Origin of the sequence: Hymenobacter sp. BRD67 (assembly GCF_013256425.1) — a bacterium.
Taxonomy (GTDB): domain Bacteria; phylum Bacteroidota; class Bacteroidia; order Cytophagales; family Hymenobacteraceae; genus Hymenobacter.
This window is the reverse complement of sequence record NZ_CP053904.1, coordinates 3,694,402-3,920,770: the sequence shown is the minus strand read 5'-3', so window position 1 is coordinate 3,920,770 and position 226,369 is coordinate 3,694,402. Positions and strand designations below refer to the sequence as shown.

Sequence of the window (226,369 nt, the reverse complement as noted above, 5' to 3'; positions counted from 1 at the left end):
CTGGCATCGTGCAAGTAAGTAGCCAGCAGGCAGCCGGCGGCGAGGCTGATAGTCTCGAGCTTTTCGGGCGCTTCGGCAATCACGTCGTGCCACTCGGTAGGCCGGCGGGGGTCGAGGCGCACCACCCGGTAGTTAGGCGCGTGGTCGTTGGTGTACACCAGCAGCTCATCGCCCAGGCTACCAATCACGCTTGTATCAAACTCGTAGCTTGCCTGCACCACGGTCCAGGTGCCGGCTTGGTCGGGGGCGTGCAGGTCGCGCACCAGCAGGCGGTTGCCAGCCGAGAGGCCATCAGTAAGGCTCAGGCACAGCCAGCACTCATCTTCCGTCACCTCGGCAATGCGGAAGCCGAGCGGCATATCCTTGTTTTCATATATTAGCTGATCGTCGGCCTGCCCGTACCCAGGCGGTGATAATACACCCGGTGGTACTCATTTTTGCCGGCCAGCGCCGCCTCCCCGGCTTGGGGCGCGTCGTAAGCGCTGTAATAAAAGCCCGAGCCGGCCCAGGCCACGCCCGACACCTTTACCCAGTCGAGCACCTCGGGCAGGGGTTGGCGGCTGGCCATGTCGAGCAGCCTGATTTGCTGCCAGTCGGAGCCGCCACCGCTGGTAGTATATGCCAGGTAGCGATGGTCGGGGCTGAAATGCAGGCCCATAAGCGCCGTGGTACCCTCTTCCGAAAACCGGTTCGGGTCGAGCAGCACGGTAGCCGCGTCGAGCGGAGCCCCCACGGGCACGGCGTACACCACGGCCTGGTTTTGCAGACCATCGTTCTTGCTGAAAATCAACAGCTCACCCTCCTGGCTCGGCACGCTGTAGCGCTCGTAGTTCCAGAGTTGGGTAAGGCGCTCGCGCAAACTATCCCGGAAGGGAATCTGGTTGAGGTAGGCGAACGTCACCTCGTTTTGGGCCCGAACCCAGGCCGTCGTCTCGGGCGAATCGGCATCTTCGAGCCACTGGTACGGGTCGGGCACCAGGGTACCAAAGTAAGAATCGGTATGCGGGTCGCGGCGGGTGGCAGGGTAGGTCAAGGCGGAGAAGCAGCAAAAGGTTAGCTATTAGTTGTCAGTACATTAAAGACAATAAAGACAACTCATTAGGATAAAGAAGTTAAGGGCCGGGGGGCGGCTTAGGCACCGGATGCTCCAGCGTCGGCGACTCGGTCAGGATGCGCTTATTGGAAATGATATTGGCACGCACTGCCTCCTTACGCCCAGCCTGCTGCGGCCCGACCAGGCGACAGCCCGGCAGCAACAGGCCGCCCAACAGGCTGATTCGAAGGATAGAAGTACGCATGCTGCTTAAGAAATACGGCACCCGGCCGGCTGGTTTTAATTACTGACCTTACGCAGCGCCTGTGAATCCTGACGCTGCATGATAATACTTACTGCTGTTAGGCAGTGGCAGTAACGCGAACTACCAAGTTCGCACTACTGCCCTGGCGACACTTTCGCATAGGCACTGCGTAACAGTAGTTACTTATTCCCCGGCTTCTGTGGCCGAAAGCAGGGATAAATCGAGCAGGTTTTCGCCAGCTTCAGTGGTGCGGTAGGGCCGCACAAAGCGGTGGTGCCAGCGCACCTCGGCGTGGGTGTACGAGCAACGGGTGTTGATATCCTGGGCGAAGGTATCGTCGAAGCCGCGCAGCATGACCACAATTTCGGCGTTTTGCTGGGCCAAATCGTCCAGCGTCAACTCGTAGAGCGGCGACTCGGGGGTGATGTCGTGGACCAGCGTCCAGTTGAGGGGCAAAAACATGATGGTGGCACGCTCCAGGTCCAGCAGATAGTAGCGGCGGGTAAAATCGGGCAGCATCACCGACAGCAGGAGGCGGGCGCTTATATCGATGATGGTATTGGTGCGCTCGTTGGCAATGCGCACCATAAAGCGGCGCAAGCCGGTTTTTTCGTCGGGTGGGGTGATAATGGCCGCTTCGCAAAATAGAATACGGGCCGTGGGCCGGGAAAAGCGGGCATACACCAGGCCCGTAATCACGGCAAAGGTGAGCACCCCAGCCAGGGCTTCAAACGACGATAAAAAGCCCGAGGCAATGCCTTTGGGCGAAATCACGCCGTAGCCAACGGAAGTAAACGTTTGGACTGAAAAGAAAAACGCATCCAGAAACCGCTCCCACCAGGCGCTTACCAGCGGCGCGCCCAGCAGGCCCGCCTGGTAGCCGATGCCTAGGTAACCGAGCGCAAACAAGGCATTGATAACCGTAAAATAGCCCAGCACAGCCGCGCCAAACCGCGCCCACGACAGCGAAACCCAATAGTGATACCAGTCGCCCCGAACCCAGGTTGGTCCCATTCGCCGCACATTGAACGTGCCATCGCGGTTGACAAAGCGTTGGGTACGAGCGGTAAATTTTTCGCCCAATCCAGGGTCCTGGGTAGGTAAAGGGGAAAAAGTGCGAGCCATAAATCGAGTAAGTTGAGTGATGGGAGCAATGGCCCTGTGTTACGTAGTCGGCGGCACATGACCCGGTCAGACCGCTTATTTAACCCGCTTGTTCTAGCCACACCCGGTGTTCCCACCGGGTCATGAACCTCACTGCTGCGTAACAGCAGTTAGTTATTACTCGGCCGGCGGGCCAGCCGGGGCCGCCCGCAATGCTTCGGCCACGCGCCGGGCCACTACCTCCTCTACCTGCTGACGCTGAGCGGCGGTCAGCTCCTGGCCGGGGCTGCTGGCCGGGCGGCGCAATTCGCGCAGCGTACGATTCAGGCTCAGGCGTAACATGCCGTACAGCACCAGGCTCAGGATACTGAGAATCAGTGCCAGAGGGGCAAAGAACCGGTCGAGCAGCGGCTCGGCTGCTGCTGCGGGCGCCCGGGACGACGGAGCCGGGCCCGTGGCGCTGGCTTCGGCTGCTTCGGCCGGGCCGGCGCCACTGCCAGCGTCTGCGGCGGCCTGGGGAGCCGGCGCGGGGTCGGTCGGAGGCAAGCCGGTTTGCACGTAGTCGGTTAATTTTTTTTCCAGCGTTTGCAAGCCTTCCAGGCGGGCCGGGTCGCGCTGCCGGGCCGGTGATGCTTTCAGCTTGCCGATAATCGCCTTAACCAGCGCCGTCAGCCGCGCCGGATTATCCTTTAAGCCTTTGTAAATCCTGCCTTTCGCCTCGATGGGCGCGTATAGCACTGAGTAAATGCGCAGGCTGTCGGGCCGCAGGCTGGCAGCCAGCGCCTGGAGGTTGCCCCCTTCGCAGCGGAGCGAGCGCTGAAGCTGCGGGCGGCCCGCGTCGGCATATACGTAGCGGGCCGTGGCACACCAGATTTGCACCTTGGCCTCGTCGAGCGAAGGCTGGCCCAGAGGCGTCTGGGCCGAAGCAGCCAGCGATAGTAGGAGTCCGGCAGCCAGCAGAAGCGGCCAGCAGCGGCGGGCAAGTTGGGTTTTCATCTCAAAACAGGCAATAAGCAGATTGGGGCCGGAAAGTACAACCTACCCCGCGCTTGGCCCCGCCCGGCGGGCCGCAGATTATCTTTGCGGGCTTTTCTATCTCTTAGGTATGCATATCGAAGTTCTCAAATCCAAGATTCACCGGGTGAAGGTTACGCAGGCCGAGCTGCATTATGTGGGTAGCATCACCATCGACGAAGACCTGCTCGACGCAGCCAATATGGTCGAAAATGAAAAGGTAACGGTCGTGAACGTAAACAACGGCGAGCGGCTCGAAACTTATACCATCAGAGGCGAGCGCGGCACGGGCATGATTTGCCTTAATGGCCCGGCAGCCCGCAAGGCCGCCGTAGGCGATATCGTCATTATCATCTCCTACGGCCTGGTCGATTTTCAGGAGGCCCGGGCCCACCAGCCTACGGTCATTTTCCCCGACCATCATAACCGAATTGGGTAATGAATGACAGGTTATAGCCGCACTCATTCCTCATTACCCACTACCCATTATCTATGAAGCACCTGCTCACCTTTCTAAAATACGCGCTGCTACTGAGCATTTCCGGTGCCCTGATGTGGTATGCAGTGCGCGGGCAGGATTTGTCGCGCATCGGCCACTATATTCGGACGGCTAATTATTTCTGGCTGGGTCTCACGCTCGTGCTTTCTGTGCTCGGCTATTTCAGCCGGGCTTACCGCTGGCAGATGCAGCTTTCGGCCTCGGGTACTCCGGCTCCGTTCTGGCGTATCTACCACGCTATGATGGTCGGCTACCTTGCCAATCTCGTGTTGCCCAGGGCAGGCGAGGTCATTCGCTGCTCGGTGCTGCGGCGCACTGCCGGTGTGCCGGTACAGGTAGCGCTAGGCACCGTGGTAACCGAGCGCGTAATTGATGTGCTGGTGCTGCTGGGGCTGCTGGGAGCCACATTGCTGCTCGATTTTAACACCTTCTGGGCCTTCGTTACCGACAAGCTGTTTGGCGGCCAGTACGATACCCTGGCCCGCAACCGTACACCACTCTTGTTGGCGGCGCTGGTGGCACTGGTACTGCTGGCTGTAGCTGCCTACACGCTGGTGCGCAACCTCGAGCGCCTGCGCCAGCACGCGCTTTTCAACAAGGCCATGCTGTTTATAAAAGGGCTGCTGGCGGGTGCGTTCAGCGTTATCAGGCTGGAAAATAAAGGCGTTTTTCTGCTGCATACCATTTTTACCTGGCTCGTCTATTATTTACTCGACTACCTGGCGTTTTTCTGCTTTCCCGAAACGTATGGCCTGGGCATGAAAGCTGGTTTGGCCGTGCTCACTTTTGGAGCCTTTGGCATGGCTGCGCCCGTAGCCGGGGCATTGGGCCATTTCACGTGATGGTGCAGGGCATTCTGCTGGTGTACGGCGTCAGCAAGGAAGCCGGTATTGCCTACGCGCTGGTTGTGCACGGGGCCCAAACGCTGCTGGTAGTGGTAATGGGCGGCCTCAGCTTTGTAGCCGTAGCGGCGGCCGATAAAGGCAACGTAGTAGACGAAGCCGAAGCCCTGGCTGATGAGCCGCTCACGACGGAGTAGGGCGTAAGGCATGCCGGGCCGTGAGTAGCGAAGCCTGGCCACGGCTTGCTAAAGCAGAAACTTTATTACTCTTTACGCTATTAGCTGGTACGCAGCTTACGCCCATGCCCACCGCCGATAAGATTTTGACTCGTACCGAGCTACCTACTACTTTGGCGGCCTGGCGGGCAGCGGGCGAGCGTATTGTATTCACCAACGGCTGCTTCGATTTGCTGCACCTGGGCCACGTCGACTACCTCGAAAAAGCCCGCGCCCTCGGCAGTCGCCTGGTGGTTGGGCTCAATACCGATGCTTCGGTAAGCGCGCTAAAGCCCGGCCGGCCGTTGCAGGACGAGAATTCACGTGCCCGTATTCTGGCGGCGCTGGCTTTTGTTGATGCCGTAGTGCTGTTTGGCGAATCAACCCCGCTGCAGCTCATTGAGCTGGTGCAGCCGGATATTCTGGTAAAAGGCGACGACTACGCCGTTGCCGGAATTGTGGGTCACGAACTTGTACTGGAGCGAGGTGGGCAGGTGCTTACCGTGCCGCTCGTAGCGGGCTACAGCACTTCCAATATCGTAAAAAAGATAATAAGCGGCCTCGCCGGTTAAGAACCCGGCACCGCAGCTTGCTGCCGCGCCGCTTCGCCACCACCGCCGTATTTTTGTAGCCACACTCTTCTCTCCCACCCTACCCTCACCCTCTAGCATTTTGGACATGACAACTTCGACGGCCACCGCTTCCCCCTTTCAACTCACCGAAGAGCAGTTGGCTGTACAGGCCGCCGCCCGCGACTTTGCCCAGAATGAGCTGTGGGAGGGCGTAATTGAGCGCGATGACCACCAGAAATTTCCTGCTGCGCAGATTAAGCGCATGGGAGAGCTGGGTTTTATGGGCATGATGGTAAGCCCCGAGTATGGCGGCTCGGGCCTCGATACGATTAGCTACGTGCTGGCTATTGAAGAAATTTCCAAGGTCGATGCCTCATGCTCGGTTATCATGTCGGTGAATAATTCGCTGGTTTGCTGGGGCCTGGAGCAATACGGTACCGAGGAGCAGAAGCAAAAGTACCTGACCCGCCTGGCTAGCGGTGAAATAATCGGGGCCTTCGCCCTCTCGGAGCCCGAGGCGGGCTCCGATGCTACCAGCCAGCGCACCACCGCCGAAGATAAAGGAGACTACTACCTGCTGAATGGCACCAAAAACTGGATTACCAACGGCTCAACTGCCTCGGTATATCTGGTAATTGCTCAGACGCACCCGGAGTTGAAGTCGCGGGGTATCAACGTGCTGATTGTAGAAAAAGACAGCCCGGGCTTCGTAGTCGGGCCTAAGGAAAACAAGCTTGGTATTCGCGGCTCTGATACCTGCTCGCTGATGTTTACCGATGTGAAAGTGCCCAAGGAAAACCGCATTGGGGACGATGGCTTCGGCTTTAAGTTTGCGATGCAGGTGCTGGCCGGGGGCCGCATCGGCATCGCGGCCCAGGCGCTGGGCATTGCCTCGGGCTCGCTCGAGCTGAGCCTCAAATATGCCAAAGAGCGCAAAGCCTTTGGCGTGGAAATAGCTAAGCACCAGGCCATTCAGTTTAAACTAGCCGATATGGCCACCAACGTGGATGCCGCCCGCCTGCTGTGCCTGCAAGCCGCTGCTGATAAAGACAACCACGCCGACTACGCCAAAAGCGGGGCAATGGCCAAGCTTTTCGCTTCCAAGGTAGCGATGGATGCTTCGGCCGAAGCCGTGCAGATTCACGGGGGCTATGGCTTTGTGAAAGAATACCACGTGGAGCGCTTTTACCGCGATGCCAAGATTACCCAGATTTATGAGGGCACTTCCGAGATTCAGAAAATTGTTATTTCCCGCGAGATTCTGAAATAGCCGGCGCGAGCCGGAATATTGCCTTAATTTGCACTAAGCCCAGGCCAATATGGCCTGGGTTTTTCTTTTACTGAACTTTTTTTAGAAAGTATTGTAGTAATTAGCTGTAACTTTAGGCACTTTTGTAACGATAAAGGGGCGGCCCCTTAGAATAAAAAAAACATAAATGGAAGACTATAATAAAGTAATTGAATCACTGGGAGTACGCTACATCAAAGCCAAAAACCTGGTTTTGCGCCAGGCTTTTACCGTCCGCAACGCGTACGATGTGGGCAATAACCTCATTCTGCTACATAAGGGCACTTTGGTTTTTGGCGACGAGGACCAGGTAGTAGAAGAAGGGGAATTGCTGTTTTTGCCGGGTGGCCGCGCAACGCGCGTCGGCTATGGCCAGGGGCAGCCAACCGTGTGATTTCCAATGATGATTTAATTACGAATAAGGACCGTTTTTTTACTTCTAACGATAAGCTCGACTACATCGGCGACGCGGAGGAAAGCCACAGCTTTGTTTCCTTTGAGGCCAAAGTGTTTGACTCAGTCAACTTCTTTGCCTCGCTCGATGTGCCGGCGTTTATCATCAAGGGCAACTCGAAGCTGGCCAACCTGGTCATTAAAGTTATTGAAGAGTCGCTGCAAGACCTGCCGGGCCGCGAGCGGCTGATTGGCATCTATACCGAGAACCTGGTGGTGGAGGTCGTGCGTTATATCTTACGCAACAACCTGTTTGTGGAGCAGTTAGCCACTAACAGCACGTACTTCAAAGACCCCCGCCTGATTGACTTGTTTAACTTCATCAAGGAAAACCTAAGCGGCGACTTATCCAACAAAGTGCTGGCAACGGTAGCCAATGTGAGCGAGGACTACGTGGGCCAGTACTTCAAGATGCTGACCAATATTAATCCGCAGGATTATATTGAGTATCAACGCATGGAGCGGGCAGTTTCGCTATTGCGCACCACCAAAAAAAGCATCCGCGATATTGGCAAGGAAGTAGGCTACAAGGACACCGCTTACTTCTGCCGCCGCTTTAAGATGATGTTTGGTATCCCGGCCGGCAAAATGCGCCGCCGCGAAACCGCCACAAACATCTGAGACCACTGATTAGCGAGGATTTTAGCGGATTACACGGATTTTGTGAACGCCGCTACGCTATTTTCATAACAGAAAAGCCACCTTTAGGGTGGCTTTTCTGCTTAATAAGGACCTGACAATTGCCTGCCTCTGCTGGTGGCTACGGCGAAGGCAGCCGTCTACAAAATCCGTGAAATCCGCTAAAATCCGCGCTAATCAGTGGTCAGCGGAGCGAGTAGCGGCTACTGCCTCGGCCAGGAAGCTCGGGTCGCGCTCGATGTGGTTGCCGACCACCACCATGTCGGCCCGGCAGCCAGGGCGGCATGTACTTTCCCGGCAGTATTCAGGCCACCACCCACAATAACCGGCACCTCAACGGCTTCGCGCACGGCCCTAATCATGGCCGCCGATACCGGGTGCTGCGCCCCGCTGCCACCGTCCAGGTACATGAGGCGCAGGCCCAGCTGCTCGCCGGCCAGGGCAGTTGCCGCCGCGATGCCCGGCTTATCGTGCGGCAGCGGCGCGGTTCCACTAATGTAAGAGGCCGTAGTGGGCCGGCCACTATCGACCAGCATATAGCCAGTAGGTAATATTTGCAGGCCACTCTGCCGCAGGCGGGGGGCGGCTACTACGTGCTGGCCAATCAGAAAATCAGGATTGCGACCCGAGATGAGCGATAGCAGCAGAATGCCGTCGGCGGTGGCGTCTACGTGCAGGGCATGGCTCGGAAACAGCAGAACCGGCACCTGCGGTGCTTCCGCTTTGAGCAACGCAATAAGGGCAACCTGGTGCTCAGTAAGCACCAGGCTGCCCCCTACGAGGAAAAAATCAACGGGATGCTGCCGGATTAGTAGCAGCAGGTGCTGCAGGCGCGCCGGCTCGAAGTCGTCGGGGTCGAGCAGCACTGCCAGCGCCTTGCGGCCGCGCAGCCGTAGCCCGGTCAGCTTATCAAGCAAGCGGTTCGCGGTAGGGAAGATTGTCGTCGTGGCGGGCGGCGGCAGCGGCATCCTGAGCAGCAGAGGTAGCGGGCCAGGTCGCGGGCGGAGTGCCCATAGTGGCCGATGAAGCTGCAAGGTCGGCATTTTTGCCGGTTTCCGCTTCATGCCTGGGCATAATATCCTGCACGGCCTTCGTAACCAGCGCCAGGGCTACGGCAGCGGCCTGCGCCATAATAACGCGTCCGGTTTCGCTCTGGGCAAAGGCCATAAGGGTCGGGCCGAGCAGGCTGCGCTTAGGCTGAGCAGCGGCAGCAGTTTCCCCGCTTTCGGTAAAGCTGTCGGAATGCGGCAGGCGCCGGCTATCGTCGTAGGGGCGAGCCTGGTACGAGTTGCTGGAAGCATACGAGTGCGCCGGGCCTTCCTCCTCACCGTGGTCTTCCCCAAAGTGGTAGTCAACCGTATCGGAGCCGTGCTGAGCTGCCGAATGGGCCGGAAAATCGGCCTGGTGACTCAAGCCGTTATCATCGTCTTCGCTGGCGTCGTCGGTGCTGAAGCGGCCCTGCTCATAAAAGCCGTCTCCTTCAACCCCATCAGTAGCAAACTCCTGACTAGCAGGCTGATTAAAGGCTGAAGTATGAAAATCACCGTCCAGCTCATCCAGCTCCTGGTCATTCTCATCATAGCCGTCGAAGCCCGCGTAGTCTTCATAGGCCGAGCGGTACCTGTCGTGATGCGCATGCTTTTTACGCGAACTGCCTCCAAATGCCTTGCGCAACAGCCAGACAGTGCTGAATACGCCGGCCCCCACCAAAGCCAGCTTGCCGGCCTGAATGGTATGCTCCTTAATATCTTCTACATCGCCGCGCAAAGCCCGCTCATATTCCAGCTTTTTGCGCTCCAGAAAATCCTTTTCTTCTTCAAACAACGGGTTGGTGGGCTCGGTCATGATAAGGGGTGTTTTGCAAGATAGCTAGAACGGCAGGCCGCAGCCTACGCGCGTTTATCCGATTTATAGATGGTGTTATTCAGCAGCTTATCGGCCACTCCCTGAAAGAGCTTTTTATCGACCCCGACAAAGAACAGGATGGCCAGCACCAGGTACAGCGCAGCTACGATTCCGAACCCGGCCGATGGGCTATGAAGCGCATCATTCAGCACCAGGCCCAGGTAGATGGAGCCAAATACGATGAATAGAAAACCCAGCAGCCCCAGCGCCACCCCGTGAACGGTGCCCACAAAGGCATTTTTCACTTTTTCCTGGGCTTCCAGGCGCACCAGGTCGATGCGGGTATCCAGGTAGCCGGTGAGGTTGCTGATGAGGCTATCGTTGCGCGGCGTTTTGTCGTCGGTCAGGGAGGCCATGTGGGCGGAATTGTTTAGCGGAGAAATGCGGTTAATAAGCTGGGCTGAAAGCAACAGCTTAACCAGCCAGGGCGTTCTTTACGCAAAACTTGGGGCCGGGGCTGCCTTTTACGACCGGCTTTCGTTTAATTTTTTGTGGCGTGAGTCAGAATCATTATCAGGTACTGGGCGTGCCGCCTACCGCTCCCAGTGCCGACATCAAGCGCGCCTACCGGCGCCTGGCCACCGAGCTGCACCCCGATAAGCACGGCGGCGACCGCCACTACGAAGAGCAGTTTAAGGCCGTCACCGTGGCGTATGGCGTACTTTCAGACCCCGACCGCCGGGCTCAGTACGACTACCAGCTGCAACAGGCTACCCGCCGGGCCGAGGAACAGCGGCGGACTACTGCCCAGTCTGCCGGCAGCGGCCCTTCGGTATATAAGATGCCGGGCACTCCCGCTGCGGGCCCGCCCCTGCGCACGCGCCCACCGGCCGGCAGCCGCGAGCGCCACTACCAGCAGCGGGTGCCCCGCCAGCAGGTGCGCTTCAATAAGCAGGATTTTTGGCTGGTAGCCGGGCTTGTCTGCCTTATTTTTCTGTTTGGCATCTCCGCCAAGATAGTGATGGACCGCGTGCAGGCCAACCTGTATTATGCCGACGCCCGCACCGCCTTTGCCAAAGGCCAGTGGCTGGAAGCCGAACGCCAGCTCGACCAGGCGCTGAGCTTTCGCGACGACCACGCCGAGGCGCTACGCCTGCGCGGCCAGCTCCGGCAAGATATCAACCACGACCTGCAAGCGGCCCGCGCCGACTACCAGGCCGCTCTGCTGGCCGATGCCGGGCACGCCCTTGCCACGCCCGAAGCGGCTCGCTTGCTTTACCGGCTGGGCCGTTGCGAGGCGGGCCTGCACGAGCCCGCCGCCGCCGAGCTAAGCTATTGCCGCGCCCTGACCCTGGACACGACGCTGGCCGAAGCCTACCTGGCCCGCGGCGAAAACCGCCTGCTCGACCTGCGCCAGACCCGCCCGGCCCTGGCCGACCTGCGCCACGGCCGCGGCCAGCTTACCCGCGCCGGCCGCCCCGTACCGCTCGAATATCTCCAGACGGAAGGGGCCGCCCTGGCCCACCTGGCTCGCTACGAGGAGGCCCGCGCTACCTATAAGCTAGCGCTGGAAAGCCAGCCCGAGGATGGCCGCACGCTCTTTCTGTTAGGCCGCCTGGCCCAGCAACAGGGTGACTCGGCCAGCGGCTGCGAGTTCTTTCGGCGCGGAGCTAAGGCAGGGTATTCCTATGCCGTAGCCGCCGCAGCTGCCTGCCAATAATGTTTTTATATAGCAAATACTTGATTTTTTAACAAGCAGGTTTATTACTCACCCATGCTGGTGAAAACCCCTTGACAAGGAAAAAATTCTATTTCAAAGAAGCCGCTTGCACCAAACCAGCAGCCACAGCCTTAGCAATAAGCTGCGCGTGGTGGCGGCCATTCTCAATAAACCAGCGGCTGGTGGCCAGCCCGCCGCACACCGTGCCGGCCACGTACACACCGGGACGGGCCGTTTCGTGGGTTTCGGGGTCGAAAACCGGGGGCTTGGCCGGGTCACTTTCGTCGAGCGGCAGGGCCAGCGCGTCGATGAGCAGCGAGTAGTCGGGCCGGTAGCCGGTGAGGGCGTACACGTAGTCGGCCGGGATGCTGCGTGGGCCGTTGGGCGTGGTCACCTCCACCGAGTGCGGCGTGATGGCATCGATGGTCGTGTTGAAATACGCCGTGATGCGGCCCTCCGCAATGCGGTTGATGAGGTCGGGGCGAATCCAGTATTTCACGGTATCGGCCACGGCGGCGCCCCGCACCACCAGCGTAACGCGGGCCCCGGCGCGGGTGAGCGCCAGCGCAGCTTTGGCCGAGGAGTTTTTGGCCCCGACAACTACCACCTCGCGCCCGGCGTGGGCATAAGGCTCTTTATAATAGTGATTTACGTGCGGCAACTCTTCCCCCGGAATCCCCATAAAGTTGGGCACATCGAAGAAGCCGGTGGCCACGACTACGGCGCGGGTAGCCAGCTCGCCTTTGTCGGTTTCGACGATAAAATCGCCGGCCTGCCCCCGCAAAGCAGTCACTTTTTCATATAGTCGCAAATCCAGCTTTTCAGCCGTGGCTACGCGCTGGTAGTAGTCGAGGGCATCTTCGCGGTGGGGCTTGTAGGAAGCCATCGGGAAAGGATGACCACCGATTTCGAGCAGCTCGGGCGTCGAAAAAAACTCCATTTGGGTGGGGTAGCCCACCAGTGAGTTGACGAGCGCGCCCTTGTCGACCGTAGCCACTGAGAGGCTCCGTCGCTGAATTTCGATGGCGCAGGCCAGCCCCACAGGGCCAGCCCCGATTACAACAACGTCTAGTTTGGCAGCAGGCATGAAGAATAGTTGCTTGGTAAAAAACGTGGCGCGGACGTGTACGGCATTTTGATTGGCAATCAGCTACTAGCAAGTTAGAAAAGCAAGCTTACTATGCGCTTTGATTACATAGTATTTTTACTATATTTTATAACTTTAAGCATTGCCACATACAGCCGGGCCAACAGATTTGGCCTGGCAAAGCGAACTTTGTCCTACGCGCTGGCTTGTACGACAATCGGACGGGCAGTGCGGTTTCGACGCGGCCGCTAAAGTTGGCGCGCCGGCCCAGCTTATGCGCCACTGCGACCTGTGCGGAGCTACCAGCTTCGAGCCCCTGCCCTTCTACTATCTTTTTGATGGTCAGCGCCTGCAAGGCACCCGCTGCACCAGCTGCGACCTGGCTTTTCTCGACCCGCAGCCTACGCCCGCGCAGCTCGAAAAGCTGTATGGCAAGGAGTATTTCACTGACCGCCCCAACTACGACCGCACGGAGAAGGAAAAAACCTTTATCGAAGAAGGTAAAGCCCTGGACTTAAGCAAGGTGCAGGAAGATAAGTTCACGCGCTACATGCAGCAGCACTATCCGGGCCGGCGCTTTCGATACCTGGATGTGGGCTGCGGCCCTGGCTACACACTTAAAAGCTTGCAAAGCCTGGGCTGGGAAACGCACGGCCTCGAAATCAGCGCGCACGCCGCCGACTACGCCCGCCGTGAGCTGGGCCTGCCCGTAGTAACCGGCAACATCGAAACCACCGAGGACTTCCACGAAAATCAGTTCGACCTGGCTTACCTCGGCGACGTGCTCGAGCACCTGCTGTCGCCGGCCGCCGCCATCCGCAAGTTTGGCCGCATCCTGGAGCCCGGCGGGCTGCTGGTGCTGGCCTTGCCCAGCGTGACGAACCTGCCGAGCATGCGCCTGGGCTTTGCGGCCTATAAGGCGCTGGGCCGCCAGCGCCGCATGGATATTCCGCCCTACCACCTCTACGAGTTTACGCCCAGTACCATTCGCAAGATGCTGGCTAAGAATGGGTTTTCGGTGGTTGATTTGCAAAATCCGGTGAAAGCGCCGCAGCACATTCGCCTGGGGGGCAACCTGGTAGAGCAGGCCGCCAAGCTGGGCACGCAGTACCCCACCTACTGGCTCAACAAGCTGAGCGGCCGGTTTGGGGACAGAATGTTTGTGGTGGCTCGGAATGAGAAGGCACAGTAGCGCGGACGCTGCGAGTCCGCGCATGGTATCCTTGAACAACGTTCTGACGCGCGGACTCGCAGCGTCCACACTACTTTTTGCGGAGCGCTTTTAGCGCGCCGGTAGCCCACAGCGCCACGCCCATCAGCACGGGCTGCATGAACAGCCGCCCCAGCCGCTTGCCATCGGTATCGAGGCCAAACGCCGACAGGTGGTGGGTATACTGGTGAATATTACCCGGAAAAACGGCGGCATAGAACGCCGCCAGCCCCAGGCCCATGCGCACCCGGTTTGGCCCCTGCGAGAAAATCAGGGCCAGCCCCAGGCCGATTTCGACTACGCCCGAGAGCAAGACCACCGTATCTTTGTTAAACGGCACAAAATCGGGCACCTGGGCCTGAAAATCCTGGCGCACGAAAGTGAGGTGGCCAGTACCAGCCGTCACCATAAAGCTGCCGAGCAGGCAGCGGGCCACGTCTTGGAGCGGGGTGGTTTTGGGGGCGGGCAGCTGGGCGAGTGAGCGACGAGTAGTTTCCATACCGCTGCATACGATGAGCGCGCGGCCAGGGTGCGCGCCGGCCGCTAGCTCACGGCCAGCACCCGCACCGGCTTGCCGTTGAAAATCACTTCCTCGCCGGCCCGCCGCCCGTGCAGCGCCGCGGCCAGCGGTGCCGCCGCCGATACGGCCATAAACTCCTGCCCTGCGGCCGTAGCCAGTCGCCCCGCGCTGATGCTGACGTAAAACAGTCCCAGGCTGGTACTGGCCAGCGCGCCCAGGCGCACGGTATCGCTGGGTAGGTCGGGGTTGATTTTTTGCAGGGCGGCCAGTAGCTGCTGCGCCTCGTGCAGCTGGGCAGCGTGGCGGTCTCGCTCCTGCTGGGCCATGGCGCGGCCCGTTTCGTACTTATCGCCGGCGCTGCTCTTGGTTTCGGAGTTTGAGGACTCTTGCGCGGCCGCCATGCCGGCGCGGGCCGCGGCTAGGCGGGTGTGCACGTAGGCCAGGCAGGCGGCATGGAGGGCGGGTTTAGAAGACATCAGGAGCAAATCAACTACTATTATTCGGTTAGCCACTGCGTGGCCCAATACTGGCCGGGGCCAAAGAACAGCTGTAGGACTTCCTCCACCAACTGCGAACCGTTGGCACTATTGGTAAAGAGCAGCAGGCTCTCCTGCCTGCCGGGCAAGGTCATAAAGAAGCCCTTGAAGCTGCCATTGTCACCCCACTGCCACTGCGCCAGGCCTTGGCTGGTGCTGGCCAGCCCTACCCCGCAGGCCCAGTCTATGTACGGGTCGGCGGCCGAGGCGGCTTTGCCGCAGCGTTCAGCCGCCGTGGCGGGCGTGTGCAGCAGCCGGGCCGTGGCAGGCTTCAGTCCCTGGCCGGTGCGCAGCGCCTGCAAGAAGCGATTGTAATCGGTAGCCGTCGAGTACAGACTGAACCCCGCGTAGGGCTCCGTGAAGTGGTCGATAGGCGTGGGCTTGCCAGCTTCATCGTGGCCCGCGCTAGCTGTGGCGGTAAACGACTCATGCCAAGTAAAGCTGCTGTTTTTCAACCCAAATGGCTTGAATACTTCCTCCCTGGCCAGCGTTTCCCACGACTTGCCCGTGAGGTGCTCCAACGTTTTTTGTAAAAATGTGTAGCCCTCACCCGAGTAGTTCCAGCAGCTGTCGGGGCATATGTCAGCACCAGGGCCGAGGTTTTCCAGCTGGGTTTCGTGGGGTTTTCGGCCCAGTTGGGCAGGCCCGTGGTGTGTGCCAGTGCCATGCGCGCCGTGATGCGCGCCGCGCGGGGCTGCCCGTGCACACGGGGGTAGTCGTAATATTGGAGGAGCGGCTTATCCAAGTCGAGCAGGCCCGGTCGTACAGGCGCAGGGCTACGTAAGCTAGCATTTCCTTGCCCAGCGATGCCGCCTCGAAGATGGTAGTGGCCGTGACGGGCTGGCTGGTGCCGGCCTCGCGCACGCCCAGGTTATAGGTTTCTACCGTTTTGCCCTTGGTGTACACCAGCTGCATACCGGGCACGTGGTGGCGCTGCATCAGGGCCGTGAGCTCGTCTTTCCGGGATTGAGCCAGGGCTACCTGGCTCAGCAGAGCCAGCAGCAGAGTCAGCAGATTTTTCATTTTACATGTATAAGCTTCGCGCCCTGTACAGGGATGAAACTCAAAGGTCCGCCCATGATGAGCAGTGGTGGCCTGGCGAGGCTTCAATAAATTCCTGCTGGTTTCTACTACCACTTTGAAGTGGTATAGCGAAGATTGGGGTAAAATTAAAGAATATAGAGTTGTCGGGCTATTTTTGTTTATACTCTCTTTTTCGCGCAAAAGCTTATGCCCCGTTTCTCTCGCCGACCTGCTACTCTTACCGGAGCCAGCGTTCTGCTGCTAGCCAGTGCCTGCCATAAGGATACGCCTGCTCCTGATGCCAATACGAGCCTGCTAGCTGCCCACGCCTGGCATATAGTAGCTTCGACCTCCACCGACAACATGGTCACTCCTGCTCAAACGACAAATTGGTATTCCACCTTCCCTGTTTACCGCAAGGATGACACCTATCAATTTAATACTGATGGCAGCCTGCTTTTCGATGAGGGCCAACTCAAAGAGAAAACGACTGACCCCCAGACGGCCACCGGCAAGTGGCAGTTTGATGCCGCCCAACAGGCAATTGCCATCACGCTAGGCAAAACTGTGCCGCTCGGCACTACCGGCATTACTTCAACCACCGGCTATACTATCCGCAAGCTGAGTGCTGATACGCTTCGCCTAACTACCGGCACACAGGCCCAGACTGTAGTTCAGACGCTGGCGCGGTAACTACCGCTAATGCGCCTTCAGCCAGTTATCCCCTACTCCCACTTCCACTTCCAGCGGCACGCCGTGGGGCAGCAGCAGGGCCGTAGTCATCAGCTCGCGGATTTTCGGGGTCACGTACTCCACTTCCTCACGCACGGCGTCGAACACGAGTTCGTCGTGCACCTGTAGTATCATCTTGGTACCCAGCTTCTCGCGCTCCAGGAAGTCATGGATGTTTATCATCGCCATCTTGATGATATCGGCGGCCGTGCCCTGGATGGGCGCGTTGATGGCGTTGCGTTCGGTATAGCCGCGCAGCGTGGCGTTGCGCGAGTTGATGTCGCGCAGGTAGCGGCGGCGCTTGAGCAGGGTTTCGGCGTATTCCAGCTCGCGGGCGCGGTTGATGCTGTCGTCCATAAACTGCTTTACCGACGGGAATTCCTGGAAATAGGTATCGATAATGTCAGTGGCTTCCTTGCGGCTGATGCCGATGCGCTGGGCCAGGCCAAAGGCCGAGATGCCGTAGATGATGCCAAAGTTCACGGTCTTGGCCTTGCGACGCATCTCACTATCAACTTCACTCAGGGGTACGTGGAACACCTTACTGGCGGTGCTGGCGTGTACATCCTGGCCCAGGCGGAAAGCCTCAATCATGGTTTTATCGCCCGAGAAGTCGGCCATGATGCGCAGCTCCACCTGCGAGTAGTCGGCGGCCAGCAGAATATGGCTGGCATCGCGCGGCACAAAGGCCTTGCGAATTTCACGGCCCTTCTCGGTGCGAATGGGAATATTCTGCAGATTCGGGTTGGTGGAAGAAAGACGGCCGGTGGCCGTAACGGCCTGATTGAACGTGGTATGCACCCGCCCATCTTCGCACACCAGCTGCGGCAGCGCCTCCACGTAGGTCGAGCGCAGCTTGGTAAGCTGGCGATATTCCAGGATAAGGCCGGCGATGGGGTTGTCGATAGCCAGCACGCTCAGGATTTCCTCGCCGGTAGCGTACTGGCCGGTTTTGGTTTTCTTGATTTTGCCGCCGCCGAGCTGCATCTTATCAAACAGCACCTCGCCCAGCTGCTTGGGCGAGCCGATGTTGAACACCTCGCCGGCTTCTTTAAAAATCTGCGTTTCCAGCTCCTGCACGTAGCCTTGCAGCTCGGCCGAGTACTCGTTCATGGCGTTGGAGTCGATGCGCACGCCCTCGCGCTCGATGTCGGCGAGCACCGGCACCAGCGGGTTTTCCACGTCATTTAGCAAGCCCAGCAAGCCCAGGTCTTTGAGCATCGGCTCAAAGACGTGCCGCAGCTGCAAGGTCACGTCGGCGTCTTCACAGGCGTAGTCGCGCACGCGGGCCGGCTCAATGTCGGCCATCGTTTTCTGGCTTTTGCCTTTGGGCCCTATGAGGTCGGTGATGGGCACCGGCGTGTAGTGCAGATATGTCTCGGCCAGCACGTCCATGTTGTGGCGCATATCGGGCTCGATGAGGTAATGCGCCAGCATGGTATCGAAGAATGGTCCGGCTACGCGCACGTCGTAGTTTTTGAGAATAAGCAGGTCGTACTTAATATTCTGGCCTACTTTCACAATGGTCCCACTCTCAAAAAATGGGCGAAACTCGTCTACCAGCGCCTGCGCGGCCTCGGCGTCGTCTTGCGGCACTGGCACGTAGTAGGCTTCGCCCGGCAGGTAGCTAAACGAAAGGCCTACCAGCCGCGCCGTCATGGTATTGAGCCCGGTGGTTTCGGTGTCGAAGCTCACTTCGGGCTGCTGCAACAGGAACTCCAGCAATGAGTTGCGCAGCGCAGGCGTGTCTATCAGGTGGTAGTGATGCGGCACGTCTTCCAGCGTTTTGCGCGGGCCGGTGTAGTAAGCCCCCTCATCGCCGGGCGCAAACTCGCCGTTTTCGGCGGCGATTATTACGGCTTCGCTGCCCTCACCAAAGAGCGAGCCCTGGGCGCTCGGCGCGGCCACTTTGGGCCGGCGCGCCCCGCGCCCAACCGGCGCGGCCGGGCCCCGACCGGCGGCCGGCGCGGCCGCCGCGCCACCCAGCACCCGCGCGGCCAGCTGCCGAAACTCCAGCTCGTCGAACAGCCCGCGTAGCTGGGCTTCGTCGGGCGCATCAACCGTTAGTGATTCGGGCTCAAAATCGATGGGCACGTTGACGTGGATAGTCGCCAGCTCCTTGCTCAGCAGGCCCTGCTCGGCGAAGTTGCGTACGTTTTCCTGCTGCTTGCCTTTCAGCTCATCTACGTTGGCAATTAGGTTCTCGACCGAGCCGTACTTCTGAATCAGCGTCTTGGCCGTTTTCTCTCCGATACCCGGAATACCGGGAATATTATCGCTCGCGTCGCCCTGTAAGCCCAGAATATCAATTACTTGCTCGACGCGCTCAATCTCGAAGCGCTGCAGCACGTGCGCCACGTCGAGCACCTCGGCCGCGTTGCCCATGAAAGCCGGGCGGTAGATTTTGATGTTTTCCGTTACCAGCTGGCAGTAGTCCTTGTCGGGCGTCATCATAAACACCTCGAAGCCGTGAGCCTCGGCCCGCTGGGCAATGGTGCCGATTACGTCATCAGCCTCGTACCCGTCCATCATCAGAACCGGGATATGAAAGGCCTTGATAATCTGCTTAATGTAAGGGATTGCCACCCCAATATCCTCGGGCATGGCCTGGCGCTGGGCTTTGTAGGCCGCGAACTGCTCGTGGCGAAAGGTCTTCTTCGGCCCATCAAAGCACACCCCAATATGGGTGGGCTTCTCCTTTTGCAGCACCTCCACCAACGTATTCGTAAAACCTAATATTGCGCCCGTATTCACGCCCTTCGAGTTGATGCGCGGGTTTTTGGAGAAAGCAAAGTGCGAGCGGTAGATAAGAGCAAAAGCGTCGAGCAGGAAGAGCTTTTTGGCGGGAGCAGGCGTAGATTCAGACATAGAGTACAAAGTACGGGAGACCGGGAAAAATTACGGGATTTATCCTTGAACTGACTTAAAGATTTAAGTTGCCCGGTCATTTATGTTTGTACCAATATTCTGCTACCCTTTTAGTTGTCTTCATGCTACGCGATAATCAAGGACGCGCCCAGAATGCCCGGCTCGTATTTCTGCTACTTACGCTGGCAACAGGCTGCCTTGCACTGCTCAGTATCCTTGCCTTGACCCTGCCAGATTGGTCGGGTACTGCTACTAGCACAGCATCTGCCTTTACAACAGGCATTTACTATAGCTACTCTTTACTGCTGATTGGCCAATCTGTGCTCACGGTGACCAGCTATATCGTGCTGATTATGTGGTTACGCCGGGCTTATTACAACCTTCACCAGCTACCCGATATTCATCCCGACTACTCTGATGGCTGGGCTGCTGGTGCTTGGTTTGTACCCTTTATAAATTTTGTTCGGCCTTTTACCATCATGCGCGAGGTATGGAATGGCACCCAGCGCGCGGCGCTTGGCCGCATACTTGAGCGCCCTACTATACTGAGTTGGTGGTGGACCATCTTCGTGCTGAGGATGATAGAAGGTCGTGTTACTGCCAAGTTTGGCAGTAATGGCAACAATATTACCCATGATGACCTAGCCGTCTTTTTAGCAGATGCTATTCTGGCCTGCCTGGTCGCCGGTTTTACCTGGTATGTTATCGGCCGTATCGCCACCTTTGAAGAACAATTGACCTATCGTCAGCAGGTTAATCAATTAGGCCAGCCGCTCCCGGAAGCTATTGACGTTGGCGAGCAGGCTGATTATAAGCTGGAAGAAGGCTATTGAATGCTACGAAAAGCAGAAAGCCGGTGAGCCTGTCGCTCACGGGCTTTTGCAGCAGTATAGGCCGGCCTAGAAATTCGGCGACAGCGAGTACTTATGGTAGAAATCGTCGATGATTTTCACCGCCTCGCTGGCGTCGTCTACTATCTGCACCAGATGCATGTCTTCGGCCGAGATGTTGTGCTCTTCATGGAGCATCACGTCCTCAATCCACTTAAACAAGCCGCTCCAGTAGGCCGTGCCAACCAGCACAATGGGGAAGCGGCCGATTTTCTTGGTTTGAATCAGGGTCAGGGCCTCAAACAGCTCGTCGATGGTACCGAAGCCGCCGGGCATGCCCACAAAGGCTTGAGCATACTTTACAAACATCACCTTGCGCACAAAGAAGTAGTCGAAGTTGATGCACTTATCCTGGTCGATATAAACGTTGTGGGTTTGCTCGAAAGGCAGCTCAATGTTGAGGCCTACCGACTTGCCGCCTTCGGCACGGGCACCCTTGTTGCCGGCTTCCATGATGCCGGGGCCGCCGCCCGTGATAACGCCGTAGCCGTGGCGCACCAGCTTGGAGGCAATTTCCTCGGCCATCTGGTAGTACGGGTTGTCGGGCTTGGTGCGGGCCGAGCCGAAGATACTGACGCAGGGACCGATTTTGGATAGCTTCTCGAAGCCTTCCACAAACTCGGCCATCACCTTGAAAATCTGCCAGCTATCGGCGATTTTAATCTCGTTCCAGTCTTTGTCTACGAAGGCTTTGCGGATGCGCTGCTCATCGGGGTCGGGCGTCGTTTTGGGCGTGTTGCCCGTTTGCTGGCGCAGCTCCGTAATGGAAGTCAGCTTGTTATCGTTTACGTTGGGCTGCACAATAGTCTTGCCCGAGCCGGCATTCAGGCTATCGTCGGAAGACTTGGTTTTACTGGTTTTTTTAAGTTTGGACATACCTGCCAGGGTGGGGAAAACGAAACCGCCCCAGCTCAGGGAGCGGGGCGGCCAAAAGTAAAGGGCGAAGATACGGAATTAAGCGAATGATTTTTTAATGTGCTTTGGCAGCACCACAGCAAGCAATCAGACTAAAATAGCATATATAATGCATAAAATCAGCTACTTGCCAATTTAAAATCACCCGCTCACTTGGCCCGGATAGCAATTACCGGGTCGAGGTTGGCGGCCAGCACCGCCGGAATAATACCCGCCAGAATACCAATACCCACCGAAACTAATAAGCCCAGCGAGATATTGCCCGCGCTTAGAAATAGCTCCATACTATCCTGCGGGATAAGCGTGATGAGCCAGACCAGAAAAATGCCCACCGCGCCGCCCAGCAGACACAGGAACACGGCCTCGAACAGAAACTGGAACAGAATAAAGTAGTTTTTGGCCCCAGCGACTTTTGAATCCCGATGATATTGGTGCGCTCGCGCACCGACACAAACATGATATTGGCAATGCCAAAGCCGCCTACCAGCATCGCAAACGAGCCGATAATAGCCCCGGCTATGCCAATAACGCTAAACAGCTTTCCAATGGCCGAGGCTATCATCTCGGGGCGGTTAAGGGCAAAATTGTCTTCCTGCCGGGGCTTGAGCCCGCGGATAATGCGCATAGCGCCCTGCATCTCGGCTTCGAGGTTGAGCAGGCCGGGGTCGTCGTCGCGGCCTTTCACGCCGAGTGTGGGCGAGGGGCCGCTCATGCCGGTGCTGCTCATGGCAAAAATGCTGGCGAAGCTGCCGTACGGAATCAGGCAGTTTGCGTCGTTGCTGGGAGTACCGAGCAGGTTTTTTCCTTCTTTTTTCATCACGCCAATCACCGTGAAGTAGCGGCCCTGAGTTTTGAGCTGCTGGCCAAGTGGGTCGCCCTGCGGATATAGGTTTTCGGCTATGGTTGCGCCGATGATGGCTACCGGCCGGCCGGCGTCCATCTCCTGCGGCGTAAAGTAGCGGCCTTTCTCAATCGGCACGCTCGATATCGTGCGGTATTCGTAGCTTACTCCTTCCAAAGCGCAGTCGCTCACCGAGTTGATGCCCGCCTTCAGCGTATTGCCGTTTTTGGCCACGAAAATAGCAACTCCCTTCTGGCTGCCGGCAGGCAGTAGCTTTTGCAGCTGCTGAAACTCGTGCAGCGTGGGCACGGGGCGGTTGAAGTACTTCCACCAGGGAAAGTTGGACTCGAATACCCAGGGCCACTTGTTGACATAAATAACCTTGTCGCCCAGGAAGTTCATGCTGCTGCGCACGTTGGCTTCGAGCGAATCGACGACCATGAACACGGCGATAATGGAAAAAATACCTACCGTAACCCCCAGCAGCGACAAGATGGTGCGCAACAGGTTAGACCGCAGCGCCTGCCAGGCAAAGGCAAAGCTTTCGAGCACCAGGCGAAAGGTCAGAAGCATAGGGATGAGGCGTATTCTTTAGGTAGCTGCCACCGGTCGACAGCCCAAAACCATCCGAAAAGTAGTACGCAAGATGACTTTTACCTGAATCTAATGCCCTTAGCCCGGCAAGTTTACCCTTACCCAAAAAAAATCCGTACCTTTGCCCCCCGAATTTTCGGTAACTTCCCCCTAGTACTGCCCATCATGGCGATGAAACTGCATGAGTTCAAGTTTGAACTCCCCGAAGAGCTGATTGCCAGTCACCCTGCCCGCCACCGCGACGAATCGCGCCTGATGGTGGTAAACCGCGCCACCGGCCAGATTGAACACAAGATGTTCAAAGATATTCTGGATTATTTTGTGGAGGGCGACGTCTTCGTGTTCAACGATACGAAGGTATTTCCGGCCCGCATGTACGGTCAAAAGGAGCGTACCGGCGCGCAGATTGAGGTTTTCCTGCTGCGTGAGCTGAACAAGGAAGGCCGGCTGTGGGACGTACTGGTGGACCCCGCCCGCAAAATTCGGGTGGGCAATAAGCTGTATTTCGGCGACTCCGACATTGTAGCGGAGGTAATCGACAACACGACTTCGCGCGGCCGTACCATCAAGTTTTTGTTTGACGGCACGGACGAGGAGTTTCGCAAGGCGCTCTACGAGCTGGGCGAAACGCCCGTGCCCAAAGACGTGCTGAAACGCGAAACCGAGCCCGCCGATAAAGAGCGCTACCAGACGATATACGCCGAGAACATTGGCGCCGTGGCGGCTCCCAGCGCCGGCCTGCACTTCTCACGCGAAGTGATGAAGCGCATGGAAATCAAGGGCGTAGAGAAGGCCTACATTACGCTGCACGTAGGCCTGGGCACCTATCGCAACGTGGACGTGGAAGACCTCACCAAGCATAAGATGGACTCGGAGCAGTTTTTCGTGAGCGCCGAGGCCGTGAAGGTGGTTAATAAGGCCATGGATGCAAAAAAGCAGGTGTGCGCCATTGGTACGACGACCATGCGGGCGCTCGATGCCTCGGTGTCGGCCAACAGCCGCATTAAAGTGACGCAGGGCTGGAACGACAAGTTTATTTATCCGCCCTACGACTTCAAAATCGCGAACTCGCTGCTCACCAACTTTCACCTGCCCGAAAGCACGCTGGTGATGATGGCTTCGGCCTTCGCCGGCTACAAGCTGCTGATGGAGGCCTACCAGGAGGCTATCAAAGAAAAGTACCGCTTCTTCGCCTTCGGCGACGCGATGCTGATTCTGTAGAGCTGCTGTGTGATAAGTAGCCGCCCCGGCAGCTGTTGCTTGCCGCGCTCCACTTCGGTACGCTTCCCATGACAAACCCTTCTAACCCAGTACGCTACGCCATTCTGGTGGCCGGTGGCACGGGGCAGCGCATGGGGGCCGACCGGCCCAAGCAGTTTTTGCTGCTGCGCGGCGAGCCGGTGCTGCTGCACACGCTGCGCCGCTTTGCCGAGTCGGCGCTGGGCGTGGCGCAGGTGGTGGTGGTGTTGCCATTTGACCAGCTTGCCTACTGGCAGTCAATATGCGAAAAATACGATATTACTCTGCCGCACACGTTGGTGGCGGGCGGCGCTACGCGCTGGGCATCGGTGAAAGCCGGCCTGGCTGCGCTGCCCGCTGATGCCGCCGGCGCGCTGGTGGCCGTGCACGACGGCGTGCGCCCGCTTGTATCGACGCCCGTGATTGAGGCAGCTTACCAGGCGGCCGCTACGCACGGCGCGGCCGCGGCCGCCGTGCCCCCCAAAGACTCGGTGCGGCTGCTGGGGGCGGCCGGCTCGTCGCCGCTCGACCGCCGCCGCCTGCGCCTGATGCAGACGCCGCAGACGTTTGACCTGGCGCTGCTGCGCCGCGCCTATCGCCTGCCCGAGCTGCCGACCTTCACCGATGATGCCAGCGTAGTGGACGACCTGCACCCGGTACAGCTGGTAGAAGGCGACTACCGCAATTTAAAAATCACGACTCCCGAAGACCTGCTGCTGGCTGAGGCGCTCCTGGCCGCGGCTGTCTGAACCGCGGATTCGTCGGATTACCCGGATTTTGGTGATGCCGCCTACTTTCCCAATCGTACCCAGCTATACCAGTCCCTGATAACAAAAAAGGCTGCTCAGTTGAGCAGCCTTTTTTGTTGATTCACTTCCAAGTAATCGTCATAATTAATCGTCACCAAAATCCGTATAATCCGACGAATCCGCGGTTCAGACATTACTTCAGGTAGACGGTATAGGTATGGCCGTTCACGGTTACGGAGGCGATGTTGTCGCAGGCAGCCGTGTTGGTGGGGTCATAGTTGAGCAGCATAGCTTTTTCCTTGTCGTTGGTAATCTCAACGATGCCGGCTACGAAGTGCCGTGCGCAGCCGGGGCTGAACTTCTTGATAAGCGGGCTCTGGATGGTGGCCGCGTAGGTAACATTGCGGCGGTTGGTGCCCGTGAGCTCGCCCGTAATGCTATAGACATCGTCGAGGATGCTGCGCGTGCCAAAGCCCGCCGTGCGGGTATAGGTGCGCTCCGACGACCAGGAGGTAGTGCCGCCATTATTGGCGAAGATGATGCTGGCGTTCTGCACGCTCAGGTTAAACGAGCCATTGCCCAGGTTGGTGATGACGCGGGTACCCAGGTGCTGGTTGTCGTTGACAAAGTAGTTGGTGCGGTTGATGGTAACCACCGCGCCAGCCTGACGGTAAGGGCCACTAAACACGGCCGTAATCTTACCCCGACGGTAGCGACCATCGGCGCACAGGCAGTTGGTAGGGCCAAAGTCGAGCGTGAGTGTGCGGGTGCTGGCGTCGTAGGTGCGGGTGAGGCAGCCCGAAACCAGCGTTTTAAGCTCAGCAGGGTCAGAAACGGTGGGGCTGGCCGAGTCGGCAGCATCCTGAGGAGCGGCGGCCTCGACAAGGTCGGTCGTGGTAGCATTTTCCTCGTCGCCCTGGCCCTGGTCTTGGGCCGACGTTACGTCGTCGGCTACTACATCGGCGCGGTGGCAGCTGGCGGTAAGCAACAGGCCGCTTGCCAGGGCGGCATAGGCTAAGGAGCGAAGGCTTGTAAGGCGGTAACGCATGGGTAAGTAATGTAAGGGTGAAGTAGCTAGGGCTATAAAAAGCGGTTGTATCAGCTAAGAGCGGCAAAGCCGCCCAGAGTTTAATAACCGCCTCAAAAAATAATGCCTGAACAGCAGTTTGCCGAGCCGCCTTGTAGTCAGAAGCTTATGCGGGAGCGCAACTTTCAGCTAATCTGCTCGTATTCAACCATCTTTCTCATTCACTCTTTTCCACTTACCATGCTCCGCTCCACTTTACCCCTGCTGGGGGCCTGCCTGCTCGCCCTGTCATCGTGCGGCTCAAACACCGACAGCAGCACCACTACCACAACTACTGCGGCCAGCACCGATTCGGCTTCCACTGCCAAGTCAACGAGTGCCGATACCTCTAAAATGGCGATGTCATCGTCGGCGGGTGCTACGGCTACCACCGCCAAAGCTGACCCCAACGGCCCTACCGCTCCGCATGCCACCGACGCCGAGTTCATGATGTCGGCCGCCCACTCTGACCAGAACGAGATTCAGCAGAGCAAAATGGCGCTGGCCAAAGGCGTGACGGGCGCTGCCAAAGAAATGGCCAATAGGATGATAGCCGACCACACCAAGAGCACGGCCGAACTCAAGCAGATTGCGGCTAAAAAAGGCGTGAAGCTGCCTACTGATATGGATGCTGAGCATAAAGCCATGGCACCAGCTATGGAGAAGCTCTCGGGCAAGGCTTTTGAGCAGAAGTACCTGAGCCAGATGGTGACCGACCACCAGAAAACCGCCAATACAATGGCCGCCCACCAGAAAATGACAAAGGATGCTGACTTGCAGGGCTTTATCACGAAGACGCTGCCCGTGGTAGAAAGCCACCTGCAAATGGCTACCCAGGACAGTCATATGAAGATGTAAGCCCGACCGCCTGGTCAGCTTGCCTGAAATAATACCCTGTTTATCAGCGAATACTGCTTTTATGAAATTTTTTCAGCTTAATCTGGTAGCCGCTACGCTTTTGCTGGCAACTGCCAGCTGCAATTCCTCAAACGACTCGGTGAAGGAGGCGCAGAAGGTCAACGAAGCAAAAGCCGACAGCACCGCTCAGCCCACTGGGCAGGGCGCCGCTGTAAAAGATGATAAAAAAGATGACTCGGAGTTTATGACCAAAGCTGCCAGCGGGGGTCTGCTCGAAGTGCAGATGGGTACTGAGGTAGCCAAGCGAGCCCGTACGGCCGGCGCCAGGCACGCTGCCGAGCAGATGGTGAAGGACCATACCAAAGGCAATGCCGAGTTGAAGGCGCTCGCGGCCAAGAAGAACATTACCCTGCCCACCGTGCTGGGCGACGAGCAGCAGAAAGTGTACAACGATGTGCTGGCCAACAAGGATGTTTCGCTGGACAAGGAGTACGTGAAGCAGATGGTGAAGGACCACAAGGACGACATCAAGGAGTTTACGGATGGCTCGACCAAAGCCGGCGACCCCGAGGTTCGGGCTTATGCGGCCAAGACTATTCCCATGCTGCAGATGCACCTGGCCATATTTGAGAAGCTTCAGGCTGAAATGGATGCCAAGAAGTAAGCTTCGCTACCTAATAAATTATCTGCATCAACACAAAAAGCCGCTCCGGGAAATCCGGAGCGGCTTTTTGTGTTGGGCAGGCTTTCTATTTGGCCGCCACTGCGGCCCCGGCTTCGTTGAGCCGGATGCCCATATGCGAGGCGTGGTAGCGGCACTCGCCATCCTGAATAAGCAGCAGCTGCGGCGACTGGTGCTGCACGCCAAACTCGTCGGCAATCTGGCCCGAGAGGGCCGGAAGCGCAGCAGGTCGAGGTAGTAAAGCGGTGTGTCGGCAGGCAGCGAGGCGTCGGGCCACTGGCGCTCAACCTTGGCCTTGGCCGCCGCGCTGATAGAGCAGGTGGTGCTGTGCTTAAAGATGAGCACCGGATGCTCATGCGATTCCTGCACAATGTCGCGCAGTTGCTCAGATTGGGTAAGTGGAAGCCAGGGAGTAGACATAACGGGAAAAGTGGTTTTAATATATTGTATTTTATATATTAAGCTAGCAAGCAGGCGCCGGTCAGCTCCTTTTAACCCCGGAGCTAGGGCTTGGGTTCGCTTTTGGAGCGGCGGCGCAGGCCGGGGAACTTTGGCTCGGTAACGTGCGGCGCACCATCGCGGCCAAACCGCGGCTCGTTGGCCACGCGGGTAAGGGGGCGCTTTCGCCCCGGCGCAGCGGCCGGTGCGGCGCATCGAGGTGACTGTCTTTGTAAGGTGCTTCAACCGTGTGAGCGGCCCGCCGGGCCTGGCGCTCGGCCGCCCGCTGGCGGGCTGGGCTCACGGGCTCTATCTGCGCCGAGGCGGCCGTAGCCAGCCAGAGCAGGCCCAGCGGGAGATAACGAAGCATAAGCACAACTAAAAGGGTGGGAAAAGAAGCGGACGAAATTACTGGCCCGGAGCCGGCTGCGTAGGGTCGGGCTTGGGCACGGGCACTTTTTTGGCCTTGGTTTTGGCAGGCTTGGGAGCGGGCGCCGGGGCAGGGGCAACGCTGGGCTGGGTTGGAGCCGCAGCGGGCGGCCCGGGGTCGGGGCCTGGGTCGAGGGCCGGGTCAACGGAGCCTTTCTGCTTGCCGGGCGAGGTATCGCCCCCCTTATCGCCCTTAGTATGGCCGTGCTTACGAATACGGCGGTTTTCGCGGCTGGCTTCGCGGGGCGTTAGCGGGCGGGTATCGTAGTGGTGCAGCTTGCGTCTGTTTTGCAGAATGCGCTCCAGCCAGCTCTTTTTAATGAGCAGGTGTTTATCGTACTTTACTTTGGTGCCGGTGGGCAGCTCGCTGTACGACATCGTTTTCTTCTTCTCCTCTGTGGGTGCGGCACCGGCGGGCGCTGCCGGCTCACCGGGCTCGGCGCTGCCGGCACTACCACCCGCGCCGGCCGCATCGTCGGTAGTCGTTTCGGCGGGCTTGAGTGAAGTGCCTTTGTGGCGGGCTTTCTCCGCGGCCTTCACCTTCGCTTTGAGCTCGGGGTTCATCTTGGGCGTGGGCAGCCGGTGCGGATGAAAAATATGGTCGTACACCGCGCAGCTGCTCAGCAGCCCCAGCACAAAGGGCAGCAGAAAGGCGACGCGAACAGGCAGCTTCTTTAAAAACTTCACAGCAAGAATATTGAGCCGGACTATACGCAAGATACAAGGCTGCCGGCCGGGCTAGTAGTCGCGCAGCGCCTTAAGCTGCTCGCGCAGGCGCTGCTGGGGCAAAAACCCGGCCTCCAGCGGCGGGGCAAATGGCACGGCCGTATCGAGCGAGGCCACGCGCCGCACCGGCGCGTCGAGGCTGCTGAAGCAGTGCTCGGCAATCCAGGCCGCCAGCTCGCCGCCCAGGCCGCCCGTGAGCGTGTCTTCGTGCAAAATGAGCACACGGCCGGTTTTGCGCACGGTGTGGCCCACGGCCTCGGTATCCCAGGGCAACAGGGTACGCAGGTCGAGGATATCGGCCTTGATACCCAGCTCTTTGCAGGCCGCCAACGCCCAGTGCACACCCAGGCCGTAGGTGATAATACTAAGCTCGTCGCCCTCCTGGGCCAGCGCAGCCTGCCCAATGGGCGTGGTATAGTACGCCTCCGGCACTGGCCCGCTCAGCGAGCGATACAACAGCTTGTGCTCGAAGTACATGACGGGGTTGGGGTCTGCAAAGGCGGCGCAAAGCAGCCCTTTGGCATCGTGCGGATTGCTCGGGTACACCACCTTCAGCCCCGGCACGTGGGTAAACCAGGCCTCGTTGCTTTGCGAGTGAAACGGGCCGGCGGCCGTGCCGGCACCGGTGGGCATGCGCACCACCACATCGGCGTGCTGGCCCCAGCGGTAGTAGCTTTTGGCTAAGTTGTTGACAATCTGGTTAAAGCCACAGGTAACAAAGTCAGCAAACTGCATCTCGACCATCGCCTTCTTGCCCCGGATACTCAAGCCCAGCCCCGCCCCACGATGGCCGACTCGCAAAGCGGCGTATTGCGTACCCGGCCCTTGCCAAACTCGGCCACGAAGCCTTCGGTAATCTTAAATACCCCGCCGTACTCGGCAATATCCTGGCCCATGAGCACCAGCTCGGGGTAGCGCTGCATACTTTGGCGCAGGCCCTGCTGAATGGCATCGATAAAGCGGATTTCCTTCGGTGCTGGCTGTTCGGAGCTGGCGACAGCTTCCTGCTCAGCACTTTCCACCGGCGCATACATATCGGCCAGCTCGCGGGCATCATCGGCTACCGGGGCGGGGGCGGCCTCGGTTTCCTGCCAGCCTTTTTCTATCTCTTGCTTAATGGTTTCGCGGACTTGCACGCGGGCCGTTTCGCTGAGAATACCTTCGGCCAGCAGCCACTTCTCGTAGTTCTCAACGGGGTCTTTGGCGGCCCATTCCTGCATCAGCTCGGCGGGTACATATTTGGTACCGCTGGCTTCCTCGTGGCCGCGCATCCGAAACGTGAGGGCTTCCACCAGCACCGGGCGCGGATTTTGGCGCAGGTCGGCCGCCAATGTATATATTTTATCATATACTTCGAGCACGTTGTTGCCATCTACCTGCACGGCTTCCATGCCGTAGGCGGGCCTTTGTCAACAAACGACTTAAACCGGAACTGCTCATTGCTGGGCGTACTGAGCCCGTAGCCGTTGTTTTCAATCAAAAAAATAACCGGCAGCTGCCATACCGCCGCCACGTTGAGGGCCTCGTGAAAGTCGCCCTCGCTGGCCCCGCCATCGCCCGAGTAGGTGAGCGTCACGCGCGGCTTTTTATCGAGCAAATCGGCCAGCGCAATGCCGTCGGCCACGGCCAGCTGGGGCCCCAGGTGCGAAATCATGCCCACAATGTGGTGCTCGTTGGTACCAAAGTGAAACGAGCGGTCGCGGCCCTTGGTGTAGCCCGTGGCTTTGCCCTGCCACTGGGCAAAGAGCCGCCCCAGCGGCACGCCGCGCCCGGTAAACACGCCAAGGTTGCGGTGCAGGGGCAATATATACTCGTCGCTATGCATTGCCAGCGTGCTGCCCACCGAGATGGCTTCCTGCCCGATGCCCGAAAACCACTTGGTTATCTTGCCCTGGCGCAGCAGAATGAGCATCTTTTCCTCAATCAGGCGCGGCTTCAGCAGCTCGCGGTAGAGGCGCAGCAGCACATCATTGGGGTAGTCTTTGCGGTCATACCGCAGGACAGCGTTAGCTAAGGTCATAGGGCAGCGGGAGGCAGGTTGGGAGCGGCAAAGGTAGCGGCCAGCCTTGCCCACATCTTGCAAAAAGCCGGCCCACCTTTCTAAGTAGAAAAGCGGGCCGGCCCAGGCTATGCACCGAGGTGCTGGCAACTATTTTTTGCCGTGCTCTTCGGCGTGGCTCTTGCGCGCGTGGCCAGCATGCTCGGTGGCGTGCTCGGTGTGCGCAGCGGCTGTATGCGCGTGGTGCGCTGCTTTTTCGTGGTTGCCGGCCTCATGGCTCTTGGCAGCCTCCGTGTGGTGTTTGGCGGCCTCCGTGTGGTGCTGGGCGGCATGCTTGTGGCTTTCTGCTGCTTTCTTCGACATGGTCGTAAGGGTTAGGTGGGAAATACAAGCAGTCTACGAATCGGAAAATCAAATGGTTACATTATATAAAAGTGTTCAGCTAATGAAGATTCGGGGCCAATGCGGGCGGCTCAATGTGCTCGGGCCAATTTGAGCCAAACATTACTCGCCGCCTTTTTAGCACGACGAAGAAAACCCGGGAGTAAGTAAGCGGGCTGCTTAGCTTTGCCATTTGAGCTACTTATTTATTCTTATGAAGAATTACTACGCTGTACTTGGGCTGTTGGCAGTGCTACCCGCAGCAGCGCAGACCAGCTCTGCGCCGCTGGTTGTGCCGGCCGATACGCTGCGCCCGCCGGTGCTGGGCGAGCTGCCCGATTCGCTGGCCCGTCTTGGCACGTTTCGCTTGCAGGGGCAGGAGCAGCCGGTGCGGCCCTTTCTCACGATTCAGGACCAGCTGCGCACGGTGGCAGGCGTGCAGGTGACGCCTTATGACGGCACGCCCGGTAGCGGCAACGTAGTACGCATCAGAGGGGCCAGTGTAACCCTGGGCCAGGCCCAGCCGCTGTATATCATTGATGGGCTGCCGGCGCTTAATGATGAGCTGACACCCGACCAACTACTGGGGCCATCTACTGCACAAACTCCTAGTATGCGAGGCGATTACCTTTCAGTAGCTGAGCTGCATAGCGAGGTAGGTGGTAACCCCTTGCTGCTTTTGCCGCCGGAGAGCATAGAACGCGTGGACGTTCTGGCTGGGCCGGCCGCCGTGGCGCGCTTTGGGCCGCTGGGAGCCAACGGCGTGGTAAGCATTCGCACTCGACGGGGCCGCACAGGGCGGCCACTGCGCGTAAGCTACTCGGCCTACGCCGGCATTCAGCAGGTCCGGCAACGCTATAGCTTGTTAGATGCCAGCGAATTCGCGGCGGTTGCCAATGAAGCCGCTCGTCGCTCGGCCGGGCCGGGCGCCACCCTGCCCTACCCCTCCACTGACCTTGGCACGGGTACCGACTGGCAGGCGGAAACCTACCAAACGTCAGGCTTGCAGCAGCATCAGGTAAGCCTGGAAGGTAGCTCCGCTAAAAGCACGTTTCTGCTTGGTGCCGATTATCGCCAGCAAAGCGGCGTGCTGCGGACCGCCGACCTCACCAGATATGGCTTGCGGCTGGCAGTAGGCCACCAGGCTACCAGCCGGCTGGCCTTGCACGGCTGGCTAACAGCGGGTCAGACCGACCAACACCAGCCGTTTGCAACGGGCAGCGGGAGCGCCACCCGCGAGGCACTACTGGCCCGGCCCACCCTCGCTGTGCGCACCAGCCAGGGAGGCTACAGCGGCTATACAGGAAGTTCGGCAGGGCTAATTTTTGCCAATCCGGTAGCGGTGCTAGCTTATACGTACCGTACTCCGCGCACCCGCCGCCTACTCGCGCAGGTAGCGGCCGATTATCAGCTAGGCGCTCACCTGACGATGCAGGCCACGGCCAACTTTCAGCGTACCCTGCTCGATGCGGATGCGTATGCGCCACTCGTAAATGGCGCCCTGGTAGCCCCCGAAAGCAGCTTGCTGTATGCCAACCAAACGTATCAGTCCAGCCAATGGGCCAGCTCGCTCGCCCTGCGCTACCAGCGGCAGATTGGCCAACGGCAGCAGTTAGGGGCAGAATTAAATTATCAGTACCAGGGGCAGAATATGACCACTGGCTATGAAGTTAGCTACCAGGGCTTACTGAACCGGGCTACGACCCCTTCCTACGCTTATGGCTACGTCACGGCCAGTCAATCGGCCAAAAGTCAGCTCTACCGGCCCTGGGCTCACCTTCGCTACGCCTTAGACAGCCTCCTGGAGGTAGAGGCTGGCCTAAGCTATGCGCATTTCAAAGATGCCACGGAAACCGTGTTTTACCCCAATGCACAGGTAAGCTGGCACCCCCAGCTTTCAAGCCGGCAGCTGGCACCCACGCTGTGGCTGGGAGCGGCCCGCACGAGCACCTTCGGGTTCGGGTTTGGCACTTTTGGGCCACAACGCATTACTACATCCTCACCGGGTAGCCTGATTACCACCGGTCATGTGCAATCGCCTCTTTACACCGACCAGGTCGAAGCCGGCCTGCGGCTGGGGCGCCCTACCAGCCATTTTAGCGGCCAGCTTGTGGTATATCAGCGCCGCACCTCCAATGCACTGATAGCTACCCAACAGCCGCTACCCAGCTCGGCGGGGGCATTTATACCCAGTTTAATGAAGGCGACATTCGCAACCAAGGTCTGGAGCTGACGCTTACTACCACCTGGCAAACCGGATGTGTGCAAGGGACAACTCACCTGGCTGCCAGTGCCAACCGTAATCGACTGCAAGGCGATGCGTACGCCGTCAGGGCTACGCCGGTAGCCGACAACCAGCCCGTTGGCACTTTCTACGGCTACCAGCAGCAGGGGCTTAACTCCGATGGCTCGCTACGCTTTGCCCAGCAAACTTACCTTGACCCTTATAGCGGCACTCGAAATACGTATTACTCCCAGGCTATACTGGGCAGTGGCATACCGGCGCAGCTGCTCAGCCTGAGTCAGCAGCTTTCGCTAGGCCGCCTGAGCCTCGATGCGCAACTAGATGGGATGTTTGGCTACCAGGTTCTTAACTACCAGCGAGCCTATCTGGATACGCCCACTGGCAACACCAATAACGCGACTACGGTGCGCGACCGCTGGACGCCCACGCATCAGGATACAACTATTCCAGCTGCCGGCGCCGCGTCTACCAGTCCATTCAACCCGGCTCTTCAGGCATCAAACCGCCTGCTCGAAAACGGCAATAACGTACGCCTCTCGTCGCTCACCCTCACGTACCGCCTGCGCCAGACGGCCAGCCAGGAAATCAGCCTCTGGGTAGGCGCCCAAAATCTGTTTGTGCTTACTGCCTACCGTGGCTACGACCCCAACGTGAGTAGCGGCGGTAGCGCACCCTATGCCGCCGGCCAGGACTACGGGGCCGTGCCCATTCCGCGCACCTGGCTGCTGGGCGTGCGGGCAAGTATATAAAACACTATACTACTCCAGCGGCGGCCCGGCCCGCTGCCCGGCCCGAAAAAATACAGCCACCCAGAAAAGTACCCTCCAGCGCCCGGTAGCCGTGCAGGCCGCCCCCGCCAAAGCCGGCCACCTCACCCGCCGCAAACAGGCCGGCAATGGGCTGGCCCGCCGCGTCGAGCACCCGGCCGTGCAGGTCGGTGAGCAGGCCGCCGAGGGTTTTGCGCGTGATGATATGCAGGCGCACGGCGATAAGCGGGCCGTTGGCCGGGTCGAGCAGCCGGTGGGGCCTGGCCGTGCGAATGAGGCGGTCGCCGAGGTACTTGCGGGCCCCGCGCACGGCCGTCAACTGCTGGTCTTTGCCGTAGGAGTTGGTGAGCTGGCGGTCGCGGCTTTCGATTTCAGCCCGAATGGTAGCCAGGTCGAGCAATGGCTCGGGTGTAAGGGCATTCATGCCCGCCACGAGGTCGGGCAGGTTATTTTTAACCACAAAATCGGCTCCTTTTTCCAGAAAGGCGCGCAAGGGCGGGGTACCGCCGCCCCGCACCCGGCCCAGCGTTTGCCAAATGCTTTTACCCGTTAAATCGGGGTTTTGCTCGGAGCCGGAAAGGGCAAATTCCTTCTCGATAATCTTCTGGGTGAGGATAAACCACGAGTAGTCGTGGCCCGTGGTGCGCAAATGCGCCAGCGTGCCCAGCGTATCGAAGCCGGGGTAGAGCGGCCCCGGCAGCCGCCGCCCCAGGGCATCGAACCACAACGACGATGGCCCCGGCAAGATGCGAATGCCGTGCAGGGGCCAGATGGGGTCCCAATTCTGAATCCCTTCGGTATAGTGCCACATCCGGTCGGAGTTAATCAGCTGCCCGCCCGCCTTTTCAGTAATGCCCAGCATGCGGCCATCAACGTGGGCGGGCACGCCCGATATCAGGCTTTTGGGCGGCGTACCCAGCCGGGCGGGCCAGTTGCGCCGCACCAGCTCGGGGTTGCCGCCCAGGCCACCGGCCGTTACGATAACGGCCCCGGCGCTTAGCTCAAACTCACCCACAGCCACACGGCTACTGGAGGCCCCGCGCAATACATCTGATTTTTCTAATATTTCACCGCGCACGCCGGTTACAGTTCCGTTAGTGAGCACCAGCTCATTTACGCGGTGGCGAAACCCGAATGTGAGCAAGCCCCTGGCCTCGGCAGCGCGGGCCTGCGCTATAAACGGCGCCACCACGCCCGGCCCGGTGCCCCACGTCACGTGAAAGCGCGGCACCGAGTTGCCGGGCCCGCTGGCGCCGTAGCCGCCCCGCTCGGCCCAGCCCACTACCGGAAAGAAGCTGATGCCGCGCGTGCGCAGCCAGCTGCGCTTTTCAGTAGCGGCCCACTGCACGTAGGCCTCGGCCCAGCGGCGCGGCCAGGCGTCCTCGGGCCGGTCGAAGCCCGCCGTGGCCAGCCAGTCGGCCCAGGCCAGCTCGTAGCTATCGCGAATGCCCAGCCGCCGCTGCTCGGGCGAATCAACCAGGAATAAGCCCCCAAACGACCAGAATGCCTGTCCGCCCAGGCTTTGTGCCGGCTCCTGGTCGAGCACCAGCACCTTTTTGCCGGCGGCGGTGGCTTCGGCCGCGGCCACCAGGCCTGCCAGCCCGGCCCCGATAATCAGGATGTCGGCGTGTATTTGCATGGGGCGTTTTTGTTATTGTTTTTCGTTGGCCGGAAGCAAATAACGGAGGCAGCCGGCCCGCATGAGACATTCTGACCAGCTTTAACGTTAGACGGTTATGACGTTCTTTGCTTCCAGCTACCGAATAACGAGTAACGGAAAACGCGCTTTATGATTCATTTTCAGGAATTTACTCTGCCCAATGGCCTCCGCTGCCTGGTGCACGAAGATTTTACCACGCCGCTGGCCGTGCTCAATATTTTGTACGATGTGGGCTCGCGCGATGAAAGCCCCGACCAAACGGGTTTCGCCCATTTATTTGAGCATCTGATGTTTAGCGGGTCGGTAAACGTGCCCAGCTATGACGAGCCCTTGCAGAAGGTGGGCGGCGAAAACAACGCCTTTACCTCGCAGGACATTACCAACTATTACCTCTCGCTGCCCGCGGCCAATATCGAAACCGGCTTCTGGCTGGAAAGTGACCGGATGCTCGACCTGGCTTTCTCCGAAAACGGGCTTGATGTGCAGCGTAAGGTAGTGGTCGAAGAATTCAAGCAAAGCTATTTAAACCAGCCCTACGGCGACGTGTGGCTGAAGCTCAAGCCGCTGGCTTACACCACTCACCCGTATCAGTGGAATACCATTGGCAAGGAAATCAGCCACATCGAAGAGGCTCAGATGGCCGATGTGCGCGCCTTCTTTCGGCGCCACTATGCCCCGCAAAACGCCATTCTAGTGGTGGCCGGGGCTGTGGCCTTTGCCGAGGTGAAGCGCCTGGCTGAGAAGTGGTTTGGCCCCATTGCGGGCGGCCCGCGCTACGAGCGCCGGCTGCCCCAGGAGCCGGCCCAGACCGAAGCCCGCCGCGCTACCACCAGCGCGCCCGTGCCCCTGAGCGCCCTCTACAAAGCCTGGCACATGCCCGCCCGCCTCGACCCGCGCTACCACGCCGTCGATTTGCTGAGCGACGTGCTCGGCCGGGGCAAGTCGAGCCGCCTGCACCAGCGCTTAGTGAAAGAATTACAGCTCTTCAACAATATATCTGCTTCGGTAACCGGCGCCCTGGACCCCGGCCTGTTTGTAGTGAGCGGCAAGCTCAACACGGATGTAGCGCTCGAAGAAGCCGACCGCGCCGTGGAAGCCGTAGTAGCCGAGCTACTGCGCGAAGAAGTACCCACCGACGAGCTGCAAAAGGTTAAAAACCAAGCCGAAGCAGGCTTGGTTTTTGGGGAGATTGAGTTATTGAACCGTGCCCTGGCCCTGGCCATCGGCAAGCTGCTCGGCAACGCTAACCTCGTAAACGAGGAGCCCGCCCAGTTGCAGGCCGTAACCCCGGCCGATGTACGCCAAGCCGCCGAGCTGGTACTGCGCCCCGAAAATTGCAGTACGCTTTACTACCAGGCTGCCGAGTAGCGGCTAACCAGCACAGAGATGTGCTGTAACCACGTAGCTCAGGCGGGCGCTCTTAGGTCAGGTATACCTGACCCCCTTATTTAGGGGTGGCCAGGGTAGTATTGGTACGTCCGGCCGGCTTGGGTGCCGGGCCGTCATAGCCAGGGGTTTTCTTACCGTTGTCGGTTACGTTTACGGGCTCGCCGGGAGCGGCGTATTCATTATTGCCCTTGCCATTGTTATTGGCACCGCGCAGCGGGTCGGCGGCGCGGGCAGCGGGCGTGTTATTGGGCACCATTCGCGAAGCCGGCTTGTGGGTGGCTTTGGCGTGGGGCTTGGTTTGGGCTACGGCCGGGAGGGCCAGCAGGGCCAGCCCCAGCAGCGGGAGGCAAAAAGTGTGGTGTGCGGGCATATGATGTGCGTAAGTAGCGGGTTAAAAAAATCCAACCCTTCCCGCAGGAATAAGCTGAAGTGGCTTTTACGCAAAGCGGCCACGAAAGGCTACCTTTCGTGGCCGCTGCCAGGCAGAAAAAGAAGTGAGAAAAGCAGAGGCTAGCGCCCGGTAGGCAGCGTGGTGTTGGCCGGTGCGCGGTATATCGGGTGCCCATCATAATCGGTGCTCACGCCATGGGTAACCTGGTTGATGGGCATGCCGGGCGCCACCGAAAGGTTCATGGTAGGGCGGTGCTGGCCGTTACCGATATCCTGTGCCTGCGACGTCGCCTGGGGCAGCGGCTCGTTGCTCCAGCCGCTCGCGTCGGCGCTGGCCGTGGCAATGGGGTCGGCCAAGACTGGGGCCGGGGCAGCCAGCGCCGCAGCTTTGGCCGCCGCCTCGGCAGCGCGCTGCTCACGGGCGGTGAGCACGCGGGAGCGGGCAGCCGGGTGCGCATACAGGCTGGCCGTGGGCTTGGGAGCCGGCGAAGCGGTGGGCTGCGTTTGGGCCGAAGCAGCTTCGGTAGCAAGAAAAGCAAAACCCAGCAGCGGCAGGAGGAAACGGCGTAGCATTGAGAGTGAGGAAAAGGGTGAGAAGAGGGTTGAAAGCTGAAAAGACTTTTGCAAAGGCGGTGCCAGCTTTTAAGAATACCTGAAGTAGAAGCCGGGAAATTATTTTCGATTTTTGCCCTACTAGTTGATAATCAGTATAATAGTCTTTCTAAAATCGCTACGCACCACGGTATTTTATAAGGGCTTGCTGCTCGCCGTACCTTTGCGGGTACCATGCAGGAATCTATTTTGGGCCTGGCCGCTGAAGTAGCCGCCGCCGACGTAAGCACCACCGCTGCCCTCGACCAGTTTCGTCTTCTCTACCTGGGCCGCAAAGGCCGCCTGGCCGACTTATTCGACCAGCTTAAAACCGTGCCCGCCGACGAGCGCCGCGCCATTGGCCAGCAGCTCAACGGCCTCAAGCAGCAGGCCCAGGCCCGCTTCGATGCCGCGCAGGAAGCGCTGGAAGCGGCCGCCGCCAACCAGCCTGCCGATGCCGGCTTCGACTACACCCTGCCCGCCGTGCCGCACGCGCTGGGCACCCGCCACCCCTTAAGTTTGGTACGCGAGCAAATGCTGCGCATCTTCAGTCGCATTGGCTTTGCGGTGGCCGAAGGGCCCGAGATTGAGGACGACTGGCACAACTTCACGGCCCTTAACTTCCCCGAAAACCACCCGGCGCGCGATATGCAGGACACGTTTTTCGTGCCAGCGGCCGAAGGCGAAACGCAGCCGCGCCTGCTGCGCACGCACACCAGCACGGTGCAGGTGCGGGTGATGGAAAACGAGCCGCTGCCCATTCGGCGCGTGATGCCCGGCCGGGTATATCGCAACGAGGCTATATCGGCCCGCGCCCACATGCTCTTTCACCAGGTAGAAGGCCTTTACATTGATGAGAACGTGAGCTTTGCCGACCTCAAGCAGACGATTTACTACTTTGTGCGGGAACTGTTTGGCGAGGATATCAACATCCGGTTCCGGCCCAGCTACTTTCCCTTCACCGAGCCCAGCGCCGAGATTGACATTACCTGCCTCATCTGCAAGGGCGCGGGCTGCAACATCTGCAAAGGAACGGGCTGGGTTGAAATCGGCGGCAGCGGCATGGTAGACCCCAACGTGCTGGAAAACTGCGGCATCAACTCGGAGAAATACTCGGGCTACGCCTGGGGAATGGGCATCGAGCGTATTACCATGCTCAAGTACCAGGTGAAGGATTTGCGCCTGTTTACCGAAAACGACGTGCGGTTTTTGCGCCAGTTTGAGGCGCTGTAAGCGACCGAACCAGCCAGTGCTCACTTTTTTTGTCTTGCCATGAGTATCATCCTGCCTTTTGACGCCGACCAGGAGTTGGAGCCCAGTACGCACATGGGCATGGCTGAGCGCCTGCAACGCATGACGGAAGCCGAGTTTTTCGCCTTTTGCCAAGCCAACTCGCAACTGAAGTTTGAGCGCCTCGCCGACGGCACTATTAGTTATATGGCCCTTACCGGAGGCGACACGGGTCGCCGCAACACAAAGCTTATCTCCCGGCTTGACCGCTGGGCTGAAGACACTGGCCTGGGCTTGGTGTTCGATTCCTCCACTGGATTCCGGCTGCCGAGCGGGGCCGTGCGCTCGCCCGATGCGGCCTGGGTAAGCACCGCCGCCTGGCAGACACTCTCTGAGAGCCAGCGCAGTAAGTTTCCGCCGCTGTGCCCCGAGTTTGTGGTAGAGCTATTATCCGCATCCGACTCGGTAGAGGAGATGGCGCTGAAAATGCAGGAATACATCGCCAACGGCTGCCGCCTGGCCTGGCTGCTCGACCCCAAAGCCGAAACTGCCCGCGTGTACCGCGCCGACAACTCGGTGAGCATTGCCAAGAGCTTCGAAGAAACCCTAAGCGGCGAAGACGTGTTGCCCGGCTTCAGCTTCGCTCTGAGTTTATTACGCTAAAGATTAGTCCCATTAAAGAACGTCATGCTGAGCTTGCTGAAGCATCTCGTCCGCATCGTTGAAGTTAGTAATTCTATCGGCGCGAGCGAGATGCTTCGGCAAGCTCAGCATGACGTTCAATTTGTATCAAAATGAAAGTTAGAACCCTTAAACAGAACAAAGTCAACGTTATCACGCTGGGCTGCTCCAAAAACCTCGTCGATAGTGAGGTGCTCATGGGTCAGCTCAAGGCCAACGACTTTCTGGTAACGCACGAGGCGAAGAAGTCGGATGCCAACATCGTCATTATCAATACCTGTGGTTTTATCGACAACGCCAAGCAGGAAAGCATCGATACCATTCTGCGCTACGCGGATGAGAAAGAGGCTGGAAAATTAGAAAAACTCTATGTAACGGGCTGCCTCTCGCAGCGCTACAAAGACGAGCTGGAGGTCGAGATTCCGCAGGTCGATGCCTATTTCGGCACCCTGGAGCTGCCCCAGATGCTGAAAGTGCTGGAGGCCGACTACAAAAAGGAGCTGGTGGGCGAACGCCTGCTGACTACGCCCAAGCACTACGCCTACTTTAAGATTGCCGAAGGCTGCAACCGGCCGTGCTCGTTTTGCGCTATCCCGCTGATGCGCGGCAAGCACGTCGACCGCCCGATGGAAGACCTCGTGACCGAGGCCCGGCGGCTAGTGAGCATGGGCACGAAGGAGCTGATTCTCATTGCCCAGGACCTGACCTACTACGGCCTGCAAGCCTACGGCGAGCGCAAGCTGCCCGAGCTGCTGGAGCGCCTGAGCGACGTGCCCGGCCTCGACTGGATACGGCTGCAATACGCCTACCCGTCGCAGTTTCCGCTGGCGGCGCTGGATGTGATGCGCGAGCGCGACAACATCTGCCGCTACCTGGACATGCCCTTGCAGCATATTTCGGACAACATGCTGAAAACTATGCGCCGGGGCATTACGAGCCGCCGCACCAGGGAGCTGGTGCGCGAGATTCGCGACCGCGTGCCGGGCATTGCGCTGCGCACCACGCTCATCGCCGGCCATCCCGGCGAAACGGAGGCCGATTTTGAGGAGCTGTGCGAATTCGTGCAGGAGTCGAAGTTTGAGCGCCTGGGCATCTTTACCTACTCGCACGAGGAGAACACCCACTCGCACACGCTGATAGACGACGTACCCGCCGAGGTAAAGGAGGCGCGCGCCGACCGCATCATGGAAATTCAGCAGCAGATTTCGCTGGACTACAACGAGTCGCGCGTGGGCCAGACGTACAAGGTACTCTTTGACCGGCTCGAAGGCGGCTACTACGTGGGCCGCACCGAGTTCGACTCGCCCGAGGTCGACAACGAGGTGCTGGTGCTGGCTACCAACGACCTGCACATTCCGCAAGGCAGCTTTGCCCATGTGCACATCACGGGCGCGTCGGATTTCGACTTGTACGGGGAAGTAGTACGCTAGCTTCCGGTACCTGCTGACGCATTATTTTAAAGTACGTCCTGCTGCGACAAGCTCAGCAGGACGTACTTTTTTAGCACTTATATCAACCCTTTCCTACTCCGCCGCCCGCGTCGGGTGCTGCGCCGGAATAGGCAGCGGCTTAAATGACTGCTTCTGCAAATCGCCCAGAATAACCTCCACCGCTTTGGCAAGCTGCGGGTCGGCTCCGTTCTGCGTGTCGGCGGGCAGCACGTCTACTTCGATATCGGGCGGCACACCCTGGTTTTCGATTTCCCACTTGCCATCGGGACTGTAGATGCCGAAGCTCGGCGAGGTGACCGTACCGCCATCCAGCAGCACCGGGTAGCCCGAAATGCCGACCAGGCCGCCCCAGGTGCGCTTGCCCACGATGGTGCCCAGCCCGCGCCGCCGGAAAAACGCCAGGAGCGCGTCGCCTCCCGACCCGGCAAACTCATTCACCAGCATTACCTTAGGCCCGTATATAGACGCGCCGGGTGAGGTGAATGCCTTGCCCTCACGCGGGGCCCAGTAGCTGAGCAGCGGGCGGTTGAGCAGGTCGAGGATATAGTCGGCCACGAAGCCGCCCCCGTTGAAGCGCTCGTCTACAATAACGGCCTCTTTATCTAACTGGCTGAAATAATAGCGGTTGAAGAACTCATAGCCCTCGGCGCTGGTGTTGGGCAGATACACGTAGGCCACCCGGCCGTGGGTCAGCTCATCAACTTTGCGGCGGTTGCCCTCTACCCAGTCGATGCGGCGCAGGGTGGCTTCGCTGGCCACGGGCACCACCGTTACCTCGCGGGCCCCTTGCATGGTAGGCTTGCTATTGACGGTAAGCGTGAGCTGCTTACCCACGGTATTCTCGAAGAAGCTGTACACGTTGTCGGTGCCGCGCAGGGGGCGGTTGTTCACGGCCAGCAGGTATTCGCCGGCCTGCACATTTACGCCGGGGCCGGTGAGCGGGGCGCGCAGACTGGGATTGAAATTCTCGCCGTTGAACACCCGCTTAAAGCGGTAGTGGTCATCTACTACCTCATAGTCAGCGCCCAGCAAGCCTACCGGGTTGGCTTGCAGCGCGGGCATGTCGCCGCCGCTCACGTAGTTATGGCCCACCACCATTTCGCCCATCATCTCGGCAAAGAGGTAGTTGAGGTCGGCGCGGTGCGCTACGTAGGGCAGAAAAACGGCGTATTTCTTCCTGGTCGCGGCCCAGTCGAGGCCGTGCATGTTGGCATCGTAGAAGTAGTCGCGCTCCAGGCGCCATACCTCGTTGAACATCTGCTCCCACTCGTGGCGCGGGTCGATGTAGGCGTCGAGGGCTGTCATGGCCAGCTTGCCATCGCCGGCCGCCGGCTTACCGGCCGCCTCCACAATACCGTAGCTATCGTGCGGAGCCGAGTAGAGAATTTTCTTGCCATCGGCGCTCAGCGAGTAGTTGTTGACTTCCGCCATAAACACCTCATCCTTGCGGGCTTGCATATCGAAACGGTGTAAACGCTGGGTAGGCAGGGGGGCCGCTGCGTCGGGCCCGGCCGAGGTACCGACTGGCGGCTGCTCCAGGTAGAAGAGCTTATCGCCATCGGCGGCCTGCACGGCGCTCAGGTCGCCCACGGCCGTGCCGGGCACTACCAGGATGCGCTGCCCCAGCCCGGCCGTGTCGATAACCACTTTTACGGCGGCCGGCTTCTGCGCCTTTGTCTCCTTCACGGCCACTTTCAGGTCTTGCACGGCCACTTTGGGCGTACGATTGCCGACGGGCTTGCCCACTGCAACCGAGTCGGGCTTGCTGGCCGCGTCCTTTTCCTCATCACTCTGGGGCGCAAAGGGCGAGGCATCCTGCTTGTTGAGCACGGCCACGTAGAGCGTACGCTTGCTCACGCGGTCGTAGGAGGTCATATCGAGCCAGGTAGTGCGCAGGCCTACATCGGTGCTGGCCGTGAAAAACAGGTACTTGCCATCGCGGCTGAAAGCCGGCGTGGTTGCGTCGCTGCGGCCATCGCTGATGGCAAAGCGCCGCCCGCTGGGCAGATGATACACATACACCGTACGCAAGTGATTGGGCATCAGCTGCGAATAAGCCAACCACTGCGCATCGGGCGACCACGCCGGGGCCAGCGCGTCGTCGTTGGTGAGGGGGCCGTAGGTATCGCTGGCCACGCGCACGGGCTTCCTGCTGGCCAGGTCGAGGTACCAGAGGGTCAGCTTTTTATCGGTATAGGCAATTTTTTTGCTGTCGGGCGACCAGCGCGGGTGGAAGTAAAAGGAGGGCGGCCCCAGCGAATAGCTCTGGGCGGACTTGGTGCCCCGCTGGTCCTGCACCATCAGCTGGTATTCGCCGCTGGCATCGGAGACGTAGGCAATGCGCGTGCCGTCGGGCGACCACGCCGGGTAGCGCTCGTGCGCGCCGTCGGAATGGGTCAGGTTGCGGCTCTCGCCCTTTTTAGCGGGCACCGTGAAAATATCGCCCCGCGCCTCCACCACAGCCCGCATACCGGTAGGCGAAATGGCGGTACTGCGTACCATCGTGGCCACATTGCGGTACTGCGGCCGCAGGGCCAGCACTTCGGGCGAGATACTGATTTTCAAGTCGCTAACCCGCCCATCAGTCGTATTAAGCAGATGCAGCCGCCCGGCCTGCTCGTACACCAGCTCGCTGCCGAAGCCGCTGAGCGCCTTCACGTCGTAATCGGTATGGTGGGTCAGCTGCTCCACTTTTTTCGTGGCCAGGTCGTAGGCAAACACGTTGTTGGTGCGCTGGCGGTCGCTGAGAAAATACACCTTCCCGCCCAGCCACAGCGGGCTGGTATCGGTCGCATTTTCGTGGGGTATCTCTTCGGTAGCCAGCGTTTGTAAATCGGTGAGCCAGATAGGGCCGGTCTGGCCGCCGCGGTAGTGCTTCCAGGTAGTTGTAGGATTGGTGATATGCGTGTGCGCCAGGCGCTTGCCGTCGGGCGAATAGCTACCTTTTTCGCCCATTAGCAGGGGCAGGCGCGTGGGCAAGCCCCTGCCATCGGCACCGTAAACAGCTGGAGCGACCGCGCATACGCTTCCTGCGAGCTGCTGAACAGGATGCTTTTGCCGTCGGGCGACCAGTCGCGCACCATATCAGCCGAGGGGTGCCAGGTGAGGCGGCGCGGCTGCCCGCCGCTCACGGCCACCACGTACACGTCGGGATTGCGGTCGTAGTCGCCGGTGTAGGCCAGCCACTGGCCATCGGGCGAGAAGTGCGGGTTGGTTTCGACGCCCTGCCCCACCGTCAGGCGCTGCGGATTGGAGCCATCGCGGTTGGCCAGCCAGATATCGCCGGCGTAGCTGAAGGCCAGCTTGTCGCGGCTCAGCGCCGGCTCGCGCAGCAAGAGGGTTTCGGCAGTGGGCGCCTGCGCACGGATAGCAGTACTGCCAAGTAGCAACGCCAGCAGAAAGTAAGGTTTGGGCATAGAACAAGAAATAAAAGAGCGGGAGTAGCCAGCGACCACCCGAATACGCAGGAGCCTGCTCCTGAGCGGCGGTAATTTACTATGTTCGCCCCGCTACTCAACCTTAGCCGGCGGCCTGCTTTTCCAACTTTTCGGGCCGCGCCGGGTTTTGGGCTGAATTTCGCGCTCACTTTTCCCTGCGCTCATGGCCGCTGCCGACTGTACTACCCTCCCCTACGCTGCCACCGGCGCATTTTCGGGCCTGCTGACCGACTACCTGGCCCACACGCCGGCCCTGGCGCCCTTTTACCACCGCTTTCCCGAACTCGCTGCTTTTCAGGCCCAAATCGAGGAAAAGCAGGCCGCATACTCGCCCGAAGCCCGCCAGCGCCTGGTGGCTGACCTGCGTACCCAGTACGCCGAGCTGGGTGGTGAGGTGCTCCCCGCCGTAGCCGCCAACCTGGCGCTGCTGGCCCACAACACTACATTCACCATCACTACCGGGCATCAGCTCAACCTGTTTACCGGCCCGCTCTATTTTATCTATAAGATAATTTCGGCTATCAAGCTGAGCCAAGAGCTGAAGTCTGCTTACCCGCTCTACGACTTCGTGCCGGTGTACTGGCTGGCTACGGAAGACCACGACTTTGCCGAAATAAATCATTTTCAGCTGTTTGGCAAAACCTACAGCTGGGCGGGACCGGCCGGCGCGGCCAGCCTGGGCGGGCCGGTGGGCCGCCTGCCCCTCACGGGCTTCGAGGAAGAATTACTGAGCCAGCTGCCGCCCGAGGTACCGGCTGCCTTCCGCGAAGCATATGAAAATGCTAATACATTGAGCGCGGCCACGCGCCGCCTGGCTACGAGCCTGTTTGCCGACTACGGCCTGGTTTGTATTGATGCCGACCGGCCGGCGCTCAAGCAGGCCCTGCGCCCAGTGCTGCGGCAGGAGATTCAGCAGCAGGTTTCCAACCAGGCTGTGCAGGCCACCAACGCCCGCCTCACTACGGCCGGCTACAAGCCGCAGGTGTATTCGCGGCCGCTCAATTTGTTCTTTCTTACCGATGAAGGCAAGCGCGAGCGCCTGGAGCCCGACGCCGCGCCCGGTGCCGACTGCACCCAGGTAACGGTGCGGGGCACCGCCCGCTGCCACTCGCAGGCCGAACTGCTGGCCCTGGCCGAAAGCGAGCCCGAGCGCTTCAGCCCCAACGTGGTGCTGCGGCCGGTGTACCAGGAACTGCTCCTGCCCAACCTAGCCTACATCGGCGGCGGGGCCGAAGTGGCGTACTGGTTTCAGCTCAAAGACGTGTTTGCGGCCTTTGGGGTGCCCTACCCGATTGTGCTGCCCCGCAACTCGGCCATGTACCTGAGCCGCGCCAATGCCGGCAAGCTGGCCAAGCTGGGCCTCACCGCCCCGACATCTTCAAGCCGCTGGCCGAGCTGAAAAAGCAGGTGGGCGCGCAGCTGGGCCAGGAGGAAATAAGCCTGGCCGCCCAGCAGCAGGCGCTGGCCGCCGCTTTTCAGCAGGTGCAGGAGCTGGCCCAGCGCCTCGACCCCACGCTGGTAAAAACAGTGGCCGCCGAAGCCCAGAAAGCCGCCGGCAGCCTGGCTGGCCTCGAAAAGCGCCTCAGCAAAGCCGCCGAAACTAAGCACGAAACGGCTTATGCGCAGCTTACCGCGCTCAAAGACAAGCTTTTCCCCGACGGTGGTTTGCAAGAGCGCACCGACAACGTACTAAGCATTCTGATTAATAACCCCGGCTTTATCGCGCAGCTAATTACCTGTTTTGAGCCGCTGAAGCTGGAGTTTGCGGTGGTGCAGGAAGGGTAGGGCTCGTGTGACTATACCAGCAGCGGCGCTCAAGGTGCAAGGGCAAGCCTTTTACTACTTTCGGCTGACTCTAAACGAGGCCAGCATAGACTTATGCCAACTAAAGCCGCCCTGCGCCGCGCCGCGCTAGCCCGCCGCCAGGCCCTGACGCCGGCCGAAGTAAGCCAGCGTAGCGAAGCGCTACGCAAGCAGCTCTTCCAAAATTTCCCGGTAGCTGAGTGGCGCTGGCTACACCTGTTTCTGCCGCTGCTCAGCAAAAACGAGCCGGATACCTGGCCCATTATTCGTCAGATTTGGGACCAGAAGCTGACTCCGCGCTTAGCTGCGCCCGTAGTGCAGGCCGATACTATTTCACTGAAAAACTACGAGTTAACACCTGAAACACGGCTGCTATCCAACCGCTGGGGTATTCCGGAGCCGCTGGCCAACCCGACTACCGAAGTGGCACCCGCGCAGCTCGACGCGGTGCTGGTACCGCTGCTGGCCTGCGACCAGCAGGGCCAGCGCGTAGGCTACGGCGGAGGGTTTTACGACCGTTTCTTGGCGCAGTGCCGACTGGGCACACTATTCATCGGGTTGAATATTCTGAATGAGGCACCCGTGCCCGCGCTGGCCGACGTGCTACCTACCGACGTGCCGCTGCACGCCTGCCTGACGCCGGGCAGGGTGTGGAATTTTCGGTAAGGCAGCATCAGGAGGATAGCTGCTGCTTTTGGCAGTCTTACCCTTATTTCCTTTCAGGATGGCTGCCATCGACCAACCCACCCCTAACCAACGGTCAACGCAGGCTAAAGCTGGCAAAAAGCGGCGCGTCCGCACGCATCGCTTCCACCTCGACATGACGCCGATGGTGGACCTGGCCTTTTTGCTGCTCACGTTTTTCATGCTCACCACCGCCTTCGCCAAGCCGCGGGTGATGCAGCTCACGATGCCAGTGCCCGACCCGCTCCACCCCCTCGATGTGCCGCTTTCCAAGGCCATGACCGTGGTGCTGGGCCAAAACCACCGCGTGTATTACTACTTCGGCCTGCATGCGCCAGGCGACCCCAGCGTAGCTTTGCCAACGCTATATACCACCGACTTTGGCCCTAAGGGTATCCGGCAGGCGCTGCTGACCCGGCAGCACAAGGGTGATTTTATGGTGCTCATTAAACCCAGCCCGCAAGCTAAGTACCAGGACATGGTCGATATCCTGGATGAGATGAACATTACCGGCCAGTCGAAATACGCCATTACTGAGCTGGGCGCAGCCGACCGCCAACTGCTGCCGGCTAGCGAGCGGCAGTAGGCCTGAGCGGCCGTACCGACTCAATACGGGCCTGACCCCAGGGGCAATGCTGACCTGCACCCGCAGCGCGGGGCCGGTTTTGACGAGGCGCAGGGGCTGTCGCCGGGCACGTAGTAGCGCTCCAGGTTGTAGCGCAAGCCCAGCGTGTGGGCGTAAACGTCAGTAACCCAGCCGCGCAGCACGGCCTGGTGGGCGGCGGGGCGCAGGGAAGCATCGTGCACGCTGGCCACGGTGGCGAGGCTATCGGCCCCAATAGTCAGCAACACATATACGGCCTGCCGGGCCTGCGGGGCGGCAGCTCCCTGCCAGGCCGTGAGCGGCACTTCGGCAGCATTGTAGCGCAGGCGCACGTAGCTTTCGTATGGTAGGCCGTGCAAATCGACAGGCTTGGTAGTGAGGGCGATATGCTGGCCGTAGGCCGAGGTGGCGTAGCCGGCAGCAGCCACGCCCAGCACGTAGAGCACCTGCGCAGCCACCAGCAGCTGCAACAGCAAGCGGTGAGAGGGAGTGTGGCGGAGTGGCATCAGGGCTGGGTTTCGGGGTTTGAACTGACGGTAGCTGCGGCGGTCGGCGCGGTTACTGCCGCTACGGTTTCGGCCAGGCGGCTGGCATTGCGACGGCGCAGGTACCAGCTCAGGCTCAGCAGCAGCACGCCGCCAATCAGGAAAAACAGCGACTTATCGAGGAAGGCCCAGGTTAGCTTGAAATAGGCTACCATCGTGGCGATGATAAAGAGCACGGTGCCCAGCGTCAGCTGCTCGGCATCGGCCGAGCGGTGGGCGCGGGCCAGCATGGAGCCGGCATGCGCATACAGCACCACCAGGGTGGCAATAGCCAGCGGCAACCTGCCCGGCAGGTAAAAGCCGGGCAGCAGCAGCAGCCAATCGGGCAAGGTGGCCAACCGGCCCCGCACCCGCTTGCCGGCCACTGATAGGGCCAGCACGGCCGCCAGGGCTCCCAGGTAAGCCAGCACGGGCGGGCGCAGCAGCCCGGCGTACTGGTCGGTTTCGCCAAACAGGGCCAGGCCCAGCGCAAACAAATAGGCGGCTACCAGCGGAGGCCCTTTCAGGGCCCGGCTGGCGGCCGGGTCGGGATGCCAGTCGCCGGCCGCGTACACGAGCATGGCCGGAATAAAAAACCAGGTAATCTTGGCGTGCGACAGCGCTACCCAGAGTGCCACTTGCCACAGCAGCCCCGCCGCCAGCACCGACGCCACCAGCGTATCGGGCCGGTGCCACCAGCGGTAGCCGCTGCCCAGCACTACCAGCCCCATCGTGGCGTAGCTGAATACTCCCAACGCCTGCGTGCAATAGGTCTGCACCGCCGCGCCGATGAGGATGGGCAGCAGCGTCAAGCTCTGGCTATCGTACAAAAAGCTCAGCAGCACACCCACTACCACCCAGGCCAGCAGGCCACTGACATCGTAGCCCACCAGCTGATATAGCTGGCTCGTAAGGATGATGCTCGCCCCAAACGTGACCAGCCCCAGCCCAAGCAGGCCGTGGCCCACCCGCCGGTTGCCCCGCCGCAGAAAGTACTCGCCGCCTGCATAGGCGGCCAGCAGGGTGCCCAGCAGCAGCCCCAGCCGCAGCGCTTCGGGTAGCGACTGCCAGTTGGCCGCCACCACGCTCAGCGCGCTCAGGCCCACCAGAATACTGCCCAATAGCGGCAGCAACCCCACCGCCTGCACCGCTTCTGATGGGTAGCGGGCCAGCAGCAGCTGGCGCTGGGCCTCCGTAATGAGGCCCTCGCTAACCCAGGCGGGACTTTCCGTTTCTAAAAATTTTCGGGACACTGGGCGTAGGCGTTAGCTTGGCGGGCTGATGGGCAGGGAAGCCGCATAAAATTGAATCGTGACTGGCAAGCTACTGCTTAGCTTGGCTTTCGGGCCCGCGTCATCTCGCGCTTGCCGGGCGGGCCGGGCAGCTTTTCGGTGAGCCAGCCCGCGGCCCGCAGGTTGCGTCTGAACTGGCCCTGGGCGCAGTAGCTTACCAGCACCGCGCCGGGCGCAGCCGAAACATATATTTTTCTGAATATTTCTTCTCCCCACAGCTCGGGCTGCTTTTCGGGGCGAAGGCATCGAAATAAATCAGGTTGTAGTAGCCGGCTGGTAAGGCGGCGGCCTGCACTTCTGCCCGCATTTTAGTCAGCACCAAGCCAGCAGCCAGCATTACCGGCGCGCCCCAGGGCGCGGCGTGCAGCTGGCTGAATGCCTGGCTAAGCACTGGCTCAGCCGCCCACTGCGGGGCCAGCGCTGCCACCAGGGCCGGGGGCAGCGGCACGGTCTCGTAGCCATCGTAGGCAATGGCCGCGCCCGACTGCACCGTACTTTCCAGAGTCAGTAGGGCGTTGAGGCCGGTGCCGAGGCCTACCTCCAGAATGCGCAAGGGGGAGCCGGCTGGGTGGTAGCCTGCGGCGAGCAGGGGCCGCAAGCCGGCTTCGATAAAAACATGGCGCGACTCCTGGGCCGCGCCGTGGCGCGAGTGGTAGTGCTCGTCGAGGGCGGGCACGTAGAGCGTGGGCGAGCCGTCGGCCGTCGTGCGCACCTCTATTTTTGACGCTTCGCCCAATTGCTCCCTGCTCATCGCTAACTGCTCACTGCTGAAATATGGCCCGCGTAAAAATAGCCCTGCCCGATACCTTTTCCTTCGCTGCCACGCTGCCGGTACGCATTACCGACCTTAACTACGGTGGCCACCTCGGCAACGACGCGCTGCTCGGTATCCTGCACGAGGCGCGGGTGCAGTTTCTGGCCCACCTCGGCGCGGCCGAGTTTGACCCCGCTACCAAGCTGGGCTTTATTATGGTTGATGTAGCAATTGAGTACAAAGCCGAGGCGTTTTACGGCGATACGCTGACCATCGACATGGCCGCCAACGACCCCGGCAAATATGGCTTCGACATCGTGTACCAAGTCAGAAACCAGGCGGGCAAGGAAATAACCCGCGCCAAAACTTGGGATGCTATGCTTCGACTACAACACGCATAAACTGCGGTGCCTACCCGAAGGGCTGGCAACGAATCTTGGGTATTAGCCATATATTCGATAGCAATTACTATCTTATTGCAAATAATCAGGATGGCTTTTTCTTTATTGAAACCAGTAGTACTCACTAGCTATTTAGCTCTGTGCATTGCCCTAGCCGCTACTGCCCAAACACCTAATTCTTCCGAGAAAGCTGTATATACCTGCGTCGAAAAAATGCCCCAGCTACCGGGTGGGGGTGGCATGCAAGCTATTGCACTGGCTATCCAAAAAAGCATTACCTATCCCCTCGGGCTACACAGGCCAGCCCCGCAAAGCGGTCCAGTACTTTTCCCTTCGCCAGCATTACCTGTTTCAGGTTCGGAGGGTATCGTCTCAGCCTTGCTTGCGCAAAGCACCCCGAAAGTTTATGTGAGAAGATAGATGGCGAAAAATAAGTATTGGCTAAGTGGGGTCGTTTTTGCCGAAATTTTATTCGGGGCCGGTTACGTACTAGCTATTCCAATTGCCACGTTGTCAGTTAATATGCATTCTTCCTTACTATCAATTGCCCGGCTAGCCCTCCTTAGTAGCCTAAGCCTGGGGGCTGCACTGCCAGGTGCGGCTCAACAAGCAAATGCTACGCAAATAGAGGGGCACCCACCGGCCGGCTGGCCACACCTGCTTAGCAGCGGCAAGCAAGTGACCCTGACGGAGGCAATTCAGCAACGCATGGTCCGGCCATGGGACGTTATCCGTGCCCAGCATATCGACGGCTGGGTATTTGTCCGGTTCACGGTCACGCCCGACGGCATAGTTAAGAATGCCCGTATTGCCGAAAGCCTGCAATATGACTGTGATGTGGCCGCGCTGCTGGCCGTACGGCAATTGCCACAATTTGAGCTACTTCTGGAAGCGGGCAAACCGATTGCTAGTGACATGACCGTTCCAATCAGGTTCAACTGGCGGGCTAAGCAACGGCCAACAAAATAGCCAAGTCGCCGGGCAGAGCGGGAACCCAACGCTTTGGCTGTTTGTATCTTTGCCCTATGTTATTGGAACTCGAACTTGCCCCTGCCAAACGCGACATCCGCAAAACCTCGCCCGACGATCTCAAGGCGTTTATGGTGGCGCACGGCGAAAAGCCGTTTCGCGCCAAGCAGGTGACGGAGTGGCTGTGGAAAAACACGGCCGGCTCGTTTGAGGAGATGAACAATATCTCGCTGGCTACCCGCGAGTTGCTGGCCGCCCACTTCGTGATAAACGGCGTGGCCGTGCAAAACCAGCAGCTCAGCAACGACGGCACTATCAAGTCGGCGTTTCGGCTGCACGACGGCAACATTGTGGAGGGCGTGCTCATTCCACACGATACGCGCATGACGGCCTGCATTTCGAGCCAGGTGGGCTGCTCGCTCACCTGTAAGTTTTGCGCCACCGGCTACATGGACCGCAAGCGTAACCTCGACGCGGCCGAGATTTACGACCAGGTGGTGCGCATCCGGGAGCAGTGCGAGGCCCAGTATGGCACGCCGCTCACCAACATCGTGTACATGGGCATGGGCGAGCCGCTGCTCAACTACGCCAACGTGGTGGAAAGCGTGCGCCGTATCACCGCGCCCGACGGCCTCAACATGGCCCCGCGCCGCATCACCATCAGCACGGCCGGCATTGCCAAGATGATAAAGAAGCTGGCCGACGACGACGTAAAAGCCAACCTGGCGCTCTCGTTGCACGCGCCCAACGACACGAAGCGCAACGAGATTATGCCCATCAACGAGGCCAATTCCCTGGCCGCTTTGAAGGAAGCCCTGCAGTACTACCACCAGAAAACCGGCCGCAAAGTCACCTACGAATACATTGTGTTCGAGAACTTTAACGATGGCCTGGAAGATGCCGCTGAGCTGTACACCATCAGCAAGTGGCTGCCCTGCAAGATTAACCTCATCGAGTACAACCCCATCGAGAACGCCAGCTACCAGAACGCGGAGGCCGATAAAATTACGGCCTTCCACAAGTACCTGGCCGACCGGGGCGTGCAAACCAACATTCGCCGCTCGCGGGGCAAGGATATTGACGCAGCCTGCGGGCAGCTGGCCGTGAAGGAGAAGAAGGAAGTAGTGGCCTAGCAGCGAGGTTGCCCGTCACTGCCCAGCTCAATGACTAGGTGGATTGGGCATGCCTTCGAGTAAAACCAGGTAGCGCGCGCAATCGGGTAGCTGCCCCATCAGGCTCATAATTTTTTGGTCGAGCCGCCCGCTACGCAGCTCAGTGTCGATGCGGGCCGGCCCGTAGTAGCGCACCATGGCGTCGGTGTGTGCTTTAAATTCATTGTGGAGCACCTGCATGAACCGCTGGCGCCGCTGCCGTAGCGAAAGCTGGGCCAGGGGCGCGCGGGCGTTAGCGGCGGTAAGTCGGGAGCACATAGCTACTGCCAGCGGCAGCAACACGCGGCGCTCGGCCGGGGCCAGGGCCGGGGCGTGTGCGCTGGCATACTGGCGGGCGCCGGTGGTTTGCGAAAGCGAGGCCGCCAGTAGCCGGCCGGCCGGGCAGCTTTCGTAGTTGGCAATCAGCACTTGCCGGCTAAGGCGTGTTTCCGCAACGTCATTTTGGTCCTCCGAGAGGCGCTGGCTTTCGGCTACCAGCAGGCGCACGGCGGCCGTGTCGGCCTGAAGCACAGTGCTATACTCGCGCAGAACCAGCGCCTGCGCCGCCTCGGGGCTGAGCGCGGCCAAAGCCGTTTGGTGGCCGCGGGCCGTGACCTGCTGACAAAAAGCGCGGCTCAGGCGCCGCACGGTGGCGGCATGGCCGAGCAACGTGTCGGCAGGGGTAGTTTGGGCTTTTGCCTGGCCCGCCAGCACCAGAAAAAACAAGCAACTCAGCCAGCAGTAATTATTTCTCATCAAAAAAGGTAACTGTAGTTAGAAATAAATATTAGGGCCGGTGAGGGGGCTTGCCTTCGGCGCTGCCGGAGCCGGGTAGTCGCGGGTGAGCTGTAGCAGATAGGCCGGACATATTTCGAGCATAAGCAAGGTTACTTTTTCTCCAACCTGCTGGCTGAGCGTGCTGTCGTTCGCCAAGGCTTCGCCATACTGCGCCAGCAGCGCTTCCTGGTTGCGCTGGGCGGCGTAGCGTATTGCTTCGCCGCTCAGCGCCGTACGTGCTTCCAAACTAAGCTGCGCGAAAGGCTGCCGCACGGCAGCAGTGTCGAGACAGCGGCACGCCAGGCGGGCCACTGGCAGCAACGTAGGTCGCTCGTCGTCGCTGATAGCTATGTGGGCCTGCTGCTGGCTCAAGTGAGCTATCAGGGTGCTAGCCAGTGGGCATTGCTGAGCCATCCTCAATACAGCGTCGTCGGTCAGGGTGTGCTTTAGCGCACGGCCCCGCGTCGGCCCCATCGGCTCTAGTAGCGCGGTCAAAGCCGTGGCATTGTCAGCCACCGCCCCCAGCAGCAGGCGCGCCATCAGCACCTGGCCCTGGGCAGGCGTAAGCGCCGTAAAGGTGGTATGCTGGCTCTCGGCAAGCAGCCGGGTGCAGAGGCTGGCGCTGAGCTGCTGCGTGAGGCGGGCCTGGCCGCGCACGGTGTCGGCAGGCCAGGCCGCAGGGGCTGGCCGGGCCACGCCAAATCGGTTCAGCACTACTACCGTGAGTAGAAAAAGGAAAAAGTGCTTCATCGCCCTAAGGTAGGGCAGGCGGTCAGCTCAGCGCTGCTACGTGCAGCAGGCGTGGAGCGGCCGGGGTCTTTTTTGGTAGTCAACTCAGCCAGAAGATGCTTCCTTGAACTCGTCGCGCACGGTATAGACCCGGAGCTGCACCCGCTGGCCGCAGGCATTGGCAGGCTCCGGGTTGCATCCGGCTTTGGAGGCAGTGACTGCTCTAACTCTCTTGAGAATGCCCGCCGCCTGCAGGCAGTAGCCGAGCTAAGTCAGCTGCCTCCAGCCAGGCCGGACAGATAGCTGGCTGATAACTTCTGAATGACTCATTACCTCGGCCGGCGGCAGCGCAGTAGTGGAAACTGCCGGCTTTTTTTAGCCCCAACGGCCGCCTACCCGGCCCAGCTGCCCGTGCTCGGCGGCCGGCCGGTAGCCTTGTCATTGGCCGACTCGCCGGGGCTATTTCTTTCAGCTCGACGCGCACGGCGTGGGCCTTGGGCTGCACTTTCTGGCCGTAGGCATCGGCAAACTCCTGGGTGAACTCGGCCCCGTAGAAGATGATGAGCGACGAGTAGTTGACCCACACCAGCAGCACGATGGCCGAGCCCGCCGCCCCAAAGGCCGAACCCGGATTGGCAGTCGATATATACAAGGCAATCAGATATTTACCCAATATGAACAGCGCAGCCGTGATGAAAGCACCTATGCCCACATCGCGCCAGCGGATAATGGCATCGGGCAAAAACCGGTAGATAAGGCCAAACAGCAGCGTCGTCACGGCCAGCGACAAAATGAAGTCGATAAGCTTGATGGCAATCAGCCCTACTTCGGGAATGTAGTGCTGGAGCCAGCCCGTGAAAGTGGTAAGCACGGCACTGACCACGAAAGAGATAAGCAGCAGCAAGGCTACGCTCAAAATGAGCCCGAACGAGAGTAGGCGCTGCTGCAAATATTGCAAAACCCCTATACCTTCGGTTTTTACTTTCAGGTTCCAGATATCGTTAATGCTTTCCTGGAGCGTGACAAAGAAAGTAGTAGCGGCAAAAACGAGCGTACCCACCCCGATAGCCGTGGCCAGGCCACTTTTTTGCTCAAGCGTAAACTTGGCAATACTGTCTTGCAGAAACTTGGCCGACTCGGCCCCGACCAGCCCTTTGAGCTGCCCGTAAATCTGCCCCGTAAGGGCATCGCCGCCATAAATCGCGCTGGTTATCGTGATGACGATGAGCAGCAGCGGCGGCAACGAAAAAATAGTGTAGTACGAGAGCGCCGCCGCGTGCCGGAACGAGTTGTTGTTGCCAAACTCGCCAGCGGCCGACTTGGCCACGGTAAATATATCGGAAAGCGTATAGCGGGCCATAGCAGGTGGCTTGAGATGCGGGAGGAATACGGCGCAGGCAAGCGTTTTGCTTAAAAATGCGCAAAAAAATAATCCGTTAGCTTTCGGGCACCCGCTGGGTGGGCCGGCTAGCCGGCCTGTAGTGTCCAACTCAGGGTTTTGGTGGGTGCTTGGCGCAACGCCGCCGCCAGCTCGGCATCGTCGCGAAACTGCAGCTGCTGCAGCTGCTGAGCTTCTACGCTTACTTCCAGCTGCTTGCAGGCAAATGGCCAAGGGCGCACCACTACCGCGGTGCCCGGCCCAGCGGGCTGGCACACATAGTGCGCCGCCCGCCCAGCGGCCAGCGGGGCGCGGTATATTTCCAGCTCGCGCCCCATCTCGGGCAGCTCCTGGCGGCAGAGAATAAGCGACAGGCGGTCGCACCAGTGCAGCAGGTCGTAGGCTTGGCGAGCCTGGGTTTTAGTGAGGTGCAGCTCTTTGAGCCAGCGGCCCTGGCTGGCGCGCAGCTCATCCAAAAACGCCGTAGTATCGGGGTGGCTACCCGCAGGGGCTCGTATAAGGTGCTCAGGTGCAGGCTGGTAAGCAAGCTGCGCCAGCGCCCCTGAAAGCGCGCCGCGTGCAGCACCCCGGTTGCCTGCTTCCGCGAAAATGCCACCTGCGTAAAGTTGGCTGGGGCCCCGGCGGGCGTGAGGCCGTGGTGCCCGCCGCGCCCGTGCCAGGCCTCCTGCTCATCATCGTGCTGCATAATGGCCGCCAGCATGCCCACCCAGCGGTCGGCCGGCAAAAATGCGGGCCACGCCCAGGCCAGCTGCGCCGCCAGCAGCGCGTGCGCCTGCTGGTAGATAACCTGCCAGCCGGTGGGAAGAGGGTTCACTATCATCCGAAAAACTTATCGTGGTTTTGGGAGCTTATTTTGGAGCCGCTTTACGAAAAATGCCGAATTTGGAATGAGGATTTCTAAGCTGGTGACTCCTTTTTCCGAGTAGCTTATTTTCTCTATGTACGCCCAGCTTCAAGATATCGTCGACCATCCGCTGCCCTCGCTGGCGGTAGTCGGCAACCTGATTATTATTGAGAGCCTGCTCTCCGTAGATAATGCCGCCGTGCTGGCTACCCTCGTGGGCGACCTGCCCGCGAGCAGCGCAAGCAGGCGCTGCGCTACGGCATTTTTGGGGCTTATCTGTTTCGCGGGCTGTGCCTGGTGTTTGCCTCGTACCTGGTAGGCTTCTGGTTTTTGAAGCCGCTGGGCGGGCTTTATCTACTTTACCTGACCTTTAATTACTTCCACACGGCCAAGCCAGCCGACGACGAGGCGCCCGACAAGCAAAAAAGCTGGCTCTACCGCAGCACGCTGGGCTTGTTGGGGCCTTTCTGGGCCACCGTAGCCGTGATAGAGCTGATGGATGTGGCGTTTTCTATCGACAACGTGTTTGCGGTGGTGGCGTTTAGCAACAACCTCCTTCTCGTGCTCGTGGGCGTGTTTATCGGCATCCTGGCCATGCGGCTGGTGGCCCAGGCTTTTGTGGGGCTGATGGGCAAGTATCCGTTTCTTGAAACGGCGGCTTTCGTGGTTATCGGCATTCTGGGGCTTAAGCTGGTGCTGTCGCTGCTCCGGCACTTCGCGCCCGGCCACCCCGTCAGCGACTTCCTCGACAGTGACGCCGCCGATGTGGGCCTGACCGCTATCACCATTGCTACATTTGGCGGACCGCTGCTTACTTCGCGCCTGCTGGGCTGGCCGCGCCGACTGGGCAGCCGGTAACAATTGGTAGTAGCAGCTGGCTATTTTTACGGTACCACAATCTTCCGTACTACTTCCTTACCCAGCGCCGGGAGTGCCGTTTCGTCATCAGTGGCCAGGGGCGCCGATAGTAGGGCAACTCCAAAAAAGCGTCAGGCTCAATTTACGCGGAGCGCGGCTATAGGGTGGGTAGGTAACTGCACGCAGGCTCTTGGTTGATTACTGCTTAATCAGCGCACGAAAAAGACTGGCATATGGTGGCGTTCCGGCAACCGTAGCCGCACTACTCCCGTCTTCTGCGGCGAAACCTGCTGGCTGCTTGCGTAGCTTTCTAACCGTTGCTTACCGCCTTCCGCTCGCTTGAGCACCGCAATTTTCGTCTGTACTACGCCGGGCAGTCGGTGTCGCTCATCGGCACCTGGATGCAGCGGCTGGCCGTGGGCTGGCTTGTATATTCGGCCACGCATTCGAGCGTGCTGCTGGGCGTGGTTATGTTCGCGGGCCAGATTCCGACGCTATTGCTGGCGCCCTACGGCGGCACAGTGGCCGACCGCTACAGCCGCTACCGCATCCTGGTCTTTACGCAAGTGGCCTCTTTTATCCAGGCCAGCCTGCTGGCGGGGCTGGTGCTGGGCGGCTATTATAACACCTGGGCCGTGGCCAGCCTGAGCTTATTGCTGGGCACCATCAATGCCTTCGACATTCCGGCCCGGCAATCGCTGCTGGTCGAGCTGGTTGATAACCCCGCTTACCTGCCCAACGCCATTGCCTTGAACTCGACTATGGTGAACGTGGCCCGGCTGCTGGGGCCCGCCATTGCCGGCCTGCTGCTCACCTACCTGGGGGCAGGGACTTGCTTTGCACTCAATGCGCTCAGCTTTGGGGCCGTGATAGCCTCGCTGCTGCTCATGCGCCTGGTACCGCGCCCGCCGCGGGCACATCGCCCAGGCACCTGGGAAGGGTTGCGCGAGGGCTGGGCCTACCTGCGCCAGGCCCCCGGACTGCGCCGGCAAATTCTACTGATGGCGGGAATAGCCTGTTGCGTCATGCCCTATGGCACGCTGCTGCCGGTGTTTGCCCGTGAGGTATTTCACGGGGCAGCGGGCACGTTTGGCTGGCTCAACAGCATGTCGGGCCTAGGCGCGCTCGCGGGGGCACTGTACCTAGCCTCGCGCCCGGCCGGCAGCCACCAGAGCCGTCATGTCAGCTACGCGGCGCTGGCGTTTTGCCTCGGGCTGCTGGGCTTTGCGCTGAGCGCCCGGCTTCCTGTAGCCCTGGTATTTAGCGTGCTGAGCGGAACCGGCATGATGCTCTTTATCGCGGGCACCAACACTTTTGTGCAAACCCACGTGGACGACCGGATGCGGGGCCGGGTGCTGAGCTACTACGTGATGGCGTTTCAGGGCGTGCAGCCGCTGGGGAGCCTGCTGGTGGGCTGGCTGGCGCGGCAGCTGGGGGCTCCGCATACCGTGTTGCTGCAAGCCACGGCCGGGCTGCTGGTAGTGCTGATGTTTTGGCAAAGCAAAAAGGCGCTGGCGCCAGCCCCAGCTGCCTAACCCCAGGCCGCGCCCCGCGTACGCTGACCCATGCCTGTTCCTGGTCAAACCAGCCTTACTCCCGACTACCAGACGCGCCTGCGCGTGCGCCTGCCCGACGGCCGCCAGCTGGGCCTGACGCGCTATGGCGACCCCGGCCACCGCCCGGTAGTATTTCAGCACGGGTTTGGCACTTCCGGCCTGGCGCTGCCGCCTGCCCCGGCGCTGCTGGCCCGGTTAAAGCTGCAGCTAATTGCCCCCGACCGACCCGGCGTGGGCCAGAGTGACGTGTACCGGCGCCTTTCGTTTCCGTCGTTTGCGGCCGATACCGTGGCCCTGCTCGATGCGCTGGGCATTGGGCAGCCGGTAGAGGTGATGGGGTGGTCGGTGGGCGGCGTACACGCGCTGGCGCTGGCCGCTCGCTACCCACAGCGGGTAGCGGCCGTGCAGCTGCTCAGCAGCTGCCTGCCCCTGGGCGAGCGCGCCAGCTACCGGCACCTATCGCGCACCTGGAAGCTGCTGCGCTGGGGCCAGAAGAGCTTTCCGTGGCTCAACCGCACTACGTTTTTGTGGCTGAGCCGGCAGTGGGCGCGCCACCCCAACCGCACTATCGACTGGTTTATCCGGCTTATGCAGCCCGCCGAGCGAGTCGTAACGGCCGAATTCCGGGCCTTGCTGCGCGATGCGGCCGTGCAGGGCTTTACCCACGGCGGCCGGGGCGTGTACGACGATGCCCAGGCCTGGTGCCGTCCGCCCGGCTTTCGCATTGAAGACGTGCGCGCCCCCTGTACCCTCTGGCACGGCACCGCCGATGGGGTGTGGGGAGCCAGCCATCTTCCTTACCTGGCTAGCCGCCTCACGGCCGCGCACCTGCGCCTGCTGCCCAATCAGGGCCACATGCTCTATCTGGAAAACTGGGAGGAGATTTTGACGCAGCTTACTTAGTTATGGTTATGAGCCAGCTTATCGGGGTTGCGGCCCAGGCGGTAGCTTAGGCCCAGCCGCGTAGCCCAGCTGCTACCCAGAAAGAAATTATAGAGGGCGTTAGAGTCGCTGTTGCTGTGGTATAGCTGTCCGTCGATGCTAGCGGTGAAGCGCTGGCAGCGCCAGCCCAGCATCAGGTCGGGGAGCAGAGTAGGCGAGGCATAGGCTTCGCCAGCAGTGCTAGGGTCGGGACTACCATTACCAGTCAATGACAGCCCTAATACCTCATTATGCTCATAGCTAAAGCCTAGCATTATCTGCCGGTCGTGCCGCAGCGGAACAAAATACCGTACGCCCAGGCGGGCAGTGAACAGCAAAGCGCGGAAATCGAATACCGTATATATGCGTTTGCCAGTGGCATCGAATCCAAGGGTATAAGTGCCCTGGTTATGAAACGAGCTCAGGCTAAACTCCCCGTAGAAAGCCGTAATGCGGCTGGGCTGCAGCAGCTCGGCGTAGAGACCACCGAAAGGATGAACCTGGCAATCGTGGCAGCCCTCAGTCAGTACGAACGACGGACTAGCCATGTGATTATAACGTACCCCCGCCAGCACCCCGGCCTGGAACGCGCCCTTACGGCGAGGCACCGCCTGGGACAGCCAGCTTTGGGCCGGCTGCTTGCCGGGAGCGCAGCTAATAGCATAAGCCTGAGCTACTTCGGCCAGGCCCGCAGCCGTGTAGGGGATTCTCTCCGCCAGGCTGACGGCCGCCGGGCAATCGGCGAAGTATAGCATCAACTGATTGCGGTAGTTGTTGCCGTCGATTATCCTGTTTATATCCGGCCCATCGCTAAGGTAGTGGCGCTCGCTCAGGCTGAGGTCGGGCCGGCCGGGGCGCCGCAGCACAAATTGCGTGGCTCCGGGCCGCACCACCCGCAGCAGCTCAACCGGACCGCTCAGCAGCACTTCGGCCAGCACCGAATCGGGCTGCATATTCACGTAGTTCCCCCGCTTGAGGTCCTGGAGCCGAACCTCGGCGGCGCGGTCCAGGCGTAATACCTCGTGGCGAAAATACCGGCCGCCTTTAAAGCTGACGGCGCGCAGCTGGCGCGCCGGAAACAGCTCACTCGGGCTCTCCGGCGTGCGCCGGTAACGGACAAACGTAGGCGGCTCCAGCCAGAAGCCGTTTTCAAGCTCGCCCCGCAGCGTATCGCCATTGGTGCGCACCAGCCAGCCCGGCTCGTAGGCCTGGGCCTGGGCATAGTCTGCATAAAACAACAGCGTAAGCAGCAGGCAAAGTAGTCGTTTCAGCATCGGCAATAGCAATAGAATAAAGCGCAACAAAAGTAGTCACAGGTATCTGCTTTCTGCGGTCTTTCTGCATCCTAATGCTACTTCGCCTTCCGGCATGGGTTCTTTATGGTTCCGGGTGCCTACGCCGGGCTGGCCGAGCGAGCGCAACCCGCTTTCGGGGCGCATAGCTGCCATGTATCTATCCGGTGGCCGTTGCCACATACACCTAATCGCCATCCAGGCCATTGGCACGGTGCCTGGCCCGAATGGCGACTTATTCTGGTCAATGGCAAGCCCCGAGCTACGCTGTCACTGGCTCACGCAGGTGGGCCAGCATATCCTGGGTCATTTTTTCCAGGGTAAATTCGGGCTGCCAGCCCCAGTCCTGCCGGGCAGCCGAGTCGTCGATGCTGGCCGGCCACGAGTCGGCAATGGCCTGGCGGCCGTCGGGCTTATAGCTAACCTTAAAATCAGGGACTTCCTGCTGGATGGCCGCCGTAATTTCCTGGGGCGAGAAGCTCATCGCGCCCAGGTTGTAGCTAGTGCGCACCTTGATGTGGTCGGCCGGCGCATGCATAAGGTCAAGCGTGGCCTTGAGGGCATCCGGCATGTACATCATGGGCAGGTAAGAGTCTTCTTTCAAAAAGCACTCGAAATCCTCGCCGGCCACGGCCTTGTGGTAGATGTCCACGGCATAGTCGGTGGTGCCGCCGCCGGGCAGGCTCTTGTAGCCGATGAGGCCGGGGTAGCGCAGGCTGCGCACGTCGAGGCCGTGGTGGCGGTGGTACCACTCGCACCACTGCTCGCCGGCCAGCTTGCTGATGCCATACACCGTGTTGGGGTTCATGATGGTAAGCTGCGGCGTGTGCTCGCGGGGCGTGTCGGGGCCGAATACGGCGATGGAGCTGGGCCAGTACACCTGCGGCACCTGGTACTGCACGGCCAGGTTCAGCACGTTCAGCAGGCCATCCATGTTTAGCTTCCAGGCAAACATCGGGTCTTTCTCGGCCGTGGCCGAGAGCAGGGCCGCCAGGTGATATATCTGCACCGGTCTATATTGTTGCACCAGTGCCTCCAACCGGGCTTTGTCCAGTACATCGAGCAGCTCAAACGGGCCACCGGCCAGCGCCTGGGGGTTGCGGGGCGGGCGCACATCGGCGGCCACAACTGCCTCGGGTGCATAGCGCTGGCGCAGGGCGGCCGTCAGCTCCAGGCCGAGCTGGCCGCAGGCCCCGATAACGAGGACGTTGCCAGGTGTTCGCGAAGGGGCGGTGTCGCCGGGGGAAGTAGTCATGAAATACAAAGCTGGGTGAGGGGTGGGAAGGGCAGGCTGCAAAGATACGGTCAGGGTCAGGGGCAAGGTTGGGCCGGCAGTGCAACTAGTAGCAGCTACCCAGGTATCTTTAAGGTCTATGACTATACCTTTACTCCTTAAATACTCAGTATTTTGACCTTACCCGGCAGTATCCAGCCTGTGCGCGCTCAGCTTCCTTCGCCTCCTTACCGCAACCTTATTATGAAAGGCGGCGGCATCCGGGGCATCGCCTACGGCGGGGCCTTGCAGGAACTGGCCGCGCAGGGTATTCTGAGCCATATCACGCGGGTGGGCGGCACTTCGGCGGGGGCCATTCAGGCGGCGCTGCTGGCGGTGGGCTACTCGCCCGAGGCCATTATCGACATCATCAACCGCACGCCCGTGCAACGGCTCAACGACGGGCGCTTCATCTTCGTGGGGGCGGCAGCCGCTTGCTGCGCCAGTACGGCTGGTACCGGGGCGACCAGCTCACGAAGTACCTTTGCGAGCTGGTGGGCCGCCAGACGCAGCGCCCCAACCTCACCCTGGCCGAGCTGCATCAGCTGGCCCAGGCGCAGCCCGGCCACTACCGTGACCTCTACACCACCGGCACAAACCTCACGCGGCAGTGCACCCAGGTTTTCAGCTACGAAACCAATCCCACCATGCGCGTGGCCGATGCCGTGCGCATCAGCATGAGCATTCCGCTATATTTCCGGGCGGTCCTGCTCGATGCCGACGACCACGTTATCCAGGGCAAGCCCAAAGCCGGCCAGCCCGTGCAGGTGCTCGTAGATGGCGGCCTGCTGGCCAATTATCCATTGCACCTTTTCGACCAGCCGCGCTACCTGCCCGCCGGCCTGCCACCCGGCACCGCCGCCAACCCCGAAACCCTGGGCCTTCGCCTCGACCGCGACGAGCAGATAGCCCTCGATACCCTGCCCACTGGCCGCCCGGCGCTGGCGCCCTACGACATCCACGATTTCTCCTCCTACATTGGCGCGCTCTATACCGTAGCCCTCGAAAACCTCAACCCCGCCCTGCCACCCGATTGGCCCCGCACCATCAGTATCAGCACCAGGGGCTTCGGGCCCAAGGTGCGGCGCATCTCGGCTGATGAGAAGGAGCAGCTTATTGAAAGCGGCAAGCTGGGGGTGCAGGTGTTTCTCAGCCACCAGTCGACACAGCGATAATTCTGCACTGTGGATGCAAGGTTTTGAGCAGAGCAGCAGCTACTGTTCGCACATATCTACCTTTGTATACAGACACCTTGCTTGCTTATGCCACCTCTCAACCGCTATCTTCTCTTAGCCATGGACTCGACCCAATGGACTGGCTTGCGGATTGTGCTGGCGTTTTTATTACTGTTTCTGGGTGTTGGCTATCACCTCTACGCACACGCGCAGCAGCTAAATCAAGATGTGGTCAGCTTCACTACCCGCTTCTGGGGGTTTGATATTGGTTGGCTGTTATTTATATTAGGTATGCTCACTGCCGGGCTTTGGATGATAATCCTACTTATAGTGAAGCCAGGTACGATTCTTCTTGGGCTTCTCGCTGGTGCGGCCATGTTTTGCCTGTGGTTACTTGTTTTCACTTACGTCCGGCTTTATTGGTCTTATTGGCGCTACGATAGAGACAGGATTTTAATGTTCAATAAAACAGACGACTTATTACTACACGGCTTTGCTACAGATAGCACAGCTCATAAAATCTCGGATGTTACGCTCTTAACACACTATGCCCCTAAAAACAGTAAGCTCAGTTGGAACTATACTATTCTCACATTTTTAGATGGTAGTAAGGCATTAGTTACTTACCTACTTTGCGACAGTGACGACCTGCGCCAATTACTACCTGTTGCCAAGTTTGAAATTGTCAGATTGGCCTTCCCATGGCTACCCATTGAGCCACTATCACAAGCCGCATAGCCCAGACAGTAGCCCAGGCTATACTAAACTTTTTATTTCCGCTTACCTCCCCACCCCATGTACGGCACCCTTCAATCCGACCTTCAGCAAACGCTTCAAGAAATAAAAGACGCGGGCCTCTACAAGAAAGAGCGCGTCATCACCTCGCCCCAGGGCGCGGAAATCGATACTCAGGAGGCCGGCGACGTGCTCAACTTCTGCGCCAACAACTACCTGGGTCTCAGCTCACACCCCGAGGTGATAAAGGCCGCCAAGGCTACCATCGACTCGCACGGCTACGGCATGAGCTCGGTGCGCTTTATCTGCGGCACCCAGGATATTCACAAGGAGCTGGAAGCCAAGCTGGCCGAGTTTCTGGGCACCGAGGATACTATCCTGTACGCAGCGGCCTTCGACGCCAACGGCGGGGTATTCGAGCCGCTGTTTAATGAGCAGGACGCCATTATTTCGGATGCCCTCAACCACGCCAGCATCATCGACGGCGTGCGCCTGTGCAAGGCCCAGCGCTACCGCTACCAGCACAACGACATGGCCGACCTGGAGCAGCAGCTGCAAGACGCCGTGACCAAGGGCACGCGCCACCGCATCATCGTGACGGATGGCTCCTTTTCGATGGATGGTACTATCGCTCAGCTGGATAGGATATGCGACCTGGCCGATAAATATAGTGCGTTGGTAATGATTGACGAGTGTCACTCGATGGGCTTTCTGGGCAAAACCGGCCGCGGCACCCACGAGTACCGCAACGTGATGGGCCGCGTCGACATCATCACCGGCACGCTTGGTAAGGCGCTGGGCGGCGCCATGGGCGGCTTCACCTCGGGCCGCAAGGAGATTATCGAGCTGCTGCGCCAGCGCTCACGTCCGTACCTGTTCAGCAATACCCTGGCGCCGGCCATCGTGGGGGCCAGCCTGCGCGTGCTGGAGCTGCTTACCGAAAGCACGCAGCTGCGCGACCAGCTCGAAGAAAATACGCAGTATTTCCGCCAGCAGATGACGGCCGCCGGCTTCGATATCACCCCCGGCGAGCATCCTATTGTGCCCGTTATGCTCTACGATGCCAAGCTGGCCCAGGAATTTGCGGCCAAAATGCTCGATGAAGGCATCTACGTAGTGGGCTTTTACTACCCCGTGGTGCCGCAGGGCAAGGCTCGCATCCGGGTGCAGCTCAGTGCGGCCCACACCCGGCCCCAGCTAGATAAGGCTATCGCGGCCTTTACCAAGGTGGGCCATGAGCTGGGCGTGTTAAAATAGACGCGCTTAAGCATTTATTTTATTCAATAATATATATATATTTTGAATAAAATCAGACAAGTAGACAGCATGCGGCAGAAGTCAGGGTAACCCTAACCGTTACTTGGCTCGTAGACATTTTTCTGGCCGGCTTCCCAAGATTCTGTTATTTGTTGTCGGCACCCCAGCTTATGACCCGCGTTTTTCTAGTTGATGACCACACCATCGTACGCGACGGGCTCCGGGCGCTGCTCGCCAACGAGCCTGATATTGAGGTAGTAGGCGAGGCTAATAATGGTCAGGAGCTGCTCGACCGCCTGCCCGCTACCCCGGCCGATGTGATACTGCTTGACGCTAATATGCCGGTGCTCGACGGCTTGGCCACCACTCAGCACCTGCACACCGACTACCCACAGGTTCGGGTGCTTATTCTGAGTATGCTGGGCCACGAGCGCTATATCGGCCAGCTTTTCGATGCCGGCGCATCGGGCTACGTCCTCAAAAGCGCCGAAAAAGGCGAGATTCTGCTCGCCATCCAGGCGGTGATTGCCGGGCGGCAGTTTTTGTGCAGCGACTTGGGGATAAATATGTTACGCAAAGTGCTGGCCAAAGAAGAAGAGCCCGACGCAGCCCCTAGGGTCGGCCGCCTCTCGCGCCGCGAAAACGAGGTACTCCAACTTTTGTCTGAAGGACTTACTACCAACGAGATAGCCGAAAAGCTATTTACTAGCAAGCGCACTATCGAAACCCATCGGCAGAATATCCTGGAGAAAACCCAGACCAAGAACACCGCCGCCCTCATCAAGCTGGCCGTAACGCAGGGCCTGCTCAGCTAGTGCCACCTACGGCACAGGGCATGAAAAAGCCCGGTTCCAGGTAAGGAACCGGGCTTTTTCATGCTCTGTGCCGTAGGCGCAAGTACGCGGCCAGGGCTACCTGGCTCTTAGTTTGTTGTCTTGGATTTGCCGGCAGTAGCCTTCGCCTCGCCAGCCGGACGGCTGGGGCCCCGGCGACTGGTAAGCCCGCCTTTACGGCCCGCGGCCCGCGCTTCTTCGGCCGTCCATTTGTGGCCCTGGCCACTGGCGTGCGAGGCCTTGCCACCTTCGCTGGCAATGCGACGCTGCTCGGCGGGGTCCATGCTGGCGAAGCCCCGGCGGCTGGTGCGGCTGCCGTCGCCGATACGGGCGGCCGGGCGGGTTTTAAAACCCATGGGGGATGAGGAAACCAGAGACGACGTATTCACAGCAGGCTTCATAGTAGAAAGTAAGAAAGTGAAAAGAGATGGGTAACCAGTTGCTCCGTTTCAACGATTAAAGCACGGTATAGGATGGCAGTTTTTCTCATAAAATGCCTGTTTATAAGATAATTACCAACTTATACGGAGCACCTATGCGTATTTGCGCAGCCATTTCCCACCCAGCTGCGAGAATATGCGGGAAACACGTAGCTGAACTATAGCCGCTTCCTAATCGCCCTCCGCTGGGCACAGCTGAAAACAGGTATTATTACGTAGCCGAAAAACCCGTTTTCTATGCCATAATTCACTGACTTACACGCGTATATTTGCGACACTCTTTCGCTCTCTACCCCTCTGCTATGAATAACGCTTTCTTTTTGTTGATTTTACCCTCTCGTTCGCTTACCATTCATTTTGGTAGCCACCGGCAATGCGTGGGGCTGAGCCTACGGGGCAGCTGCACCAGCACTACCGATGCCACGCACTTACTCAGCACAGTGCAGCAGCTGCTGGAGCGCCACCCCACCCAAGCCTGGATAGACACGCAGCAGCTGCACTCGCTAAGCCTGCTGGGCAGGCAGGCCCTGCTGCGGGCCGATGCCTGCTGCCGGCGCGCGGGCACCGAAGTATACTGGTGCGGCATGCCTTCCCCTCTGGTAAAAAGCCTGCAAGCCAGTGGCCTGGCTCACAAGCTAAAGCTACGGCCAGCCGCAGCCTTCAAAGGACCCAGCTTTTTATTACCCGAGCGAAAAGCGACTGGCTTGTCGATAGCCTAAGCCGGCTGGGGAGCGGCCAGCAGCCACTCTTGCAGGCGGGCCTTGAGCTCGGCAGCAGTCAGGCCCCGGTATATTTCGCCGTGGCGCACAAGGCTCATCTGGCCGGTTTCTTCGCTCACGACGAGCACCACGGCGTCGGTGGCTTCGGTAAGCCCCAGGGCGGCGCGGTGGCGCAGTCCCAGCGCGGCGGGCACCTCGGGGTTCTGGCTCACGGGCAATATGCAGCGGGCCGCTACCAGCCGGCCTTGCGCTACTATCACGGCCCCATCGTGCAGGGGGAGGTTTTATTGAATATAGCCAGTAGCAAGCGCTTGCTGGCCTCCGCATCGAGGCGGTCGCCCGATTCGGCATAGGCGCTGAGGTCGGAAGTGAGCGTGAAGCAGATGAGGGCGCCGGTTTCCTTACCGGCCAGGCTTTTGGCGGCCTCTACAAAGGCGGCCACGCCGGGTGCCCCGGTGGGCTGGCCGCTGGGCCGTCGCCACCAGCCCAGCGGGCCGCCGCCTTCCAGCGCCACTTTCCCCACATTAAGCAGAAACCGCCGGATTTCCTGCTGAAATAAAATAATGCTGGCCAGCACGCCCACGCTCATAAACTGCCCCAGAATAGCCGTCAGCAAACCCAGGCCCAACGCGCTCACCACCAGGTACACCAGGTACAGACTCAGCAGCCCGAGCGCGACATTGAGCGCCACCGAGCCGCGCAGCAGCTTGTAGAGCTGGTACAGCATCCAGGTCACGAGCAGCACGTCGGCCACGTCGGCCAGCCCTACGTGTAAAAAATAAAGGGGAAAAGGAAGGGACAAGTATCGCAGCTAAGAGATGAAAGGAGCAGAGAGGCGGGAGGAGTTTCCGCAAAAGTATCGCGCCTGCTAAAGAAAGCGCATGTTCATTTTACTGCTTCTCTTGCTGCTTTTTGTTTTCGCTGCCTTACGCTCCCAGTACCAGCGCAATGGTTTGCCGCGCCTCGGGCACGTCGTGCACGCGCAGCAGCCGGGCCCCGCCCTGCAGGGCCAGCACGTGCAGGGCGGTAGTGCCATTGAGAGCCGCTTCGGGCCGAGGCCCAGCGGCTTATACACCATGGCCTTGCGCGAGAGGCCCACCAGTAGGCCGTAGCCCAGGTGGTGCAGCTCGGGCAGGCGGCGCAGCAGCTCGTGGTTGTGGGCCGGCGTTTTGGCAAAGCCGAAGCCGGGGTCGAGCAGGACATCGGGCAGGGGCTGGCCATTGGCCGCTTGGCGCAGGGCCGCGAGCTGGTCGCGGAAAAAGCGCAGCAGCGTCAGCACCAGGTCGTCTTCGTAGTGCGCCAGGCTGCGCATGGTTTGGGGCGTGCCCTTCAGGTGCATAAGGCAGTAGGGCACCCGCAGGCGCGCCACGGTGGGCAGCATCCCGGCATCGAGGGTGCCGCCGCCAATGTCATTTATCAGGTCGGCGCCGGTGGCTACGGCCTCGGCGGCCACTGCGGCCCGGAAGGTATCGACGCTGATAAAAGCCTGCGGAAACTCGCGCCGCAGGGCCGCTACCGCGGGCAGCAGGCGGCTTTTTTCTTCGTCGGGGCTGATGTCGTCGGCGCCCGGCCGCGAGCTGTAGCCGCCCACATCGAGAGCGGCGGCGCCGGCCGCCAGCATTGCCTCAGCGCGGTGTAGTAGTGCCGCCTCCGAGCCAGCCCCCAGCCGGGAGCCGGGGTAGAATGAGTCGGGCGTTACGTTGAGAATACCCATCACCTGGGGCTGGCGCAGGTCGAGCAGGCGGCCGTGAGGACTCTTCAGCGTAGCAGTGAACTGCTGGGGCAGTGCGTTTTGCAGCAACATAGGCGCGGGGTGGGTAGGCAGGGCAGCGAGAGCGAGGGGTTAAATATCCGGCTTTACGGGCGAACTTGCGGAGGTTTCCACTTTGCACAGGCAGTAGCTTGTGCCTAACTGCCTTCGCCCCAGCCGAAGCTTATGCCTTTAACTACCTCCGCGCACTACGACCTGATTCTGAGCCGCTGCCGCGAGCTGTTTCTGGCCAAGACCCACGACTATGGCACGGCGTGGCGCATCCTGCGCCTGCCGTCGGTCACGGACCAGATTTTTATCAAGGCCAACCGCATCCGCACGATTCAGGAAGCAGGTACGCAAAAGATTGCCGACGGCATCGACGAGGAGTTTGTTGCCATCATCAACTACTGTCTCATTGCACTGATGCAGCTGCGCCTGCCCGCCGAGGCGCCCCTGGACTTACCCCCTGCGCAGGTTGCCGCTGCGTACGACCACGAAAATACCCTGAACCGCGAGCTGCTGCTGGCCAAAAACCACGACTATGGTGAGGCCTGGCGGCAAATGCGCGTGAGCAGTATTACCGACCTCATTCTGATGAAACTGCACCGCATCAAGCAGCTCGAAAATATTGGCGGAGCGGCCTTGGTAAGCGAAAGTGTGGAAGGCGGCTACCGCGACATGCTCAACTACGCTGTGTTTGCCCTCATTTTGCGCGGCGAAGCAGCCCGCACCGACGCTCCCGCGTAAGGGGCCCGGGGCCTCATGACCTTTGTTTTAACGCTATGAAGATTTCGCTGCCAACGCCGATGCGCCAAGTTACCCGCCTGTGCTGGGGGCTGCTGGGCATTTTGTTTATTTTCTCGGGCCTTATCAAGCTCAACGACCCGGTGGGCACGGCCTACAAGCTCGAAGAATACTTCGAGGTATTCTCCGGCGATGTGCCCGCGCTTAGCTGGCTTTTCCACTACCTGCACGATGCCAGCCGCTTCCTGAGCATAGCCCTCAGCTCGCTCGAAGTGATACTGGGCACGGCGCTGCTGCTGCGCTGGTACCTGCGCCAAACGCTGTATGCGCTGCTGGCCCTGCTCGTGTTTTTCGCGTTTCTGACGTTTTATTCGGCCGCTTTTAATAAGGTAACCGACTGCGGCTGCTTCGGCGATTTTATCAAGCTCAAGCCCTGGACGTCGTTTTTCAAAGACCTACTGCTGCTGGTATTGTGGGCAGTGGTATTCTTCAACCAGAAGCACTTGCGCCATTCGTTTCTGCGCGGCATGCCCGCCCTCATGGCCATGACCTTTGCCAGCGCCCTGGCTATCGGCATTGGCGTGCGGGCGCTCGGGCACCTGCCGTATTTCGACTTTCTGCCTTATAAAGTTGGCAACAACATTCCGCAGCTCATGAAGCCTGCGGAGGCGCCGCGCTACCGCTACACCTTTGAGCGCGGCGGCAAAACGCTCGAAACCGAGCAGTTTCCGACCGACTCGACCTGGAAGTACAAGAGCATGACGGTGCTCAATCCGCAAACCTCAACGCCCGCCATTACCGACTTTGTCATCTCCGACCCCGACGGCAACGATGTAACCAAGCAGGTGCTGACCGGCAACAAGCTCATTCTCATTGTACAAAACACCAACAAGACTGACCGCGAGCGCTTTGAGCAGTTCAACAAGCTGTTTGCCGCAGCCGCTCAATCGCGCAAGCACATCGACGTACTCACCATCACGAGCACGGCGGCCGGCAAGTTCGATTCCTTCCGGCACGATGTAAACCTGGCCACACCCTTCTACTTTGCCGATGCCACGGTGCTTAAGTCCGTCATCCGTGCCAACCCGGGCCTGCTGGTACTGCACAACGGCACCATCGTAGCTAAATACCATTACCACGATATTCCGGCGCTCTACCAGGTCGAGAAAGCGCTTCAGTAAGCTGTAGCACGGACTCTGCGAGTCCGCGCGTTGTGTTATCGGCACTCCCGCTCCCGCTCTACCCTCCTCACGCGCGGACTCGCAGAGTCCGCGCTACGTTACCAACCATGCTCTCCTTTCTTCTGCGCCGCCTGGGTCAGGGCCTGCTCGTGCTGGTGGGCGTGGCCACTACGGTTTTTTTTCTGTTTAATGTGCTGCCCGGCGACCCGGCCGCCCTACTAGCCGGCCAGCGCTCGGATGTAGCCACCAAAGCCGCCATTTCGGCCGACCTCGGCCTCGACCAGCCGCTACCGGCGCGTCTGCTCGGCTACCTCAACGATGCTTCGCCGCTGGGCGTGCACCGGCGCGACTCGGCCGGGGTGGCACGCTACGGCGGCGTGGCGCTGCTGCCGCTGGGCCGGCAGCGCGCCCTCGTGCTGAAGTGGCCTTACCTGCGGCGCTCGTTTCAGAGCAACCAGGACGTGCTTTCGCTCTTGCTCGACCGCTTTCCGGGCACGCTGTGGCTGGCCGTGGCGGCGATGGTGCTGGCAGCCGTGGGCGGCATCGGGCTGGGCGTGGCGGCCGCGCTGCGGCCGCAGTCGTGGCTCGACCGCACCCTGGTTACTACTTCGGTACTGGGTATTTCGGTACCCTCGTTTGTGGCGGCTATTCTTATCGCGGTCAGCTTCGGCTTTTACTGGAGCCACTGGACCGGCCTGAGCCTGACCGGCCAGCTCTACGAAACTGACCCGTTTACGGCCGAGCGCCACCTGGTGCTGCGCAACCTGCTGCTGCCGGCCATTGCCCTGGGCGTGCGGCCGCTGGCTATCATTATGCAGCTCACGCGCTCCAGCATGCTCGATGTATTAAGCCAGGACTATATTCGCACGGCCCGCGCCAAGGGTCTGAGCCCCGGCCGCACGGTGTGGCGCCACGCCCTGCGCAACGCCCTTAACCCCGTGGTAACGGCCGTGTCGGGCTGGCTGGCCTCGCTCATGGCGGGGGCCTTTTTCATCGAATATATCTTCAACTGGAAAGGCTTGGGCACTACCACCTTACGTGCCGTCGAAAACCTCGATTTTCCGGTGGTGATGGGCGCTACCTTGTTCGTGGCCGCCATCTTCGTGCTGGTCAATATCGCCGTCGATATGCTCTATGCGCTGCTCGACCCGCGCGTTAGAATCAATTAAACAAGCATGCACCACCTTTACCTCATCGGCTTGCCGGGCTCGGGCAAAACTACGCTGGGCCGCCAGCTGGCCGCCCGCTACGGCCGGGGCTTTCTGGACCTCGACGCCGCAATTGTGGCAGACGCCGGCCAGTCGATACCGGCCATCTTTGAGGCCGAAGGCGAGGCTGGCTTTCGCGAGCGCGAAGCAGCGGCCCTGCGGGCCGTGGCGGCCCGGCCCGAGGCCCTGGTAGTGGCTACGGGCGGCGGCACGCCCTGCTTTCACGACAATGTAGCGGTGCTGCGCAGCAGCGGCTTTTTGCTCTGGCTCGATGTACCGCTGGCCGAGCTGGTGCGCCGCCTGGCCGGCAGCAGCAACCGCCGCCCACTGCTGGCGGCGGCGCTTCAGCCCGCCCAAACGCCGAGCGATGCGCTTTTTGCGCACCTGCAGCGAACCCTGGCGGCCCGCGAGCGGTTTTACGACCAGGCGCATCTGCGCCTGGCCGGCGTGGCCACTGCGGCCACTATTGCGGCGGCGCTGGCCCAGGCCGGCTTCGTACCCGGCCCAACTCAAACGCCCGACAGGGCGTAAATTTGCTGCTTGTTATCTGATATTAGTCGCTTTCGTATGGAGATGAACACTGTTACCGACCGGCCCGCTACGCCGGCTGCTGCGCCGGTTCGGCCCAAGCATAAAGGCTCGGCTCAACTGTTTAAAAACCCGGTGCTGGAGCGGCTGTCGCACACCCACATCGCGCTGCCGGTCAGTATTTTCGTTCTGACGGCGCTTATCAGCCTGTACTACGGCTTCACCCACGGCTTTCTGTCGGGCGTGTCGGCGCTGGGACTGTTTCTGGGCGGCTGGTTTCTATTCAGCTTCGTTGAGTACCTGGTGCACCGCTACGTGTACCACATCCCGGCCACCACGCCGGGGCGGGCCAAGTTTCAGTATACCATGCACGGTGTGCACCACGAGTACCCCAAAGATGAAACCCGCCTGGCCATGCCGCCCATTATTACGGTGTTCGTAGCCTCGCTGCTGTTCTTTATTTTCCGGGTTGTCTTCGGCACCTGGGCCTTTGGCATTCTGGCCGGCTTCACATTTGGCTATGCGCTGTATCTGTTTGTGCACTACGCCATTCACGTATACGCACCCCCGAAGAACTTCCTCAAGGTGTGGTGGACGCACCATGCCCAGCACCACTACCGCCAGGATGAGATTGCCTTCGGCGTAAGCAGCACGCTCTGGGACCACATCATCGGAACCATGCCGACCAAAAGGTCGGAACAGGCCTAAATATTACCGATTCTCTATATTAAAAGCCTCTTCAGCAAAAAAGCGCGGCTCCCAAGGGAGCCGCGCTTTTTTGCTGAAGAGGGCCGGGCAGTTAGCTCGGGGTATTGTTGCCGCCGCCCATTTTGCTAACCAGCCACCAGATGATGGCGACCACGATAAAGACGCCGATGGCGCCAATCCACATGCCACCTTTAAAGATATCGCCGGCAATCTGGCAGCCCGTGAGCGTAGAGGCCAGCATGGCAAAAACAAACAGCAGAGAAAGACGTGAAGTAGTCATGGAAACAAGCACAAGGTGAAAGATATAGCGCGCCTGGCGACCTGCCCGGCTTATGGCTGGCTTTACTAGATTGGGCTAAAAAAGGTTGGCCGAGGTGGGCGCGGGTGCGTAAAACCGGTGAGGCAACTTGCACTTTTGTCGCACTTTTGCACCGATATGAACTACTCCACTCTTTCCACCGCCTTCGCGCGGCACTTTGGCGCGGCACCGGCCCTGGTGCTGCGCGCGCCCGGCCGCATCAACCTCATCGGGGAGCACACCGACTACAACGATGGGCTGGTTCTGCCGGCGGCCATTGATAAGGAAATCCGCTTCGCGCTGCGCCTTACCGGCACCGACCGGATTCGGCTGCGGGCGCTCGACTTCGATGCCAGCTACGAGGTAGCAGTGGCCGACGTTGCGCCGCTACCCGGCGGGCACTGGGCCAACTACCAGCTGGGCGTAGTGGCGGGGCTGCTGAAGCGGGGCGTGTCGGTGCCCGGCTTCGACTGTGCCTTTGGCGGCGATATCCCGAGCGGGGCCGGCCTGTCGTCGTCGGCCGCAGCCGAGTGCGGCATCGCCTGGGGCCTGAACCAGCTGCTGCACCTGGGCCTGGATACCATGACGCTGGCCCACCTCTCGCAAACCGCCGAGCATGAGTACGCCAAGGTAATGTGCGGACTCATGGACCAGTTTGCCAGCTTGTTTGGCCGCGCCGGGCACGTAGTGGAGCTCGACTGCCGCTCGCTCGAATATGCTTATTTTCCGCTCGATACCACCCATGCGCGGCTGGTGCTCTGTAATTCGGGCGTAAAGCACGCGCTCGGCGACTCGGAGTACAACACCCGCCGCCAGGAGTGCGCCAGGGGCGTGGCGATATTGCAAAAGCACAATCCGGCCATCAAGTCGCTGCGCGACGCGACCCTACCCGACATTGAAGCTGCCAAAGCCGAGCTGGGCGAAGTAGTTGAAAAGCGCTGCCGCTACGTGGTGGAGGAAAACCAGCGCGTACAAACCCTCACCGCCCGCCTGGTGGAAGGCAAGCCGCTGTCGGAGGTAGGCGAGCTGCTTTACGCCAGCCACGCCGGCCTGCGCGACCTCTACCAGGTGAGCTGCGCCGAGCTCGATGTGCTCGAAGAGCTGGCCCGCCACGCGCCCGGCTGCTACGGAGCCCGTATGATGGGCGGTGGCTTCGGCGGCTGCACCCTCAACCTGGTGGCTGCCACTGAGGTCGATAAGTTTATCGCTTTCATGACCAACGGCTACCAGGAGAAAGCAGGCCGGAAGCTGGATACGTACGTGACAAACCTCGCCGATGGCGTGGGCGAGCTTTTTAATGGTTAATTGTCCGGGGCCTAAAGAAAATATCCTTCGGAACAAGAGCTTTCGTTTTGCGGTGCGAGTCGTGGGTGTGCATCAGCACCTGACGACGGCAAAGCGAGAATATGTGCTTGCTAAGCAGCTGCTACGGTGTGGCACCAGCGTAGGAGCCATGATACGCGAAGCTGAACATGCCGAATCTAAAGCTGACTTTATTCACAAGCTGGCCATTGCCCAGAAGGAAATAAACGAAGCGCTTTACTGGCTTGAGCTACTTGAAGCTACTGATTACCTCACGCCACCACAAGCGCAAAGCCTGCGCGCCGACGCCACCGAGTTGCTAAAGCTGCTCATCAGCTCCCTCAAAACTGCCAAGACGGTCAGCAGACATTAACCATTAATCGCTAAAAAATTAACCATTACCCCTATGGACCTCGCCTCGCAGCCCCACCGCCGCCACAACCCGCTGCTCGATGAGTGGGTACTTGTATCGCCGCACCGCGCCAAGCGCCCCTGGCAGGGCCAGCAGGAAAAGAACGAGGTGGAAGTGCGCCCCGCCTACGACCCCACCTGCTACCTCTGCCCCGGTAATACCCGCACCAGCGGCGCCGTAAACCCGCCATACGAGCACCAGTTTGTGTTCGATAACGATTTCGCGGCGCTGCTGCCCGCGGGAGAGCCCGGCTCGTTTGCCGAAGGTGGCCTGCTGCGGGCCGAGGCCGAAACCGGGCACTGCCGCGTGCTGTGCTTTTCGCCCCGCCACGACCTGACCCTGCCCGAGATGCCGGTGGCGGAAATTCGCCGCGTAGTGGATGTATGGACCGACGAGTTTCGCACGCTGGGGGCCGACCCGGCTATTAATTACGTGCAGATATTTGAAAACAAAGGCTTTGTAATGGGCTGCTCGAACCCGCACCCGCACGGCCAGATTTGGAGCGAGCGCACTGTGCCCGACCTGCCCGCCAGGGAAAGCCAGACCCAGAAAGCGTATTTCGAGAAAAACGGCCGGACGCTGCTCAGCGACTACCTCGCCATTGAGGAGAAAACCAAAACCCGCTTCGTGGTCGAAAATGACACCTGGGTAGTGCTGGTGCCTTTTTGGGCGGTGTGGCCCTTCGAAACGCTGGTGCTGCCGCGCCGCGCCGTGCAGGACCTTACCCAGCTTACCGACCCGGAGCGCGACGGGCTGGCCGACATTCTGAGCCAGCTTACCATTCGCTACGACAACCTGTTTGAAATCAGCTTCCCGTACTCGGCTGGCTTTCACCAGCGGCCCACCGATGGCAAAGACTACCCCGAGTGGCACCTGCACATGCACTTTTTGCCGCCGCTGCTGCGCTCGGCCACGGTAAAGAAGTTTATGGTGGGCTACGAGCTGCTGGCCAATGCCCAGCGCGACATCACGGCCGAGCAGGCCGCCGAGCGGCTGCGGGCGCTACCTGGCGTGCACTATAAGGCGAAGGCCTGATTTTGATGGCCAACGACGTAAGGGGGCTTCAGCTGCCCGCTTACCCTTCCATAAACTTGTGCGTGTGCGGGGCCGTGGGCACGGTTTCCTGGAGCAGCGTGGCTGGGCCCTGGTAGGCCGCGGCGGGCAGCATGGTAAGCAGCAGGTGCAGGCCGGTATCGGCCAGCTGGGTGAGCACACCGGGCAGGAAGCCGCACCAGTAGATGGTGCTGCCGGCTAGCCGTGCCTGCTGGCTGACGTTGAGAATGGCCCGCTGGGCCTGCCAGCTCAGATAAGCCAGGCGCTGGCAATCGACCCAGATAAAGGGCTGGCCGTAGCTCATGACCTCCGCAATAGCCTGCTCAAGCTGGGTGGCCGCGGCCGGCGTATCGCAACGGCCGCGCAGGCTCAGGCCCACCGTGGCCCGGTATGTACTGATATGAATAGTAAACGTAGCGCTTGTTTTCATAGTAGAAGAGAGTAGAGTAAGTTGATATTCTATAACCATTGGCCATAAAGCACCTTCTACAAAGCTACACCGTTTTAATGCAATAAAACAAGCGAAAAACCCTGATTTACGAGGGCTAACTTCCCGTATATCACTTACGTACTTCGCGCAGCTGCTTTAGGCGGCGGGTACCGGCAGCTGCAGAAAGAAGCCCGTGCCCTGGCCCGGCCGCGATTTGATAGTAATCGAGCCGCCCAGCAGCCCCACCCGCGTACGAATGCCGGCCAGCCCGATGCCCGCCAGCGAAGCCGGGCTGCTGGCCTCAAACCCCACCCCATCGTCTTCCACCACAATATATACCTGCTCATTTTCCTGGCTTACCTCCACAAATACCTCCTGGGCCTGGGCGTGCTTCATGGCATTATTTAGCAGTTCCTGCACAATGCGGTAGATGGCGGTAGCCAACATGCTGGGCAGCGTCTGCGCCAGGCCCTTGAGGTTGAGGTCGACGGCCAGGCTGCCGGGAATGCGGCCCACTAGCTCCTGCAGGGCAGCAGCGAGGCCAAAGTCTTCCAGGATGGTAGGCGTAAGCTCAAACGAGATGTTGCGCGTGGCCTGAATAGCCTCATTGAGCAGCTGCCGGCCGGCGCGCACAGCCTCGGAGGGCGGCAGCGTATCGAGGTGCAGGCGCGTCGCGTAAAGCAGCTGACCTACGCCGTTGTGCAGCGCTTCGGCAATGCGGCGGCGCTCCTGCTCCTGCGTGGTGAGGATGGCCGAGAGCACTTCCTGCTGCTGGCGCAGCTTAAGCTGGGTAGCCTCTTCCTTCAGGCGCTCCGACTCGGTAACATCGAGGGCGAAGATGACTACTTCCTGCTTTTCCTCATCAAAAAAGCCGAAGCACTGCAGCACGGCCGACCGGCCCTGATACTCGATAGTCAGCACGTAGCTGTCGCTCTGGCCGGTACGCAGCCGCTCGAAGTGCGCCGCCGTAGTCGGAAACAAGTCGGCCTCTTTCTGGCCTACCAGCTCGTTGTTGGCCAGGCCCAGGCGGCGCAGCGCGTAGCCAGTTTGCTCGCGGTAGCACCCATCCAGGCCCAGGCGGCTGAGCACTACGGGCAAGTGGTGCAGAATATTGCCCAGCAGGCGGTTCTTATAGCTGAGCTCTTCCTGCGCCACGCGCCGGCTCGTGACGTCGCGCACCAGCCCGGTAAGATGCCGGGGCTGGCCAGTGCGCTCGTCGTAGCTGAAGCGACCCATGGCCGCCACGTAGCTTACCGTGCCATCGGCCCGCACCAGGCGGTGCTCTAGGTCGAATACCGCGTGCGTAAGCATGGCTTGGTCGAGGGCCTGCTGCACCACTGCCTGGTCGGCGGGATAAATGGCATCCTGTAAGCAGGCAAAGGGCAGGGTGTGGGCGGTAGGCGCGGTGTTGAGCCCAAATATTTGCTGAGCCCGGGCATCCTGCTGCAGCTGCCCGGTCGCCAGCTCCCAGCTCCAGACGCCGGTGTTGGCAGCGGCCAGGGCCATCTGGAGGCGGGCCTCGCTTTCGCGCAGCTGCTGCTCGCTGTGCTGGCGGGCCGTTATATCGCGCCACACCACCGACAGCAGCGCCTGGCCCTGCACAAGTACCGGCGTAAAGGAGAGCTCGTCCCACACCGGTTCGCCAGCGGCGTTGTAGCGCATCCATTCGAGGCGGCACCAGCCGTTGCTGCGGGCATGGCTCATGCAGTCGGTAAGCAGCTGAAGCGAGCGGCGGCCGTCGGGCTGCCGCTCGGGCCAGAACTCGGGCAGGCGCCGGCCCTTTAGCTGCTCGGTACTGGCCACGCCTAGCATGCGCAGGGCAATGCTATTCGCATCGGCAAAGGAATAGCCTTCGAGCAGGAGCGCGGCATCGCGGCTTTGCTCGAAGGCCGCCCGAAAGCGGGCTTCGCTGGCGGCCAGCGCAGCAGCCACCCGGCGGCGCTCGGTTATGTCGAGCACTACCAGACGGCAGCCGGTGGCGGGCCGGCCCGGCCCGGCGCCCTCCGGCGCCAGCACACCTTCGAGCTGGGCAAAAAACGTGGTTCGGTCATCGCGCTGCATCGTCAGCTCGCACGACTGCCGCTGGTCGGGCCCTGCCCACAAGCGGGCTATAAAGTCGGCAAACGCCGGGCGCTCGGCGGGCACTACAAACAGGGCCAGCCGGCGGTTGAGCAGTTGCTGGCGCACCTGGCCCAACAGCTGGCTCAGGTGCAGGTTTAGCTGCTGCAAGGTGCCGTTGGCAGTCAGCGTACAATAGCCCACCGGTGCAAAGTCGTAGAGGTCGAGGTATTTCAGACGGTTGCTTTCGGCCTCGGTCTGCGCCAGCAGCAGCTCCTCGTACTGCATTTCGAGCTCTATCTGGTGCACTTGCAGCTCCTGCACCAGGCGCTGCACCTCAGGATTTATGTTGGCCGGCAGGCTTTCTGCTACCAGCCGGCGCCGCTCGGCGCGCATACGCAGGCTTTGCAGCGCGGCGCTGGGGTCGGGGGCAAGGTAGGGTTGGTAGCATCGGGCGGGCTCATAGCGCTGGAGAAAGAAAGCTTCGGGCCATAAAGCTCGGGCCAGTGGCAGGTTGGCACAACCTCGACCGCAAAAGTAATTCAGTCTTATATAAGGTATAAGGTATAAGGTATAAGGTATAAGGTATAAGGTATATTTAATATAAGACAGTCTTTCGGCTCCCTTGCCAGGGTGAGTGGACGGTAGCTAGCCAGGCCGTCAATGCTTCGACAAGCAGACTTCAGCTGAGAATTACGGCCAGGAAGAAAAAAAGTCTTAGCCTCGTTCCTGTCTGCGCGCCGCTAGGGCAGGCGTTCCAGCGACCGCACACCCAGCAGCAGCTGGCCCGTGGGCTGGCCCTCGTGCAGCAGCCGGCAGCCGTAGAGCACCACCTGGCACCGGCCCAGGCCCGTAAAGCTGGCCTCCAGGGTCAGGCCGCTGAATTCGGAGATGGGCCCGGCCGGGTCGAGCAGCAGCAGCAGCTGCTCGTGCAGCTCGGGCAGCTGCCAGGCCCCGTCCAGCTGCGCCAGCGGCTGCCCGACTATACGGGCCAGCGGCTCGCCAAAGGTATCGGCAAAGGGCTGGTTGGCGCTCAGTACCACCAGGTTGGCATTGAGGGCTAGCTGGGGCTCGCGCACGGCGGCCATCACGCTGGCACTAAGGTGAGCCGTTTCCTGCGAGCGCAGTTCCAGGTCTTTGAGGGTAGTAATGTCGGTGAAGGTAATAACGGCCCCGTCGATGTAGTTGTCGAGTGAGCAGTAGGGCAGAATACGCATCGTAAACCACTGGCCCTTAGTTGTCTGAATATTTATTTCGAGGCTGGTGAGACGGTCGAGCACGCGCTGCACGTCGCGCAGCAGGTGCTCGTAGCGCAGGCTGGAGGTAAAATGCGCCATGGGCCGGCCGACATCCGTGGGCAGCAGGCTCACGATGCGGGCCACAGGGGGCGTAAACCGCTTTATCCGTAAATCATTATCGAGGAAGATAATCGCGATTTCGGTGGCATCGAGCAGGTTTTTCATGTCGTTGGCGGCCTGGCTCAGCTCCTCGGTTTTGGCCAGGTACTGCATATTGAGGGTCATCAGCTCCTCGTTAAGGCTTTGCAGCTCCTCCTTGTTGGTCATGGCCTCCTCGTTGGTGCTTTGCAGCTCCTCATTGGCGCTCTGCAGCTCCTCGTTGGTGCTTTTGAGCTCTTCGAGGCTGCTCTCCATTTCCTCCACGGTAGTTTGGAGGCGGTGCTTGGTGTATTGCAGCTCTTTGTCGAGGGCAGACACCACGGCATCGCGGTGCTGGCTGTCTTGCTGCGGGTTGCGCTTGGCCAGCCGCACCCGGCGCGGGGTAGGCTGGTCTTCAAACACCACCAGCAGCAGGCCGGTGAGTATTTCGGCGCCGCCGAGGTGGCTTACGCTCAGGCGCAGCAGCTGCTGGCCGGCCTCGGTACGCACGGGCACATTGTCCACTACCACGTCCTGGCGGCTTTGCAGGGCACGGTGCACGGCCCCGCTTATCTCAAAGCTCAGCTCCTCGCGCGCCATCTCAAAGATGTTCATCCCGCTCAGGCCGGGGGCGGGCTCGAGGTATTTGCCGGTGCGCCCGTTTACGTACAGTATTTCGCCCTTGGGCTCGATAATCACGGCGGGCGGGGCGTAGGTTTGCAGCAGGGTTTTCTGGACCAGCGCGGCAAAGGTGTTGTTCTGGCGGTAGTTAGGAGTAGAAGACGACATGTGGGTCGTAGTGGGAGGTACGGCAGTATGCTGCGCCTGGGAAAAAGGAAACCTAAGAAGGTGCGGCAGGGCAACGGGCTGGCTGCTGCGGCGCGAAATCTTCCACTTCACATCAAGCGGCTGAAACAGGTCGTGAAAGCCGGTAATGTTTTCGCTGGTCCCTAGAAAAAGCAGGCCGCCAGGGTGCAGCGAATAGTGAAAAACGGGCAGCAGGTTGCGCTGCAGCTCGGCATTGAGGTAGATGAGCAAGTTGCGGCACACCAGCAGGTCGAGCTTCATAAAAGGCGCGTCCTTGTTGAGGTTGTGCAGGGCAAACACCACTACGTCGCGCACTTCCTTCCGAATCTGGTAATGGCCATCTACGTGCTGGAAAAACCGCTCCAGGCGCTCGGGGCTCACGTCGCCCTCAATGTTGGGGCTGTACTGGCCGGCGCGGGCGAAGGCCACGCCATCGGGCGAGATGTCGGTGGCAAATATCTGCACCCGCAGGTGGCGGCTGGGTTGCAGCTCATCGAGGCACTCGAAGAGCGTCATGGCCAGCGAGTAAGCCTCTTCGCCGGTCGAGCAGCCGGGCGCCCACACCCGAATGGTGCTATCGGGCTCTTTGGCGGCCAGAATGGGCCGCAGGTGCTCCTTGAGGCTGGCAAACGCCTCGGCATCGCGAAAAAACTTGGTAACGCCAATCAGCAGCTCGTGAAACAGCTGCTCGACCTCCCGGGGGTTTTCCTGCAGAAAGCGCACGTAGTGCGTAAACTCCCGGATTTGGTGCGAGTTCATGCGCCGCTCGATGCGCCGAAACACGGTGTTGCGCTTATAAAAGCTGAAGTCGTGCCCCGTTTGGTTGCGGATGAGCAAAAAGATTTTCTGAAGCGCGTGGCTCGGCTGCGCATCCGTTGCCGCATCGGAGGCGCGCAGCGCCCGCACTTCGAGCGGGCGCTCGAGGTAGTCGAGCAGCTGGGTGGGCATGAGCTCGGGAGCCAGCACAAAATCGATAAACTCGGTGGCCATGGCGGCCAGCGGCATCGCGTCGAAGGCCGCCGTTTCGGGGGCCTGCACCATCACCATGCCGAAGCTTTCCATGATGAGCTTCAGCCCGATGGTGCCATCGCTGCCCAGCCCCGAGAAAATAATGCATACCGCCCGCTCGCCCATGTCTTTGGCCAGCGTTTGCAGAAAGAAGTCGATGGGTAGGCGGCGGCCCGCCGGCTGCGTGGGCTTGAGCAGGTAGAGACAGCCGTGCAGCAGGCTCAAGTCGTAGTTGGCCGGAATGAGGTAAACGTGGTTGGGGCGCACGCGCTGGCCATCCTGCGCCTCGGCCACGGGCAGGGGGGTAAAGCGCTGAATAACCTGCACGAGGGACATGCCCTGCTCCAGGTCGGGGTCGGGCAGGCGGTGCAGCACCACCACAAAGACCAGCCCGGTCTGGGCCGGCAGGTGCGCAAAGAACCGCTCGTAGGCTTCGAGCGCGCCCGCCGAGCCGCACAGCGCCACTACGGCAAACTTATCGGTGGGACTGCCCAGGCTGTCGCGCAGCCGGGCCACACTTTTAGGGGCGGGCGTAGTGACCCCGGCCGCTGGCAACGGCACCCCAGGAGTTTCCAAGTCAGGAGCATCTTCCTGCTCAGCATCAGACATCATAGCGGGTAAGTGCTTGGTATAACGCAGCTAGCGAAGGTAGGTGAGTAACGACACCGCAAACCGGGCGTAGCGCCAAAAAATCCAACAATAGCCAACCAAGATAAGGCAAGATAAGGCCGGGGCTGCGTTATCCAATTTGGAGCTGCTACCGTACAAACTCTATTTTGGGCCTGCCGGAAGGACCGGCGTTTCGCGCTGTTTTCTGCTTTTTACTTTATTACTGTGGCTAGCCCCCTCTATCTCATCGTTATTGGAACCTCGGCCGGCGGCATGCCCGCGCTTACGCAGCTGGTAGCCCAGCTGCCTGCTACCCTGCCCGCTGCCGTGCTCGTGGTGCAGCACCTGGCACCCGACTCCACTGCCGAGGTGCTGGTAAACCGGCTGTCGAAGCACACTGCCTTGCATTGCCACCTGGCGGTCAATGGCGCGGCGCTCGAAGCTGGCCACCTTTACCTGGCCCCGCCCGACCGCCACCTGCTGGTTAAAAACGACCACTTGCTGGTAACCAAAGGCCCGCGCGAAAACAGCTACCGCCCCGCCGCCGACGCCCTGTTTCGCTCGGCGGCCGTCGAGTTCGACTCGCATACTATCGGCGTGGTGCTCACCGGCATGCTGCACGACGGCACGGCGGGCCTCGACTTTATTAAGCGCTGCGGGGGCACGGCCGTGGTGCAAGACCCGGCCGATGCTGAGTTTTCGAGCATGCCCGAGAGTGCCCTGCGCAATGTGGCAGTAGACTATGTGGTGCCCCTCGACGCGATGGGCGCGCTGCTGACTAACTTAGTCAGCTCCTCTGGCAGCCCCTCTTCCGCCACCATGGCTACTGTCATTCCTCCCGATTTAAAACTAGAAGCGGCTATTGCCGAGCGCGTTGTGGGAACTACTGAACAAGTAACGCAGCTGGGGCACCAGGTGCCCCTTACCTGCCCCGATTGCGGCGGGTCGCTTTGGGAATTGCGGCAGGGCAGTGTGCTGCGCTACCGCTGCCACACGGGCCACGCGTTTACGGCCGATGCCCTGGCTGAAAGCTCACAGCACGCCCTGGAAGAGACAATGTGGGTAGCCCTGCGCATGATGGAAGAGCGCAAAAACCTGCTCGCCAGCATAGCTGGCCACGGCGATAGCTACCTGAGCATACAGCAGGCCGAGCGCGTAGAGGAAATGAAGCGCCACATCAACCGCCTGCGTGAGTTTATGCTCAACGGCACCGAGCGCGTAGAGCCGCCCGTATCGGGCACCGACGAAACGGGACAGGGCTAAGGATAAGAAAAACAGCTGCTTTTGCGTTGGGCTTCGTCAGGTTTTCCTGGCGAAGCCCTTCTCTTTTTCACCACCTTCTCTTCTTCACCCTATGGCTTTCTTTTCGCGCCGGCGGCCTGGTGCCGCGCCTGCCCCTGCCCCCAGCCAAGCTCGCGAGTGGCTCAACTCGCTACTGTTTGCCGTGGTGGCAGCTACGCTGCTGCGCTGGTCGGCCGTCGAGGCCTACGTCATCCCATCCGAGAGCATGGAGCACTCGCTGCTTGTGGGCGACTACCTGTTTGTGAGCAAATTGCATTATGGCCCCCAGACGCCCCAAACGCCCCTGCAAGTGCCGCTCACGCACCAGACGCTGCCGCTGCTGGGCCTGAAAAGCTACTCCGACCTGATTCAGCTGCCCACCTACCGTTTCCCAGGCTTTAGCTCGGTGCAGCGCAACGACGTAGTCGTGTTTCATGTGCCGCACGAGCAGCAGCGCCCGGCCGACCTGCGCACCTTTCTTATCAAGCGCTGCGTGGCCATTGCCGGCGACACCCTAGCCATTCGCCAGGGCCAGGTGTTTGTCAATGGTCGCCCCGAACCCATTGCCGGCCAGCCTCAAACCACCTATTTCCTGGCCGTGCCCCAGCCCAACGACGAAGTGCGCCAGGCCCTCCACGACGAGGGCGTAGTAGACTACACTCAGCCCGACGGCATTCCGGCGATGGGCACCAACCCCGAAACCGGCCAGCTGGGCTACTTCATCAGCTGCCCGGCCAGCGTGGCCGCGTACTTTAAAAAGCAGCCCTACGTGCAGTCGCTGACCGTAGTAACACCTACGGCCGAACTTTTCCCCGATGTGGCCGATTTCGACGTGTCGGGCGCCAGGAGCGCGGTGCCGCGCAAGTGGCAGCTCGACGACTATGGCCCGCTGCCGGTGCCGAAAAAAGGCCAGACTATTGCCCTGACGCCCGCCAACGCCGCTATTTACTATAAAATAGTGAGCCAGTACGAGCACAACCAGGGTATTAGCTGGAAGGATGGCATGATTCAGCAAAATGGCCGGCCGCTCACCCGCTATACCATCAAGCAGAACTATTACTGGATGATGGGCGACAACCGCCACAACTCCGAAGATTCGCGCTTCTGGGGCTTTGTGCCCGAAGACCATGTGGTGGGCAAAGCCGTGTTTGTGTGGCTCTCACTCGACCCCCACGCTGACTTCTGGCACCGCGTGCGCTGGAGCCGGCTGCTACGCCCCGTGAGCTAGCACTACCCCAACATGCTGGACAAAAGAAAAGGCCGTTTTCGGGAAGAAAACGGCCTTTTTAGTAGCGGGGACTGGACTCGAACCAGTGACCTTTGGGTTATGAGCCCAACGAGCTACCAACTGCTCCACCCCGCATTGTTTGGGAGTGCAAAGGTAGCTAAAAAATGTGTGCCCGCAAGCAGCCGCTGGGTAAAAGACCCGGATTTAGGCTGGACTACCTGACAATCAGGTTTAAATTTTTTAGCAGGTTGCTTACTAAATCATTGTTCGTGCCGTCAGAAACCAGCGTCCGCGCGGGCCGGCCACGTACTTTTTCGCCCGGTACCGGGATATGGCACCGCTTAGCCGCAACGGGGCGGGCGGGTATCTTTGCCCGCCCCGTTGCTTTTATGGACCTTACTCACCTCGACGATTTTCTGGCTATCAGCTACCGGGCCGACCTCGATGTGCTGGTGGCGCGCTGGCTGCGTCCCATCGAGTTGGCCGAGATGACGCGCGGCTACGAGGCCCTGCTCGACGCGGCGGCCTCGGGCCGCCACCGCCGCTGGCTGCTCGACGTGCGCCGCCGCCTCAACACCCACCAGATTGGCGCGCAGTGGATGGTGAGCACGCTGCTGCCGCAGTTGGAGCTGCGCCTGGGCGGCCATACCCGCCTGGCGTACCTGCTGGCCCCGCTGTACCTGCGCGATACGGCAGCCGACGCGGCGTTTCCGCCTCCCACTTACTTCACCGGTAAGCCCTTCGTGGCCGACCGCTTCGTGGATGAGCAGCTGGCCATCGACTGGCTGCTGGCGCCCAACCTGCGGGCGTGAGGCGGCCGACCTACCCGGCCGTTTCTCATTTCTGCTTTCTCCTTACTTACGCAGTATATGTCGCCCAAACGCCCCGCCGCCCTGGCTTTCATCTTCGTTACCATTCTCATCGATGTAATCGGGCTGGGCGTCATCATTCCGGTGCTGCCCACGCTCATTGAGCAGCTCACGGGCGAAGGCGTGAGCCGCGCCTCCCAGTACGCTGGCTGTCATTTGCCTACGCAGCGGCGCAGTTTGCCTTTGCGCCGGTGATTGGCGGACTGTCTGACCGCTTTGGGCGGCGGCCGGTGCTACTGGCTTCGCTGCTGGGCCTGGGCTGCGACTATATATTTCTGGCGCTGGCCCCGAGCATCGGCTGGCTGTTTGTGGGGCGCACCATTGCCGGCATCACCGGGGCCAGCTTTACGACGGCCACCGCCTACATTGCCGACGTGAGCACCCCGAAAAGCGTGCCCAGAACTTTGGGCTGGTGGGCGCGGCGTTTGGGTTGGGCTTTATTATCGGGCCGGTGCTAGGCGGGCTGTTTGCGCATTTCGGGCCTCGGGTGCCCTTTGTAGTGGCAGCCGTGCTGAGCTTGTGCAACTTCCTCTACGGCTTGTTTCTGGTGCCCGAGTCGCTGCCCCTGGAGCGCCGCCGGCCTTTTGAGTGGGCGCGGGCCAACGCGGTAGCTTCGCTGATACGCCTGGGCAAATATCCCAAAATAATAGGCCTGGTGGTAGCGCTGGTGCTACTGTATCTGGCCGGCTCGGCCACGCAGTCGGTCTGGACTTTTTACACCATCCTCAAGTTTCATTGGAATGAGCGGCTCATCGGCTACTCGCTCGGCGCGGTCGGTCTGGGAGCCCTTATTGTGCAGGGCGGCCTGGTACGGGTGCTGATGCCCCGGCTGGGCCCGGCGCGGGCAATTGTCATCGGTCTTACCTTCTATATAATAGGATTTTTACTATATTCGTTCGCCTCCCAGGGCTGGATGATGTTTGCTATCACGTGCATCTACTGCCTGGGCGGACTGGCAGGGCCGGCTTTGCAGGGCAGCATTTCGGGGCAGGTGCCGCCCAATGAGCAGGGCGAGCTGCAAGGCGCGCTCACCTCGCTCGTTAGCGCCACCGGCGTAGTGGGGCCGCTGTTTATGACCAGCTTGTTTGCCTGGTTTACGCGGCCCCGGGCGCCGCTCTATTTTCCGGGGATGCCGTTTCTGGTAGGAGCGGGGCTGTCGGTGGTGGCGCTGCTGGTGGCAGCCGGGCCCCTGCGGCGGCTGCCGCCGGCCATCGCCGCCCCGGCTACTCCCGAGGGCAGCGGTCATTGAAATTATTTTTTCTATAAAAAAGCCCTTACAGCTGCCTGTGAGGGCTTTTTTATGCGCAGCTGCTAAAAATAGCCCGGAAAAACAGTTGCCTTTTACGAATAATTCGTAGTATTACGAAAAATTCGTAATAAAGCTTATGGAACGCCTTACCCAACCCGAAGAAGACGCAATGCGGGCGCTCTGGCACACCGGCCCGGCCTTTGTAAAAGAAGTGCTGGAGCAGCTGCCCGCACCACGCCCCCCCTACACCACCCTGGCTTCTACGCTACGCAACCTGGAGCGCAAGCTATATGTAAGCGCCGAAAAGCTCGGGAATTCTTTTCGCTACTCAGCGCTGGTAAGTGCTGATGACTACCAGCGCCGCTCGCTGGGCGCGCTGGTACGCGAGCACTTCCGCGACTCATACAAGGAGCTGGTTTCCTTTTTTGCTAAGGAAGAGAAAGTCAGCGCCGCCGATTTGCACGAGATTATCCGCCTCATCGAACAGCAAAAGCCCGAGTAGTGATGGCTAATCTGATGCTTTACCTGCTGAAAGCCAACGTGGTGCTGGCGCTGTTTGCGGTAGCCTATTACGGGCTGCTGCGCCGGCTCACCTTTTTTGGGCTGAACCGCGCCTATCTGCTGCTGGCGCTCCTGTTTGCAGCTGCTTACCCGGCTTTGCCGATGCCCGCGCTGCTGCCGGCCGAAGCCGCGCAGCCGCTGGCCTGGCCCATTAGCCCTGACGCTACAGTGGTGGCAAGCAGCCTGCCAGGAAGCGCTGGCATTGGCTGGCTTAACATAGTATTTTATGCATATTTAGCTGGGGCAGGCCTGCTTTTGCTGCGGCTGCTGGGGCAGCTGCTGAGCCTGGCGCTGGTAGCCACACGCAGCCGGCCAGGTAGGGTAGTGGGCCAGCCCGTACGGATACTGGCTGGCGCGGCGGGCCCGTTTTCTTTCGGCAGCACCATTTACCTGAGCGAGGCAGCGCTGGCCGATGCGGCCGGCTTGCCCGCAGCTCTGCACCACGAGCAAGCCCATGTGCGCCAGTGGCATACAGCCGACGTACTGCTGACGCAGCTTTTTACTGCCCTGGCCTGGCCCAACCCGGCCGCCTGGCTGATGCGCCGCGCTGTGCTCGACAACCTCGAATACCTGGCCGACCGTGCCGCCCTGCAAACCGGCCTCGACCGGCGCGCCTACCAGTACTGCCTGCTGCGCCAGCAGGCGGGCGGCGTACCGGCCCCGGCGCTTGCTTTTCACTTTTCCTTTCTCACCCTCAAAAACCGCATTACCATGCTGAATCAACCTGCTTCTACTACCCGCCAGCTGGGCCGCTACCTGCTGGCCGCGCCCCTCATAATGGCGCTGGCGCTCGGCTACACCGGGGCGCGGGCCCAGGTAGCGCCTACCCCGGTGCCGGCCCAGAAGCCGATGACTAAAAATGTGACGTATTACCTTGATGGTAAGCTAACAACTCAAGCAGAATTTAATAAAATAAATCCTGACGACATTCAAAGCATGGATGTAATAAAGGATGCAGCACAGCGTAAAGCGTTGGGTTTAAGCAATTCTTCTTCGGATGGCATAGTATCAGTCATAACGAAGGCCAATGTCAACTCACCCGACGTGGCAGCTTTCAACAAGCGCGTGCCACTGACGCCCGCTACGGTTGCCCAAAACGCCGGCGTTGCGGCAGTAACCGCTTACGTCATCAAAAACTATCCCAATGCCAGGTTGGAAACCGTTTCAATTGTTAATGGGCAAGCCGACCGTTACAAAGCTATTTTCATAGAGAACAGCCAACGAATGCAGCTGCTATTTGATGGCAAAGGCCAACCTGTGAAGCAGTAGCGCCAGCAGCGCAAACCGACTTAAACGCTTGCCGGGCTGCTACCTTCGTAGCAGCCCTTTTTTATATGGATTACTCGTCGCCCACCGAATTGCTGCACCTCGCTTATCGGGAGGACTTAAAAATTCTTATTGGTCGCTGGGGCTACCAGCCCGAACCAGCCGCGCTCCCCGCCGAGTACGAGCGCCTGACGGCGGCAGCGCTGGCGCAAAGCTCCAGGTACTGGCTACAGGATATCCGGCGGCGGTCGCTCAACGACCCGCTGATTACGCAGTGGCTTCTAACGGAGTATTTCCCTGATATGGCGCGCCGCCTGGGTGGCCGCCTCTGCGTGGCCTACCTGGTGAGCCCGGACCTACACGCACTTATTGTGGCCCAGCCGGGCTTCGCACCGGTCGAATCGTACGTGGGCCGGCCTTTTGCAGTAGCTTTTTTTGGTGAGGAAGGAGCTGCCACCGACTGGTTGCAGTCGCAGTAGGGCAGAAGGGTCTTCTTGCTCACCTGGTTTGGGCCGGCGAACCAAGTAGCATGCCCGGCTCGTTACCCGGCCAGGCGTAACTTGGCTGAACTCGCCCAAGAACGATGCTATTTTCTATGACAATGGTAGCGGACCGGCCGGCTGCGGCAGCCGGGGTTTCCCCAAACGACTTTCCGGCTCTCGCCCAGGTGCGGGCCGAGTTGGAAGCCTATAAGCGCAAGTTTTACCTGAGCCTGCTGGTGCGCGGCAGCCTGGTAGCAGCGGCTTTGCTGCTGAGCCTGTTTGTGGTGTTCAACACTCTGGAGTACTTTCTGTACCTGCCTACGGTGGTGCGGGCGGGGCTGCTGTTCAGCTTTCTGGCGCTGGCCGTGTACGCAGTGGGACGCTGGCTGTGGCAGCCGCTGGCCGCACTGGCCAACCTGCGCCGCCTGCTCGACGACGAGCAGGCTGCCCGACAGGTGGGAAAGATGTTTCCGCAGGTGCAGGACCGCCTGCTGAACGCGCTCCAGCTGCAAGGCCAGGCGCGGAGCAACGAACTGCTGCTCGCCAGCCTCGAACAGCGCGCCGCGCAGCTGCAGGGCGTGTCGTTTGCGCAGGGCATTGATATTCAGCAGCAAAGCCGACCGCTGTGGAAGTATGTGCTGCCGCCGCTGGCCGTGCTGCTGCTGGCCCTGGCCTTTTTCCCAAGCTTTATTACGCAGCCAGCCAGCCGTATCTGGCACTACAAGCGCCAGTACTCGCGGCCCGCGCCGTTCGATTTTGTCTTGAAAAACAAGGAGTTGAAGGTTTTTAAAGGCGAAAGCTTCACCCTCAACGTCGCCGTGGCGGGCCGGGCGCTGCCCGCCACGCTCACCCTGTTGGCTGCTGATGGCAGCGAGCGGCCTCTAGCTAACGTGCCCGGCCACGCCGATGAGTTTCGCTACACCTTCGAGCAGCCGAGCCAGGACGTAACGTTTCAGCTCAGCGGCGCCGGGTTTGTGTCGGATGAGTACCACCTGGTGGTGCTGGAACGGCCTGACTTACGCGATTTTACGGTGCATGTAACGTATCCCGCCTACACCGGCCGCGCCGCCGAAACCATTCGCAACGGCGGCAACCTGACCGTGCCCGAGGGCAGCGAGCTGCGCTGGGAGTTCAGCACGGCTGCCACCGAGGCGCTGACCCTGCGCTTCGACAATCCGACCGAGCTGCTGCCGGCTGCCCGGCAGGCCGACAGCTTTGTGGCCGAGCGCCGGGCCCGGCGCTCGCAGCCCTACCTGGTGCAGCTGCGCAACGCGGCCAGTGCCAATGCCAACCCCATCAGCTACCAGCTGACGGTGGTGCCAGACGCGCCGCCCAGCCTCACAGTGGAGGCCTTTTCGGATACAACTTCGCTGCGCTACCTGGCCCTGGGCGGCACGTCCACCGACGACTACGGCCTGACCGCGTTGCGCCTGCACTACAGCGTGTACCGGGGTAAGAGCCAAGTGCCGCAGGCTACCAGCCAGAAGCCTTTGGCGCTACCCAGCGCGGCGGGCGGCACGTACTCGTACACCTGGAACCTGGCCCCGCTGGCCATGCAGCCCGGTGACCGGCTCGAATACTTTGTAGAAGCCACTGATAACGATGGCATTAACGGGCCGAAAAGCACGCGCTCGCGGCCCCTGGAGTTTCGCCTGCCCAGCCGGCGCGAGCAGGACAAGCAGCTGGCTTCGCAGGCCAACTCGGTGGCCAGCCAGCTGAGCTCGGCGGCCAAGCAAAGCAAGCAGCTGGAGCGCGAGCTGGCCCAAAGCCAGGACAAGCTCAAAACCAAGCGGGATATGAGCTTTCAGGACCGCAAGCAGCTCGAAGATATGCTCGACCAGAAGCAGCAGCTCGACCAGCAGGTGCAGCAGATGCAAAAGCAGTTTGAGCAGCTGCAAAAGCAGCAGGACCAGCTCGACCCCAAAAGCGAGGAGCTGGCTAAGAAGGCGGAGGAGCGGAAAAAGCTCATGAACGACCTGCTCGACCCCGAAACCAAAAAGCTTTACGACAAGCTGCAGAAGCTGCTCGACCAGCAGAAGCAGCCCGATGCCGAGATGCAAAAGCTGTTGCAGCAGCTTGAAAATAAGGAAAATACTTTGCAAAAAGAGCTGGACCGTGCCCTCGAGATGTTTAAGCAGATGCAGTTTGAGCAAAAAGCCGAGCAAACGGCCGACCGCCTCGAACAGCTGGCCAAAGAACAGGAAAAGCTGGCCGAGCAGACCGCTCAGAATGACAAGAACAACCCCGAAAACAAGCTCGATAGCCAACAACAGAAAACGAAGAACGAAAAGCTTAAGCAGGAGCAGGCCCAAAAGCGCCAGGAATTTGAGGAGCTTAAGAAAGACCTCGCCGACCTCAAGCAGCAGGACAAGGAGATGGGCGACCAGAATGAGCTGGACGAGCAGAAGCCCGAGCAGCAGCAAACCGACCAGGACATGCAGGACGGCGAGCAGCAGCTGGGTAAAAACCAGAATCAGAAAGCCAGCCAGAGCCAGAAGTCGGCCGCCCAGCGCATGCAAAAAATGGCCAAGAAGATGAAGGACCAGATGAGCGACGACGAGCAGCAGAAAAAGCAGCAGAACATCGACGACCTGCGCGATATTCTGGATAACCTCGTTACGCTCAGCTTCGACCAGGAAAAATTGATGAAGGATTTCCGGGCCGTAGACCAGACCGACCCGCGCTTTGTGCAGCTCGGCCAAACGCAGCATAAGCTGCGCGACGACGCCCAGATTATTCAGGATTCCCTATATGCCCTGGCCAAGCGGGAAACCCGCATTCAGAGCTTCGTGACCCGTGAGGTGGGCGAGATGAACGGCCGCATGGACGAGGCGTTTACCCATATCAAGCAGCGCGACGTGGCCCGCGCCACTGCCACCCAGCAGCAGGCCATGACCAGCATCAACAACCTGGCGCTCATGCTCTCCGATGCCCTGAAGCAGATGCAGCAGGACATGCAGCAGATGCAGGGCAAAGGCCAGCCCCAGAGCGGCAACGGCAAAGGCAAGAAGAAAGGCAAAGGCGGCTCGCCCGGCCCCGGCAGCCTCGGCAAAATGCAGCAGCAGCTCAACGAGCAGATACAGCAGCTGCAGCAGAGCGGCAAAACCGGCCGCGCCCTCTCGCAGGAGCTGGCCCGGCTGGCCGGCCAGCAGCAATTGCTGCGGCAGGCGATGCAGCAGCTCGGCAATATGCCGGGGGCGACAAGCCCGGCGGCAAAGAAGGAGGCAAGGATGGTAAGAACGGCCCCAACGGCCCCGACAAAAACGGCCAGGGCGGCGCCGGCAACGCTGCCGAGATGAAAAAGATGATGGAGCAGACCGAAACCGACCTCGTCAATAAGCGCCTTACCGAAGAAACCATTCAGCGCCAGCGCCAGATACTGACGCGCCTGCTCGAAGCCGAAAAGTCGGCCCGCGAGCGCGACCAGGATACCAAGCGCGAGGCCCAGGCGGCCCAAAATCATCCACCGGTTTTTCCGCCGGCCTTTGAAAAATATAAAGCGGCCGCCCCCAGCCAGCAAACAGAATTATTACGTCGACAGCAACCCACGCTAACGCCTTATTATCAGCAGAAAGTAAGCGAGTATTTCCAAAAGAGCAAGTAACTTTTTTGCAACCCACCCGCCCTCGTTACGTAGAGGCCGGTTACTGTCTTCAAACTTCGGATTGGGTTGTGCCAAGTGGCCGAAAACCACCATGCTATAGCCTCGCCTGTTTTTTGGCTATCGTTTTCTACTTTTGCCCTTCTTTTTTGCCGCGTCGCTCTCTTTATACTTTCGAAACCCCTTATGAAGCAGGTTAAAATTCAGATTCCATCGCTCGTGGAAAATATCCGCGTCGTGGAGAGCTTCATTGATAACTCTAAAGACACGTTCCAGATTGAGGACGATATCTATGGCAATATCATGGTGGCCGTTACGGAAGCTGTGAATAACGCTATCCGACACGGCAATAAGTTTGATAAAGACAAGAACGTGTACCTGTCGCTGTATGTGAACCCCGACCAGCTCAAGTTTGAGATTGAAGACGAAGGCGCCGGGTTTGACTACAACAACCTCGACGACCCGACGGCTCCCGATAATCTTGAAAACCCGGGTGGTCGCGGCATCTTCCTCATCCGCCACCTGGCCGATGAAGTGGAGTTCAGCAAAGAAGGCCGCCGCCTTGAGCTGACTTTCGCCCTGCACCCCGGCACCAACGGTACTTCTGAGCAAGCCGCGGCATGAGCCTAGCCCCCGTCGCCGGCGTGCGCTACTTTGAGGCCCCGGCATTGAGTTTGTCGTCGAAGATGTGCCCGAGTTTGGCCTGCGCGATGCCGAGGACCTCGTGGCCTGGATTGAACGCATCGCGGCAGTACATGAGTATCGTATTGCCCAGCTCACGTTCATCTTCTGCTCTGATGAGTACCTGCACAAGCTGAACATGGAATACCTTAACCACGACACGCTCACCGACATTATCACCTTCGATAATGCCGACGACGCGGAAGTGCTGGAGGGCGATATCTTCATCAGCGTGGAGCGCGTGGCCGACAATGCCAAGGACCTGAATATCAGCTTCCGCGACGAGCTGCACCGCGTCATGATTCACGGCGTGCTGCACCTGCTGGGCTACCACGACAAAGACCTGCTAAGCCAGACTGCCATGCGCCGCAAGGAGGATTACTGCCTCTCGCTGCGCACCTTTTAGGGCCGAACTGGTTGTGCTGGCATGAGTGTCGCGCTTTCCCGCCTGCCCGGCGATTTCCTCGACTATTACCTGGGCCAGGGCTACTACCGCATGGGGCAAAACCTGTTTACCTGCGAGTTTTTACCTCTTGAAACCGGCCTGTATACCACGCACTGGCTGCGCCTGGTGGTGGCCAGGGCCGAATACGGCCCCAAGCAGCGCCGCCTGTTTCGGCTCAATGAGCGGTTTGGGGTGAGCGTCCGGCCCTTTCGGCTCACGCCCGAATACGAGGCGCTTTACGCCCGCTATCACCAGTCGATTGACTTTGAAGCCAATCCTTCGCTGGCCGACCTGCTACTCGACGGTGGTGCGCACAACGTATTCGATACGAACATTATAGAAGTGCGGGACGGTGAGCAGCTGATTGCCGCCGGCGTTTTTGACAGCGGCACCGATAGCATCGCGGGCATTGTTAATTTTTATGACCCGGCCTACCATAGGCACAGCTTGGGCAAATACCTGATGCTGCTCAAGCTGGAGCACGCCCGCCGCCACCAGCTGGCCTATTATTACCCCGGCTACCTGGTGCACGGCTACCCGAAGTTCGACTATAAGCTATTTGCCTGCCTGGCCGCTACGGAGGTTTTTACGGCCCGCACGCACCAGTGGCGGCCCTTCAGCTGGGAGGAAGTGAACCGGCAGGCCGCTGCGTTGCTGGCAGAGCGCCAGGAGCGCGACCAGGACAGGAAAGATAAATAGTAAATATATAATAATATTTCTACGTAAATCAGAGTGTCACTTTCTTTGGCATTGAATGCGTCGCTCACGCGAAAAAGTGCCGCTCCGTTTTACAGCAACTGGCAGCTAGCCATTTTATAACGAACTTTGTAGCCTGTTTTTGTTGTCCTGAAGAGCAATTGTTCCGTCAGGCAATTTTTAACGCTAGCTCCTATGTTCTCCGATACTGAATACGACCTCATCGTGGTGGGCGCGGGCCACGCGGGCTGCGAAGCCGCCGCCGCCGCCGCCAACCTCGGCTCGCAGGTGCTGCTGGTGACGATGAACATGAACACCATCGCCCAGATGTCGTGCAACCCTGCCATGGGCGGCGTGGCCAAGGGCCAGATAGTGCGCGAGATAGACGCCCTGGGCGGCCAGTCGGGTATCATTACCGACCGCACCATGATTCAGTTTCGGATGCTGAACCGCTCGAAAGGCCCCGCCATGTGGAGCCCGCGCGCCCAAAGCGACCGCATGCGCTTTGCCGAGGAGTGGCGCCTGACGCTGGAACAGATTCCGAACGTCGATTTCTGGCAGGAAGCCGTGACCGGACTGCTCATTGAGAACGACGCCTGCGTGGGCATTCGCACCGCGCTGGGCATCGAGTTTCGGAGCAAAACCGTGGTGCTGACCAACGGCACTTTTCTTAATGGCCTGATTCATATCGGAGAAAAGAACTTCGGGGGTGGCCGGGCCGCTGAGAAAAACAGCCGGGGTATCACCGAGCAGCTTATGGAGCTGGGCTTTGAGGCCGGGCGCATGAAAACCGGCACGCCGCCCCGCGTCGATGGCCGTTCGCTCGACTACTCGAAGATGGAAGTACAGGACGGCGACGCCAACCCGAGCCGTTTTTCGTACCTCGACACGCCGCCGCTCACGGGCCAGCGTCCGTGCTACATCACGTACACCAACGAGCGGGTGCATGAAATCCTGCGCGAAGGGTTTGAGAAGTCGCCTATGTTTCAGGGGCGCATCAAGGGCCTGGGCCGCGCTACTGCCCTAGCGTGGAAGACAAAATCAACCGCTTTGCCGACAAGGACCGTCACCAGATTTTTGTGGAGCCCGAAGGCTGGAGCACCGTCGAATGCTACGTGAACGGCTTCAGCAGCTCGCTGCCCGAAGATGTGCAGTACCGCGCCCTGCGCGAAATTGCGGGCTTTGAAAAGGCGAAGATGTTCCGGCCGGGCTACGCAATTGAGTATGACTTCTTTCCGCCTACGCAGCTCACCAGCACCCTCGAAACCAAGCCCGTGCGCAACCTCTGGCTGGCCGGCCAAATCAATGGCACCACCGGCTACGAGGAGGCGGCCTGCCAGGGCCTGATGGCGGGCATCAACGCCCACCAGCGCGCCCACGACAAGCCGGCCTTTACGCTGCGGCGCGACGAGGCCTACATTGGGGTGCTCATCGACGACCTTATCAACAAAGGCACCGATGAGCCTTACCGCATGTTTACTAGCCGCGCCGAGCACCGCATCCTTTTGCGCCAGGATAATGCCGACCTGCGCCTGACGCCGCTGGGCCACGCCCTGGGCCTGGCCAGCGACGAGCGCCTGGCGCGCGTGCGCCAGAAGGAAGCTGACACCCTCGCCGTGCTGGACGTGCTGCAAGGCTTCGGCGTTGAGCCGGCGGCCATCAACGGGTTTTTAGCCGAGCACCACTCGGCTGAGATTCACGAAAAGACCCGGGCTCTCAATATAGTGCGCCGGCCTGCTATTGAGTTGCCGGCTTTGGCAGCCGCTTTGCCCGCGCTGGCCGAAAAGCTGGCGGCCTTCAGCATCGAAGCGCAGGAGCAGGCCATCATCCAGACCAAGTATGAGACGTATTTGCAGAAGGAGCAGCAGCAGGCCCAGCGCATGCGCGAGCTGGAAAACTTTGTGATTCAGGGCCGGCTCAACTACGGGGCGATGCCCGCGCTCAGCCACGAGGCCCGCGAGAAACTACTTAAGATTCAGCCCGAAACGCTGGGGCAGGCTTCGCGCATCAGCGGCGTGAGCCCGGCCGATGTGTCGGTGTTGATGGTCTATCTGGGCCGGTAGGCTTCGCAATAGTCCAAATTCTGCGAACTTTGCCGCGCTTCTTTTTTCGTTATTGTGCCGTTAGAATCTCTCAATACCAGCGAGTTATTAGGTAAGTGCCCGGTATGCTCCAGCCCCGATTTGCAGGCCCGGCTTCAGGTCCAGGACAAATCGGTGAGCCAGGAAACGTTTACCATTCAGCAATGCGGCGGCTGCGGCCTGCAGTTTACCAACCCCCGCCCCACGGCCGCGCACATTGGGCGCTACTATGAGTCAGATGCCTACGTTTCGCACAACAGCAAAGCGCAGGGCATAGTAAACCATGTATATAAGGCAGCTCGCTTTTTCACGGTTCGCCGTAAGGTGGCGCTTATCACGAAGCTCAATGGCGGGCAGGTAGGCCGGTTGCTCGACTACGGCTGCGGTACGGGGCATTTTCTGGCCCGGTCCAAAAGCGCCGGCTGGCAGGTAACGGGTATCGAGCCCAACCCGCGGGCGCGGCAGGATGCTGCTTCCCGCGTGGGCCAGCCTGTTCTGGATGCTTCAGCGCTCGCTGCCTTACCCGCCGCCAGCTTCGATGTGATAACGCTGTGGCACGTGCTGGAGCACGTGCATCTGCTCAACGAAACCCTTCGCCAGCTGTTGGCGGCCCTGAAGCCGGGGGCCGGCTGCTGGTGGCCGTGCCCAATCCCGAAAGCCTGGATGCACAGCACTATCGCCAGGACTGGGCTGCTTACGATGTGCCGCGCCACCTCTACCATTTCGTGCCGGCTACTATGCAGGCGCTGCTGAGCCGACACGGGCTGCGCATCAGCCAGACCGTGCCGCTTTCCCTGGATGCGTATTATGTAAGTATGCTAAGCGAGCGAAACCTGCCGGCCGAGCGGGGCGGGGGGCCGCTGGCCGTGCTCAAAGCGGGGTATCGGTCTAACCAGTACGCGGCCCAGCACGGCGGGCAATATTCAAGCTTGCTCTACGTAGCCGAGCGGACTCTGCCCGCCGCCAGCTAGCCGGCTCACCGGAAGCGGCCTATTTTTACCGAGTTTTTCCGCCGCTATATTGCCGATGAGTTTTCGAGCTGCTTTTTATTGGTTGTTGATTAGTAAATCAAAAGCATGGGCCGGCCGGCGGAGCCGGGGGCCGAAGCGCTACTGGCGCTGACCCTGCTGCTGGGCCTGGGCAGCTGCGCGGCCATCAGCTCGCCGCAGGGCGGCCCGCGCGACAAAACGCCGCCGCGGCTCATTGCCACCTCGCCCGACAGCGCGGCCCGCAACGTGAAGCAACAGTTTATCCGCCTCACATTTTCGGAGCCGATTCAGGTAAAAGACCTGACTAAGAACCTGCTTATTACGCCCCAACTGCGGCCCGACAACTCGTACTCGGTGCGTACCGACCGAGACGCCGTATCGCTGCTGTTCAAAAAACCGCTGGAAGCCAATACCACGTATTCGTTTAACTTCCGCAAGGCCATCTCGGATGCGACAGAAAGCCAGCCCGCCAAATACCAGGCCCTGAGCTTCAGCACCGGCGCCACTCTCGACTCGGGCGCGGTGCGCGGCAGTGTATCGGACCTGCTTACGGGCCGCCCGGCCAACGACGTAGTAGTGGGCCTTTACCGCACCAGCGATACCATAACCGTGCGCCGCGGCCAGCCCTACTACCTTACCCGCACCGACGATAAAGGGCAGTTCCAGCTCCGTTTTATTCGCGTAGCGCCCTACCGGATATATGCCTGGACGGATAAAAACAATAATAACCGCTTCGACGACGGCGAGAAAATCGCTTACCTGCCCGCGCCGCTCCTGGTAAACGATACCACCGCGCCCGCGTGCTGAAGCTGGTGCGGCCCGACCGCCTGCCGGCCCGGCGCACGGGTATCGAATCGGCTCCCACGCAGGTGCGCGTACAGTTCAACGAGGGCCTGCGCACGGCTACCCTGGCACCGCTGGTCCCGGCAGATGCGGCGGCAGACGCCGCCGTGCAGGCCGCTACCCAGCTGGCCGATTTCGGGCATACCCTGGTTATATATAAAACTCCTGCTATTAGCGATGGGCGCTACCTGCTGGCTACTGCCGACAGCGTGGGCAACGAGCACCGCGATACCCTGAATATTCGCTTCCCGGTGCCGACGGCGACCGGCAAAAAGCAGGCCGTGGCTGGCACTACGCTGGCCGGCAACCCGCGCACGGTGTACCGGCAGGGCCAGCTGAGATTCCGCTTTCCGGTGCCGGTGCAGCTGGTGGCCGGTAAAGCCCCCGGCACGCTCACCGAAGACTCGGTCAAAAGCCACCCTTTGCGCATGCCCGCCGAGGCCGCGCTCAGCCCGAACCGAACCGAGCTGGTAGTAAATATTGATACCAAAGCGCTGAAATACATAGAAATCCGCCTGGATTCTACCGCTATTCTAGCCATCAATGGGCAGTCGCTGGGCTTGAAGCGGGCTGTGCGCCTGCCGGTAGTAGACCAGGACCCCAGCGGGGTAATTACCGGTCCCATCCAAACCAGCGTGAAGTCGTTTGACTTGCAGCTGCTCGATGAGAAGTTTTTGCTGGTGGCGCAGCTGCACACCCCGCGCGGCGCGTACCGCTTCGACCACCTGGCTCCCGGCAAGTACCGCCTGCGCGTGCTCATCGACCAGGATGGGGACGGCCACTGGCGGGGCGGCGACCCCAAGCTGCTGCTGCCGGCCGAGCCGGTGTTTCTCTACCCCAAAGTGCTGGAAGTACGCGCCGGCTGGGAAGCCGAAGAAAAGCTGAGCTTTTAAGCAGTCACTCGCTTTTGGCTGCTGAGCTGCCAACCGGCGCTGGCTGTGCCTAAACGGGCTCAACCCGTGGGTTGAGCCCGTTTTTAGTTGGTATTGGTGGATAACTAAGCTGCCTTTGCAGTTACTGAGGCCGGCTTTTACCGTTTATACACGAGTTATCCACCGGGTTATCCACGCGGCGGGGTAGCCGGGCGCTTTTCTGTGGAAAAGTATGGGGAAAGCTCCCCGGCACTGGTGGATAAAATGAGCACAAGTTTTTTTGGTAATCCGGCCCGGCTGGCAGCTAAGCCGCGCTGTGGATAAGCGTTGATAACTCGGCCGGCTCACAAACACTATTCACACTGGCCCTACCCTGTGGATTGTGAATTCGTGGATAACCCGTGTGAATAGTGAATAACTAGGGTAAATATCTCATAAACAGTGAAATGATATACACACAGCCTGTGGATACCCGCTGTATAAGTCAGGAGTTACCCACCAGTTATCCACGCTGTGGACAACTCACCGGGCTTATCCACTTATCCACTGCCCTGATGGATGAAAACAAAAAGGATTTTTTAAAAAGAAATTAATTCATCTTTTAAACTTGTGGAAAACTTCGGCCGGCCAAAACTTTCGTTCGGGAAGCCACGCCAACCCGGCCCGGCCGGCAGCCGTTGAAAAAAGCTGAACCCGCAAAACGAACGCATGCCATTCGACTACGACCTGGATTTTACGCGCACCGACTTCCGGGCGCACCCAGAGCTGTACCGGGTGGGCAAGGGGGAGCAGGGCGTGCTGCTGGTGCAGCCCTACAAGGGCGAAATCCTGCCGCACTGGCGCTTTAAAGATGCCGCCGCGGCCCGGGAGTCATCGGCGGCCATTTGGGCGCTCTTCGAGGCTTATTTGAAGAATGACGACTTTGTGGGGGCTGACATGGCCCGCAAATTTTTGCAGATGGGCTTTACCCGCGCCCGGCGCTATGCCAATCATGCCGGCGGTAAAAAGTACGCGGGCCCCGTGCCGGCCGATAAAAAAGGCCAGAGTGGGGCCCACGGCCGCTCCGAGCTACCCCGCACTGCTGTGCCCGATGCGGATAAAGTAGAAGCCGCCGCTATTTTTAAGCAGAAGTGGGACGAGGCTAAAGCCCGGCCCGAGTATCAGCGCCAGAAAGCCACCTTCGAGGCCCGGTACGGGAAGTAGTGACTGCCCAACGGGCTACCTTTGCACCAACTTCAACATTCTATCCGCATGAGCACCCCTAGCACCACTCCCAGCAGCATCGAGGAAAACGAAATTATCCTGGGCACCGGCATGGGCCCCTTGCGCTTCGGCACTACCATGGACGAAGTACGGACCCTGGTGGGCGAGCCTGAGGAAATCGATGAGTCGGAAGACGAAGACGAATTTGAGCACCAGGCCTGGAACTACTACGAAGACGACCACCTGCTTTCCCTTTACTTCGACCGCGAGGACGACTTCCGCCTGAGCTGCATCGAGACGGATAACCCCAACCTTTGCTTGTTTGGCGAGGCTATTCACGGCCGGCCGCTCGACCAGATTAAGGCTCTCATGCAGCGCAACGGCCAGGCATCGCCCGAAATCGAAACCATGGAAGGCGGTGAGGTTCGGCTCTCCTACGAAAAATCGATGATTGATATGTACTTCGAAGAGGGCCAGCTGCAGTTTGTCAACTTTGGCGTCTTCATCAACGACGATTTGGAGGTGCAATGGCCGAAGTAGGCTTTCCGCCCGAAAGCCTGAAAGTTCCCCGCATTATCCAGTATCAGCCCGGTCAAGCTGATAGTTATCCACAAAAAAGCCCTTTTTAAGTGTTGATAAGTGGATAACTCGGTGAACGTGGGATTATTCCCAGGTTACCAAAAGTGGTAATAGCCAATCTGACTAGCAAAAAAAGCCAACCCTAACCGGGTTGGCTTTTTACTTGAGTAGCATGGACCAGGGCCGCAGCAGGCGTACTACTTACCCGCTGATAGCGCGAAAAAGCAGGAACAAACCTCCTGCCAACACCATCGTCACGGGTAGAGTAAGTACCCAGGCCAGGGCAATACTGCGTATCATCTGGGGATTGATGTTTTTAACGCCGCGACTGGCCACCATCGAGCCGGCGATAGAGGAGGTCAGCACGTGGGTAGTCGAAGTAGGCAGGCCAAACTGCGTGCTTACCCCAATCATCGCGGCGGCCACCAGCTCGGAGCTGGCTCCCTGCGCATAAGTCAAATGCTCTTTGCCAATGCGCTCGCCAATAGTTTTAACGATGCGCTGCCAGCCAATCATGGTGCCGCAAGCCAACGAAAGCGATACCATGAGCAGCACCTGCCAGGGCGCGTAGTCGGTAAAGGTTTTCATGCTCTTTATGGCATCTTCGTACGTGTTGCGGTCGGCAGTACTGAGGCTGATATGCTCGGAGCCGAGGAGTTTTTTGCCACGGTTGGCCAGCAGCAAGATGTCGCGCCGAATCTCGAAGCGCGAGTTGGTGGGCAGGTCTTCCACCTTATTCTTGCCGGCAAATACTCGGTCGAGGTCGGCCGTTTGGGCACGTACTTCCGTGAGAAGATTCTGGTCAGTGGTGGTTAGCTCACTGGCATTCATGCGGTTGATAACATATTCGACTTTGCCAAGCGAGTCGCGCAGGTCGAGCGGGTTCTTCGAGTTGTCGAGTGCAAAATGAATAGGCACGATGCCAATGAGAATCAGCATGATAAGTCCTACGCCCTTCTGCCCGTCGTTGGAGCCGTGAAAAAAGCTTACCAGCGTGCAGGTAGTAATGAGCGTGAGGCGAATGAAAAGCGGCGGCGGCTTGCGCTTGTGGGGCTCCTTAAAAAGGGCTTTGCTGGGCGAGAAGCGCTTGAGCAAAAACATCATCAGAATGGTGAAGCTAAAGCCCAGAATGGGGCTGAGCAGCAGTGCGAGGCCGCTCTCGCCGGCCTTGCTCCAGTTGACGGCCGCGCCCTTGCCGCCCGGTAATAGCGAAAACGCTATACCTACCCCGAGAATGGAGCCGATGAGCGCGTGCGAGCTCGACGACGGAATACCGTAGTACCAGGTGCCCACATTCCAGATAATAGCCGCCACGATGAGCGCGCCAACCATCGCAATGCCGTGGTACACATTTTGGTCGACCAGGCTTTCGACGGGCAGCAGGTACACGATGCCCATCGCGACGCCGATACCGCCGGCAAAAACCCCGATGAAGTTCCAGAAAGCCGACCATACTACCGCCACCCAGGGCCGCAGTGTATTGGTATAGATGACGGTGGCCACGGCATTCGCCGTGTCGTGAAAGCCATTCACAAATTCAAATGCGCAAGCTGCTAGCAAACAAATGGCTAGCAGCAGCAATACATGGGGTTCAAGTCCGAACATACAGGGAGGCCGGGGTGGGGTGCCGGCCCGCAAAATTAGCCCCCGGTGAAGCTACTGGTATGTTACCGAATTATGACCAGGGATTTACATATATTTAATGGGCTTGTACCGAATTTAGTGAGTGTCCCCGGTTCAGCCCCTTACAAATCCGGGCAATCCGATTAAATCCGTGCTAATCCGTGGTCTACCTTTGCTGCTTATGAGTAAGCCCACTTCGCCCGCAGAAAGCACCCAGCTAAAAGATATTGTGGCCCACGCCAAAGAATACGGCTTCGTATTCCAGTCTTCGGAAATCTATGACGGCCTGGCTGCCGTGTACGACTACGGCCCCAATGGCGTGGAGCTGAAAAACAACCTCAAGCGCCTGTGGTGGGAAGCCATGACCCAGCTCCACGGCAACGTGGTGGGCCTCGACGCCGCCATCTTCATGGCTCCGCAAACCTGGGAGGCCAGCGGCCACGTAGCGGGCTTCAACGACCCGCTCATCGACAACCTCGACAGCAAGAAGCGCTACCGCGCCGATGTACTGCTCGAAGAGAAGGCCGCTGAGTACGAAAACGCTGGCGACCCCGCGCGCGGCGCCGCCCTCACCGCCGAGATGGGCCGCCTGCTGACCGCCAATGACCTGGCCGGCGTGCGCCAGCTCATCATCGATGAGAAGATTCTGTGCCCCGTTTCCGGCACCGGCAAGTGGACGGAGGTGCGCCAGTTCAACCTGATGTTCTCGACCCAGGGCTCGGCCGTCGACTCGGAGGCACCGCCCGTGTACCTGCGCCCCGAAACGGCCCAGGGGATTTTTGTCAACTTCCTGAACGTGCAGAAGTCGGCCCGGATGAAAATTCCGTTCGGCATTGCGCAAATCGGCAAGGCCTTCCGCAACGAGATTGTGGCCCGGCAGTTCATTTTCCGCATGCGCGAGTTCGAGCAGATGGAAATGCAGTTCTTCGTGCGCCCCGGCACGGAAGGGGAGTGGTACGACACCTGGAAGGCCGCCCGCCGGCGCTTTCACGAGGCCATCGGCCTGCCGGCCGAGAAGCTGCGCTTCCACGACCACGACAAGCTGGCCCACTACGCCAAGGCCGCCGTGGACATTGAGTACGAGTTTCCCTTCGGCTTCAAGGAGATCGAGGGTATTCACTCGCGCTCCGACTTCGACCTGACCCAACACCAGAACCTGAGTCGCAAAAAGCAGCAGTATTTCGACAATGACCTTGACCCCGCCACCGGCAAGCCCTACGGCAACTACGTGCCCTACGTGGTCGAAACCTCGGTGGGAGCCGACCGCCTGTTTCTGGCCACGCTCTGCCAGGCGTTTCAGGAAGAAACCATCACGGAAGGCGAGGGCGACGCCCAAACTACCAAGCAGCGCACCGTACTGAAGCTGCACCCGGCCGTGGCGCCCATCAAGGCGGCCATCTTCCCGCTGGTGCGCAAGGACGGCATGCCCGAAAAAGCCCAGCAGATTTTCGACGACCTGCGCTTCGACTTCCGCCTGGTAATTGAGGACAAGGATGCCATTGGCAAGCGCTACACGCGTCAGGACCTAATCGGGACGCCGTTTTGTATTGTAGTCGATGGCCAGACCCTGGAAGACGATACCGTGACGGTGCGCCACCGCGACACCCGCGCGCAAACCCGGATGCCCATCAGCGCGCTGCGGAGCTACATTGGGGACGCCGTGAGTTTCAAGACGGTGTTTGCCAAGCTGTAGGGTGCACCTTCTGCCCCTGAGCTACGTTACGCTTCATTCTTAGCTGTTTCTCATTATGCTGCGCTACATTCACGACCGTATTACCGTTCACCCCGACTTGTGCGGGGGTAAGCCGACCATTCGAGGCAAGCGCCTTACAGTGCAGACTGTGTTGGAGTTTCTGGCGGCTGGTGATAAGCCGGAGGAGATACTAGAGGACTATGATTTTCTGGAACTGGCAGATATTGAGGCATGTCAGCATTTTGCTTTGAAAACTGCTCTTGAAGCTTTACACCATCGCGTCTATTTGCCAGCTGCGGCTTGAATTCTTCTTGCGGGTGCAGTAACGGGCTCGGCAAAGAAGGCGTACAGGTTGTAAATAACAGATAAATGCCTGAATTTCTGATTGATGCTAATCTGCCCAAGCGGTTGCGCTTCTGGCATAACGAATCCTGTATCTTTCTGCCTGATGATGAATGGCACGACAGCTTAGTGTGGAACTATGCTCATGCACATAACTTAACCATCGTAACCAAGGACGGCGATTTTGAGAAACTGGCTTTAGGCAGTGGGCCGCCGGTTGTAATCATTTTGTGTGTGGGTCGGGCCTCACGCCAAGAAATGTGGAGCATTTTGCAACACTGGTGGGCCGCCGCCCGCGATGCTAGCAGGCAGCCTGACTGCCGCTTGGTACGCATCTTTCCCGACTGCATTGAAGTAGTTGAATCTGCTTCGCTAATCTTCTAAGCTTATGTGGGGACATATCGCCCTCTTTATCATCAAGTACCGGCAGTGGCTGCTGGGCCTGATTGCTGTGTTTACCGTCACGATGGCCTGGTTTGCCAAAGACGTGGAGATGACCTACGACTTTGCCCAGGTGGTGAGCCCGAAGGACCCCGACATGGTGTACTTCCAGCAGTTCAAAAAGACCTTCGGCGAGGATGGCAACATTCTCGTGCTCGGAATGCAGGATAGCTCGGTGTACCAGCTGGCCAAGTTCAACCAGCTGCACCAGCTCACCGATACGCTGGCCAAAGTGGAAGGCGTGAGCGGCGTGCTCGGCATCACGCGCCTTATCCAGATTGAAAAGGATACGGTCAATTCGAAATTCGTGACCACGCCCATCTTCAAGGCGGCCCCGCGCTCGCAGCACGAGCTAGACTCGTTGATGCGGGTGGTCAACAGCATCGAGTTTTATAAAGGGCAGATTATTGCCCCGCGCACCGGCGCCACGCTGCTGGCCGTCACGCTCGACCCCAAGTACCTGAACTCCAACCGCCGGCAGGCAGTGATGAACCACATCCTGGGCCACGCCGAGCGGTTTGAGAAGGCAACGGGCATCAAAATGCACTACGCCGGCCTGCCCTACGTGCGCTCCACGATGACCAGCAAGGTAGCCGGCGAGATGAAGTTCTTCGCCATGCTGGTAGTTATCGTGATGGGTATCACGCTGTTTCTGTTCTTCAGAACGTGGTCGGCCGTGGTTTTTCCGCTGCTGGTAGTTGTCATCGTGATGATTTGCTGCGTGGGAAGTATAGTGCTTTTAGGATATAAGATAAACCTGCTCACGGGTCTCATCCCGAGTATTCTGGTGGTGATTGGGGTGCCCAACTGCACGTACCTGCTCTCGCGCTACCACTACGACTACCGCAAATCGGGCAACCAGATACTGGCCATGACGCGGGTTATCCGCAAAATCGGGCTTATCACGCTCATGAATAATACGACCACGGCCATCGGCTTCGTAGTATTCACTTTTACCGATATTGCCATTCTCTACCAGTTTGGCATGGTGGCGACAATTAACATCTTCATCGCCTTCATTATCAGCTTTATTATGATTCCGGCGGTGTTTACCTACCTGCCGCCTCCCACCGAAAAGCAGCTCGAACACCTCGACTCGAAGCCCCTGCTGGGCATTGTCCACTTCCTCGACCACATTGTGCTGCACAAGCGCGGCACCATTTACCTGGCGGCGCTGGGTTTGCTCGTTATTGCGGGCGTAGGTATTCGCAAGATTGAGGCCGTGTCGTTTATGGTGGATGACCTGCCCAAATCCAGTTCGGTCAATACCGACCTGGACTTCTTTCAGGCCCACTTCAGCGGCGTAATGCCGCTCGAGTTTGTGGTAGATACCGGTAAGCCCAAGGGCCTGCTCAAGCTGCCCAACTTGCAGAAAATCGACCAGTTCGAGCGCTTTCTGCGCACCCAGCCCGAGCTTTCGCCGCCCATTAGCATGGTCACGTTTATCAAGGCCGCGACCCAGGCGTTCTACAACGGCCAGCCCGAGTTTTATCGCCTGCCTAATAACGACGATAAAAACTTTATTCTGAGCTACCTGGCTAATTCCCAGGGTAGTACGACCAAAGCCAGCCCCGACTCGACCAAAACCACGGCCGCCCAGGGCACGGCCGGCAGCTCGATGAACAAGCTGCTCAACAGCTTCGTCGATAAGAACTCGCAAAAAGCCCGTATCAGCCTCAAAATAGCCGACATTGGCTCGCACAAGCTCGATACGCTGATTATGCGCCGCATTGAGCCGGCCATGAAGCGCATCTTCGCCAATTCGGGCATGAAAGTGACGCGCACCGGCACCACGGTCATCTTTACCAAAGGCAATGAGTACGTTATCGGCACGCTGCGCGAAAGCCTGATGTGGGCCTTCGGGCTGGTAGCGGTGGTGGTACTGCTGCTGTTCCGCTCGTTTCGTACCATCTTTTATGCCCTCACGCCCAACCTGTTTACCCTGGCCCTCACGGCCGGCATTATGGGGTATTTCGGCATTGCGCTCAAGCCCAGCACGGCCCTCATTTTTGTGATTGCGCTGGGTATTGATGGCGACAACTCCATTCACCTGCTGGCCAAGTTCCGGCAGGAGATGGCCATGGCCGGCCGCACGGTTACCGATGCCATTACCAACACACTGAGCGAGGCGGGCACCAGCATGATATACACCAGTATTGTGCTTTTTATCGGCTTTAGCATCTTCGCCTTCAGCGAGTTTGGCGGTACCAAGGCGCTGGGCGTGCTCATGGGAGCGTCGCTGCTGATAACTAATTTCTCCAACCTCGTGCTGCTTCCCGCGCTGCTCGTGACCTTTGAGCACGGCAAGGACGAGAAAATCCCGGACAACGCCCCCATTCGCCACTACGACGATAACTACCACGAGGAAGACGACGACATGGACCAGAATCTGCAACGCCTGAGCGTGGAGCGGGCCAAGGTTAAAACGACTTAGAACTACCTAAATTAAAGCGAAAAGAACGTCATGCTGAGCTTGCCGAAGCATCTCTACCACACCGTTAAGGATGTTTGGTAGAGATGCTTCGACAAGCTCAGCATGACGGACGTTTAGAGAAGTAAAAATGACTTACCCCGAATACAAGCAGCCGCTCGACTACGCCAAGCTCGCCACCGACGTGCGGGCCTATTGGGAAGCCAACGGCATTTTTGAGAAGAGCGTGAGCAGCCGCGAGGGCCAGCCCACCTTCGTGTTTTACGAGGGCCCGCCCTCGGCCAACGGCCAGCCCGGCATTCACCACGTGATGGCGCGGGCGGTGAAGGATATCTTCTGCCGCTACCAGACGCAGCTCGGCAAGCAGGTTCCCCGCAAGGGCGGCTGGGACACCCACGGCCTGCCCATCGAGCTGCAGGTGGAGAAGGAGCTGGGCATCACGAAGGAGGATATCGGCCACAAAATCAGCGTCGAAGAGTATAACCAGCGCTGTCGCGAAACCGTGATGCGCTTCAAGGCCCAGTGGGATGAGCTGACTCAGCAAATGGGTTATTGGGTGGACCTCGACGACCCCTATATTACCTTCGAGCCCGAGTACATCGAGAGCTGCTGGGCCTTGCTCAGGAAGCTCTACGACAAGGGCTTGCTCTACAAAGGCTATACCATTCAGCCCTACTCGCCGGCCGCCGGCACCGGCCTTAGCTCACACGAGCTGAACCAGCCCGGCACGTACAAGGACGTGAAGGACACGACCGTGGTGGCGCAGTTTAAGGTGGTTGAAGATGAGAACTCAAAGAAGCTATTTGACCAGCTTGATGTAACTCGCACGCTGGATTCCAGCGACATTTATTTCCTTGCTTGGACTACTACGCCTTGGACTTTACCGGCCAATACAGGGCTAGCCGTAGGAAAAAATATCCGCTACTTACTGGTTAGAACCGCGAACCCTTATACCAAACAGGACTGCTGCGTAATCCTAGCCAAAGACTTATTTAGTAAGTATTTCGCAACGGATAAATCTCCCAGTGAGTTTGAAATCGTAAATACGCCCAATTATCTAAACCAACATGGGATAGGTGGTACTAGCATCAATTACAGTGGTGCAAGTGAGTTCACGCCGCTGGTTGATAATAAGGGTAAAATTCTCTGGTGGCAGATTTATGGTGAATTTACCGGCGCCGACTTAGTTGGCATCCATTACGAGCGCTTATTCAATATCGAAGCCGGTTTCCCTCATTTTGAAGGCGAGGAAAGCGCCTTCCGCGTAATTCCCGGCGACTTTGTGACGACGGAGGACGGCACGGGCATCGTGCACATTTCGCCCACATTTGGCGCGGACGACTTCCGGGTAGCGCAGCTCAACGGCATCCCCGCGCTGATGGTGGCCGACGACCAGGGCAAGCTTGGGCCCATAGTGGACCGCACGGGCCGCTATGTGGCCCAGATGGGCGAGTTTGGCGGCCGCTGGGTGAAGAATTACGACGGCCACGACCAGAGCGGCGCCGACTATAAAACGCTGGATGAGAGCATCGCCATTCGGATGCGGACCAACGGCACGGCCTTTAAAACCGAGAAGTACGAGCACACCTACCCGCACTGCTGGCGCACCGACAAGCCGGTGCTGTACTACCCGCTCGACTCGTGGTTTATCAAGACCACGGCGGTGAAAGACCGGCTCATCGAGCTGAATAAAACCATCAACTGGAAGCCCGAAAGCACCGGCACCGGCCGCTTCGGCAACTGGCTCGAAAACCTGGTAGACTGGAACCTCAGCCGCTCGCGCTACTGGGGCACGCCGCTGCCCATCTGGCGCACCCAGGACCGCACCGAGGAAATCTGCATCGGCTCGATTGCCGAGCTAAAGGCGGAGATTGACAAGGCCGTAGCGGCCGAAGTCATGACCCATAACCCTTACGCCAACGGCGAAAAGGTGGATTTGCACCGCCCTTACGTGGACGATATTTTCCTGGTGTCGCCTAGCGGCCAGCCCATGTACCGTGAGCCCGACCTCATCGACGTGTGGTTTGACTCGGGTGCCGTGCCGTATGCGCAGTGGCACTATCCGATTGAAAACAAAGCCATTTTCGAGAAGAATTTCCCCGCCGACTTCATCGCCGAAGGCGTGGACCAGACGCGCGGCTGGTTCTTCACCCTGCACGCGCTGGCCGTGATGCTGGAAGACTCGGTGGCCTTCAAAAACGTGATTGCCAACGGCCTGGTGCTCGACAAGAGCGGCAACAAGATGAGCAAGCGCCTCGGCAATGCCGTGGACCCGTTTGCCACCATCGCGCAGTACGGCCCCGACGCTACCCGCTGGTATATGATTGCCAACGCGCCACCGTGGGACAACCTCAAGTTTGACCCGGCCGGCATCACGGAGGTGCAGCGCCGCTTCTTCGGCACGCTCTTCAATACGTACTCCTTCTTCGCCCTTTATGCCAACCTCGACAGCTTCCGCCTGGGCAGCGCGCCGAGCGTGCCCGTAGCCGAGCGGACGGAACTGGACCGCTGGATACTAAGCAAATTGCAGAGTCTGCTGGCCGAAGTGCGCGGCCACTACGACAGCTACGACCCCACGAAAGCCGCCCGCGCCATCCAGGATTTCGTGACCGACCAGCTCTCCAACTGGTACGTGCGCCTGTCGCGCCGCCGCTTCTGGAAAGGCGAGCTAACCACCGATAAGCAAGCCGCTTACGAAACACTGCACGAGTGCCTGAGCACCGTGGCGCAGCTCATGGCGCCCATCGCGCCCTTCTTTGCCGACTGGCTCTACGGCAACCTGACCAAAGACCAGCCTACCGCCGAATCGGTGCACCTGACCTACCTGGCCCAGGCTGATACCTCGCTCATCGACAAGGCCTTGGAAGAGCGTATGGAGCTGGCCCAGCGCATTAGCTCGCTTACGCACTCGCTGCGTAAAAAGTCGGTGCTGAAGGTGCGTCAGCCTTTGCAGCGCATCCTGGTGCCGGTGCTCAACGACACGACCAAGGAGCAGGTTGGCAAGGTGGAAGACCTGATTTGCGCCGAGGTGAACGTGAAGCACATCGAGTTTCTGGATGACACCAGCGGCGTGCTGGTAAAGTCGGTGAAGCCCAATTTCAAGCGCCTTGGCCAGGTATATGGCCCGCGCCTGAAAGCTGTGGGCGCCCGTATCCAAACTCTGAGCAGCGACGAGCTGAGCCAGCTCGAAAAGCAGGGCGAGCTAGCCGTAGAAGTAGAAGGCGAACCCCTGACGCTGCACCTCGACGAGGTTGAAATTCGCACCCAGGACCTGCCCGGCTGGCTCGTGGCTACCGATGGCCCGCTTACCGTGGCCCTCGATGTGACCCTTACCGATGAATTGCGTCAGGAAGGCCTGGCCCGCGAGCTGGTCAACCGCCTCCAGAACCTGCGCAAAGACTCGGGCCTGGAAGTGCAGGACCGCATCAATGTTACATTGGCCGCCACGGCACCCGCCGAGATGCAAGCGGCGGTAGCCTCGTTTGGCGACTACATCCGCGAGGAAGTGCAGGCCCAGCGCCTGGAATTCGTACCGGAAGTCGCTGGCGGCGCGGTGCTGGAGTTTGATGATTTCTCGGTGCCCGCCAAAGTAACCGTAGTAACTACCTGAATGTGAGAGGCCCGGCTGCATCGAAAGATACGGCCGGGTTTTCTTTCGTACAAAGCCAATTTTTCGCCGCTTTTAAAGGTTTTGAAACCTTCTAATTCGGTATAAAACAGTACAAAGCAATCTGAGTTTCACCTGTGCCGACCGACTTATCCGTGGATTCCTCTTATCAGCCCTCGCACTACCCGGCGCGACGGGGCAGCGTTTTGCCTTTTTTCCTGCTGGCGTTGCTGGTTATTGGCCTCGACCAGTTTTCTAAATATCTGGTGCATAAGCATATGCAACCGGGCTTGGCGGGTGAGATTTCACTTATCGGCCACTGGTTTAAGCTACACTATACGCTTAACCCCGGTATGGCTTTCGGTGTGGAACTGCTACCACCGCCTTATGGCAAGCTGGTGCTCACGGCTTTTCGCCTGCTGGCGGCCGGTGGCATCAGCTATTATATCGTGTATTTGTGGCGGCATCGGGCGGCGGCGGGGTTTATTGCCTGCATGGCGCTCATTCTGGGCGGGGCCGTGGGCAATGTAGTCGACTCGGTTTTCTACGGCGTCATTTACCACAATGCGCCTTTTGGCTCGCCCACGCCCTGGTTTTTTGGGCAGGTTATCGATATGATTTATGTCGATATCTACGAAGGCTTTCTGCCCGCGGCCTGGCCGCTGGTAGGAGGGAAGTACGTGTCGCTCTGGCCTATATTCAATTTGGCTGATTCTTCCATTTTTATCGGCGTGGCGTTGATTTTGCTGCTGCAAGGTCGTTTTTTTAAGCAAACGCAGGCGCAGAACGCCGTAGTCGCCCCGGCCGATAATTCGGGTATAATATAATATATTTTATATAGTAAAAGTACAATAAATGCCGCTCCTCTTCGTTCAGGACCTCACCATCGACTTTCACTCGCAGCGCGGCAGTACCCGCGCCGTGGCAGGCGTGTCGTTTGAGGTGAATAGGGGAGAGGTGGTAGCGATTGTGGGCGAGTCGGGCTCGGGCAAGTCGGTAACCTCGCTGGCGCTGCTGGGCCTGCTGCAAAAGCCGGCCGCGCATATCGAAAAGGGCAGCGCCCGGTTTGAATCGGAAAAACTGGGCGAAGTTGACCTGCTGCAGCTCAGCGAAGCGCAGCTGCAGCAGGTGCGGGGCAACGACATCAGCATGATTTTTCAGGAGCCCATGACTTCCCTGAATCCCGTGCTGACCTGCGGCTACCAGGTGGTGGAGGCCCTGCTTTTGCATACTTCACTGAGCAGGAAGGAGGCCGAAGCCCGCACCATTGAACTGTTTACCGAGGCGCAGCTGCCGCGTCCGGCTCAGATTTTTAAAGCCTACCCGCACGAAATAAGTGGGGGCCAGAAGCAGCGCGTGATGATTGCCATGGCCATGGCCTGCCGCCCGGCGCTGCTCATTGCCGATGAGCCAACCACGGCGCTCGACGTGACGGTGCAGGCGCGCATCCTGCAGCTCATCCGCGACCTGCGCCGCGAGCACGGCACGGCGGTGCTCTTTATCACCCACGACCTGGGCGTGGTAGCTGAGATTGCCGACCGCATTCTGGTGATGTACCGTGGCCGGGTAGTGGAGCAGGGAACAGTGCTCGACATCTTTACCAAGCCCCAGCATCCGTACACGCGGGGCCTGCTGGCCTGTCGGCCCCGCCTCTCGATTGGCAAGACTCGGCTGCCAGTAGTGGCTGATTTTATGTCGCTTGACTCGGTGGGTAACTTGGTAGCCAAGGCGGGTGGGGTGGAAGCAGAGGCCCTGCAAACTGATTTCTCCCATTTACAAACCAATTCTGACACTGCCAAAGCGTTCCCCGTGGAACAAAAACTATGTTCCACGGTCGCCGCACCGCTTCTGCAAGTCGAAAACCTGCGCGTGTATTTTCCCGTGCGCAAAGGTTTTTTTTCGCGCACTACCGAGTTTGTCCGGGCCGTTGACGACGTCAGCTTTACCATCTATCCGGGCGAAACGGTGGGCCTCGTGGGCGAGTCGGGCTGCGGCAAAACCACGCTCGGCCGGGCCTTACTACGTCTTACGGAACCAACCTCGGGCCGCATTCTGTTTGAAGGCACTGACCTGGCGCGCCTGCCGGCTGGCGAACTGCGCCGCCGTCGGCGCGAGTTTCAGCTCGTGTTTCAGGACCCGTACGCGGCCCTGAACCCCATGCTCACGGTGGGCGAAGCCATTCTGGAGCCGCTGCGCGTGCATGGGGTAGGCGGCAGCCGAGCCGCGCAAAAGGCGCGGGTGCGGGAGCTGCTGCGCACGGTGGGCCTCAGCGACGATGCCGAGCAGCGCTACCCGCACGAGTTCAGCGGCGGGCAGCGGCAGCGCATCTGCATTGCGCGGGCGCTGGCGCTGCGGCCCAAGCTCATTGTGTGCGATGAGTCGGTGTCGGCCCTCGATGTGTCGGTACAGGCGCAGGTGCTCAACCTGCTCAACGACCTCAAGCGCGAGCTGAGCATTACCTATCTCTTCATTACCCACGACTTGTCGGTGGCCCGGTTTATGAGCGACCGGCTGCTGGTGATGAGCCAGGGCAAAATTGTGGAGAGCGGCCCCGCTGCCGAGGTGTACGACCGGCCGCAGCACGCATACACGCAGCAGCTGCTGGCCGCAATTCCGAGCGACGACCCGGCGCTCATCGCGGCGCGGGTCGGGTAGTGGCGGGGCTTATTTCTGTCTGGCCGTTTGCGCTGCACAGTCTGGTTTAAGCTCGTCTTCCAGACCCTGCGAACATCCTTTATCTATCGCCGTTCATACGGTGAGCGGAGATTAAGTCCCGCTTTTACATTTACCCACGCGTCGCCTTCGTCAATCTTACCCCAAGCTGTCCGGCGGCCGTCTTTTTTACCCCATGAAAAACCCCAAGACCCCGCTGCCCCCGCGCCGCTCGCGCGAAGGCCGCTCCCGCCGCTCCGGCCAGCATCAGCCAGGAAATTGTGTACCGGCAGTTTGCCGATAACCCCGGCAAGGTGCTGGCTTACCGCCAGCTTTCGCGCCGCCTCGGCATTACTACCAAAGACCAGCGCGAAGAGCTGTTTGCTCATCTCAAAACCCTGCGCAAAACCGGCCGCCTGGAGCTGCTTCAGAACGACGAATACCGCCTGGCCAACCCAACTGACCTGCAAGTAGCCGCCAGCGCTGCTAAGGGCCGGAAACCGGCTAAAAAAGTACCAGTTGCCGCCGTAGTGCCCGACGATGAGTTTGGGCAGGACCCTATTATTCACCGCCGCCGCTCGGCCGGCTTCGACCATCCCGGCGATGGCCCCGACCGGCGCCCGGTGCGCGATAGCAATACTGTTATTGGCACGGTCTCGCTGGCTACCCCGCGCTTTGCCTTTGTGGTGCGCGAGGATGGGCAGGGCGACGACATTCGGGTATTTACCGACCAGCTGCGCTACGCCTTGGATGGCGACCTGGTACGGGTGCGCCTGCGGGGCATGCGCGACGGCCGCCTCACCGGCGATGTAGTAGAAGTGCTCAAGCGCCAGCGCTCCGAAGTGGTAGGCCGCCTGCAAGTGCAGGGCTCCATTGGCTTCGTGAAGCCCGATAGCCGCAAGGCGTATTTCGACGTGATGGTGCCGCCCCAGGAGCTGCACGACTCGCGCAACGGCGATAAGGTGCTGGTGCGCATCACCGAGTTTCCGGAGCACGAGGGGCAGGGCCGTAACCCGGTCGGCACTATCATTCGCAACTTCGGCGCGGCCGGCCAGAACGAGGCTGAGATAAACGCCATCATGGCCGAGTTTGGCCTGCCCTTCGAGTTCCCAGCGGCGGTAGAAGAGGAAGCTGATGCTATTCCGACCGAAGTGACGCAGGAAGAAATTGCCCGGCGGCGCGACTTCCGCGCTATTACCACCTTTACCATTGACCCGGCCGACGCCAAGGACTTTGACGATGCCCTAAGCCTGCGCACGCTCGAAAACGGGCACTACGAAGTGGGCGTCCATATTGCCGATGTGACGCATTACGTACGGTTGGGTACGGAGCTGGAGCGCGAAGGCAAGAGCCGCGCTACCTCGGTGTACCTAGTAGACCGCGTGATTCCGATGCTGCCTGAAAACCTTTCGAATGGCCTTTGCTCGCTGCGGCCCAACGAGGACAAGCTGACCTTCTCGGCCGTGTTTGAGATTGACGAGAAGGGCAAGCTGCACGAGTCGTGGTTTGGCAAAACCGTCATTCACTCCGACCGCCGCTTCAGCTACGAGGAAGCCCAGGAGCGCATCGAAACCGGCGAGGGCGATTATGCTGAAGAAATCAACCTGCTCAACCGGCTGGCTAAAAAGCTTTCGGCCGAGCGCTTCCGCAAGGGCGCCATCAGCTTCGAAACCCAGGAAGTGAAGTTCAAGCTGGGTCCCGATGGCAAGCCCTCGGCGTGTACGTGAAGGAGCGCAAGGACGCGCACAAGCTTATCGAGGAGTTTATGCTGCTCGCCAACAAGCGCGTGGCCGAGTTCGTGTTTGGTCTCAAGAAAACCAAGCCGCGCTTCACCATGGTGTACCGCACCCACGACGCGCCCGACCCCGACCGCCTCGAAAACTTCTCGCTCTTCGCCCAGAAGTTTGGCTACAAGCTCAACCTGGCCAACCCCAAAAAAATCAGTACCGAGCTCAATAAGCTCAGCGAAGACGTGGTAGGTAAGCCCGAACAAAACGTAATTCAGGGCCTGGCCATTCGCTCCATGTCGAAGGCCATTTACACTACCGAGCCGCTGGGGCACTTCGGGTTGGCCTTTGCACACTACTCGCACTTCACCTCGCCCATCCGCCGCTACCCCGACATGATGGCCCACCGCCTGCTCGAGCACTACCTGGAAGGCGGCAAGAACGTGGCCGTCGAACCCGTGGAAGAAGAGTGCAAGCACTCCTCAGCCCGTGAGAAGCTAGCCGCCAATGCCGAGCGCGCCAGCATCAAGTACAAGCAGGTCGAGTACATCGGCACGCACATCGGCGAGCAGTTCAAGGGCGTGGTATCGGGCCTTACCGAGCGCGGCATCTACGTCGAGATTGAAGCCAATAAGTGCGAGGGCATGATTCGTATCTCCGATATTCCGGGCGATACCTGGGAGCTAGATAAAGAGAACTACCGCATCGTGGGCCGCGGCTCCAAGCGGATTATTCAGTTCGGCGACGAGCTGCAAGTTATCGTGACTTCGGCCAACCTGCTCGACCGCACCATCGATATGGAGCTGGTCGATAACCGGCCCGAAAGCGTGAAGCAGCGCGAGCGCGCCGAGCGCGAAGCCGGCCGCGGTGGCCGGGGCGCCCGCAACCGCGACGGCAACAGCAAAGGCGGTGGTTACAAAGGCGGCAAGGGCAGCGGCCGTGAGGGTAGCAGGCCCCGCCGATAGTTTTATATGTCATAGCGAGCGCGGCAATCGCGCCTGAACGAAGTCCATGTGAGCCGTTCAGGCGCGATTACTGCGCTCGCTATGACAAATATGTATAAACGACCTTTGCCCCGTGCAACCCGACCTCTCCTCTCTCCTGACTACAGCCCTGCGTCAGCTCGATTACGGCCAGCAGCCTGCCACGCTCTACGACCCCATTCGCTACATCATGAGCCTTGGCGGCAAGCGGCTGCGGCCCCTGCTCACGCTGCTCGGCGGTCAGCTTTTCACCGACGACCTGGCGCCGCTCGTGAAGCCGGCACTGGCAACCGAAGTCTTTCACAACTTCACGCTGCTTCACGACGACCTCATGGACCAGGCGCCGCTGCGGCGCGGTCAGCCGACTGTACACGAGAAGTGGAACCCCAACGTGGCTATTCTCTCGGGCGATGTGATGCTGGTGCGCGCCTACGAGCTGCTGTTTGAAAACGTACCGCTGCCGCTGCTGCCCCAGGTGCTGCGCCGCTTTTCCCAAACTGCCGCCGAGGTGTGCGAGGGCCAGCAGTGGGACATGAACTTTGAGACCGATACCAGCATTACCATTGCGCAGTATCTCGACATGATTCGGCTTAAAACGGCCGTGCTGCTGGGCTTCGCGCTGGAGCTGGGAGCTGTGCTGGCCGGTGCCGCGGCCGAAGATGCCGAGCACCTGCGGCAGTTCGGCACCGACATCGGCCTGGCTTTTCAGCTGCGCGACGACCTGCTCGATGTGTATGGCGACGCCGCGACCTTCGGCAAGCGCGTGGGCGGCGACATTATCTCTGATAAGAAAACCTTTCTGCTGCTGACGGCCCAGGCCCAGGCCAACGGGGCTCAGCAAGCCACGCTGGCGCGCTACCTCGGGCAGCCCCTGGCCGATACCGATGCCAAGGTGCGCACCGTGCGCGGCATCTACGACGAGCTCGGAATCCGCCCTCAGACCGAAGCCCTCATCAACGACTACTTCCAGGCTGCTTTGCAGCATTTGGAGCGCGTAGCGGCCCCCGCCGCGCGTAAGCAGCCCCTTCATCATCTCGCGCTCCAGCTCATGGACCGCGAAAGCTAAGAACCCGTGCTCAACCCCATTCTGATTCTTATCGGCCTCACGGTCGCCATCTCGGCCTACGCCTGGTCCAACGCCGACCTTATGCGGGCCTGGATTATGCAGCCCTACCTGATGGCCCGCTCCAGCGGGCAGTGGTATCGCCTGCTCACCTCCGGCTTCCTGCACGCCGACTGGCCGCATCTGTTTTTCAATATGTTTGCCTTCTACTCCTTCAGCCCCGTGGTGCTGGCTGCGCTGGCGCAGCGGTATGGCACGGGCGCGGGCTGGGCTTGTTTCTGCTCTTGTACCTGGGCGGCATTGTTGTGTCGGATGTGCCCACCTACTTTCAGCACCGCGACGACCGCGACTATCGCAGCCTCGGGGCGTCGGGCGGGGTAGCGTCGGTGCTGTTTGCCAGCATCCTGCTTTTTCCGGTGAATACCCACGGCGGCGGCATCATCATTTTCCCGATTCTGGTGCCCATTCAGCCCTTCCTGTTCGGCTTGCTCTACCTCGCTTATTCCTACTACATGGGTCGGCGGCGGGCCGATAACGTCAACCACGACGCGCACTTTTACGGGGCGCTCTTCGGGGTGCTTGTTATCATTGCACTGGTACCCGGCGTGCTCCCCGGTTTTTTTCAGCAAGTGACCGCTTATAGATTTTAAATAATTGATAATCAAGGAGTAATCTGGAAAAGATATCCATATGGGAGTCAGCCGCGTAGAAATCCCACATTCTTTCACCAAACGCCTTTCTTTCACATGAAATCCCTTCGTTCTTTTTCCGAGCGCCTGCCTTTGCTGGCCACTCTCTTGCTGCCACTGCTACTGCTTACCACCAGTTGCAACCGCTTCAATGCTAACGGCGGCCTCGCTCCCTGGGGCATCCTGTTACTTATTCTTGATATATTAGCTATTTTTAATGTGTTTGGTAAGTCCTGGGACATAGGTAAGAAAATAATCTGGGCTGCCATCATCTTCTTCTTCCCGTTCGGCGGGCTGCTCATCTACTACATCTTCGGTCGCAATAGCTAGGCTGCGACCCTATTCCATCAAAAAAGAGTCCCCTGCTTGTTAGCGGGGACTCTTTTTGTGTCTGGCGCATGGGCGACCGGCTGTGCTTCAGCCGCTATTTTCCGCCCAGCAGGTGGTTCTTTTCCAGCCGGGCTACATACTTCACCAGCTCGCCGGTATTGGTAATCTGCTTGGCCTGCCAGTGGCCATCGGGCTGCTTCAGCAGCTTTACCTCTACTACCATCGTGGTGTCGTAGCGCGGCTGCGTAAACTCCAGGCCAACCAATGCCTCGTCGCCTTTATCAGTCGAATACTTCACGCCCTTAAACTTGCTGTCGGGGCTGAACAAGTGACTCGCCAGGCCAAGAAAGGAGATACTGACCAGCCGCTTTGGTGCCGCTGCCTGCGCCGCTTCCAGCGAGCCGGTCGCTACGTAGCGCTGCACTTCCTTATGCGCTGCCTGAGCCAGCTGTGGCTTAAGCAGCCCCAGGCCGCCGCGCAGGGCCAGGCCGCCGCCCGGTACCAAGGCAGTCAGCAAGTTGCTTTGGCTGGTCACGTCGTCTACCAAATGACCCGTCAGCGCATCCACATCCACGTAGCGCTCGAAGGCAGCCAGGTCATGCGTTTGTGTCGCGTTCGCCGCCTGTATCAGCGCATATTCGGGGCCTTTGCGCAGGGCGTTGAAGTAGTAATAGCCACCCGCCACCAGGGCCAGCAGCGCTACGAACAGTAGCAGTCGCTTCATATAAACAAGAGTAGCCACTGGCTAAAGCCGGCACGTTGCCAGGCCAGCCAGGTGTGCTAGCTACTGCAAATTTACTTCGGCAGCTGCCGCCTTTGCCTGGCCTGCGTACAAAGTCCTTATGCAGTTTCCACCTTACCCAGGCACTCTTGCTGGTGCCGCTTTTCTCGAAGTACACGGCCATCGCGGGTGCCGGGGCTTACTGCCCGAAAACACGCTGCCGGCCTTTTTGCATGCCCTGGAGCTGGGAGTAGATGTGCTGGAGCTCGATGTGGTTATCTCGCACGACAACCAGGTAGTAGTCTCGCACGAGCCCTGGCTGTCGGCCAGCCTGGGTAGCGGCCCCGCCGGCGAAGCCATCGACCCGCGGCACCCGCAGCAATTCAATCTCTATAAGCTGCCTTATGCCACCATCCGGGAGTGCCGCGTGGGCGAGAAGCCGCACCCCGACTTTCCTTTTCAACAGCCGGTGCCTGCTTACCGGCCGCTGCTACGAGAGGTGTTTGAGGCAGTCGAGCTGGCCTGCCACCGCCTTCAGCGCCCTCCGGTTGGCTATTCTATTGAGGTAAAAAGTAGTCTGGCCGGAGACGATATTTTCCATCCGCGCCCGGCCACTTTCGTCGATTTAGTAGTGGCTGAGCTGGTCACGGCGCAGCTGCTCTCACGTACTACGCTGCTCAGTTTTGACCCGCGCGTGCTGCAGTACGCCCGGCAGGCGGCGCCCTTGCTTCGCCAGTGTCTGCTTGTCGAAAGGCCTGCTCCGTCTTTACCCGTTTGCCTCCAGCAGCTGGGCTTTATACCCGATACCCTTGGTCCCGATTTTACGCTCCTGTCTAAAGCAATGGTACATGAGCTGCGGCGCGCTTATGCGGGCCTGCGTCTGGTGCCCTGGACGGTAAACGACGTGTCTGACTTACGGCGTGTCGCTTCCTGGGGAGTAGATGGCATCACGACCGACTACCCCAACCGCTTGTTGCAGCTGTTGGGTAGGGTGTAGGTAATGCGTATGCTCGCGTTACAGTTGTGTGTAACGTAGGCTCATTCGTTACATGGTATTGACCTTCGGGTTTTGTAATACACACTTGCGTTACAGTGTTCGCGATTTCACGTTGCGCGCTTCGTACGAATTAGTGTAAGACAAATTTGGTTTACAAGATTACGAATTACATCTTTGCACTGTAACTCATCTAAGCTATACATTTCATGCCGCACCAGGGCGAAATACTGCAGGAAGCCATTAAAAACAGCGGTATTTCCATCACGCGTATCGTGGAAGAGCTTGGTATTACACGTCCGACAATCTATCGTAAGTTTAAGGATGATACACTTGACGCCAATTTTGTAAAGAATATTGGTCAAATTATCGGTCACGATTTTTCTCACGACTTTACGATTGCTGAACAATCTTCTTTGCCCTTTGTAACACCTGTTGTCCGATCCAGTGTTACAAATCATGTTACACAACGTGTAACGCCTGCGCAAACCCCCGATTCTGACCCTTCTAAGCAGCTTTTAGCTTTGCAAACGAAGTATATCGCCTTACTAGAGGCCTACAATGAGCTTTTGTTAAAAGTGTATGGTCCTAAGTAACAAAAATGTTTCACGTGGAACATTTTTGCCCGAACATGAATCACACTGTCGAAAACAGCACCCCTAAGCAATTATCAAGGGCCGGAAAAGGCCGGTAGCTGCTAGCTCAAGGCCAATGCCAGTTAAGCCAGCTGTAAAGCTGAAACGGCGAGGTGGCGCAGTACTTACTTCCTTCCCCCGAAAGAAAAGAAGCTTAAGCCAGCGGGGTGGCGCATCATCTCTGGCCGGCACCCCTACATATTTTTAAGCCATCAGCAGGCAGGTGTACGTAGCCAAGCTGTGGGCCAGCTAGCCCGCTCTTGGGAGGAGCAAGTGGCGCGAACGACGAGCCGAAAGCCAGCCAGGTCGGCTATCTACTGCGCGCACCAAGTCCACTACAGGAAAACAACCTCGGTTACGGTCTGGGCGCCAACTTCAGCGTTAAGCATTTCCAGTACCCGCGTTTTAGCCATGACGAGTTCGTGCTTGAGCGGAGCCGAGGTGAGGCGCACGAATAGCTTGCCTTTGCTCACATACACCTCCTTCGTTTTGAGGGCAACGGCCTTGCCCATCACGCGCTCCCAGCTGGCTACTACCGTTACCTCGTTGAGCTTGCCACCCAGGCGGTAGGCCCGCACTAAAGCCTCCAGGCCCTCCTTCAGCGGGATAATATCGGCCCGGCGTGCAGTGGGAGAGAGGCTGGGCTTTTTCACGAGCGGATAGTAAAATGAAGCGCAAAAATGCCCGATGACCAGGCGGTAATGTTACCTCAAAAGTACGCTCGCCAGTCTTCCGAAAGAGCTTTCCAATGCTACAAAGGCGCGACCTTGCCAGCCTGCACCCGGAAGCGCCGGACATCGTTGCTTACCCCTTCCAAAGCTTGGTCAGTGCGTTCCAGGTTGGTATCAGTCAGGAAGACCTGCCCGAAGGTCTGGTCAGCTACCAGCTGCAGCAGGCGGCCAATGCGCTTGTCGTCGAGCCGGTCAAAAATGTCGTCCAGCAGGAGAAGCGGCTTGGCCGGAGCTAAGCCGTTGGCCGGCTGGCGGGCAGCCAGCAGCTCAAACTGCGCCAGCTTCAGGGCGATGGCAAACGACTTTTGCTGGCCTTGCGAAGCATATGTTTTGACGGGCAGCTCATCCATCAAAAACACGAAGTCGTCGCGGTGCGGGCCTACCGTGCTGCGCTGCAGTGCCAGGTCACGCCGCTCGTTGGCTAAAAGCAGGTGGCGGAAATTCTGGCCTGGCAGCTGACTCTTATAGACCAGCGTAACGGCTTCGCGACTCTCCGCCAGTTGCTGGTAATGGTTTTGGAACACCGGAATAAACAGCGACAGGAACTCGGCCCGACGTTCCGACAGGCTTTCCCCCAACGGCGCCAGCTGGTCATCGAGGGCTTGCAGGTAGAGCGCATCAAACCCGTGGCTGCCGCTGCCCTGCTTGAGCGTGGCATTACGCTGCCGCAGCAAGCCATTATACTGAATAAGAAGCTCCAGAAAGTCGTGGTCGAGCTGCGACTGAAGACTATCGAAGTAGCGCCGGCGCTCCTCACTCCCCTGGCGAATCAGGTCAGTATCGTAGGGCGAAATGAGTACCGCCGGGTAGCGGCCAATGTGGTCGGCCAGCCGGTCATAAGGCTGCTTATCATGAGTAATGATTTTCTTCTGGCCCGCTCGCAGACTCACCTGAATTGTCTCAGTCTTTTCAACCAGGGCCGATGAAAACCGGCCTTTGACCACGAAGAAATCGGCTCCATGCTTAATCGCCTGGGCATCGGCTGCGGTGAAGGCACTCTTGGCCAGCGCCAGGTAATGGATGGCGTCGAGCAGGTTAGTTTTGCCACTGCCGTTGTCGCCGATAAAGCAGTTGATGCCGGGGCCGAATGCCAGGCTGGCTTCGTCGTAGTTTTTGAAAAACAGCAGGTGGAGCCAGTCAAGCGTCATTAGGTGCAGAGGAGTGAGAGTACGGTTGGTATTACGTAATTTCGCCCTCCCAACGCGAAATTATATACCCCGAATTATGGCGGAGTCGAAAGTAAAGGATGCCCCGAAGGCCGGCGCGAACGGTAGCAGCAACCAGACGCCGAAGGTAGCGGATGCTGCCACGGGCGTCGAGACCGTGCAGCAGCCGGCCGTAGAAGAATTACCTGACGCCCACAAAGGTGGCAACCCCGGCAATGAACCGGTAGCCACTTCACCTGACCAGTTAGAATTTTCTAAAGAGGTATATATAAATTGGTATGAGCAAATGCAGCTCATGCGTAAGTTTGAAGAGAAGGCCGGGCAGCTTTACGGTCAGCAAAAAATAAAGGGCTTCTGCCACCTCTACATTGGCCAGGAGGCGTGCGTAGCCGGCGCCGTGTCGGCCCTGGAAAAAGGCGATAAGTATATCACTGCCTACCGCGACCACGCCCACCCGCTGGCGCTGGGCACCTCGCCCAATGCCATCATGGCCGAGCTGTTTGCCAAGGCCACAGGCTGCTCGAAAGGCAAAGGCGGCTCGATGCACATGTTTGACAAGGAAGTTGGGTTCATGGGTGGCCACGGCATCGTGGGCGGCCAGATTCCGATGGGAGCCGGCATTGCCTTTGCCGAGAAGTATAACAAGACGGGTAAGCTTTGCATCTGCTACATGGGCGACGGCGCCGTGCGCCAGGGCGCGTTGCACGAAGCTTTCAACATGGCCATGCTCTGGAAGCTGCCCGTGATTTTCGTGGTGGAGAACAACGGCTATGCCATGGGCACTTCGGTGCAGCGTACCTCCAACGTGACCGACCTGCACATCATTGCCGAAGGCTACCAGATGCCCAACGAGCCGGTTAATGCCATGAACGTAGAAGACGTGCACAACGCCGTAGCCCGCGCCGCCGCCCGGGCCCGCAGTGGCGAAGGCCCCACTTTCCTCGAGTTTAAGACCTACCGCTACAAGGGCCACTCTATGAGCGACCCCGCCAAGTACCGTACCAAGGAAGAAGTGGAAGAATATCGCCACCGCGATACCATTGAGGCCGTGCGCCACACCATTCTGACCCACCAGTTTGCTACCGAAGAGGAGCTGGCTGCCATCGACGAGCGCATCAAGGCTCAGGTGCAGGAATCGGTAGAGTTTGCCGAAAACTCGCCGTACCCGGATGCTGCCGAGCTTTACCACGACGTGTACGTGCAGGCCGACTATCCGTATATTCACGATTAAGTTTCACTTTTCACCCCGGCCCCTTGCCTTTGTGGCCGGGTGGCCCCGCGGCGCGGCTTGGTTCAAGAGCTCTGCCGCCGAGCTACCTCTTCTAATGTCTAAGATTCCTTACACCGGCAAAACGCCGGGTGCCCGCCAGCCCACTCGCCCCGTGTCGTCCGACCCGCTGGCTCCGGCCGAAGAAAGCTACGTGACCCAAAATCCGTTGCTCGAAGACCCCGATGCGCTTGCCGCTCGCCTGGCCGAGTCGGAAGATTTCGTACGCCGCAACCGCAACTTGCTGCTGGGGATTCTGGTAGTAGTGGTGGCCGCCATAGCCGGCGCATTTGGCTACAACTACTGGCGCACCGAGCAAAACACGCAGGCCCAGAATGCCATGTTCAAGGCGGTGGATTATTGGGAAGCCGATTCGCTGGGCAAAGCCACCAAGGGCGACGGCAAGCATCCGGGCCTCGATAAGGTAGCCACGGAGTACAGCGGCACCAAAGCCGGCAACCTGGCCAACTTCTACGCGGGCGTGGCCGCCCTGAAGCAGGGTAAGTTTCAGGATGCCTACAATTACCTCGACAAGTTTAGCTCAGATGATTACCTGGTGCAGTCGCGGGCATATGCGCTCATGGGCGACGCCAAGCTGGAGCTGAATCAGCCTAAGGACGCGGCCGAGCTGTATGCCAAAGCGGCCGACCACAACCCGAATGAGCAGTTTTCGCCCGGCTACGTGCTGAAGCAAGGCATTGCCCTCGAAACGGCCAAAGACAACGCCGGGGCAGCCAAAGCCTACGACCGTATCATTAACGACTACGCGACATCGCCCGAAGCAGCCGAAGCCCGCCAGCGCAAAGCAGCGGTCGGCCAATAGGCTATTAAGCCAGGCTTAGCTACGCACAACGGCGCTTTCCTGCAACGGGGAGCGCCGTTGTTGTTTACTAAAGCCGAATCGGCTACTAACACACACGCAACGCACCAAATCAACTCTGCCCAGGCTGGGGCAGTCCGCATTACCTGCATACTCTGCGCTTTATGGCAACTTCTCTCCAAAACCTCAGCACTTACGACAGTTCTGGGTTCATCAACATCAGCGAAAAGCGCTTTGGCCTGGTTGTGGCCGAGTGGAACCGGGAGCTGACCGATACGCTCAGCACTGGTGCCTACGAAACCCTGCTCAAGCACGGGGCTAAGCCCGAGAATATATTCCGTAATGTCGTTCCCGGCAGCTTCGAGCTCACGCTGGGGGCGCAGCTGCTGGCCCAGCACGAGGAGATGGATGCCGTTATCTGCCTCGGCGTCGTGATTAAGGGCGATACCAAGCACGACGACTATATCTGCCACGCAGTGGCGCAGGGCCTTACTACAGTGGGGCTAAAATATAACAAACCCGTAATATTTGGCCTCGTAACCACCAATACGCTTGAGCAGGCCTGGGACCGCGCGGGCGGACGGCACGGCAACAAGGGCGTAGAAGCCGCCGTGGCCGCTATTCAGATGCTGGGCTTCTAGGCCGAAAAGCCCCTTGGCGAAGCAAAGCCGCTGAAACTAATTACCTTTGCACCACCAGCCGAAAAGAAGCCGGCAACCGCGACAAGCAAACGCTTGGATTGATGCTAAACTTTTTGGGGCTGCGAGGCGTTGGCCTGCCAGGCCAGCTTAATTGGTGTAACTATCTACTATTCTTTTACCTGCTTTTCGATGACCGAGGAAAACCTCCGCTACTCGCGGGAAGACCTGGCTGAGTTTGACCAGATTATTCAGGAAAAGCTCACCGCAGCCCGCAAAGAGCTTTCTTTTATTAAAGAAACCTTGACTCGTAATAATGAGTCGGGCACCGATACGACGGCCGCCTCCCTGAAAGTGCTGGAAGATGGTGCCGAAACGGCCGAAAAAGAAAGCCTCAATCAGCTGGCCTCGCGCCAGATGAAATTTATTCAGCAGCTCGAGAATGCGCAGCTGCGTATTAAAAATGGAACCTACGGCGTGTGCATCGGCACCGGCAAGCTCATTCCGAAAGAGCGCCTGCGGGCCGTGCCGCACACCCAGCACTCGATAGAGGCGAAGCTGGCCCGGCGCGACTAAGCACGGCAGTCGATTACTACCCGGACCCGTACCCAGCGCCTCGGCGGCGGGTGTACGGGTCCGGGCTTTTTTTACCAACTGCCGGCGGTTCGCCGCCCGGGCAGCCAGTAGTACTCACCAGCGCCGGCGGCGCGGGACTATAAGCCAGCAACCAGATAACCTATAAATTCACATGGGCAAGCAACATTTTTCGGAGGATAAGCCAGGCCGGCGCGGCGCGGCTGGTGGCACAGGGCGGCCCGGTAGCGACTCGCGAGGGGCCAATTCGCCCCGTAGCAGCGGTGGCTACAAAGGCAGCCGCCCCGATGGGCGCGGCGAAGGCTATTCGCCTTCCCGGCCCACGTTTGGGCAGGGCGGTGGTAACAGGGCCGGCGGTCGTCCCGGTGGCAGTGGCGGCTTCAGCAAGCCGGGCTTTGGCGATAAGCGCAACTTTGGCAGCGGCGACCGCCCGAGCGCGGTGGCTTTGGTGAGAAGCGCAGCTTCGGTGGAAGTGACCGTCCCGAGCGCGGCGGCTTTGGCGAAAAGCGGAGTTTTGGCGGAGGCGACCGGCCAGCCCGCGGTGGGTACGGTGAAAAGCGCAGCTTTGGCGGCGACCGCCCCAGCTATGGTGACAAGCGCAGCTTTGGTAGCAGCGACCGCGAGGCGCGACCAGCTCGCAGCTTCGATAAAAGTGGCGAAGGCAATGAGCGCCGGGGTAGCGAGGAGCGCAGCGAGCGGCCGGCCTACCCACCCAAGCCCATCTGGCAAGGCCAGCCCGTGCGCTACGAGGGCCTGCCCACGGTGCCGCGTGGCACCAAAGGCGAGCGTAACCGCAAGTTTATAAAAACCAACCCTGACGGCACCCCGCTGGAGGGTGGGGCACCGGCCGATGCGCGCCCGGCCTACACGGGCCGCGACGAGCGTCGCTCCTTCGAGGAGGGTGGCGCAGGCAACCGCCCCCGGCCCGAAGGCGGCAGCTTTGAGCGCCGCGACGAGCGGCCGGCCCGCCGAGAGTTTGGTAGCCGGCCCGGTGGCGAGGAGCGCCGCGGGAGCTTTGGCGACCGGCGGCCGGCCGGCAGTGAGGGCGGCGAGCGCCGCTCCTTTGGCAACCGGGAAGGCCGTCCTTCGGAGGGCGGGCGCGAGGAGCGCCGCAGCAGCTACGGCAACGACCGGGGCCCTGGCCGCGAGCGTACCGAAGGCGCCTTTGGCAAGCCGCGCAGCTACGGCGAGCGCCCCAGCAACACCAGCAGCGGCACCTTCCGCGAGCGCCGCGAGGCCCTGCGAGCTGCCGAGAGCGGCCCGCGCTCCAGCACTGGCTACGGCCGGGCTGATAAGCCGAAGTTTGGCGAAAAGCCGGGCGAAGCGCCCGACTACAAAAACCTCAAGCACTACGAGCAGGACAAGACGCGCGGCAACAAGCGCCGCCTCAACGAGGAAGACTTCGGTAATGAAGAGCTTAGACTTAATCGCTATATAGCAAACGCGGGCATTTGCTCGCGCCGCGAGGCCGATGCGCTGATTGCCGCCGGTGAAATCCGTGTCAATGGGGAGGTTATTACCGAAATGGGCTACAAAGTGCAGCCCACCGACACGGTCCAGTACGGCAAAACCAACCTCAACCGCGAGAAGCTTGTGTATGTGCTGCTGAACAAGCCCAAGGACTTCATCACGACCACCGACGACCCCGAGGGCCGCAAGACGGTGATGTCGCTGGTAGCTACGGCTTCGAAGGAGCGTATCTTTCCGGTGGGGCGCCTCGACCGCAATACCACGGGCCTACTGCTTTTCACCAACGATGGCGAAGTGGCCCAAAAGCTTTCGCATCCGTCGCACAAGAACAAGAAAATCTACCAGGCTGAGCTGGATAAGCCCCTCACGGCCGAGCATCTGGCTGAAATAACGGCCGGCGTGGAGCTGGAAGATGGCAAAGCCGAAGTAGACGACGTAGCCGTGGTGGCCGGCAATCCGCATTTTGTGGGCATTGAGCTGCACATCGGCCGCAACCGCATTGTGCGCCGCATCTTTGAGCATCTCGGCTACGATGTGGTAGCGCTGGACCGGGTGCAGTACGCCGGCCTCACCAAGAAAGACCTGCCCCGCGGCAAATGGCGCTTTTTGAGTGAGCAGGAGGTTATTCGCCTGAAATACTTTATGTAACGAAGTACTGGCTGGTAAGCCGGCCGGAAGTTCAGAATTGCTGAGCATCCGGCCGGCTTACCAGCCAGCCGTTTTACGGGCACACTATGACCAGCCTTGCGCTCGACCTTGGTAATACAGCCTTGAAGTACGGCGTATTTGGGCCTGAGGGCCTGCGCGAAAGCGGCGCGCTGGCCGCCCCGCACCAGCTGCGGGCGTTGTGGCAGCTGCACCAGCCAGCGCACGCCATTCTGGCGTCGGTGGCCGATGAAGCTACTACGCAGCCTTGGCTGGCCGAGCTGGCAGCGGCCGACGGGCTGGGGCGCACGCTGCCCTTTCGGCCGGGCTTTACGCCGGTGCCGCTGCGCAATGCTTACGCTACGCCCGAGACGCTGGGAGCCGACCGGCTGGCGGCGGCGGTAGGGGCGGCCAGCCTGCGGCCGGGCCAGGATACGCTGCTCCTTGACGCGGGCACGGCGCTCAAGCTGGACCTGGTAACTGCCGACGGCACGTACCAGGGCGGCAGCATCGGGCCGGGCCTACGCATGCGCTTGCAGGCCCTGCACACCTTTACGGGCCGGCTGCCCTTGCTCGAATTGCCCGGCCCGACGGAGGCAGTGCAACTAATCGGCAACTCCACGGCCTCTTGCTTGCTGAGTGGCGTGCTGCGCGGTACCGCCGCCGAGGTGCGTGGGCTGGTAGCTGACTACCGTCGGCGGTACCCCCGGTTGGGAATACTACTGACGGGCGGCGACGCGCCGTACCTTTCGGCAGCGCTCTCCGCGTCGGCTGGCTGTATCTTTGCCGTGCCAGAACTGGTGCTGCTGGGCCTGGATAAGATTTTACGCTATAATGTTGACAACTAAAAAACTATCCGGGGCCCTGCTGACGGCCGCTGCCACCCTGTTTGCCGGTTCGGCACTGGGGCAAGGGCTGGGCAATTCGCCGTACTCGCGCTTTGGCCTGGGCGATAACACGGGCAACTACGGCGGCGTGCGGCAGCTGGGTATGGGCGGCACGGGCCTGGCTGCGCCCAATACAGTCAACGTCAATGACTTGAACCCCGCCCTGCTTACCTACACTACCCGCACCACCTGGGAAGCGGCTTTTAACGGACAAGTGCAAACCGTGCGCAACGCTACCTCGACTAACCGGGTTGGCTCGGGCACCGTTGGTTATCTGGCGCTGGCAGTGCCCCTAAACAAGCGCTGGGCCGCCTCTGCCGGCCTCAAGCCCTACAGCTCGGTTGACTACGAGGCGACCCAGCTGGTGCCCGTGAATGGCGACCCTACTTCGCGCGGCTATGCAAAATACACAGGCAGCGGCGGGCTGTCGCAAGCCTACCTTGCCAGCGGCCTGCACGTACTGCGCGACCTTAACCTGGGCGGCAGTGCGGCCTATTTGTTTGGCACTGTCAACCAGGGCCAGGGACTGGCTATTATTGCGCCGAATATCACCACCCAGCAGCTGGTAGTAGCCAATGAGGAGCTGCGCTATTCCGACTTTCTGTTTCGGGCATCGGCGCACTACCGCCATCAGCTAAACAAAGACCTGACCGTAAACTTGGCGGCGGAACAAACCTTTCAGACCAACCTGAAAACGCATCGTCTGCGCACCACCGAGCAGCAGGATGCCAATGGCGCGGTAATCAACAATACCGTGCAGCTCTCCGACGATACCGGCAACTCAACCTTACCCGCACTCTCGCAGGTAGGCCTGACCGTGGACAACGGCCGTAACTGGACGGCTAGTGTCGATGGCTCGTATCAGCAGTGGTCGAGGTACCAGCCGTATAGTCTCCTCTCTAGCCAAAAGCTGAGCAATACTTGGCGGGTTGGCGCCGGCGGCGAATTTACCCCCGACCCTGGCTCGGTAGAGCACTACTTTCAGCGCGTAACCTACCGCGTCGGGCTGAGCGTGGCGCAGATGCCTTATGCACCGCTGGGCACCCGTCTCTACGACCGGGCCGTGCACTGGGGCTTCTCGTTCCCGCTGCCCACAGCTACCCCCTGGAATCGACCACGATGAGCGTGGCCTTTATTTATGGCATACGCGGCAACACCCGCTATCTCTACGGGAGCGGAGGCGAAAGCAATGTGCAGGAAAACTACCTGCGGGTGCAGGTAGGTGCCACCCTCAGCAACCGCTGGTTTATCAAGCGGCGGCTGCAATAGCGGTGGGCGTGGGGTGTTTAAAGCCAAGGCCGGCCCTGGGAGCCAGCCTGCTGCTGGCCAGCGCGGTGCTGGCCGGCTGCCAGCAAAAGGATGCCGGGGTAAAGCACATTGCCTACACCGGCCCACTGCTGGAAACCAATAACGTTGTCACGCTGCTCAGCGACTCGGCCCGGCTGCATATCCGGCTTACGGCTCCGCTGGAGCAAAGATTTGAAAATAGCGATATTCTTTATCCCAAAGGCGTTTCGGTTACGTTCTACGACAAGCCGGGTAAACTGGTAATTAATACGCTGAATGCCAGGTGGGGGAAGTTTGACAATGCCAAGCAGCTCTATATCATGCGCGGCGCCGTGCAGGTAGCCAACGTGCCGCAGCAGCAAACTCTTCATACCGAAGAGCTGTTTTATAATCGGGCGCAGCAAAAAATATATACCGACAGCGCTATGTTTGTCCGGGTGCAGACGCCCACTGAGGTGCTTACCGGCTACGGCCTCACGGCCAACCAGGATTTTTCGCGCTACGGCATTCACCGGCCCGTTGGTACGTTTACCCTCGACCAGGCCCAGACGTTGGGCAAGTAAGCCAGGTAGCTTTAAAGGCGCAAAACGAGTTATAGCGCCGGCCGCCGGAGCGTTGCTTTGCGCGCTGCCAGACGATTAAATCAGCTATGAAATTCGATAAGTCTCTGCTACGCACCATCCTTTTTGCCCTGGGCGTGGTGTCGTTCGTAATCGGGGTGTACCAAACGGTGCTGCAAAGCGACCTGGGCCGTAATTACTGGATATTTATGGTGTCGCTGGCGTGCTGGCTGCCCCTCAACTACTGGCGGCAGCAGGATGCCCGCAAGGCCAAAGAAGCCGAAGTAGCCCGGCAGGTGGCCGAGCTAAACAAGCCCGCCAAAAAAAATAAGAAGCGCCGCTAAGGCCGGGCAGGCTGGTTTGGGCGGTGTTGGCGGGCCAGCTACTTGATAGTTCGGGCGATTCGTGGTTATTTTGCGCCTCTTTTTGGCTCCGTGCCACCGCATTAGAATTTAGTAATGGCTTTAATTAACACGATTCGGGAAAAGTCGGGGGTGGCCGTGGGCGCCGTCGCCGTCGGGATGCTGCTCTTTATAGTGGGCGGCGACCTGGTAGGAGGGAAGAACCGCCTCTTCGGCCGCGATGGGAACGTAGTGGGCGAGGTAAACGGCAGCAAGATTGAGCTGCCCGAGTTTACGGCCGCCCTGGAGCAAGCCAAGCAAAACTTTGCCAACCAGCAGGGCCGCCAGCCCGACGAGCAGGCGCTCGGCTTCCTGCGCGACCAGACCTGGAACCAGCTGCTGTATCGGCGCGCTTTCCAGCCCCAAATTGAGAAGCTGGGCCTGGGTGTAGGCGACGATGAGATGGTAGACATGGTGCAGGGCGACAACCCGAACCCGGCCATCAAGCAAGCGTTTACCGACCCCAAAACCGGGCAGTTTGACAAAGCCCGGCTGGTAGATTACCTGCGCAACCTCGACAAGCTGCCCCCCGAAGCCCAGGCGGCTTACCACAACTTCGAAGCCAGCCTGCGCGAGTTCGACCGGCCCGTGAACAAGTACAACGCCCTGCTCAAAAACTCGGTGTACGTGACCACGGCCGAGGCCCGGCTGTTTGACCAGAGCCAGAACGCGAAGACGAATTTCCGCTACCTGTTTGTGCCTTACACCAGCGTGTCGGACTCGGCCTTCAAGCCCACCGATGCACAGCTGCAAGACTACCTCGACCGCCACAAGGGCCGCTATAAGGTAGAAGATGGCCGCAGCATCGAGTACATCGTGGTGCCCGAAACAGCTACCAAGGAAGACAGTGCCGCCCTGCGCCAGAGCGTAGCCGGCCTGGCTCAGCAGTTCCGTACCGCGCCCAACGACTCGCTGTTTGTGCGCTCCAACTCCGACCAGCCCTACAACCACGCCTATCTCTCGCCAGCCGACCTGCCCGAGAAGCTGCGCCAGCAGCTGCCCCTTAAAGTAGGTGAGGTGTACGGCCCTTATGTTGAGAATAACTCACTGGCTATCTATAAGGTGACGGGTGCCAAGGCCGGGGCCAAGCCCGCCGCCCGCGCCAGCCATATCCTCATCAAGCCCGCCGGCACCACGCCCGAGGCCAAAGCGGCTGCCAAAGCCAAAGCGCAGGATGTTCTCAATAAAATAAAAGCCGGTGCCGACTTTGCTACGATGGCCCGGCAGTTTGGCACCGATGGTACCAAGGACCAGGGCGGCGACCTGGGCTGGTTTGACGAGGGCCGCATGGTGCCGGCTTTCAGCAAGGCGGTATTTGCGGCCAGCGGCCCCGGCCTGCTGCCCAACCTGGTGGAAACCAGCTTTGGTTACCACATTGTGAAGGTGACAGCTCCGAAAACCAACCAGACTTACCAGGTAGCTGCCGTGGTGAAAAACGTGCAGCCCAGCGATGCTACCCGCGAAGCCGCCTACAACAAGGCCGAGCAGCTGCAAGCTGGCGCCAGCAGCCTGGAGGCCTTCCGGGCTCTGCCCACCAAAGACAAGACCCTGCAAAAGCAGGAAGCCAAGTTTATACCCCGTGACGCGCCATCGGTGAATAACCTGCCGGGCTCGCGCGAGATTGTGCGCTGGGCATTCGGCTTCAACCCCGATGGCGGCTCCGAAACGAAAGTGGGTGATGTGCGCAAGTTTGACATCGGCGACCAGCACATCATCGCGGCCGTTACGGATGCGCGCAGCAAAGGCACCGCTACTATCGAAAGCATTCGCCCCGAGCTAACCGCCGCTGTGCGTAATGAGTTGAAGGCCAAGCAAATCATCAGCAAGCTGCAAGGCAAAGCCGGTTCGCTCGAAGACCTGGCAAAGGCCGCCGGCAACGGGGCCGTAGTGCAAAATGCCGAAGGGGTATCGCTCAACCAGGGCACCATTCCGAATGTGGGCTTCGAGCCCGAGGCCGTGGGCCGCGCCTTCTCGCTGAAGCCGGGCCAGAAATCAGCGCCCATTCAAGGCGAGCAGGGCGTGCTGGTAGTAGAGTCTACCGGCGTGTACCCCGCCACGCCCAGCGACCTGAAGACGGTGCGCCTGCAGCTGGCGCAGCAGCGTCAGCAGCGCCAGGATGGCCTCATCTACGAAGCCATCAAGGGCCAGGCCAAGGTGAAGGACAATCGTTCGAAGTTCTTCTAAGCCGCCGCGCCCGCCGAAGTGCCAAGGGGCTGTACCTTCGGGTGCAGCCCCTTCTTGTTAGGGCAGTGGCTGTGGTGGGCGGCGCGGGTGCGACTCGTGGCCGGGCCATTGAACAAACCAACTGGGCCAGGGCGTTGCCAGGTTATGAAAATCGTGTTTCGTATGCGCTATTCTTTATTGCTGCTGGCAGCTGGGGGGCTGGCCCTGCCGCTGCACGCTCAGCCTACGCAAAGCGGCCCGCCCCGGCAGGGCGCCTGGGCCCCGATTGACGCGCCCACCCTGGCCCGCGACTACGCCCGACGCGGCGAATATGAGAAGGCCGCCTTTCTGTTTGAAAAACTCAAAAGCGACGACCAGACAACGCCCGCAGTGCTGCCCGACTACGTAGCCACTCTGCAAGCGCTAAAACGCTATAAAGACGCCGAAAAGCTGCTAAAGCGTGCCAGCAAGCAGCACCCCGATGAGGGCAGCTACGCCGTGACGCTGGGCGCGGTCTATGCCGCTGCCGGCGACCAGCCCGCAGCCGATAAGCAGTACCAGCGCGTTGTGGGCCAGCTTACGCCGGCGCAGGTAGAGCCGGTAGCCGCCGAGTTTCAGAAGCGTAGCCTGCCGGCCTGGGCCGAGCGCACTTACCTGCGCGGCCGCGAGCTGGCCAAAAACAACACCGAGTACGCCCCGCAGCTCATCCAGCTTTATACCCAGAGCCAGGAGCAGGACAAGCTGCTGGCCGAAACCCTGCACCTGGTGGAGCGCGACCCGCAGCAGCTGCCCTTTGTGCGGAATATGCTGCAAAACGCGCTGCATGAGGAAAAGGACTTCGATACGCTCGAAAAAATATTGGTAAGCAAGGTGCAGGCCCAGCCCGATGTGAGCGCCTACAGCGAGCTGCTGCTGTGGCTGCAGGTGCAGCGCCACGACTTTGCGGGGGCCCTGGTGCAGGTGCGCGCCCTCGACCGCCGCACCAATGCCCAGGGCAGCCGGGTACTGAGCCTGGCTGGCATTGCGCAGCGCAACCGCGACTATGCCACCGCCATTGCGGCCTGCGAGTATGTGGTGCGCGAGTACCGCACCGGCCCCAACTATAGCATTGCCCGGCAACTGCTGCTCCAAACCCGCGAAGCCCAGGTGCGCGATACCTATCCCGTGGACCAGGCGCAGGTGCGCGCCCTGGCCGCCGACTACTCGGCCCTGCTAACCGAGCTGGGCCACACGCCCGATGCGGCCCCGGTGATGCGCCAGCTGGCCAACCTCTACGCCTTTCAACTCGACGATAAGCCGAAGGCAATGAGCTTATTACAGGAAATAATCGAGATGCCCCGTGCCTCGGTCGATGAGGTAGATGAGGCTAAAACCACGCTCGGCGACTTGTACCTGCTGAAAGGGGAGCCCTGGGAGGCTACTTTGCTCTATTCGCAAGTCGAAAAGGCCCACCCCGAAGCGCCATTGGGCTACGAAGCCAAGCTGCGCAATGCCCGGCTGAGCTATTTTGCCGGCGATTTTAAGCTGGCCCAAAGCCACCTCGATATTCTGAAGGAAGCCACCACCCGCGAAATCGCCAACGACGCGATGCAACTCTCACTGCTCATCCAGGAAAGCACGGCCGTAGATACCCTGGGCCTGGCTCTAAAAGACTACGCCGCGGTCGAAGAGCTGGTATTTCAGAATAAGATTCCGCAGGCAGAGGCGGGCCTCGATGCGCTGCTGCGTAAGTACCCCGGCCACGCGCTCACCGACGATGCCCTGTTTTTGAAAGCCAGGCTCCAGCGCCGCACCGGCGACTACGCCGCCGCAGTCACTACCCTCGGCCAGATTACAGCCAACCCGAAATACGACGTACTGAGCGACGACGCCCTGTTTCTGACCGCCGAAATCCTGGACGAAAACCTCAACGATAAGCCCAAGGCCCAGGCGCTCTACCAGCAGCTGCTAACCAAGTACCCCGGCAGTATCTACGTGGCCGAAGCCCGCAAACGCTTCCGGCGGCTGCGCGGCGACGCCGTGCAATAGGAATTGTTTACGACAGTAAAAATAGAAATTAATATATAATAAAAAATGGATGTATCTGAAAGAGCGAGTTTATAACGTTTGCTGAACGTTCGTTTAAGAAACGTGACAAGCGCAACTAATAAGACCGACTTTAATAAGCTATACCTTGCTAGACGCTATATAACATGTTACTTAACATGTTATCTGCTCAAGCTTTATAATTTAGCGTGTCTAGCGTCCAAAAATCACTTTAGGAGCTTACTTGCTAGCTTATGAAGTCTTCCTGCGCAAAAGCTTCCTTTATCATCAAGCACTTACTCGTGGCGCTTGGCGTAGTAGTCGGAGCCTGTGGAACTGATACACCGCCTGCTAATCACACTTCTCTAGCTGCTGCTGCCCCTACTAAGTCAACGCTCGCGAATGCCTCTTTTGCGGCTATTTTAGTGCAGACAGGCTTAGTAGCTCCCCAGCACCGAGCCTGGGTACGCTTTTGTGATACGACGCGCTTAGAAGCCTATCACTTGCCTCAGACACCCATCGCCGTCCGAAGCTGGTTAGCAGACTACTACACGCGGCTCGCCGACGGCGAAACCTTGCGACCAGACTCCCTACGCTTCGGCACCCGTCATCCAGCGCCGCCAGGCATGGTAGTTAGCCGTCCGCTACTTCGGCTAACGAGCGCCGCCGCGATGCAGCGTAGTCGACAGCAAACGCAGCACTTCCTCGCGCAACTGAAGCAGGCCGGACTGTTGAGCACCGCCGAATACCAGTACTTGCTGCCCTTAGCAGCAGGAGGGGAATTTTATGACCGCACCGCCTTACTACTCCGAGCGGATGAATGGTGGCGGCAACACCAACGCGAGCCGCACCCAGTGGTGGACACGGTACTACAACAAATCGGCCTGCTGAGCCCGGCGGCTGCCCAGCAACTGCGCCACCGTTGGACTGACCGGTGGGTAGTTGACCCCCTCGACGCCTTGTCGGCGGTGGCTGGGGCCCGCATCTTTTCGCGACGGGACTACCCTGCTGCGTTGGGTCCCTACCTAGCGCAACTGCACCACGACGTAGCGGCTTTGCTCCCAAGGTTCGCTTTCACGCATTTTCAGTACGAAGTGGTGCCAGCTAGCCAGTCAGCTAGTAGCGACCCCTCCCAGCCGCCAGCGGTACTCGTCCGGTTCCAGGTAGGGAAGCAGGCTTACACCCAGCGTAGTGACTTGCAAATGGACACTGGGCAACCGGGGGCACCTTGGGCTCGCCTAGCTACCCGCTACGAGCTCCCCGCTGAACAGTTTTACCAACTATTTAACCGGGTGTTGACCGACCAGCGCTCGCCTTACCGGCTAGCTTACCTGCCCTCTGCCGAAGCGGAGGGTACCCAGAACGTACGTGGGCGCTTTGGCTTAGTACGGCTCACGACGGCGCAATTTCAGGCGTTGGATACGCTGCCTGCAACTCCTCTCGGGCATCGGCCGCCCAGGACTTTCGGCTCTTACCAACCGATTCCATCACGGCGGCTATCCACACCTTTACCGCCTTGGGCTTTTTTCAACACTTATCGTCCCAACAGCGAGAAGTAGCCGCCCAGCGTGCTCAACAAACGCATTATCTCTTCCGAGAAGACATTTTGAAGTACTACCCAGGCAGCGTAGGCACCTACGAGGGCTGGCCACGCTACCCTACCTGGTCCTACACGCGGCTTGTGCACTTGCTAGCGCGGCTCTCGCAGGGGCACTTCGTGCCTCATCACGTAACCGACAACTGTCAACAGACAGATGGGGAGTTGCGATTTAAGGTGGGTCAGCGCTGGTACCAAACGCTCTTGCACCAAGCAAACGATTCGCCAGACCCGCGCCTCTTCCAACTCGTGCAGCGCGCCCTACACGAAGCAGGCAGTAGTGGCAAAATTTACCAAGTCCGGGGCGATTTAGGGCAGTCGCCCAGCGGCTTGGCCGCAGGCTATGTCTTTCTGCTGCCAGCAGCTGCCCAGCGGATTCGGTCCCAAGCCCTACTTACACTTAACGACCCGACCTTATCTGTGGCCCAGCAAATTGCCCAAGAAGAGGCTAACGGCACCCTCTAGCAGTACATGCTAGCAAAAAACTATGGTTCATAGCTCTCCCACCAGCAAAATTTTTGCAAGATATTGAGCCGGTTATTTTCCTTTTTGTTTCTTAGAATAGTTGATTAACATGAACTGTGTTGAACAGCCGAGCTTTAAGCGAGAGAGCTACTAAAATCAGCTTGGTAAGGCACGCCTGATTTGATGATGGCGAAAGCTTGCTTCAAAAGCTTGTTGCACACGGCAATCAGCGCTAATTTCTTGTTCTTGCCCTTGGCCACGAGTCGGTCAAAGAGGGCCGCGCAGGCTGCGTTCGTTTTTTTGGCTGAGAAGCTGCACATAAACAGTTTACCTCGAATCAAGCCGCCGCCCATTTTCGTGATGCGCATCCTGCCGCGAATGCTGGTGCCAGAAGTGTGCTCGCGGGGCGACAAACCGGCCATCGCAATGAGCTGTCGATAGTTATCCAGGCGGGTAAAGCCTCCGGCAAAGAGCAGCAGCATGCCCGCTGTCTTGCGCCCAATGCCGGGAATGGAGCAGAGTAACGCCATTTCGGCGGCAAAGCGTTGTTCTAGCAGGGCCAGCAGTTCGGCCTCGACCGCCGCTACTTGTTGGGTTAGGGCCTTGAACGTCTGTTGCAAGCGTTTCAGCGCCAGCTTGCTAATGATTGGTTGTTGCTGAAGGGCTTCCAATGCGTTGCCCACCATGACTTTTTGTTTCAGTAGCTGCTCGTTCACTTGTTCGAGTTGCCGACACTCAACTAGTACTGTTTCGTCCGGCTGCCAAACTTTGAGCGGCTGCTGCTGGCCATAGCGCAGCAGCCACTGCGCATCTTTGCGGTCACTTTTGCCTTTACTCAAGTGCATCTGAATGAAGCGCTTGATGACGAGCGGATTCAGGACCGCTACCTGGCCACCCTGCTCATGCAAGTAATAGGCTAAGGCCAAATTGTAGGTACCCGTGGCTTCCATCACAAACTGGCAATGAGCGCCGCAAGCCTTCACTAGCTGCTGAAAGCCGGCTTTGCTATTGCTGACTTCCAGGTGCTGGGCCTGGTCGTTAACCTGGTAACAGACGGCCAGCGTGGCCTTGCTCACGTCGATGCCGACAACCGGCAGGTGGTTCATATCCATAACGAGGTGGGGTGAAGAAGAAGAAAACGCGTAAAAAGGACTTCCAGGGAATCTTTTGCTATCCTGATACAGGCTCTCGGGCCTCATGGAACTGTTCAAAGTAGCCCTAGAAAAGGACGGGGATTGTCATGTTAAACGGGCTCTAGTGCCCCATAACAGTGGAATCTTATTCCGTCCCTTTCCTTCTTGTTCAACCAAGTTACAGGCCGTGCCTGAACATAGGATAGAAGCTGTTTAGGAAGTAGGCTGGAAACAAAAAAGACTCCCACGGCGGAGAGAAATTTGGGGTGCGACCCAACCAAGTTTCTTACGCCTGCCCGTGGAAGTCCTCTCCAAAGATATCATCGTGACCTGGCTACTGCCCTATTTACCCTTTCCCAGCCAGGGCCGGCGGCGGCGCGTGGCTCCGGCCGAGGTGGTGGGCGCCATTCTCTACAAACTCAAAACCGGCTGTCAGTGGCGCTGGCTACCGGTGGCCGCCCTATTCAGCGGCGAGCCCCTGAGTTGGCAGGGGGTGTACTATCATTTCCACACCTGGAGCAAACAAGGGGCCTGGAAAAAGCTGTGGCTGACGCTCTTGCGCCTACACCGCCGCTTGCTCGACCTCTCCAGCGTGCAACTCGACGGCAGCCACACACCGGCCAAGAACGGCGGGGTGGCCGTGGGCTACCAGGGCCGCAAAGCGGCGCGCACCACCAACGCCCTGTTCCTGGCCGACAACCAGGGCCAGCCGCTGGCCCTGGCCACGCCCCAGGCCGGGCAGCACCACGATACGTTTGAGCTGGAAGCCGTCTTTGGCGAGCTTTGCCAAACGTTGGAGCAGGCGGACCTGTGCCTGCAAGGCTTGTTTCTGAACGCCGACAAAGCCTTTGATGTCAACAGCTTACGCCAGGCCTGTGCCCACCGCGATATTGAGGTCAACATCCCGCGCAACCGGCGTTCGGCCGACTGGCAAATCGACGATGATACCCTGTTTGACCCCGAACTCTACCGCCGCCGACAGGTTATTGAGCAACTCAACGCCTGGCTCGACGGCTTCAAAACGCTACTCGTGCGCTTTGAAACCTGCCTGCATACCTGGCTGGCGTTTCACTGGCTGGCCTTTACCGTGCTACTGCTGCGCAGAATTGGTCGCTCGCCTACTTCCTAAACAGCTTCATAAAAAGTCTTATAACCACCACCTCGGAATAAGTGCGGGTTTTGGCCTCACCGGCCGCTGTGCCCGGCGTGGTACTTTTCCGGTTTGGGGTCTTGTTTTTAGCGGTGTTGGGCAGTCTACGAAACTTGTCCCTCCGGCCGGTTTCGTAAACTTTGAATCGTAGACGAGTTTCTTAAACTCGCCGGGCCCTGCACCGGCCTGCTGGCACTTGGTGCGGGGCTGCTGTTCGCAGTTTAAGAAAGGGAGCATTTAATGAAGCTCATTCCGCTTCACTCTTATGCGGGAAGTAGATAATGCCAAGTACCTCCTTCAGATTTTCCTCTACAAATAGAATGCAATCGCCCTCCAGGCACTCGACGTCGAGAAGACGGATGTTGGCCAGTGAGCTAGCAGCCATTGCTTCTACCGCCTCCCTTAATCCCTCGTAAAATTCCCCTGTGACGTATTGAGTTAATCCCAGACGGGTCTCATAGACATCGTATAAACGGTAACGGGGCATTACAAAATCCACAGTAGCCGAAGGGGCCAGTTCTTGAAGGAGCGCGAGTAGTTCAGGATTAGAAGAATCCCCCTTGTCCATTAAACCGTACAGTACATATTGTGAAATAGGCAGCATGAGAGCAGGAAAGGCGGTAAAACGATAAGATAAGCACCCTATTAAGGGAAAGTCCGAAGGATAAACGAGCATTCACGAAAACGGTGATTTAAATGAGCCAGAGCCACTTTTACATACTGCAAACGACCGTGGCTGTTGCAGAACTCCAGGTGGGTAGGCACTCAGTTAGAGAACTGACTTGAAGAGAGTTAGAATCGGTCAACCAAGCGCTAAAAAGCGAGCTATAGGGCCCTTGTTGCGCCGGGTATAGGGCCAGTGCCACGCTGGCGGGCTGCTTTGGCTGATGCTTGAGCAGCTTCTTCAAGTTGTAGGCAATCGCACTGAGCAGCATAGTTTTATGAGCTGCTGCCTGGCCCTTGGTGCCGACCCGTCGTAGCCCGTAGTGGTGGAGTAAGCTGCCAAAAACTGGTTCGACGGTGCGTTGCCGGAGCCGGCGCATCTGCTGGCCGGCCCGACTGTGTTGCCGGTGCCACGCGCGCCGATAGGCCGCATCAAAAGCCGAGCGCACGAACTTCTGCTGGGGCGCGGCCGGGGTGCAGCTCATCTTCAACGGGCAGTGCTGGCAGTCCTGATAAGCCGCCCGGTAATTCTTGACCCAGTTGCCGTCTTTGCTGGTGGCATAATTGCGAAAAGGCAGCAACTTGCCCGCTGGACAGCGAAACGCATCTAGCTCCGTTTCATACGTAAAGCCTTCGGGGGCTGGCTTGTAGTGCCCAAACACGGGAATCCAGGGCGTAATCCCGCGCTGCTCCAGAAAAACATAGTTGAAGCCGTTGGAGTAGCCCGTATCAGCTACCAAGTCGTGCATGGGCAACTCGTTGGTCGCTAGCCGGGTTTGCAGCCGAGCGACCAGCTCTGGCAAGTGCGCACTGTCGCGACGGTCGGCAAAGTCGGCTTGGATGTGGCTGATGAGGCCGCTGGCTGTGTCCACGGCCACGCTGCACAGATAGTTGAGGGCGCGGGCTTTGCCGGGCTTGACGGAAATGCGCGCTTCGGGGTCGGTGGGACTATAGTGGGTCTTATTGCTCAGCAGCTGGGCTTTGGGGTGCTGGGCGCCCAGTCCACCCGGCCCGGCTTGCCGTTTGGCCCGCCGGGCCGCCTCGCGGCGCAGCTGGTGGGCAGGTGTGGACTGCTCGACGGGGACTGGTAGCACCGGCGGCTTGCCGGCAACTGTTAAGGAAGGGCCCACGGCCGCGGACTTCTCGCGCAGCGTATCGAGCGAAGCCGCCGCTTTGACGGGGGCCGAATCTACCACCTGCGTATCGCCCGCCACTAGCCCGGCGCGCACGCACTGGGCAAATACCTGGTCGAACAGGTGCTCAAAGACGGCAGTCGGATACAGCTGGCGGGTGCGGCTAATGGTCGAGTGCCAAGGCAAATCCTCGTCGACTTCGTAGCCCAGAAAGTAGAGGATATCGAGCCGCAGGGCGCACTGCTCGATTAAGCGGCGGTCGCTGACGATATTTTCCAGCCGCCCCACTAGTACCAACTTGAAAAACACGACGGGGTCGAGCGAAGGCTGCCCGGTATGACTGTAAACGGGGCGGGTCTGCTCACGCAGGAACTCCCAGTCCAAGAGGTCGCGCAAACGACGATAGAAATTGTGCTTGGGCACGCGCTCGGAGAGGCGGAAGCACAGGCTGAGTTTATCGTGGAAGTCTTTCTGGCCTTGCATCCGTTTTATACGAGCGCCCTACTTCTCCGATACTTCTGCAACAGCCACGACCGTTTCCAATACGTGAAATAAAATAATGCTTCTCAAACACTGCCTTACTCCTGAACGCAGGAATCAGTCAGGAATAGGGAGTGAAGCAGCCGTCGGACTTATAGCTTAGCTGAAAAAGGTAAACATGAGGGCCAGCGCTACGATGAACACCAGATAGCCCATCGGACAAAATATACTGGCGGTAGCGCTGATAAAACTCGCGGAGGCGATGCATAGGAACGGGGAAGGGGCCTGTCGAAGGTACGTCGGCTAAATTTTGCGTACTTTTGAGGCTATTCCTGTTCGATAAATTAATGGCTGTTATACCGCTCAAGCGCTGGATTTTTGCGCCCTCGCCCGACCCCGCCGTGGTGGCCGGGCTGGGGCAGGCGCTGAGCCTCAGCCCGGTACTGGCCCGCCTGCTGGTGCAGCGTGGCATTGAAACCCCGGCTGCGGCCCGCGATTTTTTTGAACCCGACCTGGCTAAGCTGGCCTCGCCCTGGCTGATGTGTGACATGGACCGCGCCGTGGCCCGCCTGCGCCAGGCCATTGACGGGGGCGAGAAGCTGCTGGTACTGGGCGACTACGATGTCGATGGTATTACGTCGGTAGCCTTGATAATCAGCTACCTGCGGCCACTGGTAGATGCCCCTGATACCCCCGAAGAAGAAAGCCGCCTGCAACCCTACATCCCCGACCGCCACCGCGAAGGCTACGGCATCTCGATGCAGGCCGTGGACTACGCGCAGCAGCAGGGCGTAGGGCTGATAATTGCGCTCGACTGCGGCGTTAAGGCCGTGGAGCAGGTAGCGTATGCCAATACGCTGGGTATCGACTTCGTAATCTGTGACCACCACTTGCCCGGCGATGAGCTGCCGCCCGCCGTGGCCGTGCTCGACCCCAAGCGCCTGGATTGCAATTATCCGTACCCCGACTTGTCGGGCTGCGGCGTAGGCTTTAAGCTGTTGCAGGCTTTTACCGAAAAGCTGAATCTGCCGCTCGCCCCCTCTATGCCCAGCTCGACCTCGTAACGGTGAGCATTGCCGCCGATGTAGTGCCCGTAACCGGCGAAAACCGGATTCTGGCCGCTCACGGCCTGCGCCGCTTCAATGTAACGCAAGCCGCGGCGTTTGCCGTGCCACAAGCATCGGCCCTGGCTTCGGCCGATACCCTCGACGGCCCCGCCCCGCTGCTGAGCTTACTGTCTGCTACCGCCAGCGAAGGGTTACGCCCTGGCCTGGCGGCGTTGCACGAGCTGGCCACTCCACGACAGGGGCCGCTGAGCCTTAGCTCATTGGTGTTTGGGTTTGCGCCGCGCATCAACGCTGCCGGGCGCATGGGCGATGCCCATCGCGCCGTAAATATGCTGCTGGCCTCTACCCAGCAGGAGGCCCGCTACACGGCCGAGGTGGTAGACCACATGAACCAGGAGCGCCGCCTCTCCGATGCGCGAACAACCCAGGAGGCCCTGGCGCTGATTGCCGAAGACCCCGCCGGGCCTACGGCACCCGCCACGGTGCTTTACCAGCCGCACTGGCCGCAGGGCGTGCTGGGCATTGTAGCCTCGCGCTGCCTCGACCAATACTACCGGCCCACCGTTATCCTTACCGAGCGCGACGGCCTGGCTACCGGCTCGGCCCGTTCCGTATCGGGGTTTGATGTGCACGAGGTGCTGGAGGCCTGTGCGCCGCTGCTCCGGCAGTTTGGCGGGCACAAGGCGGCGGCCGGCCTGGCGCTGCCCATCGAAAACGTGCCGGCTTTCCGCGAGCAGTTTATGCGCGAGGTGGCGGCCCGGCTGCCCGTGGGCCAGCTGCCGGTACGTCCTGTTGAAGTTGATGCAGAGGTAGATTTTACCCAGCTCACCGAGGAGTTTTTGGGGCAGCTGGGTCGCCTGGAGCCCTACGGGCCCGGCAACCCCGCGCCCATATTTGCCAGCTACGGCGTACGGGCCGTGCCTGGCTCAGTACGGCCGGTAGGGCAGGCCGGCCATCTTAAAATCAGGCTGATGCAGCCGGGCAAGTCGCCGGGTATGGTGCTCGAAGCTATTGGATTTGGGCTGGGCCACTACCTGACCCGCCTGCTCGAAACCCCCGATACCGAGATTGGCGTGTGCTACACCCTGGAAATGAATGAGTTCAGAGGGCAGCGCACCTTACAGCTGCGCCTGATTGACCTGCGTTGGGGAGAGTAAATTAATGGTTAATTTGTTAATGGCTAATGATTGATATCGTATAAAATATATATTACTTATCGAATAATTACCCATTAAAAAATGCGCTATGTCTCGCTCGACCTTGAAACCAGTGGCTCCGACCCGCTTCGCCACCAGGTATTAGAGCTTGCTGCTGTAGTGGAAGACACCCGCCGCTCGGCCACAACGCCGCTGGCCGAGCTGCCGGCCTTTCGCCGGGCACTGCGCTACCGCGAGCTGACCGGCACGCCCGGCGCCCTGGCTCTGAATGCCCGCCTGCTGCAAGATCTGGCTGATAAGGGCAACGCCGGGGCGGCTGACATCTGCCAGCCCGAGGACGTGCTGCCGCAGCTGCGGGAGTTTCTGCTGGCTAATGGCTTCAAAACCAATAAGCAGGACTGCGTGAGCGTCACGCTGGCCGGCAAAAATGTGGGCACCTTCGACCTGCTTTTCCTGCGGCAGCTGCCAGGCTGGGGCACCCTGGTAAAAGCTGACCCGGCCGTGCTCGACCCGGCCGCCTTTTACCTCAATTGGCACAAAGACTCGCGCCTGCCGAGTATGCTTATCTGCCAGGCCCGCGCCGGCGACGCCGAGCCCCACGTAGCCCACGAGGCCCTGGCCGACGCGCTGGAGGTAGTGCGCCTGTTGCGACCCTTCTACGAGCGGCCAGCCTATAAAATGGATAAGGAGGGTGCTAGGTAATTGGGCGTCACGACGCCCAATTACCTAGCACCCTCCTTATCCATTACTTATTTACTCATTGCTACCAGCTGCCGCTGGCGCCGCCGCCGCCGCTGCTGCCGCCCCCGAAGCCGCCAAAGCCACCCCCGCCTCCTCCACCGCCGAAGCCGCCCCCGCCACCAAACACCCCCGGCCACCGGAGAAGTCGCCGAAGATGATAGGCGCAATGAAGCCGCCGCCCCGGCCACCCCGGCCGCCACCACCCCGCGAGCGCAGAATGAAAAACAGCACGAGTACGCCAATAATTATCCAGAAGCCCGGCCCGGAGCCCGAGTTGTCGCGGCTGCCGCCCTGGCGCTGCGCATCGGCCGGGTCGGCCTTGTATTCGCCTTTTGCCAGGGCAATAAGCTGGTCGGTAGCCCGGTCGAGGCCCGCATAGTAGTTTTTTTGCTGGAATGCCGGCACCAGCGTATTGCTGATGATACGCTTGGCCAGCGCATCCGGGATGGCCCCCTCCATGCCGTAGCCGGTTTGGATGCGCGCATCGTGCTCTTTGACGGCGACGAGCACCAGCACGCCGTTGTCTTTGCCCTTGCGCCCAATGCCCCAGCTTTCGTACAGCTTCTGGGCATAGTCGGCAATGTCGTTGCCATCGAGCGTGGGCACGGTAACGACGGCAATCTGCGACGACGTGCTGTCGTTGTAGGCTACCAGCTTTTGCTCCAGCGCCGTTACTTCCTGGGGCTGCAGTAGCCCGGCCAGGTCATTTACCAGGTGCGGCGGGTCGGGGCGGGCGGGCACGTTCTGAGCATGGGCGCTCAGACTTAGTGCCAGCCAGAACAAGAGAAGCCAAAGGCCGGCTACCAGGCGCGAGGCAAGGTGCCGTGGCTGCATTATAAGCAGAGAGTTCATTGGCCTGAGGTGGATGGAATATCGCTTCCGTAAGATATATCGTCGTCGAGCTCATTGACATCGGTAGCCGCATCGTATGGAAATAGCTGCCGCAGCTGCTCGCCCACCAGCCGGATGCCCCGCTCGAGTCCGGTTACGTATTGCTCCTGCCGAAAATGGCCCACCACGGTTTCCTTCACGTCTTCCCAGAAGTCGTCGGGTACCGACGAGTTGATGCCCGCATCGCCCACCACGGCAAACTGCCGCGTTTGCCAGGCCAGGTAAAACAGAACCCCATTGCGGAGCTTGGTGTGGTGCATCTTCAGCTCGGCAAATACCTGCGCGGCCCGGTCGAGGGGTTCCGGCGTCGGGCATTTGTCTTCCAGATGGAGCCGTATTTCGCCCGAGGTGCGCAGCTCAGCGGCCTTAATGGCGGCCACGAGTGCTTTTTCCTGCTCGGGAGTAAGGGGATGAGTCATGGCAGAGAAATAAGGTAAAAGTTAGGAGTTATGAGTCAAAAAAGTAAAAGTTAAGAAGCTGGCGGGAGGGGAGTTGGCAAAGAAATTCTTGGTTGCCTTCTCTTCCCGCAGCTGCTTAACTTTTAACTCACAACGGTTAACTCTACTTGCTGCCGGCTGGCGTGTTGCCGCCGCTCATGTCGCCAAAATCAACTTTGGGCGCCTCCTTGGCGGCAGGGTCGGCCTCAAAATAGCCCTTGGCCGGGAAGCCGAACATACCCGCAAACAAGTTGTTGGGAAACGAGCGGGTGAACGTGTTGTAGTCGTTTACGCTCTCGTTGAACTTGTTGCGCTCTACGTTTATGCGGTTTTCGGTGCCTTCAATCTGGGCTTGCAGCTCCTGAAAGTTGGCATTGGCTTTCAGCTCGGGATAATTTTCGGATACTGCCAGCAAGCGGCCCAGGCCGGAAGAAAGCTGGCTTTGGGCCGCCTGAAACTTCTGGATATTTTCGGGCGTCAGCTGGTCGGCCGACAGCTGCACGCTCGTCGCCTTGGCCCGCGCCTCCATAACCCCTTCGAGGGTCGATTTTTCAAAATTAGCGGCACCCTTTACCGTATTTACGAGGTTAGGAATGAGGTCGGAGCGTCGTTGGTAGGCGCTCTGCACATTGGCCCACTGGGCTTTAACGGCCTGGTCGCGCTGAACCATGCCGTTGTAGCCGCACGATGACTGCGAGAGCAGCGTGACCATGGCGGCGAAGTAGAGAAGAAGGCGTTTCATGAGAGAAAGAAAGAAGTGAGGGAAAAAGAACAAGTATCTTAGCCGGCTGTGGCTGCCAACCTGCTGCCAGCGCCGAACTCCGGCCGCCGCTGGTAGTTTAGTAGCTAGCGGCCGGCCAAAGTACGCAAGCTCACCTTTACCGTTGTGCTAGCGGCGGTTTCATGCCCATCTTTCAGCCGGCTTACGCGGGCTTTGGCCCGGTACGCGCTAGCTGTTTCTCGTCTTTTTCTCCGTTTTCCCTCTAGTGAAAGCCATTATTCCTGTTGCTGGCATTGGCTCGCGCCTGCGCCCCCACACCCACACCCAGCCCAAGAGCCTGGTACCGGTGGCTGGCAATACCATTCTGGGCCACATCATTGACCGCCTGCGTGGGGCGGGCCTCACCGAGTTCGTATTCATCATTGGCTATCTGGGCGAGAAAATTGAGCAGTACGTGCGCCGCAACTACCCCGAGCTCAACTCCACCTTTGTGGTGCAGGAGCCGCGCGAAGGCCTGGGCCATGCCCTGTGGGTAGCCCGCGAAACCTTCCGCCACGACCCTGATGGCGTGCTCATCATGCTCGGCGATACCATTGTCGATATTGATTTGCCGGCGCTGCTTCGCCAGCCCGGCTCGGTGCTGGCCGTGAAAGAGGTGAAAACGCCCAGCCTGTTTGGCCTCGTTGAAACCAACGCCGCCGGCGAGGTCAGCCGCGTGGTGGAAAAGCCCCGCATTCCGAAGTCGAACTACGCGCTGGTGGGCCTCTACAAAATTGCCAACGCCGAAAAGCTGGCCGAAGCCCTGGAGTGGCTGCTCAGCACCGGCCGCCGCACCCATGAGGAGTACCAGCTTACCGATGCGCTGATGCACCTCATTGAGGAAGGGGAGCCCATGCGCACGGCCGCCGTCGATAACTGGTTTGACTGCGGCCGCAAGGAAACGCTGCTCGAAGCCAACGCCCGCCTGCTCGACCAGCCCGAGTTTCGGCAGGTGCGCGAGTATCCCGAGTTTCCCGACACGGTCATTATTCCGCCGGTGAGCATTGGAGTAGGCTGCCGCATTGAGCACGCCATTATCGGCCCTAATGTGGCTATCGGCGACCGCACCATTATCCGCCACACCATCGTCAGCGACAGCATCATCGGCTCGTACTCCGAGCTTAGCTCGGCCGTGATGAGCGACTGCATTGTGGGCTCCGACGCCTCTTTTCGGGGCCTCAACCACAGCCTTAACCTGGGCGACAACACCGAAATCGATTATAGTCAGGCGCGAGGGTAGTAGTGAAGGCCGTAAGGTGGTTAGCTAACCACCACGTTGTCAATCAGCCGCACACCATCCAGGTGAGCAGCCACGCACAGCACCACGCTGCGGCCGGTTTCGTACGTGGTCACCGGCTGCAAGGTCTGGGCATCGGCCACTTCAAAGTACTCGGGCTTGAATTTGGGCTCGTGGGCCAGTGCGGCCAGCGCCTGGGCCTGCACCTGGTCAGTTGCCAGGCCCAGGCGTACCTGCCCGGCCGCCTGCTCCAGCACTTGGTGCAGCAGCGGGGCCACGGCTCGCGCTGCGGGCGAGAGGCGGCTATTGCGCGACGACATGGCCAGGCCATCAGCTTCGCGCACCGTAGGGTATACCACCAGCTCCAGGTCGAACGATAAATCGGCAATCAGCTGGCGCACAATGGCTACCTGCTGAAAGTCCTTTTGCCCAAAATAAGCCGCGTGTGGCCGGGCCAGGTGAAACAGCTTGCTGACCACCGTGGCTACGCCATTGAAATGGCCGGGACGGTGAGCGCCTTCCATCACCCGCTCCAAGGCGCCAAAGTCGAAGCGAAGGATAGAGGGTTGTGGATATATCTCCGCTACTGCGGGCATAAACAGCGCTGTGCAGCCCGCCGGGGCCAGCAGGGCCGCATCCTGCTCGGGCAGGCGTGGGTAGAGCCGCAGGTCGTCGGGGTTGTTAAACTGCGTAGGGTTGACAAAAATGCTGGCGATAACCTCATCGCATTCAGCCGCTGCCGCTTGCACCAGCTGGAGGTGGCCATCGTGCAGGGCGCCCATGGTGGGCACCAGGCCCAGGCGGCGGCCCGCCCGGCGGTTGGCCTCCGCGTAGGCCCGCAGCTCGGCGGCGGTAGTAAAAATATGCATCAAGCTAAGAGATAGTACGATACAGCTGAACGAATTTTATTGAAAATTCGGGAAAAAATGCGTAATTTTGTGGAGCCAATCTATGGCCTGTTACCAAATCCTTTAGTCAATCCGTTATGTCGAAGTTGCGCATTCTGTACGCGGCCACCGAAATAGACCCCTTTCTCCAGACTACGAAGGTAGCGGAGCTGCTACGCCGCCTACCGGCCGGAATGCAGGAGTCAGGAGCTGAAATCCGGATTTTTGTACCGCGTTTTGGCATCATCAACGAGCGCAAGAATCGGCTGCACGAAGTGGTTCGCCTCTCGGGCATCAACATTGCAGTAGGCGACGACGAAAAGCCGTTGGTGATTAAGGTGGCATCCATTCCGACTGCGAAGCTACAGGTTTATTTTATCGACAACGAAGATTACTTCCACCGCAAGTCGGCGCTGGTTGATAAAAACGACAAGTTTTACCTCGATAATGACGAGCGGGCCATCTTCTTCTGCAAGGGCGTGCTCGAAACGGTAAAGAAGCTCGGCTGGTCGCCCGACATCGTGCATTGCAACGACTGGATGACCTCGCTCATCCCGCTCTACCTGAAAACGACTTACAAGAAGGACCCGGTTTTTAAGGATGCCAAATCGGTATTTACAGTGTACAACAACGAGTTTCTGGACAAATTTGAAGGCAACCTGGTCGAAAAGGCCAAGATGCTCGACATCGACGACCAGATGCTCACCTCCCTTAAGTCGGCCGATTTTTCGGGCTTCGTAAAGCTCGGGATGGAGTACGCTGATACGGTGGTGCGCTCCGACGAAGATTTTTCGGATAACCTCAATGGCCTGTTTAAGGAATACGCCCTCAACAATCGCCTGAGCCAGGTAGCGGCCGACGAAAATCTGCTATCCTCGTATCAAGCCCTCTACGATGAATTGGCTGCCAATTAAGCAGTAAGCCAGCCAACTGCCTATTGCGCGGCTCCGTTGTAACTTTGTTATCCCTACCGGCCGCTGGCCTCGCTTTGGGCGGAGCTAGCGGCCGGTAGCGTTTTATTAAACCAGAGGAGGCCATAAGCTGGCCAGCCTGGGTTTAAAATTGCTGGGCACCCGCGAGTTGGCTGGTACCGGCGAAAAGACTTTATCTTAAACATACATTTTTTGTTCTCCTGCACATGTGCGGTATTGTAGCATACCTGGGCTATCGTGAGGCCTGCCCTATTATCCTCAAAGGACTACACCGCCTCGAATACCGGGGGTATGACTCGGCCGGCGTGGCGCTGCTCAACGGTGACCTGAGCGTGTATAAAAAGAAGGGTAAGGTAGCGGACCTCGAAGCCTTCCTGACTGATAAGGATACGCACGCTACGGTGGGCATGGGCCACACCCGCTGGGCTACCCACGGCGAGCCCAACGACGTAAATGCCCACCCGCACTACTCTACCTCCGAGCGGATTGCCATTATCCATAATGGCATTATTGAGAACTATGCGGCGCTAAAAAAGCACCTGGAGCAACAGGGCCACGTATTTCACTCCGATACCGATACGGAGGTGTTCGTCAATCTCATCGAAGATATTCAGACCAACAATACCTGCTCGCTGGAAGAAGCTGTCCGGCTGGCGCTCCACGAAGTAGTTGGCGCCTACGCCATTGTCGTGTTGAGCAAGGATGCCCCGACCAGCTTATCGCCGCCCGTAAAGGCTCACCGCTGGTTATCGGCATCGGCGAAGGCGAATTCTTTGTGGCTTCCGATGCTACGCCAATCATTGAATATACCAATGAAGTAGTATACGTAAATGACTATGAGTTGGCGGTGATTCGCGATGGCCAGCTGGCCATTCGCTCGCGCGAAGACGTAGTGCAGACGCCCTACATCCAGCGCCTGGAGCTGGAGCTGGATAGCATTGAGAAAGGTGGCTATGAGCACTTTATGCTCAAGGAGATTTTTGAGCAGCCCCGTTCTATCCTCGATTCGATGCGTGGCCGCCTGGAGCTAGGGGCAGCCATCTCAACATGGCCGGCTTCCGGGCCTACGAGCAGAAGTTTGTGAATGCCCAGCGCATCATCATCGTGGCCTGCGGCACGAGCTGGCACGCCGGCCTGGTAGCCGAATACCTGATTGAAGACCTGGCCCGTATTCCGGTAGAAGTAGAGTACGCTTCGGAATTCCGCTACCGCAACCCGGTTATCTCGGAGCGCGACATCGTAATTGCCATCTCGCAGAGCGGCGAAACGGCCGATACGCTGGCTGCCCTGGAGCTGGCCAAAAGCAAAGGCGCCACTATATTCGGTATTTGCAATGTAGTGGGCAGCAGCATTGCGCGCGCAACGGATGCCGGCGCTTACACGCACGCCGGCCCCGAGATTGGGGTAGCCTCAACCAAGGCCTTTACGGCCCAGGTAACGGTGCTGACGCTGCTGGCCATGTGCATGGGCCAGCGCCGGGGCACGCTCTCCGATACCAAGCTCCGCGAGCTGGTAACCGAGCTGCACAACATTCCTGCTAAGGTGGAAAAGGCCCTTAAGCTCGACGCCGAGATTCAGCTGATTGCCGAAACCTTCAAAGATGTCCCGAACTTCCTGTACCTGGGCCGGGGCTACAATTTTCCGGTGGCGCTGGAAGGGGCGCTTAAGCTAAAGGAAATCAGCTACATTCATGCCGAAGGTTACCCCGCCGCCGAGATGAAGCACGGCCCATTGCCCTCATCGATGAGAGCATGCCGGTGGTGGTTATCGCTACCAAGGATAGCTCGTACGAGAAGGTGGTAAGCAACATTCAGGAGGTAAAAGCGCGTAAGGGTCGCATCATTGCGGTAGTGACGGAGGGCGACACGACTATTCCGGCCATGGCCGAGTTTGTTATTGAAGTGCCCGCGACTTCGGAAGTGCTGATGCCGCTCGTGTCCGTTATTCCGCTGCAGCTGCTGAGCTACCACATTGCCGTGCTGCGCGGCTGCAACGTAGACCAGCCCCGCAACCTCGCCAAGTCGGTGACGGTGGAGTAGGCTTGTTAATGTGAAAATGCGGGGAATGTGGAAGATGTGAAAATATTTTGGCATAATTAGCCAGGCATTTTCGCTTCCACATTCCCTTTTTGCGTTTCAGCCGGGCATTTTCACCTCTTCCGCATTTCCCATATTTTCACATTTCCCAAAATGTCTCACCAGATTATCCTTACCGACCAGGCGCCCGCGCCCATTGGCCCTTACAGCCAGGCTATTAAAGCCGGCAGCACTGTATATGTATCGGGCCAGATACCACTAAGCGCCGCCGGCCAGCTTGTGGGCGAAGGCGACGTAGCCGCCCAAACCCACCAGGTGCTGCAAAACCTCACGGCCGTGCTAAAAGCCGCCGGGCTGGCGCTCACCGATGTAGTAAAGTGCTCCATCTTCGTAAAAGACCTGGGTAACTTCGCCACTATCAATCAGATATACGGCACGTATTTCGACGAAGCCACCGCCCCGGCCCGCGAAACCGTGGAAGTGAGCCGCCTGCCGCGCGATGTGGAGGTGGAAATCTCCTGCATTGCGGTAGGGTAGGCTGGGCGGTAAGCTTTAGCTTGCCTTTGCAGCCGACTATTCGACCAGCGGCAAGCTAAAGCTTACCGTACAAGCTACCTTTGCGGCATTATGAGTAACCGACCTGTCCGGGTGCGCTTTGCCCCTTCGCCCACCGGGCCGCTGCACATTGGCGGCGTCCGCACGGCGCTCTACAACTACCTGCTGGCCCGCAAGCTGGGCGGCACCATGATACTGCGCATTGAGGATACCGACCAGAACCGGTTTGTGCCCGGCGCCGAAGACTACATCCGCGAGAGCCTCGAATGGGTAGGCATTGAGCTGGATGAAAGCCCCTGGAAGGGCGGCCCGCACGCGCCCTACCGCCAGAGCGAGCGCAAGCCCATGTACCGCGAGTACGCCGACCAGCTTATCCGTGACGGCTACGCCTACTATGCCTTCGACACACCCGAGGAGCTGGACGTGATGCGCGAGCGCCTGCAGGCTGCCAAGGTGCCCAACCCGCAGTACAACAGCATCACGCGCGCCCAGATGCGCAACTCGCTCACCCTGCCCGAAGACGAGGTAAAGCAGCTGCTGGAGAGCGGCGCGCCCTATGTCATTCGCCTCAAGGTGCCGCGTAAGGAGGAAGTGCGCTTTCAGGACATGATTCGGGGCTGGGTGGTGGTGCACTCGTCGGCCATCGACGACAAGGTGCTGATGAAGTCGGATGGTATGCCCACCTATCACCTGGCGAATATTGTGGATGACCACCTGATGGACATCTCCCACGTTATCAGGGGCGAAGAGTGGCTGCCCTCGGCTCCGCTGCATGTGCTGCTGTACCGCTACCTGGGCTGGGAGAAGACCATGCCGCAGTTTGCCCACCTGCCGCTGCTGCTCAAGCCCGACGGCACCGGCAAGCTCAGCAAGCGCGACGGCGACCGCCTCGGCTTCCCGGTGTTTGCCCTGGAGTGGCGCGGTACCGACGCCGAAACCGGCGAGCCGACCCTCAGCAAAGGCTACCGTGAGGAAGGCTACCTGCCCGAGGCGCTGGTCAACTTCCTGGCCTTTTTGGGTTGGAACCCGGGCACGGCCCAGGAGATTTTCTCGATGCAGGAGCTGATTGAGGCGTTCTCGATTGAGCGCGTGAGCAAGTCGCCCGCCAAGTTTGACCAGGCGAAGGTGAAGTGGTTCAACGAGCACTACCTGCGGGCCAAGTCCGATGCCGAGCTGGCGCCTTATCTGCTGCAGGCATTAGCCGCGCACGATATTGCCTGCGACCAGGCCAAAGCCGAGCAGATTGTGGGCGTGATGAAAGAGCGCGTCAGCTTCCCGCAGGATTTCTGGCAGGAAGCCAAGTATTTTTTTGATGCTCCTATGGAGTATGACCCCGCGGTGGTAGCCAAAAAGTGGAACCCGCAGGTGAGTGCTGCCCTCCTTGCCTATGCCGATGCGCTGCCCGCCAACTCGGAGCCTAGTGCCAATGCAGAGGTGCTGAAGGCATTATTTAACCAGACGATGGAAGCCCAGGCGCTGAAGCCCGGCCAGGTATTGCAAGCCCTGCGCGTAGCCGTGACCGGAGCCGCCGCCGGCCCCGACCTGTTCGAAACACTGGCCATTCTGGGCAGCGGCGAGGTAGCCGGCCGCTTGCGTATGGCTGTGGAGCGCCTGGGATAAGCCCTGGGGTTGGCTTCGGCCAAAAACCTTTGTTGGAGGCCGCGCCGTATGCACATACGGCGCGGCCTTCTGTCGTATAAGGCGGTGCTTGCTTTCATCGGTAATTCGCTAACCGCTCTCCGCATTCTATCATGGCTAAAAAACCCACTAAACCCAAGCAAAAAGCTCCCGAACCCGAAAAAAAGGCGCGCGTGCATAAAGAGCTGGAAGGCTTCGAAATTGGGGTAAATCCATTGGGCGAGATAACTTCCAACTACTCCATTGAGCAGATAAATCAATTTCTGGGCCGCCACGTGCGCGACAAAAAAATAGTGCACCGCGAAGGCCAGTTTGGCGAAGACGCGCAGGCCAAAACTGCCGCCGAAGCCGCGCGCCTGGCGCAGGAAGACGATGAGGTATTCCCCGTGGCAGATGGCCAGCAGGACGAGCCCGAAGAAACCGACGAGGACTTTATGAAGCGCACCAGCCGCGAAGCCAAGCGCAAAAAGACAGTCGGCAACGAAGCTGATGAAGCCGCCGAAACCCGCCTTGAGCTGCCCGAATAGACGGCGAAGAAAGGTAGAATGCTGCTGCACTGGCGCTAAAAGGCAAGTCGGTCTGCCCCGGCTTCCGTAGCTTTCGTGCGGGTACGGGTCGGCCATGCTGGTAGGTTTTTAGGGGTGCGGGTCGCCTAAATGAGGGGCGCGCTATATTTGCGCTTCACCCTAGCTTGCTCGTGCCCGTGCGCTCCCACGACGTTGACTACCGTATTCTTGGCTCCGATATTCAAGTGCTCGAAGTAGAGCTGGACCCGCAGGAAACCGTTATCGCTGAAGCCGGTGCCATGGTGTACATGGAGGAAGCTATTGCCTTTGAGACCAAGATGGGCGACGGCTCAACGCCCGACCAGGGCCTGCTGGGTAAGCTGTTTTCGGCGGGTACCCGGCTCATCACGGGCGAAAGCTTGTTTATGACCCATTTTACGAACCGTGGCAGCTATGGCAAGTGCCGGGTTGCTTTTTCGGCCCCTTATCCGGGCACTATTATTCCCGTCGACCTGAGTACCCTACCCAATGGCCTCATTGTGGAGCGGAGCGGCTTTCTGGCCGCTGCCTGGGGCACTCAAATCAGCGTCCATTTCAACCAGCGGCTGGGCGCGGGCTTTTTTGGCGGCGAAGGCTTTATCCTGCAAAAGCTCACGGGCGATGGCAAAGCCTTCGTGCATGCCGGCGGCACCATCATCGAGAAGCAGCTCCAAAACGAGCTGCTGCGCGTTGACACGGGCTGCATCGTCGCCTTTGAGCCCGGTATCGAGTTCAGCGTGGCCCGTGCCGGGGGCTTGAGGTCGATGATATTTGGGGGCGAAGGGCTGCTGCTGGCGACGCTACGCGGCACGGGCCGCGTCTGGATTCAGTCAATGCCCGTCAAAAAGCTCATTCAGGCCCTGGCTCCCTGGGGTGCCAACTCTAAAAAAGAAAGCGGCACCGTACTGGGCGGCCTCTTCGGCAGTCTGCTCGACGAGTAACGGGCGCTACTTGGTACTGACCAGGTAGGCGGCCACTACCAGGCCAGCTACTAAAGCGATACTCAATAGACAGATAATCAGCAGGATGCGTCTGTCGGGGGGCCGCGCGGCATCCAGCTGCTTAGCCCCGTTAAAAGAGGAGCGCCGGTAGCGTCGCTCGGTTGATTTGAAGGAAGGGGAGGCCATTGAGGCGCAGTAAGCAGGTGAGAAAAATTCTAATCAAATGACGGTTAAGTTTAAATTACGGAATAGGTGTAAGACTGGATGCTAGTTGCCGGCTGCTAAATTAGTAAGTGCCAGCTGCTTGCCCCATTTAATTGAGCTAAACCCTGCTTTTGAGCAGTGCGGGGCATTTGTAGTAGTTTCAGATAGTATTATTTATAGCGGTAGCGCCGTTTTACCTGCGTATGCACATTGCCTTTGCTGCTGATTATGTGCTGCCGCTGCCGCCGGGCCATCGGTTTCCGATGCTAAAGTATGAGCTTTTACCTGAGCAGCTGCTACATGAGGGCACGGCCACTGCTTCCGATTTTTTTGTGCCCGTGCCGCCAGCCCTGGCCGATGTGCTGCTGACGCACGAGGCTGACTATGTGCAGCGCCTGCTGCACGGCCAGCTGACGCGCCCCGAAGAGCGAGCCAGCGGCTTTCCGTGGTCGCCGGCGCTGGTCCGCCGCGAGCTGATACTGCTTGGGGGTACTATTGGCTGTGCGCAGCGGGTGCTGGCGGCGGGCGAGGGCGTGGCGCTCAACATCGCCGGTGGTACCCACCATGCGTTTGCCGGCCGGCCCGAGGGGTTTTGCCTGCTCAACGACCAGGCCGTGGCGGCCAACTGGCTGCTGGCCCATGAGCCGACGCGGGTGCGCCAGATACTCATTATCGACCTTGATGTGCACCAGGGCAACGGCACGGCCGCTATTTTTCGGCACGAGCCGCGCGTATTTACGTTTTCGATGCACGGCGCCCGCAACTTCCCGGGCCGTAAGGAAGTGTCGGACCTCGACCTGCCGCTGGCCGATGGCACCGGCGATGCGGCATACCTTGCCCTGCTCGCCGATGTACTGCCGCGCTTGCTTGACGAGCAGGTGCGCCCAGACTTTGTATTTTACCTCAGCGGCGTTGATGTGCTGGCTACCGACAAACTGGGCTACCTCGCCCTCACGCGGGAAGGCTGCCGCCGCCGCGATGAGCTGGTGCTGGCGGCCTGCCACCAGCGCGGGCTGCCCGTAGTGGTATGCATGGGCGGCGGCTACTCCCAAAAAATAGCCGATATTGTGGAAGCCCACGCTAATACCTATCGTGTGGCCGCCAGCCTGTGGGATTAAATGATTTTATAATATATATTAAAAAATATATATTATATACTAAAGAAGCCCCGTCCTACTCAGGGCGGGGCTTCTTTAGTATGAGCCGCAAGCTATTTGCTAGCTACGGTTCTGGTTCGACGTATTGGTAGTGTTCGTATTGGTATTGCTGTCCGAGCTGAAGGTGTTGTGAAACCAGCTCTTGATGTCGTCGATGGCGTGGCCGGTTTTCTGCTGGAGCTGGCCAAACCACTCATCCTGCTTGCCTTCCTGGTAGGTCAGGTCGTCGTCGGTGAGGTTGCCCCACTTCTGCTTGGCAGCACCTTTAATCTGGTTCCAGTCGCCACGAGCGCGCAGCTCAGTCTGGTCGTTGAGGTTATTATTGTTGAGGTCCATGGGTGAAATATGGAAAAGGATGGGATGTGTGTCTTGTACGCACCGCCCGCTCAGCAGGTTTTATAGCTCAATGGCTCAGGCTCGCCAGCAGGGCCGCAAAAAGCACTACGTACACTCCCGTAGCAGTGCCGTAGCCGGCCCAGGTGCGCCCGCGCTTACGGCGGTTGGCCTGCTGCTGGTAGCCATGGGCATAGTCGGCATCGGCGAGCAGGGGCGGCGCAGCCAGGTTGCGGGCGCGCACCGGCACGCTACTGATGCCGATAGTGGGCGCCAGCCCCAGCAGCGGCCCCAGGTACAGCGTGGTGCCAAATGCCGCCCAGTACGGGCCGCTCTGGTGATAGTAGCGTTGGGCATCGAGCCGGCCCAACTGCTGCCGCTGCGCCCTGCTAAGGCCCACCAACGGTTCGGTGCCCGGCCGCACCGAAGGGCTGTGCGCAGCCAGCACTTCGTGGGTACCATTGGCATAGCGCACCAAAAAAACCGTTGCCACGGGCAGGTGCAGGGTATCGGGCCGGGCGCTGGCCGGGCTTACAGAGTCGGGCCGCGGCAGGTAGCTTACCTCATCGGGCGTAATGGTGAGCACCCGGCACCGGATTTCCTGGCCGCTGGTGAGCAGGAGTACATCGGTGGGAAGGGCGGGCTGCTGGGCCCGCGAGAAGCGAGCCACCAGCAGCAGGCTGGCAAGGCAGCTCAGAAACAGAAGGCGATAGCGCACACTCATTGATAAAAGTTGTAAAATGGTGGTCAGTTATTAATTGCGCCGGCTGTTGAAGCCAAACAGCAGGCTGATACGCGCCCCACCGTGCCCAGGCACTACGGCTAGGTTGACCGGAAAATTGATGCCATTGGAGCGAAACGACGTGCCCAGCGCCAGCACGATATCGGCCCCAATCGGAGTCAGGTTGGGCCCCAGCCCAAACTCAAAGCCTTTGGGCCCGCGCAGGCCCAGTATCCCGCTCACGCTCGGAATGAACAAGCCCTGCTCCAGGCCACCTACCAGCGGCACGAACTCGACCAGTCCGCTCGTGCCATTGGGTAGGCGAAATAGCCGCGACTCGAACTGCCAGCCAAACTGAGTCAGGAAGGGGTTGAGGCTGCCTACCTGGTCGCGGGCGTGGCTCAGCACCCCGTCGGTGAGCACCGTGAAGCCCAGGCGTGGGCCGCTCAGGTGCACGGGCTCGGCCGTCTGCTCGTCGCCGGGCACGGCAGTCGGGTAGGAGAGGCCCGGGTTGGGCGGCAGATAGGCGGGCGCCGGCAGGCTACCCAGCTCCTGCGTGCCATTGGCGTAGCGGATGCGAAAAACCTCCGTCTTGCGCACGCTGATGAGCGGCCCGTCCGGATTGTCGGTGCGGCGGTACTTTACCAGGTCGGGGGTTATTTCAACCACCTTCACCTGTATTTCGGTGCCGTCGGTACGGGTAAGCAGGTCCTGAGCCCCTGCAGGGTGGGCAAACAGGGCGGCGAGCACCAGCAGTAGTGCCAGGCGTAGCAATTGGTTCATGGCGAAAGGGCTAGCGGTAAAAGAATAAGCCGAAGCTAGCGGCTTCACCCCGGCCCATGCCAGCCGACTTTTCGCTTTGTCAGACTTTAGCCGGAATGGTATTTGTTGGGTAATTATCTGTATGATAGACCATTAACCTAAGATAAATTAGATTTTGATAAAAGAATATTGCCCTTCTCGGCGCCGATAGGCGCCGGAGTGTATTTTGCAGGGCTGCTGCCCGTGTGGCCCGCTCTTTTTTCATGGACGACCTTCGCCTTACCCTCCAGACCCTGGCCCCCGACGACCGCCGCGACCTGGTGCAATTCATTCAGTGGCAGCGCCGCCGGGCTACCGGCCGGCAAGACTTACGCCTTCTTAGCCTGCTGCTGCACGCCCAGGAATACAAGCCGGACTACCTGATACGCAAGCTCTACCCCGATGAGCCCAACCCCGTGGCTTACTATGCCTTGCGCAAGCGGCTCTTTAAGCACCTTACCGAGTTTTTGTTGCTGCGCCAGCGCCAGCACGATGCCACGGCCGCCACTGCGGTGCGGGGGCAGCTGACGCTGGCCCAGTACCTGTTTGGGGCCGGCGTGCCGCGCCTGGCCTGGAGCGTGCTCCGCAAAGCCGAAAAGCTGGCCCTCGACAACGAGCAGTACGAGTCGCTGAACGCGGTGTACAATGTGCAGATTCAGTACGCAGGTCTGCCCCACGCCGAGCCGCTCGATGCCATTATCGAGCGCCGCCACCGCAACAAGAAGGCGGCCGACGAAGAAGAGCGGGCGGGTATTGCCGATGCGCTGCTACGCCAGCGCCTACGCCAGGCGCGGCTGCACGGCCGGGGCGCGGTGCCCGTCGATGAGCTGGTGCGCAATGTGCTGAAAGAGTACAGCTTGCAGGAAGCATTTGCCCGGTCGCCGTCCTTGCTGTGCCGGCTCCTGAGTATTGCCCGCCACGCCATGCTGGTGCGCGGCGACTTTGCCGCGTTTGCGCCCTTTATCGAGCGCTGCTACCGCCTGATGGAGCGCCGCCACGGCTTTGCGCCGGCCCACCGCGAGTACCAGCTGCGCCTGCTCTATATGCTGGCGCATGCGCTTTACCGTGCCCGGCGCTTTGCCGACTCGGTGGTGTACCTGGAGCAGGGCCAGGCCATTCTGACTAACGCGCCGGGCCGGCAGTTCAGCGACCTGGCCCCGCGCTTTACCTTTCTGCTGGCCGCCAACTACGCTTTTATGCACCGGAATACGGAGAGTATTCAGCTTCTTGAATATGTATTACGGGCTAAGCCGGCCCTTCTACCTGCGCACCAGCTTACGGCGCGCTTGCAGCTTACTTTCCATTATTTTGCGGAGGGCAACTTTCACAAAGCCGGCCAAACGCTCATCAGCCTCGACCGTACTGACCATTGGCTGGAGCAGAATATGGGGCTGGAGTGGCTGCTCAACCACAATATCGGCGAGCTGCTCATCCAATTGGAGTTAGGCAACCTGGACGTAGCTCTGGTGCGGCTGCGGGCCATTATGCGGCGCCTGCACGAGCAGTTCCCGGCTGCTGAGGCTACTGCCGATACTCCTGCGGTGCCCCTGGGCGGCCCGTACCACGCGGTAGTATGCTACCTGGAGCTGGTGCACGAAATTATGGATGACCCGGCCGTAGTGAGCACCCCAGACTTTGCCGGGCGCGTGGCCACCATGCCCGCGTTTCTTTCCGAAGAGCGCGAAGACCTGCAGGTACTTAGCTTTTTTGCCTGGTTGCGGGCGCGGGTGCTGGGACGACCGTACTACGAGGTGCTGCTGCAGCTGGCTGCGCAATAGCGCTACCTAGCAGTGGAGTAGGGCATCTTTACCTGTTAATCTCCGTGGTTAGAGTGGTTTCGGAGTGAGTGTTCGGGTTTCCAGGGTAGCTTGCGGTATGAAACTTATTCGGATGATTTGCGCCAGCGCGTAGCGGCGGCTTACGCAACGGGACAGGTTACGATTGGCCAGGTGGCCAGCCGCTTTGCCGTTTCCGTTTCGTTCGTGGAGAAGCTACTCAAGCGCCAGCGTACCAGCGGCTCCGTGGCCGCCCTGCCCCACCGCGGTGGCCCCACGCCCCGTTTGCAGGCGGCTGACCGTGACCGCCTCGCGGCCTGCGTGGCGGCCCAGCCTGACGCCACGCTGGCCGAACTGCGCCAGCAACTGGTGGCTGCCGGCAGCCCCGCCGTGGGGCTGCCGGTGCGCTGGCAGACGTTGCAACGGCTCGATTGGCGGCGCAAAAAAAAGCGTCTGCACGCCGCCGAGCGACACTGAGGGGTGAGGACGCAGCGCCGGGAGTTTGTGGAAGCTATTCAACACGAAGACGTTACGCGCCTGAAGTTCGTGGAGGAGACGCGTGTCAATCTGACCTATACCCGCCGCAATGGCCGCGCCCCGGGCAGACAGCGGGTGGACGCGGCCGTGCCCTTGCACAACGGCCCCAACGTGACGGTGATAGCAGCCCGCTCGGCCCCAGGCGTGGAGGCGGTCATGGAACTGGACGGGGCCGTGAACAAGGCCAGCTTTGCCGTCTCCGTGGAGCAGGTGCTCGGGCCGGGCTTGCAGTCGGGCGACGTAGTCGTGCTGGCTAGCTTGCCCGTGCACAAAGCTGCCGGCCGGGCGAAGCTAGTCGAAGCGCGCGGCGCCCGGCTGCTGTACCCGCCCCCGTACTCGCCGGATTTCACGCCCATCGGGTTGGCCTTCAGCAAGCTCAAAACCACTTGCGCACCGCCGCCCGCGAGGCCCTGCCGAGCGACTTGCAAGCGGAGCTGACCTGGATTACGGCCGAGGATGCCCAGAAATGGTTTGACCATTATGGCTATCACGTACCCTGATTACGAATCTGCTCTAGGATGCCTGATAATCTAAGTACCTGAAAGCCCCAACCGGAGTCGCTTAAAACTCGGCGTTTTTTGGGAAGCGCGGGAATGGTATCACATCGCGGATGTTGGTCATGCCCGTCACGAACAGCACTAGGCGCTCGAAGCCCAGGCCGAAGCCTGCGTGCGGCGCGGTGCCGAAGCGGCGCGTGTCGAGGTACCACCACAGCTCGTCTTCCGGCACGTGCATCTCGGCCATGCGGGTTTGCAGCTTTTGCAAATTCTCTTCGCGCTGCGAGCCGCCGATAATTTCGCCGATGCCCGGAAACAGCACGTCCATGGCCCGCACGGTGCGGCCGTCATCGTCGAGCTTCATGTAGAAGGCCTTGATTTCCTTCGGATAATTCGTCAGGATAACCGGCTTGCGGAAGTGCTTTTCCACCAGGTAGCGCTCGTGCTCGCTTTGCAGGTCGGTGCCCCAATCGACGGGAAACTCAAATTTCTTCTTAGCCGCTTTCAGAATTTCCACGGCCTCGGTATAGGTGAGGCGCTGGAAAGCATTGTCGGTCACGAACCGGAGGCGTTCCAGCAGCTCCTTGTCGTAGGTATCGTTGAGAAACTGGAGGTCGGCAGCACAGTACACCAGAGCATATTTCACCAGGCTTTGGAGAAAATCCTCCGCTAGGTCCATGTTGTCAGCGAGGTCATAAAACGCCATTTCGGGCTCTATCATCCAGAACTCGGCCAGGTGGCGGGGCGTGTTCGAGTTTTCGGCCCGGAAGGTGGGGCCGAAGGTGTACACCTGGCCTAGCGCCAGGGCCGCCAGCTCGCCTTCAAGCTGCCCGCTTACGGTGAGGTTGGTTTGCTTGCCAAAGAAATCCTGCGAGAAATCGACCGAGCCGTCTTCGGTGCGCGGCGGGTGCTCGGGGGCAGGGTGGTTACCCGAAACATCTGGCCCGCGCCCTCGGCATCGGAACCCGTGATGATGGGCGTGTGCACGTAGTAGAACCCGTGCTCGTTGAAATACTGATGAATAGCAAACGCCAGCGCGTGCCGGATGCGCAGCACCGCCCCAAACGTGTTGGTGCGGGGGCGCAGGTGCGCAATTTCGCGCAGGTGCTCCAGCGAAGTGGCTTTCTTTTGCAGCGGGTAGGCTTCGGGGTCGGCAGTGCCAAGCACGCTTATTTCAGTAGCCTGCACCTCTACCGACTGGCCTTTGCCCTGGCTGGCCACCAGCTGGCCGCGCACGGCGATGCACGAGCCGGTAGTGATATCCTTCAGGCTTTCCTCGGGAAACTTCTCGGCATCGGCCACTACTTGCAGCGTGGCGAGGCAGGAGCCGTCGTTGAGGGCAATAAACTGCACATATTTGTTGCCCCGGCGCGAGCGAACCCATGCCTTGACGAGAACTTCGCGGTTGAGGTCGGTACTTTGCAGCAGGTCTTGGATGCGGGTGCGGCGGAGCTGGTCGGCAGGCATAAGCGGGTTGCAAAAGGCAGTTGAGCTCGCAAAGGTAAAGCCTTCGCCCAGGCAGCACCGCTAACCCCAACGGGAAATTGCCAGTAGTAGCGCATGACCATTACATGAGCTACGCCGTACTATGTTGTTTCGCCCGTTGCCACTACCAGGTTACTTTTCTCGCAACATTCTATGCAACGCCTTGATTTAAAGCAGCTTCTTTCTCAGCGCCTCTCGCCTCAGCAGATTCAGTTTATCAAGCTGCTGCAAATTCCTACTGCCGAGCTGGAAACCCGCATTAAAGAGGAAATGGAGGTAAATCCTGCTCTTGAAGAAGGTGATAGTGAGGACGCTGACGAGCGCGACGAGAACCCCGATGACGAAGCGCCCGAGGCCGACGACCCCAACGACTCGCTCGATAGCGACGACGCCACGCTGGAGGAGGATTTTAGCGCCGGCGAGCCGGCCGATGACAGCCCCGGTCTCGACGACTATGCCGACGAGCGCCCCGAGCCGGCCGCCGAAGCCGAGGCCCTGGGTATCGACAATGACAACCACGAAATCGACATCAGCGACTACGTCAACGACGATGAGATAGCGGGCTACAAGATGCAGGGCGATGGCCCCGGCGACGAAGAGGAGCGCGATATGCCGCTGGCCGATACCAGCGGCTCGTTGCAGGATTCGCTGCTCGACCAGCTGCACTTTGCGCAGCTTGATGAGCTGCAACAGGCTATCGGGGAGCAGCTTATCGGCTCCATTGATGGGGATGGCTACATTCGGCGCGACCTGGCGGCCATTGCCAACGACTTGGCTTTCAGCCAGAATATCGAGGTGAGTGAGGCCCAGATTGAGGCCGTGCTGCACGTGGTACAGCAGTTTGACCCGCCGGGCATCGCGGCCCGCGACCTGCCCGAGTGCCTGCTGCTGCAGCTCGAGCGCCGGCCCCAGGACGAGGCCACCCAGAATGCCGAACGCATTCTGACCGAAACCTTCGAGGAGTTTACCAAGAAGCACTACCCGCGTATTCAGCAAAAGCTGGATTTGGAAGATGACGAACTGAAGGAAGCCGTGGCCGTTATCCTGAAGTTGAACCCCAAGCCGGGCGGCAGCGGGCCGGTGAGCGGCAGCAAGGGCAGCGCTGGCGGGGCACAGTACCTTATGCCCGACTTTATCCTCACCAACGACAACGGCGAACTGAACCTGACCCTGAACGCCCGCAATGCCCCGAGCTGCGCGTGAGCCGCGACTACCGCGAGATGCTGCAGACCTACGACAAAGCCGCCAAGAAAGACCAGAAGATGAAGGAGGCCGTGAGCTTTGTGAAGCAGAAGCTGGACTCGGCCAAGTGGTTTATCGACGCCATCCGGCAGCGGCAGAACACGCTGCTGCGCACCATGTCGTCTATTGTGGAGCGCCAGCGCGAGTTTTTTATTACCGGCGACGACTCCAAGCTGCGGCCCATGATTCTTAAGGATATCGCTCAGGCCATTGGCATGGACATCTCGACGGTGAGCCGGGTGGCCAACTCCAAGAGCATTCAGACCGAGCACGGCATTTACCCGCTCAAGTTCTTTTTCTCGGAAGGTATCGCCACCGACTCGGGTGAGGATGCCAGCAGCCGCGAGGTGAAAAGCATACTGCGCGACCTCATTGGCAACGAGAAGAAAGACCACCCGCTCAGCGACGACAAGCTGGAGAAGATGCTGAACGCCAGGGGCTATAACATTGCCCGCCGCACCGTGGCCAAGTACCGCGAGCAGCTGAACATTCCGGTGGCCCGGCTGCGCAAGGAGTTGTAGCGCTGCCTTAGGCAGGCAGTCCGGCACCGGGCGGGTGTGGCCGGGTGCAGGGGAGAAATGGGCCATAGCAGCCGGCTGGGGAAGCCTGGAAAGGCACGCGGCTAGAGCGATTTCGGGTCTGTTGAACAGTGTTTTTGATATAGCTTTCGCTAGACAAGCCTGTTGCATTGATTTGCGTGAGCGCGTCGCGGCCGCCTACGCGCCCGGTCAGGTCACGATGGGCCAGGTAGCCAGCCGCTTTGCCGTTTCCGTTTCGTTCGTAGATAAGCTACTAAAACGCCAGCGCACGAGCGGCCCGGTGGCGGCGCTGCCCTACCGGGGCGGGCCCGCACCCCGCCTACAAGAAGCGCAAGCGCACCGTCAGCGCCTGGCGGCGAGCGTGGCCGCCCAGCCCGACGCCAGGCTGGCCGAGTTACGCCAGCTGCTGGTGGCTGCCGGTGCGCTGGCAGACGTTGCAACGGCTCGATTGGCGGCGCAAAAAAAGCGTCTGCACGCCGCCGAGCGACACCGAGGGGGTGAGGACGCAGCGCCGGGAGTTTGTGGAAGCTATTCAACACGAAGACGTTACGCGCCTGAAGTTCGTGGAGGAGACGCGTGTCAACTTGACCTATACCCGCCGCTACGGCCGCGCGCCGGGCGGCAGCGGGTGGACGCGGCCGTGCCCTTGCACAACGGCCCCAACGTGACGGTGATAGCAGCCCGCTCGGCCCCAGGCGTGGAGGCGGTCATGGAACTGGACGGGGCCGTGAACAAGGCCAGCTTTGCCGTCTCCCTGGAGCAGGTGCTCGGGCCGGGCTTGCAGTCGGGCGACGTAGTCGTGCTGACTAACTTGCCCGTGCACAAAGCTGCCGGCCGGGCGAAGCTAGTCGGCCGAGGATGCCCAGAACTGGTTTGACCATTGCGGCTATCAGGTATCCTGACTACGAAGTTGCTCTAGTATCCACATTTCAAAAACGAATGGGATATCCGGGAGGCTTGGTATGTTTGTTGGGTAGTTTAAAAGTAAGTAAAGGGTCGAAACAGCGCTTATTCGCTTCCCAACGTGCACAACTCATTTGACTACCTCGTCGATGTGATAGAGATTATATACTTCGTCAATAAAGCCGAAGCTCTTCTTAGAAACATTCTGCTCGGTAGTCAACAGCAGCACTAGTTGGCGGCCCTCAAGTTGTTGGCGCAGATTAAGCTCATGTACAACATGGCTTTCGGCTGGGATATTTTCGGGCCAGTACGTATACTCGTTGTAATACCAAAACCGCGAGTGGTTATCCAGTAGCTTGGATAAATAAGGATAAAAACCAATGAAGCTCTGGGTAAAGCTGTCGCCTATTAGCAGCGCATTGAGACGTTGCTGATGTGCAGTAGGTGCGGCAAACGTGACAACCGGATATGCCATAGGATAAGGGCGGGGTAAGCGCAGCAGGTTTAACCCCCTCGCAATGTCATTGTCTGTAAAGCGTAGGCTATCGGTGGTAACCAAACCGGGGCGTACAGTTGTGAAGTCAGGCAAATCGACGTGCGTTAGCGCTTCAATAGCTCGAAAAAGCGTGTCAGCTACCAGTGTAACCCCGTAGCCACTCCAGTGTGTGCCCCCACGTGGAAACAGTGGATAAGCCGCAGTTGGCTTCCATTTTTTAAAAAGTGCTGCCGCATCAAGAGTATGCACGCCCGCCTTCGGTAATGCGTGCGAAAATTCTTCATAGTTGGTAGGTCCCGGCCATATAGCCTGCACGCTTGGCGGCAGGTCTTCAGGCTGATAGCTAGGCTTGCCGGGTGCAAGCACATAGAGAAGCTGCACACCGTGGCGCGCCAAGCTATCCTGCACGTCACGCACACGCTCAGCATGCTGTCTGAGAGCATCGATTCCGAGATAGTCGCGACCCAGGTATGATTCCGTAGGGCCACCTTGGTAGAGCACTTCGTGCTGTCCCAACAGCACGTCGCTGGCATGCACTTGGTTAAATAGTGAGTAAGCTAGCTGGTTGCGCAGCCGAATAGCTAGCTCCCTAAAGCCTAGCCGGTCGCTGAGGTAGGTTTCGAACTGTGGCTGGTAGGTGTCGGAAAGCAGATTTTCGAAGCTGAAGCTCGGGCACGCGCTTGGCTCCGAATAGCCTTCCAGAGGGGGTACAGGTAGCAGGTGCCATTTAGCTTGTAGCGCTGGCAACACGAATAAGAGGGATAAAAGACCCAGCAATACTTTTTTTAGACCAGGAAAAACAACCGCAACCGCTTCCATAGCAACTAAAACCGAAAGTAGATAAAGGGATTAAACGAACTACCCAAAATGGAGCCCGCGCTTAGCAAAAGCAGCAGCCCCGTTGCGAGGCTGAGGCCAATAGCCTGGCGGGGCGAAAGTGTATGCACGAAATACAAGCCTAAATTGCGCTTTTCCAGAGCAGGTAGCGCATTCATGAAGGCAAAAAAGGCCCCCAGGGCCAGCAGAAGCCAGAACTGGCTGCCGAACTGCTGCCAGTGCATGGCGGGCACAGTAGGCGGCGGGGCGGCCACGCCTTCCCAGCTTACCACCTGCCGGGGGTGAAACTGTCCCAGCATCCGCCCAATGTAGGCCACCGCCTGCGTTAGGGTCTCGGCCCGAAACAGCACCCAGCCCACAACGGTAATAAGAAAAGTGGGCACGATACTCAGCGCCCCAGCGCGCCGGTACAGGCGCAGCAAAAACAGGCGGTCCAGTATAAGCCAGAAGCCGTGGTAGGCACCCCAGACAATAAACGTCCAGGCGGCTCCGTGCCAGAAGCCCGACAAGATGAACACCGTCCAGAGGTTGATATAGAGGCGGCTGGTATTAACCCGATTGCCGCCCAGCGGAATATAAAGGTAGTCGCGCATCCAGCGTCCCAGCGTAATGTGCCAGCGCTGCCAGAATTCGGTGATGGAGCGCGAAACGTAGGGCGAGTTGAAGTTTTCGGGAAACTGGAAGCCCATGAGGCGGCCCAGGCCCACGGCCATATCAGAATAGCCCGAGAAGTCGAAATAAATCTGAAAGGTGTAGGCCAGCGCTCCCAGCCAGGCCTGCGCTACCGGCAGAGTAGTGGGGTCGAGGGCAAAAATGCGGTCGGCCTGCTCGCCCAGCACGTTGGCAATCAACACTTTTTTTGATAGGCCGATAATAAACCGGAACATACCGGCCAGCTTCTCGTCCACGGTATCAAAGGCCCGGCGGTCGGTGAGCTGCCCGGCTATCTCGTGAAAGCGCACGATGGGGCCGGCTATCATCTTAGGGAAAAGCATGATATAAAGCATGAAATCCCAGAATGAGCGCAACGGCTTATTCACGCCCCGGTACACGTCAATGGTATAGGTCAGCTTTTCAAAAGTGAAAAACGAGATGCCAATGGGTAATACGACCTTTTCCCAGGTCAGGGGCGGACCCCCGAAGTAGCTGCGCACCGCGCTGGCATTGTCGAGAAAAAAGTTGGCATACTTAAAATAAAACAGCATGCTGACATTGAGTAGAATGCTGATTATCAAAAATATTCGTTGCTTCCAACGCTCGGCCGAAGCAGCCATGCCCCGAATGAGAAAGAAGTTGACAACTACCGAAGCCAGAAATAAGGCCAGAAAGCTCAAGCCCCCCCAGGCGTAGAACAGGAGGCTGGCCAGCAGCGCCACCGTATTCTTGAAGCGGACTGGAACCAGCCAGTAAAATCCTAGAAACGCGGGTAAAAAGTAGAAGAGAAAGAGCGTACTACTGAAGACCATACCTAAAAAAGAAGCTGCCCCGGCCGGGGGCAGCTTCAAAACTACGAAGAGAAAATCAGTTGCTTACCGGTGCCCATGGTCACCGCCCCGGTCGCCACCGTGGTCGCCGCCGGAGCCTCGTTGGCCACCCTGCCCGGGGTTGCCGCCCCGAAGCCGCCCCGATTACCGGGCTGCATCTGGGGCTGGCCCCCGCCAAAGCCGCCGCGCTGTACCTGGGGCTGACCTCCGCCAAAACCGCCGCGCTGTACTTGAGGCTGGCCGCCCCCAAAGCCACCGCGGTCGCCGCGCTGCACCTGCGGCTGGCCGCCCCCAAAGCCGCCTCGGTTATCGCGGCCGCCCTCTATGTGGGGCTGCCCGACGCGGTAGTCGCGGCCCCGGTCAAACTCGCGACCCCGGTTGCGGTCGTAGCCATAGACGCGGCCCGCGCCGTAGTCGTGGCCGTAGTACTGGCCCCCGCCACCGTAGCCGCCGCGCCGAAACACGGTCACATATTGCGGGTAGCGACTGCGGTAGGTATTGATATAGAGCCAGGGCTGCGGGCCGGCGTAGCTCACCGGTACCGGGTGGAAATAATAGGGGTCGTAGCCATCGAGGTAGGGCGTCTGAATCCATTGCCCATCCTGAAAGACGATATATACCCCGTTGTAGATATCGTAGTATCCGTCAATCTCCGGGATGTAGTAATACTGCGTGCCCTGCGGCACGGGCGGCCCCCAGGCTGGTAAGCCAATGTTTACGCCCACACTTACTTGCGCCTGGGCGGCGAGAGGAGCAGCGAAAGCCAGGCCAGTGCCCAGCGCGAAAGCAAGAAAGCGGAGGTGGAGTTTCATGGCAGGAAGAAAAAGTGGGTTGGGTTGCCTACTACCCACTAGGCAAGTAGAGTGCCGAAATTTGAGTTTGCCGTTATACGGAACATGTTTGCGTACTGACTGGCCAAATGTACCGACTAACTCTCGTCAAAGCGCATAAAAAGGCCCCGCCGGGTAGCTTGTCCTTACCCAAATCTCGTAGAGAAAGCGCCGGCCGGTAGGCCGGCGCTTTTTTAGTGCCCTACGCGTTGGCGTGGGATGCGCATTTCTCAGCAATTTTGTGATGCCCAGCAATGGGCCAGCACGCATTTTGGGACCGTACAGCTCGGTGATGTGCGCCGCCAGCGGCGCGTCTGTACGCTAGTAGCTGGCTGGGCCCGCCAGCCTGGGGCCAGTATCCCGCAGTTGGGGCCGGGTCGGCCTACGCTAGCAAGGCCGCCTACCAGTTGCTGGGCGGGGCAGCCGTCACACCCGACATCCTGCAAGAGCCACACCGCCAATTAGTTCAGCAGCAGTTGCAGCAGGCCGGCACCTATTTGCTGGTCGAGGACACGACCCAGTTGCGCTGGGCCCCCGCCACGGCCCGCCGGGCGGGCCTGGGACCAGTGGGGGCGGGGCCAGCGGGGAGCAGGGCGTACTGCTGCACTCGTTGGTGGCCGCCAGTTGGCCAGCCAGCGACCTACCGGCGGGGGCGGTGCGCCCACCGCTGCCCTTGCTGGGGCTGCTCGACCAGCAGTTTTACGTGCGCCAGGCCCGGCCAGCGGCCGAGAAGGCGCACCCCCACGGCGGCAGCCGGCCCCGGCAGGGGCGGGTGCGCGAGTCCGCGCTGTGGGCGCGCAGCCTGCGCGCGGTTGGCTCACCGCCGGCGGCTGGGCGCTGGGTCGTGGTGGCGGACCGCGGCGCGGATATTTACGAGCATCTGCGCCAATGCCGACAGCAGGGGCTGGGCTTTGTAGTCCGGGCCGCCCAAGACCGGGGCTTGGTCGCCCCATCTGAGGCGCCACCGCCGACGCTCTTTGCCGTGGCCCGGGCGCAGCCTAGTGCCGGGCAACTGGAACTGGCCTTGCGTGCTCGTCCGGGCCAAGCGGCCCGGCAGGTGCGCCTGCAGGTGAGTTACAGTGCCGTGTTGGCGCTACGCGCTCCCCAACGGCCGGGCGCTAGTACGGGCAAAGGGGAACCGGTGGCTGCCAGCGTAGTACAGGTGTGGGAGCCGGGCGGTAAGCTGGAGTGGCTCCTACTGTGTGACGACGTGATAAGCAGCTTCCCCCAAGCACAGGAACGGGCTCGACAGTACGCCAGCCGCTGGCTCATCGAGGACTTTCATAAAGCCCTGAAAACGGGCCTGGGTGCCGAGCGCTTGCAACTGCACACCGCCCCACGCCTGTTTGCGGCGGTGGCCTTGCTGAGCGTGGTGGCGCTGGCGCTAGTGGACCTGCGCGAGCATAGCCGCCAGCAACCCGATGCACCAGCTGAGTCGTCAGGTCTATCAGCCAGCTATTTACGGGTCTTGCGCAGCCAGCGCACGCGGCCCATTCGAACCGTGCGGGAGGTATTCTACGCCCTGGCTGGACTGGGTGGGCACCTGGGCCGAACCGGCGATGGACCGCCAGGCTGGCAGACGCTCTGGCTCGGGCTGGTGAGCCTGCGCTACTTAGCCGAAGGCGTACGGCTGGCCGCCCTGTTGCCCCCGGAAGAGCACTAAAAAAGCGCCGGCCTATCGGCTGGCGCTTTCTCTACGAGATTTGGGTAAAGACAAGCCGGGTAGCGAGGCTTTTCAAACGTGCAGGCATAGTGCTTAGCGACGACCTCTGTCGTGGTCGCGGCGGTCATCGTGGCGCATGTCTGCCGAGCGGTAATAACGGGCATGGTGGTCGCGATACTGCACCCATGGCTGCCGGCCGCGATAATCTACTACCACCGGGTGAAAGTTGGCCGTGTTGTAGCCCGGTACTACGGCCATCGGTACCCAGCGGCCGTTGCGCTGCACGATGTAGTTGCGGGCGGCCAGGTCATAGTAGCCGTCAATCTCCGGCACGTAGTAGTACTGCGACCCGGCTGGCACGGCGGGGCCCCAGGCGGGGTGGCCAATCTGCACATTAACGCCAACCTGGGCGTGAGCAGCCGGAGCAGCCAATGCGGCGAAAGCGCCGAACACAAAAGCAAAAATCTGCGGGCGGTAGTTCATGGTTGAAACGGAAAAAGGTTGAACAGAATACTTGTGTAACAACAAAATGGATGCCTGAACGCACACAGATTCGATAAGTCTGGCTATTTTACAGACCAATAATTCCATTCTGCCGACCAGCCAAACCAGCCGTCCGCTACCAAAAAAAGCGCCCATTGGGCGCTTTTTAAGAATGAAGCTGTTTAGGAAGTAGGCGAGCGACCAATTCTGCGCAGCAGTAGCACGGTAAAGGCCAGCCAGTGAAACGCCAGCCAGGTATGCAGGCAGGTTTCAAAGCGCACGAGTAGCGTTTTGAAGCCGTCGAGCCAGGCGTTGAGTTGCTCAATAACCTGTCGGCGGCGGTAGAGTTCGGGGTCAAACAGGGTATCATCGTCGATTTGCCAGTCGGCCGAACGCCGGTTGCGCGGGATGTTGACCTCAATATCGCGGTGGGCACAGGCCTGGCGTAAGCTGTTGACATCAAAGGCTTTGTCGGCGTTCAGAAACAAGCCTTGCAGGCACAGGTCCGCCTGCTCCAACGTTTGGCAAAGCTCGCCAAAGACGGCTTCCAGCTCAAACGTATCGTGGTGCTGCCCGGCCTGGGGCGTGGCCAGGGCCAGCGGCTGGCCCTGGTTGTCGGCCAGGAACAGGGCGTTGGTGGTGCGCGCCGCTTTGCGGCCCTGGTAGCCCACGGCCACCCCGCCGTTCTTGGCCGGTGTGTGGCTGCCGTCGAGTTGCACGCTGGAGAGGTCGAGCAAGCGGCGGTGTAGGCGCAAGAGCGTCAGCCACAGCTTTTTCCAGGCCCCTTGTTTGCTCCAGGTGTGGAAATGATAGTACACCCCCTGCCAACTCAGGGGCTCGCCGCTGAATAGGGCGGCCACCGGTAGCCAGCGCCACTGACAGCCGGTTTTGAGTTTGTAGAGAATGGCGCCCACCACCTCGGCCGGAGCCACGCGCCGCCGCCGGCCCTGGCTGGGAAAGGGTAAATAGGGCAGTAGCCAGGTCACGATGATATCTTTGGAGAGGACTTCCACGGGCAGGCGTAAGAAACTTGGTTGGGTCGCACCCCAAATTTCTCTCCGCCGTGGGAGTCTTTTTTGTTTCCAGCCTACTTCCTAAACAGCTTCAATATAAACACAGTAAGCTAACGCTTGACTAGTCGCGGTCGCGGTCGCGGCCCCGGTCGTGGTCTTTGTCGTGGCCATGGTCGTCATCGTGGCCGCGGCCATCACCGTCGCGGTAGCCGTCGCGATGCATTTTCTTAGCCTGGCCAGGGGGCAGGCCGTGGGGGTTGCCTCCCCGGCTGTACGTCCAGGGCGAGTCGCCGCGATAGTCGATGTACTGCGGGTGGAAATTGCGCGAGTCGTAGCCTTCAAGGCGCTCATGGCGCTCCCATTTGCCATTGCGCTGCACGAGGTAGCGGCGGCCGGGTACATCGTAGTACGCATTGGCTTCGGGAATGTAGTAGTACTGGGCGTTGGCCGGAGCACCTACCACCACCGGCGGGGCGGTGTTGATGTTAACGTTAATCTGCGCCTGTGCCGGGGCGGCGGCAAAAGACAGGGCGCTCAGCAGGCCGAGGGTAGCCGTTTTTTGAAGCAAGTTCATGAGAAAGAAAATTGAGGTGATAGCGCTGGCCTGGCAAGGATGCTGCCAGGAAAAGAACATGTGGCTTATACGTAGCCGCCCTGCTTTTGACCTTGCGCAAGTGGTAGCGGCCCATCGTTGGCCAGGTGCCGGGCTGAACAAGGCCGTCTTATATAGTGGCCAGCTCCCGGCCAGATGCCGATAAGCTGCTCAACGTCTGAATGACAGCCAGGCTATTGCGTTGTAGCTGCGCCCGGTGCTTGTCATTGGAAAGGTTAGATACCTCCTCCGGTATAATCTTCGGTTTGCCCTGAAAAGCCGGCGCCAGCAACAGGCCAGTGAGCCAGCAGCATAGTGGGCGAAGGCAAAAAGGAAAGCGCATAAGCGAGGGAAAAGCAGAAAGCAAGCGTTCCGGAAATAGCTGGCGGCAGCGGCCTGGTAAAGAAAGAGAAAAAGCGCCGCACCAAACACCGCCTAAGCTTGTTAGCAGCAATCGGCCTGCCATTCGGGGTCGGGAAGAAAACTTTCGGGTTTCTGCTACCCCTGGCTGGCCGTTCGCGTACCTTTGCTTGTTCCTCCGATTTGCCCGCATGGCTAAAAAAACGGCTGCCGCTCCTGTGGCCCCTGCTCCGAAAAAACCTAAGGCAGCTCCTAAAAAAGCCGCTAAACCGGCCGCCGACGCGGCTCACGTTCTGACCTCTGCTACCGAAGATAAGCTAGTAGAAGTAGCTGAAAAGCAGGCCGCCGACCTGCGGCACAACCTGCCCGTTGGTCGCCAGCCCGTGCCCGCCGGCCTGGCCGTAGCCGAGGCGCATCAGACACCCGCTGCCTTGCCGCCTACTGCCAGCGCCCCCTTGTGGGTGCCGAGGCCGAAGCGCCATTCATTGAGGTGTATGGTGCCCGCGAGCACAACCTCAAAAACGTGTCGGTGCGTATTCCGCGGGGTAAACTGGTGGTTTTCACGGGTATATCGGGCTCGGGCAAATCGAGCTTGGCCTTCGATACTATTTATGCCGAAGGCCAGCGGCGCTACATGGAGACGTTTTCAGCCTACGCCCGCTCCTTCATGGGCGGGCTGGAGCGGCCGAATGTCGATAAAATCGAAGGCTTGTCGCCGGTAATCTCTATTGAGCAGAAAACCACCTCGCGCAACCCGCGCTCCACCGTGGGCACCATTACTGAGATATACGACTTCCTGCGTCTGCTGTATGCCCGCACTGCCGAAGCCTACAGCTATGCCACCGGCAAGAAGATGATTCGGCAGAGCGACGACCAGATTATCAATTACATTCTGCGGCATTTTGAAAACCGCAAGCTGGTGGTGCTGGCCCCGGTAGTGAAAGGTCGAAAAGGTCACTATCGCGAAGATTTTCAGAAGATTGCCAAGCTGGGCTTTACCAAGGTGCGCGTCGATGGCGAGCTGCTCGACATCACGCCCAAGATGCAGGTTGATAGGTATAAGATTCACGATATTGAAATCGTGATTGACCGGCTGGTAGTGAAAGAAGAAGACCGGTTTCGCCTCTCCGGCTCGGTGCAGAACGCGCTCACCCACGGCAAAGGCACCATGCTGGTGCTCGACCCCGATGCGAAGGGCGAGAAGGGCAAGCCGCAGTTTTTCTCGCGCTTTTTGATGGACCCCGAAACCGGCATCGCCTACGACGACCCGGCTCCTAACACGTTCAGCTTCAACTCGCCCTACGGCGCGTGCCCGCACTGCGCCGGCCTGGGCGAGGTGCAGCAGATAACCGAGGAAACCGTTATTCCGGACCCCAAGCTGAGCATTAGCCGGGGAGCCATTGCGCCACTGGGGGAATATCGTGACATTTGGATATTTCAGCAACTCCAGCTCATTCTCAAAAAACACAAGGCCAGCCTCAACACGCCCATTGAGAAGCTCGATGCCGAGCTGCTGAAACGCCTGCTGCACGGCATCAGCCAAGACGATGCCGATGATGCCAAGGCCGTTTACACGGAGCCGTTTGAAGGCATTATTCCCTTCCTGCGCCGGCAGATGGACTCGGAGTCGGACAACATCCGGGAGTGGATTCAGCAGTACACCCAGGCCCAGACCTGCCCGGTATGTGAAGGCTACCGCCTCAAAAGGGAAAGCCTGCACTTCAAGCTGGCCGACCGGCACATCGGCGAGCTTTCGGTGCTGGATATCAACGAGCTGGCTGCCTGGTTTGTGGGTCTGGAAGACCGCCTCAGCGACCGCCAGAATCTCATTGCCCGCGAGCTTCTTAAGGAAATCCGTAAGCGCATCGGCTTCTTGCTCGAAGTGGGGTTGGACTACCTCAGCCTGCACCGCTCGGTACGTACACTCAGCGGGGGTGAAAGCCAGCGCATTCGCCTCGCCACCCAGATTGGCACCCAGCTCGTGGGCGTGCTCTACATCATGGACGAGCCCAGCATCGGGCTGCACCAGCGCGATAATGAGCGCTTAATCAAGGCCTTACAGCACCTGCGCGACATCGGCAACTCGGTGATTGTGGTGGAACACGACAAGGACATGATACTGCACGCCGACCACGTGCTCGACATCGGCCCCGGCGCGGGCATCCACGGCGGCCACATTGTGGCCGAAGGCACGCCCGAAGCCATCTTCAACTCCGGCTCGCTCACTTCCGACTACCTGAGCGGCAAGCGCAACATTGAGCTGCGCAGGAAGAAGCGCGAGGGCGAAGGCAATTTCCTGGTGCTGAAAGGTGCCAAGGGGCATAACCTCAAGAATGTAACGGCTAAGTTTCCGCTCGGCAAGCTCATTGCCGTCACGGGCGTGTCGGGCTCGGGCAAGTCGTCGCTCATTCACGACACGCTGTATCCGATTCTAAACCAGTACTTTTTCAATGCTCACCGCGAGCCCCTGGCCTACGGCAGCCTCGAAGGGCTGGAGCTGATTGACAAGGTGATTGAGGTCGACCAGTCGCCCATCGGCCGCACGCCGCGCTCGAACCCCGCTACTTACACCGGCGTGTTTACCGAAATCCGGCAGCTGTTTGCCGAGATGGCGGAGGCCAAAATCCGGGGTTACGGGCCGGGTCGCTTTTCCTTCAACGTGCGCGGGGGCGCTGCGAAACCTGCGAAGGCGCGGGCATCCGCACTATCGAGATGAATTTCCTGCCCGATGTGCACGTGCCCTGCGAAACCTGCAAGGGCCGCCGCTACAACCGCGAAACGCTGGAAGTGCGCTTCAAAGGCAAGAGCATTACCGACGTGCTCGACATGACGGTGGAGAAGGCCGTGGAGTTTTTCGAGTTTCAGCCGCGTATCCTGCGTAAAATCAAGACGTTGGCCGATGTTGGGCTGGGGTACCTTACGCTGGGCCAACAGGCCACCACGCTCTCGGGCGGCGAGGCCCAGCGCGTGAAGCTGGCCACCGAGCTCAGCAAAAAGGATACCGGCAAGACCTTCTATATCCTCGACGAGCCCACTACCGGCCTGCACTTTGAGGACATTCGCCACCTCGCCGACGTGCTGCACAAGCTCGCCGACAAGGGCAACACCGTGCTCATCATCGAGCATAATCTGGACCTCATCAAGGTAGCCGACCACGTCATTGACATCGGCCCCGAGGGGGGCGCGGGCGGCGGCGCCATTGTGGCCCAGGGCACCCCCGAGCAGGTAGCCAAGAGTGGCAAAGGCCACACCAGCCGCTTCCTGGCCGAGGAGCTGAAGACGAGCAAGTACGCCAGCGCTTAGGAGTTGGCTAAGCCTTAAGCATAAAAGCCCAATACTATTAAAAAAGAGCGGCCTGCTCCGACAAGCGGAGCGGGCCGCTCTTTGGGGTTGCCCACTACGCCTTTAGTCCAGCGCCACGCGCTGGCCAGTCAGCGCTATGCTGGCTTTCAGTACTTTGCCAGCAGCCACCTCAGCGGCCAGCGGCTGGCCGCCGCCCACAAAAACCTGCACCTGCCCGGCCAGCTCGACGCGCTGAGCCTGGGCATTGAGCCGCGAAAGTTGCCGCGGCGTCAGCGTAAACTGCACCGTCTGGGTTTGGCCGGGAGCCAGACTTACGCGCCGGAAACCTTGCAAGGCGTGCAGCGCCGTGCGGCCCTGTCCTGCCGGGTGCCGCACGTACAGCTGCACCACCTCGTCGCCGGCGCGCGGGCCTGTGTTCTGCACCTCTACGCTTAGCACGATGGGCTGCCCGGTCCGGGGCTTGGATAATATAATTAATTTACTATATTTAAACGAGGTGTAGCTCAGTCCGTAGCCGAAAGGGTAGAGCGGCACGCCCTTGAAATAGCGGTAGGTGCGGCCTTCCATGCTGTAGTTGTTGAAGGCCGGTAGCTGGGTTTCCGACTTATAAAACGTCACTGGCAGGCGGCCGGCGGGGTTATAATCGCCAAACAGTACGTCGGCCAGCGCGGTACCGGCGGCCTGCCCACCGTACCAGCAATTGACGATGGCCGGCAGATTGGCCGACTCCCAAGGCGTGGCAAGGGCGCTGCCCGTCATCATGACGAATACGACCGGCTTGCCCGTGGTATGCAGCACTTTAAGAAGGTCGGTTTGAACCCTGGGCAACGCAATGCTGGTGCGGTCGCCGCCGCTGAAGCCGGGCACATCCACCTTCATTTCCTCGCCTTCGAGCCGGGGCGAGATACCGCCCACGAACACGATGGCATCGGCATCTTTTACCAGGGCCAGGATGTTGGCCGCGTTCATCGGCACCACGTGCGCGCCCGTGAACCTGAGAATGCTGCGGCTCACGTTCTGCACGTACTCCAGCTTGATAGCCAAGGCCTTGCCAGCCGTCACGGAGAGCACGTACTGGTTGGTCGACACCCCGTGGCCATTCCAGGCATCCATTACCAGCTTACCATCGATAAACAAGCGGTAGCCGTCGTCGCCGGTTATTTGCAGGGCCAGCTCCTCGGTTTTTTCGGGGGTGAAGGTGGTGAGGTAGCGCGCCGAGATATTCTCGGCCGGCAGGCCCTTCACAATCTCCAGTTTGGCGTTGGCCAGGTAGCGGTCGAGGCCGGCTTCCTGCTGGGTGACTACGGGCGGGCCTTCCAGGTTGGGGTTTTTGAAGTATTCGGCCTGAAAGCCCGGCTGCCCGTTATAAGATAGGCTTTGGTTAATATTCAGCGGCTCATACACGGTGCTGCTGGCGTAGTCAACGCCTTGTATGTATGTCACTTCCGTATTCTTGCCTAGCTTGTTTATGATGCCTTCGAGCGGGGTTACGAGGTGGGTGGGGAACCCATTATAGTTACCGAGCTGCACGCTTTCGTTGTTGGCGTTGGGGCCAAGCACGGCTATTTTCTTGAGGTCTTTGCGCAGCGGCAGCGTGTGGTTGTCATTCTTGAGCAGCACCACCGACTCGCGGGCCATCTTCAGGGCGTGGGCTTGGTGCGGCGCGCTCTCGACCACACTCATCGGAATCTGAGCGTACCTGACGCGCTCTACCGGGTCGAACATACCCAGCTGAAACCTAATTTTGTAGAGCCGCTTCACCGATACATTCAGCTGCTCCTCGGTAATAAGCTTCTTCTGCACCGATTCGAGTAGCGAGTTATAAGTGAATAACTTTCCTGTAGCACACTCAATATCAGTGCCGTGCAATACGGCGTTGGCGGCGGCAGTCGCCGCGTCGGGGTCGGTTTTGTGGTGCTGCCAGAAGTCGTTGAGCCCGTCGCAGTCGGAGGTGACGTAGCCTTTAAACTGCCATTTTTTATATAAAATGTTGGTCATCAGAATGTCGCTGCCGCAGCACGGCTGCCCGGCGTAGGCATTGTAGGCGCACATCACGCCGGCCACCCTGGCATCCACAATCAGGTCGCGAAAAGCCGGCAGGTACGTGTCCCAGAGGTCATAGTCGCTGATTTGGGCATCAAATACGTGGCGCAGCTGCTCGGGGCCGCTGTGCACGGCAAAGTGCTTGGCACAGGCCGTGACTTTCAGGTACTTCGGGTCGTCGCCCTGAAAGCCTTTCACCAGCGCCGAGCCCAGCTGGCCGGTCAGGTAGGGGTCTTCGCCGTAGGTTTCCTGGCCCCGGCCCCAGCGCGGGTCACGGAAGATGTTGATGTTGGGCGTCCAGAAGGTAAGGCCCTGGTAGATACCGCGCTCACCGCGCCGCACGTACTCCTGGTGCACGGCCCGCGCCTCATCCGAAGTGATAGTTGCCATGGTCAGCATCGCGTCCTTGTCGAAGGTAGCCGCCATGCCGATGGCCTGGGGAAACACCGTCGTTTTCATACTCGTGCGGGCCACGCCGTGCAGCGCTTCGTTCCACCAGTTGTAGGCCGGAATGCCCAGGCGGTCGATAGCCGGCGAATTATTCAGCATCTGCGATACCTTTTCGGGCAGCGTGAGGCGGCCCACCAGGTCATCAACCCGCTGGTCGATAGGCAGGTCGGGGTTTTGAAACGGAAATTCGGCGGATCGGGCAGGTAGTAGCACCATCGAAGGGACTGCCGGCAGCAGCGTACCACTGCCCGTGAGCAAGAGCAGGCCGAGAAGGGCGTGGGGTAGTTTCATGCGGGTGAAAAAAGCAAAAACAAACACCCGCATAAGCTCGGAGCCAGCCGGGATACGACTAAAAGTAAGGCGAAACTCCTGTTTGCAACTAATTGTATGTTAATTAAATGCCCTAATCCAATGCGAAAACGATTGTGATAGCTGATAACATTGGAATTGTAGTAAATGCCCGGCTGGTCGTACGTAGCAAGTGAGATAAGGCCCAAAAAAGCGCGGCCCGCCGGCCAGGCGGGCCGCGCAGTAGCGGCTGAAAGCCCCGGTGCTTTGCCCGTGGGTTGGGGCAAAAGCGCTCGGCGAGTATAGTGCGGGCGCGACGGCGGTGAAGTGCCGGCCCGTGAGGTGGGGTGCCGGTTTTGTTGCGCCGGGTTAAGCAGGCAGGAGTGATACGTGACTTCTCTGCCGGGCAAGGCGCGGAAATCACGAATCATTCATCTTTAATCATTAACTATTAACCAGTTACTCGTACACAAACCGAACCTCTTGCCGTATTTCCGGGTTCAGGCTCAGGGCCACCGGGCAGGTGTGCGCCGTCCGCTCCATCAGGGTACGGTCGGCGGGGCTGAGGGCAGCGGGCAGGTGCAGCTCAACAGTGAGCTGCGCAATGCGGCGCGGCGGCTCAGGGCTCATAATTTTTTCCATCTTAAACGAACTACCTACCAGGTTTAGCTGATGGCGCTCGGCTACGATAGCCATGGTTGTCAGAATGCAAGTGCCCAGGGCAGTACCTACGAGGTCGGTCGGCGAAAACGCTTCGCCGCGCCCGTGGTTATCAACCGGGGCATCGGTTTGGATAACGGTGCCCGAAGCAGTATGCGTAGCTTCGGTGCGCAGGTGGCCCTCGTAGCGGGCGGTAGCGGTGGTGTGGGACGTGCTCATACTACAAAGCTACCCCGGCAGCGTTAGCAAAGCGCATGGTGGCGAATGCTGCCCCACAAGGTATTTTTGATTCCTCTATGAACAAGAAGACGCACGTCATTGCCGCTGCTTGCCTGGCGCTCGGTACCGCCTGGGCTCGCCAGGCTCACGCCCAGGCGCCGGCCACCACTACGCCTCCACCCGCGGGCCTGCTATGGAGGCTGCTCCACAAACCATGCCCTCCGATGAGCAATCATATAAAAAAGAAACTATATACGGAATAAATTTTAATACCCAGGGTGGCCTTATTGGCGGCGTGAGTGTGCGCGTGGCCCGGGTGCTCGACGAGCGCTGGCTGCGCTTCTGGAGCCTGGAAGGCGTATCGCTGAAAAACCCTAAGGAAGAAAATTATACCAATGGCGAAACCGGTGGCAGCTTTAAGCGCTTCAAGGCCAACTACGCCTTTGTGCTGCGGCCTTCGGTGGGCATCCAGCGCATTCTGTTTCGTAAGGCTGCCGATGCCGGCGTGCAGGTAAACGGGCTGCTGAGCGCCGGCCCCTCGCTGGGGCTGCTCATGCCGTATGTGATTAGCTACGACTACGATGCGAAGCGCAACGGCAGCTATGGCGTAAATGATGTGCTTACCGATGAGCCCTACGACCCGGCTAAGCACGAAGCCGACAACGGCCGCTGGATATACGACCGGGCCCCGCTCTTCAGCGGCATTGGCCAAACCAAGATTGTGCCGGGGGCACACCTGCGGGGCGCTCTGAGCTTTGAGTATGGGCGCTACCGCGATGCGGTGGCCGGAGCCGAGGTGGGGTTTCTGATAGAAGGCTTTACCCAGCGCATGACTATTCTGACGCCGCCGCTGGTAGACCCCAGCACGCTCAACAGCCAGTTTTTTCCCTCCGTTTACCTGACGCTGTACCTGGGCCACCGGAACTGAAGCTAGTGAGCGCTGGCCTGGTCTGGCCGGCTTCTTCCTGAATTCTCAGTTAACTTTACTGTATGGATACCCTGCTGCTCTCTCTGCCCATTATTCAGGCCGAACCGCTTGCGCCCGTGGCGCCGGCCCGCCCGCGCAAGCCCGACTGGCTGCGGGTAAAGCTGCCCATTGGCCCGACTACGCCGCCGTGCGCAAGCTGGTAGATGAGCATAAGCTGCATACGATATGTGAGTCGGGCAACTGCCCCAACATGGGCGAGTGCTGGGGCGCGGGCACGGCCACGTTTATGATTCTGGGTAATGTGTGCACGCGCTCGTGCTCGTTTTGCGCCGTAGCCACCGGCCGCCCCACTGAGCTCGACCTCGATGAGCCCCGCCGCGTAGCCCAAGCTATTGCCCTCATGAAAGTGAAGCACGCCGTGCTGACCTCCGTAAACCGCGACGAGCTGAAAGACCGCGGGGCCAGCGTGTGGCGCGATACCGTCGTCTTCACCAAGCAGCTGAGCCCCGAAACCACCATCGAAACGCTTATTCCCGATGTGAAAGCCAACTGGGATGCCCTCGACGTCATGATTTCGGGTGGCCAGGAAGTGATTTCGCACAACATGGAAACCGTAGGCAGCCTCTACCGCCTGGTACGCCCCCAGGCCAAGTACGACCGCTCGCTGGAGCAAATCCGGCGTACCAAACTGGCCGGGCACCGCACCAAGTCGGGTATTATGCTGGGCCTGGGCGAAAAAGCCGATGAGGTACACCAGGCTATGGACGACCTCGTGGCCAACGGCCTCGACATTCTTACCCTCGGCCAGTACCTTCAGCCCACCAAGCGCCACCTCGAAGTAGCCGAGTTTATCCACCCCGAAGTATTTGCGCAATACAAGGAAGAGGGCCTGCGGCGCGGCCTGAAGTACGTGGAAAGCGGCCCGCTGGTACGCTCGTCGTACCACGCCGAGCGCCACGTCAACGTGCCGGTTTAACGGGCCGTAGTCCTGCAAAAGCAAAGAAAGCCCCGTCATTCGACGGGGCTTTCTTTGCTTTTGCTAGGTTGACTGCTTAGCGAACGGCCGCCGGGCGGCGCACATCGGTGGGCGGATAGTTGCCCAGCACGCTGTTGACGATGCGATAGGTTTCCTCTTCCGAGATGCTGTTCTGGTTGAGCTGCGCCTGGCCGGTGCCGCGCCAGGCAAGCTCCTTGCGGCGGGCATCCACGATGTCGATGATAACCGTGCCGGCCTTGTAGTTATACGCGCCCCCGCCGTAGGGGTAACCGCCAAAGCCGCCGTAGCCATAGCCATAGTAGGGGTAGCCGTAGCCACCACCATACGGATAGCCCGATACCTGCTGCTTGTTTTCCACGCGCACGCTATAGGCCACGTACACATCGGGGTTGCTGGTAGTTTCGGTCAGGCCCTTGGCGGTGAGGTCTTTGCTCACGGCATCGCGGATACGCTGGTCGGTAAACGACTCGTACCCTTTGGCCGGGCCGCCTTCCGTGTCATTCGCCTGCTTGGGGTACCAGGCCCAGGTATGGTAGTTGCGGAAATTAACGGCGTGGTCGAAGTCGCTGGTCACGCCAACGTTGGCAGTTGTAGCGCAGGAGCCCAGCCCGAGGGCCAGCGCCAGGCCCGTTGCCGCGAGTGCAGTCGGCCGGGCCAGAAAACGAGTGATGCGGTTCATAATGTTATAAACTAAGGAATAAGACCCATTGCGGGAGGTAGCTGATTAACGTCGGCCATTGCGCCAATGTTCCAAATTTGGTAGGCAAGCCGACTAGTTTGCTTAGCTAATCGCCCAACACCCAAAACGCCAGTCCAAACACTTTTCGCGTGCTTAGACTGGCGTTTTTAGAAAATGTAAAACCGGGGTCTACCCGTTTTACCCGCGATTAATACGATGGGCCTTTGTCGGTGGCTACCAGCTGCTCGGCTTCGTCGGCGTATTCTTCCATGGGCGTGCAGCTGCAAATGAGGTTGCGGTCGCCGTAGGCCGAGTCGATGCGGCTCACGCTGGGCCAGAACTTGGCCAGGCGCACGTAGGGCAGCGGGTACACGGCCTGCTCGCGGGTGTAGGGGCGCGTCCAGGCCTCGGTGAGCACCACGGCGGCCGTGTGGGGCGCGTGCTTGAGCACGTTTTCCTTCTGGTCGGCGCGGCCGGCTTCGACCTCGGCAATTTCCTTGCGAATCGAAATCATGGCCTCGCAAAAGCGGTCCAGCTCCTGCTTGCTCTCGCTTTCGGTGGGCTCCACCATGAGCGTGCCCGCTACCGGGAAGCTTACCGTGGGCGCGTGGAAGCCGTAGTCCATCAGGCGCTTAGCAATGTCTTCGACCTCAATGCCCGCCTTCTTGAAGTGGCGGCAGTCCAGAATCATCTCGTGGGCACAGCGACCCTGGTGGCCGGTGTACAGCACGGGGTAGTGCTCCTCCAGGCGGGCCTTGATGTAGTTAGCATTCAGAATAGCCAGCTCGGTAGCCCGCGTAATGCCATCGCCGCCCATCATCGAGATGTAAGCATATGAAATTGGCAATATACTGGCCGAGCCGTAGGGCGCGGCCGATACGGCCCCGTGGTTACGGCCCTCAACCGGCACCACCGCGTGGCCGGGCAGGTAGGGAATGAGGTCGGCTACCACGCCGATGGGGCCCACGCCGGGGCCGCCGCCGCCGTGCGGAATGCAGAACGTCTTGTGCAGATTAAGGTGGCACACATCGGCCCGATGGCGGCGGGCGAGGTGAGGCCTACCTGGGCATTCATGTTGGCGCCGTCCATATACACGCGGCCGCCGTGCTGGTGAATGAGCGCGCAGATTTCGATAATCGTTTCCTCATACACGCCGTGCGTGCTCGGGTACGTCACCATGAGGCACGAGAGGCGGTCGGCGTACTGCTCGGCTTTGGCGCGCAGGTCGGCCACGTCGATGTTGCCGTCTTCAGTGCTTTTCACCACTATTACCTGCATACCGGCCATGACGGCCGAAGCGGGGTTGGTGCCGTGGGCCGAAGCCGGAATGAGCGCCACCGTGCGGTGCGTGTCGCCCCGGCCTTCGTGGTAGCCCCGGATGGCCAGCAGGCCCGCATATTCGCCCTGGGCACCCGAGTTGGGCTGAAGGCTAACGGCCGCGAAGCCGGTGACCTCACACAGCCAGGCTTGCAGGTCTTTGATAATCTGCTGGTAGCCCAGGGTCTGGTCGGCCGGCGCAAAGGGATGCAGCTGGCCGATTTCGGGCCAGGTTACGGGTATCATCTCGGCCGTGGCGTTGAGCTTCATGGTGCACGAGCCCAGCGGAATCATGCTGTGCGCGAGGCTCAGGTCCTTGTTTTCAAGGTGCTTCATGTAGCGCAGCATCTCATGCTCGGCGTGGTGCGAGTTGAAGACGGGATGCGTCAGGTACTCGCTGGTGCGCTGGAGGCGCTCGGGCCAGCTCAGCGTCAGCTCGGCTTCGAGGGTGGGGGCGGCAGTGGTGTACACTTCCTTGCCCAGTACCTTGGCAAATACGTCCACGATGTCGCACACGTCGTCAAACTCCACGTTCTGGTGCAGGCTGATGCCGACCAGCGTGTCCTCGTAGTAACGGAAGTTGAGGCCGGCGGCCTCGGCCTCCGTCTTCAGGGCCTGCTGCAGCTCGTGGCTTTCGAGGCGCAGGCTCAGCGTGTCGAAGTAGTTGGCATTCAGCTGCTCTACGCCCAGGGCTTTCAGCTCGGCTTCGAGAATCTGGGTAAAGAGGTGGGTGTTTACGGCAAACTGCCGGATGCCTTTCGGCCCGTGGTACACGGCAAACATGCCGGCCAGCACGCTCAGCAGCACCTGCGCGGTGCAGATGTTGCTCGTTGCTTTTTCACGCCGGATGTGCTGCTCGCGGGTTTGCAGGGCCATGCGGTAGGCTTTGTTGCCGGCCGCGTCCACGCTCTGGCCGATAATACGGCCCGGAATGACGCGCTTAAACTGGTCTTTGCACGAGAAAAAGCCCGCGTGCGGCCCGCCAAAGCCCATCGGCACGCCAAAGCGCTGCGACGAGCCCACGCACACATCGGCGCCCAGCTCGCCGGGCGACGTAAGGAGCGTGAGGGCCAGCAAATCGGCGGCCATCACCACAAACAGGTCGTGCTGGTGCGCCGTGTCGATAAATTCCTGGTAGTCGAAAATCGTCCCGTTGGCTCCCGGATACTGCACAATGGCGCCAAACAGTGCCTCGTCGCTCAGGTCGGCGGTGCGGTGGTCGCCCACTACCAGCTCAATGCCCAGCGGGGTGGCGCGGGTGCGCAGCACATCGATGGTCTGGGGCAGCACCTGCTCCGACACGAAAAACTTGCTGGCATTCTTCTTTTTGGTTTGCGAGTGCAGCATGTGCAGCGCCTCGGCGGCGGCCGTGGCCTCGTCGAGCAGGCTGGCGTTGGCAATGGGCAGGCCGGTGAGGTCGATTATCAGGGTCTGATAATTGATGAGCGCTTCGAGGCGGCCCTGGGCAATCTCCGCCTGGTAGGGGGTATAGGCGGTGTACCAGCCTGGGTTTTCCAGAATATTGCGCTGAATAACCGGCGGTAGCGTGGTGTCGTGGTAGCCCAGGCCGATGTAGCTCTTGAAAACCTTGTTTTGCCCGGCAATCTGCTTGAAGCGCTTCAGAAACTGGCGCTCGGTCAGGGCCGGAGGCAGGGCCAGCGCCTGCGACAGGCGAATGGCGGGCGGCACCGTTTCGGCGATGAGCTGGGCCATCGACTCGGCCCCAATGGCTTGCAGCATGGCTTGCTGGTCGGCGTGGCTGGGGGCGTTGTGGCGGGTTTCAAACACGTCGGCGGGCTTGAATCTAAACGACATAAACGTGGGCTGGGGAGGGGAGAAGAAAGCAACTTTTTCCTTAACAAAGGTAAGCCCGGTTTGGTCGGGGAGGGAGCGTACTTTTGAGCCAAACCTACCTATTCTGTCATTGCTGCGCTCGCAAATGACAACCCATCTTATGCCTTTTCCCACCCTCCTTGGCCTGCTGCGCGAAGGCCGTACGCCGCCCGACCGCCGCGTGGCGCTCACCCCCAAAAAATGCGTGGAGCTGCAAGACACCTACCCCGGCCTGCGGGTGCGGGTGCAACCCAGCCCGCACCGCGCCTTCGCCGACCAGGAGTACCGCGACCTGGGCATCGAGGTCAGCGAGGATATGGCGGGCTGCGATGTATTGCTCGGTGTAAAAGAGGTGCCCGTATCGGAGCTGATTGCCAATAAAGCCTATCTTTTCTTTTCGCATACCATCAAAAAGCAGCCCCGCAACCGCGAATTGCTGCAAGCTGTTCTTAACAAAAACATTACCCTGATTGATTATGAGCTGCTGACTAACGCAGCCGGCGAGCGCGTAGTGGCTTTCGGGCACTGGGCGGGCATTGTGGGGCGTATAACGGCCTGCTTACCTACGGCCGCAAGCACGGGCTCTACCAGCTTAAGCCAGCCTGGCAGTGCGTCGATATGGAGGATATGGAGGAGGAATTTTTTAAGGTGAAACACCTGCCGCCCATCAAGATAGCCGTAACCGGCACTGGCCGTGTGGGGCAGGGCGCGGTGGAGGTGCTAGGCCGCATGGGAATCCGGCGCGTGAGCGTGTATGACTACCTATACCTCGATTTTAGCGAGCCGGTGTATACCCAGCTGTGCAGCTCCGACTACAACCGCCGCCGCGACGGCCGGGTATGGGACACGGCCAATTTTCACCACGAGCCCGCCGCCTACGAATCGGCGTTTGCGAAGTTCATCCCGGTTACCGACCTGCTCATTGCCTGCGCGTACTGGCACCCGGCCGCGCCGCGCTTATTTGCTGAGGCCGATACCCGGCAGCCTGACTTTAAGCTGAATACTATTGCTGACGTGACCTGTGATGTGAATGGCTCCATTCCGCTTACCAAGCGCAGCAGCACTATCGAAGAGCCGGCTTTCGACTATAACCCCGCTACCGGGGAGCTGGAAGCCCCGTATTCGCGCGCCGATAATATTACCCTCATGGCCGTCGATAACCTGCCCTGCGAGCTGCCGCGCAATGCCAGCCGCGATTTCAGCCGCCAGCTGCTCGTCCAGGCGCTGCCGCCACTTATGAGCGGCGACCCGGCCGGCGTGCTGGCCCGCGCCACTATTGCCGAGGCGGGGCAGCTGTGCCCGCGCTTCGCTTACCTACGCGACTATGTAGCATAAAACCGTTGTTATTGCTTGGCGGCCGACCCGATTACCTTGGGGTTTCTAACCGAGTCGATAACCGCAGTATCGGCCGAGTTGGTGGCTGTTGGAGTGTTAGCCAGCGTAGATACCTGCCCGGTTGGGCTGATTTTACGCAGCGTGCCACTGCCGGTATCCGTCACATATACGGCCCCCGTCCCATCGGTAGCCACGCCGGCCGGAAACTTAAAGCCTTCGGCCAGCAGCGTTACCTCGCCGGTCGGGCTCACCCGCCGGATGCAGTTGCTGTAGGTGTCAGCTACCAGTACCCCGCCATCGGCTTCTACCGCCAAGCCGCGCGGGTGGTTAAAGTCATCGGCCAGCAGATTAACCTGGCCGGTAAGGCTGATTTCCCGAATAGTATTATTATCAGTATCCGCTACATATACGGTGCCGTGAGCGCTCACGGCAATGCCAGCAGGCTTGTTGAGGCCACTGGCCAGCGTGCTGATTATCCCACGCGATGTTATTTTTTGCACCGAGCCGGTATTAGGCGCTGCCCCGGTGTCGGCCACGTATACATTGCCTTCGGCATCGACGGCCACGGCGGCCGGATACACTAGGCTATGGCTCTGTACCAGCGTTGTTACCTTCCCGGTGGCACTTACCTGCTTAATGCTGTGGCTGCCGGCATCGGCCACGTACACAAGACCGGTGGTGCCCACGGCCACGCCGGTCGGGTAAGAAAGATTGGTATTGACTACGAGCGATACTTCCCCGGTCGGGCTTACCTTTTGCACGGCGCCGTTGTCGGTATCGACTACGTACACATTGCCCGCCGCATCGACAGCTACCCCGTCGGGGTAGCTGAACGATGGCGGTGCCGCTGGCCGGCTGGCGGTCAGGCCCGCTGCCAGTAGGGCACTCATGAGTAAGGACGTCTTCATAGTCAGGAAAGGATGAGCAAGTAACCACTCCAAAGATACTGAACGTTCCATTCAATTTGCTATTATTTACCACTTTAGTACAATAAGGTGAAACCTTCTGCGTTTCATGCCGCTTTTTTATGAACCTGACCTCCCGCTCCACCGCTCCCGAGCTGATGGATGACCTGACCCTGGCTACCGAAGAGCTACGGCAAAACCTCGACGAGCTGGAAACTATCAATACCTGGCTGGGTGGCTACCAGCCGGTGCTGGGGGCGCTGGCGCGGCTACGGCCTCGCTTCCCCGCCGGCCGCCCCCTGCGCCTGGCCGACCTGGGCAGCGGCGGGGGCGATACCCTGCGCCACATAGCCCGCTGGGCCCGCCGCCGGCAGGTGCCCGTCGAGCTTACTGGCATCGACGCCAACGACTTTATGCTCGACTACGCTGCGCAAAAGAGCGCTGCCTACCCCGAGATATCGTATAGTAATTTCGATATATTATCGCCCCAATTCACCGCGCAGGACTATGATATTCTCACGGCCAGCCTGTTCTGCCACCATTTCACCGATGCCGAGCTGGTAGGGCTGCTGCGCAGCTGGCAGCAGCAGGCCGGGCTGGCCGTTGTTATCAACGATTTGCACCGCCACCCGCTGGCCTATTATAGCATTAAGCTGCTAACCAGGCTATTGGGCGGCTCGCGCCTGGTGCAGTACGACGCGCCCCTCTCCGTAGCCCGCGCCTTCTCGCGCCAGGATTGGCAGCGGCTGCTGGCTCTGGCTGGTGTTGAGCGGTATGAGCTACGCTGGTGCTGGGCCTTTCGCTGGCAGGTGGTGATTTTTGCCGAAAATAGTTAGGCCAATGCAGAGCTTGGGGAGTAGTTTTGCTCAGGCAGCCAAGATGATAGAGGTAGTTGGCCCTGGGTAAAATCGCTTGACATAATAGATACTATTAAAATAGTAGTGAATAGACGCTACTCTTACTAAATCCTTGCTTATAACACAGCGTATATTATTCATGATTCTAATAGGTAAGCTTGCCGGTCTTTTCTGCTTACAAAAATTGGTAGGAAACCTTGTGTTAAGCAACACATATTCCGCTCATCTACGCTCAATTAATCACTGCCTTAGCATCCTCGTTGTATTGATTAGCATACTGCTTTGCACGCACAAACTCCACCCACACGGGCGTTAGCTGAGCTGATTAACAGCCAAGAGCCGGCCTGGCAATTTGTGAGCCAGTGGATTCGCGAGGCTAAGAATAAGGTGCAGGTCTTACCAAAGACACCTGCTCGGGCCGATAGTACCTTGCTGGCTGCCCAAGTCACCACCAGGTCTCCCATGGGAGCTATTATTTATGAAACAGGAGGGTTGCTCATTGATGGAGGTTGGCTACGGGTGTTAGGTTCTGGTAGCCCAATGCTTAACCGCACCATTATGGGATGGAATCAAGGCAAGCCTACTGGTATGCTATTGATTGCGGACGACGTGTTAGGAGGTTTTTACGCCCTTAATGGAGGCGCATTTGGCCAAGAATCTCTGGGCAAGGTTTTTTATTTTGCTCCCGATAAGTTGCAGTGGCAAGCCACGAATAAAACCTACTCGGAATTTCTAAGCTTTTGCTTTTCGGGGAATTTGCAGGCGTTTTACCGCAATCTTCGCTGGAAGGGGTGGGAGCAAGAAGTCAGCGCTCTAACTGGTGCTCAGGGATTGGCTTGTTACCCGTTCCTGTTCACAGAAGAAGGGGAAAACGTGGCTAAGGACAAGCGGGGCATTGTGCCTATTAAGGAGTTGTGGACCTTTGGACAGTATATGCAGCGTCAAGCGGAAGGGTCCCGATAATTTCAACTTTTTTTACGTTCCATGAACGATGACTGCTCACCCCTTAATGTTAATGGTAAATATATAATAAGAAATTTATTTTAATATATATCCCTACTCGTAGCTGATTTGTAGCAGCATGGCCTCCATCGTCAGCCCCGGCCCGAAGGCGCAGCTGAGCACGGGCGCCCCGTTATCGGCGGGCGTAGCGGCGGCCAACAGCTCGCGCAGCACAAAGAGCACCGTGGCCGACGACATGTTGCCGTAGTCGCGCAGCACCTGGTAGGCGTAGCGGTTGTCGTGCTTGCTCAGGTGCAGCGCCTGTTCGATGGCTTCCAGAATCTTACGTCCGCCGGGGTGCAGGGCGAAGTGGCGAATATCCTCACGCCGCACCGGCAGGTCCTGCAATAAATCGGCCGTGAGCTGCCCGATACCGCGCTGAATCAGCGCCGGTACGTAGCCGGAGAGCGTCATCTCAAAGCCGAAGTCGCCGATGTGCCAGGCCATATCCTTGGTGCCTTCGGGCGCAAGGCCGCAGTGAAAGGCCCGGAAAGCCAGGCAGGGCGCGGGGCCGGGCAGCGGTTGGCCCAGCACCAGGCAGGCCGCCGCTCCGTCGGCAAAGAGCGCGTTGCTAACCAGGTGGTCTTCTTCGTGGCTTTTCTGGAAATGCAGGGTGCATAGCTCCACGCTCACTACCAGCACGCGGGCGGCCGGGTCGGCCCGGCAGATGCTATCGGCGAGGCGCAGCGCATTGACGGCCGCGTAGCAGCCCATGAAGTTGACGCAGGTGCGGCGCACGGAAGCCGGCAGGCCCAGCGCCGCCACCAGCTCGATATCCAGGCCAGGCGCGTACATGCCGGTGCAGCTGACCGTAATGAGGTGCGTCAGGCTGGCGGCCTTCACGCCAGGCGCCTGGCGCAAAGAAGCTTCAGCGGCGGCCAGGGCCAGCGGCAGCGCCTCGCGCCGGTAGGCAGCCATGCGCTGGCTCACGCTCGGAAAAGGCTCCAGGCCTGGCGTATTCGGAAAAAAGTCGTAGTCGCCGTTGGCCCGGCCGTAGTCGGCCAGTACCGAGTGGCGATGCTCGATGCCCGACACCCGGTACAGCGCCCGCAGCTTGCGGGTGCCGCTCGCATCCAATGCCAGGGCCTCGGCCATAAAATCGGCTATGGTTGGCTGGGCGAGGCGGTGGGCGGGTGTAGCGGTGCCAATGGCACCCAGGTAGCTGGGCATTAGGGGGAGGTTAGAAACGCAAGTTTACGCACTGGTAGCACGGCCCCAATTGGGCTGAGGGAATTTCACTGTTGATATGCTTGGCCGCCTACGTACGATTACCAGGCGTATTTGGAGCGCTCCGCTTTACGGGCGGGTCCAGGTCGGGTTTAGGAGAAGGGCTTACCGTGGGTCTGCCGCATTAGCGTGCGTACGGCCGCGGGCCAGTGCCGCAGGCCCCCTACTACCAGCTCGCTCAGCACCGGGCCACCAAACAGATGCTGCACCGCCCGCCCCACGCGTAGCCGGGTGCCAAATTGCTGCTGCCACGCGCGGGCATAAGTAGCTTCCAGCGCCGGGCGCGGCAGCTGGCCGCGCAGAAAGCGGTCGGCCAGCGGGACGGCCAGCGCGGCGCCGTGCAGCGCCATGGCCATGCCATTGCCGCAGAGCGGCGTAATGAGCCCGGCCGCGTCGCCTACCATCAGCAGGTGTTGCTCCACAGGCCGCTTGGGCGCGAAAGAAATCTCGTTGATAACCTCGGGCTGCGAATATAGGTTTTTTGCATTATGCAAGATGTCGGCCAGGCGGGGGTTGCGGGCCAGCACCTCGCTTTCAAGCGCCGCAATGGTGCCGCCGGCGACCTTTAAGTTGGCGCGGGTGGTGAGGTAGCAAAAGCAGAGCTTATCCTCCTCAATGGCCGAAATACCAGCGTAGCCGTCGCGAAAGTTGTGGAGCTCAATTATATCGCGGGCAAAGCCGGGCAGCTGCAAGTGATATTTTACGCCGAGGTAAGGCGAGCGCTGCCCAAAAAACGGCCGGCCCAGCTGCCGGTCGAGGGCACTGCGCTTGCCGTAGGTGCCCAGCACGAGCCGCGCCCGCAGCTGGCGCCCATCGGCCAGGGTTACGGTGTGGTGGTCAGCTGCCGCGTCAAATGCCACATCGGCCACGGTGGCAAACAGAAACTCCACGCCCTGGGCCAGGGCCTGCTGGTATAAAAAATGGTCGAGCTCATAGCGGCTTACCCCAAAGCCGCCCAGGTCGAGCGGGCTGGCCAACAGCCGCCCGGCCGGCGACGAAAGCCCAAACCGGCAAATCCCGGCGGGGTTCAGGCCGGCCGGGTCGGCCCCGAGACGGCGCAGGTAGGGCAGCACCTCATTGCTCACATACTCGCCGCACACCCGATGAAAGGGATACGGCCGCCGCTCTACCACTACCACGCGGTGGCCGCGCCGGGCCAGGTCAAGCGCCGCCGCCAGCCCGGCCAGGCCGCCGCCCACGAGCAGCACCGTAAGGTGCGCGGCAGAATAATCGGTTGAAATCACAGATTTACCCGGAAAAAAATCCGGTTTAGGATAAGTAGACGTATAGTAGAACAAAGACGGGCGTACTTTTGCGAAACCAAAATACAGGTTCGCCGTTAACTTTTATCCTACCCTGCTACTGTGTTCAGGTTGATAGTATTATGAAAAAACCCTTACTTTTAATTTTTCTGTGGGTTGCCAGCCTGGGCATTATTATGGGCGGCCTTACGCCTGCCCGGGCTATTGGTATTACTGGCGCGCATCAGGCTATTATTCGTCCGGCCCTCGACGACCATACTCTGGTTGTCTATCCGAACCCCAGCACGGGCATTGTGCACCTCACCATCAGTGGCCTCGAAGGCCGCAAGGTAGAGGTAAGCGTGCTCAATGTTATCGGCACCGTTATGTACCACGAAACGCTCACCGAGCTCAACGAGCGCTATACCAAAACTCTGGACCTGAGTCGGTTTGCTAATGGGCTTTATTACGTAAAGCTCGAAGCCGATAACTCGAGCCAGCTCTGCAAGCTGGTTATCCGGTAGCGTGAGTAAGGAATAGCGCAGGTTTAGAACAGAAAAAGCAGCCTGACAGGCTGCTTTTTCTGTTTCGGAGCCCGGCTGCGGGCCCTAGGCTGCCACGTGCGCGGGGCTTACCATGTTACGAACCCGGCGGGCGGTATCCATGGCCAACAGAGCAGTAGCTACTACGAGCGCAAAAAATAAGAAAAACATAGCGGTAAAAGTCAGGTGAAATGAAAAGTCCGGGCCAGCAGCCAGGGCTACGAGTCTTTTAACCGACGCAACCCGAGGAGGGTTACACTAAAATTCGGGCATTTAGCCACGGGCACCCGGTGGCAGGTGCAAATGCCCGCTCTGAATGAGGCGATAGAGCGTCGAGCGGCCCACCCGCAGGCGGTTGGAGGCCGCTACTACGTCGCCTTGCATCGCGTTGAGGCAGCTTTGCATAATAGCCAGCGTCTGCTCGCGCAGGGAAGGAAATACCAGGGCAGTCTGGTCGGTTGCGCCCGGCAGCCCGGCCAGCGAGCCCAAGGGTACCCGCAGCGGGATGTCGCTGGGTTCGAGCATCTCGCCATCGGCCAGCACGGTGGCCAGCTCTACCATCGCTTTCAGCTCGCGCACATTGCCCGGAAAGTCATAGCTCAGCAGGTGCTCGCGGGCCGCTGGGCTGAGCGAGCGCAGCGGCAGCTTATTCAATAGGCTGAATGACTGCACAAACGACTCGGCCAGCAGCAGAATATCCTGGCCCCGGCTTCGGAGCGGCGGCAGCTCGATGGGCATCCCCAGCAAGCGATAATACAGGTCTTCGCGAAAGCGCCCGGCCTGCACCTCGGCGGCGAGGTCGCGGTGGGTGGCTACCACCAAGCGGGCATCGAACGGAATGGCCTGGCTGCCGCCAACCCGCGTCACGGCGCGCTCCTGAAGCACCCGCAGCAGCTTGGCTTGCAGCCCCAGCTCCAGGTCGGCAATCTCGTCCAGAAAAAGCGTGCCGCCATTCGCTTCCTCGAAGCGGCCGATGCGCCGGGTAGCTGCCCCGGTAAAGGAGCCCTTCTCATGGCCAAACAGCTCGCTTTCGAGCAGCTCGCGCGGAATAGCCGTCATGTTGATGGCCACGAAAGGCTGCCCGGCCCGCGCCGATTGCGCATGAATGGCTTGCGCCACCAGCTCTTTGCCCGTGCCGGTCTCACCCGTTACCGATACGGTAATGGTCGTGCGGGCTGCCTTGGCAATGAGCTCGCGCACCTGCCGGATGCTGGCGTGCTGCCCCAGCAGTTGGCCATCCGGTCTTAGCTCGGCCGTGGCTGGAGGTGGGAGAGCCGGCTGGTGCCGGGCCTGGGTCATCGCCTGCCACAGCTGCTCGGGGCTGCCTGGCTCTTTAGCCAGGTAGTTTGTAATACCCTGGCTTTGCAGCTCGGCTTTCTCTTCCACAGTAGGCTGGCTGGCCACAATGTAGCAGTGAGCCGTTGGCAGCCGCTCGCGGAGCTTGCGCACCAGCCGCAGGGGTATCCCTTCCGGCCCGTCGCCATCCAGGATAAGCGCCCCCGGTGTTGCCGCGGTGGGCAGCCGGTAGGCCAGCGCCTGTGCCACCGTTGTGAAGCGCCGAACCACATGGTCCGGATTCAGGCTCAAGCGGTGGCACAAGCGCATTATATAATTGCTGTCGGGCGCAATGAGCCAAATATGAAAAGAGCCAGATGCCTTCATATGCAGGTTGAATTTGATGCGAAAGCAGTAACTGGCAATTCAAGCGACAATAAAATATTGGTAAAATTATAAATCATGCCTGCTGCGGATTTCGAGTATTTTCTGTAAAATTCCGGGAGAAAGTTTACAATCAAGCTATTTACGAGCAAAAAATGTCAAATGGATTGCTTTTTTATTAAAACAGGAATCTTTTTAGGATAAATCAATAACATAGGAATTAACAAATGTTATTGATAATAAAGTAATTATGGAAATGGCTCCCAACTTGTAGTAATGAGAGCATGCTCAACTTTTACAAATTGGTGTCATGCTTACTCTCGAAATAGTGAAATTTACCCGCATGGTGCGGGGTATTTCAAAAGCTGTAGTATTATCAGCCCTTTTGCTGGCATTTCCATTTGTGATGCAGCAGGCCCACGCGGCCGCCTACTACTCGACAGGTGCTCCCAAAACCTCCACGCCGCTGGTTTGCGTGGTGGGGTGCAGCGGAGTCAATACCAACGTGACCACCCCCGCCACCAGCGTTGCACTATCGGCGGAGGTGAATATTCCGGTGGCCGGGTCGGCCAAGCTCAGATACCAGCTCAACGGGGTAGGGCAGCCGGGCTACCGCGCTGGCATTCTCCTTTCGACTACCAGCGCGCTGCTCGGGGGCAATGCCCTGGGTACGGTTACCATCCGCACTTACCTAAGCTCGGGGCCCACGCCCACAGTGCCGCAAGACCAGCAGGTGGTAACCGGGACGGCCGCTCAGGCACAGCTACTGGCGGGCAAAGGCAGCCCCTCGCAGCTAGAGCTGATTGCGACGGCTCCCTTCGACCAAGTAGAGGTCGAGTTCGGCTCGGCAATCAGCCTGGGCAGCAAGGTTGATGTGTACTATGCCTACGGCATCGGCCCGAACACGGCCGCGCAGGTCACCGGCCTTACGTCAAATTCCAATAGTGCGGCCACTACCAGCCCGTATAGCGTAACTGGCTGCACCGATAAGGTGAGCAACGCCGGCCAGGCCGCCGACAGCGACCCCACTAATTACGCTACTTTCAGCAGCCTGCTTTCGGTAAACTGCCCGGCTCAGCTCACGGTAGGGCTCAACGGCACGGCACCCGGCGGCTACCAGGCCGGCTTCGTCATCGGGCAGGATAACACGGTGCTCGATGCTAGTGTGCTAAGCCACCTTACCCTGAAAACCTATAAGAACGGGGTGTTGCAGGAAACTGCCTCGGGGGCTTCGCTGCTGAGCCTGGGGCTGCTGCCCGATAGCAAGTCGCTGGTAAGCTTCCAGGCAACGATGCCTTTCGATGCCGTATCTATTGAGCGTAGCGATGCCGTATCGGCCCTCGACAACCTCCAGCTATACTACGGAGTGGGAGTGGCCTCCACTACACCCCAGCAAACGCTTTCCAGCTTTGCTACCCCTACTGGTCACTACGCTGCCTCGTCCAGCGGCATTTGCGTAGCCTGCTCGGTTACCTCACCCGCCAATGCCGCCGGCGACCCCAACTCGGCCGCCACCATCAACGTGGGGGTTGGCGTAGCCAACTGGGTAGGCTTGCAGCTCGACCTCAATGGCAAAGGCAACGCCGGCAACCGGGCCGGCATGGTCATTGGCAGCAACACGCCCCTCGATATTGCCGCGCTCAGCCGCATGACCCTGGTAACCTACGACGACAACGGCAACGTGCTCGAAACGGCTTCCGGCTCGTCGCTGCTCAGCCTGGGCGTACTGCCTGATGGCCGCCAGACCGTGAGCTTTAATACAACCAAAGACTTTTCGAAAGTGGGTATTCAGATGAGTGGTCTGGCCACTGCTGCCAGCAGTACCAGCGTTTACTATGCATTTTCTGACAGCTCGAATGGCTCGTTGAAGATAGTGCCCCCCACCGGCCCGCTGCCCGTAACGCTGCTGAGCCTGGCCGTGCGCCGCATAGCCGGCACGGGCGCGGCCGAAATCAGCTGGACCACCGCCACCGAGCTCAATAATGCGGGCTTCGTGGTGGAGCGCACTGCCGACCCGGCCGCCAGCTTTGTGGCCATGGGGCAAGTAGCCGGCGCTGGTACCAGTGGGAGCCAGCACAGCTATAAGCTGGGCGACGAAACTGCTGCCCAGGCTACTGGCACCTTGTACTACCGTCTGCGTCAGCTCGATATAAATGGCCACGCCACGCTCTCACCGGTGGTAGTGTTGGCTCCCAGTAATGCCCCGGTTAGTTTCTCGCTCTACCCCAACCCGGCCACTACTACCGCGCAGGTAACGCTGGGCAGCAGCTCGGCACTTGTGGCCGGCACTTCGGTGAATGTCTATTCAAGCCTGGGGCAGCTGCTAAGCAGCCAGGTACTAAGCCCCGAAGCAGCCGCCAATCTGGTGCATATCTCCACTGCTTCGCTGGCACCTGGCTTGTACCAGGTGGTGCTGCGCAGCCCAGCGGGCCTGGCATTGACGACACAGCGGCTGGTAGTAGCCGGGCAGTAGCCGATGAGCACAAGCGTCACCCTTTCTGTAAAAAGTTGAGCCACAAAGCCCCCCGCTGTAAAGCTGCGGGGCTTTGTGTTTATACTGAAGCCCACGCCATGCTAGGCTCCCAGCTCCAGCCAGGCCGGGCAATGGTCGGAGTGGCTGGCATCGGGCCACAGGCCGGCACCCCGCAGCCGAGGCAGCAGCGCCTGGTCGAGCAGCAGGTGGTCGAGCCGCCAGCCTACGTTACGGGCCCGCGAGCCGGCCCGGTAGCTCCACCACGAGTAGTGCCCGGGCAGTTCGGGGTGCAGCTCTCTAAACGAGTCGGCAAAGCCATCGGCCAGCATATCCCGGAACCACTGGCGCTCCTCGGGCGTGTAGCCGGGGCTGTGCTGATTGGCTTTTGGGTTGTGCAGGTCAATCGCCGCCGGGCAGCAGTTGAAGTCGCCGCCAATCACGAGCGGTGGCACGGCGGCGTCTTGCCGCAGCGCGGCTACATAGGTCCGGAACCAGTGCAGCCAGGCAAGCTTAAACGTTTGCCGCACCGGCCCGCTCGTGCCCGAAGGCATATACGTGTTCAGCACCGATACGCCTTCAAAATCGAGCCGTAGCACCCGGCCTTCGCAGTCGTAGAGCGCTTCGCCGCAGCCAACTACCACTGCCTTGGGCTCCAGGCGGCTAAACGTTGCTACGCCGCTGTAGCCAGGCTTCTGAGCCGGATGCAGGTAGGCGCGGTAACCCAGCGCCGCCAGGCCGCTCACATCGAGCGGAGCAGTACCGGCTTTTATCTCCTGCACGCACAGCACATCGGGCTGGGTAGCAGCCACCCAGTCGAGTAGCCCCTTCCCCAGGGCCGAGCGCAGCCCGTTGAGATTATACGAAACGATTTTCATAAGAAGTAATCACGCGGGGCGGCCTAAATACATTAAAATTAATATATTTAGGCCGCCCCGTACCTTATTCATCGAGCGAGTCGAAGTATTCCAGGATATGCCATTTCAGCATGCGTTCCTGTTCTTTGAGGTTGGCAAACGGTACCGGCGTAAGCAGCTTATAATGAGGCCAGCCTTCCTCGTCGGTGCGCTCCAGCTCGTAATGCCCGCTGAGGCTGAAGAGCTTACAGGTGGCAATGTGCATCAGGTCCTGCTTTTGCTCCTTGGTAAACTCGGCCACACCCTGCCCCAGCTCCTGCACCCCAATAAGCAGCAGCAGCGCATTGAGGTCGGGCCGCCGGCCAAAGCGCTCCTGCATCGCGGTCAGCAGCTCGTCCCAGCGCTGGTTGAACTCGGCCTCGCTCTCGCCGGCACCGGCCGGCAGGTTAGTGCTCATGGGCGGATGAGTTGCGGTTTTAGCGGCCGTGGGGCCGGCCAGGGCGGCTTCAGCCCGCAGCACTTCCCAGTACTCCACAGCCCGCCGGAAGTGCGGAATCACGATGCTGCCCCCGATGAGGTTGGCAATCGAAAATACCTCAAATACCTCTTCGTCGCTCAGGCCTTCTTCGTGGCACTTGCCGAGGTGGTATTTCACGCAGTCGTCGCAGCGCAGCACCAGCGAGCAGGCCAGGCCCAGCATCTCCTTGGTTTTTACGTCGATGGCCCCAGCGGCATAGGTATTGGTGTCGAGGTTGAAAAAGCGCTTGATAACCTTGTTATCGTAGGCCAGCACGCGCTCGTTCATGCGCTGGCGGTAGTCGTTGAAGTCGGTAGTAAGAGACACAGTAGCGAAAGAAAATGTAAAAATGATGAAGTAAAAAGAGGTTTTTGCCCATCAAAGGCGAACTTACGGCTTCCTAACCGCTTTGCCTTCGAAATGATACTTTCCCCGCTGCTGGCCGACCTGGCGGCTTTGTTTTTTCCGCGCCCGTGCCTCGCCTGCCACGAGCTGCTGGTAGCCGGCGAGACGCACCTCTGTACCAGCTGCCGCGCCGAGCTGCCGTACACCGACTATCACCTGCTGCCGCCCGACCAGAATCCGCTGGCCCGCCGGTTCTGGGGCAAGCTGCCCGTGCAGCATACCCTTAGCTACCTGGTTTTTCTGAAGAACGGCCGCGTGCAGGAGCTGCTGCACCAGCTCAAGTACCGGGGCCAGCAGCAGGTAGGCAGTGCGCTGGGCCAGCTATACGGCGCCGAGCTGGCCGCCGCAGGCCTGGGCCCGGAGTTCGACCTGGTGGTGCCCGTGCCGCTGCACCGGCGCAAGCTGGCCCGCCGGGGCTACAACCAGGCCGAAGCCTTTGCTACTGGCCTGGCTGCCGCGCTACCTTGCCCCTGTGCCGCCCACGTGCTGCTCCGCACCGAGCACACGGCTTCACAAACCCGTAAAGGCCGCGCCGCCCGCTGGCAGAACGTGGCCACGGTGTTCGAAGTAGCTGAGCCTGAACGGATTGTCGGCTGCCATATTCTGCTGGTTGATGACGTACTCACGACGGGCGCCACCCTCGAAGCCTGCGCAACGGTGCTGCTTACCGCCGGTGCCCAGGCGGTAAGCATTGCCACCATTGCCTGCGCCGAATGACCACTCATTAGCCCGGATTTTAGCGGATTACGCGGATTTTGTGGTCGGTGCGGCTGCGCTGGTTTATTGTTCCTTGTTATCCCTGCAAACTATTCACAACTATTCGATAAGCTGGCAGCCTTTTGCCGGCGGTTGCCAGGCAAGGATGAAAAACAAAAAAGGCTGCCCGAAGGCAGCCTTTTCCGGCGTTCACAAAATCCGTGAAATCCGAGCTAATCCGTGGTCTTACTTGTTCGTGCCGGCATTAATCATCGCGCAGCGGAAGCCGATAGTAGACGTAGCCGAATCTTCGGCCAGGAAGCGGCGGGTGCCCGGCGACAGCCAGTAGGCTACATCGCGCCACGAGCCGCCTTTGTACACGCGAACGTGGTCGTTGATGAGGCTCTGGTAGCCTTTCGTGTCGTAGCCCTTGGCATCGTCACCTACGCCGTTGCGGCGGAACGGGTTCAGGTCTTCTACGTCCTGGAACGAGAGCGGGCGGTAAACGTCCTGCACCCACTCATTCACATTGCCCGCCATGTTGTACAGGCCGTAGTCGTTGGGCGGGTAGGCGTATACGTACTCTGTAATCATGGCGCCGTCGTTCAGGCTGCCCGCAATGCCGGCGTAGTCGCCCCGGCCCCGCTTAAAGTTGGCCAGGAACTGGCCCTGGTTTTTGCCGTAAGGGTTACGGGTTGCGCGGCCATCCCAGGGATAAATCCGCTTTTCTTCCTGGTTTTCGTTGCCTACTTCCTGGGTGCCAATCAGCGCCTGAGCAGCATATTCCCACTCCGCTTCGGTCGGGAGGCGATAGTTAGGTACCGAATTGCCATTTTCGATGGATGCCCCACCTTTGCCATCGGCCAGCGCCCCGGCGCCAGCGCCGGTTTTGCCACCTTCTGCGGCAGTGCCAGTGTCACCTTTTTTATCTTTCTTCTTGAACAGGCCGCCTTTGCTGCCGCCACCACCGCCCTTGGCCAGGTTTTCGTTTACCTTGGCCGTGCGCCAGGCGCAATAGCTATCGGCCTGCAGCCAGTTGACGCCCACTACCGGGAAGTAGCGGAAGCCGGGATAGCGCAGGTAGTACGTCACGTATGGGTCGTTGAACGACAGGTCGCGGGCCCATACAGTGGTATCGGGCAGGGCCGCCTTGTATTTCTCTTCCGAGGAATCTTTGCGCAGGAAGTGCAAATATTCAAGCCAATGAATATTTGCTACCTCGGCTTCGTCCATATAGAACGAGGCAATGGTAACCGTGCGCTCAAGGTTGTCGTGGTTGTTGGTTACATCTTCTTCCTGCGAGCCCAGCACCGTGCGACCGCCTTCGATGTACACCAGGCCGGGGCCGGTCGGGATTTTCTTGAAGTTTGCCACCTTCATGCCTTCGTCGGTATTGTACTCAATACCAGTCGTGGACGACGCCTTGCCGGGGTTGGTAGCCGTTGGCGCGCCCTTGTGGCCGCAGCTGGCCAGGGCCAGCGTGCCGGCTGCCAGCAGGCTCAAATAGTTAGTAAATCTCATAACAAAGGAATTTGCCGAAGGCGCTAATAGATTATGACAAGCAATTTGGTTGCAATATTACGAAGAATCAGAAGCTAGGACAAGGGGCGGGGGATAATTACGGCGTTTGAGGCGACGAAATGCGCTTTCTACTCTGTCAAACGCACGTAGCGTTAAAGTTATTTCGTGTGCCCCACCCAAATCGCTGGCTAATTGGCTCACTCCCACGTCGTAGCTGTAGCCAATCCGCAGGTCGCCAAAGGCGATGCCCGCCACTACTGCCACTACGTGCTGGGTGCCCAGGTCGGGGCTGCTGAGGTTGCGATACAGCGCGCCCAGCGTAACGGGGTCGGCCAGAAAATAGGCCCCTGCTTCGGAGCGCTGCGAGCCGCCCTGGCGGGTGTAGCCCAGGGTCGGCGTGAAGCTGATTTCGTGTACTTCGCCCTTGCCCGCGCCGGCCGCCTTTTGCAGAAAAAGCTTGTAGCCGCCGCTGACTGCTAGCCGTAGCGGCAGGCCAGCCTGCGTGCGAAAGCCAAGGTCGGGCCGGTTGAGGTGCTGGCCCGACACGCTCAGCCAGGCCTGCTCAGCATAAAGCACGCCGCCCACGCCCACCGTCACATAGTTGACGGGGGGAAAGCCGGCCAGGCTCTCGGCGCTGGCACCGGTGTACGTGCCATCGGCGCTGTACTGGTCGCCAAAGGTGAGGTTATCGTAGCCCACGCGCTGGCGGCCGTAGCCCAGCTGCGCGCCGCCGCTCAGGGCCAGCGTGCGGGTGAGGCGCGTGTGGTAGGCATATTGCGCCGTAGCGCCAAAGCGGGTGTAGCCCACGGTGCCGGCGCGGTCTTGGCTGATGAGTATTCCCAGCGCGTGGTGCAGGCCGGGCCGGGGCAGGCGCCAGTCGGCGGCCAGCTGCACGGTTTGGAAAGAGCCGGCCAGCTGCGGAAACTGGTCGCGGTAGCTCAGCGTGGCGCTGTAGTCGTCCACGAGGCCGGCCCAGGCGGGGTTATCGGCCTGGCGGTTGGCATAGGCCTGCGAAAAGTATACGTCCTGGGCCTGAGCGGCACCGGCGGCCAGCATCGCCACGCCCAGCAGGCTCAGCCGCGGGCCGGTAGTCACTGAAAAAAAAGCTGTCATGCGGAGCCTGCGAAGCATCTTCCCGAGGTAAACGAAGCGTTGGACAAAAAATTCTAACGGTGCGGACCTGCTAAAGTGCTTCGTAAACACAGCATGACAGACGGTTCTTTATTTTTTAGTAATCGTAAATTCTACCCGGCGGTTGAAGCGGCGGGTTTCTTCTTGGTCATTGCTGGCAATGGGCTCGGTGCCGCCAAAGCCCTGCGTAGTAAGGCGCTTGGCGTCAATCCCTTTGCTAACCAGATATTTCTTCACCTCGTTCACCCGGTCTTCGCTCAATTTCAGGTTTAGCGCGGGGTCGCCTTGGTTGTCGGTGTGGCCGCCAATCAGAATCTCCACCGTGGGGTAGTCGCGCAGGATGCGCACCAAGCGCAGCAGCTCGGGAAAGGAGCTGGGCTGCAGGTAATACTTGCTCTGGGGAAGAAGATATTGTTGAGCTTTACTTTCTGACCTACTTTGAAAGGCACCAGAAACAGGTCCTGCTGCTTTTCCGAGTATTTATCGGAGGTCGTAGCGTCGAGGCTGGCGTTTTCGGCGATGTAGTCGGCGGCTTCGGCGCGGTAGCCGTACTGCACGCCGGCCGGCAGCACAATGGTGTAGGAGCCATCGACCGGCGACGATTCGGCCACGCCGATTTCCTCGCCGGTAATCAGGTTTTCGTAGTGAATGAGCGCCCGGATGGGTTTTTTGGTCACGGCATCCAGCACCTTGCCCTGCACCAGCGTCACCACTTCGGGCTTGAAGGCCGGCGCCAGCGCAATGCGAAAAATATCTTTCGAGCCGTCGGTACCATTGCGCGACGACACCAGGTAGGCATTATCGCCGGCCGCCGACACGGTGTAGTAAGCATCAAAATCGGGCGAATTCACCACCGGCCCCATATTGCGCGGTACGCTCCAGTGCGTCCAGGTGCTGTCGAGGCGCTTGGAGTAGAATATATCACTTTTGCCATATCCTCCGTGTCCGTCGGAAGCGAAATACAGCGTCTTATTATCCGAAGCCAGGAAGGGCGCAAAGTCAGCCCCCGGCGTGTTGATGGTCGGCCCCAGGCTGATAGGCTTGGTCCACTGCACCGGCTTTTTGGGGTCGTACTGCTCACCCACGGGCGTGGGCTTGGGAAAACTCACGAAAATATCCTGCCCGCCCTGGCCCTCGGGGCGCTCCACAGCCATAAGCAGCGCCTTGCCCGAGGTTGCCAGGAAGCCGTCGAGGTGCTCCTTGTCGTCGTTGCGGTAGTTGTCAATCTGTACTTTCTGCGGCACGCTCCAGCCACCGGGCGAGTGCCGGCTCGTGCTGAAGCCTTTGGGCTCCATAAACCCATCGACGTACACGCCAATCAGCAGCGCCACCTGGCCGTTGGCCGATACCGAAGCCAGGCCGTTGGGGTCTTCGGGGCCGTTGGGCGGCGAGCCCAGGTTGCGGGCCGGGCTCCAGGTCTGGTTTTTGCCGCTCGTCAGCTTCGAGTACCAGATATCCTGGGGGTCGCGCGAGCCGCCCACGTTGCCGGGGTGGCCCTGGCGGGCAAAAAACATGGTGCGCCCATCGGGCGAAATCACCGGGTGAGTATCTACGTAGCGGCTGTTGATGTTGGGGCCCAGATTCTTAAGAGTCGAGTCCATCTGCACCGTCTCGACGTCGGAGCTGGCCGGGTTCTTAAAATCCTGCTTCACAATCTGCACGTCCACGTTGGCCACCCCAATAGCATCAATCTGATTTACGCCCGTTACTTTGGCCGTATTCATAGTTATGCGGGCCCCGATGGTGCGGTATTTCTCGGGCTTAAACTTGACCTGAAGCGTACGAAAGGCCTCGGGCAGCGGCCCGGGGTTGGTATTGGTATATACCTGGTGGTGTTCCCCCTTGGTATCAATGAGCTCGATTTTGGTGACGGAGCCAGGGTTGAAATTTTCAATAACTGTTACCTGCTGGGCCTGCACCGAGCGGGCAAAGCGCACCTCAATAAACTCGTTGGCGCCGTCCTTGGCCGGAATCCAGGCCTCGTTGTTGATTTGGCCAAGGGGCTGGGCATTGGGTTCGCCCAGTACCTTCTCGGGCGAAAACGGCTCCTTGCCCTTCGCTTTTTGGGAAGAAACTGCTTCTACCTTGCTGGCCCAGAGCACCGTTTGGGCTTGGGCAGTGGGGGCGGCCAGCAGGCCAGCGGCCACGGCCGGTATAAAAAGTAGCGCCGGATTCAGGTTCATACGTCAAGGCAATGGGCTAGTCGAGGAAAAGCACCGGAAAATACTAAAATAATGCAGCCTGAGGCTGGGCATAGAGTTACTACTACGAACCTAACACTAAATTGGCAAAGCATGTGCCCGGCTGCATCTTTGTGCCATGCCTCAGCCCCCCGATTTTTTGCCAGCCTACGACTATCTTATCGTGGGGGCGGCGCGGCGGGCCTGAGCCTGGCGTACTACCTGGCCCAGGAGCCACGCCTGGCGCACAAGCGGGTGCTGCTCATCGAGCCCGAGACCAAGGATGAGAACGACCGCACCTGGTCGTTCTGGGCCAGTGAGCCCACGCTTTTCGACGGGCTGGCCGTGGGCGAATGGTCCAAGATTGCGTTTCGCAGCCCGGGTTTTGAGCGCGTTTTTGCGCTCGGCAAGTATCGCTACCGCACCATTCGTGGCTTGGATTTTTACCAATTTGTACACCGGGCCCTGGCCGCCCGCCCGGCGCAGTTTACGGTGGTACGCGGCCGGGTGGCCACAGTCGAAAATCTGCCGGCCGGCGCGCGGGTTACTACCGAAGAAGGTGTTATATTCAATGCAGTCTATGTGTTTGATAGCCGTCCGCCACGCATGCAGCGGCAAACTGGTAAGTACCGGTATCTGCTACAGCATTTCGTAGGCTGGGAAATCGAAACCGACCGCACTGTTTTCGACCCGGAAGTAGTTGAATTCATGGATTTTCGGGGCGAGCAGCACCACGAGGCGCGGTTTATGTACGTGCTGCCCTTCAGCCCGCGCCGGGCGCTGGTCGAGTACACGCTCTTTTCCGCTCAGCCCCTTGCTAAGGAAGAATACGAGCAGTATATTCTTGATTACGTGGTAAATACATTGCGATTAAAGCCCGGCGACTACCAGATTGTAGCGCAAGAGCAGGGGGCCATTCCCATGACCGACCACCCGCTGCCGGCCCGTGCCGGGGCGCATGTTATCAACCTGGGCACGCGCGCCGGGCGGGCCAAGCCCAGTACCGGCTACGCGTTTCGGCGTATTCAGGCGCAGTCGGCGCGGCTGGTGGCGGCGCTGGCAGCTACCGGCCACCCGCCGCCCGACCCAACCGGCGACCGCTGGCAGTTCCGGCTGTTCGATACGCTGCTGCTCGATATTATGCAGCGCCGGGGCGAAACGACCCGCGACTTATTCCGGCAGCTCTTCGAGCGCAACCCGGTGGAAAGAATATTCCGTTTTCTGGATGAGAAAACTTCCTGGGCCGATAACCTGCGCATTATGAACTCAGTAGCGCCGGGGCCGTTTATGCGTTCCATTGCGCAGGTGCTGCGCGGCCGGCCGGGGCAGCGCTAGCGCACTATCAGGCGCGTGTCACTGGCTGCTCCAGAAATTCGCGCTCCAGCCGCACGCTTTCGGCGCTGATGGGCAGCAGCTGCGGCCGGGGGCGCGACAGATTCAGCAAAAAACCGGGGATGGCGGGCAGGCTGTCGAGGTCGTGGGTACTGCACAAGATGGTGCGGCCCTCAGTAGTTACCCATTCATTCAATAAAGAGAATATGCGCCGGCGGTGATATACGTCGAGCTGCTGGGTAGGCTCGTCGAGCAGATACAGCGGCGCGTCTTGAAGGCTAAGCTGCGCCAGCCACACCAGCTGCTGCTCGCCGCCCGAGAGCTGCCGAAAATCCTGCCCGGCCAACTGCGTAGCGCCTACGGCTGCCAGCGCCGCGTCGGCGCGGGCATAATCGGCGGCGGCGTAGGTGCTGAACAGGCCGTGGTGGCGGTAGCGGCCCATCACCACCAGCTCGCGCACCGAAAGGCTAAAGTCGAGGGCCCCGCGCTGCGGCAGGTAGCCCAGGCGCCGGGCTAGGGCGGAGCCGCGCAGGGTACGCAGCTCTTCGGGCCCGCCCAGGCGTACCGAGCCCTGGTAGGGCAGCTGCCCCGTCAGTACCCGAAAGAGTGTGGTTTTGCCCGCGCCATTGTGGCCCAGTACAGCCACAAAGCTGGGAGCAGCAGGTAGAAGTAATGAAAAATCGCGGAGCAGCACCCGATTGGGGTACCCCGCGATTAGATTCTCAATGAGCAGTGAGCAGTGAGCAGTGGGCAATTGCGGCTGATTTACAATTGGTAACTCTTCACTTATAACTAACTTAATACTCGTCCTCGTTGAACATGAAGTCCTCCTTGGTCGGATAGTCGGGCCATACTTCCTCAATGTTCTCATAAGGCTGGCCATCGTCTTCCAGGCCTTGTAGATTTTCAACTACTTCCATCGGGGCACCCGAGCGGATAGAGAAGTCGATGAGTTCGTCTTTGGTGGCGGGCCAGGGCGCATCTTCCAGGTAGGAGGCGAGTTCGAGGGTCCAGTACATAGTAAAAGGAAAGGCGTGAAAAAAGGTTGCTAAATATAGGCTGCACCGGCGCAACGTAAATGCCCGGCTAAAGGTTAGCCGGCTATTGGCAGCTGAAAAAGGGCAATCAACTCGGTTTTAGTTTGAATCTTCCGCTCAAAGGTGCGAATTTTTCCTTGTAGTAACTGCCGAAACTGGTCATTGGCGGCCGAAGAGTTGAGCTTGCCCAGGTTGTCTTGCAGCACGGCCAGCTCCTGGCGGTCGCTTTCGATAAACTTGCGCAGGGCCACCGTGGCGGCCTGGGCGCGCTCGGCGGGTGGTAGGGGCGGGCTGCCTTCGGCCTGGCGCTTGCGCAGGTAATAATCGAGGGCGCTCATCTCAAATACCTTGTCGCAGGCCAGCATAAAGCGCTGCCACAGCTGGTCCGACTCGGGCCGCGCACTGCGCCGCTCTGTTTCCACTCGGCTTGCAGGTTTTTGGCTTGGGTTACGCCCTGGTTGGGCGGCAGGGCAATGAGCGCCTCGGCGCGGCGGGCCAGCTCGCGCTTGCGCAGCAGGCTTTCTTCGGGCGAGCCAGGCGCAGCGCCGGGGCGCGCCTCGGCCGGGCGCTGGGTTTCGATATGCTTTTTGAGGCGCTCAAAAAAGTGGTTGTTGGCAGCCCGGAACTTGGTCCACAGCTCGGCCGCCTGCTTCTTGGGCAGCGTGCCGTTGATTTCGCGCCAAGCATTTTGGAGCAGCTTAAGCTGGCGCGAAGTGGCTTCAAACTGGTCAGAGTTCTTCAGGTCTTCGGCCTGGTTTACGAGGTCGCGGTAGCGCTCCACCGTGCGCCGGGCCATGTTCTTTCGGTCGGTCTGGAAGGCTTTGCGGCGGTCGAAAAAGTCCTGCACGGCGCCGTGGAAGCGGTTTTCCAGCTCTTCCGTCAGCGTTTTGTCAACGGGCCCGGTCTTGAGCCAGGCCTGTCGCAGCTCTTTCACGGTTTCGCTGGCCGAAATCCACTCCACCGTATCGCGCAATGCTTCGGCCTGCGCGATAAGGCTGATTTTGGTAGCCAGGTTTTTTTCGCGGTTGCGCGCCACCGATACGTTGAGCTGCTCTTCCGCCTCTTTGAGGCGGCGGTGCAGCGTTTCGTAGTCGCCCAGGCCGTCGTGCTGCTTGGTCTGCTCCTGCAGGTGCAGCAGCTTCATCAGAAAAGACCCCTGGTTGTCGGCCGCTTGCAGCCGCTGAAGCAGCTCATCGATTTTAGCCCGAAAAGCCTCGTAGCGCTGGCCAAAGTAGCGCAGCGCATCGTCGTCGGTGTCTTTAACCTGGCCAATGCGGCGAGCGGGCTGGCCCAGCGTCGGGCGCAGCCACACGCCCCGTCTTCCACGTAGCCATAGCGGCGGGCCTCCGTGAGCGGGTGGTCGGTGAGTTCCATTGGGAAATGGGAAAGATAGAGTGAGGCAAAAACGTCGGAAAGCTCGGCAGTCGGCCCCGAACGTGGGCAAGGAATGAAGTACAAGTTTACGCGGAAAATTGGTTTGCCGCCCACTACCTGCTACGTGGTACTCGGAATTTAATAACAGGTTTCTGATTTAAGTGGCCGACATTTGTTGCTTGTGCAGTAACTACCACCCAAGCGGCACTTGGTTTACTAATCAAAAAACCCGTCGCTATTTTTCAAGACTCAAGCACTACTTCCTATGTCCGACCAGCCCACCATTATTTTCAGCATGGCCGGGGTAAGCAAGATTTACCCGCCGCAAAAGCAAGTTCTCAAAAATATCTACCTCTCTTTTTTCTACGGTGCTAAAATCGGGGTGCTCGGCCTCAATGGCTCGGGTAAGTCAAGCCTGCTCAAAATTATTGCCGGCGTCGACAAGCAGTTTCAGGGCGAGGTGGTGTTTTCGCCGGGCTATTCGGTGGGCTACCTCGAGCAGGAGCCCCAGCTCGACCCTGCCAAAACCGTGCGCGAGGTAGTAGAAGAGGGCGTGGCCGAAACGGTAGCCATGCTCAAGGAGTACGACGAAATCAACGAAGCCTTCGGGGCCGAAGACGCCGACTTCGACAAGCTGCTCGACCGCCAGGGCAAGGTGCAGGAGCGGCTCGACCAGCTCGACGCCTGGAACCTCGACTCCAAGCTGGAGCGCGCTATGGATGCCCTGCGCACGCCGCCCCAGGAGGCCATTATCGGCACACTGTCGGGTGGCGAGAAGCGCCGGGTGGCCCTGTGCCGCCTGCTGCTGCAAGAGCCTGATGTGCTGCTACTCGACGAGCCTACCAATCACCTCGATGCCGAAAGCGTGCTTTGGCTGGAGCAGCACTTGCAGCAGTACAAGGGCACGGTTATCGCCGTTACGCACGACCGCTACTTTCTCGACAACGTGGCCGGCTGGATTCTGGAGCTCGACCGTGGCAGCGGCATTCCGTGGAAGGGCAACTACAGCTCGTGGCTGGAGCAGAAAACTGACCGCCTGGCCAAAGAGGAAAACTCGGAAAGCAAGCGCGCCAAAACTCTTCAGCGCGAGTTGGACTGGGTGCGCATGTCGCCCAAAGCCCGCCAGAGCAAGGGCAAAGCCCGCCTCGCCAACTACGACAAGCTGGTGAATGAGGAAGCCAAAGACAAAGAACAGAAGCTTGAGCTGTTTATCCCCGATGGCCCGCGCCTGGGTGCGCAAGTGATTGAGGCCGAGGGCCTGCGCAAGGCGTTTGGCGATAAGCTGCTGTTTGACAACCTGAGCTTTGCGCTGCCGCAGGGCGGTATCGTGGGCATCATTGGGCCCAACGGTGCGGGCAAAACCACGCTCTTCCGGCTGATAACCGACCAGATGAAGCCTGATGCGGGCAGCTTCGTAGTGGGCCCGACTGTGCAGACGGCCTATATCGACCAGCAGCATGATTCGCTGGACCCCGCCAAGTCGGTGTTCGACACCATCACGGGCGGCACCGAAACCATGCTGCTCGCCGGCCGGCCCGTTAACTCGCGGGCCTACGTGAGCAAGTTCAACTTCGGGGGTGGCGACCAGGAAAAGAAGGTGGGTGCGCTCTCGGGCGGTGAAAAAAACCGAGTGCACCTAGCCATGACTCTCAAGCAGGGCGCCAACCTATTGCTGCTCGACGAGCCGACCAACGACCTGGACGTGAACGCCATCCGGGCCCTGGAAGATGCTTTGGAAAACTTTGCGGGCTGCGCCGTTATCATCAGCCACGACCGCTGGTTTCTGGACCGGCTGGCCACCCATATCCTGGCTTTTGAAGGCGACTCGGAAGTAGTATGGTTTGAGGGCAACTTCTCGGACTATGAGGAAGCCAAGCGCAAGCGCCTCGGCGACGTGGAGCCCAAGCGCGTGCGCTACAGAAAGCTGGCTTAAAGGCCGAACGAGCCGCCTGCGCTTGCGCAGCTTCCGGGACTTCTAAAGAAGAACAGCAGCAATAGGCAGATGCTATATAGCATCTGCCTATTGCTGCTGTTCTTTTTTTACTACGCTGATGCTGCCATCGCGCTCCAGGTATACGGCCTCGGTCTGGTCGAGGTGAGCCAGGTTGGCATTGGTGTGCAGGCCATCAAGCAGGTCTTTTTGGCTGAGGTAGGCCTGACTTAAATGCTCGGGAATGGGGCGGCCCTGCTCGGCCAGGAGCAGCGCTTCGCCCTTTACCAGCTTGCCCATCCATTCGCTGTGAAACGACGCCCAGGCCAGCAGCCGGTGCAGGGCTACCAGCACAAAGCTGGCCAGCAGCGTGCCCCAAAAGGCGAGGCAGCCACCACCGCCCGGCTCAGCACGGCGCCCAGCATAATCTTGACCACCATATCAAAGGCCGTGCTACCGCCAAACGTACGCTTGCCCGACAGGCGCAGCAGAGCCAGGGCCACAAAAAACACGATAACCGAACGCGTAGTCATTTGCACTGCCGTAATGGTGTGCGAGTCGACCGTAAAGCCTATCAAAAAATCCAGTATATTTTTCATGACTATTTAGTCAGCGGCTCAAGCATCGCCTGCGCCAGCAAGGCGTGAGCCCGGTCAGGGCCTACGCGTCGCAACACCCGGATTTTACCCCCCTTTACTTCGTTATAAGAGTGGAAGAAGTGCTCCACCTCGTGCAGCATATCGGGCGAGAGGTCGGTGATGGTGTGCAGCGTTTTGTGCTCGCGCGAGTTGGCCGCTACGGCCAGCAGGCGGTCGTTGCGCTGCACGGTGCCATCAGGTTCGCGCTGCTCAATTTCGAGGGCCCCCAGCAGGCGGGCTTCTACCACGCAGCCCGAAAACGCGGGCGCATCGAGTAAGAGCAGCACATCGAGCGGGTCGCCATCTTCGGCTTTGGTTGAGGGCACAAACCCAAAGTCGTAGGGAAAGCTGTGGCCCTCGGGTAGCACCCCTTTGAGCATCAGCACTTCTAAATCGGGGTTGAAGGCTATTTTATTGCGGCTGCCTTTAGGCGTTTCGATTACGACGTGAATGCGCGTAGGCGAATGAGCTACGCGGGCCGGCAACAGGTGCAGAGGAAGAGCCATAGCAGAAAAGAGAAGTATTTTCAGCTTTCTACGGGCCAGGGGTGGGGCAATGTTATGCCAATGTTACGTATGGTGGAGCTTAGTCAGAAAATAGCAAAAGCCATATGGCTAATGTTGGTCTTGTTGAGCCAAGCTATAGCCGGCTTTCCGCTACACGCACTAGCAGGCACGCTGCTCGGGTGCTTTCTCGTTGCCTGCCAGGGCATTGCCACATTATGCACAGGGTGTTTACTAAGCCACCCAGCCCTCGCGCACGGCCCGGGCGGCCAGCCCCACGAGCGTGCGGGTGCCGGCTTTCTGCAGCAGCATGCGGCGGTGGCTTTCCACAGTGCGGACGCTGATGTAAAGGCGGCCGGCAATCTCCTCGTTGCAAAGGTCGTCTACTACCAGCCGAAGCACCTGCAGCTCGCGGGCGCTGAAGCTGCTGGCCAGGTCGGGCCTGCTACTGGTGCGCACGGGCGGCTCGGTGTCGGGCGCAGGCACCAGCCAGGGCGCGAGCGTAGCCGCCAGCGCAGCGGGAGGGGCCTGGCGAGAGAGCTGCAGTCGCGTGCCGGGCCAGCCGCCGAGGCAGTTGGGCGTCGTCGTCCGGCGCGGGTTGGTCAGTACCACCAGCCGCTGGCCGGGCCGCACCTGATGCAGCCGGGTCAGCAGGTTGGGAAGCGACAGGCCGGGCAGGGCATCGTCGAGCACAACTACCCGAAAAATACGGTTAGTAACCAAGTCGGCAAGCTGGGTAGCATCGGCGGTAAGCGTAAGCAGGGCCTGGGGCCAGCGCTGGCGAAATAAGGCCAGTAATCCCTGCCGAAAGATAGTTGGGGCCGCTGCCACCAGCGCAGTAGGGCTAACGCTGCTCATGGCCCCAAAAAAATACCGCGATAAAATGCCTGCTGCGGCCAAAGCCCGGCAGCGGGCAGGCGTTTAAAGGTGAGGGTAGCGGGTGTTTCATAGCAGTAAAAAGACAGTGTGAGGCAAATAGGAGCAGGGCAGCGACCGCCGGCAAAACCAGGCAAGCGGTTTACCCAGCGGGTGGGCAGCATGAAGACCGAAAGCGGCCGGGCTATCGGGGAAGGCAGGCTGGTAGCGGCGCTACAAGGGCGCGTCCTCCTGCCTGCGGTGCGCGGGCTCAGCATAAAGCGAAGCCAGCGGTAGCAAAGCGCCTGCTTGTCTCTTTCAACTCCTTGACCACTATACTTAAAAGTGATACCAAGGTACATGTTTTTTTTGCTAATGCAAGTATTCAGGCATGTTAGTTAGTAACTCCAGCCACGAACCGATAGCAGGTAGCTTGCCGGGGTCAGCATCGAGCAGCAGGGCCTGTGCCGCGGGCTGCCCGGCAAAGGCAATTTCTTCTACAGTAGCTACGAGCAGCAGGGGCGGCGTTTCGGGGCGATGCAGCCGTAGCGCCACCCCGGAATGCAGGGCAGGCGCTGCCAGCCACGCCGGCTCGGGCGCGGCTGGCAGCACCAAAAGTCCGAGCCCCGGCACCCGCCAGCGGTGGGCTATACCAAATGCGTCCGGCACTGCGGAGGGAGCCACGCGGCGGGTGGCTTAAGAACCCGTTTTCATGATGAAGCCCTTGCGCTTGCCGTGCTGCTTGATGCGCGTGCCCGGCAGCAGCTGCATTTCCACCGTTACGGGAGCGCAGGAAGTATAGGTGTGTTCTTCGGGCCGTAGCCGGCCGCACTCACCGAAAGAGTCGGAAACTGCGTGACCTGAGCCGGCAGCGTAAAAAAGCCCTCTTCGTTGGTAATAAGAATTATGGAGGTGCCTTTAACAAAAACGCTGACGCCCGCCAGTGGCTTATCGTTGGCCATAACCCGGCCGCTAAACGTATTGCACGGCTGCACTGGTGCCGCAGCTGCGCTGCGCGGAGCCGGCCGCACCTGGGCTGCGGCATATTTAATGGGCGCTAATAATAGGCTTAAGCTAATGAATAACAGGGGTTTTTTCATATAGTAAAGTTCGGCTCGCTCTGGGTAGGGCAGAGGGTGTGCCAGACGAGAGGTGGGTAATAGATGAAGGGTAATACGCAAACAGGTACGAATAGCTTATGTCTTTTTCATAAAGTGTGCCGCAAACTCCGCCCGGCCAATACGGCTGTGGCAGCCGGCCGGGCATGAGTTTGACGCCGGCTGGCCTATTTTCGTAAATGCGCGTCTTTATTTACCTGCTGAGCTGGCTGCTGGGGCTGGCTTTTGCCATCAGTGCCGGGCGCGGAATGGCCCAGTCGGCCCCCTTGCCCTGCCTGCTGCTGCCGCTGCCCGCGGCCGAGCGAATGCAGGCCGCCAGCCTCGTGGTAGAAGCGGAAGTACTGGATGCTCAGGGCGAATGGGACGCTGCCCACCAGCATATTCTTACGCGCCAGCGGCTGCGCGTATTTCGCGTGCTAAAGGGTGCCCTGCCCGATACCCTGGCCCTGCCGCTGCTGGTAGAGGGCGGGCAGGTGGGCCTGGCCCGGCAGGAGCTAACCAATACCCTGCATCCTTTGCCGGTAGGACAGCAGGGAATTTTTTTTCTGGTGCGGGCACCCTGGCAAGGTGTGGCGCCGGGCTACGCGGCATTTGCTTCCAGCCAGGGTGTCATTACCTATGACTTAACCGCCGGCACGGCCGCCGAGCCGGCCCGCACCTACGCCAGCTGGGCCTCGGCGCGGCAGCAAACCCAGCAGCTAAGCGGGCAGGCCCCGAAGGAGCTACAAGCCAACCGCCGTCTGCTGGCGGCGCTGCCGCGAGTAGTCCCGCCGGTTGCCCAGCGGGTGCAGGCTGCTGTTATCACGTCGTTTAGCCCCGCTCAAACTACAGCCGGCACCGGGGCGGTGCTCACCCTGGAGGGCAGCGGCTTTGGCAGCAGCCAGGGCAGCGGGGGCGTCGATTTTCGCAATGCCGACGATGGCGGCGCTACCACAACCCGAGCCCTCGCCCGCGACTACCTGAGCTGGAGCGACACCCGCATTCGGGTGCGGGTGCCCTCGCTGGCCAGCAACAGCCATCCTGCCGGCTCGGGCCCGGTGAGCATCACCACCGCCGACGGCACAACCGCTCAAACCACAACCGCGCTGACAATAATATATGCTTTAAGCAATATTGATGACGTTACCGGAACTTTTGTCGACCGGCCCAACCACGTAGCAACTAATGCTACGGGCGGGATTACGTTTCACTTCGGCCCCAATTTTCGAAGTAATGCGGCGGCCGTGGCGGCCTGGCAGCGGGCGCTGGCACAGTGGCGCTGCACCAGCGGCATCAATTGGGAGCTCGGGGCCGACGCCACCACCAATACAATTGCCACGGATACCACCAACGTTGTGGCTTTCGACGATGGCTCGCTGCCCGCGCGGGTATTGGGACGCACTACTTCGTATTACCAAGGCTGTTATAATCCACAGGGCGAGGTGGTATTTTACGTTTCCGAAATCGACCAGCAGTTTTCCAATAGTCTGCCGTTTGCGTTCGGGCCGGCCAAGCCGGGAGCCGGGCAGTACGACTTCGAGTCGGTGGCCACGCACGAGCTGGGCCACGCGCAGCAGCTGACGCACCTCATCCGGCCGGGGGCTATCATGCACTATGCAGTGGCACCAGGAGCTATTTTGCGCGTGCTCGACCCAACCTCTGATGTAGCCGGCGGGCGACTGGTGTTGCGCACGCGCAGCTTTCATAACCGGGGCTGCGGCGGACCGGCTATGTTACCGGCTCCGCTCACGGCCCTGGCGGCCGGGGGCAGCCCGACCGCGCCCAGCCTGGTTTTTACTACCCGTGCCGAATGCTTTGTAGCGGGCTTTGTGCTGGAGCGTAGCGTCGGCATCGATACTACTGCTGCGGGCGGCTGGCAGCCGGTAGCTACCACGGCCGCCCAGGCCAGCGGCCAGTATACCCTGGCCGACCCCCGGCCCCTGGCGGGCCTGCATTACTACCGGCTGGGGCTGCGCCGCCCCGATGGAACTACCGATTATGCGGCCCCGCTGCCCATTAACACGGCGGCCTCGGCCGATGTGCAGGTTTTTCCTAACCCGATTACGGGCAATGAGCTGCAGCTGGCTTATCCGGCCCCGGCGGCAGGTAGCCTGGTGCTGCGCTTTTACGACGAGCTGGGGCGCTACCTCCGCGGCCAGCGTGTAGCCGTGCAGGCGGGTCTCAACGTGCTTACCCTTGAGGTGACCGACCTGCGGCCGGGTTTCTACATTCTGCAGCTCTCCACCGACCAGGGCAGCCGTAGTGTGCACCTGGTGAAGCTATAAGGTGGCTGGGGCCGGCAGTACCTGCGGCCGGCCGCTTGCCTTTCTTTTACGCTTTTTCCTCCTTTTTCAACTCATAAGCAGCCAGGTCTTCGGCGCTGAGGTTACCGTTGAGCCAGTCCGATTCGAGGGTAGCACCGAGCTTTTTATAAAAGTTAATGGCTGGCTCGTTCCAGTCGAGTACCTGCCACTTCATGCGTTGGGCTCCGGTGCGCTTTGCTTCGGCCACCACGGCCTCGAAGAGCCGGCGGCCGTAGCCGCCGCGCCGGGCAGCCTCGGTCACAACCAAATCTTCCAGGTAAAGCATCCGGCCTTTCCAGGTAGAGTAAGCAGTGTAAAAAAGCGCCAGCCCGAGGAGGTCATCGCCGCTTTCGAGCACAAAAAAGCCGAAAATCGGCTCCGGCCCAAAGCCATCGCGCTGCATCATAGCCAGGGTGTTGGTTACAGCTTCGGGGGCGCGCTCATACACTGCCAGCTCCTGAATGAGAGCCAGCACGCGGGGCAGGTCGGTTTCCTGGCCGCGGCGCAGTACGGGAGAAGTAGTCATACTAAAAGGCCAGCTATGCAAAAACCTGTGCCAATAAGCCAGTAAAGCAGCTCATCAGCACAGGCCAGTACTACCAGCTAAAAACTTGTCGGAGGCTATAAAGTCAGCGAACAGCCGCGCTTTACATCTGCGGCTGCATCTTTTTGATATCTTCCACGGCATTGGGTGCGGTTAGCTCGCGGTTGATGCTGTTGGCAGCGGGGGCGGGTGCTTTTTTGCCACCCGTGGTATCTACGGCCGCCGGAACCGGCGGCAGCGGAGCCGTCGCTATGTCGTCTTCGGTCGAAGTGGGGTTGCCGTCGGGCGAGCTGCAAGCGGCCAGGGTCAGCGTGAGGGCCGCTGAGGCCAGTAGCGCGGGCAGGAAGCGTTTCATCATCATAGGGAAAGCCGTATTTAAGGCCGCAAGTTACGGGTGAATGCGGAATAGGTGCTAGAAGTGAGGGGCAGTGCATACAGTACGGCGGCCCGGCGCAAAGGGCCGACGGGCGAAGCATAAAATATTCAGAAAATTATATATTATACAAAATCCAGCCGAGCAGGCCGGCCCGGGCTGTCCAGGCCAGAGTGCGCAGCCAGTTGGTACGCGTGAGGCCGTCGAGGGCTACGTAGTCGTAGCCGCCGGCCGCCAGCCGGTTGTGAAAGGGCACCGAAACCCCAAACGTAGCGGCCCACACCACCAGCACCAGGGCCAGCTGCCCGAGGGCCAGCCCGGCGCCCCAGGCCGGGTAAGCCACCCACGCCAGCCAGGTGGCCAAAGCCAGCTCCAGCACCATGGGCGCGGCCACTACCCAACCCATGCCCCGCGTGTGGGCGGCGTGGTAGCGGGCAAACTCTGCTCGCCCCACCAGCATCAGCGCCGGGTACACCACCAGCTGCACCACCCAGATAACGCCCGTGAGGTAAAGCGTCAGCGCCACGTTGAGGAAGAGCAAGTGATAGTGCGACATATAGGAAAAAATTAATGTTCGGAGCGTGCAACGGCAGGGCACAAAGTTTCGCCCATTAGGCAATACTTCAGCCTGCGGCTTACTATTGCATTGCAAAGCTGACACTCAACTGGTCATCTGTTTTTTACATGAAAAAATACGCGTACTTATCGCTGCTCGCGGCCTTGGGCACCGCCTGTCACTCGTCATCGACCTCCACGGCCAGCAATGGCCGGCCCGATATTATCAAGGCGGCGCTCGATACGACGGTGGCGCCCGGCGATGACTTTTTCAGCTACGCCAATGGCAGCTGGCTGAAGGCCCACCCCATTCCGGCGTCGGAAAGCAACTCGGGCATTGGTATTGAGGTGCAGAAGGAAGTGTACGCCCGCCTGCGCCAGACCAGCGAAGAGGCGGCAAAAGCGAATGCGGCGGCTGGCTCTAACCAGCAGAAAATCGGCGATTTCTGGGCCGTGGGCCTCGACTCGCTGAAGGCCAATCAGCTGGGATACACGCCTATCAAGCCGGAGCTGGACCGCATCGCGGCCATCAAAACGGCGGCTGATGTACCGGCGGTGGTGGCCCATGAGATTCAGCTGGGCGTGCGGGCCCTCATTGGCCCGCGCGTGGGGCAGGACGAGAAGAACAGCGACAAGATGGCGCTGTACCTGCACCAGAGCGGCCTGGGCCTGCCCAACCGCGATTACTACTTCAACACCGATAACCGCACCAAGGGCATTCGCCGCGCCTACGTGCGCCACATGAGCAACATCTTCAAGCTGCTGGGCCAGGACTCAACCTCCGCTAACGCCAGCGCGGCTAGGGTGATGGCTCTGGAAACCACTCTGGCCAAGTCGTCGCGCAAGCTCGCGGACTTGCGCGACCCGTACAAGAATTACAACAAGATGACCCTGGCCCAGCTCGATAAGCTGACGCCCGGTATCGACTGGAAGTCGTGGTTTGGCCAGCTGGGTACCACCAGCGTCGATACCGTGATTGTAGGCCAGCCGGAGTTTTATCAGACCGTGGCCCAGCTGCTGAAAACCAGGCCGGTAGACGATTGGAAGGCCTACCTTACCTGGCAAGTGGCCCGCGAGTACGCCCCGACCCTCAGCCAGCCCTTTGTAGAGGAGAATTTTAAGTTTTACGGCACGCAGCTGCACGGTGCCAAAGCCATGCGCCCCGCTGGAAGCGCGTGCTCGACATGGAGGAAGATGCCCTGGGCGATGCCCTGGGCCAGCTGTTCGTGAAGGAGTACTTCAAGCCCGAGGCCAAGGCCCGCTACGATACCCTGGTTAAAAACGTAATGTCGTCGTTTTCCGAGCACATCCGGAACGTAGACTGGATGAGCGCGCCCACTAAGGTAGTGGCCCAGAATAAGCTCCACGCCATTATGCCCAAGGTGGGCTACCCGAATAAGTGGAAGGATTACTCGAACCTACAGATTGACCGCAGCTCGCTGGCTGCCAATGTAATGCGCGCCAATCAGTGGCAGTACAACTACCAGCTGCATAAGCTGGGCAAGCCCGTGGACCGCACCGAGTGGGGCATGACGCCCCAGACCTACAACGCCTACTACAACCCCAGCAACAACGAGATTGTGCTGCCCGCTGCGGCTTTTGCAATCCCAACCCTGCTCGACGCCGATGCCGACGATGCGCTGGTGTATGGCTACGCCGGGGCCAGCACCATCGGCCACGAACTGACCCACGGCTTCGACGACCAGGGTAGCCAGTACGACGCCCACGGCAACCTGCACGAGTGGTGGAGCAAGGCCGACCGCCAGCGCTTCAACAAGCGGGTGGCGGGCATTGTGCGGCAGTTCAACAGCTATACCCTGCTCGACTCGATGCACATCAATGGCAAGGCCACGGCCGGCGAAAACATTGCCGACCTGGGCGGTATCGTCATTGGTCTCGATGCGTTTAAGAAAACCAAGCAGTACCAGGAAGGCAAGAAAATCGGCGGCCTTACGCCCATTCAGCGCTACTTTCTGGGCTATGCGCTGGGCTGGCAGATGCAGGTGCGCGACGAAAGCCTGGCCTCACAGCTGCTGACCGACGTGCACTCGCCGGCCCAGTACCGCGTAAACGGTCCGATGGCCGATGTACCCGCTTTCTATGACGCCTTTGGGGTGAAGCCCGGCCAGAAAATGTACCGGCCCGATTCGGCTCGCGTGAAGATTTGGTGATTTAAAGATTGGTAATCTGCCAGGTACGGCGATTTGTGGAGGAGTTGCGTATTTGCGGGCGAAATACTGTTTTTGCCCGTCCTTATGGCTCCTGCCGCTACTCTGACCACCGCCGATAAGCTCCGGGAACTGCTCGCCGAGCGCGACTTCCTGGGGCTTAAAACCCTGCTCCCCCACCTGGCCGCCCCTGACCTGGCTCACCTGATAACCAACCGGCCCGAGGCTGAGCTGCTGATTTTATTTCGGCTGCTGCCGCTGCCGCAGGCCACGCGGGTGTTTGAGTACCTCACCCCCTCGGCCCAAAACCGGCTGCTGAGCCACCTGGCGCCCGAGCAGCTCACCGACATTCTCAACCACATGGCCCCGACGACCGCACGGGGCTGTTTGAGCGCCTGCCGCCCGAGTTTGTGCGCACCCAGGTGGAGCGCCTCGGCCCCGAGCAGCGCCGCGTGGCGCTGGAGCTGATGGGCTTCCCGCACGACAGCGTGGGCCGGCTGATGACGCCCGACTACATTGCCCTGCGCGAAGACTGGAGCACCGAACAGGTATTTGACTACATCCGGCAGCACGGGGCCAGCGCCGAAACGGTGACGATGCTCTACGTGGTTGACGAGAAAGGTATTTTGCTGGACGATATTCACATTCGGGAATTTCTGGTGGCTCCGCGCACCGGGCACGTCCGCGATTTCATGGACCGGCGCTTCGTGTGCCTGCGGGCTCAGCAAAACCAGGACGATGCGCTGGCCGACTTCCGCCGGCACCAGCGCGTAGCCCTGCCCGTAACCGATGCCAACGGCGTGCTGCTGGGCATCGTGACCCTTGATGATATTGTGGCGCTACGCGAGCGCGAAGACACCAAGGAAATCCAGAAGCTCGGCGGCTCCGAAGCTCTCGACGAGCCGTATCTGCAGATTCCGCTGCTCAAAATGGTGCAGAAGCGCGCCGGCTGGCTGGTGGTGCTGTTTTTAGGGGAGATGTTTACGGCCACGGCCATGGGCTTTTTTGAGGGCGAAATCGAAAAAGCCGTCGTTCTGGCCTTGTTCGTGCCGCTGGTTATCAGCAGCGGCGGCAATGCCGGCTCGCAGGCTACCTCGCTCATCATCCGGGCCATGAGCCTGGGCGAAGTAAGCGTGAGTCGCTGGTGGCAGGTGATGCGCCGTGAGCTGCTGGCGGGCCTGGCGCTGGGCGTCATTCTGGGTATCGTGGGCACCATCCGCATTGCGGTGTGGCAGGGCCTGCACCTGCGCGACTACGGTCCGCACTGGGTGCCGCTGGCCCTGGCGGTAGGCTTTGCGCTGGTGGGTATCGTGCTCTGGGGTTCGCTGGCTGGCTCTATGCTGCCGCTTATTCTGAAAAAGGTGGGCTTTGACCCGGCCACCTCGTCGGCTCCGTTCGTGGCTACGCTGGTCGATGTCACGGGGCTGGTTATCTACTTCACCGTTGCCTATGCATTTCTGCACGGCACCTTGCTATAGGCTAAGAATAGCAATAAAATAGGTAACAGGTTAATAGCCGGCGAATTTCCTGGGCAGGCGTACTTTTGCCGGGCATATTGCCTATGCTTTTTATTTTTCTGGTTGATGACAGTTTACTTTTCGCGGGCACTACAGGTAGCTGTTCTCGTATTATTGGCCGGTGCTGCCTTCGGCCAAGGTGCCGTAACTCCGCCCTCGTCGGCCACGCCAGGGAAAGCACCAGCCGCCGCCTCGGCCCAACAGCCGATTCACGTAGAGACTGACACCCACGGCTGGAGCCTGCACTTTCAGCAAACGGTTATCCGACAGTGGCACGCCAATTTTACCGCGCCCTATTCCGATAGCCTGAGCTTGCAGCCGAGAGAAAGCGCGAAGACGTCCCTCACGACTACCCTTTACCTGGGCCGGCAGCTTTGGAAGAATGCCGCCGTGTTTCTTAATCCTGAGGTATCGGGCGGTAGCGGCCTGAGTAGCGCTTCAGGCCTGGGCGGAGCACTGAACGGGGAAACCTTTCGGGTGGGTACGCCCGAGCCGGTCGTCTATCTGGCACGCCTCTACTTACAGCAGCGCTTCGCGCTGGGCTCTGAAGTGGTGAACGATGAAGATGACAACAACCAGATTGCCGGTTCGCGCCCCGTTCGATACTTCAGCATCACGGCAGGTAAAATCTGTCTGGCCGATTATTTCGACCAAAATAGCTACTCGCACGACCCGCGTACGCAGTTTCTGAACTGGACCCTGATGAGTGCCGGGGCCTGGGATTACCCGGCTAACACGCGTGGCTACACCGTGGGCGGCGTTATTGAGTATATCACGCCTCACTTTGCGCTGCGGGCTGCCAGCTCGCTGCTGCCCACCTACGCCAACGGCCCCATCCTCGACTACAACTACCCTAAGGCGCACGGTGAAACGGTGGAGCTGACCAAAACCTACCACCTGCACGGCCACCAGGGTACAGTGCGGGTGCTGGGCTTTTATAATGTGGCCGCTATGGGCAACTACCAAGAGGCGCTAAATTCTCCTTATATAAAAGGACGCCCCAATATTGAAAGCGTACGAGGCGTAAGCCACAGTAAAACCGGCTTTGCCATCAACTTCGAGCAGGAGCTGGGCGGCGAACTGGGCGCTTTTGGGCGGTTGAGCTACAACGATGGTAAAAACGAAACCTGGGCTTTCACCGAGGTAGACCAGAGTGCCAGCCTGGGCCTGACCAGCACTGGTGCCCGCTGGCACCGCGCCACCGACCGCCTGGGGCTGGCGGCCGTCGTGAATGGGTTGTCGACTGGCCACCGCGAGTACCTGGCTGCCGGCGGCTACGGCTTCATGCTCGGCGACGGCAAGCTGAACTACGCCCCGGAGTTCGTGACGGAATTATACTATAGTATAGACTTCCCTAAATATCATGCCGCCATTACCCCCGACTATCAGCTGGCAATCAATCCGGGCTACAACAGCGACCGTAAGGGGCCTATCCATGTAGTGGCCCTGCGCCTACACGTCGAGTTTTAGCGTCTACCGGTATTTTGCGTCAGTACCACTTGGCGCTTGCTATGGAATCCATTACGCAGTTTTCGCAGCTCGACCTTAGTTAAGACGTACACCTACGCCGATTATCTGACGTGGAAATTTGATGAGTTTGCCGAGCTTATCAAGGGCAAGATTATGCGGCCGATGGTGGGGCCGAACCGATTACATCAGGCATATTCTGGGAATGTATTCAGTACAATTCACCAGTATTTACGCCGTAAGCCTTGCCAAGTGTACCATGCTCCTTTCGATGTGCGGCTGGTAAGCTGGGGCCAACGGTGACCAGCAAATACGCACCGTAGTGCAGCCCAACATGTGCGTAATATGCGACCCAGCCAAACTTGATGACCGAGGCCGCTTGGGTGCTCCGATTGGATTATTGAAATCATATCGCCTAGTGACAACAGCCGCGATACGAAAGCCAAGTTCGACCTCTACGAAGAAAACGGTGTGCAGGAGTATTGGATGGTGTATCCCGGCCTGAAGATGATAACGGCTTATATACTTGAAAAGGAGAAGTATAAGCTGGCCGACGAATACATCGAGCCCGGCTTTATCCTGGTAGCTACGCTGCCCGGCCTGGCCCTGGAGTAGGCTGATATTGTTACGGAAGACTAAACCGGCCTTCAGCATACCTTTGCAACCCCCTGACCGGCAAGGTGTCCTTGCCGGTCTTTTATTACTACCCAATGAACAAAATTTTGCTTTCGCTGGTCGTGCTGGCCGCCCTGCCGCTGCGCCTGTGGGCCTGGGGCGTGGAAGGCCACCGGGCCATCGGTAACATTGCCGAGCACCACCTTTCTGAAAAAGCCCGCCGCCAGGTAGCCGACCTGCTGGGTACGCAGACGCTCACGCTCGTGAGCACCCAGCCCGACGAGATGCGCTACCTGCCCGAGTATAAGGAAACCAGCCCCTGGCACTACGTGAATACCCCGCTAGGGCTGGCCCACGACCAGTTTATTACGACGGTGAAGGCGCAGACGGAGGCCAATGCCTACAATATTCTGCTACTGAAAATCAAGGAGATGAAAGACCCGGCCAAAACCCGCGAGCAGCGTGCCGAAGCCCTCATCTTCGTGGTGCACATCGTGGGCGATGTGCACCAGCCCATGCACGTGAGCCGCGCCGAAGACAAAGGCGGCAATGATATCAAAATGACGTACCGGGGCAAGGATACTAACCTACACAGCCTCTGGGACAGCGGCCTGCTCGACTACCAGGGCCTGACCTACACCGAGATGGGCCAGCAGTACAGCGTCGTGCCCGAAGCCCTGCGCAAAAACTGGCAGGCTGCCGCCGACCCCGCCGAGTGGCTGTTCGAGTCGTATACCCTGGCCACTCAGCTCTACGCCGAGGCCGCCCAGAATCCCAATCCCGACTTCCGCTACTACCCGGCCCACGCCGACATCATGAAGCAGCGCATTCAGCAAGCCGGCATCCGGCTGGCGGCCGTGCTCAACGAGGCATTTAAGTAAAGCGGAAAGCCACCGAGCGAGAAATGGCGATGGTAATTATTGAATAAGTAATATATAATGAAAATGCCGATGATTTTCATAAAATCATCGGCATTTTCATTTTTAATTCATTCGAGCTGAGCAGCCAGCTGGTTGGCGCATTTTCGCGCTAAAAAGCCAAAGTTACGCCAGGCTTACCGGCAGCGGCAAACTGGCGGGGCAGGGTAAAATTTTTTTAACCCGCGGCTCGGCGGCAAAAGCGGCCTAAAACCCTAGCGCACCGCAGAAAATAGGCCAGGTTGGAAAGCGCAAAAAAGTTTTCTCGGAAAACGTAACGTTGCGCCGAAAAAAGAACTGGTAATTTTGCACCGTGAACGCACTCAAACACCAGTGGATGAAGCATGAAACGGCCAAACAAGCCGTTTTGCGGAAAGGTCGGTCGGCTGTCGCCTC

207 protein-coding genes, 1 tRNA gene, 20 pseudogenes and 1 riboswitch (2 of these 229 running past the window's edge) are annotated in these 226,369 nt (G+C 59.7%); of the genes and pseudogenes, 132 read left to right on the top strand and 96 right to left on the bottom strand.

The genetic code is table 11. The features are described 5' to 3' along the window. The 4 genes and pseudogenes from GKZ67_RS23875 to GKZ67_RS18300 form a co-directional block, all read right to left on the bottom strand. Positions 1–976, bottom strand: a pseudogene (locus tag GKZ67_RS23875) (S9 family peptidase) (its annotated part extends 133 nt beyond the left edge of the window); the annotation flags it as partial. A 136-nt stretch (positions 977–1,112) separates the two neighbouring features. Next, complete coding sequence (locus GKZ67_RS18310) at positions 1,113–1,298, bottom strand: hypothetical protein (protein ID WP_173245263.1); 186 nt, start codon at positions 1,296–1,298, stop codon at positions 1,113–1,115. 183 nt (positions 1,299–1,481) lie between these two features. Next, a complete protein-coding gene (locus tag GKZ67_RS18305) occupies positions 1,482–2,423 on the bottom strand; it encodes an ion channel (RefSeq protein ID WP_173245260.1) in 942 nt (313 codons plus the stop codon). A gap of 156 nt (positions 2,424–2,579) precedes the next feature. Then, positions 2,580–3,398, bottom strand: coding sequence for a hypothetical protein (locus tag GKZ67_RS18300; protein ID WP_173245257.1), 819 nt, complete (start codon positions 3,396–3,398; stop codon positions 2,580–2,582). Positions 3,399–3,507: 109 nt separating this feature from the next. Between GKZ67_RS18300 and panD the strand changes: the two genes are divergently transcribed. The 6 genes and pseudogenes from panD (at position 3,508) to GKZ67_RS18270 (ending at position 7,906) form a co-directional block, all read left to right on the top strand. Next, positions 3,508–3,855: an aspartate 1-decarboxylase gene (panD, locus tag GKZ67_RS18295; protein WP_173245254.1), complete on the top strand. Its 348-nt coding sequence runs from the start codon at positions 3,508–3,510 to the stop codon at positions 3,853–3,855. A gap of 53 nt (positions 3,856–3,908) precedes the next feature. Then, a complete protein-coding gene (locus GKZ67_RS18290) occupies positions 3,909–4,757 on the top strand; it encodes a lysylphosphatidylglycerol synthase transmembrane domain-containing protein (RefSeq protein WP_173245251.1) in 849 nt (282 codons plus the stop codon). After that, complete coding sequence (locus GKZ67_RS18285; RefSeq protein ID WP_173245248.1) at positions 4,757–4,954, top strand: hypothetical protein; 198 nt, start codon at positions 4,757–4,759, stop codon at positions 4,952–4,954. Before GKZ67_RS18290 ends, GKZ67_RS18285 begins: the two co-directional genes overlap by 1 nt. Positions 4,955–5,058: 104 nt before the next feature. Further along, positions 5,059–5,544, top strand: a complete 486-nt coding sequence (gene rfaE2 / locus GKZ67_RS18280; protein WP_173245245.1) for a D-glycero-beta-D-manno-heptose 1-phosphate adenylyltransferase — start codon at positions 5,059–5,061, stop codon at positions 5,542–5,544. 106 nt (positions 5,545–5,650) lie between these two features. Next, positions 5,651–6,814, top strand: coding sequence for an acyl-CoA dehydrogenase family protein (locus tag GKZ67_RS18275; protein ID WP_173245242.1), 1,164 nt, complete (start codon positions 5,651–5,653; stop codon positions 6,812–6,814). A 166-nt stretch (positions 6,815–6,980) separates the two neighbouring features. After that, positions 6,981–7,906, top strand: a pseudogene (locus tag GKZ67_RS18270) (helix-turn-helix domain-containing protein). Between the two features lie 221 nt (positions 7,907–8,127). Here the strand turns inward: GKZ67_RS18270 and GKZ67_RS18265 are convergent. From GKZ67_RS18265 to GKZ67_RS18255, 3 genes are read right to left on the bottom strand one after another with little or no spacing between them, the layout of a single operon-like run. Next, the gene (locus GKZ67_RS18265; protein ID WP_317172186.1) at positions 8,128–8,841 is read right to left on the bottom strand and encodes a geranylgeranylglyceryl/heptaprenylglyceryl phosphate synthase; all 714 of its coding nucleotides are present in this window, start codon (positions 8,839–8,841) and stop codon (positions 8,128–8,130) included. Then, positions 8,834–9,769, bottom strand: a complete 936-nt coding sequence (locus tag GKZ67_RS18260) for a hypothetical protein (RefSeq protein ID WP_173245237.1) — start codon at positions 9,767–9,769, stop codon at positions 8,834–8,836. The genes GKZ67_RS18265 and GKZ67_RS18260 overlap by 8 nt, the downstream gene beginning before the upstream one ends. Before the next feature lie 44 nt (positions 9,770–9,813). Continuing rightward, positions 9,814–10,185, bottom strand: coding sequence for a phage holin family protein (locus GKZ67_RS18255; protein ID WP_173245234.1), 372 nt, complete (start codon positions 10,183–10,185; stop codon positions 9,814–9,816). 140 nt (positions 10,186–10,325) lie between these two features. Here GKZ67_RS18255 and GKZ67_RS18250 point away from each other — a divergent pair, with 140 nt between their 5' ends. Continuing rightward, the gene (locus GKZ67_RS18250; protein WP_173245231.1) at positions 10,326–11,489 is read left to right on the top strand and encodes a J domain-containing protein; all 1,164 of its coding nucleotides are present in this window, start codon (positions 10,326–10,328) and stop codon (positions 11,487–11,489) included. A gap of 88 nt (positions 11,490–11,577) precedes the next feature. On the opposite strand, the gene GKZ67_RS18245 is transcribed toward GKZ67_RS18250, so the two are convergent. Beyond that, a complete protein-coding gene (locus GKZ67_RS18245; protein ID WP_173245228.1) occupies positions 11,578–12,576 on the bottom strand; it encodes a YpdA family putative bacillithiol disulfide reductase in 999 nt (332 codons plus the stop codon). Positions 12,577–12,850: 274 nt separating this feature from the next. Between GKZ67_RS18245 and GKZ67_RS18240 the strand changes: the two genes are divergently transcribed. After that, complete coding sequence (locus tag GKZ67_RS18240; RefSeq protein WP_173245225.1) at positions 12,851–13,768, top strand: class I SAM-dependent methyltransferase; 918 nt, start codon at positions 12,851–12,853, stop codon at positions 13,766–13,768. A 70-nt stretch (positions 13,769–13,838) separates the two neighbouring features. On the opposite strand, the gene GKZ67_RS18235 is transcribed toward GKZ67_RS18240, so the two are convergent. The 4 genes from GKZ67_RS18235 to GKZ67_RS18220 are packed head-to-tail and all read right to left on the bottom strand — an operon-like array spanning position 13,839 to position 15,865. Then, positions 13,839–14,285, bottom strand: a complete 447-nt coding sequence (locus tag GKZ67_RS18235; RefSeq protein ID WP_173245222.1) for a DoxX family membrane protein — start codon at positions 14,283–14,285, stop codon at positions 13,839–13,841. A 44-nt stretch (positions 14,286–14,329) separates the two neighbouring features. After that, the gene (locus tag GKZ67_RS18230; protein ID WP_173245219.1) at positions 14,330–14,782 is read right to left on the bottom strand and encodes a 3-oxoacyl-ACP synthase; all 453 of its coding nucleotides are present in this window, start codon (positions 14,780–14,782) and stop codon (positions 14,330–14,332) included. 20 nt (positions 14,783–14,802) lie between these two features. Further along, entirely contained in the window at positions 14,803–15,423 is a 621-nt protein-coding gene (locus tag GKZ67_RS18225) for a serine hydrolase domain-containing protein (protein WP_254245280.1), read from the bottom strand. Between the two features lies 1 nt (position 15,424). Then, entirely contained in the window at positions 15,425–15,865 is a 441-nt protein-coding gene (locus tag GKZ67_RS18220; RefSeq protein WP_173245213.1) for a serine hydrolase, read from the bottom strand. Positions 15,866–16,072: 207 nt separating this feature from the next. Between GKZ67_RS18220 and GKZ67_RS18215 the strand changes: the two genes are divergently transcribed. After that, entirely contained in the window at positions 16,073–16,558 is a 486-nt protein-coding gene (locus GKZ67_RS18215) for a DUF5004 domain-containing protein (RefSeq protein WP_173245211.1), read from the top strand. Positions 16,559–16,564: 6 nt separating this feature from the next. On the opposite strand, the gene polA is transcribed toward GKZ67_RS18215, so the two are convergent. Beyond that, a complete protein-coding gene (gene polA / locus GKZ67_RS18210; RefSeq protein ID WP_173245208.1) occupies positions 16,565–19,465 on the bottom strand; it encodes a DNA polymerase I in 2,901 nt (966 codons plus the stop codon). A gap of 122 nt (positions 19,466–19,587) precedes the next feature. Between polA and GKZ67_RS18205 the strand changes: the two genes are divergently transcribed. Beyond that, positions 19,588–20,298 carry a DUF4328 domain-containing protein gene (locus GKZ67_RS18205; protein ID WP_173245205.1) on the top strand — a complete coding sequence of 237 codons (711 nt, stop codon included), beginning with the start codon at positions 19,588–19,590 and terminating at the stop codon, positions 20,296–20,298. Between the two features lie 66 nt (positions 20,299–20,364). On the opposite strand, the gene GKZ67_RS18200 is transcribed toward GKZ67_RS18205, so the two are convergent. From GKZ67_RS18200 to GKZ67_RS18195, 3 genes are all read right to left on the bottom strand, one after another. After that, complete coding sequence (locus tag GKZ67_RS18200) at positions 20,365–21,231, bottom strand: TIGR00730 family Rossman fold protein (RefSeq protein ID WP_173245202.1); 867 nt, start codon at positions 21,229–21,231, stop codon at positions 20,365–20,367. Positions 21,232–21,419: 188 nt separating this feature from the next. Next, positions 21,420–21,629 carry a hypothetical protein gene (locus tag GKZ67_RS24800; protein ID WP_317172185.1) on the bottom strand — a complete coding sequence of 70 codons (210 nt, stop codon included), beginning with the start codon at positions 21,627–21,629 and terminating at the stop codon, positions 21,420–21,422. Beyond that, on the bottom strand, positions 21,539–22,684 hold the full coding sequence (locus tag GKZ67_RS18195; protein ID WP_317172184.1) for an ABC transporter permease: 1,146 nt from the start codon (positions 22,682–22,684) through the stop codon (positions 21,539–21,541). The genes GKZ67_RS24800 and GKZ67_RS18195 overlap by 91 nt, the downstream gene beginning before the upstream one ends. A 192-nt stretch (positions 22,685–22,876) precedes the next feature. Here GKZ67_RS18195 and queA point away from each other — a divergent pair, with 192 nt between their 5' ends. Then, positions 22,877–23,926, top strand: a complete 1,050-nt coding sequence (queA, locus tag GKZ67_RS18190) for a tRNA preQ1(34) S-adenosylmethionine ribosyltransferase-isomerase QueA (RefSeq protein WP_151089509.1) — start codon at positions 22,877–22,879, stop codon at positions 23,924–23,926. Positions 23,927–23,994: 68 nt separating this feature from the next. Beyond that, on the top strand, positions 23,995–24,693 hold the full coding sequence (locus tag GKZ67_RS18185; protein ID WP_173245199.1) for a 2-C-methyl-D-erythritol 4-phosphate cytidylyltransferase: 699 nt from the start codon (positions 23,995–23,997) through the stop codon (positions 24,691–24,693). Positions 24,694–24,886: 193 nt separating this feature from the next. Here the strand turns inward: GKZ67_RS18185 and GKZ67_RS18180 are convergent, their stop codons facing one another. Then, a complete protein-coding gene (locus GKZ67_RS18180; RefSeq protein ID WP_173245196.1) occupies positions 24,887–25,741 on the bottom strand; it encodes a hypothetical protein in 855 nt (284 codons plus the stop codon). Between the two features lie 219 nt (positions 25,742–25,960). On the opposite strand from GKZ67_RS18180, the gene GKZ67_RS18175 reads away from it, so the two are divergent. Then, positions 25,961–26,617, top strand: coding sequence for a DUF4142 domain-containing protein (locus GKZ67_RS18175; RefSeq protein WP_173245193.1), 657 nt, complete (start codon positions 25,961–25,963; stop codon positions 26,615–26,617). Between the two features lie 61 nt (positions 26,618–26,678). Beyond that, positions 26,679–27,281, top strand: coding sequence for a DUF4142 domain-containing protein (locus GKZ67_RS18170; RefSeq protein ID WP_173245190.1), 603 nt, complete (start codon positions 26,679–26,681; stop codon positions 27,279–27,281). A gap of 85 nt (positions 27,282–27,366) precedes the next feature. Here GKZ67_RS18170 and ytxJ read toward each other — a convergent pair. The 5 genes and pseudogenes from ytxJ to GKZ67_RS18145 all read right to left on the bottom strand — a co-directional run bounded on the left by ytxJ (position 27,367) and on the right by GKZ67_RS18145 (position 31,254). Continuing rightward, positions 27,367–27,719 (bottom strand): annotated as a pseudogene (gene ytxJ, locus GKZ67_RS18165) (bacillithiol system redox-active protein YtxJ). Positions 27,720–27,780: 61 nt separating this feature from the next. Continuing rightward, positions 27,781–28,107, bottom strand: coding sequence for a hypothetical protein (locus GKZ67_RS18160; RefSeq protein ID WP_173245187.1), 327 nt, complete (start codon positions 28,105–28,107; stop codon positions 27,781–27,783). 38 nt (positions 28,108–28,145) lie between these two features. Continuing rightward, positions 28,146–28,853 carry a hypothetical protein gene (locus tag GKZ67_RS18155; protein ID WP_173245184.1) on the bottom strand — a complete coding sequence of 236 codons (708 nt, stop codon included), beginning with the start codon at positions 28,851–28,853 and terminating at the stop codon, positions 28,146–28,148. 51 nt (positions 28,854–28,904) lie between these two features. Continuing rightward, positions 28,905–30,912: pseudogene (locus GKZ67_RS18150) on the bottom strand (thiamine pyrophosphate-dependent enzyme). Between the two features lie 129 nt (positions 30,913–31,041). After that, positions 31,042–31,254, bottom strand: coding sequence for a hypothetical protein (locus GKZ67_RS18145; RefSeq protein WP_173245181.1), 213 nt, complete (start codon positions 31,252–31,254; stop codon positions 31,042–31,044). A gap of 232 nt (positions 31,255–31,486) precedes the next feature. On the opposite strand from GKZ67_RS18145, the gene GKZ67_RS18140 reads away from it, so the two are divergent. Both GKZ67_RS18140 and GKZ67_RS18135 read left to right on the top strand, forming a co-directional pair. Further along, entirely contained in the window at positions 31,487–33,505 is a 2,019-nt protein-coding gene (locus tag GKZ67_RS18140) for a TonB-dependent receptor plug domain-containing protein (protein ID WP_173245178.1), read from the top strand. 29 nt (positions 33,506–33,534) lie between these two features. Beyond that, positions 33,535–34,266 carry a hypothetical protein gene (locus GKZ67_RS18135; protein WP_173245175.1) on the top strand — a complete coding sequence of 244 codons (732 nt, stop codon included), beginning with the start codon at positions 33,535–33,537 and terminating at the stop codon, positions 34,264–34,266. Positions 34,267–34,270: 4 nt separating this feature from the next. On the opposite strand, the gene GKZ67_RS18130 is transcribed toward GKZ67_RS18135, so the two are convergent. After that, positions 34,271–35,923 (bottom strand): FAD-binding dehydrogenase, encoded by a 1,653-nt coding sequence (locus GKZ67_RS18130; protein WP_173245172.1) that lies wholly within the window; start codon positions 35,921–35,923, stop codon positions 34,271–34,273. Between the two features lie 150 nt (positions 35,924–36,073). On the opposite strand from GKZ67_RS18130, the gene GKZ67_RS18125 reads away from it, so the two are divergent. Next, entirely contained in the window at positions 36,074–37,312 is a 1,239-nt protein-coding gene (locus GKZ67_RS18125; RefSeq protein WP_173245169.1) for a M16 family metallopeptidase, read from the top strand. Between the two features lie 76 nt (positions 37,313–37,388). Here GKZ67_RS18125 and GKZ67_RS18120 read toward each other — a convergent pair whose 3' ends face one another. Then, on the bottom strand, positions 37,389–37,703 hold the full coding sequence (locus GKZ67_RS18120) for a hypothetical protein (protein WP_173245166.1): 315 nt from the start codon (positions 37,701–37,703) through the stop codon (positions 37,389–37,391). A gap of 140 nt (positions 37,704–37,843) precedes the next feature. Further along, on the bottom strand, positions 37,844–38,296 hold the full coding sequence (locus GKZ67_RS18115) for a hypothetical protein (RefSeq protein ID WP_173245163.1): 453 nt from the start codon (positions 38,294–38,296) through the stop codon (positions 37,844–37,846). Positions 38,297–38,509: 213 nt separating this feature from the next. Here GKZ67_RS18115 and pheS point away from each other — a divergent pair, with 213 nt between their 5' ends. From pheS to rimO, 3 genes are all read left to right on the top strand, one after another. Next, positions 38,510–39,547, top strand: coding sequence for a phenylalanine--tRNA ligase subunit alpha (gene pheS, locus GKZ67_RS18110; protein ID WP_173245160.1), 1,038 nt, complete (start codon positions 38,510–38,512; stop codon positions 39,545–39,547). A 39-nt stretch (positions 39,548–39,586) separates the two neighbouring features. Further along, positions 39,587–40,207, top strand: coding sequence for a Uma2 family endonuclease (locus tag GKZ67_RS18105; protein WP_217278621.1), 621 nt, complete (start codon positions 39,587–39,589; stop codon positions 40,205–40,207). A gap of 131 nt (positions 40,208–40,338) precedes the next feature. Then, a complete protein-coding gene (gene rimO, locus GKZ67_RS18100; RefSeq protein ID WP_173245157.1) occupies positions 40,339–41,655 on the top strand; it encodes a 30S ribosomal protein S12 methylthiotransferase RimO in 1,317 nt (438 codons plus the stop codon). 93 nt (positions 41,656–41,748) lie between these two features. On the opposite strand, the gene GKZ67_RS18095 is transcribed toward rimO, so the two are convergent. Both GKZ67_RS18095 and GKZ67_RS18090 read right to left on the bottom strand, forming a co-directional pair. Then, positions 41,749–44,631 (bottom strand): S41 family peptidase, encoded by a 2,883-nt coding sequence (locus tag GKZ67_RS18095; RefSeq protein ID WP_173245154.1) that lies wholly within the window; start codon positions 44,629–44,631, stop codon positions 41,749–41,751. Beyond that, a complete protein-coding gene (locus tag GKZ67_RS18090) occupies positions 44,631–45,092 on the bottom strand; it encodes a DPP IV N-terminal domain-containing protein (protein ID WP_173245151.1) in 462 nt (153 codons plus the stop codon). The genes GKZ67_RS18095 and GKZ67_RS18090 overlap by 1 nt, the downstream gene beginning before the upstream one ends. Positions 45,093–45,276: 184 nt before the next feature. Between GKZ67_RS18090 and bshC the strand changes: the two are divergent. The 3 genes and pseudogenes from bshC to GKZ67_RS18075 all read left to right on the top strand — a co-directional run bounded on the left by bshC (position 45,277) and on the right by GKZ67_RS18075 (position 48,186). Beyond that, positions 45,277–46,898, top strand: a pseudogene (gene bshC / locus GKZ67_RS18085) (bacillithiol biosynthesis cysteine-adding enzyme BshC). Positions 46,899–46,991: 93 nt separating this feature from the next. After that, entirely contained in the window at positions 46,992–47,582 is a 591-nt protein-coding gene (locus tag GKZ67_RS18080; protein ID WP_173245148.1) for a 5-formyltetrahydrofolate cyclo-ligase, read from the top strand. Between the two features lie 58 nt (positions 47,583–47,640). Beyond that, positions 47,641–48,186, top strand: coding sequence for an ExbD/TolR family protein (locus tag GKZ67_RS18075; protein WP_173245145.1), 546 nt, complete (start codon positions 47,641–47,643; stop codon positions 48,184–48,186). A 20-nt stretch (positions 48,187–48,206) separates the two neighbouring features. Here GKZ67_RS18075 and GKZ67_RS18070 read toward each other — a convergent pair whose 3' ends face one another. The 4 genes from GKZ67_RS18070 to GKZ67_RS18060 all read right to left on the bottom strand — a co-directional run bounded on the left by GKZ67_RS18070 (position 48,207) and on the right by GKZ67_RS18060 (position 50,771). After that, complete coding sequence (locus GKZ67_RS18070) at positions 48,207–48,710, bottom strand: GDYXXLXY domain-containing protein (protein ID WP_173245142.1); 504 nt, start codon at positions 48,708–48,710, stop codon at positions 48,207–48,209. Next, positions 48,710–49,981: a DUF2157 domain-containing protein gene (locus tag GKZ67_RS18065; protein WP_173245139.1), complete on the bottom strand. Its 1,272-nt coding sequence runs from the start codon at positions 49,979–49,981 to the stop codon at positions 48,710–48,712. The genes GKZ67_RS18070 and GKZ67_RS18065 overlap by 1 nt, the downstream gene beginning before the upstream one ends. 77 nt (positions 49,982–50,058) lie before the next feature. Then, positions 50,059–50,211 carry an MnmC family methyltransferase gene (locus GKZ67_RS23865; RefSeq protein WP_254245278.1) on the bottom strand — a complete coding sequence of 51 codons (153 nt, stop codon included), beginning with the start codon at positions 50,209–50,211 and terminating at the stop codon, positions 50,059–50,061. Next, positions 50,175–50,771, bottom strand: coding sequence for an SAM-dependent methyltransferase (locus GKZ67_RS18060; protein ID WP_254244923.1), 597 nt, complete (start codon positions 50,769–50,771; stop codon positions 50,175–50,177). Before GKZ67_RS18060 ends, GKZ67_RS23865 begins: the two co-directional genes overlap by 37 nt. Before the next feature lie 23 nt (positions 50,772–50,794). On the opposite strand from GKZ67_RS18060, the gene GKZ67_RS18055 reads away from it, so the two are divergent. From GKZ67_RS18055 to rlmN, 3 genes are all read left to right on the top strand, one after another. Beyond that, positions 50,795–51,175 (top strand): acyl-CoA thioesterase, encoded by a 381-nt coding sequence (locus GKZ67_RS18055; protein WP_254244922.1) that lies wholly within the window; start codon positions 50,795–50,797, stop codon positions 51,173–51,175. Between the two features lie 311 nt (positions 51,176–51,486). Beyond that, positions 51,487–51,584, bottom strand: a riboswitch (TPP riboswitch). Between the two features lie 269 nt (positions 51,585–51,853). Continuing rightward, complete coding sequence (locus GKZ67_RS18050; protein WP_173245135.1) at positions 51,854–52,144, top strand: energy transducer TonB; 291 nt, start codon at positions 51,854–51,856, stop codon at positions 52,142–52,144. A gap of 131 nt (positions 52,145–52,275) precedes the next feature. Further along, positions 52,276–53,277 carry a 23S rRNA (adenine(2503)-C(2))-methyltransferase RlmN gene (rlmN, locus tag GKZ67_RS18045; protein WP_410505089.1) on the top strand — a complete coding sequence of 334 codons (1,002 nt, stop codon included), beginning with the start codon at positions 52,276–52,278 and terminating at the stop codon, positions 53,275–53,277. A gap of 27 nt (positions 53,278–53,304) precedes the next feature. Here rlmN and GKZ67_RS18040 read toward each other — a convergent pair whose 3' ends face one another. From GKZ67_RS18040 to GKZ67_RS18020, 4 genes and pseudogenes are all read right to left on the bottom strand, one after another. Further along, positions 53,305–54,051, bottom strand: coding sequence for a hypothetical protein (locus GKZ67_RS18040; RefSeq protein ID WP_173245130.1), 747 nt, complete (start codon positions 54,049–54,051; stop codon positions 53,305–53,307). Between the two features lie 18 nt (positions 54,052–54,069). Then, on the bottom strand, positions 54,070–54,822 hold the full coding sequence (locus GKZ67_RS18035; RefSeq protein ID WP_173245128.1) for a hypothetical protein: 753 nt from the start codon (positions 54,820–54,822) through the stop codon (positions 54,070–54,072). A 202-nt stretch (positions 54,823–55,024) separates the two neighbouring features. After that, complete coding sequence (locus GKZ67_RS18030; protein ID WP_173245125.1) at positions 55,025–56,161, bottom strand: YihY/virulence factor BrkB family protein; 1,137 nt, start codon at positions 56,159–56,161, stop codon at positions 55,025–55,027. 107 nt (positions 56,162–56,268) lie between these two features. After that, positions 56,269–57,020: pseudogene (locus GKZ67_RS18020) on the bottom strand (DUF3891 family protein). A 118-nt stretch (positions 57,021–57,138) separates the two neighbouring features. Between GKZ67_RS18020 and GKZ67_RS22710 the strand changes: the two are divergent. The 4 genes from GKZ67_RS22710 (at position 57,139) to GKZ67_RS18005 (ending at position 60,361) form a co-directional block, all read left to right on the top strand. Continuing rightward, on the top strand, positions 57,139–57,363 hold the full coding sequence (locus tag GKZ67_RS22710; protein WP_217278620.1) for a hypothetical protein: 225 nt from the start codon (positions 57,139–57,141) through the stop codon (positions 57,361–57,363). After that, complete coding sequence (locus tag GKZ67_RS18015; RefSeq protein WP_217278756.1) at positions 57,294–57,902, top strand: TerC family protein; 609 nt, start codon at positions 57,294–57,296, stop codon at positions 57,900–57,902. The genes GKZ67_RS22710 and GKZ67_RS18015 overlap by 70 nt, the downstream gene beginning before the upstream one ends. Positions 57,903–58,219: 317 nt before the next feature. Next, positions 58,220–59,437 carry an MFS transporter gene (locus GKZ67_RS18010; RefSeq protein WP_173245116.1) on the top strand — a complete coding sequence of 406 codons (1,218 nt, stop codon included), beginning with the start codon at positions 58,220–58,222 and terminating at the stop codon, positions 59,435–59,437. A 30-nt stretch (positions 59,438–59,467) separates the two neighbouring features. Further along, a complete protein-coding gene (locus tag GKZ67_RS18005) occupies positions 59,468–60,361 on the top strand; it encodes an alpha/beta fold hydrolase (RefSeq protein ID WP_173245113.1) in 894 nt (297 codons plus the stop codon). On the opposite strand, the gene GKZ67_RS18000 is transcribed toward GKZ67_RS18005, so the two are convergent. Beyond that, complete coding sequence (locus GKZ67_RS18000; RefSeq protein WP_173245110.1) at positions 60,358–61,653, bottom strand: hypothetical protein; 1,296 nt, start codon at positions 61,651–61,653, stop codon at positions 60,358–60,360. The two genes, GKZ67_RS18005 and GKZ67_RS18000, sit on opposite strands and share 4 nt — an antisense overlap. Before the next feature lie 280 nt (positions 61,654–61,933). Further along, positions 61,934–62,926 carry an NAD-dependent epimerase/dehydratase family protein gene (locus tag GKZ67_RS17995; RefSeq protein ID WP_173245107.1) on the bottom strand — a complete coding sequence of 331 codons (993 nt, stop codon included), beginning with the start codon at positions 62,924–62,926 and terminating at the stop codon, positions 61,934–61,936. A gap of 222 nt (positions 62,927–63,148) precedes the next feature. Here GKZ67_RS17995 and GKZ67_RS25340 point away from each other — a divergent pair. From GKZ67_RS25340 to GKZ67_RS17970, 5 genes and pseudogenes are all read left to right on the top strand, one after another. Continuing rightward, positions 63,149–63,274: pseudogene (locus tag GKZ67_RS25340) on the top strand (patatin-like phospholipase family protein); the annotation flags it as partial. Positions 63,275–63,378: 104 nt separating this feature from the next. Then, positions 63,379–64,119 (top strand): patatin-like phospholipase family protein, encoded by a 741-nt coding sequence (locus GKZ67_RS17985; RefSeq protein ID WP_173245104.1) that lies wholly within the window; start codon positions 63,379–63,381, stop codon positions 64,117–64,119. A gap of 87 nt (positions 64,120–64,206) precedes the next feature. Continuing rightward, positions 64,207–64,857 carry a hypothetical protein gene (locus GKZ67_RS17980; protein ID WP_173245101.1) on the top strand — a complete coding sequence of 217 codons (651 nt, stop codon included), beginning with the start codon at positions 64,207–64,209 and terminating at the stop codon, positions 64,855–64,857. A gap of 57 nt (positions 64,858–64,914) precedes the next feature. Beyond that, positions 64,915–66,111, top strand: coding sequence for a glycine C-acetyltransferase (gene kbl, locus GKZ67_RS17975; protein WP_173245098.1), 1,197 nt, complete (start codon positions 64,915–64,917; stop codon positions 66,109–66,111). Between the two features lie 170 nt (positions 66,112–66,281). Further along, positions 66,282–66,926 (top strand): response regulator transcription factor, encoded by a 645-nt coding sequence (locus GKZ67_RS17970; protein ID WP_173245096.1) that lies wholly within the window; start codon positions 66,282–66,284, stop codon positions 66,924–66,926. 107 nt (positions 66,927–67,033) lie between these two features. On the opposite strand, the gene GKZ67_RS17965 is transcribed toward GKZ67_RS17970, so the two are convergent. Beyond that, complete coding sequence (locus GKZ67_RS17965) at positions 67,034–67,345, bottom strand: KGG domain-containing protein (protein ID WP_217278619.1); 312 nt, start codon at positions 67,343–67,345, stop codon at positions 67,034–67,036. 341 nt (positions 67,346–67,686) lie between these two features. Here GKZ67_RS17965 and GKZ67_RS17960 point away from each other — a divergent pair, with 341 nt between their 5' ends. Next, on the top strand, positions 67,687–68,103 hold the full coding sequence (locus GKZ67_RS17960) for an STAS domain-containing protein (protein WP_173245093.1): 417 nt from the start codon (positions 67,687–67,689) through the stop codon (positions 68,101–68,103). Here GKZ67_RS17960 and GKZ67_RS17955 read toward each other — a convergent pair. Both GKZ67_RS17955 and folP read right to left on the bottom strand, forming a co-directional pair. After that, positions 68,100–68,830, bottom strand: a pseudogene (locus GKZ67_RS17955) (diadenylate cyclase). The gene GKZ67_RS17960 and the pseudogene GKZ67_RS17955 overlap by 4 nt on opposite strands. Positions 68,831–68,971: 141 nt before the next feature. After that, positions 68,972–69,907 carry a dihydropteroate synthase gene (folP, locus tag GKZ67_RS17950; protein WP_317172183.1) on the bottom strand — a complete coding sequence of 312 codons (936 nt, stop codon included), beginning with the start codon at positions 69,905–69,907 and terminating at the stop codon, positions 68,972–68,974. Between the two features lie 132 nt (positions 69,908–70,039). Here folP and GKZ67_RS17945 point away from each other — a divergent pair, with 132 nt between their 5' ends. The 5 genes from GKZ67_RS17945 to GKZ67_RS17925 all read left to right on the top strand — a co-directional run bounded on the left by GKZ67_RS17945 (position 70,040) and on the right by GKZ67_RS17925 (position 74,225). Continuing rightward, positions 70,040–70,603 carry a DUF1599 domain-containing protein gene (locus GKZ67_RS17945; protein ID WP_173245090.1) on the top strand — a complete coding sequence of 188 codons (564 nt, stop codon included), beginning with the start codon at positions 70,040–70,042 and terminating at the stop codon, positions 70,601–70,603. A 59-nt stretch (positions 70,604–70,662) separates the two neighbouring features. After that, positions 70,663–71,781, top strand: a complete 1,119-nt coding sequence (locus tag GKZ67_RS17940) for a BT_3928 family protein (RefSeq protein ID WP_173245087.1) — start codon at positions 70,663–70,665, stop codon at positions 71,779–71,781. A 107-nt stretch (positions 71,782–71,888) separates the two neighbouring features. Further along, entirely contained in the window at positions 71,889–72,950 is a 1,062-nt protein-coding gene (locus GKZ67_RS17935; RefSeq protein ID WP_173245084.1) for an ABC transporter permease, read from the top strand. 6 nt (positions 72,951–72,956) lie between these two features. Next, the gene (locus tag GKZ67_RS17930) at positions 72,957–73,520 is read left to right on the top strand and encodes a shikimate kinase (RefSeq protein ID WP_173245081.1); all 564 of its coding nucleotides are present in this window, start codon (positions 72,957–72,959) and stop codon (positions 73,518–73,520) included. 42 nt (positions 73,521–73,562) lie between these two features. Then, positions 73,563–74,225, top strand: coding sequence for a sterol desaturase family protein (locus tag GKZ67_RS17925; protein ID WP_173245078.1), 663 nt, complete (start codon positions 73,563–73,565; stop codon positions 74,223–74,225). A gap of 91 nt (positions 74,226–74,316) precedes the next feature. Here GKZ67_RS17925 and GKZ67_RS17920 read toward each other — a convergent pair whose 3' ends face one another. Beyond that, positions 74,317–74,505 carry a hypothetical protein gene (locus GKZ67_RS17920; protein WP_151086700.1) on the bottom strand — a complete coding sequence of 63 codons (189 nt, stop codon included), beginning with the start codon at positions 74,503–74,505 and terminating at the stop codon, positions 74,317–74,319. A 156-nt stretch (positions 74,506–74,661) separates the two neighbouring features. Here GKZ67_RS17920 and galK point away from each other — a divergent pair, with 156 nt between their 5' ends. Genes galK through GKZ67_RS17905 form a run of 3 tightly spaced genes read left to right on the top strand, consistent with a single transcriptional unit; the run spans position 74,662 to position 77,272 of the window. Beyond that, complete coding sequence (gene galK, locus GKZ67_RS17915) at positions 74,662–75,828, top strand: galactokinase (protein ID WP_173245075.1); 1,167 nt, start codon at positions 74,662–74,664, stop codon at positions 75,826–75,828. After that, a complete protein-coding gene (locus tag GKZ67_RS17910; RefSeq protein WP_254244921.1) occupies positions 75,800–76,198 on the top strand; it encodes a four helix bundle protein in 399 nt (132 codons plus the stop codon). The genes galK and GKZ67_RS17910 overlap by 29 nt, the downstream gene beginning before the upstream one ends. 33 nt (positions 76,199–76,231) lie before the next feature. Beyond that, positions 76,232–77,272, top strand: coding sequence for a UDP-glucose--hexose-1-phosphate uridylyltransferase (locus GKZ67_RS17905; RefSeq protein ID WP_173245072.1), 1,041 nt, complete (start codon positions 76,232–76,234; stop codon positions 77,270–77,272). A gap of 40 nt (positions 77,273–77,312) precedes the next feature. Here the strand turns inward: GKZ67_RS17905 and GKZ67_RS17900 are convergent, their stop codons facing one another. The 3 genes from GKZ67_RS17900 to GKZ67_RS17890 all read right to left on the bottom strand — a co-directional run bounded on the left by GKZ67_RS17900 (position 77,313) and on the right by GKZ67_RS17890 (position 83,581). After that, positions 77,313–77,720 carry an STAS domain-containing protein gene (locus GKZ67_RS17900; RefSeq protein ID WP_173245069.1) on the bottom strand — a complete coding sequence of 136 codons (408 nt, stop codon included), beginning with the start codon at positions 77,718–77,720 and terminating at the stop codon, positions 77,313–77,315. Positions 77,721–77,876: 156 nt separating this feature from the next. After that, positions 77,877–80,174, bottom strand: a complete 2,298-nt coding sequence (locus tag GKZ67_RS17895; RefSeq protein ID WP_173245066.1) for a PAS domain S-box protein — start codon at positions 80,172–80,174, stop codon at positions 77,877–77,879. Between the two features lie 347 nt (positions 80,175–80,521). Continuing rightward, positions 80,522–83,581 (bottom strand): CheR family methyltransferase, encoded by a 3,060-nt coding sequence (locus tag GKZ67_RS17890; RefSeq protein ID WP_173245063.1) that lies wholly within the window; start codon positions 83,579–83,581, stop codon positions 80,522–80,524. A gap of 222 nt (positions 83,582–83,803) precedes the next feature. Here GKZ67_RS17890 and GKZ67_RS17885 point away from each other — a divergent pair, with 222 nt between their 5' ends. Further along, the gene (locus GKZ67_RS17885; protein WP_173245060.1) at positions 83,804–84,841 is read left to right on the top strand and encodes a chemotaxis protein CheB; all 1,038 of its coding nucleotides are present in this window, start codon (positions 83,804–83,806) and stop codon (positions 84,839–84,841) included. Between the two features lie 91 nt (positions 84,842–84,932). Beyond that, positions 84,933–86,087, top strand: a complete 1,155-nt coding sequence (gene lepB, locus GKZ67_RS17880) for a signal peptidase I (RefSeq protein ID WP_173245058.1) — start codon at positions 84,933–84,935, stop codon at positions 86,085–86,087. A gap of 62 nt (positions 86,088–86,149) precedes the next feature. Here lepB and GKZ67_RS17875 read toward each other — a convergent pair. Then, positions 86,150–86,222 (bottom strand) — tRNA-Met (locus GKZ67_RS17875). 254 nt (positions 86,223–86,476) lie between these two features. Here GKZ67_RS17875 and GKZ67_RS17870 point away from each other — a divergent pair. From GKZ67_RS17870 to GKZ67_RS17790, 19 genes and pseudogenes are all read left to right on the top strand, one after another. Next, positions 86,477–86,899 carry a hypothetical protein gene (locus GKZ67_RS17870; protein WP_173245055.1) on the top strand — a complete coding sequence of 141 codons (423 nt, stop codon included), beginning with the start codon at positions 86,477–86,479 and terminating at the stop codon, positions 86,897–86,899. A gap of 57 nt (positions 86,900–86,956) precedes the next feature. Next, positions 86,957–87,151 carry a hypothetical protein gene (locus GKZ67_RS24795; RefSeq protein WP_317172182.1) on the top strand — a complete coding sequence of 65 codons (195 nt, stop codon included), beginning with the start codon at positions 86,957–86,959 and terminating at the stop codon, positions 87,149–87,151. Further along, positions 87,148–88,205 (top strand): annotated as a pseudogene (locus GKZ67_RS17865) (TCR/Tet family MFS transporter). Before GKZ67_RS24795 ends, GKZ67_RS17865 begins: the two are co-directional and overlap by 4 nt. Before the next feature lie 136 nt (positions 88,206–88,341). After that, on the top strand, positions 88,342–88,707 hold the full coding sequence (locus GKZ67_RS17860) for a BlaI/MecI/CopY family transcriptional regulator (RefSeq protein WP_173245052.1): 366 nt from the start codon (positions 88,342–88,344) through the stop codon (positions 88,705–88,707). 2 nt (positions 88,708–88,709) lie between these two features. Continuing rightward, positions 88,710–90,035, top strand: a complete 1,326-nt coding sequence (locus tag GKZ67_RS17855) for a M56 family metallopeptidase (protein WP_173245049.1) — start codon at positions 88,710–88,712, stop codon at positions 90,033–90,035. A 65-nt stretch (positions 90,036–90,100) separates the two neighbouring features. Then, positions 90,101–90,511, top strand: a complete 411-nt coding sequence (locus GKZ67_RS17850; RefSeq protein WP_173245046.1) for a hypothetical protein — start codon at positions 90,101–90,103, stop codon at positions 90,509–90,511. Positions 90,512–90,627: 116 nt separating this feature from the next. Continuing rightward, on the top strand, positions 90,628–93,813 hold the full coding sequence (locus tag GKZ67_RS17845; RefSeq protein ID WP_173245043.1) for a DUF4175 family protein: 3,186 nt from the start codon (positions 90,628–90,630) through the stop codon (positions 93,811–93,813). Beyond that, positions 93,810–94,118, top strand: a complete 309-nt coding sequence (locus tag GKZ67_RS17840) for a hypothetical protein (RefSeq protein ID WP_173245040.1) — start codon at positions 93,810–93,812, stop codon at positions 94,116–94,118. Before GKZ67_RS17845 ends, GKZ67_RS17840 begins: the two co-directional genes overlap by 4 nt. 183 nt (positions 94,119–94,301) lie before the next feature. Continuing rightward, positions 94,302–94,739, top strand: a complete 438-nt coding sequence (locus tag GKZ67_RS17835; protein ID WP_173245037.1) for an ATP-binding protein — start codon at positions 94,302–94,304, stop codon at positions 94,737–94,739. A 64-nt stretch (positions 94,740–94,803) separates the two neighbouring features. Beyond that, positions 94,804–95,202 carry an rRNA maturation RNase YbeY gene (gene ybeY / locus GKZ67_RS17830; RefSeq protein WP_254244920.1) on the top strand — a complete coding sequence of 133 codons (399 nt, stop codon included), beginning with the start codon at positions 94,804–94,806 and terminating at the stop codon, positions 95,200–95,202. A gap of 21 nt (positions 95,203–95,223) precedes the next feature. Then, complete coding sequence (locus GKZ67_RS17825; RefSeq protein ID WP_254244919.1) at positions 95,224–95,940, top strand: GNAT family N-acetyltransferase; 717 nt, start codon at positions 95,224–95,226, stop codon at positions 95,938–95,940. 192 nt (positions 95,941–96,132) lie between these two features. Continuing rightward, positions 96,133–97,262: pseudogene (locus GKZ67_RS25335) on the top strand (FAD-dependent oxidoreductase); the annotation flags it as partial. Positions 97,263–97,283: 21 nt separating this feature from the next. Continuing rightward, positions 97,284–98,000 carry a hypothetical protein gene (locus GKZ67_RS25330; RefSeq protein WP_410505088.1) on the top strand — a complete coding sequence of 239 codons (717 nt, stop codon included), beginning with the start codon at positions 97,284–97,286 and terminating at the stop codon, positions 97,998–98,000. A gap of 54 nt (positions 98,001–98,054) precedes the next feature. Continuing rightward, the gene (locus GKZ67_RS17815; RefSeq protein WP_173245034.1) at positions 98,055–98,771 is read left to right on the top strand and encodes a class I SAM-dependent methyltransferase; all 717 of its coding nucleotides are present in this window, start codon (positions 98,055–98,057) and stop codon (positions 98,769–98,771) included. After that, a complete protein-coding gene (locus tag GKZ67_RS17810; protein WP_173245032.1) occupies positions 98,744–98,989 on the top strand; it encodes a hypothetical protein in 246 nt (81 codons plus the stop codon). Before GKZ67_RS17815 ends, GKZ67_RS17810 begins: the two co-directional genes overlap by 28 nt. Positions 98,990–99,094: 105 nt before the next feature. Beyond that, the gene (locus GKZ67_RS17805; RefSeq protein ID WP_173245028.1) at positions 99,095–99,814 is read left to right on the top strand and encodes an Ig-like domain-containing domain; all 720 of its coding nucleotides are present in this window, start codon (positions 99,095–99,097) and stop codon (positions 99,812–99,814) included. Further along, positions 99,808–100,743, top strand: a complete 936-nt coding sequence (locus tag GKZ67_RS17800) for a hypothetical protein (RefSeq protein WP_173245026.1) — start codon at positions 99,808–99,810, stop codon at positions 100,741–100,743. Before GKZ67_RS17805 ends, GKZ67_RS17800 begins: the two co-directional genes overlap by 7 nt. A gap of 687 nt (positions 100,744–101,430) precedes the next feature. Then, positions 101,431–101,925, top strand: coding sequence for a DUF4385 domain-containing protein (locus tag GKZ67_RS17795; protein WP_173245023.1), 495 nt, complete (start codon positions 101,431–101,433; stop codon positions 101,923–101,925). Between the two features lie 48 nt (positions 101,926–101,973). Then, on the top strand, positions 101,974–102,465 hold the full coding sequence (locus GKZ67_RS17790) for a hypothetical protein (RefSeq protein ID WP_254244918.1): 492 nt from the start codon (positions 101,974–101,976) through the stop codon (positions 102,463–102,465). Between the two features lie 240 nt (positions 102,466–102,705). On the opposite strand, the gene GKZ67_RS17785 is transcribed toward GKZ67_RS17790, so the two are convergent. Further along, complete coding sequence (locus GKZ67_RS17785; protein WP_173245021.1) at positions 102,706–104,109, bottom strand: inorganic phosphate transporter; 1,404 nt, start codon at positions 104,107–104,109, stop codon at positions 102,706–102,708. A gap of 199 nt (positions 104,110–104,308) precedes the next feature. Here GKZ67_RS17785 and GKZ67_RS17780 point away from each other — a divergent pair, with 199 nt between their 5' ends. The 13 genes and pseudogenes from GKZ67_RS17780 to GKZ67_RS17730 all read left to right on the top strand — a co-directional run bounded on the left by GKZ67_RS17780 (position 104,309) and on the right by GKZ67_RS17730 (position 120,085). Then, positions 104,309–105,820 (top strand): glycine--tRNA ligase, encoded by a 1,512-nt coding sequence (locus GKZ67_RS17780; protein ID WP_173245018.1) that lies wholly within the window; start codon positions 104,309–104,311, stop codon positions 105,818–105,820. A gap of 55 nt (positions 105,821–105,875) precedes the next feature. Then, positions 105,876–106,124, top strand: coding sequence for a DUF433 domain-containing protein (locus GKZ67_RS17775; RefSeq protein WP_151086677.1), 249 nt, complete (start codon positions 105,876–105,878; stop codon positions 106,122–106,124). Between the two features lie 65 nt (positions 106,125–106,189). Continuing rightward, a complete protein-coding gene (locus tag GKZ67_RS17770) occupies positions 106,190–106,546 on the top strand; it encodes a DUF5615 family PIN-like protein (protein ID WP_173245015.1) in 357 nt (118 codons plus the stop codon). A gap of 4 nt (positions 106,547–106,550) precedes the next feature. Beyond that, positions 106,551–109,037: an efflux RND transporter permease subunit gene (locus GKZ67_RS17765; protein ID WP_173245012.1), complete on the top strand. Its 2,487-nt coding sequence runs from the start codon at positions 106,551–106,553 to the stop codon at positions 109,035–109,037. A gap of 127 nt (positions 109,038–109,164) precedes the next feature. Beyond that, on the top strand, positions 109,165–112,644 hold the full coding sequence (gene ileS / locus GKZ67_RS17760) for an isoleucine--tRNA ligase (protein WP_173245009.1): 3,480 nt from the start codon (positions 109,165–109,167) through the stop codon (positions 112,642–112,644). Positions 112,645–112,796: 152 nt separating this feature from the next. Continuing rightward, a complete protein-coding gene (locus tag GKZ67_RS17755; RefSeq protein WP_254244917.1) occupies positions 112,797–113,468 on the top strand; it encodes a lipoprotein signal peptidase in 672 nt (223 codons plus the stop codon). A gap of 28 nt (positions 113,469–113,496) precedes the next feature. Further along, complete coding sequence (locus GKZ67_RS17750) at positions 113,497–115,296, top strand: ABC transporter ATP-binding protein (RefSeq protein ID WP_173245006.1); 1,800 nt, start codon at positions 113,497–113,499, stop codon at positions 115,294–115,296. A gap of 278 nt (positions 115,297–115,574) precedes the next feature. Next, a pseudogene (locus GKZ67_RS23860) lies at positions 115,575–117,391 on the top strand (ribonuclease R family protein); the annotation flags it as partial. A gap of 24 nt (positions 117,392–117,415) precedes the next feature. Then, entirely contained in the window at positions 117,416–117,985 is a 570-nt protein-coding gene (locus GKZ67_RS25325; RefSeq protein ID WP_410505087.1) for a S1 RNA-binding domain-containing protein, read from the top strand. Between the two features lie 112 nt (positions 117,986–118,097). Then, the gene (locus GKZ67_RS17740) at positions 118,098–119,069 is read left to right on the top strand and encodes a polyprenyl synthetase family protein (RefSeq protein WP_254244914.1); all 972 of its coding nucleotides are present in this window, start codon (positions 118,098–118,100) and stop codon (positions 119,067–119,069) included. A gap of 6 nt (positions 119,070–119,075) precedes the next feature. Further along, the gene (locus GKZ67_RS23850) at positions 119,076–119,447 is read left to right on the top strand and encodes a rhomboid family intramembrane serine protease (protein WP_254244913.1); all 372 of its coding nucleotides are present in this window, start codon (positions 119,076–119,078) and stop codon (positions 119,445–119,447) included. Beyond that, the gene (locus GKZ67_RS17735) at positions 119,339–119,716 is read left to right on the top strand and encodes a rhomboid family intramembrane serine protease (protein WP_254244912.1); all 378 of its coding nucleotides are present in this window, start codon (positions 119,339–119,341) and stop codon (positions 119,714–119,716) included. Before GKZ67_RS23850 ends, GKZ67_RS17735 begins: the two co-directional genes overlap by 109 nt. A gap of 96 nt (positions 119,717–119,812) precedes the next feature. Then, complete coding sequence (locus tag GKZ67_RS17730; RefSeq protein ID WP_173245003.1) at positions 119,813–120,085, top strand: PLD nuclease N-terminal domain-containing protein; 273 nt, start codon at positions 119,813–119,815, stop codon at positions 120,083–120,085. 94 nt (positions 120,086–120,179) lie between these two features. Here the strand turns inward: GKZ67_RS17730 and GKZ67_RS17725 are convergent, their stop codons facing one another. After that, positions 120,180–120,809 carry a hypothetical protein gene (locus tag GKZ67_RS17725; protein WP_173245000.1) on the bottom strand — a complete coding sequence of 210 codons (630 nt, stop codon included), beginning with the start codon at positions 120,807–120,809 and terminating at the stop codon, positions 120,180–120,182. 118 nt (positions 120,810–120,927) lie between these two features. Between GKZ67_RS17725 and GKZ67_RS17720 the strand changes: the two genes are divergently transcribed. Next, complete coding sequence (locus tag GKZ67_RS17720; RefSeq protein WP_173244997.1) at positions 120,928–121,803, top strand: glycerophosphodiester phosphodiesterase family protein; 876 nt, start codon at positions 120,928–120,930, stop codon at positions 121,801–121,803. A gap of 206 nt (positions 121,804–122,009) precedes the next feature. Then, positions 122,010–122,396: a helix-turn-helix domain-containing protein gene (locus GKZ67_RS17715; protein ID WP_173244994.1), complete on the top strand. Its 387-nt coding sequence runs from the start codon at positions 122,010–122,012 to the stop codon at positions 122,394–122,396. 374 nt (positions 122,397–122,770) lie between these two features. On the opposite strand, the gene GKZ67_RS17710 is transcribed toward GKZ67_RS17715, so the two are convergent. Continuing rightward, the gene (locus GKZ67_RS17710; RefSeq protein ID WP_151086667.1) at positions 122,771–123,088 is read right to left on the bottom strand and encodes a DUF721 domain-containing protein; all 318 of its coding nucleotides are present in this window, start codon (positions 123,086–123,088) and stop codon (positions 122,771–122,773) included. Positions 123,089–123,186: 98 nt separating this feature from the next. After that, positions 123,187–124,314: a DNA replication/repair protein RecF gene (gene recF, locus GKZ67_RS17705; protein ID WP_173244991.1), complete on the bottom strand. Its 1,128-nt coding sequence runs from the start codon at positions 124,312–124,314 to the stop codon at positions 123,187–123,189. A gap of 76 nt (positions 124,315–124,390) precedes the next feature. Here recF and pdhA point away from each other — a divergent pair, with 76 nt between their 5' ends. The 13 genes from pdhA (at position 124,391) to GKZ67_RS17640 (ending at position 139,151) form a co-directional block, all read left to right on the top strand. Next, on the top strand, positions 124,391–125,563 hold the full coding sequence (gene pdhA / locus GKZ67_RS17700) for a pyruvate dehydrogenase (acetyl-transferring) E1 component subunit alpha (protein WP_173244988.1): 1,173 nt from the start codon (positions 124,391–124,393) through the stop codon (positions 125,561–125,563). Positions 125,564–125,657: 94 nt separating this feature from the next. Next, entirely contained in the window at positions 125,658–126,422 is a 765-nt protein-coding gene (locus GKZ67_RS17695) for a tetratricopeptide repeat protein (RefSeq protein ID WP_173244985.1), read from the top strand. Between the two features lie 161 nt (positions 126,423–126,583). Further along, positions 126,584–127,060, top strand: a complete 477-nt coding sequence (ribH, locus tag GKZ67_RS17690) for a 6,7-dimethyl-8-ribityllumazine synthase (protein ID WP_173244982.1) — start codon at positions 126,584–126,586, stop codon at positions 127,058–127,060. Between the two features lie 189 nt (positions 127,061–127,249). Next, positions 127,250–127,633 carry a TraR/DksA family transcriptional regulator gene (locus GKZ67_RS17685; protein WP_151086662.1) on the top strand — a complete coding sequence of 128 codons (384 nt, stop codon included), beginning with the start codon at positions 127,250–127,252 and terminating at the stop codon, positions 127,631–127,633. A 756-nt stretch (positions 127,634–128,389) separates the two neighbouring features. Next, entirely contained in the window at positions 128,390–129,769 is a 1,380-nt protein-coding gene (locus GKZ67_RS17680; protein ID WP_254244911.1) for a pseudouridine synthase, read from the top strand. Positions 129,770–129,855: 86 nt separating this feature from the next. Then, the gene (locus tag GKZ67_RS17675) at positions 129,856–130,614 is read left to right on the top strand and encodes a type III pantothenate kinase (RefSeq protein ID WP_173244979.1); all 759 of its coding nucleotides are present in this window, start codon (positions 129,856–129,858) and stop codon (positions 130,612–130,614) included. Further along, the gene (locus GKZ67_RS17670) at positions 130,601–131,776 is read left to right on the top strand and encodes a hypothetical protein (RefSeq protein ID WP_173244976.1); all 1,176 of its coding nucleotides are present in this window, start codon (positions 130,601–130,603) and stop codon (positions 131,774–131,776) included. The genes GKZ67_RS17675 and GKZ67_RS17670 overlap by 14 nt, the downstream gene beginning before the upstream one ends. Then, entirely contained in the window at positions 131,773–131,922 is a 150-nt protein-coding gene (locus GKZ67_RS17665; RefSeq protein ID WP_173244973.1) for a hypothetical protein, read from the top strand. Before GKZ67_RS17670 ends, GKZ67_RS17665 begins: the two co-directional genes overlap by 4 nt. Positions 131,923–131,930: 8 nt before the next feature. Then, positions 131,931–132,503: an LPS export ABC transporter periplasmic protein LptC gene (lptC, locus tag GKZ67_RS17660; RefSeq protein WP_173244971.1), complete on the top strand. Its 573-nt coding sequence runs from the start codon at positions 131,931–131,933 to the stop codon at positions 132,501–132,503. 86 nt (positions 132,504–132,589) lie between these two features. Beyond that, positions 132,590–132,844, top strand: a complete 255-nt coding sequence (locus GKZ67_RS17655; RefSeq protein ID WP_173244968.1) for a hypothetical protein — start codon at positions 132,590–132,592, stop codon at positions 132,842–132,844. Positions 132,845–132,958: 114 nt separating this feature from the next. Continuing rightward, entirely contained in the window at positions 132,959–135,085 is a 2,127-nt protein-coding gene (locus GKZ67_RS17650) for a SurA N-terminal domain-containing protein (RefSeq protein ID WP_173244965.1), read from the top strand. Between the two features lie 144 nt (positions 135,086–135,229). Next, complete coding sequence (locus tag GKZ67_RS17645) at positions 135,230–137,092, top strand: tetratricopeptide repeat protein (protein WP_254244910.1); 1,863 nt, start codon at positions 135,230–135,232, stop codon at positions 137,090–137,092. A gap of 1,603 nt (positions 137,093–138,695) precedes the next feature. Continuing rightward, entirely contained in the window at positions 138,696–139,151 is a 456-nt protein-coding gene (locus GKZ67_RS17640) for a hypothetical protein (protein ID WP_173244962.1), read from the top strand. A 134-nt stretch (positions 139,152–139,285) separates the two neighbouring features. Here GKZ67_RS17640 and GKZ67_RS17635 read toward each other — a convergent pair whose 3' ends face one another. Further along, entirely contained in the window at positions 139,286–140,257 is a 972-nt protein-coding gene (locus GKZ67_RS17635) for an IS110 family transposase (protein ID WP_173243171.1), read from the bottom strand. A gap of 325 nt (positions 140,258–140,582) precedes the next feature. On the opposite strand from GKZ67_RS17635, the gene GKZ67_RS17630 reads away from it, so the two are divergent. Beyond that, entirely contained in the window at positions 140,583–141,413 is an 831-nt protein-coding gene (locus GKZ67_RS17630; protein ID WP_410505028.1) for an IS5 family transposase, read from the top strand. 268 nt (positions 141,414–141,681) lie between these two features. Here the strand turns inward: GKZ67_RS17630 and GKZ67_RS17625 are convergent, their stop codons facing one another. Together GKZ67_RS17625 and GKZ67_RS17620 are read right to left on the bottom strand one after the other, a co-directional pair. Continuing rightward, positions 141,682–142,038 (bottom strand): hypothetical protein, encoded by a 357-nt coding sequence (locus tag GKZ67_RS17625; RefSeq protein WP_173244958.1) that lies wholly within the window; start codon positions 142,036–142,038, stop codon positions 141,682–141,684. A 109-nt stretch (positions 142,039–142,147) separates the two neighbouring features. Continuing rightward, positions 142,148–143,713, bottom strand: a complete 1,566-nt coding sequence (locus GKZ67_RS17620) for an IS1182 family transposase (RefSeq protein WP_173244955.1) — start codon at positions 143,711–143,713, stop codon at positions 142,148–142,150. A 344-nt stretch (positions 143,714–144,057) separates the two neighbouring features. Here GKZ67_RS17620 and GKZ67_RS23845 point away from each other — a divergent pair, with 344 nt between their 5' ends. The 3 genes from GKZ67_RS23845 to GKZ67_RS17610 all read left to right on the top strand — a co-directional run bounded on the left by GKZ67_RS23845 (position 144,058) and on the right by GKZ67_RS17610 (position 146,636). Next, positions 144,058–144,774 (top strand): single-stranded-DNA-specific exonuclease RecJ, encoded by a 717-nt coding sequence (locus GKZ67_RS23845; protein WP_254244909.1) that lies wholly within the window; start codon positions 144,058–144,060, stop codon positions 144,772–144,774. A gap of 2 nt (positions 144,775–144,776) precedes the next feature. Beyond that, entirely contained in the window at positions 144,777–145,934 is a 1,158-nt protein-coding gene (locus tag GKZ67_RS23840; protein ID WP_254244908.1) for a single-stranded-DNA-specific exonuclease RecJ, read from the top strand. Between the two features lie 81 nt (positions 145,935–146,015). Continuing rightward, complete coding sequence (locus tag GKZ67_RS17610) at positions 146,016–146,636, top strand: hypothetical protein (RefSeq protein WP_173244952.1); 621 nt, start codon at positions 146,016–146,018, stop codon at positions 146,634–146,636. A 51-nt stretch (positions 146,637–146,687) separates the two neighbouring features. Here the strand turns inward: GKZ67_RS17610 and GKZ67_RS17605 are convergent, their stop codons facing one another. The 3 genes from GKZ67_RS17605 to GKZ67_RS17595 all read right to left on the bottom strand — a co-directional run bounded on the left by GKZ67_RS17605 (position 146,688) and on the right by GKZ67_RS17595 (position 148,745). Further along, positions 146,688–147,527 carry a TPM domain-containing protein gene (locus tag GKZ67_RS17605; protein ID WP_317172179.1) on the bottom strand — a complete coding sequence of 280 codons (840 nt, stop codon included), beginning with the start codon at positions 147,525–147,527 and terminating at the stop codon, positions 146,688–146,690. After that, positions 147,524–147,985: a TPM domain-containing protein gene (locus GKZ67_RS17600; protein ID WP_173244949.1), complete on the bottom strand. Its 462-nt coding sequence runs from the start codon at positions 147,983–147,985 to the stop codon at positions 147,524–147,526. Before GKZ67_RS17600 ends, GKZ67_RS17605 begins: the two co-directional genes overlap by 4 nt. Positions 147,986–148,127: 142 nt before the next feature. Next, positions 148,128–148,745, bottom strand: a complete 618-nt coding sequence (locus GKZ67_RS17595; protein ID WP_151086651.1) for a LemA family protein — start codon at positions 148,743–148,745, stop codon at positions 148,128–148,130. Between the two features lie 244 nt (positions 148,746–148,989). Here GKZ67_RS17595 and GKZ67_RS17590 point away from each other — a divergent pair, with 244 nt between their 5' ends. Further along, on the top strand, positions 148,990–150,003 hold the full coding sequence (locus tag GKZ67_RS17590) for a sugar phosphate nucleotidyltransferase (RefSeq protein ID WP_173244946.1): 1,014 nt from the start codon (positions 148,990–148,992) through the stop codon (positions 150,001–150,003). Positions 150,004–150,023: 20 nt separating this feature from the next. Here GKZ67_RS17590 and panC read toward each other — a convergent pair whose 3' ends face one another. After that, the gene (panC, locus tag GKZ67_RS17585; RefSeq protein WP_173244943.1) at positions 150,024–150,869 is read right to left on the bottom strand and encodes a pantoate--beta-alanine ligase; all 846 of its coding nucleotides are present in this window, start codon (positions 150,867–150,869) and stop codon (positions 150,024–150,026) included. Between the two features lie 116 nt (positions 150,870–150,985). On the opposite strand from panC, the gene GKZ67_RS17580 reads away from it, so the two are divergent. The 6 genes and pseudogenes from GKZ67_RS17580 to GKZ67_RS17555 all read left to right on the top strand — a co-directional run bounded on the left by GKZ67_RS17580 (position 150,986) and on the right by GKZ67_RS17555 (position 157,534). Beyond that, positions 150,986–151,801: a glycogen/starch synthase gene (locus tag GKZ67_RS17580; protein WP_173244940.1), complete on the top strand. Its 816-nt coding sequence runs from the start codon at positions 150,986–150,988 to the stop codon at positions 151,799–151,801. Between the two features lie 224 nt (positions 151,802–152,025). Next, positions 152,026–153,858, top strand: a pseudogene (gene glmS, locus GKZ67_RS17575) (glutamine--fructose-6-phosphate transaminase (isomerizing)). 150 nt (positions 153,859–154,008) lie between these two features. Next, positions 154,009–154,392 carry a RidA family protein gene (locus tag GKZ67_RS17570; RefSeq protein ID WP_173244938.1) on the top strand — a complete coding sequence of 128 codons (384 nt, stop codon included), beginning with the start codon at positions 154,009–154,011 and terminating at the stop codon, positions 154,390–154,392. A 90-nt stretch (positions 154,393–154,482) separates the two neighbouring features. Continuing rightward, positions 154,483–156,030 (top strand): glutamate--tRNA ligase, encoded by a 1,548-nt coding sequence (gltX, locus tag GKZ67_RS17565; RefSeq protein ID WP_173244934.1) that lies wholly within the window; start codon positions 154,483–154,485, stop codon positions 156,028–156,030. Positions 156,031–156,161: 131 nt separating this feature from the next. Beyond that, a complete protein-coding gene (locus tag GKZ67_RS17560; protein ID WP_173244932.1) occupies positions 156,162–156,575 on the top strand; it encodes a hypothetical protein in 414 nt (137 codons plus the stop codon). A 176-nt stretch (positions 156,576–156,751) separates the two neighbouring features. Beyond that, positions 156,752–157,534, top strand: a complete 783-nt coding sequence (locus GKZ67_RS17555; protein WP_173246945.1) for a TIGR00266 family protein — start codon at positions 156,752–156,754, stop codon at positions 157,532–157,534. Between the two features lie 6 nt (positions 157,535–157,540). Here the strand turns inward: GKZ67_RS17555 and GKZ67_RS17550 are convergent, their stop codons facing one another. After that, positions 157,541–157,720: a hypothetical protein gene (locus tag GKZ67_RS17550; protein ID WP_173244929.1), complete on the bottom strand. Its 180-nt coding sequence runs from the start codon at positions 157,718–157,720 to the stop codon at positions 157,541–157,543. A 221-nt stretch (positions 157,721–157,941) separates the two neighbouring features. Between GKZ67_RS17550 and GKZ67_RS17545 the strand changes: the two genes are divergently transcribed. Further along, on the top strand, positions 157,942–158,856 hold the full coding sequence (locus GKZ67_RS17545; RefSeq protein WP_173244926.1) for a histone deacetylase: 915 nt from the start codon (positions 157,942–157,944) through the stop codon (positions 158,854–158,856). Positions 158,857–158,955: 99 nt separating this feature from the next. On the opposite strand, the gene GKZ67_RS17540 is transcribed toward GKZ67_RS17545, so the two are convergent. From GKZ67_RS17540 to GKZ67_RS17530, 3 genes are all read right to left on the bottom strand, one after another. Then, complete coding sequence (locus GKZ67_RS17540) at positions 158,956–159,231, bottom strand: CsbD family protein (RefSeq protein ID WP_173244923.1); 276 nt, start codon at positions 159,229–159,231, stop codon at positions 158,956–158,958. Positions 159,232–159,298: 67 nt separating this feature from the next. Next, positions 159,299–159,946 (bottom strand): hypothetical protein, encoded by a 648-nt coding sequence (locus tag GKZ67_RS17535; protein WP_173244919.1) that lies wholly within the window; start codon positions 159,944–159,946, stop codon positions 159,299–159,301. Between the two features lie 36 nt (positions 159,947–159,982). After that, on the bottom strand, positions 159,983–160,732 hold the full coding sequence (locus GKZ67_RS17530) for a hypothetical protein (protein WP_173244916.1): 750 nt from the start codon (positions 160,730–160,732) through the stop codon (positions 159,983–159,985). A 242-nt stretch (positions 160,733–160,974) separates the two neighbouring features. Here GKZ67_RS17530 and GKZ67_RS17525 point away from each other — a divergent pair, with 242 nt between their 5' ends. The 3 genes from GKZ67_RS17525 to GKZ67_RS17515 all read left to right on the top strand — a co-directional run bounded on the left by GKZ67_RS17525 (position 160,975) and on the right by GKZ67_RS17515 (position 163,500). Continuing rightward, complete coding sequence (locus GKZ67_RS17525; RefSeq protein ID WP_173244913.1) at positions 160,975–162,528, top strand: hypothetical protein; 1,554 nt, start codon at positions 160,975–160,977, stop codon at positions 162,526–162,528. A 90-nt stretch (positions 162,529–162,618) separates the two neighbouring features. Beyond that, positions 162,619–163,002, top strand: coding sequence for a transposase (locus tag GKZ67_RS17520; RefSeq protein WP_173244910.1), 384 nt, complete (start codon positions 162,619–162,621; stop codon positions 163,000–163,002). 3 nt (positions 163,003–163,005) lie between these two features. Continuing rightward, on the top strand, positions 163,006–163,500 hold the full coding sequence (locus tag GKZ67_RS17515) for a transposase (RefSeq protein WP_173244907.1): 495 nt from the start codon (positions 163,006–163,008) through the stop codon (positions 163,498–163,500). 123 nt (positions 163,501–163,623) lie between these two features. Here the strand turns inward: GKZ67_RS17515 and asnS are convergent. Further along, positions 163,624–165,026: pseudogene (asnS, locus tag GKZ67_RS17510) on the bottom strand (asparagine--tRNA ligase). Between the two features lie 171 nt (positions 165,027–165,197). Between asnS and rpoN the strand changes: the two are divergent. Both rpoN and GKZ67_RS17500 read left to right on the top strand, forming a co-directional pair. Beyond that, a pseudogene (gene rpoN / locus GKZ67_RS17505) lies at positions 165,198–166,807 on the top strand (RNA polymerase factor sigma-54). 172 nt (positions 166,808–166,979) lie between these two features. Further along, a complete protein-coding gene (locus tag GKZ67_RS17500) occupies positions 166,980–167,702 on the top strand; it encodes a hypothetical protein (RefSeq protein WP_173244904.1) in 723 nt (240 codons plus the stop codon). Positions 167,703–167,858: 156 nt separating this feature from the next. Here the strand turns inward: GKZ67_RS17500 and GKZ67_RS17495 are convergent, their stop codons facing one another. From GKZ67_RS17495 to GKZ67_RS17485, 3 genes are all read right to left on the bottom strand, one after another. Next, positions 167,859–169,043 carry an alginate O-acetyltransferase AlgX-related protein gene (locus tag GKZ67_RS17495; protein WP_173244900.1) on the bottom strand — a complete coding sequence of 395 codons (1,185 nt, stop codon included), beginning with the start codon at positions 169,041–169,043 and terminating at the stop codon, positions 167,859–167,861. 5 nt (positions 169,044–169,048) lie between these two features. Continuing rightward, positions 169,049–170,395, bottom strand: coding sequence for an MBOAT family O-acyltransferase (locus GKZ67_RS17490; RefSeq protein ID WP_217278618.1), 1,347 nt, complete (start codon positions 170,393–170,395; stop codon positions 169,049–169,051). A gap of 173 nt (positions 170,396–170,568) precedes the next feature. After that, positions 170,569–171,357, bottom strand: a complete 789-nt coding sequence (locus tag GKZ67_RS17485; protein WP_173244897.1) for a hypothetical protein — start codon at positions 171,355–171,357, stop codon at positions 170,569–170,571. A gap of 237 nt (positions 171,358–171,594) precedes the next feature. On the opposite strand from GKZ67_RS17485, the gene GKZ67_RS25320 reads away from it, so the two are divergent. Further along, positions 171,595–171,840, top strand: coding sequence for a transposase DNA-binding-containing protein (locus GKZ67_RS25320; protein WP_173243797.1), 246 nt, complete (start codon positions 171,595–171,597; stop codon positions 171,838–171,840). Between the two features lie 148 nt (positions 171,841–171,988). Continuing rightward, entirely contained in the window at positions 171,989–173,038 is a 1,050-nt protein-coding gene (locus tag GKZ67_RS17475; RefSeq protein ID WP_254245276.1) for an IS4 family transposase, read from the top strand. 93 nt (positions 173,039–173,131) lie between these two features. On the opposite strand, the gene GKZ67_RS17470 is transcribed toward GKZ67_RS17475, so the two are convergent. The 4 genes from GKZ67_RS17470 to GKZ67_RS17455 form a co-directional block, all read right to left on the bottom strand. After that, on the bottom strand, positions 173,132–173,521 hold the full coding sequence (locus GKZ67_RS17470; RefSeq protein ID WP_173244891.1) for a hypothetical protein: 390 nt from the start codon (positions 173,519–173,521) through the stop codon (positions 173,132–173,134). Between the two features lie 182 nt (positions 173,522–173,703). Beyond that, on the bottom strand, positions 173,704–174,534 hold the full coding sequence (locus tag GKZ67_RS17465; RefSeq protein WP_410505028.1) for an IS5 family transposase: 831 nt from the start codon (positions 174,532–174,534) through the stop codon (positions 173,704–173,706). Positions 174,535–174,655: 121 nt separating this feature from the next. Then, a complete protein-coding gene (locus tag GKZ67_RS17460) occupies positions 174,656–175,108 on the bottom strand; it encodes a hypothetical protein (protein ID WP_173244888.1) in 453 nt (150 codons plus the stop codon). A 148-nt stretch (positions 175,109–175,256) separates the two neighbouring features. Then, positions 175,257–175,469: a hypothetical protein gene (locus GKZ67_RS17455; protein ID WP_173244885.1), complete on the bottom strand. Its 213-nt coding sequence runs from the start codon at positions 175,467–175,469 to the stop codon at positions 175,257–175,259. Positions 175,470–175,943: 474 nt separating this feature from the next. Between GKZ67_RS17455 and uvrA the strand changes: the two are divergent. After that, positions 175,944–178,789: pseudogene (uvrA, locus tag GKZ67_RS17450) on the top strand (excinuclease ABC subunit UvrA). Between the two features lie 102 nt (positions 178,790–178,891). On the opposite strand, the gene GKZ67_RS17445 reads toward uvrA, so the two are convergent. Together GKZ67_RS17445 and GKZ67_RS17440 are read right to left on the bottom strand one after the other, a co-directional pair. Beyond that, positions 178,892–181,573 carry a glycoside hydrolase family 3 C-terminal domain-containing protein gene (locus GKZ67_RS17445; RefSeq protein ID WP_217278617.1) on the bottom strand — a complete coding sequence of 894 codons (2,682 nt, stop codon included), beginning with the start codon at positions 181,571–181,573 and terminating at the stop codon, positions 178,892–178,894. Positions 181,574–182,029: 456 nt separating this feature from the next. Further along, positions 182,030–182,449 carry an OsmC family protein gene (locus GKZ67_RS17440; protein WP_173244882.1) on the bottom strand — a complete coding sequence of 140 codons (420 nt, stop codon included), beginning with the start codon at positions 182,447–182,449 and terminating at the stop codon, positions 182,030–182,032. Between the two features lie 193 nt (positions 182,450–182,642). On the opposite strand from GKZ67_RS17440, the gene GKZ67_RS17435 reads away from it, so the two are divergent. Together GKZ67_RS17435 and lipA are read left to right on the top strand one after the other, a co-directional pair. Then, positions 182,643–183,377 (top strand): hypothetical protein, encoded by a 735-nt coding sequence (locus GKZ67_RS17435; RefSeq protein WP_173244879.1) that lies wholly within the window; start codon positions 182,643–182,645, stop codon positions 183,375–183,377. Between the two features lie 74 nt (positions 183,378–183,451). Then, positions 183,452–184,353 (top strand): annotated as a pseudogene (lipA, locus tag GKZ67_RS17430) (lipoyl synthase). 76 nt (positions 184,354–184,429) lie between these two features. Here lipA and GKZ67_RS17425 read toward each other — a convergent pair. Continuing rightward, complete coding sequence (locus tag GKZ67_RS17425) at positions 184,430–185,053, bottom strand: DUF4136 domain-containing protein (RefSeq protein ID WP_173244876.1); 624 nt, start codon at positions 185,051–185,053, stop codon at positions 184,430–184,432. Positions 185,054–185,261: 208 nt separating this feature from the next. Next, positions 185,262–188,185: pseudogene (gcvP, locus tag GKZ67_RS17420) on the bottom strand (aminomethyl-transferring glycine dehydrogenase). A gap of 139 nt (positions 188,186–188,324) precedes the next feature. Between gcvP and GKZ67_RS24785 the strand changes: the two are divergent. Then, a complete protein-coding gene (locus GKZ67_RS24785; RefSeq protein ID WP_317172178.1) occupies positions 188,325–188,855 on the top strand; it encodes a hypothetical protein in 531 nt (176 codons plus the stop codon). Beyond that, a complete protein-coding gene (locus GKZ67_RS24780; RefSeq protein ID WP_317172177.1) occupies positions 188,822–189,538 on the top strand; it encodes a hypothetical protein in 717 nt (238 codons plus the stop codon). Before GKZ67_RS24785 ends, GKZ67_RS24780 begins: the two co-directional genes overlap by 34 nt. Positions 189,539–189,546: 8 nt before the next feature. Here GKZ67_RS24780 and GKZ67_RS17410 read toward each other — a convergent pair whose 3' ends face one another. Beyond that, positions 189,547–190,446 carry an NHL repeat-containing protein gene (locus tag GKZ67_RS17410; RefSeq protein WP_173244873.1) on the bottom strand — a complete coding sequence of 300 codons (900 nt, stop codon included), beginning with the start codon at positions 190,444–190,446 and terminating at the stop codon, positions 189,547–189,549. A 119-nt stretch (positions 190,447–190,565) separates the two neighbouring features. Between GKZ67_RS17410 and GKZ67_RS17405 the strand changes: the two genes are divergently transcribed. Together GKZ67_RS17405 and GKZ67_RS17400 are read left to right on the top strand one after the other, a co-directional pair. Beyond that, positions 190,566–191,279 (top strand): methyltransferase domain-containing protein, encoded by a 714-nt coding sequence (locus GKZ67_RS17405; RefSeq protein ID WP_254244907.1) that lies wholly within the window; start codon positions 190,566–190,568, stop codon positions 191,277–191,279. 303 nt (positions 191,280–191,582) lie between these two features. Further along, complete coding sequence (locus GKZ67_RS17400) at positions 191,583–192,263, top strand: DUF2625 domain-containing protein (RefSeq protein ID WP_173244868.1); 681 nt, start codon at positions 191,583–191,585, stop codon at positions 192,261–192,263. Positions 192,264–192,356: 93 nt separating this feature from the next. Here the strand turns inward: GKZ67_RS17400 and GKZ67_RS17395 are convergent, their stop codons facing one another. After that, positions 192,357–193,472, bottom strand: a complete 1,116-nt coding sequence (locus tag GKZ67_RS17395) for a type III polyketide synthase (RefSeq protein ID WP_173244865.1) — start codon at positions 193,470–193,472, stop codon at positions 192,357–192,359. A gap of 149 nt (positions 193,473–193,621) precedes the next feature. Then, positions 193,622–194,773 (bottom strand): NAD(P)/FAD-dependent oxidoreductase, encoded by a 1,152-nt coding sequence (locus GKZ67_RS17390; protein ID WP_254244906.1) that lies wholly within the window; start codon positions 194,771–194,773, stop codon positions 193,622–193,624. Positions 194,774–194,913: 140 nt separating this feature from the next. Between GKZ67_RS17390 and GKZ67_RS17385 the strand changes: the two genes are divergently transcribed. After that, complete coding sequence (locus GKZ67_RS17385; protein WP_173244862.1) at positions 194,914–195,294, top strand: T9SS type A sorting domain-containing protein; 381 nt, start codon at positions 194,914–194,916, stop codon at positions 195,292–195,294. Positions 195,295–195,585: 291 nt separating this feature from the next. Here the strand turns inward: GKZ67_RS17385 and GKZ67_RS17380 are convergent, their stop codons facing one another. Further along, positions 195,586–196,974: a sigma-54-dependent transcriptional regulator gene (locus tag GKZ67_RS17380; RefSeq protein ID WP_254244905.1), complete on the bottom strand. Its 1,389-nt coding sequence runs from the start codon at positions 196,972–196,974 to the stop codon at positions 195,586–195,588. Between the two features lie 307 nt (positions 196,975–197,281). On the opposite strand from GKZ67_RS17380, the gene GKZ67_RS17375 reads away from it, so the two are divergent. Beyond that, positions 197,282–199,444 (top strand): T9SS type A sorting domain-containing protein, encoded by a 2,163-nt coding sequence (locus GKZ67_RS17375; protein WP_173244860.1) that lies wholly within the window; start codon positions 197,282–197,284, stop codon positions 199,442–199,444. Between the two features lie 101 nt (positions 199,445–199,545). Here GKZ67_RS17375 and GKZ67_RS17370 read toward each other — a convergent pair whose 3' ends face one another. Together GKZ67_RS17370 and GKZ67_RS17360 are read right to left on the bottom strand one after the other, a co-directional pair. Further along, complete coding sequence (locus tag GKZ67_RS17370; RefSeq protein WP_173244857.1) at positions 199,546–200,319, bottom strand: exodeoxyribonuclease III; 774 nt, start codon at positions 200,317–200,319, stop codon at positions 199,546–199,548. Between the two features lie 484 nt (positions 200,320–200,803). After that, a pseudogene (locus GKZ67_RS17360) lies at positions 200,804–201,103 on the bottom strand (carboxymuconolactone decarboxylase family protein); the annotation flags it as partial. A 132-nt stretch (positions 201,104–201,235) separates the two neighbouring features. On the opposite strand from GKZ67_RS17360, the gene GKZ67_RS17355 reads away from it, so the two are divergent. Further along, entirely contained in the window at positions 201,236–201,937 is a 702-nt protein-coding gene (locus GKZ67_RS17355; protein ID WP_173244854.1) for a ComF family protein, read from the top strand. A gap of 225 nt (positions 201,938–202,162) precedes the next feature. Here the strand turns inward: GKZ67_RS17355 and GKZ67_RS17350 are convergent, their stop codons facing one another. The 4 genes from GKZ67_RS17350 to GKZ67_RS23835 all read right to left on the bottom strand — a co-directional run bounded on the left by GKZ67_RS17350 (position 202,163) and on the right by GKZ67_RS23835 (position 206,751). Then, entirely contained in the window at positions 202,163–203,437 is a 1,275-nt protein-coding gene (locus GKZ67_RS17350; protein WP_173244851.1) for an SUMF1/EgtB/PvdO family nonheme iron enzyme, read from the bottom strand. A 57-nt stretch (positions 203,438–203,494) separates the two neighbouring features. Further along, complete coding sequence (locus GKZ67_RS17345; protein WP_173244848.1) at positions 203,495–204,532, bottom strand: PorP/SprF family type IX secretion system membrane protein; 1,038 nt, start codon at positions 204,530–204,532, stop codon at positions 203,495–203,497. Positions 204,533–204,658: 126 nt separating this feature from the next. Continuing rightward, positions 204,659–204,916 (bottom strand): OmpA family protein, encoded by a 258-nt coding sequence (locus tag GKZ67_RS17340; protein WP_254245274.1) that lies wholly within the window; start codon positions 204,914–204,916, stop codon positions 204,659–204,661. Then, positions 204,877–206,751: a PD40 domain-containing protein gene (locus GKZ67_RS23835; protein WP_173244842.1), complete on the bottom strand. Its 1,875-nt coding sequence runs from the start codon at positions 206,749–206,751 to the stop codon at positions 204,877–204,879. The genes GKZ67_RS17340 and GKZ67_RS23835 overlap by 40 nt, the downstream gene beginning before the upstream one ends. A 129-nt stretch (positions 206,752–206,880) precedes the next feature. Here GKZ67_RS23835 and GKZ67_RS17330 point away from each other — a divergent pair, with 129 nt between their 5' ends. Further along, positions 206,881–208,083: a lycopene cyclase family protein gene (locus GKZ67_RS17330; protein WP_173244839.1), complete on the top strand. Its 1,203-nt coding sequence runs from the start codon at positions 206,881–206,883 to the stop codon at positions 208,081–208,083. Between the two features lie 7 nt (positions 208,084–208,090). On the opposite strand, the pseudogene GKZ67_RS17325 reads toward GKZ67_RS17330, so the two are convergent. The 4 genes and pseudogenes from GKZ67_RS17325 to GKZ67_RS17310 all read right to left on the bottom strand — a co-directional run. Then, positions 208,091–208,720: pseudogene (locus GKZ67_RS17325) on the bottom strand (ABC transporter ATP-binding protein); the annotation flags it as partial. A gap of 157 nt (positions 208,721–208,877) precedes the next feature. Beyond that, positions 208,878–209,099, bottom strand: coding sequence for a DUF2795 domain-containing protein (locus tag GKZ67_RS17320; RefSeq protein ID WP_068339058.1), 222 nt, complete (start codon positions 209,097–209,099; stop codon positions 208,878–208,880). Between the two features lie 74 nt (positions 209,100–209,173). After that, a complete protein-coding gene (locus GKZ67_RS17315; RefSeq protein ID WP_173244834.1) occupies positions 209,174–209,482 on the bottom strand; it encodes a hypothetical protein in 309 nt (102 codons plus the stop codon). Then, entirely contained in the window at positions 209,452–210,429 is a 978-nt protein-coding gene (locus tag GKZ67_RS17310) for a DUF349 domain-containing protein (RefSeq protein WP_173244831.1), read from the bottom strand. The genes GKZ67_RS17315 and GKZ67_RS17310 overlap by 31 nt, the downstream gene beginning before the upstream one ends. Before the next feature lie 327 nt (positions 210,430–210,756). On the opposite strand from GKZ67_RS17310, the gene ettA reads away from it, so the two are divergent. Continuing rightward, positions 210,757–212,424: an energy-dependent translational throttle protein EttA gene (gene ettA / locus GKZ67_RS17305; RefSeq protein WP_173244828.1), complete on the top strand. Its 1,668-nt coding sequence runs from the start codon at positions 210,757–210,759 to the stop codon at positions 212,422–212,424. A gap of 87 nt (positions 212,425–212,511) precedes the next feature. Here the strand turns inward: ettA and GKZ67_RS17300 are convergent, their stop codons facing one another. From GKZ67_RS17300 to GKZ67_RS17275, 6 genes are all read right to left on the bottom strand, one after another. Next, positions 212,512–212,775 carry a YetF domain-containing protein gene (locus tag GKZ67_RS17300; protein ID WP_173244825.1) on the bottom strand — a complete coding sequence of 88 codons (264 nt, stop codon included), beginning with the start codon at positions 212,773–212,775 and terminating at the stop codon, positions 212,512–212,514. Beyond that, entirely contained in the window at positions 212,766–213,020 is a 255-nt protein-coding gene (locus tag GKZ67_RS17295) for a hypothetical protein (RefSeq protein ID WP_173244822.1), read from the bottom strand. The genes GKZ67_RS17300 and GKZ67_RS17295 overlap by 10 nt, the downstream gene beginning before the upstream one ends. A gap of 2 nt (positions 213,021–213,022) precedes the next feature. After that, on the bottom strand, positions 213,023–213,565 hold the full coding sequence (locus tag GKZ67_RS17290; RefSeq protein WP_173244820.1) for an inorganic diphosphatase: 543 nt from the start codon (positions 213,563–213,565) through the stop codon (positions 213,023–213,025). A 231-nt stretch (positions 213,566–213,796) separates the two neighbouring features. After that, a complete protein-coding gene (locus GKZ67_RS17285) occupies positions 213,797–214,420 on the bottom strand; it encodes a helix-turn-helix transcriptional regulator (RefSeq protein WP_173244817.1) in 624 nt (207 codons plus the stop codon). A gap of 369 nt (positions 214,421–214,789) precedes the next feature. After that, positions 214,790–215,101 (bottom strand): hypothetical protein, encoded by a 312-nt coding sequence (locus GKZ67_RS17280; protein WP_173244813.1) that lies wholly within the window; start codon positions 215,099–215,101, stop codon positions 214,790–214,792. A 95-nt stretch (positions 215,102–215,196) separates the two neighbouring features. Beyond that, on the bottom strand, positions 215,197–215,517 hold the full coding sequence (locus tag GKZ67_RS17275; protein ID WP_173244810.1) for a carboxypeptidase-like regulatory domain-containing protein: 321 nt from the start codon (positions 215,515–215,517) through the stop codon (positions 215,197–215,199). Between the two features lie 197 nt (positions 215,518–215,714). Between GKZ67_RS17275 and GKZ67_RS17270 the strand changes: the two genes are divergently transcribed. Then, the gene (locus GKZ67_RS17270; protein ID WP_173244807.1) at positions 215,715–217,799 is read left to right on the top strand and encodes a T9SS type A sorting domain-containing protein; all 2,085 of its coding nucleotides are present in this window, start codon (positions 215,715–215,717) and stop codon (positions 217,797–217,799) included. A 46-nt stretch (positions 217,800–217,845) separates the two neighbouring features. Here GKZ67_RS17270 and GKZ67_RS17265 read toward each other — a convergent pair whose 3' ends face one another. From GKZ67_RS17265 to GKZ67_RS17255, 3 genes are all read right to left on the bottom strand, one after another. Continuing rightward, entirely contained in the window at positions 217,846–218,343 is a 498-nt protein-coding gene (locus tag GKZ67_RS17265; protein ID WP_173244804.1) for a GNAT family N-acetyltransferase, read from the bottom strand. Between the two features lie 121 nt (positions 218,344–218,464). Beyond that, positions 218,465–218,722, bottom strand: coding sequence for a hypothetical protein (locus GKZ67_RS17260; RefSeq protein WP_151086561.1), 258 nt, complete (start codon positions 218,720–218,722; stop codon positions 218,465–218,467). 130 nt (positions 218,723–218,852) lie between these two features. Beyond that, positions 218,853–219,290, bottom strand: coding sequence for a hypothetical protein (locus GKZ67_RS17255; RefSeq protein ID WP_173244801.1), 438 nt, complete (start codon positions 219,288–219,290; stop codon positions 218,853–218,855). Between the two features lie 128 nt (positions 219,291–219,418). On the opposite strand from GKZ67_RS17255, the pseudogene GKZ67_RS22705 reads away from it, so the two are divergent. The 7 genes and pseudogenes from GKZ67_RS22705 to GKZ67_RS17230 all read left to right on the top strand — a co-directional run. Beyond that, a pseudogene (locus GKZ67_RS22705) lies at positions 219,419–220,623 on the top strand (M13 family peptidase); the annotation flags it as partial. Next, a complete protein-coding gene (locus GKZ67_RS22700) occupies positions 220,615–221,460 on the top strand; it encodes a M13-type metalloendopeptidase (protein WP_410505086.1) in 846 nt (281 codons plus the stop codon). The pseudogene GKZ67_RS22705 and the gene GKZ67_RS22700, both read left to right, overlap by 9 nt. 84 nt (positions 221,461–221,544) lie before the next feature. Further along, the gene (locus GKZ67_RS22695; RefSeq protein ID WP_217278614.1) at positions 221,545–221,925 is read left to right on the top strand and encodes a magnesium transporter MgtE N-terminal domain-containing protein; all 381 of its coding nucleotides are present in this window, start codon (positions 221,545–221,547) and stop codon (positions 221,923–221,925) included. Continuing rightward, positions 221,868–222,935 carry a magnesium transporter gene (gene mgtE, locus GKZ67_RS17245; protein ID WP_254244903.1) on the top strand — a complete coding sequence of 356 codons (1,068 nt, stop codon included), beginning with the start codon at positions 221,868–221,870 and terminating at the stop codon, positions 222,933–222,935. Before GKZ67_RS22695 ends, mgtE begins: the two co-directional genes overlap by 58 nt. Before the next feature lie 105 nt (positions 222,936–223,040). Then, the gene (locus GKZ67_RS17240; protein ID WP_173244798.1) at positions 223,041–224,444 is read left to right on the top strand and encodes a carbohydrate porin; all 1,404 of its coding nucleotides are present in this window, start codon (positions 223,041–223,043) and stop codon (positions 224,442–224,444) included. Positions 224,445–224,837: 393 nt separating this feature from the next. Further along, entirely contained in the window at positions 224,838–225,056 is a 219-nt protein-coding gene (locus tag GKZ67_RS17235; RefSeq protein WP_173246927.1) for a Uma2 family endonuclease, read from the top strand. Positions 225,057–225,151: 95 nt separating this feature from the next. Next, positions 225,152–225,937, top strand: a complete 786-nt coding sequence (locus GKZ67_RS17230) for a S1/P1 nuclease (protein WP_173244795.1) — start codon at positions 225,152–225,154, stop codon at positions 225,935–225,937. Between the two features lie 243 nt (positions 225,938–226,180). Here GKZ67_RS17230 and GKZ67_RS17225 read toward each other — a convergent pair whose 3' ends face one another. Further along, positions 226,181–226,369: the 3' portion of a hypothetical protein gene (locus tag GKZ67_RS17225; RefSeq protein ID WP_173244792.1), read on the bottom strand. It continues 174 nt past the right edge of the window; 189 of the gene's 363 nt are visible here — the last part of the coding sequence; its start codon lies beyond the right edge, outside the window; it ends in the stop codon at positions 226,181–226,183.

Excerpts from the sequence above, each read along its gene's own strand:
- GKZ67_RS17240 (WP_173244798.1), top strand. The coding sequence starts at position 223,041 with ATGACAGTTTACTTTTCGCGGGCACTACAGGTAGCTGTTCTCGTATTA.
- GKZ67_RS18200 (WP_173245202.1), bottom strand. The coding sequence starts at position 21,231 with ATGTCCAAACTTAAAAAAACCAGTAAAACCAAGTCTTCCGACGATAGC.
- GKZ67_RS17290 (WP_173244820.1), bottom strand. The coding sequence starts at position 213,565 with ATGGCTCTTCCTCTGCACCTGTTGCCGGCCCGCGTAGCTCATTCGCCT.
- GKZ67_RS18305 (WP_173245260.1), bottom strand. The coding sequence starts at position 2,423 with ATGGCTCGCACTTTTTCCCCTTTACCTACCCAGGACCCTGGATTGGGC.
- GKZ67_RS17485 (WP_173244897.1), bottom strand. The coding sequence starts at position 171,357 with ATGAAACTCCACCTCCGCTTTCTTGCTTTCGCGCTGGGCACTGGCCTG.
- GKZ67_RS17855 (WP_173245049.1), top strand. The coding sequence starts at position 88,710 with ATGGCTAATCTGATGCTTTACCTGCTGAAAGCCAACGTGGTGCTGGCG.
- GKZ67_RS17650 (WP_173244965.1), top strand. The coding sequence starts at position 132,959 with ATGGCTTTAATTAACACGATTCGGGAAAAGTCGGGGGTGGCCGTGGGC.
- GKZ67_RS18290 (WP_173245251.1), top strand. The coding sequence starts at position 3,909 with ATGAAGCACCTGCTCACCTTTCTAAAATACGCGCTGCTACTGAGCATT.
- GKZ67_RS18285 (WP_173245248.1), top strand. The coding sequence starts at position 4,757 with ATGGTGCAGGGCATTCTGCTGGTGTACGGCGTCAGCAAGGAAGCCGGT.
- GKZ67_RS17260 (WP_151086561.1), bottom strand. The coding sequence starts at position 218,722 with ATGATGATGAAACGCTTCCTGCCCGCGCTACTGGCCTCAGCGGCCCTC.
- GKZ67_RS25320 (WP_173243797.1), top strand. The coding sequence starts at position 171,595 with ATGCGCATTTCTCAGCAATTTTGTGATGCCCAGCAATGGGCCAGCACG.
- GKZ67_RS18300 (WP_173245257.1), bottom strand. The coding sequence starts at position 3,398 with ATGAAAACCCAACTTGCCCGCCGCTGCTGGCCGCTTCTGCTGGCTGCC.
- GKZ67_RS18140 (WP_173245178.1), top strand. The coding sequence starts at position 31,487 with ATGAAGAATTACTACGCTGTACTTGGGCTGTTGGCAGTGCTACCCGCA.
- GKZ67_RS18130 (WP_173245172.1), bottom strand. The coding sequence starts at position 35,923 with ATGCAAATACACGCCGACATCCTGATTATCGGGGCCGGGCTGGCAGGC.
- GKZ67_RS17840 (WP_173245040.1), top strand. The coding sequence starts at position 93,810 with ATGAAAAAGATGATGGAGCAGACCGAAACCGACCTCGTCAATAAGCGC.
- GKZ67_RS17550 (WP_173244929.1), bottom strand. The coding sequence starts at position 157,720 with ATGGCCTCCCCTTCCTTCAAATCAACCGAGCGACGCTACCGGCGCTCC.
- queA (WP_151089509.1), top strand. The coding sequence starts at position 22,877 with ATGAAACTGCATGAGTTCAAGTTTGAACTCCCCGAAGAGCTGATTGCC.
- GKZ67_RS17395 (WP_173244865.1), bottom strand. The coding sequence starts at position 193,472 with ATGCCCAGCTACCTGGGTGCCATTGGCACCGCTACACCCGCCCACCGC.
- GKZ67_RS18060 (WP_254244923.1), bottom strand. The coding sequence starts at position 50,771 with ATGAGCAGGGAGCAATTGGGCGAAGCGTCAAAAATAGAGGTGCGCACG.
- pheS (WP_173245160.1), top strand. The coding sequence starts at position 38,510 with ATGCAGGAATCTATTTTGGGCCTGGCCGCTGAAGTAGCCGCCGCCGAC.
- GKZ67_RS17795 (WP_173245023.1), top strand. The coding sequence starts at position 101,431 with ATGCCATTCGACTACGACCTGGATTTTACGCGCACCGACTTCCGGGCG.
- GKZ67_RS17315 (WP_173244834.1), bottom strand. The coding sequence starts at position 209,482 with ATGCTGGCCTGCGACAAGGTATTTGAGATGAGCGCCCTCGATTATTAC.
- folP (WP_317172183.1), bottom strand. The coding sequence starts at position 69,907 with ATGTTGCTGCAAAACGCACTGCCCCAGCAGTTCACTGCTACGCTGAAG.
- GKZ67_RS17425 (WP_173244876.1), bottom strand. The coding sequence starts at position 185,053 with ATGAACCGCATCACTCGTTTTCTGGCCCGGCCGACTGCACTCGCGGCA.
- GKZ67_RS17665 (WP_173244973.1), top strand. The coding sequence starts at position 131,773 with ATGAGCGTGGCCTTTATTTATGGCATACGCGGCAACACCCGCTATCTC.
- GKZ67_RS17375 (WP_173244860.1), top strand. The coding sequence starts at position 197,282 with ATGCTTACTCTCGAAATAGTGAAATTTACCCGCATGGTGCGGGGTATT.
- GKZ67_RS17545 (WP_173244926.1), top strand. The coding sequence starts at position 157,942 with ATGCACATTGCCTTTGCTGCTGATTATGTGCTGCCGCTGCCGCCGGGC.
- GKZ67_RS17790 (WP_254244918.1), top strand. The coding sequence starts at position 101,974 with ATGAGCACCCCTAGCACCACTCCCAGCAGCATCGAGGAAAACGAAATT.
- GKZ67_RS17965 (WP_217278619.1), bottom strand. The coding sequence starts at position 67,345 with ATGAAGCCTGCTGTGAATACGTCGTCTCTGGTTTCCTCATCCCCCATG.
- GKZ67_RS17805 (WP_173245028.1), top strand. The coding sequence starts at position 99,095 with ATGGGCCGGCCGGCGGAGCCGGGGGCCGAAGCGCTACTGGCGCTGACC.
- GKZ67_RS17655 (WP_173244968.1), top strand. The coding sequence starts at position 132,590 with ATGAAATTCGATAAGTCTCTGCTACGCACCATCCTTTTTGCCCTGGGC.
- GKZ67_RS17410 (WP_173244873.1), bottom strand. The coding sequence starts at position 190,446 with ATGAAGACGTCCTTACTCATGAGTGCCCTACTGGCAGCGGGCCTGACC.
- GKZ67_RS17695 (WP_173244985.1), top strand. The coding sequence starts at position 125,658 with ATGTCTAAGATTCCTTACACCGGCAAAACGCCGGGTGCCCGCCAGCCC.
- GKZ67_RS17905 (WP_173245072.1), top strand. The coding sequence starts at position 76,232 with ATGGACCTCGCCTCGCAGCCCCACCGCCGCCACAACCCGCTGCTCGAT.
- GKZ67_RS17540 (WP_173244923.1), bottom strand. The coding sequence starts at position 159,231 with ATGGACCTCAACAATAATAACCTCAACGACCAGACTGAGCTGCGCGCT.
- GKZ67_RS18205 (WP_173245205.1), top strand. The coding sequence starts at position 19,588 with ATGCTACGCGATAATCAAGGACGCGCCCAGAATGCCCGGCTCGTATTT.
- GKZ67_RS18080 (WP_173245148.1), top strand. The coding sequence starts at position 46,992 with ATGCCAACTAAAGCCGCCCTGCGCCGCGCCGCGCTAGCCCGCCGCCAG.
- GKZ67_RS17320 (WP_068339058.1), bottom strand. The coding sequence starts at position 209,099 with ATGTACTGGACCCTCGAACTCGCCTCCTACCTGGAAGATGCGCCCTGG.
- GKZ67_RS18040 (WP_173245130.1), bottom strand. The coding sequence starts at position 54,051 with ATGAGAAATAATTACTGCTGGCTGAGTTGCTTGTTTTTTCTGGTGCTG.
- GKZ67_RS17525 (WP_173244913.1), top strand. The coding sequence starts at position 160,975 with ATGGACGACCTTCGCCTTACCCTCCAGACCCTGGCCCCCGACGACCGC.
- GKZ67_RS17580 (WP_173244940.1), top strand. The coding sequence starts at position 150,986 with ATGTCGAAGTTGCGCATTCTGTACGCGGCCACCGAAATAGACCCCTTT.
- GKZ67_RS17725 (WP_173245000.1), bottom strand. The coding sequence starts at position 120,809 with ATGAAGCGACTGCTACTGTTCGTAGCGCTGCTGGCCCTGGTGGCGGGT.
- GKZ67_RS17935 (WP_173245084.1), top strand. The coding sequence starts at position 71,889 with ATGCTCTCCTTTCTTCTGCGCCGCCTGGGTCAGGGCCTGCTCGTGCTG.
- GKZ67_RS18230 (WP_173245219.1), bottom strand. The coding sequence starts at position 14,782 with ATGTCTTCTAAACCCGCCCTCCATGCCGCCTGCCTGGCCTACGTGCAC.
- GKZ67_RS17775 (WP_151086677.1), top strand. The coding sequence starts at position 105,876 with ATGCTGCGCTACATTCACGACCGTATTACCGTTCACCCCGACTTGTGC.
- ribH (WP_173244982.1), top strand. The coding sequence starts at position 126,584 with ATGGCAACTTCTCTCCAAAACCTCAGCACTTACGACAGTTCTGGGTTC.
- GKZ67_RS17445 (WP_217278617.1), bottom strand. The coding sequence starts at position 181,573 with ATGAAACTACCCCACGCCCTTCTCGGCCTGCTCTTGCTCACGGGCAGT.
- pdhA (WP_173244988.1), top strand. The coding sequence starts at position 124,391 with ATGGCGGAGTCGAAAGTAAAGGATGCCCCGAAGGCCGGCGCGAACGGT.
- GKZ67_RS17780 (WP_173245018.1), top strand. The coding sequence starts at position 104,309 with ATGAGTAAGCCCACTTCGCCCGCAGAAAGCACCCAGCTAAAAGATATT.
- GKZ67_RS17900 (WP_173245069.1), bottom strand. The coding sequence starts at position 77,720 with ATGAAAACAAGCGCTACGTTTACTATTCATATCAGTACATACCGGGCC.
- GKZ67_RS18275 (WP_173245242.1), top strand. The coding sequence starts at position 5,651 with ATGACAACTTCGACGGCCACCGCTTCCCCCTTTCAACTCACCGAAGAG.
- GKZ67_RS25325 (WP_410505087.1), top strand. The coding sequence starts at position 117,416 with ATGATGGCCCACCGCCTGCTCGAGCACTACCTGGAAGGCGGCAAGAAC.
- GKZ67_RS17995 (WP_173245107.1), bottom strand. The coding sequence starts at position 62,926 with ATGACTACTTCCCCCGGCGACACCGCCCCTTCGCGAACACCTGGCAAC.
- GKZ67_RS18000 (WP_173245110.1), bottom strand. The coding sequence starts at position 61,653 with ATGCTGAAACGACTACTTTGCCTGCTGCTTACGCTGTTGTTTTATGCA.
- GKZ67_RS18185 (WP_173245199.1), top strand. The coding sequence starts at position 23,995 with ATGACAAACCCTTCTAACCCAGTACGCTACGCCATTCTGGTGGCCGGT.
- galK (WP_173245075.1), top strand. The coding sequence starts at position 74,662 with ATGAACTACTCCACTCTTTCCACCGCCTTCGCGCGGCACTTTGGCGCG.
- GKZ67_RS24780 (WP_317172177.1), top strand. The coding sequence starts at position 188,822 with ATGGAGGATATGGAGGAGGAATTTTTTAAGGTGAAACACCTGCCGCCC.
- GKZ67_RS17750 (WP_173245006.1), top strand. The coding sequence starts at position 113,497 with ATGCCGCTCCTCTTCGTTCAGGACCTCACCATCGACTTTCACTCGCAG.
- GKZ67_RS17675 (WP_173244979.1), top strand. The coding sequence starts at position 129,856 with ATGACCAGCCTTGCGCTCGACCTTGGTAATACAGCCTTGAAGTACGGC.
- GKZ67_RS17645 (WP_254244910.1), top strand. The coding sequence starts at position 135,230 with ATGAAAATCGTGTTTCGTATGCGCTATTCTTTATTGCTGCTGGCAGCT.
- GKZ67_RS17890 (WP_173245063.1), bottom strand. The coding sequence starts at position 83,581 with ATGATGTCTGATGCTGAGCAGGAAGATGCTCCTGACTTGGAAACTCCT.
- GKZ67_RS17380 (WP_254244905.1), bottom strand. The coding sequence starts at position 196,974 with ATGAAGGCATCTGGCTCTTTTCATATTTGGCTCATTGCGCCCGACAGC.
- GKZ67_RS17620 (WP_173244955.1), bottom strand. The coding sequence starts at position 143,713 with ATGCAAGGCCAGAAAGACTTCCACGATAAACTCAGCCTGTGCTTCCGC.
- GKZ67_RS17295 (WP_173244822.1), bottom strand. The coding sequence starts at position 213,020 with ATGAAAAATATACTGGATTTTTTGATAGGCTTTACGGTCGACTCGCAC.
- GKZ67_RS17845 (WP_173245043.1), top strand. The coding sequence starts at position 90,628 with ATGACAATGGTAGCGGACCGGCCGGCTGCGGCAGCCGGGGTTTCCCCA.
- GKZ67_RS17385 (WP_173244862.1), top strand. The coding sequence starts at position 194,914 with ATGAAAAAACCCTTACTTTTAATTTTTCTGTGGGTTGCCAGCCTGGGC.
- GKZ67_RS17685 (WP_151086662.1), top strand. The coding sequence starts at position 127,250 with ATGACCGAGGAAAACCTCCGCTACTCGCGGGAAGACCTGGCTGAGTTT.
- GKZ67_RS17945 (WP_173245090.1), top strand. The coding sequence starts at position 70,040 with ATGCCTTTAACTACCTCCGCGCACTACGACCTGATTCTGAGCCGCTGC.
- GKZ67_RS18125 (WP_173245169.1), top strand. The coding sequence starts at position 36,074 with ATGATTCATTTTCAGGAATTTACTCTGCCCAATGGCCTCCGCTGCCTG.
- GKZ67_RS18090 (WP_173245151.1), bottom strand. The coding sequence starts at position 45,092 with ATGCCCAAACCTTACTTTCTGCTGGCGTTGCTACTTGGCAGTACTGCT.
- GKZ67_RS17405 (WP_254244907.1), top strand. The coding sequence starts at position 190,566 with ATGAACCTGACCTCCCGCTCCACCGCTCCCGAGCTGATGGATGACCTG.
- GKZ67_RS23835 (WP_173244842.1), bottom strand. The coding sequence starts at position 206,751 with ATGAACCTGAATCCGGCGCTACTTTTTATACCGGCCGTGGCCGCTGGC.
- GKZ67_RS17940 (WP_173245087.1), top strand. The coding sequence starts at position 70,663 with ATGCGCCAAGTTACCCGCCTGTGCTGGGGGCTGCTGGGCATTTTGTTT.
- GKZ67_RS18260 (WP_173245237.1), bottom strand. The coding sequence starts at position 9,769 with ATGACCGAGCCCACCAACCCGTTGTTTGAAGAAGAAAAGGATTTTCTG.
- GKZ67_RS18075 (WP_173245145.1), top strand. The coding sequence starts at position 47,641 with ATGGCTGCCATCGACCAACCCACCCCTAACCAACGGTCAACGCAGGCT.
- ettA (WP_173244828.1), top strand. The coding sequence starts at position 210,757 with ATGTCCGACCAGCCCACCATTATTTTCAGCATGGCCGGGGTAAGCAAG.
- GKZ67_RS18145 (WP_173245181.1), bottom strand. The coding sequence starts at position 31,254 with ATGTCGAAGAAAGCAGCAGAAAGCCACAAGCATGCCGCCCAGCACCAC.
- GKZ67_RS17530 (WP_173244916.1), bottom strand. The coding sequence starts at position 160,732 with ATGAACCAATTGCTACGCCTGGCACTACTGCTGGTGCTCGCCGCCCTG.
- GKZ67_RS17635 (WP_173243171.1), bottom strand. The coding sequence starts at position 140,257 with ATGAACCACCTGCCGGTTGTCGGCATCGACGTGAGCAAGGCCACGCTG.
- GKZ67_RS17730 (WP_173245003.1), top strand. The coding sequence starts at position 119,813 with ATGAAATCCCTTCGTTCTTTTTCCGAGCGCCTGCCTTTGCTGGCCACT.
- GKZ67_RS17285 (WP_173244817.1), bottom strand. The coding sequence starts at position 214,420 with ATGAGCAGCGTTAGCCCTACTGCGCTGGTGGCAGCGGCCCCAACTATC.
- GKZ67_RS18115 (WP_173245163.1), bottom strand. The coding sequence starts at position 38,296 with ATGCTACGCCGTTTCCTCCTGCCGCTGCTGGGTTTTGCTTTTCTTGCT.
- kbl (WP_173245098.1), top strand. The coding sequence starts at position 64,915 with ATGTACGGCACCCTTCAATCCGACCTTCAGCAAACGCTTCAAGAAATA.
- GKZ67_RS17470 (WP_173244891.1), bottom strand. The coding sequence starts at position 173,521 with ATGAACTACCGCCCGCAGATTTTTGCTTTTGTGTTCGGCGCTTTCGCC.
- GKZ67_RS18195 (WP_317172184.1), bottom strand. The coding sequence starts at position 22,684 with ATGCTTCTGACCTTTCGCCTGGTGCTCGAAAGCTTTGCCTTTGCCTGG.
- GKZ67_RS17275 (WP_173244810.1), bottom strand. The coding sequence starts at position 215,517 with ATGAAAAAACCCCTGTTATTCATTAGCTTAAGCCTATTATTAGCGCCC.
- GKZ67_RS17920 (WP_151086700.1), bottom strand. The coding sequence starts at position 74,505 with ATGACTACTTCACGTCTTTCTCTGCTGTTTGTTTTTGCCATGCTGGCC.
- GKZ67_RS18160 (WP_173245187.1), bottom strand. The coding sequence starts at position 28,107 with ATGCTTCGTTATCTCCCGCTGGGCCTGCTCTGGCTGGCTACGGCCGCC.
- GKZ67_RS17600 (WP_173244949.1), bottom strand. The coding sequence starts at position 147,985 with ATGACTCATCCCCTTACTCCCGAGCAGGAAAAAGCACTCGTGGCCGCC.
- GKZ67_RS17265 (WP_173244804.1), bottom strand. The coding sequence starts at position 218,343 with ATGACTACTTCTCCCGTACTGCGCCGCGGCCAGGAAACCGACCTGCCC.
- GKZ67_RS17605 (WP_317172179.1), bottom strand. The coding sequence starts at position 147,527 with ATGAACTCTCTGCTTATAATGCAGCCACGGCACCTTGCCTCGCGCCTG.
- GKZ67_RS17595 (WP_151086651.1), bottom strand. The coding sequence starts at position 148,745 with ATGAAACGCCTTCTTCTCTACTTCGCCGCCATGGTCACGCTGCTCTCG.
- GKZ67_RS17895 (WP_173245066.1), bottom strand. The coding sequence starts at position 80,174 with ATGCGCGCCGAGCGGCGCCGGCTGGTAGCAGAAAGCCTGCCGGCCAAC.
- GKZ67_RS18030 (WP_173245125.1), bottom strand. The coding sequence starts at position 56,161 with ATGGCCCGCTATACGCTTTCCGATATATTTACCGTGGCCAAGTCGGCC.
- GKZ67_RS17870 (WP_173245055.1), top strand. The coding sequence starts at position 86,477 with ATGGACCTTACTCACCTCGACGATTTTCTGGCTATCAGCTACCGGGCC.
- rlmN (WP_410505089.1), top strand. The coding sequence starts at position 52,276 with ATGGTGGCGCACGGCGAAAAGCCGTTTCGCGCCAAGCAGGTGACGGAG.
- GKZ67_RS17370 (WP_173244857.1), bottom strand. The coding sequence starts at position 200,319 with ATGAAAATCGTTTCGTATAATCTCAACGGGCTGCGCTCGGCCCTGGGG.
- GKZ67_RS17440 (WP_173244882.1), bottom strand. The coding sequence starts at position 182,449 with ATGAGCACGTCCCACACCACCGCTACCGCCCGCTACGAGGGCCACCTG.
- GKZ67_RS18070 (WP_173245142.1), bottom strand. The coding sequence starts at position 48,710 with ATGCCACTCCGCCACACTCCCTCTCACCGCTTGCTGTTGCAGCTGCTG.
- GKZ67_RS18095 (WP_173245154.1), bottom strand. The coding sequence starts at position 44,631 with ATGGGCGAAAAAGGTAGCTATTCGCCCGACGGCAAGCGCCTGGCGCAC.
- rimO (WP_173245157.1), top strand. The coding sequence starts at position 40,339 with ATGAAAGTTAGAACCCTTAAACAGAACAAAGTCAACGTTATCACGCTG.
- GKZ67_RS24785 (WP_317172178.1), top strand. The coding sequence starts at position 188,325 with ATGCCTTTTCCCACCCTCCTTGGCCTGCTGCGCGAAGGCCGTACGCCG.
- GKZ67_RS17610 (WP_173244952.1), top strand. The coding sequence starts at position 146,016 with ATGCGCTATGTCTCGCTCGACCTTGAAACCAGTGGCTCCGACCCGCTT.
- GKZ67_RS18120 (WP_173245166.1), bottom strand. The coding sequence starts at position 37,703 with ATGCCCGCACACCACACTTTTTGCCTCCCGCTGCTGGGGCTGGCCCTG.
- GKZ67_RS17970 (WP_173245096.1), top strand. The coding sequence starts at position 66,282 with ATGACCCGCGTTTTTCTAGTTGATGACCACACCATCGTACGCGACGGG.
- GKZ67_RS17495 (WP_173244900.1), bottom strand. The coding sequence starts at position 169,043 with ATGGAAGCGGTTGCGGTTGTTTTTCCTGGTCTAAAAAAAGTATTGCTG.
- GKZ67_RS22695 (WP_217278614.1), top strand. The coding sequence starts at position 221,545 with ATGGCTCCTGCCGCTACTCTGACCACCGCCGATAAGCTCCGGGAACTG.
- GKZ67_RS17720 (WP_173244997.1), top strand. The coding sequence starts at position 120,928 with ATGCAGTTTCCACCTTACCCAGGCACTCTTGCTGGTGCCGCTTTTCTC.
- GKZ67_RS17350 (WP_173244851.1), bottom strand. The coding sequence starts at position 203,437 with ATGAGATTTACTAACTATTTGAGCCTGCTGGCAGCCGGCACGCTGGCC.
- GKZ67_RS23845 (WP_254244909.1), top strand. The coding sequence starts at position 144,058 with ATGGCTGTTATACCGCTCAAGCGCTGGATTTTTGCGCCCTCGCCCGAC.
- GKZ67_RS17715 (WP_173244994.1), top strand. The coding sequence starts at position 122,010 with ATGCCGCACCAGGGCGAAATACTGCAGGAAGCCATTAAAAACAGCGGT.
- GKZ67_RS18005 (WP_173245113.1), top strand. The coding sequence starts at position 59,468 with ATGCCTGTTCCTGGTCAAACCAGCCTTACTCCCGACTACCAGACGCGC.
- GKZ67_RS18235 (WP_173245222.1), bottom strand. The coding sequence starts at position 14,285 with ATGGAAACTACTCGTCGCTCACTCGCCCAGCTGCCCGCCCCCAAAACC.
- GKZ67_RS17270 (WP_173244807.1), top strand. The coding sequence starts at position 215,715 with ATGCGCGTCTTTATTTACCTGCTGAGCTGGCTGCTGGGGCTGGCTTTT.
- panD (WP_173245254.1), top strand. The coding sequence starts at position 3,508 with ATGCATATCGAAGTTCTCAAATCCAAGATTCACCGGGTGAAGGTTACG.
- GKZ67_RS18215 (WP_173245211.1), top strand. The coding sequence starts at position 16,073 with ATGCCCCGTTTCTCTCGCCGACCTGCTACTCTTACCGGAGCCAGCGTT.
- GKZ67_RS24795 (WP_317172182.1), top strand. The coding sequence starts at position 86,957 with ATGTCGCCCAAACGCCCCGCCGCCCTGGCTTTCATCTTCGTTACCATT.
- GKZ67_RS18035 (WP_173245128.1), bottom strand. The coding sequence starts at position 54,822 with ATGAAGCACTTTTTCCTTTTTCTACTCACGGTAGTAGTGCTGAACCGA.
- panC (WP_173244943.1), bottom strand. The coding sequence starts at position 150,869 with ATGCATATTTTTACTACCGCCGCCGAGCTGCGGGCCTACGCGGAGGCC.
- GKZ67_RS18255 (WP_173245234.1), bottom strand. The coding sequence starts at position 10,185 with ATGGCCTCCCTGACCGACGACAAAACGCCGCGCAACGATAGCCTCATC.
- GKZ67_RS17765 (WP_173245012.1), top strand. The coding sequence starts at position 106,551 with ATGTGGGGACATATCGCCCTCTTTATCATCAAGTACCGGCAGTGGCTG.
- GKZ67_RS17850 (WP_173245046.1), top strand. The coding sequence starts at position 90,101 with ATGGATTACTCGTCGCCCACCGAATTGCTGCACCTCGCTTATCGGGAG.
- GKZ67_RS17925 (WP_173245078.1), top strand. The coding sequence starts at position 73,563 with ATGAACACTGTTACCGACCGGCCCGCTACGCCGGCTGCTGCGCCGGTT.
- GKZ67_RS25330 (WP_410505088.1), top strand. The coding sequence starts at position 97,284 with ATGGCGGGCATCAACGCCCACCAGCGCGCCCACGACAAGCCGGCCTTT.
- rfaE2 (WP_173245245.1), top strand. The coding sequence starts at position 5,059 with ATGCCCACCGCCGATAAGATTTTGACTCGTACCGAGCTACCTACTACT.
- GKZ67_RS17570 (WP_173244938.1), top strand. The coding sequence starts at position 154,009 with ATGTCTCACCAGATTATCCTTACCGACCAGGCGCCCGCGCCCATTGGC.
- GKZ67_RS17230 (WP_173244795.1), top strand. The coding sequence starts at position 225,152 with ATGAACAAAATTTTGCTTTCGCTGGTCGTGCTGGCCGCCCTGCCGCTG.
- GKZ67_RS17960 (WP_173245093.1), top strand. The coding sequence starts at position 67,687 with ATGAATAACGCTTTCTTTTTGTTGATTTTACCCTCTCGTTCGCTTACC.
- GKZ67_RS17785 (WP_173245021.1), bottom strand. The coding sequence starts at position 104,109 with ATGTTCGGACTTGAACCCCATGTATTGCTGCTGCTAGCCATTTGTTTG.
- lepB (WP_173245058.1), top strand. The coding sequence starts at position 84,933 with ATGGCTTTCTTTTCGCGCCGGCGGCCTGGTGCCGCGCCTGCCCCTGCC.
- GKZ67_RS22710 (WP_217278620.1), top strand. The coding sequence starts at position 57,139 with ATGTACGCCCAGCTTCAAGATATCGTCGACCATCCGCTGCCCTCGCTG.
- GKZ67_RS18175 (WP_173245193.1), top strand. The coding sequence starts at position 25,961 with ATGCTCCGCTCCACTTTACCCCTGCTGGGGGCCTGCCTGCTCGCCCTG.
- GKZ67_RS18220 (WP_173245213.1), bottom strand. The coding sequence starts at position 15,865 with ATGAAAAATCTGCTGACTCTGCTGCTGGCTCTGCTGAGCCAGGTAGCC.
- GKZ67_RS17355 (WP_173244854.1), top strand. The coding sequence starts at position 201,236 with ATGATACTTTCCCCGCTGCTGGCCGACCTGGCGGCTTTGTTTTTTCCG.
- GKZ67_RS17455 (WP_173244885.1), bottom strand. The coding sequence starts at position 175,469 with ATGCGCTTTCCTTTTTGCCTTCGCCCACTATGCTGCTGGCTCACTGGC.
- GKZ67_RS22700 (WP_410505086.1), top strand. The coding sequence starts at position 220,615 with ATGAGCGCGCCCACTAAGGTAGTGGCCCAGAATAAGCTCCACGCCATT.
- GKZ67_RS17435 (WP_173244879.1), top strand. The coding sequence starts at position 182,643 with ATGGAGGCTGCTCCACAAACCATGCCCTCCGATGAGCAATCATATAAA.
- GKZ67_RS17980 (WP_173245101.1), top strand. The coding sequence starts at position 64,207 with ATGCCACCTCTCAACCGCTATCTTCTCTTAGCCATGGACTCGACCCAA.
- GKZ67_RS17835 (WP_173245037.1), top strand. The coding sequence starts at position 94,302 with ATGAAGCAGGTTAAAATTCAGATTCCATCGCTCGTGGAAAATATCCGC.
- GKZ67_RS18310 (WP_173245263.1), bottom strand. The coding sequence starts at position 1,298 with ATGCGTACTTCTATCCTTCGAATCAGCCTGTTGGGCGGCCTGTTGCTG.
- ileS (WP_173245009.1), top strand. The coding sequence starts at position 109,165 with ATGACTTACCCCGAATACAAGCAGCCGCTCGACTACGCCAAGCTCGCC.
- GKZ67_RS18240 (WP_173245225.1), top strand. The coding sequence starts at position 12,851 with ATGCGCCACTGCGACCTGTGCGGAGCTACCAGCTTCGAGCCCCTGCCC.
- GKZ67_RS17460 (WP_173244888.1), bottom strand. The coding sequence starts at position 175,108 with ATGAACTTGCTTCAAAAAACGGCTACCCTCGGCCTGCTGAGCGCCCTG.
- GKZ67_RS17825 (WP_254244919.1), top strand. The coding sequence starts at position 95,224 with ATGAGTGTCGCGCTTTCCCGCCTGCCCGGCGATTTCCTCGACTATTAC.
- GKZ67_RS17930 (WP_173245081.1), top strand. The coding sequence starts at position 72,957 with ATGCACCACCTTTACCTCATCGGCTTGCCGGGCTCGGGCAAAACTACG.
- GKZ67_RS18055 (WP_254244922.1), top strand. The coding sequence starts at position 50,795 with ATGGCCCGCGTAAAAATAGCCCTGCCCGATACCTTTTCCTTCGCTGCC.
- GKZ67_RS18245 (WP_173245228.1), bottom strand. The coding sequence starts at position 12,576 with ATGCCTGCTGCCAAACTAGACGTTGTTGTAATCGGGGCTGGCCCTGTG.
- GKZ67_RS17560 (WP_173244932.1), top strand. The coding sequence starts at position 156,162 with ATGGCTAAAAAACCCACTAAACCCAAGCAAAAAGCTCCCGAACCCGAA.
- GKZ67_RS17670 (WP_173244976.1), top strand. The coding sequence starts at position 130,601 with ATGTTGACAACTAAAAAACTATCCGGGGCCCTGCTGACGGCCGCTGCC.
- GKZ67_RS18170 (WP_173245190.1), top strand. The coding sequence starts at position 26,679 with ATGAAATTTTTTCAGCTTAATCTGGTAGCCGCTACGCTTTTGCTGGCA.
- GKZ67_RS17255 (WP_173244801.1), bottom strand. The coding sequence starts at position 219,290 with ATGTCGCACTATCACTTGCTCTTCCTCAACGTGGCGCTGACGCTTTAC.
- GKZ67_RS17625 (WP_173244958.1), bottom strand. The coding sequence starts at position 142,038 with ATGCTGCCTATTTCACAATATGTACTGTACGGTTTAATGGACAAGGGG.
- GKZ67_RS18180 (WP_173245196.1), bottom strand. The coding sequence starts at position 25,741 with ATGCGTTACCGCCTTACAAGCCTTCGCTCCTTAGCCTATGCCGCCCTG.
- gltX (WP_173244934.1), top strand. The coding sequence starts at position 154,483 with ATGAGTAACCGACCTGTCCGGGTGCGCTTTGCCCCTTCGCCCACCGGG.
- GKZ67_RS17860 (WP_173245052.1), top strand. The coding sequence starts at position 88,342 with ATGGAACGCCTTACCCAACCCGAAGAAGACGCAATGCGGGCGCTCTGG.
- recF (WP_173244991.1), bottom strand. The coding sequence starts at position 124,314 with ATGACGCTTGACTGGCTCCACCTGCTGTTTTTCAAAAACTACGACGAA.
- GKZ67_RS17770 (WP_173245015.1), top strand. The coding sequence starts at position 106,190 with ATGCCTGAATTTCTGATTGATGCTAATCTGCCCAAGCGGTTGCGCTTC.
- GKZ67_RS18105 (WP_217278621.1), top strand. The coding sequence starts at position 39,587 with ATGAGTATCATCCTGCCTTTTGACGCCGACCAGGAGTTGGAGCCCAGT.
- polA (WP_173245208.1), bottom strand. The coding sequence starts at position 19,465 with ATGTCTGAATCTACGCCTGCTCCCGCCAAAAAGCTCTTCCTGCTCGAC.
- GKZ67_RS17910 (WP_254244921.1), top strand. The coding sequence starts at position 75,800 with ATGGCGTGGGCGAGCTTTTTAATGGTTAATTGTCCGGGGCCTAAAGAA.